General features: G+C 68.9%; 158 protein-coding genes, 5 pseudogenes and 1 riboswitch. Of the genes and pseudogenes, 86 read left to right on the forward strand and 77 right to left on the reverse strand.

Annotation, left to right across the window (positions count from 1 at the left end):
- Positions 1-388 precede the first annotated feature (388 nt).
- From WMK75_RS00930 to WMK75_RS00950, 5 genes are read right to left on the reverse strand one after another with little or no spacing between them, the layout of a single operon-like run.
- Positions 389-1,159, reverse strand: coding sequence for an enoyl-CoA hydratase-related protein (locus WMK75_RS00930; RefSeq protein WP_347265777.1), 771 nt, complete (start codon positions 1,157-1,159; stop codon positions 389-391).
- 11 nt (positions 1,160-1,170) lie between these two features.
- A complete protein-coding gene (locus WMK75_RS00935; protein WP_347265778.1) occupies positions 1,171-2,298 on the reverse strand; it encodes an acyl-CoA dehydrogenase family protein in 1,128 nt (375 codons plus the stop codon).
- Positions 2,295-3,476, reverse strand: coding sequence for an acetyl-CoA C-acyltransferase (locus WMK75_RS00940; RefSeq protein ID WP_347265779.1), 1,182 nt, complete (start codon positions 3,474-3,476; stop codon positions 2,295-2,297). The genes WMK75_RS00935 and WMK75_RS00940 overlap by 4 nt, the downstream gene beginning before the upstream one ends.
- An 11-nt stretch (positions 3,477-3,487) precedes the next feature.
- Positions 3,488-4,255, reverse strand: a complete 768-nt coding sequence (locus tag WMK75_RS00945; protein WP_347265780.1) for an SDR family NAD(P)-dependent oxidoreductase — start codon at positions 4,253-4,255, stop codon at positions 3,488-3,490.
- Positions 4,256-4,264: 9 nt separating this feature from the next.
- Positions 4,265-5,932 carry an acyl-CoA synthetase gene (locus WMK75_RS00950; RefSeq protein WP_347265781.1) on the reverse strand — a complete coding sequence of 556 codons (1,668 nt, stop codon included), beginning with the start codon at positions 5,930-5,932 and terminating at the stop codon, positions 4,265-4,267.
- Positions 5,933-6,067: 135 nt separating this feature from the next.
- Between WMK75_RS00950 and WMK75_RS00955 the strand changes: the two genes are divergently transcribed.
- Positions 6,068-7,111, forward strand: a complete 1,044-nt coding sequence (locus tag WMK75_RS00955) for an AraC family transcriptional regulator (RefSeq protein WP_347265782.1) — start codon at positions 6,068-6,070, stop codon at positions 7,109-7,111.
- On the opposite strand, the gene WMK75_RS00960 is transcribed toward WMK75_RS00955, so the two are convergent.
- The 5 genes from WMK75_RS00960 to WMK75_RS00980 all read right to left on the reverse strand — a co-directional run bounded on the left by WMK75_RS00960 (position 7,068) and on the right by WMK75_RS00980 (position 11,242).
- Complete coding sequence (locus WMK75_RS00960; protein WP_347265783.1) at positions 7,068-8,051, reverse strand: hypothetical protein; 984 nt, start codon at positions 8,049-8,051, stop codon at positions 7,068-7,070. The two genes, WMK75_RS00955 and WMK75_RS00960, sit on opposite strands and share 44 nt — an antisense overlap.
- A 32-nt stretch (positions 8,052-8,083) precedes the next feature.
- Positions 8,084-8,512 (reverse strand): PIN domain-containing protein, encoded by a 429-nt coding sequence (locus tag WMK75_RS00965; protein WP_347265784.1) that lies wholly within the window; start codon positions 8,510-8,512, stop codon positions 8,084-8,086.
- Complete coding sequence (locus tag WMK75_RS00970; RefSeq protein WP_347265785.1) at positions 8,509-8,748, reverse strand: AbrB/MazE/SpoVT family DNA-binding domain-containing protein; 240 nt, start codon at positions 8,746-8,748, stop codon at positions 8,509-8,511. The genes WMK75_RS00965 and WMK75_RS00970 overlap by 4 nt, the downstream gene beginning before the upstream one ends.
- Before the next feature lie 80 nt (positions 8,749-8,828).
- Positions 8,829-9,941 carry a ParB N-terminal domain-containing protein gene (locus WMK75_RS00975; protein ID WP_347265786.1) on the reverse strand — a complete coding sequence of 371 codons (1,113 nt, stop codon included), beginning with the start codon at positions 9,939-9,941 and terminating at the stop codon, positions 8,829-8,831.
- Positions 9,938-11,242 (reverse strand): AAA family ATPase, encoded by a 1,305-nt coding sequence (locus WMK75_RS00980; RefSeq protein WP_347265787.1) that lies wholly within the window; start codon positions 11,240-11,242, stop codon positions 9,938-9,940. The genes WMK75_RS00975 and WMK75_RS00980 overlap by 4 nt, the downstream gene beginning before the upstream one ends.
- Positions 11,243-11,734: 492 nt before the next feature.
- Between WMK75_RS00980 and WMK75_RS00985 the strand changes: the two genes are divergently transcribed.
- Both WMK75_RS00985 and WMK75_RS00990 read left to right on the forward strand, forming a co-directional pair.
- Complete coding sequence (locus tag WMK75_RS00985) at positions 11,735-12,409, forward strand: hypothetical protein (protein WP_347265788.1); 675 nt, start codon at positions 11,735-11,737, stop codon at positions 12,407-12,409.
- Between the two features lie 78 nt (positions 12,410-12,487).
- Complete coding sequence (locus WMK75_RS00990) at positions 12,488-13,513, forward strand: substrate-binding domain-containing protein (protein ID WP_347265789.1); 1,026 nt, start codon at positions 12,488-12,490, stop codon at positions 13,511-13,513.
- On the opposite strand, the gene WMK75_RS00995 is transcribed toward WMK75_RS00990, so the two are convergent.
- Genes WMK75_RS00995 through WMK75_RS01030 form a run of 8 tightly spaced genes read right to left on the reverse strand, consistent with a single transcriptional unit; the run spans position 13,500 to position 22,179 of the window.
- Positions 13,500-15,071, reverse strand: a complete 1,572-nt coding sequence (locus tag WMK75_RS00995) for a metallophosphoesterase (protein WP_347265790.1) — start codon at positions 15,069-15,071, stop codon at positions 13,500-13,502. The genes WMK75_RS00990 and WMK75_RS00995 overlap by 14 nt on opposite strands.
- The gene (locus tag WMK75_RS01000) at positions 15,068-15,676 is read right to left on the reverse strand and encodes a dual specificity protein phosphatase (RefSeq protein WP_347265791.1); all 609 of its coding nucleotides are present in this window, start codon (positions 15,674-15,676) and stop codon (positions 15,068-15,070) included. Before WMK75_RS01000 ends, WMK75_RS00995 begins: the two co-directional genes overlap by 4 nt.
- Positions 15,673-16,518 carry an inositol monophosphatase gene (locus WMK75_RS01005; protein ID WP_347265792.1) on the reverse strand — a complete coding sequence of 282 codons (846 nt, stop codon included), beginning with the start codon at positions 16,516-16,518 and terminating at the stop codon, positions 15,673-15,675. The genes WMK75_RS01000 and WMK75_RS01005 overlap by 4 nt, the downstream gene beginning before the upstream one ends.
- Before the next feature lie 53 nt (positions 16,519-16,571).
- Positions 16,572-17,465, reverse strand: a complete 894-nt coding sequence (locus WMK75_RS01010) for an inositol monophosphatase (protein WP_347265793.1) — start codon at positions 17,463-17,465, stop codon at positions 16,572-16,574.
- Positions 17,465-18,565: an ABC transporter substrate-binding protein gene (locus tag WMK75_RS01015; protein WP_347265794.1), complete on the reverse strand. Its 1,101-nt coding sequence runs from the start codon at positions 18,563-18,565 to the stop codon at positions 17,465-17,467. The genes WMK75_RS01010 and WMK75_RS01015 overlap by 1 nt, the downstream gene beginning before the upstream one ends.
- Positions 18,566-18,618: 53 nt before the next feature.
- Positions 18,619-19,809 carry an ABC transporter ATP-binding protein gene (locus WMK75_RS01020; protein WP_347265795.1) on the reverse strand — a complete coding sequence of 397 codons (1,191 nt, stop codon included), beginning with the start codon at positions 19,807-19,809 and terminating at the stop codon, positions 18,619-18,621.
- Positions 19,809-21,629: an iron ABC transporter permease gene (locus WMK75_RS01025; protein WP_347265796.1), complete on the reverse strand. Its 1,821-nt coding sequence runs from the start codon at positions 21,627-21,629 to the stop codon at positions 19,809-19,811. The genes WMK75_RS01020 and WMK75_RS01025 overlap by 1 nt, the downstream gene beginning before the upstream one ends.
- Positions 21,616-22,179 carry a substrate-binding domain-containing protein gene (locus WMK75_RS01030; RefSeq protein WP_347265797.1) on the reverse strand — a complete coding sequence of 188 codons (564 nt, stop codon included), beginning with the start codon at positions 22,177-22,179 and terminating at the stop codon, positions 21,616-21,618. Before WMK75_RS01030 ends, WMK75_RS01025 begins: the two co-directional genes overlap by 14 nt.
- Positions 22,180-22,261: 82 nt before the next feature.
- Here WMK75_RS01030 and WMK75_RS01035 point away from each other — a divergent pair.
- From WMK75_RS01035 to WMK75_RS01045, 3 pseudogenes are all read left to right on the forward strand, one after another.
- A pseudogene (locus WMK75_RS01035) lies at positions 22,262-22,711 on the forward strand (transposase); the annotation flags it as partial.
- A 64-nt stretch (positions 22,712-22,775) separates the two neighbouring features.
- Positions 22,776-23,771, forward strand: a pseudogene (locus tag WMK75_RS01040) (IS5 family transposase).
- A gap of 127 nt (positions 23,772-23,898) precedes the next feature.
- Positions 23,899-24,705 (forward strand): annotated as a pseudogene (locus WMK75_RS01045) (transposase); the annotation flags it as partial.
- 113 nt (positions 24,706-24,818) lie between these two features.
- Here the strand turns inward: WMK75_RS01045 and WMK75_RS01050 are convergent.
- From WMK75_RS01050 to WMK75_RS01060, 3 genes are all read right to left on the reverse strand, one after another.
- Positions 24,819-25,985, reverse strand: a complete 1,167-nt coding sequence (locus WMK75_RS01050) for a 2Fe-2S iron-sulfur cluster-binding protein (protein ID WP_347265798.1) — start codon at positions 25,983-25,985, stop codon at positions 24,819-24,821.
- A gap of 3 nt (positions 25,986-25,988) precedes the next feature.
- Complete coding sequence (locus tag WMK75_RS01055) at positions 25,989-27,029, reverse strand: aromatic ring-hydroxylating dioxygenase subunit alpha (RefSeq protein WP_347265799.1); 1,041 nt, start codon at positions 27,027-27,029, stop codon at positions 25,989-25,991.
- Between the two features lie 81 nt (positions 27,030-27,110).
- Entirely contained in the window at positions 27,111-28,043 is a 933-nt protein-coding gene (locus WMK75_RS01060) for a LysR substrate-binding domain-containing protein (protein ID WP_347265800.1), read from the reverse strand.
- Positions 28,044-28,209: 166 nt separating this feature from the next.
- Here WMK75_RS01060 and WMK75_RS01065 point away from each other — a divergent pair, with 166 nt between their 5' ends.
- The 3 genes from WMK75_RS01065 to WMK75_RS01075 are packed head-to-tail and all read left to right on the forward strand — an operon-like array spanning position 28,210 to position 32,278.
- Positions 28,210-29,769 carry an ABC transporter substrate-binding protein gene (locus WMK75_RS01065; RefSeq protein ID WP_347265801.1) on the forward strand — a complete coding sequence of 520 codons (1,560 nt, stop codon included), beginning with the start codon at positions 28,210-28,212 and terminating at the stop codon, positions 29,767-29,769.
- The gene (locus WMK75_RS01070) at positions 29,766-31,148 is read left to right on the forward strand and encodes an FAD-linked oxidase C-terminal domain-containing protein (protein ID WP_347265802.1); all 1,383 of its coding nucleotides are present in this window, start codon (positions 29,766-29,768) and stop codon (positions 31,146-31,148) included. The genes WMK75_RS01065 and WMK75_RS01070 overlap by 4 nt, the downstream gene beginning before the upstream one ends.
- A gap of 11 nt (positions 31,149-31,159) precedes the next feature.
- Positions 31,160-32,278: an aminotransferase class I/II-fold pyridoxal phosphate-dependent enzyme gene (locus WMK75_RS01075; RefSeq protein ID WP_347265803.1), complete on the forward strand. Its 1,119-nt coding sequence runs from the start codon at positions 31,160-31,162 to the stop codon at positions 32,276-32,278.
- Here the strand turns inward: WMK75_RS01075 and WMK75_RS01080 are convergent.
- On the reverse strand, positions 32,268-33,563 hold the full coding sequence (locus tag WMK75_RS01080) for an FAD-dependent oxidoreductase (protein WP_347265804.1): 1,296 nt from the start codon (positions 33,561-33,563) through the stop codon (positions 32,268-32,270). The genes WMK75_RS01075 and WMK75_RS01080 overlap by 11 nt on opposite strands.
- 301 nt (positions 33,564-33,864) lie before the next feature.
- On the opposite strand from WMK75_RS01080, the pseudogene WMK75_RS01085 reads away from it, so the two are divergent.
- A pseudogene (locus WMK75_RS01085) lies at positions 33,865-34,780 on the forward strand (acyl-CoA dehydrogenase family protein); the annotation flags it as partial.
- Between the two features lie 24 nt (positions 34,781-34,804).
- Here the strand turns inward: WMK75_RS01085 and ilvD are convergent.
- The 8 genes from ilvD to WMK75_RS01125 all read right to left on the reverse strand — a co-directional run bounded on the left by ilvD (position 34,805) and on the right by WMK75_RS01125 (position 43,874).
- On the reverse strand, positions 34,805-36,643 hold the full coding sequence (ilvD, locus tag WMK75_RS01090; protein ID WP_347265805.1) for a dihydroxy-acid dehydratase: 1,839 nt from the start codon (positions 36,641-36,643) through the stop codon (positions 34,805-34,807).
- Positions 36,644-36,820: 177 nt separating this feature from the next.
- The gene (locus tag WMK75_RS01095) at positions 36,821-36,997 is read right to left on the reverse strand and encodes a hypothetical protein (RefSeq protein WP_347265806.1); all 177 of its coding nucleotides are present in this window, start codon (positions 36,995-36,997) and stop codon (positions 36,821-36,823) included.
- 121 nt (positions 36,998-37,118) lie between these two features.
- On the reverse strand, positions 37,119-37,823 hold the full coding sequence (locus tag WMK75_RS01100) for an ABC transporter ATP-binding protein (RefSeq protein ID WP_347265933.1): 705 nt from the start codon (positions 37,821-37,823) through the stop codon (positions 37,119-37,121).
- A 47-nt stretch (positions 37,824-37,870) separates the two neighbouring features.
- Entirely contained in the window at positions 37,871-38,866 is a 996-nt protein-coding gene (locus WMK75_RS01105; RefSeq protein WP_347265807.1) for an iron ABC transporter permease, read from the reverse strand.
- A complete protein-coding gene (locus tag WMK75_RS01110) occupies positions 38,863-39,699 on the reverse strand; it encodes an ABC transporter substrate-binding protein (RefSeq protein ID WP_347265808.1) in 837 nt (278 codons plus the stop codon). The genes WMK75_RS01105 and WMK75_RS01110 overlap by 4 nt, the downstream gene beginning before the upstream one ends.
- The gene (locus WMK75_RS01115; protein WP_347265809.1) at positions 39,693-41,612 is read right to left on the reverse strand and encodes a TonB-dependent receptor; all 1,920 of its coding nucleotides are present in this window, start codon (positions 41,610-41,612) and stop codon (positions 39,693-39,695) included. Before WMK75_RS01115 ends, WMK75_RS01110 begins: the two co-directional genes overlap by 7 nt.
- Before the next feature lie 128 nt (positions 41,613-41,740).
- Positions 41,741-41,936, reverse strand: a riboswitch (cobalamin riboswitch).
- A gap of 43 nt (positions 41,937-41,979) precedes the next feature.
- Positions 41,980-42,633, reverse strand: a complete 654-nt coding sequence (locus WMK75_RS01120) for an RraA family protein (RefSeq protein ID WP_347265810.1) — start codon at positions 42,631-42,633, stop codon at positions 41,980-41,982.
- Positions 42,630-43,874 (reverse strand): PLP-dependent aminotransferase family protein, encoded by a 1,245-nt coding sequence (locus WMK75_RS01125; protein WP_347265811.1) that lies wholly within the window; start codon positions 43,872-43,874, stop codon positions 42,630-42,632. Before WMK75_RS01125 ends, WMK75_RS01120 begins: the two co-directional genes overlap by 4 nt.
- A 192-nt stretch (positions 43,875-44,066) precedes the next feature.
- Here WMK75_RS01125 and WMK75_RS01130 point away from each other — a divergent pair, with 192 nt between their 5' ends.
- The gene (locus tag WMK75_RS01130; RefSeq protein ID WP_347265812.1) at positions 44,067-45,032 is read left to right on the forward strand and encodes a bile acid:sodium symporter family protein; all 966 of its coding nucleotides are present in this window, start codon (positions 44,067-44,069) and stop codon (positions 45,030-45,032) included.
- Positions 45,033-45,045: 13 nt separating this feature from the next.
- On the opposite strand, the gene WMK75_RS01135 is transcribed toward WMK75_RS01130, so the two are convergent.
- Positions 45,046-46,353 (reverse strand): C4-dicarboxylate transporter DctA, encoded by a 1,308-nt coding sequence (locus tag WMK75_RS01135; protein ID WP_347265813.1) that lies wholly within the window; start codon positions 46,351-46,353, stop codon positions 45,046-45,048.
- Between the two features lie 154 nt (positions 46,354-46,507).
- Here WMK75_RS01135 and WMK75_RS01140 point away from each other — a divergent pair, with 154 nt between their 5' ends.
- Positions 46,508-47,401 (forward strand): LysR family transcriptional regulator, encoded by an 894-nt coding sequence (locus tag WMK75_RS01140; protein WP_347265814.1) that lies wholly within the window; start codon positions 46,508-46,510, stop codon positions 47,399-47,401.
- 146 nt (positions 47,402-47,547) lie between these two features.
- On the forward strand, positions 47,548-49,626 hold the full coding sequence (locus WMK75_RS01145) for a DEAD/DEAH box helicase (protein ID WP_347265815.1): 2,079 nt from the start codon (positions 47,548-47,550) through the stop codon (positions 49,624-49,626).
- 16 nt (positions 49,627-49,642) lie between these two features.
- Here WMK75_RS01145 and WMK75_RS01150 read toward each other — a convergent pair whose 3' ends face one another.
- From WMK75_RS01150 to ada, 7 genes are all read right to left on the reverse strand, one after another.
- Complete coding sequence (locus tag WMK75_RS01150; RefSeq protein WP_347265816.1) at positions 49,643-50,068, reverse strand: heme-binding protein; 426 nt, start codon at positions 50,066-50,068, stop codon at positions 49,643-49,645.
- Between the two features lie 19 nt (positions 50,069-50,087).
- Complete coding sequence (locus WMK75_RS01155) at positions 50,088-50,561, reverse strand: nucleoside deaminase (RefSeq protein ID WP_347265817.1); 474 nt, start codon at positions 50,559-50,561, stop codon at positions 50,088-50,090.
- Positions 50,562-50,707: 146 nt separating this feature from the next.
- Complete coding sequence (locus WMK75_RS01160) at positions 50,708-51,652, reverse strand: asparaginase domain-containing protein (RefSeq protein WP_347265818.1); 945 nt, start codon at positions 51,650-51,652, stop codon at positions 50,708-50,710.
- Positions 51,653-51,810: 158 nt separating this feature from the next.
- Positions 51,811-52,560 (reverse strand): anti-sigma factor, encoded by a 750-nt coding sequence (locus WMK75_RS01165; protein ID WP_347265819.1) that lies wholly within the window; start codon positions 52,558-52,560, stop codon positions 51,811-51,813.
- The gene (locus WMK75_RS01170) at positions 52,557-53,081 is read right to left on the reverse strand and encodes an RNA polymerase sigma factor (protein WP_347265820.1); all 525 of its coding nucleotides are present in this window, start codon (positions 53,079-53,081) and stop codon (positions 52,557-52,559) included. Before WMK75_RS01170 ends, WMK75_RS01165 begins: the two co-directional genes overlap by 4 nt.
- A gap of 10 nt (positions 53,082-53,091) precedes the next feature.
- On the reverse strand, positions 53,092-53,478 hold the full coding sequence (locus tag WMK75_RS01175; RefSeq protein WP_347265821.1) for a hypothetical protein: 387 nt from the start codon (positions 53,476-53,478) through the stop codon (positions 53,092-53,094).
- A gap of 82 nt (positions 53,479-53,560) precedes the next feature.
- Positions 53,561-54,637: a bifunctional DNA-binding transcriptional regulator/O6-methylguanine-DNA methyltransferase Ada gene (gene ada / locus WMK75_RS01180; RefSeq protein ID WP_347265822.1), complete on the reverse strand. Its 1,077-nt coding sequence runs from the start codon at positions 54,635-54,637 to the stop codon at positions 53,561-53,563.
- Positions 54,638-55,019: 382 nt separating this feature from the next.
- Here ada and ugpB point away from each other — a divergent pair, with 382 nt between their 5' ends.
- The 6 genes from ugpB to WMK75_RS01210 are packed head-to-tail and all read left to right on the forward strand — an operon-like array spanning position 55,020 to position 61,260.
- A complete protein-coding gene (gene ugpB, locus WMK75_RS01185; protein ID WP_347265823.1) occupies positions 55,020-56,315 on the forward strand; it encodes a sn-glycerol-3-phosphate ABC transporter substrate-binding protein UgpB in 1,296 nt (431 codons plus the stop codon).
- Positions 56,316-56,370: 55 nt separating this feature from the next.
- Positions 56,371-57,252, forward strand: a complete 882-nt coding sequence (gene ugpA / locus WMK75_RS01190) for a sn-glycerol-3-phosphate ABC transporter permease UgpA (RefSeq protein WP_347265824.1) — start codon at positions 56,371-56,373, stop codon at positions 57,250-57,252.
- Positions 57,245-58,114: a sn-glycerol-3-phosphate ABC transporter permease UgpE gene (ugpE, locus tag WMK75_RS01195; protein WP_347265825.1), complete on the forward strand. Its 870-nt coding sequence runs from the start codon at positions 57,245-57,247 to the stop codon at positions 58,112-58,114. Before ugpA ends, ugpE begins: the two co-directional genes overlap by 8 nt.
- Positions 58,115-59,179 carry a sn-glycerol-3-phosphate import ATP-binding protein UgpC gene (locus WMK75_RS01200; RefSeq protein ID WP_347265826.1) on the forward strand — a complete coding sequence of 355 codons (1,065 nt, stop codon included), beginning with the start codon at positions 58,115-58,117 and terminating at the stop codon, positions 59,177-59,179. It abuts the gene before it with no gap.
- Between the two features lie 46 nt (positions 59,180-59,225).
- Complete coding sequence (locus WMK75_RS01205; protein ID WP_347265827.1) at positions 59,226-59,966, forward strand: hypothetical protein; 741 nt, start codon at positions 59,226-59,228, stop codon at positions 59,964-59,966.
- A gap of 1 nt (position 59,967) precedes the next feature.
- Positions 59,968-61,260 carry a glycoside hydrolase family 15 protein gene (locus WMK75_RS01210; protein ID WP_347265828.1) on the forward strand — a complete coding sequence of 431 codons (1,293 nt, stop codon included), beginning with the start codon at positions 59,968-59,970 and terminating at the stop codon, positions 61,258-61,260.
- On the opposite strand, the gene WMK75_RS01215 is transcribed toward WMK75_RS01210, so the two are convergent.
- The 4 genes from WMK75_RS01215 to WMK75_RS01230 all read right to left on the reverse strand — a co-directional run bounded on the left by WMK75_RS01215 (position 61,236) and on the right by WMK75_RS01230 (position 68,223).
- Positions 61,236-62,492, reverse strand: a complete 1,257-nt coding sequence (locus WMK75_RS01215; protein WP_347265829.1) for a glucoamylase family protein — start codon at positions 62,490-62,492, stop codon at positions 61,236-61,238. The genes WMK75_RS01210 and WMK75_RS01215 overlap by 25 nt on opposite strands.
- The gene (locus tag WMK75_RS01220) at positions 62,480-64,717 is read right to left on the reverse strand and encodes a glycoside hydrolase family 3 N-terminal domain-containing protein (RefSeq protein WP_347265830.1); all 2,238 of its coding nucleotides are present in this window, start codon (positions 64,715-64,717) and stop codon (positions 62,480-62,482) included. Before WMK75_RS01220 ends, WMK75_RS01215 begins: the two co-directional genes overlap by 13 nt.
- 23 nt (positions 64,718-64,740) lie before the next feature.
- Positions 64,741-66,663 carry an ATP-binding cassette domain-containing protein gene (locus WMK75_RS01225; RefSeq protein WP_347265831.1) on the reverse strand — a complete coding sequence of 641 codons (1,923 nt, stop codon included), beginning with the start codon at positions 66,661-66,663 and terminating at the stop codon, positions 64,741-64,743.
- A 528-nt stretch (positions 66,664-67,191) separates the two neighbouring features.
- A complete protein-coding gene (locus WMK75_RS01230; RefSeq protein ID WP_347265832.1) occupies positions 67,192-68,223 on the reverse strand; it encodes an Ldh family oxidoreductase in 1,032 nt (343 codons plus the stop codon).
- 132 nt (positions 68,224-68,355) lie between these two features.
- Between WMK75_RS01230 and WMK75_RS01235 the strand changes: the two genes are divergently transcribed.
- The 9 genes from WMK75_RS01235 to WMK75_RS01275 all read left to right on the forward strand — a co-directional run bounded on the left by WMK75_RS01235 (position 68,356) and on the right by WMK75_RS01275 (position 77,925).
- Positions 68,356-69,870: an aldehyde dehydrogenase (NADP(+)) gene (locus tag WMK75_RS01235; protein WP_347265833.1), complete on the forward strand. Its 1,515-nt coding sequence runs from the start codon at positions 68,356-68,358 to the stop codon at positions 69,868-69,870.
- A 161-nt stretch (positions 69,871-70,031) separates the two neighbouring features.
- On the forward strand, positions 70,032-70,841 hold the full coding sequence (locus tag WMK75_RS01240) for a transporter substrate-binding domain-containing protein (protein WP_347265834.1): 810 nt from the start codon (positions 70,032-70,034) through the stop codon (positions 70,839-70,841).
- 66 nt (positions 70,842-70,907) lie between these two features.
- On the forward strand, positions 70,908-71,573 hold the full coding sequence (locus WMK75_RS01245) for an amino acid ABC transporter permease (RefSeq protein ID WP_347265835.1): 666 nt from the start codon (positions 70,908-70,910) through the stop codon (positions 71,571-71,573).
- 9 nt (positions 71,574-71,582) lie between these two features.
- On the forward strand, positions 71,583-72,236 hold the full coding sequence (locus WMK75_RS01250) for an amino acid ABC transporter permease (protein WP_347265836.1): 654 nt from the start codon (positions 71,583-71,585) through the stop codon (positions 72,234-72,236).
- Entirely contained in the window at positions 72,229-72,951 is a 723-nt protein-coding gene (locus tag WMK75_RS01255; RefSeq protein ID WP_347265837.1) for an amino acid ABC transporter ATP-binding protein, read from the forward strand. Before WMK75_RS01250 ends, WMK75_RS01255 begins: the two co-directional genes overlap by 8 nt.
- Before the next feature lie 7 nt (positions 72,952-72,958).
- A complete protein-coding gene (locus tag WMK75_RS01260; RefSeq protein WP_347265838.1) occupies positions 72,959-74,191 on the forward strand; it encodes an FAD-dependent oxidoreductase in 1,233 nt (410 codons plus the stop codon).
- Between the two features lie 29 nt (positions 74,192-74,220).
- Positions 74,221-75,222, forward strand: coding sequence for a 4-hydroxyproline epimerase (locus tag WMK75_RS01265; RefSeq protein WP_347265839.1), 1,002 nt, complete (start codon positions 74,221-74,223; stop codon positions 75,220-75,222).
- Positions 75,219-76,895: an aconitase X gene (locus tag WMK75_RS01270; protein WP_347265840.1), complete on the forward strand. Its 1,677-nt coding sequence runs from the start codon at positions 75,219-75,221 to the stop codon at positions 76,893-76,895. The genes WMK75_RS01265 and WMK75_RS01270 overlap by 4 nt, the downstream gene beginning before the upstream one ends.
- 1 nt (position 76,896) lies before the next feature.
- Positions 76,897-77,925: a proline racemase family protein gene (locus WMK75_RS01275; RefSeq protein WP_347265841.1), complete on the forward strand. Its 1,029-nt coding sequence runs from the start codon at positions 76,897-76,899 to the stop codon at positions 77,923-77,925.
- A gap of 13 nt (positions 77,926-77,938) precedes the next feature.
- On the opposite strand, the gene WMK75_RS01280 is transcribed toward WMK75_RS01275, so the two are convergent.
- Positions 77,939-78,889 carry a LysR family transcriptional regulator gene (locus WMK75_RS01280; protein ID WP_347265842.1) on the reverse strand — a complete coding sequence of 317 codons (951 nt, stop codon included), beginning with the start codon at positions 78,887-78,889 and terminating at the stop codon, positions 77,939-77,941.
- A 180-nt stretch (positions 78,890-79,069) separates the two neighbouring features.
- Here WMK75_RS01280 and WMK75_RS01285 point away from each other — a divergent pair, with 180 nt between their 5' ends.
- Together WMK75_RS01285 and WMK75_RS01290 are read left to right on the forward strand one after the other, a co-directional pair.
- Complete coding sequence (locus tag WMK75_RS01285) at positions 79,070-79,927, forward strand: D-amino-acid transaminase (RefSeq protein WP_347265843.1); 858 nt, start codon at positions 79,070-79,072, stop codon at positions 79,925-79,927.
- A 24-nt stretch (positions 79,928-79,951) separates the two neighbouring features.
- Positions 79,952-80,977 (forward strand): P1 family peptidase, encoded by a 1,026-nt coding sequence (locus WMK75_RS01290; protein ID WP_347265844.1) that lies wholly within the window; start codon positions 79,952-79,954, stop codon positions 80,975-80,977.
- A 23-nt stretch (positions 80,978-81,000) separates the two neighbouring features.
- Here WMK75_RS01290 and WMK75_RS01295 read toward each other — a convergent pair whose 3' ends face one another.
- Complete coding sequence (locus tag WMK75_RS01295; protein WP_347265845.1) at positions 81,001-82,038, reverse strand: dipeptidase; 1,038 nt, start codon at positions 82,036-82,038, stop codon at positions 81,001-81,003.
- A 274-nt stretch (positions 82,039-82,312) separates the two neighbouring features.
- Between WMK75_RS01295 and WMK75_RS01300 the strand changes: the two genes are divergently transcribed.
- The 9 genes from WMK75_RS01300 to WMK75_RS01340 all read left to right on the forward strand — a co-directional run bounded on the left by WMK75_RS01300 (position 82,313) and on the right by WMK75_RS01340 (position 93,089).
- Entirely contained in the window at positions 82,313-83,911 is a 1,599-nt protein-coding gene (locus WMK75_RS01300) for an ABC transporter substrate-binding protein (protein ID WP_347265846.1), read from the forward strand.
- Positions 83,908-84,921, forward strand: coding sequence for an ABC transporter permease (locus WMK75_RS01305; RefSeq protein WP_347265847.1), 1,014 nt, complete (start codon positions 83,908-83,910; stop codon positions 84,919-84,921). The genes WMK75_RS01300 and WMK75_RS01305 overlap by 4 nt, the downstream gene beginning before the upstream one ends.
- Before the next feature lie 12 nt (positions 84,922-84,933).
- Entirely contained in the window at positions 84,934-85,833 is a 900-nt protein-coding gene (gene nikC, locus WMK75_RS01310) for a nickel transporter permease (protein ID WP_347265848.1), read from the forward strand.
- 9 nt (positions 85,834-85,842) lie between these two features.
- Entirely contained in the window at positions 85,843-86,682 is an 840-nt protein-coding gene (locus WMK75_RS01315) for an ABC transporter ATP-binding protein (protein WP_347265849.1), read from the forward strand.
- Positions 86,683-86,690: 8 nt separating this feature from the next.
- A complete protein-coding gene (locus tag WMK75_RS01320) occupies positions 86,691-87,428 on the forward strand; it encodes an ABC transporter ATP-binding protein (RefSeq protein WP_347265934.1) in 738 nt (245 codons plus the stop codon).
- Positions 87,429-87,437: 9 nt separating this feature from the next.
- Entirely contained in the window at positions 87,438-88,937 is a 1,500-nt protein-coding gene (locus WMK75_RS01325; RefSeq protein WP_347265850.1) for a serine hydrolase domain-containing protein, read from the forward strand.
- A gap of 94 nt (positions 88,938-89,031) precedes the next feature.
- The gene (locus WMK75_RS01330; protein WP_347265851.1) at positions 89,032-90,027 is read left to right on the forward strand and encodes a type I glyceraldehyde-3-phosphate dehydrogenase; all 996 of its coding nucleotides are present in this window, start codon (positions 89,032-89,034) and stop codon (positions 90,025-90,027) included.
- Between the two features lie 248 nt (positions 90,028-90,275).
- Entirely contained in the window at positions 90,276-91,262 is a 987-nt protein-coding gene (gene speB, locus WMK75_RS01335; protein ID WP_347265852.1) for an agmatinase, read from the forward strand.
- A gap of 111 nt (positions 91,263-91,373) precedes the next feature.
- Positions 91,374-93,089: a peptidoglycan-binding domain-containing protein gene (locus WMK75_RS01340; RefSeq protein WP_347265853.1), complete on the forward strand. Its 1,716-nt coding sequence runs from the start codon at positions 91,374-91,376 to the stop codon at positions 93,087-93,089.
- A 54-nt stretch (positions 93,090-93,143) separates the two neighbouring features.
- Here WMK75_RS01340 and cysN read toward each other — a convergent pair whose 3' ends face one another.
- Together cysN and cysD are read right to left on the reverse strand one after the other, a co-directional pair.
- Positions 93,144-95,066, reverse strand: a complete 1,923-nt coding sequence (gene cysN, locus WMK75_RS01345; RefSeq protein WP_347265854.1) for a sulfate adenylyltransferase subunit CysN — start codon at positions 95,064-95,066, stop codon at positions 93,144-93,146.
- 1 nt (position 95,067) lies between these two features.
- Positions 95,068-96,003, reverse strand: a complete 936-nt coding sequence (gene cysD / locus WMK75_RS01350; protein WP_347265855.1) for a sulfate adenylyltransferase subunit CysD — start codon at positions 96,001-96,003, stop codon at positions 95,068-95,070.
- Positions 96,004-96,275: 272 nt separating this feature from the next.
- Between cysD and glpD the strand changes: the two genes are divergently transcribed.
- The 8 genes from glpD (at position 96,276) to glpK (ending at position 105,490) form a co-directional block, all read left to right on the forward strand.
- A complete protein-coding gene (glpD, locus tag WMK75_RS01355) occupies positions 96,276-97,835 on the forward strand; it encodes a glycerol-3-phosphate dehydrogenase (protein ID WP_347265856.1) in 1,560 nt (519 codons plus the stop codon).
- Positions 97,836-97,871: 36 nt separating this feature from the next.
- Positions 97,872-98,954 (forward strand): ABC transporter ATP-binding protein, encoded by a 1,083-nt coding sequence (locus tag WMK75_RS01360; RefSeq protein ID WP_347265857.1) that lies wholly within the window; start codon positions 97,872-97,874, stop codon positions 98,952-98,954.
- 1 nt (position 98,955) lies between these two features.
- Complete coding sequence (locus WMK75_RS01365) at positions 98,956-100,041, forward strand: ABC transporter ATP-binding protein (protein ID WP_347265858.1); 1,086 nt, start codon at positions 98,956-98,958, stop codon at positions 100,039-100,041.
- The gene (locus tag WMK75_RS01370) at positions 100,041-100,928 is read left to right on the forward strand and encodes a sugar ABC transporter permease (protein WP_347265859.1); all 888 of its coding nucleotides are present in this window, start codon (positions 100,041-100,043) and stop codon (positions 100,926-100,928) included. The genes WMK75_RS01365 and WMK75_RS01370 overlap by 1 nt, the downstream gene beginning before the upstream one ends.
- Entirely contained in the window at positions 100,928-101,731 is an 804-nt protein-coding gene (locus WMK75_RS01375) for a carbohydrate ABC transporter permease (RefSeq protein WP_347265860.1), read from the forward strand. The genes WMK75_RS01370 and WMK75_RS01375 overlap by 1 nt, the downstream gene beginning before the upstream one ends.
- Positions 101,731-102,144 carry a DUF2160 domain-containing protein gene (locus WMK75_RS01380; RefSeq protein ID WP_347265861.1) on the forward strand — a complete coding sequence of 138 codons (414 nt, stop codon included), beginning with the start codon at positions 101,731-101,733 and terminating at the stop codon, positions 102,142-102,144. Before WMK75_RS01375 ends, WMK75_RS01380 begins: the two co-directional genes overlap by 1 nt.
- 60 nt (positions 102,145-102,204) lie before the next feature.
- Entirely contained in the window at positions 102,205-103,932 is a 1,728-nt protein-coding gene (locus tag WMK75_RS01385; protein ID WP_347265862.1) for an ABC transporter substrate-binding protein, read from the forward strand.
- Between the two features lie 70 nt (positions 103,933-104,002).
- On the forward strand, positions 104,003-105,490 hold the full coding sequence (gene glpK, locus WMK75_RS01390; protein ID WP_347265863.1) for a glycerol kinase GlpK: 1,488 nt from the start codon (positions 104,003-104,005) through the stop codon (positions 105,488-105,490).
- 65 nt (positions 105,491-105,555) lie between these two features.
- Here glpK and WMK75_RS01395 read toward each other — a convergent pair whose 3' ends face one another.
- Positions 105,556-106,923 carry a dicarboxylate/amino acid:cation symporter gene (locus WMK75_RS01395; protein WP_347265864.1) on the reverse strand — a complete coding sequence of 456 codons (1,368 nt, stop codon included), beginning with the start codon at positions 106,921-106,923 and terminating at the stop codon, positions 105,556-105,558.
- Positions 106,924-107,138: 215 nt separating this feature from the next.
- Here WMK75_RS01395 and WMK75_RS01400 point away from each other — a divergent pair, with 215 nt between their 5' ends.
- From WMK75_RS01400 to WMK75_RS01410, 3 genes are read left to right on the forward strand one after another with little or no spacing between them, the layout of a single operon-like run.
- Positions 107,139-108,827, forward strand: a complete 1,689-nt coding sequence (locus WMK75_RS01400; protein ID WP_347265865.1) for an ATP-binding protein — start codon at positions 107,139-107,141, stop codon at positions 108,825-108,827.
- Positions 108,824-110,194: a sigma-54 dependent transcriptional regulator gene (locus WMK75_RS01405; protein WP_347265866.1), complete on the forward strand. Its 1,371-nt coding sequence runs from the start codon at positions 108,824-108,826 to the stop codon at positions 110,192-110,194. Before WMK75_RS01400 ends, WMK75_RS01405 begins: the two co-directional genes overlap by 4 nt.
- A 9-nt stretch (positions 110,195-110,203) precedes the next feature.
- A complete protein-coding gene (locus tag WMK75_RS01410) occupies positions 110,204-110,389 on the forward strand; it encodes a hypothetical protein (RefSeq protein WP_347265867.1) in 186 nt (61 codons plus the stop codon).
- A gap of 433 nt (positions 110,390-110,822) precedes the next feature.
- On the opposite strand, the gene WMK75_RS01415 is transcribed toward WMK75_RS01410, so the two are convergent.
- The 9 genes and pseudogenes from WMK75_RS01415 to WMK75_RS01455 all read right to left on the reverse strand — a co-directional run bounded on the left by WMK75_RS01415 (position 110,823) and on the right by WMK75_RS01455 (position 119,077).
- The gene (locus tag WMK75_RS01415) at positions 110,823-111,164 is read right to left on the reverse strand and encodes a zinc ribbon domain-containing protein YjdM (RefSeq protein ID WP_347265868.1); all 342 of its coding nucleotides are present in this window, start codon (positions 111,162-111,164) and stop codon (positions 110,823-110,825) included.
- A gap of 71 nt (positions 111,165-111,235) precedes the next feature.
- A pseudogene (locus tag WMK75_RS01420) lies at positions 111,236-111,328 on the reverse strand (aldehyde dehydrogenase family protein); the annotation flags it as partial.
- Positions 111,329-111,505: 177 nt separating this feature from the next.
- Positions 111,506-112,111, reverse strand: a complete 606-nt coding sequence (locus WMK75_RS01425) for a hypothetical protein (RefSeq protein WP_347265869.1) — start codon at positions 112,109-112,111, stop codon at positions 111,506-111,508.
- Positions 112,112-112,179: 68 nt separating this feature from the next.
- Positions 112,180-112,359, reverse strand: coding sequence for a hypothetical protein (locus WMK75_RS01430; RefSeq protein ID WP_347265870.1), 180 nt, complete (start codon positions 112,357-112,359; stop codon positions 112,180-112,182).
- 251 nt (positions 112,360-112,610) lie between these two features.
- Positions 112,611-112,946 carry a hypothetical protein gene (locus WMK75_RS01435; RefSeq protein WP_347265871.1) on the reverse strand — a complete coding sequence of 112 codons (336 nt, stop codon included), beginning with the start codon at positions 112,944-112,946 and terminating at the stop codon, positions 112,611-112,613.
- Positions 112,947-112,987: 41 nt separating this feature from the next.
- Entirely contained in the window at positions 112,988-114,214 is a 1,227-nt protein-coding gene (locus WMK75_RS01440) for a hypothetical protein (RefSeq protein WP_347265872.1), read from the reverse strand.
- Positions 114,214-115,638, reverse strand: coding sequence for a hypothetical protein (locus tag WMK75_RS01445; RefSeq protein ID WP_347265873.1), 1,425 nt, complete (start codon positions 115,636-115,638; stop codon positions 114,214-114,216). Before WMK75_RS01445 ends, WMK75_RS01440 begins: the two co-directional genes overlap by 1 nt.
- 178 nt (positions 115,639-115,816) lie before the next feature.
- Positions 115,817-118,189, reverse strand: a complete 2,373-nt coding sequence (locus tag WMK75_RS01450) for a 1-deoxy-D-xylulose-5-phosphate synthase N-terminal domain-containing protein (protein WP_347265874.1) — start codon at positions 118,187-118,189, stop codon at positions 115,817-115,819.
- Between the two features lie 75 nt (positions 118,190-118,264).
- Positions 118,265-119,077: a class II glutamine amidotransferase gene (locus WMK75_RS01455; protein ID WP_347265875.1), complete on the reverse strand. Its 813-nt coding sequence runs from the start codon at positions 119,075-119,077 to the stop codon at positions 118,265-118,267.
- A 247-nt stretch (positions 119,078-119,324) separates the two neighbouring features.
- On the opposite strand from WMK75_RS01455, the gene WMK75_RS01460 reads away from it, so the two are divergent.
- Genes WMK75_RS01460 through WMK75_RS01475 form a run of 4 tightly spaced genes read left to right on the forward strand, consistent with a single transcriptional unit; the run spans position 119,325 to position 122,492 of the window.
- Entirely contained in the window at positions 119,325-119,840 is a 516-nt protein-coding gene (locus tag WMK75_RS01460) for a cytochrome C oxidase subunit I (protein ID WP_347265876.1), read from the forward strand.
- A 16-nt stretch (positions 119,841-119,856) separates the two neighbouring features.
- Positions 119,857-121,314, forward strand: coding sequence for a cbb3-type cytochrome c oxidase subunit I (locus WMK75_RS01465; RefSeq protein ID WP_347265877.1), 1,458 nt, complete (start codon positions 119,857-119,859; stop codon positions 121,312-121,314).
- Positions 121,311-121,922 carry an SCO family protein gene (locus tag WMK75_RS01470; RefSeq protein ID WP_347265878.1) on the forward strand — a complete coding sequence of 204 codons (612 nt, stop codon included), beginning with the start codon at positions 121,311-121,313 and terminating at the stop codon, positions 121,920-121,922. The genes WMK75_RS01465 and WMK75_RS01470 overlap by 4 nt, the downstream gene beginning before the upstream one ends.
- Positions 121,923-121,925: 3 nt before the next feature.
- A complete protein-coding gene (locus WMK75_RS01475; RefSeq protein ID WP_347265879.1) occupies positions 121,926-122,492 on the forward strand; it encodes a hypothetical protein in 567 nt (188 codons plus the stop codon).
- Between the two features lie 12 nt (positions 122,493-122,504).
- Here the strand turns inward: WMK75_RS01475 and WMK75_RS01480 are convergent, their stop codons facing one another.
- Positions 122,505-123,068 carry an NTP transferase domain-containing protein gene (locus tag WMK75_RS01480; RefSeq protein WP_347265880.1) on the reverse strand — a complete coding sequence of 188 codons (564 nt, stop codon included), beginning with the start codon at positions 123,066-123,068 and terminating at the stop codon, positions 122,505-122,507.
- A complete protein-coding gene (locus tag WMK75_RS01485) occupies positions 123,065-124,018 on the reverse strand; it encodes an XdhC family protein (protein ID WP_347265881.1) in 954 nt (317 codons plus the stop codon). The genes WMK75_RS01480 and WMK75_RS01485 overlap by 4 nt, the downstream gene beginning before the upstream one ends.
- 130 nt (positions 124,019-124,148) lie before the next feature.
- Between WMK75_RS01485 and WMK75_RS01490 the strand changes: the two genes are divergently transcribed.
- The 4 genes from WMK75_RS01490 to WMK75_RS01505 all read left to right on the forward strand — a co-directional run bounded on the left by WMK75_RS01490 (position 124,149) and on the right by WMK75_RS01505 (position 128,647).
- Positions 124,149-124,853, forward strand: coding sequence for a GntR family transcriptional regulator (locus WMK75_RS01490; protein ID WP_347265882.1), 705 nt, complete (start codon positions 124,149-124,151; stop codon positions 124,851-124,853).
- Positions 124,854-124,924: 71 nt separating this feature from the next.
- Complete coding sequence (locus WMK75_RS01495; RefSeq protein ID WP_347265883.1) at positions 124,925-125,788, forward strand: xanthine dehydrogenase family protein subunit M; 864 nt, start codon at positions 124,925-124,927, stop codon at positions 125,786-125,788.
- Positions 125,785-126,348 (forward strand): (2Fe-2S)-binding protein, encoded by a 564-nt coding sequence (locus WMK75_RS01500; RefSeq protein ID WP_347265884.1) that lies wholly within the window; start codon positions 125,785-125,787, stop codon positions 126,346-126,348. The genes WMK75_RS01495 and WMK75_RS01500 overlap by 4 nt, the downstream gene beginning before the upstream one ends.
- Positions 126,349-126,352: 4 nt before the next feature.
- Positions 126,353-128,647 carry a molybdopterin cofactor-binding domain-containing protein gene (locus WMK75_RS01505; RefSeq protein ID WP_347265885.1) on the forward strand — a complete coding sequence of 765 codons (2,295 nt, stop codon included), beginning with the start codon at positions 126,353-126,355 and terminating at the stop codon, positions 128,645-128,647.
- A gap of 32 nt (positions 128,648-128,679) precedes the next feature.
- On the opposite strand, the gene WMK75_RS01510 is transcribed toward WMK75_RS01505, so the two are convergent.
- Positions 128,680-129,603 (reverse strand): LysR family transcriptional regulator, encoded by a 924-nt coding sequence (locus WMK75_RS01510; RefSeq protein ID WP_347265886.1) that lies wholly within the window; start codon positions 129,601-129,603, stop codon positions 128,680-128,682.
- A 146-nt stretch (positions 129,604-129,749) separates the two neighbouring features.
- On the opposite strand from WMK75_RS01510, the gene WMK75_RS01515 reads away from it, so the two are divergent.
- Complete coding sequence (locus WMK75_RS01515) at positions 129,750-131,192, forward strand: nucleobase:cation symporter-2 family protein (RefSeq protein ID WP_347265887.1); 1,443 nt, start codon at positions 129,750-129,752, stop codon at positions 131,190-131,192.
- Between the two features lie 58 nt (positions 131,193-131,250).
- Here the strand turns inward: WMK75_RS01515 and WMK75_RS01520 are convergent, their stop codons facing one another.
- From WMK75_RS01520 to WMK75_RS01550, 7 genes are read right to left on the reverse strand one after another with little or no spacing between them, the layout of a single operon-like run.
- The gene (locus tag WMK75_RS01520; protein WP_347265888.1) at positions 131,251-132,015 is read right to left on the reverse strand and encodes an SDR family oxidoreductase; all 765 of its coding nucleotides are present in this window, start codon (positions 132,013-132,015) and stop codon (positions 131,251-131,253) included.
- Positions 132,012-132,839, reverse strand: coding sequence for a DUF296 domain-containing protein (locus tag WMK75_RS01525; protein WP_347265889.1), 828 nt, complete (start codon positions 132,837-132,839; stop codon positions 132,012-132,014). The genes WMK75_RS01520 and WMK75_RS01525 overlap by 4 nt, the downstream gene beginning before the upstream one ends.
- Positions 132,830-134,428: an acyl-CoA synthetase gene (locus tag WMK75_RS01530; RefSeq protein ID WP_347265890.1), complete on the reverse strand. Its 1,599-nt coding sequence runs from the start codon at positions 134,426-134,428 to the stop codon at positions 132,830-132,832. The genes WMK75_RS01525 and WMK75_RS01530 overlap by 10 nt, the downstream gene beginning before the upstream one ends.
- Entirely contained in the window at positions 134,425-135,594 is a 1,170-nt protein-coding gene (locus WMK75_RS01535; RefSeq protein WP_347265891.1) for an acetyl-CoA acetyltransferase, read from the reverse strand. The genes WMK75_RS01530 and WMK75_RS01535 overlap by 4 nt, the downstream gene beginning before the upstream one ends.
- Positions 135,591-136,427, reverse strand: coding sequence for a helix-turn-helix domain-containing protein (locus WMK75_RS01540; protein ID WP_347265892.1), 837 nt, complete (start codon positions 136,425-136,427; stop codon positions 135,591-135,593). The genes WMK75_RS01535 and WMK75_RS01540 overlap by 4 nt, the downstream gene beginning before the upstream one ends.
- Before the next feature lie 2 nt (positions 136,428-136,429).
- On the reverse strand, positions 136,430-137,446 hold the full coding sequence (locus WMK75_RS01545; protein WP_347265893.1) for a TRAP transporter substrate-binding protein: 1,017 nt from the start codon (positions 137,444-137,446) through the stop codon (positions 136,430-136,432).
- Between the two features lie 27 nt (positions 137,447-137,473).
- Positions 137,474-139,351 (reverse strand): TRAP transporter large permease subunit, encoded by a 1,878-nt coding sequence (locus tag WMK75_RS01550; protein ID WP_347265894.1) that lies wholly within the window; start codon positions 139,349-139,351, stop codon positions 137,474-137,476.
- Positions 139,352-139,617: 266 nt separating this feature from the next.
- On the opposite strand from WMK75_RS01550, the gene WMK75_RS01555 reads away from it, so the two are divergent.
- Positions 139,618-140,094 (forward strand): YbaK/EbsC family protein, encoded by a 477-nt coding sequence (locus WMK75_RS01555; RefSeq protein ID WP_347265895.1) that lies wholly within the window; start codon positions 139,618-139,620, stop codon positions 140,092-140,094.
- Here WMK75_RS01555 and WMK75_RS01560 read toward each other — a convergent pair.
- The 5 genes from WMK75_RS01560 to WMK75_RS01580 form a co-directional block, all read right to left on the reverse strand.
- Positions 140,091-140,717, reverse strand: coding sequence for an adenosylcobinamide amidohydrolase (locus WMK75_RS01560; protein ID WP_347265896.1), 627 nt, complete (start codon positions 140,715-140,717; stop codon positions 140,091-140,093). The two genes, WMK75_RS01555 and WMK75_RS01560, sit on opposite strands and share 4 nt — an antisense overlap.
- A gap of 112 nt (positions 140,718-140,829) precedes the next feature.
- Positions 140,830-143,085 carry a FepA family TonB-dependent siderophore receptor gene (locus WMK75_RS01565; RefSeq protein ID WP_347265897.1) on the reverse strand — a complete coding sequence of 752 codons (2,256 nt, stop codon included), beginning with the start codon at positions 143,083-143,085 and terminating at the stop codon, positions 140,830-140,832.
- A gap of 145 nt (positions 143,086-143,230) precedes the next feature.
- On the reverse strand, positions 143,231-144,283 hold the full coding sequence (locus tag WMK75_RS01570) for an ABC transporter ATP-binding protein (RefSeq protein WP_347265898.1): 1,053 nt from the start codon (positions 144,281-144,283) through the stop codon (positions 143,231-143,233).
- Positions 144,280-146,463 (reverse strand): iron ABC transporter permease, encoded by a 2,184-nt coding sequence (locus WMK75_RS01575; RefSeq protein ID WP_347265899.1) that lies wholly within the window; start codon positions 146,461-146,463, stop codon positions 144,280-144,282. The genes WMK75_RS01570 and WMK75_RS01575 overlap by 4 nt, the downstream gene beginning before the upstream one ends.
- A 47-nt stretch (positions 146,464-146,510) precedes the next feature.
- Positions 146,511-147,536, reverse strand: a complete 1,026-nt coding sequence (locus WMK75_RS01580) for an ABC transporter substrate-binding protein (protein ID WP_347265900.1) — start codon at positions 147,534-147,536, stop codon at positions 146,511-146,513.
- 161 nt (positions 147,537-147,697) lie between these two features.
- Here WMK75_RS01580 and WMK75_RS01585 point away from each other — a divergent pair, with 161 nt between their 5' ends.
- The 5 genes from WMK75_RS01585 (at position 147,698) to ald (ending at position 151,986) form a co-directional block, all read left to right on the forward strand.
- Positions 147,698-148,714 carry a LacI family DNA-binding transcriptional regulator gene (locus tag WMK75_RS01585; RefSeq protein WP_347265901.1) on the forward strand — a complete coding sequence of 339 codons (1,017 nt, stop codon included), beginning with the start codon at positions 147,698-147,700 and terminating at the stop codon, positions 148,712-148,714.
- 146 nt (positions 148,715-148,860) lie between these two features.
- Complete coding sequence (minC, locus tag WMK75_RS01590) at positions 148,861-149,628, forward strand: septum site-determining protein MinC (RefSeq protein ID WP_347265902.1); 768 nt, start codon at positions 148,861-148,863, stop codon at positions 149,626-149,628.
- Positions 149,629-149,652: 24 nt separating this feature from the next.
- Positions 149,653-150,474, forward strand: a complete 822-nt coding sequence (gene minD / locus WMK75_RS01595; RefSeq protein ID WP_347265903.1) for a septum site-determining protein MinD — start codon at positions 149,653-149,655, stop codon at positions 150,472-150,474.
- A 2-nt stretch (positions 150,475-150,476) separates the two neighbouring features.
- Positions 150,477-150,755, forward strand: a complete 279-nt coding sequence (gene minE, locus WMK75_RS01600; protein WP_347265904.1) for a cell division topological specificity factor MinE — start codon at positions 150,477-150,479, stop codon at positions 150,753-150,755.
- Between the two features lie 103 nt (positions 150,756-150,858).
- On the forward strand, positions 150,859-151,986 hold the full coding sequence (gene ald, locus WMK75_RS01605; protein ID WP_347265905.1) for an alanine dehydrogenase: 1,128 nt from the start codon (positions 150,859-150,861) through the stop codon (positions 151,984-151,986).
- Here the strand turns inward: ald and WMK75_RS01610 are convergent.
- Positions 151,949-152,425, reverse strand: a complete 477-nt coding sequence (locus WMK75_RS01610; RefSeq protein ID WP_347265906.1) for a helix-turn-helix domain-containing protein — start codon at positions 152,423-152,425, stop codon at positions 151,949-151,951. The two genes, ald and WMK75_RS01610, sit on opposite strands and share 38 nt — an antisense overlap.
- A gap of 86 nt (positions 152,426-152,511) precedes the next feature.
- Between WMK75_RS01610 and WMK75_RS01615 the strand changes: the two genes are divergently transcribed.
- Positions 152,512-154,713, forward strand: a complete 2,202-nt coding sequence (locus WMK75_RS01615; RefSeq protein ID WP_347265907.1) for a heavy metal translocating P-type ATPase — start codon at positions 152,512-152,514, stop codon at positions 154,711-154,713.
- A 25-nt stretch (positions 154,714-154,738) separates the two neighbouring features.
- Here WMK75_RS01615 and WMK75_RS01620 read toward each other — a convergent pair whose 3' ends face one another.
- Positions 154,739-155,353 (reverse strand): TetR/AcrR family transcriptional regulator, encoded by a 615-nt coding sequence (locus WMK75_RS01620; RefSeq protein WP_347265908.1) that lies wholly within the window; start codon positions 155,351-155,353, stop codon positions 154,739-154,741.
- A 150-nt stretch (positions 155,354-155,503) separates the two neighbouring features.
- On the opposite strand from WMK75_RS01620, the gene WMK75_RS01625 reads away from it, so the two are divergent.
- Both WMK75_RS01625 and WMK75_RS01630 read left to right on the forward strand, forming a co-directional pair.
- Entirely contained in the window at positions 155,504-156,736 is a 1,233-nt protein-coding gene (locus WMK75_RS01625) for an HlyD family secretion protein (protein ID WP_347265909.1), read from the forward strand.
- A gap of 3 nt (positions 156,737-156,739) precedes the next feature.
- On the forward strand, positions 156,740-158,332 hold the full coding sequence (locus WMK75_RS01630) for a DHA2 family efflux MFS transporter permease subunit (RefSeq protein WP_347265910.1): 1,593 nt from the start codon (positions 156,740-156,742) through the stop codon (positions 158,330-158,332).
- A gap of 61 nt (positions 158,333-158,393) precedes the next feature.
- On the opposite strand, the gene WMK75_RS01635 is transcribed toward WMK75_RS01630, so the two are convergent.
- Entirely contained in the window at positions 158,394-159,647 is a 1,254-nt protein-coding gene (locus WMK75_RS01635; RefSeq protein ID WP_347265911.1) for a glycerate kinase, read from the reverse strand.
- Positions 159,648-160,041: 394 nt separating this feature from the next.
- On the opposite strand from WMK75_RS01635, the gene WMK75_RS01640 reads away from it, so the two are divergent.
- The 10 genes from WMK75_RS01640 (at position 160,042) to WMK75_RS01685 (ending at position 172,030) form a co-directional block, all read left to right on the forward strand.
- Positions 160,042-161,223: a hypothetical protein gene (locus WMK75_RS01640; protein WP_347265912.1), complete on the forward strand. Its 1,182-nt coding sequence runs from the start codon at positions 160,042-160,044 to the stop codon at positions 161,221-161,223.
- Positions 161,224-161,340: 117 nt separating this feature from the next.
- A complete protein-coding gene (locus tag WMK75_RS01645; protein ID WP_347265913.1) occupies positions 161,341-161,910 on the forward strand; it encodes a hypothetical protein in 570 nt (189 codons plus the stop codon).
- A gap of 148 nt (positions 161,911-162,058) precedes the next feature.
- Complete coding sequence (locus WMK75_RS01650; protein ID WP_347265914.1) at positions 162,059-163,786, forward strand: adenine deaminase C-terminal domain-containing protein; 1,728 nt, start codon at positions 162,059-162,061, stop codon at positions 163,784-163,786.
- A gap of 359 nt (positions 163,787-164,145) precedes the next feature.
- Complete coding sequence (locus tag WMK75_RS01655; RefSeq protein WP_347265915.1) at positions 164,146-164,712, forward strand: cytochrome c oxidase subunit 3; 567 nt, start codon at positions 164,146-164,148, stop codon at positions 164,710-164,712.
- 8 nt (positions 164,713-164,720) lie between these two features.
- The gene (locus WMK75_RS01660) at positions 164,721-164,981 is read left to right on the forward strand and encodes a nitric oxide reductase F protein (RefSeq protein ID WP_347265916.1); all 261 of its coding nucleotides are present in this window, start codon (positions 164,721-164,723) and stop codon (positions 164,979-164,981) included.
- A gap of 156 nt (positions 164,982-165,137) precedes the next feature.
- Complete coding sequence (locus WMK75_RS01665) at positions 165,138-166,589, forward strand: putative nucleotidyltransferase substrate binding domain-containing protein (RefSeq protein WP_347265917.1); 1,452 nt, start codon at positions 165,138-165,140, stop codon at positions 166,587-166,589.
- The gene (locus WMK75_RS01670) at positions 166,586-166,831 is read left to right on the forward strand and encodes a hypothetical protein (RefSeq protein WP_347265918.1); all 246 of its coding nucleotides are present in this window, start codon (positions 166,586-166,588) and stop codon (positions 166,829-166,831) included. Before WMK75_RS01665 ends, WMK75_RS01670 begins: the two co-directional genes overlap by 4 nt.
- Positions 166,828-169,515, forward strand: a complete 2,688-nt coding sequence (locus WMK75_RS01675) for a sensor histidine kinase (RefSeq protein WP_347265919.1) — start codon at positions 166,828-166,830, stop codon at positions 169,513-169,515. Before WMK75_RS01670 ends, WMK75_RS01675 begins: the two co-directional genes overlap by 4 nt.
- Complete coding sequence (locus tag WMK75_RS01680; protein ID WP_347265920.1) at positions 169,515-169,877, forward strand: response regulator; 363 nt, start codon at positions 169,515-169,517, stop codon at positions 169,875-169,877. Before WMK75_RS01675 ends, WMK75_RS01680 begins: the two co-directional genes overlap by 1 nt.
- A complete protein-coding gene (locus tag WMK75_RS01685; RefSeq protein WP_347265921.1) occupies positions 169,874-172,030 on the forward strand; it encodes an exonuclease domain-containing protein in 2,157 nt (718 codons plus the stop codon). Before WMK75_RS01680 ends, WMK75_RS01685 begins: the two co-directional genes overlap by 4 nt.
- Here WMK75_RS01685 and WMK75_RS01690 read toward each other — a convergent pair.
- Positions 172,024-172,707, reverse strand: coding sequence for a 5-formyltetrahydrofolate cyclo-ligase (locus tag WMK75_RS01690; protein WP_347265922.1), 684 nt, complete (start codon positions 172,705-172,707; stop codon positions 172,024-172,026). The genes WMK75_RS01685 and WMK75_RS01690 overlap by 7 nt on opposite strands.
- Positions 172,704-173,039: a carboxymuconolactone decarboxylase family protein gene (locus WMK75_RS01695; protein WP_347265923.1), complete on the reverse strand. Its 336-nt coding sequence runs from the start codon at positions 173,037-173,039 to the stop codon at positions 172,704-172,706. The genes WMK75_RS01690 and WMK75_RS01695 overlap by 4 nt, the downstream gene beginning before the upstream one ends.
- 234 nt (positions 173,040-173,273) lie before the next feature.
- Between WMK75_RS01695 and WMK75_RS01700 the strand changes: the two genes are divergently transcribed.
- The 8 genes from WMK75_RS01700 to WMK75_RS01735 all read left to right on the forward strand — a co-directional run bounded on the left by WMK75_RS01700 (position 173,274) and on the right by WMK75_RS01735 (position 178,626).
- Positions 173,274-173,696 (forward strand): Rrf2 family transcriptional regulator, encoded by a 423-nt coding sequence (locus WMK75_RS01700; RefSeq protein ID WP_347265924.1) that lies wholly within the window; start codon positions 173,274-173,276, stop codon positions 173,694-173,696.
- 19 nt (positions 173,697-173,715) lie between these two features.
- On the forward strand, positions 173,716-175,359 hold the full coding sequence (gene ccoN, locus WMK75_RS01705) for a cytochrome-c oxidase, cbb3-type subunit I (RefSeq protein ID WP_347265925.1): 1,644 nt from the start codon (positions 173,716-173,718) through the stop codon (positions 175,357-175,359).
- A 4-nt stretch (positions 175,360-175,363) separates the two neighbouring features.
- A complete protein-coding gene (ccoO, locus tag WMK75_RS01710) occupies positions 175,364-176,098 on the forward strand; it encodes a cytochrome-c oxidase, cbb3-type subunit II (RefSeq protein ID WP_347265926.1) in 735 nt (244 codons plus the stop codon).
- Positions 176,098-176,271, forward strand: coding sequence for a cbb3-type cytochrome c oxidase subunit 3 (locus tag WMK75_RS01715; protein ID WP_347265927.1), 174 nt, complete (start codon positions 176,098-176,100; stop codon positions 176,269-176,271). The genes ccoO and WMK75_RS01715 overlap by 1 nt, the downstream gene beginning before the upstream one ends.
- Entirely contained in the window at positions 176,268-177,161 is an 894-nt protein-coding gene (gene ccoP, locus WMK75_RS01720; RefSeq protein ID WP_347265928.1) for a cytochrome-c oxidase, cbb3-type subunit III, read from the forward strand. The genes WMK75_RS01715 and ccoP overlap by 4 nt, the downstream gene beginning before the upstream one ends.
- Positions 177,158-177,319: a hypothetical protein gene (locus tag WMK75_RS01725; protein WP_347265929.1), complete on the forward strand. Its 162-nt coding sequence runs from the start codon at positions 177,158-177,160 to the stop codon at positions 177,317-177,319. The genes ccoP and WMK75_RS01725 overlap by 4 nt, the downstream gene beginning before the upstream one ends.
- Positions 177,320-177,328: 9 nt before the next feature.
- Complete coding sequence (locus WMK75_RS01730; RefSeq protein ID WP_347265930.1) at positions 177,329-178,129, forward strand: DUF2189 domain-containing protein; 801 nt, start codon at positions 177,329-177,331, stop codon at positions 178,127-178,129.
- A gap of 62 nt (positions 178,130-178,191) precedes the next feature.
- On the forward strand, positions 178,192-178,626 hold the full coding sequence (locus tag WMK75_RS01735; RefSeq protein WP_347265931.1) for an RbsD/FucU domain-containing protein: 435 nt from the start codon (positions 178,192-178,194) through the stop codon (positions 178,624-178,626).
- Between the two features lie 10 nt (positions 178,627-178,636).
- Here WMK75_RS01735 and WMK75_RS01740 read toward each other — a convergent pair.
- Positions 178,637-179,279 (reverse strand): hypothetical protein (locus tag WMK75_RS01740; protein WP_347265932.1); only part of this gene is annotated, 643 nt, incomplete at its 5' end.

A 179,279-nucleotide genomic window follows, 5' to 3' on the forward strand; every position in this document is an offset into this window, starting at 1 on the left:
CAACACAAAACACCGCAACCCATAAAAAACAATAAAAAACCAAAATCACACAACATCCTGATAAAACACAAAATAATTGGCGGGGCCCGTGCGCTTTTTCACAAGATGAGAGGTCGGCTGCCTCGCACACGCATCTCACCAAAGAGAATCGCGACTCGATCAGGCGGGTTTCGACCACACCGCGTCAGAATCGCACTCGGCAAAAGGGGAATCGCGACCTGGAACCGGTCCCGCAGGCGCAGCCGTCGCGTATGCCCGGGCGTCGGCGGGGATCCGGAATGAAACGAGGGGCGCCGGCAACCGGGGGCTCTGCCCCCCGCCGCTGCGGCCCCTCGATGGGGCCGCAGCGGCGTCCCCCGGGATATGTCGACAAGAAAGAAGCGCCGGCTCAGCCCTTGTGGAACTCGGGCTTGCGCTTTTCGAGGAAGGCGCGCATGCCCTCGCGCTGACCCTCGGTGCCGAACAGGCGATGAAACAGCCGCCGCTCCCAGGCGACGCCCTCGGCGAGCGAAAGTTCCTCTGCCCGCATCACCGCCTCGCGCGCCAGCCGCACCGCCGGGCGCGAATAGCCGGCGATGGTCCGGGCCGCCGCCATCGCCGTCTCGACCACCTGCGCATCGGGCACCACCCGCGCGATCAGGCCGGCGCGCAGCGCCTCGGCGGCGTCCATCATGCGCCCGGTCAGATGCAGGTCCATCGACAGCGCGCGCCCGATCAGCTTCGTCATGCGCTGCGTGCCGCCCATGCCGGCGATGACGCCCAGCTTCACCTCGGGCTGGCCGAACTTCGCGCCTTCGCCTGCGATGGCGAAATCGCACATCATCACCAGTTCGCAGCCGCCGCCCAGGGCATAGCCGTTCACCGCCGCGATCTTGGGCGTGCGCGTGGCCGCAAAGCGGTCCCAGATGGCAAAGAAATCCGCCTCGACCATCTCCTCGGCACTCTTGTCCACCATTTCCGAGATGTCGGCTCCGGCGGCAAAGGCCCGATCCGAGCCGGTGATGACGATGGCGCCCACGCCCGGGTCGGCGTCCAGTGCCAGCGCCGCCGCGGTCAGCTCCTCGGCCAGGGCCGAGTTCAGCGCATTCAGCGCCTCGGGCCGGTTCAGGCGGATCAGCGCCACCCGGCCCTCGCGGGAAATCTCGATCAGTTTCGGCATGTCTCTCTCCCTTACAGCCCGCGGGCGATGACAAGGCGCTGCACCTCGCTCGTGCCCTCATAGATCTGGCAGACGCGCACATCGCGATAGATGCGCTCGACCGGGTAATCGGCCAGATAGCCATAGCCGCCATGGATCTGGATGGCGGCCGAGCAGACCCTCTCGGCCATCTCGGATGCGAACAGCTTGGCCATCGAGGCCTCGGACAGGCAGGGCTTGCCCGCCTCGCGCAGCATGGCGGCGCGCCAGACCATCAGCCGCGCCGCGTCGATCTGCGTCGCCATGTCGGCCAGTTTGAACGCCACCGCCTGATGCTCGATGATCGGGCGGCCAAAGGTGATGCGCTCCTTCGCATAGGCCAGCGCCGCCTGATAGGCGCCGCGCGCCATGCCCACGGCCTGCGCGGCGATGCCGATGCGCCCGCCCTCCAGGTTCGACAGCGCGATGCGGTAGCCCTCGCCCTCTGCGCCCAGCCGGTTCTCGACCGGCACGCGCATGGCTGAAAACGCCAGCGCGCAGGTGTCGGAGGCATGCTGCCCCAGCTTGTGTTCGACCGAGACCACCTCATAGCCGGGCGTATCCGTGGGCACGATGAAGGCCGAGATGCCCTTCTTGCCCGCCGCCGGATCGGTGACGGCGAATACGATCACCACATTGCCGTTCTTGCCCGAGGTGATGAACTGCTTGGCGCCGTCGATAATGTAATGGTCGCCCTCGCGCCGGGCGCGGGTCTTCAGCGCCGAGGCGTCCGAGCCGGCCTGCGGCTCGGTCAGGGCAAAGCCGCCGATCCATTCGCCCGCCGCCATCTTCGGCAGAAAGCGCGCCTTCTGCGCATCGCTGCCGAATTTCAGGATCGGCACGCAGCCCACGGAACTGTGCACCGACATGATGGTGGAACACGCCCCGTCGGCGGCGGCGATCTCCTCCAGCGCCAAGGCATAGGCCAGCATGCCGGTTTCCGATCCGCCATGCGCCTCGGGGACCAGCATGCCCAGAAAGCCCAGCTCGCCCATCTCGGCCAGTTCGGCGCGCGGGAATGCATGGTCGCGGTCGCGCACCGCTGCGCCGGGGGCGAGGCGCCCTTGCGCGAAATCGCGCGCCGCCTCGCGGATCTGCTCCTGCTCCTCGTTCAGCATCAATCCATCCTCTCGATGGCAACCGCGGTCGCCTCGCCGCCGCCGATGCACAGCGACGCGATACCGCGCCGGCCCCCATGCGTCTCCAGCGCCGCCAGCAGCGTCACCAGCACCCGTGCACCGGATGCCCCGATCGGATGGCCAAGCGCACAGGCGCCGCCGTGGATGTTCACCGCCGCATGCGGCAGGCCAAGGTCGCGCATCGCCGCCATGGCGACGACAGCGAAGGCCTCGTTCACCTCGAACAGATCATAATCGCCAAGCGCCGTGCCCGTGCGCTCCAGCAGTCGGCGGATCGAGCCGATGGGCGCGGTCGGAAACGCCGCCGGCTTGTCGGCGAATGTCGCATGCCCGATGATGCGCGCCCGCGCCACCAACCCGCGCCGCTCGGCCTCCGAGGCGCGCATCAAGACCAGCGCCGCCGCCCCGTCCGAGATCGAGGACGAGTTCGCTGCTGTCACCGTGCCGTCCTTGCGAAACGCCGGCTTCAGGGTCGGGATCTTGTCCAGCCGCGCCTTGCCCGGCTGCTCGTCGATGCTGACGACCGTCTCGCCGCCCCGGGTCCTGACGGTCACCGGCGCGATCTCGCCCGCGAACCAGCCCTCTGCGATGGCCTTCTGCGCCCGCGTCAACGAGGCAATGGCGAATGCGTCCTGCTCCTCGCGCGTGAACTGATAGCTTTGCGCACATTCTTCGGCGAATGTGCCCATCAGCCGGCCCTTGTCATAGGCGTCCTCCAGCCCGTCCAGGAACATGTGGTCCATGACCTGCCCGTGCCCCATGCGATAGCCGGAGCGGGCTTTCGGCAAAAGATAGGGCGCATTCGACATGCTCTCCATGCCGCCGGCGACCACGACATCGGCCGAGCCGGCCAGGATCAGGTCATGGCCCAGCATCGCGGCCTTCATCCCCGAGCCGCACATCTTGTTCACCGTCGTGGCCCCCGCGCCCAGCGGCAGGCCGGCGGCAAGCGCCGCCTGACGCGCCGGCGCCTGCCCCTGCCCCGCCGGCAGCACGCAGCCCATGATGACTTCCTGCACCGCCTCGGGGTCAAGCCCGGCCAGCGCGACGCGAATGGCGGTGGCGCCCAGCACAGCCGCCTCGACACCCGCGAAATCGCCCTGAAAGCCGCCCATGGGGGTGCGGGCGCTTCCGGTGATGACGATCGGATCCTTGTCCATGCTCAACTCCCTCACTTCGGTGCCATGCGCAGCGCGCCGTCAAGGCGGATGGTCTCGCCATTCAGATAGTGGTTCTCGGCGATATGGCGCACCAGCGCGGCGAATTCCGCCGGATCCCCCAGGCGCGGGGGAAAGGGCACGGTGCCGCCCAGGCTGTCCTGCACCTCTTGCGGCAGGCCGGCCATCATCGGCGTGCCAAAGATGCCCGGCGCGATGCAGAGGACGCGGATGCCGTGCCGCGCCAGTTCCCGCGCCGCCGGCAGGGTCAGCGCCGCAACGCCGCCCTTGGAGGCCGCATAGGCCGCCTGCCCGATCTGGCCGTCAAAAGCCGCGATGGACGCGGTATTGACGATCACGCCCCGCTCGCCGCCCGGGCCGGGCGCGTTCTTTGCCATGGCGTCCGCCGCCAGCCGCAGCATGTTGAAGGTGCCGATCAGGTTGATCTGCACGGCGCGGGCGAAACTCTCCAGCCGGTGCGGGCCCTCGCGGCCGACGATCTTCTCGCCCGGGGCGATGCCGGCGCAGTTCACCGCCACATCGACGCGGCCAAAGGCCGCCAGCGCCGCGGCAACCGCCGCCGCACCCTCCTCGGCGCTGGTCACGTCGGTCCGGACAAAGCGCGCCGCCGCGCCCAGTTCCGCCGCCATGGCCTCACCGGCCTCGGTGTTCACATCCAGCAGCACGGCGCGCGCGCCCGCAGCCACCGCCATGCGCGCCACCGCCGCCCCCAGGCCCGAGCCGGCGCCGGTGATCAGAAAGGTGCAGTTCTCGATTCGCATGATCTTTCCTTACTTCTGGGCCAGTCTGGCGATTTCGGCCTTGCGCAGCATGAAACGCTGGATCTTGCCGCTTGGGGTCTTGGGCAGGTCCGCGGCGAATTCGATGGCGCGCGGATAGGCATGGGCTGACAGGCGCTTCCTGACATGCTGCTGCAATTCATCCGCCAGCGCATCGCTGCCGTCAAAGCCTTTTGCCAGCACGACGAAAGCCTTGACGATCTCGGTGCGCTCCGGGTCGGGCACGCCCACCACGGCAGCCTCGATCACCGAGGGATGCTCCAGCAGCGCGCTTTCCACATCGAACGGCCCGATGCGATAGCCTGACGAGGTGATGACATCATCCGCCCGCCCGACAAAGCTGATCGAGCCGTCGGGCTCGAACTCGACGCTGTCGCCGGTGCGATAGTAACCGCCCGCGATCGCCGGCGTGTCCTGGTTCAGATAGCCGGTAAACCACAAGAGCGGCGATTTCGTGATGTCGATGGCCAGCACGCCGGGCTGGTTCGGCCCCAGCTCGCGCCCCGCGTCGTCCAGCACCGCCACCCGGTAGCCCGGCATCGCCAGCCCCGCCGAGCCCGGGCGCACCGGATGCTCCAGCCCGTGGTGGTTGTTCACGCACATGCCCAGCTCGGTCTGGCCGTAATGGTCGTGGATCGGCGCCGCCAGATGTTCGGCGAACCAGCGGATCACCTCGGGGTTCAGCGGCTCGCCGGCCGAGCTGACAACGCGCAGCCGGCCCTTGACCGCCGCCGCCGCCTCGGGCCCGGCGGCGATCAGCAGCCGGAAGGCGGTGGGAGAGCCGGCAAGGCTGGTCACCCCCAGCCGCGCAACGGTGTCATAGGTCGCCTCGGCGGAAAAGCCGCCCTCGGCAAGGATCGTCGCCTGCCCCAGCAGCAGGGGCCCGCAGACCGCATAGTAAAGCCCGTAGGCCCAGCCCGGATCGGCGATGTTCCAGAACACGTCGCCGTCCCGCAGATCCACTGCATCGCGCATATAGGCGCCAAAGGACAAAAGCGCGCGCAGGGGCACCGGCACGCCCTTGGGCAGGCCGGTGGTGCCCGAGGTGGACATCATCATGAACAGATCCCCGCCCCCCCGCATGACCGGCGCGAACTCGGCGGGCGCGGCGGCCATGCCGGCGGCAAGATCGATGTCACCCGCCGCCGGCTGCGCCCCTTCGGCACAGACCACCGCGACCTGCGGGCAATCCGCCACCTCGTCCAGCTTGCCGCGATTGGCGCTGTTCGTCACCACCAGCCGCGCCTGACTGGTCGCCAGCCGGTGCTCGATCGACTTCGGCCCGAAGGCGGTGAACAGCGGCTGATAGACCGCCCCCAGGCGCCAGGCGCCCAGGATCACCGCGACCAGTTCCACCCGGCGCGGCAAGAGCCCGGCCACCACGTCGCCGGGCCGCACACCCAGCCCCTGAAACAGATTGGCGGCGCGGGCGGACAGATCGCGCAGCTCCTCGAACGTGTATTCGCGCAGATCGCCCTCCGCCGACAGGCAGCGCAGCGCCACGCGGCCCGCGCCGCAATGGCGGTCGCAGCATTCGACGCAGGCGTTCAGCCCGCCGTCCAGATCGCCCTGCAACCTGGCGAGCGCCTCCTCGATACTGAATTGCGCGACGGCCGCGGCATGGCTGGGCCGCGCCCGGGTGACGGACTTCTCTGACATGTGTTCCCCTCCCACGAAGGATCGGCGCCCGGCGCCCCCTCGGATGCGGCCCAAGGATAGTGCCGCCCACATTGCAAACAATGCCATTCGCGAGCAGAATGACTGATCGGAAATGCCATGTCATGGCGGGGGCGGATGGAACGGCGCATGATCTCGCCCGGCTTTGTCGAGGACGCGCTCGACTGCCTGCACCGGCGCGGCATCGACCCGCGCCCGCTGCTCGTCGCCGCCGGCATCGACCCGGCGCTGACGGGGCCGGTCTCGAACCTGCAATACGGCCGGCTCTGGCTGTCGATCAGCGCCGCGATCCAGGACGAATTCTTCGACGAGGCGGCGCGCCCGATGCGTCCGGGCAGCTTCCAGCTGATGTGCCAGGCGGTGCTCAACGCCGGCACGCTGGAACGCGCCCTGCGCCGGGCGCTGCGCTTTCTGGCGGTGGTGCTCGACGATCCGCGCGGCGAATTGCACCTTCAGGACGGCCGGGCCGAGATCGTGCTCATCGACCGCGACCGGCCGCGCCGCGCCTTCGCGCATCGCACCTACTGGCTGGTGCTGCTCGGGGTGCTGTGCTGGCTCGTGGGCCGTCGCATCCCGCTGACCGGCGTCGATTTCGCCGGTCCGGCGCCGCAGGACCGCCGCGACTATCTGCAGTTCTTCGGCGCGCCGGTGCATTTCGACCAGCCGGCCAGCCGGCTCGGCTTTGCCGCCAGCCACCTGCGCCTGCCCACCATCCGCAGCGAAGGCGCGCTGCAGGCCTTCCTGCGCGCGGCGCCGGCCAATATCTTGCTGGGCTATCGCCACGACCAGGGCATCTCGGCACGCATCCGCAGGCGCCTGCGCGCGCTGCCGTCCGAGGACTGGCCCGATTTCGACGCCCTCGCCGCCGAGCTGCGCCTGTCGCCCGCCACGCTGCGCCGCCGCCTGCGCGCCGAGGGCCAGGGCTACGCCGCCCTGCGCGCCGAGATCCGGCTGATGCGCGCCCGCGATCTGCTGCGCGACAGCCGCCTCAGCGTGGCCGAGATCGCCGCCCGCCTCGGCTATGCCGAACCCAGCGCCTTCCACCGCGCCTTCCGCAAGCTGACCGGCCTCTCGCCCGCCGCCTGGCGGCACCAGACCGCCGCCGCCCCGACCCGGGCTAAAGCGCCGCCACCCACAGGCGAAAGCGCCGGCCGCCGGTGATCTCGCGCACCAGGCCAAGCGCGCGCAGCCGCGCCAGCATCCGCTCGGCGGTGTCGCGGCTGATGCCGGTCTCGGCCTGCAGCATCGCGGCGCTCAGCAGCGGCTGCGCCGCCAGGGCCGCGATCGCCCGCGCGGCATTGTCACCCTTGATGCGCGCCGCCGCCGCCATCGCCCGCACCCGCCAGGCATCCAGCCGCGCCAGTTCCTGCCGCGCCTCGACCAGCCCCGCCCGCGCCGCCGCCAGATGCCGGCGCAGCCGCTCGCCGGGCGGGCCGCCATCGACCCAGACCGCGCGCCCGTGCCGGCCCATGGGCACAAAACACAGCGCGTCGCAGCCCAGGGCCATGTCGCGCGCCGTCCAGACCGCCGACTCGGTCAGCCGCTCGGGCGGCGAAAGCCCGGCCCTGCGCCACAGGCTGCGCGCCGCCGGGGCGCGGGCCAGCGGCGCCAGACCCGCCAGCAGCGCATGACCCGCGGCAAATTCCGCCGCCGCCGCGTCGAAGTCGGCCCCGGTCGGGCGCGGCGACAGGCTCTCGTCCAGACCCGGCAGTTCCGTGTGATGCAGGCCCAGAAAGCCGCGCAGCCGGCCCGGGTCGCCCTGCCCCTCCAGCCTCCGGATGCCCCAGCGCGCCAGCCGCATCGCCTCCAGATCGGCGCCGGCCCGCGCCTCCATCAGGTCGCGCCCGACCTCCTCGCGCCGCAGGGGGACACCCTGGGCCCAAAGCATGGCCTCGATTTCGGACAAGGCCAGGCGGCGGAGGGCGCCGGCGCGGGCCGCGGGCTCCAGCGCGGCAATGGCCTCGTCAAGCCGCCCCAGCGCCTGCGCCGCCTGCGCGAGTTCCAGCGCCAGCCCCGATTGCGCCGCAAGCCAGGCCGCGGCATCCGGATGTGCCCGGTCCGCGCCGTCGCGATACTCTGCCGCCACCCTGTTCCCACCCACGGTCTGACACCTCTTGTCCGCAGCATATCACCTTAATGCGGATCACCAAGACCCTGGTCCGGCGCGATGATCTCCAGCCGCGGAAACCAGTCGGCATAGCGCCCGCGCTCGCGCGTCAGCAGCCGATAGCCGCGCAGGGCGGCATGGGCGCCGATGTGGAGATCCGGCCAGGACGGGCGCCTGTCACCGGCGCGCCGGCAATGGTTCAGAAAGGCCTTGCCGGCCAGAAATCCCGCAGCCCAGGGCAGCGGCTCGCGGTGAAACACCCCCTCGGGCAGCGCCGCCTGCAGCGCCTCGATGCGCCGATAGGCCAGCGAAACCTCGGCATGGATCAGCGGGTTGATGACCAGCCGCGCCCCCTGCCCCGCCCGGCGCAGCGCCGCCAGCGACCAGTCGCACCAGCGCGGATCGCGGGTGGCAATGTCGATCAGCACATCGGCATCGACCAGCATCGGCCTCATGCGCGGGTCAGCGCCATGATCTCGTCGGTGCTCAGCCCGGCATCGGCGCTGCCCGACAGTCCGGCCAGCGCCCGGTCCAGCCGCTGCGCCCGCGCGGCGCGCGCCGCCGCGGCGGCGATGACGCGCACATGGCCATCCTCGCCGAGGACAAACTCGACCTCGGTCCCCGGCTGAAAGCCCGCATGGTCGCGGATATCCTGCGGTATGGTGACCTGCCCCTTGCTGGTGATGCGCATCCCGACCCTCCCTGCGGTAATACCGTCAGTATTACCAGCGGCCCCTGCCGTCAAGCCATGCGCCCTTCCCCGCGGGGAAGCTAGTCGAGGCTCTCCAGCATGGCGCGCACCGCCGCTTCCAGCTTGCGCCGGTCCACGGCCGAAAAGTCGCGCGGCAGCCGGATCTCCAACCGGCCATTGGCGGCGGTGCACTTGGCGCTGCCCTGCGGGCGCTGGATCTGGAAACTGATCCGCGCCTTCCCCGCGGGGACGGTCGGCGCGCGCGGTTTCGCCGCCGGTTCAGTCGCCTCGCCGTCGCCGCCCTGCCCGGCATAACGGCGCAGGATCTCCAGCTCGTCCCTGACGGACCGCGTGTCCCAGTCCTTCAGCTCGGCCCGGATCGCCGCCGCCGTGCCCGGCACCTCGTCCAGCCGCTGCGCCAGCGCCAGACCCAGGGCGCGCGGAATCTCCGAGGCATAGAGCAGCGTCTCTCCCAGGGCCTCAACCAGGCGGATGAAGTTGCGGATATAGCTGCGCTTCTGATAGCCCGCCGACTTGAACAGGATCGCCACCGCCTTCTCGGGATCATGCTCTTCGGTCAGCGGGTCCATGGCGTAATGCAGCGCCAGCTGCGCCATCTCGGCGAACGAAATGTCCTTGCGCACCAGATTCTCGTCGACCATGCGCCGGTAAAGCTGCTGCAACTCGTCGCCGCGCGCCGCGATGCCGGCGGGAATGCGGCCCCAGGCGTCAGTGTCGCCGGTCTCCGCCAGCAGCTGGCGATAGGCGGTCAACCGGCGCCAGCCCTGGATCAGCTCATAGCGGCCCTCGCCCGCCGGCTCGACCCGGATCGGGTTCGAGAGCCCGATCTCGCGGATCGACTCGACCAGTTCCGCCAGCTCGTAATCCGGTCCCGGCGCGCGGTCGCGGATCAGCTTGCGGGTGTCGATCGCGTCCAGCGCGATCAGGTCGGTGATCAGCCCGGCGCGCTTCAGCCGCACATGCTCTCGGGCCAGCGCATCGTTCTCGGCGCGGATCTCGGCCTCCAGCCGGGCGCGGTCGCGGCTCGATTCCGCGGTCTCGGCGATGGCGGTGGCCATCGGCCCGCGACGCGGCTCAGGATCAGGCCCGGGCTCCGGCTTCCCCACGGGGAAGCTTTCGACAGCCGGCTCGTCCGGCATCTCTATCTCGAACATGCGGCGCTTGCGGCTCATGCCACGTCCTCCAGTTTGCCCCAGGCGTTGACGACATGGGACCTGAACTCCTCATAGGCCTGATCGAAGGTCGCGCGTGCCCGCCGCCAGGTGCCGCGGGTCATCTCGCGATAATCGATCTCGTAGATCGAGCTCAGAAAACGCCCCGACTGCTCGACGGCGCGGGTCAGCTCGATCGGATGCTCGGCCATGTTCTCGCCAAAGACCTGGCGGAAGGCGCCGAACATCGCCTGGTGCAATTCGTTCGAGGGCTCATAGCGCGTCATCAGGAAGCGGATGTCGGCAAAGGCCTTGGGCAGGCGGATCTTCCCCGTGGGGAAGTTCTCGAAGCCATGCGACAGATCCTCCAGCGCCTCCGAGAGCTGGCCGATGAAGCTGGTGGTCGAATCGTATTCCCAGTAGCCGGGCCCCGAGGGGATATAAAGCATGTCGGCGGCAAAGACCGCGTTCATCGACTGATAGCCGATCGCCGGCGGGCAGTCGAACAGCATCAGGTCATAGGCATCGTCGGCCAGGCTGTCGAGAAAGCGCGACACCGCGCCGAAGAAGGTCCATTCCGGGTTCAGGTGGCGGTATTGCGCACTGGCGAACTCGACGAAGGCCGCGTTGGCGCAGCTCGGGATGATGTCGATGGTCGGCCAGGCGGTCGGCTTGATGAAATCGGCCGGCCGCAGCGTGCCAAGGCCCATGTCGCGGATCGAGGCCGGCAGCTTGCGCCGGGGCAGGGTAGTGCCGCTCTCGGCGCCCGAGGTCGCGCTGTTCATCCGGTCGGTCTCGCGCTCGAGATCGCGCGCCATGATGCCCCAGACGGTGTGATCCTCGCCCACATCGGTCAGGCCCATGCTGTGCGAGAGCGTCGCCTGCGGGTCGAAGTCCACAACCAGCACCCGATAGCCGTCCAGCGCCGCCGCATGGGCGAAATGCAGCGCCACGGTGGACTTGCCGGCACCGCCCTTGAAATTCGCCACCGCGGCGCGGAAGGCGCGCTTGCCCTCGGGCCGGAAGGGCATCAGCGTCTTGCGGTTGATGCGCACCCGTCGGCGCAGCTCGTTGATCTCTTCGAGCGAGAACCAGCGCTGCCGCCCGTCCTCCTCGACTTCCCCGAGGGGAAGGTTCGGTTCGGCCGCCAGCTTGCCGCGGAAGGTCGACTGGTTGATGCGGAAGATCAGCTCTGCCACCTCCCAGCTGGAAAAGCGGCGCAGGGTCTTTTCATTGGCCGGGCTGAAGGTCTGGCGCCGGATCCAGCCCTGCATCTTCAGCGACTGCGCCTGCAGCCGCGCGAGGTCTTGATGGGTGTACATGTCTTGCCTGTATCTCTTTGGACGTTGATTTTCTGCCGTCTCGTTTTTACGCCGGATTTGCACATAAGGCAAAACCCGTTTTACATGAGAACAGCCAAGGGCGGAATCCCCGGATTTCCAAGGCGCTGCAGCCGAATCGCCCGGAGCGGGGAATCAGCGCAGGCCCCGCGCGAGCCGCACGGGCAAGCGCAGATTGTGGGACAATCATGGCGCGGATTGCCTGCAACGGGGGACATCCCCGGGCGATTGGGGGACGCGCTGCGTGACCCGCCATACCATTGATACCGTTTTTCTTTCGGCTATTCCGTTCGCTGGGGGTCGGGTGCAGCGAGGTGCTTGACAGAATCGGGCGACAGGACGCAAATGGTGCAAGGATGGCGAAAAGCGTTTGAGACGGCAGAGACCGTCGCGACCATCCGGGTCGGTCCCCCGGGACGCGGCCCGAGCAGCGAGCAGGACAGGCAGCCGGAAAGCCGGCGCGCAGGAGCGGTGATGCAGGTGATCCGTGCCGTCGGCCGAGAAGCCGCGGCGAAGAAATATGACATCCTTTCGGCGATGATGGCGCATGCCCTTGCCGGGGACAAGCATCGGCAGCGGCTGGTGCTGCGGCTGATGGCGCTGATCACCAGCCGCTACAACTGGCAGCGCGACGAGCTGACCGTGGGCCAGCGCGAGATCGCGCGGCTGTGGTGCGTCGACGAGCGCACGGTGAAGCGCGACATGGCAAGGATGCGCGCACTTGGCTGGGTCGGGGTCAAGCTGCAGGGGGCACGCGGCCGCGTTTCGGTGCTGCGGCTGGATCTTGAACGCATCATGCTGGACACCCGGCCGGAATGGGACAACATCGGCACGGATTTCGTGGCGCGCCTCGACGGGCCGGCGGCGGTGCCCGCAAGCAATGTCGTGCCCTTGCACCGGGCGGACGTGCCGGCGGGGCAGGGGCTTTGGGCCGAGACGCGGGCGCGGCTCGTGGCCGAGGACCGGGCGCTGCACGATGCATGGTTCGCGCCGCTTTCCGATGGCGGCAGCGCCGGCGGCTGCCTGACGCTGTTCGCGCCGACGCGCTTTCACGCCACCTATGTGCAGACGCATCTGCTGGAACGGCTGCGCGTCGCCGTGCGCCGTACCGATGCGAATGTGCAGCGCGTGCAGGTGCTGGCGCCATGAGGGCAGGGGGGCATTGCGCTTGTCTTTGGCGCAGGCCGGGCGAAGAATGGTCGCAAGTGATCCGGGCGTGAGGTGCGCGTGGCAAGGACGGTCCGACCCAGGAAGGCCTCGGTCAGCGCCCGCAAGGTGGCGGAACTGGCCGGCGTCTCGCGCTCGGCGGTGTCGCGCACCTTCACCCCCGGCGCCAGCGTCGCACCGGAGACCCGTGCCCGGGTGCTGGCCGCCGCCGAGACGCTGGGCTATCACGTCAACCATCTCGCGCGCGGGCTGATCCATCACCGCTCGGGCATCGTCTGCCTGATCGTGGCGGAATTGCAGGCGCCCTTCCAGGCCGGTTTCGTCGAGGCGGTGACGCGGCGGCTGCAGGAACAGGGCAAGGTGGTGATGGTGCTGAACACCGCCGGCCAGCCGGCCAATGTCGAGGCGGCGCTGCGCCAGACGCTGAACTATCGCGCCGAGGCCACGGTGGTGGTTTCGGGGGCGCCGCCGCTGTCGCTGGTCGAGACCTGCATCGAGAACGGCCAGCGGGTCATCCTGATCAACCGCGACGACCCGATCGCCGGGCCGCAGTTCATCCGCATCGACAACGAGGCCGCCGCCGCCGAGGCATGCGCGCTGTTGGCGCGGGCGGGCTGCCGGCGGCTGGCGGTGGTCAGCTCGACCGCCGGCACGCCGGCCATCGTCACCCGCGAGCGCGCCTTCGTCGCCGCGGCGCAGGCCGCCGGGCTTTCGATCGCGGTCAGCCGCGCCGGTGCCACCGGCTATGTCGCCGGCGCCGACAGCGCGCGCCAACTGCTGACGGGGCAGGGGCGGCCCGAGGGGGTGTTCTGCGTCACCGATCTGCTGGCGCTTGGCTTTCTGGATGCGGCGCGCATCGAGCTGGGCCTGCGCGTGCCCGCGGATCTGAGCGTGCTGGGTTTTGACGACATCGCCGCGGCCGGCTGGCTGGGCTATGACCTGACCACCTTTCGCCAGCCCATCGCCGAGATTGCCGATCACATCGCGGCGATGGTCGGGCGTGACGACGGCGAGCCGGTGGAGATGCGCTTTCCGGCGCAGCTGGTCTGGCGCGGCACCGTCCGCGGCGCGCTCAGTGGCCGCTGAGCGAGAGGTCGCGCAGGTCGAGGGTGAAATCGAGGTTCGGCAGCCGCGCCAGATAGGCGCCGAGGATGGCGAGCATCCCCGCCATCGGCGCGTCGCCCCGGGGTGCGGTGCCGAGCCTGCGGTAGAAATCGAGCCTTTCGGGTGCGACATGGCGCAGCGCCAGGCCGCCGCCCTTGCGCAGGCGATACCAGTCCTCGGCCAGCCGCCACAGCGCGAAATCGGGCGCCGCGGGCAGGGCGCAGCCCAGAATCGCCGGCAGGTCGCCGCTGCGCCCGTGCTGCAGCAGATCCGCCATCCCGCGCGGCCATTCGCGCGCCACATAGCGGTCGTGCACCAGCCCGACGAGATGGCGGTCGAGAAATTCCCCGTGGTCGCGGGCCCGGGCCGCCGGCGGCACGGGCTGGCCGGCGCGGGCGGCCTCGGCGCGATAGGCGGCGAAGGCGAGGTCGTGGCCGGGCACGCGCTCGAGGCGCAGGGTGCGGATGCGCAGGCGCGGGCCGTCCGGTTCGATGAGTTTCATCGCCGGGCAGAAGCCCACCGGCGAGGGCACCGAGACATTGACGAAACCCTGTCCGGCCCGGCCGTGGCGTGCCGTGTCGTTCACATGCAGATGCCCGGAGAGATGCAGCGCCACGCCGGTGGCGGCAAAAGCCTCGGCCACCTCGGGCGGGGGGGTGCGGCGCGCCAGTCCGGTGGGGCCCAGAAGGCGCAGCTCGGCGCCGCCGGTGCCGGCCAGCACGTCGAGCGCGGGGTAATGCGAAAACGCCAGGAGCCGCTTGCCGCCGGCGCGGGCGCGTGCCGCCACGTCGCGCATCCAGGGCAGCAGATGTGCGCGGTGGCCGAGCACCGCCGCCCAGCCCGCCCCGGTCGGGTCGTGGAAACTGTCGGGGTCGGCCAGGTCGCGCGCGCCGTCGCGCGGCACGCAGACATTGCTGTCGATGGCCAGCACCCAGAGCCCGGGCACCGGCTCGACCAGGTATGAGGCGTCGATCATCCGGCAATGGCTGCCCCCGTCCGGGCTGGTGACGCGGTAGTGGCGCGCCTGCCAGTCCGGGTCGCGGCCGAAGGGGGTTTCCCAGTGCAGATCGCCCGGCTCGGGCAGATAGCCCAGCATCTGCATGCGCCGCAGCGCCTCAGGGGTCCCCAGGGTCGCGGCCTCAGGGCAGGCGGCGCTGCGCAAAAGCACCGGCGTGCCGTCGGGGTGCAGGAAGGTCTTGTCCTGCGGCCGACCGGCGAGGGCGTAGAAGTCGTGGTTGCCCGGCACCGCCAGCACGCGCAGCCCGTGGCGCTGGCGGTAATGCGCGATCAGCGCCAGCGCCGCGTCGATGTTCGGCGCCTGGCCGTCGTCGGTCAGATCGCCGACCAGCAGCACGAGGCGCGCCCCCTCGGCCAGGGCGCGTTCCAGCGCGGCGCGGAATGCGGGCAGGCTTTCGTTGAACACCCGCGTCGAGGCCGCGGTGTCGCCATAGCTGCGGATCGCGCCCGCAAGCCCCGAGCCCGCCGGCTGCCAGCCGCAGTCATGCACATGCGGATCGGCGATGACGGCGATGCGCGTCACCCCGGGCGCCCGCGTTCGGCCTCGATCAGGCGCACCCAGGCGGCGCTGCGTTCGGCCGCGGCGATCAGCATGGGCTTGGGGGTCTCGTGCCATTCGTCGGGCATGAGCTGGCGGCGGATGCGCACATGGTCGATGGCGTCGCCAAGGCGCGGGAACTGCCCGGGCAGGTGCAGATGCAAGAACAGCGCCGCCAGCACCACCGAGCGCGAGCGCCCGGCGCGGCAGTTCACCAGCAGGTTGCCGCGTTCGCGCCGCGGGTAGCTGGGCTTTTCCGGCATCACCTGATCCAGCGCGCCGCGCAGCTGGTAATAGCCTGCCAGCATCATCGTGTCGGGGTTGCCCGGCCCGTCGACGATGCCCAGCTTGTAATAGCGGATCAGCCCCGGGCCGTAACCCACGCCGCTGTCATGCGAGACCTCGTCGGGGGCGGCGACATAGTTGAAGTCCAGGTTGACGGCGCAGTTCAGCACCGTGGTGATGCCGTGCCGGCGCAGCAGCGCCACGTCCGAGGCGCCCTGGCGACCGCCGACGTAAAGATCGACGCCATAGCCTGGCAGGTCTTCATAGATCGGGCTGATCGCGGGGCGGTCGTGGCGCGGGGTCATGCCGTCCTCAGCATGCGGCCATCGCCATGCGGCAGAAGGTCGGGCCCCTCGAGCAGCGCGATGCCGGTGGCGCGCGACAGGAGCCCCGCGACATGGGGATTGGCCGCCAGCACCGGCGCCCCGTGCAAGAGCCCGCCCAGCGACAGGAACGGGCCGGTGACGCCGCCGGCCTCTCGCACCAGCAAGAGCCCGGCGAGGCAGTCCCAGGCGTTCATGTGCAGCTCGGCATAGCCCTCGCTGCGGCCGTCGGCGACATAGGCGAGGCCGAGCGCGCCGCAGGCGCCGCGCCGCACATTGCTGCCGGCCTCGATCAGCGCCTTGACCGCGGCCAGATAGTCCGGGGTCGGGCGGCGGTTGGACCAGCCCATCTCGAAGGAGGTGGCGGCGATCTCGGCGGTCTGCGAGACGCGGATCGGCTGGCCGTTGCGCCATGCGCCGCGCCCGAGCCGGGCGGAATGCAGTTCGGACAGCACCGGATTGGCGATGGCGCCCAGTTGCACCCGGTCATTGGCGAGAAAGGCGATCGAGATGCAGAAATGCGGGATCGAGCGGGCGAAATTCGCCGTGCCGTCGATCGGATCGACCACCCAGGCGGTGGCGCCGGGCTGGCAGCCGGTCTCTTCGCCCAGAAAGCCGTCTTCGGGGAAGGTCTCATTGATGCGGGCGCGGATATGGGCCTCGACCAGGCCGTCGGTCTCGGTCAGGTAGTCCTGCGGGCCCTTCATGCCGATGGGCTGGCCGGCCTGGCGCGCGAAACCCTGCCGGGCCAGCGCGCCGGCGCTGTGCAGCAACTCGTGCAGGAACGCCTCGCGGCGGTCGATCGCTTGCGTGTCGAGTGTCATGCCTGCATCCTTCACTGACATCCTCATGGTCAATTCTGCACAGCCTTGCAACGTCATTCGCCGCAGGGGTGGGTGCCGGGGCGGGGGTTGGGGTCCGCCCGCCCGGCCGAGATTTCCGCCGCGATGGCCGCGAGCGTCGGATAGTCGGCGCCGCCGCGCAGCCCGAGATAGCCGGGCTGTTCGTGGTCCGGGGCAGCACCCGCGCCCGCCATGGCCTGGGGCAGGTAGCGCCCGCCCGCCCGGCGCAGGATCAGCATCCCCGCCGCCACGTCCCAGGGCCGGATGCCGAAACCCGCCGCCGCATCCGCCCAGCCTGCCGCGACATGGGCCAGGGACAGCGCGGCGCTGCCCTTGCGCCGCAGCGAGGCCACGGCATCGAGCATCCGCCCGAAACGGCCGAGCGCCGCCTCGCGCCCGTCCAGCCGCAGGTCGCGCGCCACCGGATAGCTGCAGATCAGCGTGGCATGCGCCTCGGGCGGGGCGCCGGTCGAGGACAGCGGCAGACCGTTCAGCCAGGCGCCGCCCGCGCCGGCGGTGAACAGATGCCCCGCCACCGGATCGCAGATCGCCCCGGCGATCACCCGGCCCTCGCGCACCGCCGCCACCGAGACGCACCAGAAGGCGATGCCGCAGGCGAAATTCGCCGTGCCGTCGATCGGGTCCACGAACCATTGCAGCGCGCCGCTGCCGGTCCGGCCGGATTCCTCGCCGATGACCGCGGAGCCGGGCATTTCCTGCAAGATCAGCTTGCGGATCGTGGCCTCGGCGCGGCGGTCGTGCCGGGTGACCGGATCGTGGCGGTCGCGCTTGAAATCGACCTGCATGCGGCTGCGAAAGGCGGCAAGCAGGTCGGGCGCCGCCACGGTTGCGGCGCGCGCCGCGGTGGCGAGGATGCGTGCATCCGGCCCGGGGTCCGCGCCCGGGCCGGCGGGAACCGGCGCCGACATCAGCGCTTGTAATGCAGGCGCCAGAAATCCTGCCAGTCCTGGCGGCTGTCCCAGTCCTCGAGCCCGGTCGCGGGGTCGTAGGCCAGCACCTCGTCCAGATGCGCGGCGACGCCCGAGGGTTCGTCCGCGGGCAGGCCCGCGGTGCGGTTCGAGGACAGCTTGCCGTCCTGGGCCTGCGGCGCGATACCCTCGGCGGTCATGGCGTAATGGATGAACAGTTTTGCCGCATTCGGACTGTCGGTGCCCTTGACGATCAGTCCGACCGTGGCGTTGGAAAAGCCGATGATCGGATCGACGCCCGGGCAGAGGCCGAGGGTGAAGCCGGCGCCGGCATTGTCGCGGAACTTGGCCGCCGAGACGAGGCCGATGAAGGGCTGGGTCTGGCCGGGTGCGGCCACGGCCTCGGCCGCGGCGGAATCGGAATCGGTCAGCAGCGGCGCGTTCGCCGCCAGCGCCGCCACGAAGGCCTCGGTGGCGCTGGGGAATTCGCTTTCCAGCTTCTTGCCGAATTGCGCCTCATAGGCGGCGGCGATGCGGTCGTCGATATGGCTGCGCATCTGGTTGAACCAGTCCGAATAGGAGGGCTTGCCCAGCGGGTCCTGCATCGCCACCTTGCCCTTCCACTCCGGCAGGGTCAGCTGCCAGATATTGGTGATCGGGCATTTCTCGGCGATGGCGGTGTTATAGGTCAGGATGTTCGGGCTTGAGACCACCAGCAGCGGGTTCTGCGCCTTTGGGTCGATGTCGGCGGCCAGGTCCGGTGGCACCCAGCTTTGCGCGAAGCCGCCGGGCAGCAGCTGGCCGATGGCCGCCGGCACGTCCGAGATCAGCGACACGTCGGCCTGCACATTGCCTGACTGCACCTCGCGGATGATGGTTTCCAGCTGCGCCGTGGCCTTGGATTTGGTGCCGGTGGCCTGCAGCCCGTATTTGGCGGCAAAGGCCTCGGCCATGTCGGTGATCTTGCCGGTGCTGTCATAGACGGTCAGCGGCGGCTCGGTTTTGGCGGCGGCGATCAGCGCCTCGAGGTCGAATTCCTCGGCCCCGGCGCTGCCCAGCCCGGCGGCAAGGACCAGCGCGGAAATCAGGCAATGCTTCATCTTCGTTCCTCTCCCTGTTGTGGTCCGGGCCCGCCGGCGGCAGGCCGGTCGGTTCAGCCCGCCGGCGCGGCGGGCCTTGGATTCCCGGCCGACGCGGCGCCGTCGTGCAGCAGATGCAGGCCGGCCTCGGCGCGCGCCAGCGCCGCGTCGGCGCCGTCGAGGCGCTGGCCCGCCTCGTCGAAGACATGCAGCGCGCTTGGGCGAGCGTGAAGCCAGACACGCTCGCCCGCGGCCAGGGACGGGCTGGTGGTGGTGGTCAGGAAGATCACCCGCCCCTCGGCATTCAGTTCGATGATCCAGCTGCCGCCGGTGGGCAGCACGCCGCCGACCCGGGCCGGATGGGCAAAGCTGGCCCGCGGCAGGTCGGATTGTGCCCTGCCGATGGCAAGCGCCTCGGGGCGGATGCCGACGGCGCCGGGCCGGGCGCCGGGGTCCAGCCGCGGGCGCAGCCAGTCCAGCAGGGCGCGGTCCAGCGCATGGCCGGGGTCGGTGCCGATGATGTTGATCGGCGGGCTGCCGACGAATTCCGCGACAAAGCGGTTCGCCGGGCGGTCGTAGATGTCGTTGGGCGTGCCGATCTGCTGCAGCGTCCCTTCGTTCATCACCGCGATCGAGGTGGCGAGCGTCATCGCCTCCCACTGGTCATGGGTGACGAAGACGATGGTGGTGTGGAATTCGGCATGGATGCGCTTCAGCTCGGCCCGCATCTCGAGGCGCAGCCGCGCGTCGAGGTTCGACAGCGGCTCGTCGAGCAGCAGCACGCCGGGGTTCACCGCCAGCATGCGCGCCAGCGCCACCCGCTGCTGCTGGCCGCCGGACAGCTGGCTGGGATAGCGGTGGCGGTATTTCTCGATGTCGAGGGCGCGCATGACGCGCTCGGTGCGCGCCTCGCGTTCGGCGCGCGGCACCCGGCGCAGGCGCAGGCCGAAATCGGTGTTGCGCTCGATGGTCAGATGCGGCCAGAGCGCGTAGGACTGGAACACCAGCCCCATGCCGCGCTTTTCCGGGCCGAGGAAGCGGCCCTCGGCCGGGCTGTCAATGACCTGGCCGCCGACGGCGATGCTGCCCGCGGTCAGGTTCTCGAGCCCGGCGATCATGCGCAGCGTCGTGGTCTTGCCGCAGCCCGAGGGGCCGAGCAGGCACATGAAGGCGCCGTCCTCGATGCGCAGGTTCAGGTCGCTGACCGCATCCGGGCCGCTGCCGCCGTAGGATTTGCACACCTGGCTGAGGACGATCTCGGGCATCAGCTTCCTAGTCCTTCGGCAAGGTTGGTATGGGTCATGCGCTGCGCCAGCAGCGTGCCGCCATAGGCGAGGCCGGCGATGATCAGCACCACCGCATTGGCGGCCTGGGTATAGTTGTAATCCACCAGCCGCAGCGAGAAGGTGGTCAGCACATCCGTTGCCGGCACCGCCAGGATGACGAACAGCGACAGCCCCTTGATCCCCGAGATGAAGGGCAGCAGCACCCCGGTGACCAGCGAGCCCTTCTGGATGGGGATCACGATCAGGGTCATGCGCCGCAGCCAGCCCGCGCCGATGACCTGCGCCGCCTCCTCGGGGTCACGGCCAAGCTGCATCATCGCCGAGATCCCCGCGCGCGAGGCATAGGGCATCTGGTCGGCCATCAGCGCCAGGATCAGGATCAGCGTGGTGCCGTAAAGTGCCGGCACCGGGCCGCGCGCCACTGCAAACAGCGACAGATAGGCGGCGGCAAAGGCGATGCCGGGCACCAGATAGGGCATGAAGGTCACCTGGCGCAGGAACACCGCCAGCGCCCGCCAGCCGGTCCTGACCACGACATAGCCGGTCAAGAGCCCCAGAAGCCCCGAGCAGAGCGAGGCGATGCCGACGATCGAGACGGTGTTCCAGGCCGCCCGCCACAGCTCGGGGCTGAGCAGGATGCCGCTGCGCATCGCCACTGTCGGCAGGTCGCGGCCGATCCAGAAGTCCAGGGTGAAATTCGACCAGGCAAAGCTGCCGGGCTGGCGCATCACCGTCGACAGCGCCAGCGTCAGCAGCGGCAGCGCCACCGAGACCACAAACACCGCCCCCGCCAGCCCTGTGGCCCAGATCCGCCAGCGCCCCAGATGCGCGGCACGGTTCATCGAGCCCTTCGAACCCACGGTGACAAAGCGCCGCGCCTCGCGCGCCAGCCAGGCGTCGACCAGGATGGCGATGGTGCCGATCAGCATGATCGCCCCCGCCAGCACCGCCGCCACCCCGCTTTGGCGCGAGCCGATCGAGCGGTAGAGCGATGTCGCCAGCACGTCGAAATTCACCGGCAGGCCAAGGACATAGGGCACGCCAAACTCGCCCAGGCACTTGGCGAAGATCAGCACCACCGCCGACATCAGCGCCGGGCGCATCAGCGGCAGGATCACCTGGCGCATCACCTGGCCACCCGAGGCGCCGAGGATGCGGGCCGAATCCTCGAGCTGGCTGTCGAAGCGGCGCAGCGCCGAGCCGAAGAGCAGGATCACGAAGGGCGTGTAATGCAGGGCGAGGATCACGGTGATCGGGACCTGGCCATAGGCCAGCCAGTCCGGCGGCGAGAAGCCCATGCTTTCCAGCCAGCCGGGCTGGCCGCCGATGGTGCGGTTCTTGAACAGCGTCGTCCAGGCCAGGGCGAAGGTCCAGGCCGGCAGCATGTAGGGCACGATCAGCGCCGTGGCGAACCAGCGCCGGCCGAACATGTCGCTGCGCGCGATCAGCCAGGCCAAGAGCCCGCCCACCGCAACCGAGATCGCGATGGCGCCGAAGCCGACCTTCAGCGTGTTCAGCAAGGGCCGCCAGAACAGGTCCTGCGCCACCGGCGAGGTCAGCGCCCGCTGCAGGTAATAGGGCGTCAGGCTGCCGACCCCGGCCTTGAGGCGGCGCTCGTCGCCGAATTGCACCGTGGCCGCATCGGCGAGGATCGACAGGATCGGCACCACGATCAGGTAAAGAAACAGCGCCGCCATCAGCAGGCCGATCAGCGTCGTCGGTTCGCGCAGCGCCAGCCGCAGCCGATAGCGCCAGCCGCCACCGCGCCGCCCGGCCGGGCGCGCCTCAGCCGCCTGCATCGGCCTGTCCGGCCATCGCGCGCGCCATGGCCGCACGGATCGCAGTTGCGCGCAAGTCAAGCCTCCCCTTGAGGTCGCGCGCCAGGCGGCGGCGACGCGCGGGCGCCTGCGCTCTGCGTCGCATGCCGCCCCCATGGCCTTCACGATTCCTGCTGCGGGCCCGGCTGTCAACGGTTATTTGCACAGGTGTGCATCGCCGGATCGGGCGCCCGGCGGGCAGGGGCCGGTGCTGGTGGATGGTGATCAGCGCCGGCGCCAGATGCGCGGCCATTTCGATGTCGTCAAAGCCGACCACCGAGACATCGCGCGGCACGCGGACGCCCCGGCGCGCCAGTTCGCCCATCAGGCCGCGGCCGGCCGGCGCCGCCCTGGGCAGGCTGCCGTCCATGACGATCAGCCCGTCTGCGCGCGAGGGCTCGGCCTGGTCGAGCGCGGCATGCGTGCTCTCGCCCTGGGTGTTGGCGACCAGCAGGTTGAAGCCGGCCGGGCGCAGCACCGCGGCGATGCCGGCGAGGATCTGCGCAAAGAACGGATTGGCCAGATTGAGCACTAGCAGGCTGCTGAAATATTCGGCTCTCGACTTGGTTTGTGGAACGTGATTCACCTTCCGCAGGGTAGCGGCGGGGGCGATGATGCGCGGGACGGATGGGACGAGCGGGTCGCTGTTCAGCTTTGTTGACCTTGAGGCTCGCATTCCCTCGCGGCATCCGTTGCGCAAGATCCGGCAGGTGGTGAACGAGGCGCTGGCAAGCCTCGATGCCGATTTCGAAGCGCTCTACGCCGATTTCGGCCGCCCCTCGATCGCGCCGGAGCGGCTGGTCGGAGCCAGCCTGATCCAGATCCTGTTTTCGGTCCGGTCCGAGCGGCAACTGATGGAGCAGATGCATTACAACCTGCTGTTTCGCTGATTTGTCGGCCTCGGGATCGCCGACCCGGTGTGGGGTGAAGGGCGCCCGGAAATCTGTCCGGTGGACAGATTTCAGCCCTGAACGCACGAAGTGCAGGGCCGGAGGCCGACCGTTTTCACCAAGAACCGCGACCGGCTGCTGACCACCGACATGTCACGCAAGGTGGACGCCTCCAATAACCCGTGCGCTTCCGACGGGTTGATGATTCACTGAGCCGGCATAGGCGACGAGGTGGAGCATGGCGCGGCAGGCGGGATTGTTCGATGTCGAAGAGCGGTTGCGGGAGCTGTCGGCGAAGGGCGGTCGGCCGCCCTACGACCACCTGCTGATGTTCCGGATGCTGATCCTGCAGGCGAGCCACTCGCTGTCGGACGAGCGGACCGAGTATCTGGTCAAGGACCGGCTGTCGTTCATGCGCTTCCTCGGGCTCGGCCTGGCGGATCGCGTGCCGGACGCGAACTCGGTCTGGAACTTCCGCGAGGCGCTGACCCGGGCCCGGATCGACGGCGTGCCGGCGATCGAGGTGCTGTTCCGGCGCTTCGAGGCGCAGCTGCGCGTCGCGGGCTACATCGCCATGGGCGGGCAGATCGTCGACGCGACCATCGTGAGCGCCCCGAAGCAGCGCAACACCGAGGAGGAGAAGCGCGCCCTGCGCGAGGGGCGCGTCCCGGAGGACTGGGCGGCGAAGCCCGCGAAACTGCGCCAGAAGGACCGCGACGCCCGCTGGACGGTGAAATACTGCAAGGCGAAGCCGGCGGCGGACGGTGCGAAGCGCGTCGACATCGCCATCCCGATGTTCGGCTACAAGAACCATGTCGGGATCGACCGCCGGCACGGGCTGATCCGCACCTGAACCGCCACCGACGCCGCGCGCCACGACGGCGCGGAGCTGCCGGGGCTGCTCGATCGGACCAACACCGCGAGCGGGGTCTGGGCCGATACCGCCTACCGCTCGGCGAAGAACGAGGCGCATCTCGCGGCGGCGGGCTTCAAGAGCCGCATCCACCGCAAGAAGCCGAAAGGCAAGCCCATGCCCGAGCACGTCTCGCGCGCCAACGCCGCGAAGTCCGCGGTCCGCGCCCGGGTCGAGCATGTCTTCGCCCGCCAGAAAGGGCCGATGGCGCTGGTGATCCGCACCATCGGCCTCGCCCGGGCGACGGTGAAGATCGGACTCGCCAACATCGCCTACAACATGCGGCGCATGATCTGGCTCGCCGGAGCCGCCCAGGTCTGACAGGCCCCTTCGGCAGCGCCTGCAGCGCCCGGCCGCCAACTTCCCCGCCGCCCGGTTCTCCGGAACCGGCCCCGTCAGCGCGTGACACCCCATTCCTCAGCGTCAAGACCGCGTTCTTGGAGGTGTCCAGGTTATGGCGGCGATCCTGGCCCATCGCGAAGTCGCGCCGCTTCTGTCGGACGATCACCTCTCGGTCGATGGCACGCCGGTGAAGGCCTGGGCGTCGATGAAGAGTTTCCAGGCGAAGCCGGAGGACAGTCTGCACGACGACGACCCGGGCGGCCCGCCCGAACCCGACGCCGCCATCGATGAACCGATCCAACCGACCGAAGCCGAGACAAACCCGATGCCCCGCTCCAGCCGTCCGGGCCGCAACGCCGAAGTCGACTTCCGGGACGAGAAGCGATCCAACGGCACCCATGCCTCGACCACCGATCCGGATGCGCGTCTTTACAAGAAATCACCTGGCACCGGGGCGATGCTGTGTTTCATCGGCCATGCGCTGATGGAGAGCCGTTCCGGTCTGATCGTGCAGGGCGAGCTGACGCAAGCCGACGGCCATGCCGAACGGCGCGCGGCGCTGGACATGATCCACCATCATTCCCCCGGATCGACCCGGCAACTGACGCTGGGCGCCGACAAGGGCTTCGACGCGGCCGGTTTTGTCGCCGATCTTCGTCTGGCCTGTGGTCACCCCACATGTCGCGCGAGACAATCCCGATATTCAGCGATCGACGGCCGCACCACCCGGCACGAGGGTTATGCGCTGTCGATCAAGCACCGCAAACGCATCGAGGAGGCCCTCGGCTGGGCCCAGACCGTCGGCGGCCTGGCGCAAACCGTCTTTCGGGGCATCGAACGGGTGCGATCCCGCTTCATCCTCACGATGACCGCCAACAACCTTGCCAGACTGTCCCGACTGCTGGCAGCCTGAAGCGGAGGGCCGGGTCAGGCAAGCATCCCTCCGGTGTCGCAGGGCCAGGCGCCGAACACCGACAGCCATCGCGAAGGGAAATTGTCCAGGCCGCAGACTTCTTCAGCAGCCTGCTAGAGATCCAGCACCACCCGGCCCACGGGGCGCGAGCAGCAGATCAGCGCCTGCCCGGGCCCGGGCGGGTCCAGCGGCTCGGACAGGTAGTCGACCGCGCCCTCGCTGATGGCGCAGCGGCAGGTATTGCAGATGCCCTCGCGGCAGCTGAACTCGGGGGTCAGGCCGGCGGCCTCGGCCAGTTCCAGGATGGTGCGGCTGGCGCCGTTCCAGGGCACGGCGACGCCCGAGCGGGCAAAGACCACCTCGGCGCCGCCGGCGGCCAGCGGCGCGGGGGCGGCGGCCTCGACGGTGCCGGGCAGGGCGTCGGGCAGGCCGCGCGCCTCGGGGTCGGTCAGGAAAGCCAGTGCCGCCAGCGCCTTCGGCGCTCGCGAGGGCTGGCGGTTCGCGTGCACTGGCGGCGGCGGCGCCGCGGCCAGCGCCGCCAGCGAGCCGCCCTTGCCGAAGAATTCATAGGCGATGCGCTCGGGTGCGATGCCCAGTTCCGTCAAGAGCCGCCACATCGCCACCATGAAGGGGGTCGGGCCGCAGAGATAGACCTCGTAATCATCGAGCGGCAGCAGCGCCTGCAGGAAGGCGCGGTCCACCACCCCCTCGGCGTCGAAACGGGCCGCCTTGCGGTCGGCCTCCGTCGGGGCGCGATAGACGGTGCGGGCGGTGATGCGTCCGTCCGATCCGGCGGCCAGCGCCGCCACCTCATCGCGCAGCGCATGCACATCGCCGTTTTCCGTTGCCTGCACGAACCAGACCCGGCGTGTCCCGGCACGCAGCCGGTGCAGCATCGCCAGCAAGGGCGTCAGTCCGACGCCGCCGGCCAGCAGCAGCACCGGCCGGGTGCTGACCTCGTCCAGGACAAAGCCGCCGCGCGGCGCGGCGATCTCCAGCGTGTCGCCCTCGGCCAGATGGTCGTGCAGCCAGGCCGAGCCGGCGGCGCGGTCCTCGCGCTTGACGCTGATGCGGTGATGGTCGCGCCCCTCGGGCAGCGCGGACAGCGAATAGGTGCGCAAGACCGGCCCCGAGGCCAGCGGGATGCGCAGCGTCAGATATTGCCCCGGGCGCATGTCCCACAGCGGCCCGCCATCCTCGGGCGCCAGGTGAAACGAGGTGATGGCGCTGCTTTCGGGCACCTTGCGCGCCAGGCGGAAACGGCGGAACGGATCGGCCATGGCCTAGGCCCGCATCTTTTCGTCGACCATCTGCTCTTCGGCGATCATCGCCTCGAGCTGGCGGCGGAAGCGCAACTGCCCGGCGTCGATCGACAGGTCGATATGGGGCGAGCTCTTGTGGGTCATGCCGATCTGCACCTCTTCCAGCACCGCCTTGTCCTCGAGGAAGGCGCCGCGCACGTCATGGGCCATCATCTGCGACAGCTCCTCGTCCTGGGGGCGGACGTTGCGCAGCTGGAACCAGTAATAGCGGGTCTCGCTGTCGCTGACCGGGGTCATGAAATTGTAGCTGTCCATGACGAAGGTTTTCTCGTCCAGCGTGCCATCCGGACCGCCGGTGCCGGCGGGGGTAAAGACGGCGCGGATCAGGGCGTGGCTGGGGTAATGCACCTCGTAATGCTGCAGCCGGTCGCAATTGCCGTCGAATTCCACGATCTTCTTGTAGAAGGGCGCCGGTTCGACATTCATCATCCAGCGATGCACGATGACGCCGTTTTCGGTGCGGGTGACCTTCAACGGCGTGTCCTTGGTCGCGGCCTGGGCAAAGCTGCCCTCATGCACCCAGGCGACATGCGTGGGGTCCAGCAGGTTGTCGCACATCAGCAGGTAGTTGCATTTCAGCTCCATCGCATCGCCCGAATTGATGCCCCAGTCCGGGCTGCCGAAATTCGGGATGTCGATGATCTCGTCGGGGTCGGCGATGGCGGCATTGCCCATCCAGATCCAGACGAGCCCGTATCTTTCATGCACCGGATAGGGCCGCACCTTGGCGGCCGAGGGGATGCGTCCACCGCCCGGCGCCCAGACGCATTGCCCGGCGCAGTCGAAGGTCAGCCCGTGATAGCCGCATTCGACATTGTCATCCTTGATGCGGCCTTTCGACAGCGGCAGCTTGCGATGCGGGCAGGCATCCTCCAGCGCGATCACCTCGTCCTGGCTGTTGCGGAAGATGCAGATCTTCTCGTCCAGGACCACGACCTGCTGCAGGTCACCGGTGATCTCATGGCTCCAGGCCGCGACATACCAGGCGTTCTTGAGGAACATGGCGACACCTTTTGTGGCTGAGTTTCGCCAAATGTATAGGCAAATGAACGGCCGATAAGCCCAGAAGCGCAGGTGGATGGTTTAGTTGTTCTGAAGCGTTGCGTTGCGCAGCGGCTTGCAGATGCGCACAAGCCAGTTCAGGAAATCGCGCGCCGCCGGCCGGTCCAGCGTCGCCGGGCCCCAGCAGACGAAATAGGGATCGGGCATCTGCAGGCTGGCCGGCGAGAGCCGCACCAGCTGCCCCGTGCGCAGCGGGGTCTCCACGAACGACCCCTGCGCCAGTACCGCGCCCTGTCCGGCCTCGGCGGCCTCGATCGCCATGCCCGACAGCGAATGCACGGCGACCGGGCGGATGGCGGCCAGATCGCCCAGGCCCCGGGCGGCAAACCAGTCGCGCCAGTCGGGCTCGGTGGTATAGCCAGTGCCCCAGTCGATGCCGATCAGCGGCAGGCGGGCAAGGCCGGCAGGATCGCGCGCCTCGGGGTGGCGGCGCAGGAAATCGGGCGAACAGACCGGAAAGCACTGGTCGGTGAACAAGGCGCGCGCATGCAGATAGCGCCGCGCTGCCGCGCCATAGGTCAGGCGAAAAGCCTGTTCCAGCATATGCGGATCGGGTTCCTGATGCGTGGCCAGCACGCGGATTTCCAGCTCGCCGGCGGCTTGCTGGAACTCTGGCAGCAGCGGGTTCAGCCATTTCTGCAGCAGCGTCGGCAGGCCGGAAATCGTCAGCTCCTCGCTTTGGCGATGCGCGACGATGTAATCCTGCGCCAGCGCCAGCCGGCTGAATCCCTGCGACAGCAATTCGTGATAGCTGCGCGCCACCGGGGTCAGCGCGGCGCGCCGCCCGTCCTTGACCAGCAGCACCACGCCGACATGCTCTTCGAGCAGGCGCAGTTGCTGGCTGATCGCCCCCGGCGTCACCCCCAGCGCGCGCGCCGCCGCATTGACCGAGCCCAGCCGGCCGAAACATTCGAAGGCCTGCAGGGCGCGCAAGGGGGGCAGGGTCGGGTTCATGGCAAGACATCCTGGCTGGCGATCAGTTTAGCACAACTGCGATGAGCGGCATGCAAACTGATTTGTCGGCTATCGGGCTCGGGTCTAGCGTTTAGCTCAGTCATAAGCGCGCGCCCCCGTCAACGGTCACCCCGATCGCGGCGGCAGAAAACCGGGAGAGAATGACATGGCCCTGACCTGCAATCGACGTTCCTTGCTGCTGGGGGCCGGGGCCCTGTCGGCGGCGGCCGCCTTGGGGCTGCGCCCCCTGCCGCTGCTGGCGCAAGAGGCCACGCCGCGCCCGGGCGGCACCTTCCGCGTCGCGGTGGCGGATTTCGACACCGCCGACACCCTGGACCCGCAGCTGAACGAGACGCGCTTCATGATGCAGCTGCAATACCAGTTGCGCAACTGCCTGATCGAGGTCGGACCCGGCGGCAAGCTGGTGCCGGAACTGGCGACGGAATGGGCGCCGAACGCCGATCTGACCGAATGGACCTTCAAGCTGCGTCCGGGGGTCGAGTTCCACAACGCCAAGACCATGACCGCCGATGACGTGGTCTTCTCGCTCAATCTTCATCGCGGGCCCAAGACCGTGTCCGAGGCCAAGGCGCTGATGGAGCCGATCACCGACATCACGGCCAGCGCCCCCGACGAGGTGCGCGTGACCCTGAAGGCGCCGAACTCGGGCTTTCCGGCGCTGATGGCGCTGGTCAACATGCTGATCGTGCCGGCGGACGACCTGGATTTCGGCAAGGGCATCGGCACCGGCGGCTATGTGCTGGAGAATTTCGAGCCGGGGGTGCGCAGCCTGGTCAAGCGCTTTCCGAACTACTGGAAAGAGGGCCGCGCGCATTTCGACGCGGTGGAAACCCATGCCATCGCCGATGTGAATGCGCGCACCACCGCGCTGCAGACCGGGCAGATCGACGCCATGGCGGCGGTCGATACCGCCACCGCGCCGCTGCTGGGGGCGATGCCGGGGGTCAAACTGCTGCAGATCCGTGGCAAGCAGCATTACGCCTTCAGCATGAACTGCAAGGACCCGCTGTTTACCGATGTGAACGTGCGCATGGCGATGAAACTGGCCATCGACCGCGAGGAGGTGCTGGAAAAGATCCTGTCCGGCTATGGCTCGATCGCCAATGACCAGCCGATCTCGGAGGCCTATCCCGATCACAATCCCGAAATCCCGCAGCATGTCTATGACCCCGACAAGGCGAAGGCGCTGCTGGAAAAGGCCGGGGCCAGCGGGTTGAAGCTGCCGCTGCATGTGGCCGAGGCGCCCTTTACCGGCGCCACCAACATGGCGCAGCTCTATGCCGAACAGGCCGCCCGCGCCGGCATCAGCATCGAGGTCAAACGCGAGCCCGACGACGGCTATTGGTCCAACATCTGGGGCAAGCGGCCGATGTTTGCCACCAAATGGTCGGGCCGTGTCAGCGAGGACGTGATGCTGACCCTGGCCTATTCGCGCGAAAGCATCGGCAGCTGGAACGAGACCAGCTGGGACAACGACGCCTTCAACAAGGCGCTGGTGGCGGCGCGCGGCGAAAGGGACGAGGCCAGACGCAAGGCGCTTTACTGGGAATGCCAGAGCCTGATCGCCGAGGATGGCGGCATGGTGGCGCCGCTCTGGGCGGATTTCCTCGACGGCATCTCGGACCGGATCGGCCATGGTACGCTGGCCAATGACTGGGAACTGGACGGGGCGCGCGCCTCCGAGCGCTGGTGGTTCAACGCATGACAGCCTCTCCCGCGGTCACGGCGGCGCTGGCCGAGCTGGCGCCGCTGCTGGGCGCGCGGCTGCTGACGCAGGCCGCAGCGCTGGCCCATTACGGCGCGGCGGAATGCTGGCTGCCCCCGGCGCCGCCCGATGCGGTGGCGGTGCTCAACTCGACCGAGGAGGTGTCGCGGGTGCTGGCGATCTGCCACCGCCACGGCGCGCCGGTGATCCCCTTTGGCGCCGGTTCCTCGATCGAGGGGCAGGTTCTGGCGCCCATGGGCGGCATCACGCTGGACCTGTCGGGCATGGACCGCATCCTTGCCATCCATGCCGAGGACATGGATTGCGTGGTTGAATGCGGCCTGACCCGCCAGCGCCTGAACGAGGAACTGCGCGCCGCCGGGCTGTTCTTTCCCGTCGATCTGGGGGCGCAGGCGACGCTGGGGGGCATGGCCTCGACGCGCGCTTCGGGGACGACGACGGTGCGCCATGGATCGATGCGGGAACTGGTGCTTGGGCTGACGGTGGTGCTGCCGGACGGGCAGGTGATCCGCACCGGCGGCCGGGCGCGCAAATCCGCCGCCGGTTATGACCTGACGCATCTCTTCGTCGGCGCCGAGGGCACGCTCGGCATCATCACCGAACTGACCCTGCGGCTTTTCGGCATCCCCGCCGCGGCGCAATCGCTGCTGTGCAGTTTTGACGATCTGGCCGCCGCCACCGGCTGCGTGGTCGAGGCGCTGCAATTCGGGCTGGGGCTGAACCGCATCGAGCTGGCCGACGGCCTGCAGATGCGCGCGATCAACGCTTACAGCCGCACCAGCCTGCCCGAGACCCCGACGCTCTGGGTCGAGATCACCGGCTCGGAACCCGCCGTCCTGCATGACATGGCGCTGTTTCAGGACCTGGCCGGGGCGGCCGGCGCCACGCGGCTTGAACCTGCCGCCACCCCCGAGGATGCTGCGCGCCTGTGGCGCAGCCGCCATGATGCGCTTTACGCCACCCGCGCCCTGCGCCCCGGCGTGACCGGGCTTTCGACCGATGTCTGCGTGCCGGTGTCGCGCCTGCCCGATTGCATCAAGGCCATCGGCGCAGAGATCGCCGCGACCGGGCTGCTTGCGCCGCTGATCGGCCATGTCGGCGACGGCAATTTCCATCTGGTGCTGCTGTTTGACCGCGACGACCCCGAGGAGGCGGCGCTTGGCCGGCGGCTAAGTGCGCGGCTGGTCGAACTGGCGCTGCAGATGGGCGGCACCGCGACCGGCGAGCATGGCGTGGGCCTGGGCAAGAAGGACTACATGGCCGCCGAACACGGCCCGGCGCTGGATCTCATGCGGCGGCTGAAACGCGCCATCGACCCCAAGGGGATCATGAATCCCGGCAAGATTTTCGATCTGTGAAGGCAGGTGACATGGACAAGGACGACCCTCTGATCCGCCCCGAGGTGGGGGCGCTGGCCGATTACAACGCCGGCCTGGCGCTGGAGCGGTTCCGCGCCGTCTATGGCGTCGATGCCGTGGCCAAGCTTGACAGCAACGAAAGCCCGCTGGGGCCGGCGCCCGCGGCGGTGGCGGCCATGCAGGCGGTGGCGGCGGGGATCTGGCGCTATCCCGACGCGGGCGATCTGGCGCTGCGCCGCGCCATCGGCGCCGCGCAAGGCGTCGATCCGGACCGGGTGATCGCCGGCAACGGCTCCGAGGATCTGATCGGCGCGATCTATCGCTGCGTCCTGCGGTCGGGGGACCGGGTAGTGACCATCTGTCCCAGCTTCGGCTTGCATGAATTCGGCGCGCAGGCGCTTGGCGCCAGGGTTACGAAAGTCCGCTTTGGCGATGACTGGGCTTTTCCGCTGGCCGGGCTGGTGGCGGCGCTGCGGGAACCGGCGCGGGTGCTGATCTTTTCCTCGCCCTCGAACCCGGCGGGGCCGGCGGTGACGCAAGGCGATTTTGCCGCGCTGGTCGCGGCGGTGCCCAGGGGCACGCTTCTGGTCTTCGACGAGGCTTACCGCGAATATCTGGACCCGGCGCTGGCATTCGACGCCGGGCGGATCATGCAGGATGCCGGGCTGGACTGGGTGTCGCTGCACACGTTTTCCAAGGCCTACGGGCTGGCGGGGGCGCGGGTCGGTTATGGCATCTGTTCGGGCCCCGATCTGACGCGGGCGTTGCGCAAGACCAGAAACCCCTTTGCGGTCAACGCATTCGCCGGGGCGGCGGCGCTGGCGGCCCTGCAGGATGGCGCGCATCTGGCGCGGACGGTGGCGCTGACCGTGGCCGAGCGCGCCCGCGTCGCCGCGGCCCTGGCCGCGCAGGGCCACAGCGTCGCGCCCAGCCAGGGAAATTTCCTGTTCTTCCAGACCCCCGGCCCGGCCGCGGATTTCGCCGAGCGCCTGCGCCGCCGCGGCGTACTGGTCAAGGCCTGGCAGGAGCCGCCCTATCTGGACTGGGCGCGCGTCACCATCGCCACCCCGACCGAGAATGACGCCTTCATCGCGGCGCTGGCCGCGGTCCGAGCCGCGCCTAGCCCATGACCGAAAAGCTCGACTCGGCGTTGACCTGGCGCTTGCGGCTGTAGGTGGCAAGGTCGATGCTGCCGCCGGTCCGTTCCAGCGCAAAGCGCAGCGGCGCGGCGTCATGGTCGTGCCCGGCCTCGGTCTGCGCGATCAGATGCGTCATCAGCTTGCCCACCACCGGCGCCATCTTGAACTGGTTGCCCGAGGTGCCGCAGGCGACGTAGAACCCCGGCAGGCTGGTGCGGTCATAGATCGGCAGCCAGTCGTCCGAGGTGTCGTAAAGCGCCACCAGCCCGCTGGCCTGGCCCGGAATGCGCATTTCCGGCAGGCGCATGGCGCCGCGCATGACGATGGTGGTCCACTGGTCGGTAAAGCGCGTGTCCACCGCATCGGGGTCCTCGACCCATTCATGGTCGTCGCAGGCCGGATCGGTCGAGCCGAGGCAGATGCCGACCGGATCGGGACGGGCATAGAACTCGGCATCCAGATCGGCGATCACGATGCCGTCCCGGCGAAAGTCCATGTTCGCCGGGCCCGGGATATAGGCGACCTCCTGCCGGTTGGCGCGGGTGCGGATGGTCATGTCGCCGGTGACCCCGGCCATGCGGTTCAGCCCCGCCGACCAGGGCCCGCCGGCATTCACCACGATGTCGGCGGGCAGCAGGCTGCCATCGTCCAGCCTGACGCCGCAGACGCGCCCGGCCTCGGCCTCGATCGCCGCGATCTTGCTGCGAAAGCGAAAGCGCGCGCCGGCGCGTTCGGCCGCCCATTGCAGGTTCTGCGCCGCCAGTTTCGGATCGCTGACATAGCCCGCCTGGGGAAAGAACACCGCGCCGCCCACCAGTTCCTCATTCGGCTCGCCGAAATCGGGATGGTCGAGGCGCTTGGCCGGGGCATAGGAATGCAGGTCGGCCTCGGGCAGGTATTTGCGGATGCCCTCGGGCGGGACGCGTTCATAGCGGGCGCCGATGCGGTCCATGGTGTCGGTGACCTTGGCCATCGCCGCCCCTTCGCCGGAATAGATCACCAGCGAGCCGGTTTCCCGGTAGGTCGCCAGCGGCCGATCCGCCGGCAGGTCGACATAGGCCGCCCAGTCGCGCCAATAGGTCCAGCCCTCCAGCGCCATGGCGCAGGTCTCGGGCACGGAATAGTTGATGCGGATCACCGCCGAGGAATTCGAGGTCGAGCCATAGCCGGCCTCGGGGGCCTTGTCGATCACCGTGACCGGCCAGCCGGCCTTCGCCATCTCATGGGCGATGGCGCCGCCGATGATCCCTGCGCCGATGATGACGACCTGCTTCATGCCCGGTTTTCCTTTGCCAAGACTGCGGGCCGCGCCCGCGGCGGATGGTTCGCAACGATCCGGCGAGGCTATACGCACCTGTCCCGCAGGGGCAATCCAGTTTGCCTTGCCGCTGGCACAGGCCAGCTGAATTGTCGCCCTGGTGGGTTGACGGGGCTTCGTGCGGGGCCGCAGATGGCAGAGGCTGGGCCAAGGAGGCCATCCGATGACAGGGCTGCAACCGACCGCCGACCTGGGTACGCACCGGGTCGAGAACCAGCCGCCCGATCCCGGCGACCGCGACTTCTGGCGCGACGATGCCGGGCTGCGCCGCTTTCTGGTGCCGCGCTGGCTTGAGGGGGAACGCAACGGAGTGCGCATCCAGCGCCTCAAGGACAAGCTGGGCAATCGCGCCAATGCCTCGGCCAAGATCGAATACCAGCGCGCTTTCGCATGGCAGCTGGGCGAGGCGGGCCGCGGCATTGCCACCATCCTGGAGATGGTGCATCACACGCGGCTGGATACCGCCATCGCTCCGGCCGGGCTGATGCGCGCGGCGCTGGCTGGTCCATCGCCGCGCCTTCCAGCGCCGGCCGATCGACCAGCCGCTGATGCGCGCGGTTCTGGCCGATCTGGCGCTGGACTGGCTGGGCAGCCTGGTGCTTGGGCTGGGCGCGGCCCAGGCCTTCGACGGCACTCGCCCCGAGGATCGCGCCTTTGCCCGCATCGGCGTGGCGCTGGTCAAACACATGGCCAACAAGCTGTGCCCGCTGGTCGTCTGCGAGGCGATGGAGATGCTGGGCGGCATGGGCTATGTCGAGGACACGCCGCTGCCCATGCTCTATCGCGAGGCGCCGCTGAACGGCATCTGGGAGGGGTCGGGCAATGTCATCTGTCTGGACGCGCTGAGCACCCTCGTGCGCGAGCTGCTGGCGGCCGAGGCGCTGGCGGCGCGCCTTGCCACGGCGCGGGGCATGGATGCGGCCTATGACGCGGCCCTGACCGCCTGGCAGGCACGCTGGCAGGCCGGCGCCACCGAGCCCGAGGCACGCGGCTTCGTCGAGGACAGCGCGCTCTCGCTGAGCGCGGCGCTGCTGCTGGACCGCGGCGACGCCGCTACGGCCGAGGCTTTCATCGTCACGCGGCTCTGCCGGGATCGTGGCCGCATGGCCGGCACGATCCCGGCCAGGTTGGCCGATCCGGTGCTGCAAGCGCTGCTGCCCGAGCCCGGCGCCTGACCGGGCCGAGCAGGGCGCCGGCCCCTATTGCGGCAGCACCCGCACCGCGCCCTTGTCGGCCGAGGCGGCGAATTGCGCATAGACCTTCAGCGCCGGCGAGACCTGGCGCTGGCGCGGTGCTGCCGGCGTCCAGCCCGTGGAATCCTGTTCGGTGCGGCGCTGCGCCAGGTCCGCCTCGCTGACCGCCAGATGGATCGAGCGGTTCGGGATGTCGATCTCGATGCGGTCGCCGTCGCGCACCAGGCCGATGGCGCCGCCCGCCGCCGCCTCGGGGCTGACATGGCCGATGGACAGCCCCGAGGTGCCGCCGGAAAAGCGCCCGTCGGTGATCAGCGCGCAGGCCTTGCCCAGGCCCTTGGATTTCAGATAGCTGGTCGGATAGAGCATTTCCTGCATGCCCGGCCCGCCCCTGGGTCCTTCATAGCGGATGACGACGACATCGCCCGCCTTGACCTTGCCGGTCAGGATGCCCGACACCGCCGCATCCTGGCTTTCATAGACCTTGGCCGTGCCGGCAAAGACCAGGATCGAGGCATCGACGCCGGCCGTCTTCACGATGCAGCCATCGCGCGCGATATTGCCTTTCAGCACCGCCAGCCCGCCATCTTGCGAGAACGGCGCCGCGGCCGAGCGGATGATGCCGCCCCTGCGGTCCGTGTCCAGCGCCGGCCAGGTCGAGGACTGGCTGAACGCCACCTGCGTCGGCACCCCGCCCGGTGCGGCCAGAAACAGCGCCTGCGCCGCCGGGTTGTTGGTCCGGGCCACGTCCCATTGGTCGATGGCCTCGCCCAGCGTCGGCGCATGCACGGTCGGGCAGTCGCGGTGGATCAGCCCGGCGCGGTCCAGCTCTCCCAGGATGCCCATGATGCCGCCGGCACGGTGCACGTCCTCGATATGCACATCGGCGATGTTCGGCGCGACCTTGCACAGGCAGGGCACACGCCGCGACAGCGCGTCGATGTCGTCCATGGTGAAATCGACGCCACCTTCCTGCGCCGCCGCCAGGATGTGCAGCACGGTGTTGGTCGAGCCGCCCATGGCGATGTCCAGCGCCATGGCGTTCTCGAATGCCGGTTTCGTGGCGATGGAACGCGGCAGCACCGAGGCGTCGTCCTGTTCGTAATGGCGCCGGCACAGATCGACCACGCGCCGCCCGGCCTCGAGGAACAGCTCCTTGCGCAGGGCGTGGGTGGCCAGGGTGGTGCCGTTGCCGGGCAGCGACAGCCCCAGCGCCTCGGTCAGGCAGTTCATCGAATTGGCAGTGAACATGCCCGAGCAGGAGCCGCAGGTCGGGCAGGCGTTCTGCTCGATCGCGGCCAGATCCTCGTCCGAGACGGCATCGTCGGCCGCCGCCACCATGGCATCGACCAGATCCAGCGTCACCTTGCGGCCGTCGCCCAGCGTGACCTTGCCGGCCTCCATCGGCCCGCCCGAGACAAAGACCGAGGGGATGTTCAGCCGCATTGCCGCCATCAGCATGCCGGGGGTGATCTTGTCGCAGTTCGAGATGCAGACCATGGCATCGGCGCAATGCGCATTCACCATGTATTCGACCGAATCGGCGATCAGCTCGCGCGAGGGCAGGGAATACAGCATTCCGTCATGGCCCATGGCGATGCCGTCATCGACGGCGATGGTGTTGAATTCCTTGGCGATGCCGCCCGCAGCCTCGACCTCGCGCGCGACCAGCTGGCCCAGGTCCTTCAGATGCACATGCCCGGGCACGAACTGGGTGAAGCTGTTCACGATGGCGATGATCGGCTTGCCGAAATCGCTGTTCTTGACCCCGGTGGCGCGCCAGAGGCCACGGGCCCCGGCCATGTTGCGGCCATGGGTGGAGGTGCGGGAACGGTATGCGGGCATGGCGGGACTCTTTGTCGGCTGCTCTCGGTGCTGCCGGATGACTAGCACGGCCGCGCGGGCAAGTTTACCCCCGGCGCGGATTTTTTCCTGCCCGGCCATGGGGCCGCGGCATCGGCAGGGACCCGCATCCCAACCGCGATGGCAAAGCGGTGCCGGACCCCGCCCGGCGCCGCGGCGCTATTCCAGCCAGAGGTCGCGCAGCAGTGCCTGCGCCAGATGCGCCACCGGCGCACCGTCGATGCGCACGACGCGTTCATGTCCGGCGTAGGAGACGCGGATGATGTCGCCGACGACCTCGTATTCGCCGGTGGCGAGGGTTCCCTTTCGGCTGTCCAGGGTGACGATGTCCTTCATCGCGACTGTCCCTTCGTGATCGTTCATGGGAACAGAATGTGACCATTGCCGAGTCCCGGCAAGTTCGCCTTACAGACAAGTCTAGCGACTGTGGGCGTGATGCCACAGGACCGTGGCGCCGTTACGCCTGATCCAGCCGGTCCAGCGGCTGAAAGATCAGCCCCTGCGGCCCGCGCGCCAGATGCGCGGTGATGCCAAAGACCTGCGCCAGATTCTCGGCGGTCAGCACCGCCTCGGGCGGGCCGTCGGCGGCGATGCGGCCTCGGTGCAGCAGCAAGAGCCGTGTGCAATGGCGCGCTGCCAGCCCGAGATTGTGCAGCGACGCCAGCACCGCGCCGCCCTGATCCGCCAGCTGCCGGAACATCCGCATGGTGGCGATCTGCGCCGCCGGATCGAGGCCCGAGATCGGCTCGTCCGCGATCAGCAGCGGCGCCTCTTGTGCCAGCGCGCGTGCCAGCAGCACCCGCGCCTGCTCGCCCCCGGAAAGCGAGGTGGCGCTGCGGTGGCGCAGGTCCTGCAGCCCCAGCGCGGCGATGGCGCGGTCGATGGCGGCGCGGTCGCCGGGGCGGGCGGCGGCGGGATGGCTGACGCGGCCAAGCGCCACCACCGCCTCGACCGGCATCGGCCAGGCGATCTCGCGCCCCTGCGGCATGAAGGCGGCGGCCCGCGCCCGCGCGGCCACCGGCAGCATGGCCAGCGATGAATGGCCCCGCGCCTGCAAAAGCCCCAGCGCCGCGCGCAGAAGCGTGGTCTTGCCGGCGCCGTTCGGCCCCAGCAGGCCCACGCATTCGCCGGCACGGATGCTGAGGTCGATGCCCGACAGCACCTCGCGGCCATCGCGTGAAAGGCTGAGGGCAGAAAGTTCCAGCCGGATCACAGCCCCTCCCTTCTGGTTCGCAGCACCAGATGCAGAAAGAAGGGCGCGCCGACCAGTGCCGTCAGTACCCCCAGTTTCAGGTCGCGTTCGGGCATCAAGAGGCGCACGGCGATGTCGGCGGCCAGTACCACCGCCGCCCCCCCCAGCGCCGAGGCCGGCAGCAGCCGCGCCGGGCTCGCGCCCACGGCGCGGCGCAGCACATGCGGCACCACCAGCCCGACAAAGCCGATGGCGCCGGCGACCGCGGTGGCGCCGCCGATCATCGCCGCGATGCCCAGCACCAGCAGCAGCCGCAGCCGGCCCAGATGGATGCCGCTGGTGGCGGCCGCATCCTCGCCGAGCGTCAGCACCTCAAGCGCGCGGCGCGTCGGCCACAGCATGAGCGCCCCAAGCGCGATGCAGGGCGCGGCGATCCAGACATGCAGCATCGAGCGGTCCGCCAGCGAGCCCATCATCCAGAACATGATCTCGCTGGCGGCAAAAGGATTGGGCGACAGGTTCAGCACCAGCGAGGTCGCCGCCCCGGCCAGGGCGCCGATCGCGATGCCGGCGAGGATCAGCGCCAGCGCGCCGCCGCGCGGCCCGGCCAGCGCCGCGACCAGCGCCACCGAGACCAGCGCCCCGGCCAGCGCCGCCAGCGGCAGGCCCGGCGCCCAGACCGCCGCCAGCCCGCCATGGATCGCCAGCACCGCCCCCAGCGCGGCCGAGGCGCTGGTGCCGATCAGCCCCGGCTCGGCCAGCGGGTTGCGCAAGAACCCCTGCAGCGCCGCCCCCGACATGCCAAGCGCCGCCCCGACCAGCAGGCCGAGGATGGCGCGCGGCAGGCGGATTTCGCGCATGACCAGCGCCAGCATGTCCTGCCCGCCGGAAAACAGCGCGGCCAGGCTTTCGCCGGCGCCGATGCGCGCCGGCCCGGTCAGCAGCGAGCCCAGAAACAGCGCCGCGACCAAGAGTGCCAGGGCCGGAAACAGCCAGGGCCGGCCGCGGTTCATGGTTCGGGCTCCTGGCGCAGCCGGGCGGCGCGCAATTCCGCCACGGCGTGCAGAACATGCGGCGTGCCGCAGACCCATTCCGGGCCGGCGCTCAGCATCTGCGTCCCCGATTGCGCCAGGGCCTGCAAGCCGGGGTGGTCCAGCAGGTCCTCGGCCCGGGAATGGCCGCGGGCGGGGCGGTCGCGGATGACCAGATCCGGCCGCGCCAGCAGCAACTGCTCCAGCGCGATATTGCCGGTGCCGCGGATGCCCATCTCGTCGGCCAGATTGTCGAATCCGGCCAGCGCGATGATCTGCCCGCCCAGACTGTCGCTGCCGGAACTGTAGCCGTTGGCGGCGTAAAGTGCCGCTCGCGGGCGTGGCCCCGGCGCCGCGTCATGCAGCGCCGCCAGATCGGCGTCGAATTCCGCCAGCAGCGCGCTTGCCTGCGCCTCGCGGCCCAGCACATCGCCCATGCGGGTGATATTGGCGCGGATGCCGGCGATGTCGCTTTCGATCGGGAACACCGCCACCGGCACGCCCAGATGCCGCAGCAGGCGCAGCGTCTCGGGCGCCGTCCAGGCGCCGGCCAGCACCAGGTCCGGGCGGGTCAGGAACACCTCCTCGGCGCTGGCGTGATTGGCGGGCAGGCGGCGGGCCTGCGCGACCATGGAGGAGGAGAGCGGGTCCTGCGCCAGCCACGAGACCGAGACCAGCTGCCCCGGCGCCGCCAGCAGCATCGCCAGCTGGTCGGTGCACAGGTTCATCGACAGCACCCGGCGCGGCGGCGCGGCCGTGCCGGCATGGGCCAGCCCCGCCACCAGCGCAAGGGCAAGGGCAAGCGCCCTTACCATTTCGCCGAAAGCCCGGCATAGATGGTGCGGCCCTGGCCGTAATAGCCCCAAGCCTCATAGTAATCCTTGTCGAACAGGTTCACTACCCGTCCGGTCAGCGCCACGCTGTCGGTCAGATCGTATTGCGCCGCCAGGTTCACCGAGGTGAAATCGGGCAGTTCCGTGGTGGCGGGCTGGTCGGGCCAGGCGGTGTTGAACCATTCCTGGTCATGGCTGCCGGCGACATGGCGCAGGTCGGCGCTGACCAGGCCGCGGCCCTCGGCAAAGCTGGCGCGGGCGCGCAGGCCCAGCTGGTGACGGGGCTGGCGGACGACCGGCGCGCCCCCGGCCTCGCGGGCGCTGACGTAGGTATAGACCGCGCCAAGGCGCAGCCAGTCGCTGGCCTCATAGTCAAGGCTGAGCTCGACGCCCTTGCGGGTGCTGGTGCCGTCGATATTGACCGAGGTCGGGCCATAGCCCGAGATCATGTCCTCGACCCGGCTGGTGAACAGCGTGGCGCCCAGCAGGCCGCGGCCCTGGGCAAAGCCCCAGTCGGCGCCGATCTCATAGCCGAGGCTGGTTTCCGGACCCAGGTCCGGGTTGCCGCGATAGCTGCCGGGGATGAAGCCGAACTGCTGGAACATGTCGGGGTTGACCACGGCGCGGCCGACGGCGGCGCGCAGGGTCAGGTCGCGGTCGGGCAGCTGCCAGGCGCCGGCGACGCTCCATGAGGTCGCGTCGCGGAACACCTCGTTCAGGTCGCGGCGGATGCCAAGCTGCAGGCCAAGGCCATTATCGAAGCGGCCCTGATATTCCAGCGCCACGGAATCGGTGTCGCGGGCATAGTCCCCGCCCGGGGCAAAGCTCGAGCGGTAGCTCTCGCGCTTGCGGCCGAAGGCCAGGTTCAGCTTTTGCGCGGCATCGCGGGCCTTGCCGCCATCCAGTGCCCAGCTGGCGACAAATCTGGCGTCGCGCAGCCGCGCGCCGTCATCGGCGGTGGGACGGCCGGCGTCGGCGTGCCGCGTGTCCTGGTTCATGCCGCTCAGCACCAGGCGGTTCAGCAGCCGGCCGTCCAGCGCCTCGGCCTCGAGCCAGAGCGAGCCATAGGTCTCGTCGCGCCTGGCGGTCAGCGGCGCGTCCACCACGTAATCGTCCGGGCTGGCCACCGGCACCCAGGAATTGGTGTCATAGCCGTAGTCCTGCCAGCTGCGCCGCAGGGTGAAACCCGCGCGGGCAACATCGCTCAACTCATACGAGCCGGACAGCGTCAGCACATCGCGGTCGTTGAACTCTGTATCGCCGCCGGGCGTGCGCGAGGCATCCTCGCCGTCGCTGCGCCGGGTGGCGGCCGAGAGGCTGATCGCGCCGCGGCTGCCCCGGGCGGTGACGAAGGCGCTGGCGGCGCGGGTGCCAAGCCCGCCCAGTTCCAGCGCGCCGCCGTAATGCAGCCCCTGTTCGGCCGCGCGGCGGGTGGTGATCGCCACCACGCCGGCGGCGGCATTGGCGCCGTGGATGGCCGATTGCGGACCGCGCAGCACCTCGATGCGCGCGATGTCCTCGGTCAGCATGCCGGCGAATGTGTAATCGCCGCCATTGGGGCTGTTGGCCTCGACGCCGTCGATCAGCACCAGCACATGGCTGGATTCGCTGCCGCGCATGCGCAGCTTGGTCATCGTCTCGCCGGTCGAGGTCATGGACAGGCCGGGCACGTCGCGCAGCGCCTGCTCGACGGTGACATGGCCGCGTTCGCGCATCTCGTCGGCACTCAGCACGGTGACGGCGCGGCCATAGGCGCTTTCGGCCATCGGCGAGAGCCCGGCCGAGATCACGATCTCGTCGAGGCGGAGAGTTTCCTGCGCGGTGGCGAGGACGGGCAGCGTGGCGGGCAGCATGGCGGCGGATGCGGCCAGCAGGGCAAGGCGGGTGCGGGACATTCCAGGGCCTTTCCAGCGCGGGCGGCGCCCGCAGTTCGCGGATGCCCGCGACGCAGGGCGGGGCCCGGCCGCAAGGCGGTGACGCTCACCTCTGCGGGATGGCCGCTTTCCGGACGCCCCCCGCGCCGGAAATGGGTGATCGCTGCGGCAGGTCTCCTGGCTCTGCGGGTCAGCGCTCGGGCAGCCTTCCCGGGCCGGGGCCCAGTGGCGGTCTCTGCCGTCGCTCGCCGCATACAGTTGCGGGGGCAGCCCCGGCCTGCCGCAAGCGGCGCCGGCGTTCCCTTTTCATCCGGACAGGCCGGAACCGTAGCTTGCCCGCCTTGCCGCAGGGCACGGCCGGCTGTCAAGGACCAACAGGGCGCGCGGCTCAGACCGGGCCGAAGATGTCCTCGATGCGGTCGCCGCGGATCAGGCGCTGCGTCCAGACGGCCTCAAGCGCAAGCTTGGCCTCGGCGGCCTCGATCAGCCCGGCCAGCATGGCCACCGGCAGCACCGCCAGGCCGTCGGCATCGCCCAGCACCAGATCGCCCGGCGCGATCGTGCAGCCGCCCAGCGTGACGGGGGCGTTCACCTCGCCCTGGCGGATGCCGGTCGGGCCGCGCGGATTGGTGCCGCGGGCATAGACCGAAAGCCCGGGCATGGCGGCCAGCCCGGTCACGTCGCGCACCATGCCGTCGCAGACCACGCCCGCCGCGCCCTGCCGGTGCAGATGCCCGCCCAGCACGTCGCCGATCATCGCATGCCCGGCATGGCCGCCGGCGGCGATGACCAGCACCTCGCCCGGGCGGACGTTGCCCACGGCCTGCAGCACGGCGCCGAAATCGGGCGGCGCGCAGCGCACGGTCAGCGCGCGGCCGAACAGCGCCGGCTGCCGGTCGGGCGGCAGCAGCGGCCGGATCGCCGGATCGATCTGCTGCGCCGGCGCAAGATCGGCGACCACGGCGACCGGGATGCGCCGCCAGCGCGCCAGCAGCGGGCCGGGAATCTCATCGCCCGGGCGCGGATGCAGCCGCGGGCTCATGGCGCGTCCATTTCGGCCAGCATGGCGCGGATCGCCGCCGACAGCCGGCGCACGCCCTCCTCCAGCCGCCCGGGCGGGTTCAGGGTAAAGTTCAGCCGGATCGAGCGGCGGTCCTTGCGTTCGGGGTCGAAGACGCTCGAGGGCGAGATGCAGACGCCATGCGCCAGCCCGCGGTGCAGCAGCAGGTCGGTATCCAGCCGCGCCTCGCGCGCCGTCGCCCAGACGAACATGCCGCCCGAGGGCACCTGCCAGTCCAGCACATCGGCCAGATGCTGTTCCATCGCCCGGCACAGCGCGTCGCGGCGCGCGCGATAGGTGTCAAGCACCAGCGGGCGGATGCGTTCGGTCAGCTGCTGGCGAAAGGCGCCAAGCGCCAGCATCTGCGTCAGCCCGCTGGTGCACATGTCCGAGCCCTGCTTGGCGGTGGCCAGCGCCCGGATCATCGCCGGCGCCGCGATGATCCAGCCGATGCGCAGCCCCGGGGTCAGTTCCTTGGACAGCGAGCCCATGTAGATCACCGGCCCGTCATAGGGGCCCGGACGCGCGGCGGCCGAGATCTCGAGCATGCGCGGCAGCGGCGCGTCGTCGTAATAAAGCACGCCGTAAGGGTCGTCCTCGATCATCCAGGTGCCGGTGGCATGCGCGGCCTCGACCAGTTCGTGACGTTCTGCCAGGGTCACCAGCCGCCCGCTGGGGTTCGAGAAATTCGGCACCATATAGGCGAATTGCGCGCCCTCCAGCGCCCGGCGCGGGTCATAATCGTTGGCGCCGGGCCGCATCGGGCGATAGACCGGGCCATGCGGCAGCCAGGCGTCCAGCGCCCCCAGATAGGCCGGGCTTTGCGTGGCGATGATCCCGCCCGGCTCGAGCAGCACCTTGCCAACCAGTTCCAGCGCCTGCATGCCGCCGGTGGTGATCAGCACGTTGTCGCGCGTCAGCTGCAGCGCCCCGGTCGAATAGCGCGCCGCGATCAGGTCGCGCAGCGCCGGCAGGCCGGGGATCGGGCCATAGCCCAGGGTTTCCTCGGGATGTTCGCGGATCGCCGCGGCGGCCAGCTCGGCCAGGTCGGCGACCGGCCAGGTCCCGGGCTCGGGCAGGCCGCCGGCCAGGTTGATCAGGTCGGGGTTCTGCCGCGCTGCCAGAAAGAACGAGGTGACATCGTTGGTACGAGACAGCCAGTCGGCAAAGGCCGGGCGCGGCGCCTGGGTGTCCTGCGGGGTATCGGGGGTGTTGCGGGGCATCGGTCTGTTCCTGATCGACATGCGCAAGGGGCGTCTGCGCCATGTCATGTTCTGGCAAATCTGCCGTCAATCCTTGCTGCTGCGGGTGTCCGGCGGGCAGGCGGGCTGCCGATTTCGCGCGGCCACGGGCTGAGGCGCTTGTGCCCGATCGGGATGTGTATGACAAGGCCATGGTGGCAAAGGGGGACGGGCATGAAGGCATTGCGGCGTATCGGCATCGACACCTACATGCTGCTGCTGCTGGCCATGGTGGGGCTGGGGCTGGTGCTGCCCATGCGCGGCGCCGCCGCCGGGGTGCTGTCCGGGCTGACCTTCTGGGGCGTGACGCTGCTGTTCTTTCTCTATGGCGCCAAGCTGGATGCGGCCTCGGTGCGGGCGGGGCTGCTGAACTGGCGCCTGCAGGGCCTGACCTTCGGCGCCACCTATCTGCTGTTTCCGCTGCTTGGCATGGCGCTGGCCGCGGCCCTGGGCGGGTTGCTGGGCCCCGAGCTGACGCTGGGGTTGCTGTTTCTGGCGGTGCTGCCCTCGACGGTGCAAAGCTCGATCGCCTTCACCTCGATGGCCGGGGGCAATGTGCCGGCGGCGATCTGCGCCGCCTCGCTGTCCAATATCGTCGGCGTCGGGCTGACGCCGCTGCTGGTGGCGCGCATCCTGAACCAGGAGGGCGGCAGCGTCAGCCTGGACGCGGTGCAGCGGGTGGCGTTGCAGATCCTGCTGCCCTTCGTGCTGGGCCAGCTGCTGCGGCCCTGGATCGGCGGCTTCGTGCAGCGCCACAGGGTCCTGACCATGCTGGTCGATCGCGGCGCCATCCTGCTGATCGTCTATTCCGCCTTCGGCGCCGGCACCGTGGCCGGCATCTGGTCGGCGATCCCGACCCCCAGCCTGGTGCTGTGCCTGTTGTCGGTGCTGCTGTTTCTGGCGCTGGCCATGGGCATGATCAGCGCGGCCGGGCGGCTGCTGCGCCTGCCGGCGCCGGACCGGGCAGTGCTGTTCTTCTGCGGCTCGACGAAAAGCCTGGCCAGCGGCCTGCCCATCGCCGCGGCGATCTTTCCGGCAGCGACGGTCGGGGTGACCGTGCTGCCGGTGATGGTCTTTCACATGAGCCAGCTTCTGGTCTGCTCGGCGGTGGCGCAGGCCCAGGCGCGCCGCTTGGCCTGACGCCGGCGGGGTCTCAGCCCGGCTGGGTCGCAACCTCGGTCAGCGTGTCGGGCACCGCCATTTCCTCTCCGTCCAGGATGCGGCGGGCGCGGTCGCGGTCGATGTCGCCCACCCAGGTCGCGATGACCACGGTGGCCACGCAATTGCCCAGATAGTTGCCAAGCGCCCGGGCAATGCCCATGAACCAGTCCACCGAAAGCACCAGCACCAGACCGATGGCCGGAATCGCCGGGATCGCCGACAGCGTCGCCGCCAGGATGACGATGGCCGAGCCGGGCACGCCATGCGCCCCTTTCGAGGTGATCAGCGCCACGCCCAGGATCGCCAGCAGATCCATGGTCGCCAGCGGCGTGTTGGTCGCCTGGGCAATGAACACCGCCGCCAGCGTCAGATAGATCGAGAAGGCGTCGAGGTTGAAGGAATAGCCCGTCGGGATCACCAGGCCCACGGTCGAATCCTTGATACCCAGATGTTCCAGCTTGCGCATGGTCTGGGGCAGCACCGCGTCGCTGCTGGCCGTGCCGGCGACGATGCCGACCTCGGTGCGCAGATAGCGCAGCAGCTTCAGGATACTGAACCCCGCCAGCCGCAGGATCGTGCCCAGCACCACGAAGACGAAGACGACAATGGTGGCATAGAACAGCACCACCAGATAGCCCAGCTGCGCCAGCGAACCGACGCCGTATTTGCCGGTAGTGAAGGCGATCGCCCCGAACACGCCCAGCGGCGCCAGGCGCACGATGAAACCCATGATCCGGAAGGTGACATCGCCGGTCAGCTCGATCATGTGCAACAGCGGCTTGCCGCGTTCCCCGACCAGCGACAGCGCGCAGCCGAACAGGACCGAGACCAGCAGCACCTGCAGGATGTCGCCGGTGGCAAAGCCGCTGATCATGGTGGCCGGGATCAGCTTCATCAGGAATTCGACGGTGCCGCCGCTGCTGACCTCATGCGCGCGCTCGACATAGGCCGACAGCGCCGAGGCATCCAGCGTCGATGGGTCGATGTTCATCCCATGGCCGGGGCCGAACAGATAGGCCACGGCGATGCCGAGGATCAGCGCGATGGTGGTGACGATCTCGAAATAGATGATGGCGCGCATGCCGACGCGGCCGACCTTCTTCAGGTCGCCCGCACCGGCGATGCCATGCACGACGACGCAAAAGACGATGACCGGGATCAGCATCTTGATCAGCTTGATGAAGCCGTCGCCCAGAGGTTTCATCTTTGCGGCGAACTCCGGCATCAGGAAACCGGCGGCAATTCCCAGCACCAGCGCCACGCAAACCTGCCCGAACAGGGACCTTGACCATTTCGGCATATCTTCCGTTCCTCCCCTTGACGGAAACCGGGTGCCTCTCGCCGGTCGGGTGCGTTGCAACCGCGGCGAGCGGACTTCCCGCTCTGGCAAAAGTCTTGGGCAAATTTCTGCGCGTGTCTAATATGAATTCAACGGTGATCAATAGGCTAGAGCTATGAGAATACGTCAGCTGCGCTGCTTTCTGGCCCTGGCCGAGGAGCTGAACTTTACCCGCGCCGCCCGGCGGCTGCACATGTCGCAGCCCCCGCTCAGCACGCAGATACAGACGCTTGAACGGGAACTGGGCGCCGAGCTGATCAGCCGCACCAGCCGCAAGGTGGCGCTGACCGCGGCGGGCGAGCTGTTTCGCCGCCGCGCCCGCAACATGCTGGACCAGTATGAACGCAGCCTGCAGGATCTGCGCGAGCTGCAGCAGGGGCAGGACGGGGTGCTTGAGATCGGCGCCACCGGATCCATCCTGCGCGGCGGCCTGTCGGAACTGCTGGCCGCCTTTTCCCGGGCGCATCCGCGCATCACCCTGCGCCTGCACGAACAGTCCCCGACCAACCAGCTGAACGAGGTGCTGAGCCGGCGCACCGATGTCAGCTTCAACCGCTCGGTGCCCCGCGACCCGGACCTGGCGCATGAATACGGCTGGCGCGAGGAAATGGTGGCGCTCTTGCGCGACGATCACCGGCTGGCGGGACGCAGCTGCGTCTCGCTGGGCGATCTGCGCGACGACCGGCATGTGGTGCTGCGCCCCGACAGCTCGGATTTTGCCGCCTATGTCATGGCCTGCATCGTCGCCTCGGGCTATCAGCCGCGCCTGTCGCAGCAGGTGGTGGATGCGCAGTCCATCCCCAGCCTGATCGTGGCGGGTTTCGGCGTCAGCATCGTGCCGGCGGGCATTGCCCGGCTGACCTCGGGGCCGCTGAGCTTTGTGCCGCTGCGCCCCGATCCGCCGGTCTCGGAGGTGCATATTGTCTATCATCGGCACGACCCGGTGCCGGCGCTGCAGCTGTTTCTGGCCGAGATCCGCCGCCAACTTGGTCATGGGGAGCAGGCATGATTCGGCTTTGACTTGCGCGCCAGGCTGCGATAAAGCGCGGCCTTTGGCTCCGAATTCCGGGCCGGCGGACCATGGGAGGGTCCGGCCGCAAAGGGGAATGGTGCCATTCACCGGATGCCGCGCATCCCCCTTTTCTGGCGAAGATGATGACTGAACACGAGATTTCCGCGCCGCTCGGCGCGGCGCTGGCGGCCCGGGGCTATGCCAGCCTCACCACCGTGCAGCAGGCGGTGCTGGCCCCCGAGGCGCGGGGCCGCGACCTGCTGGTGTCGGCGCAGACCGGCTCGGGCAAGACGGTGGCCTTTGGCCTTGCCATGGGCTTTGACATCCTGGCGGATGACGCGCTGGCGCCGGCCGGTCAGCCGCTGGCGCTGGCCATCGCGCCCACGCGCGAACTGGCGCTGCAGGTGGCGCGCGAACTGGCCTGGCTTTACGGCAATGCCGGGGCGCAGATCGCCACCTGCGTCGGCGGCATGGACTATCGCAACGAACGCCGGGCGCTGGAGCGCGGCGCCCATATCGTCGTCGGCACCCCCGGCCGGCTGCGCGACCATATCGAGCGCGGCTCGCTGGATCTGAGCGGGTTGCGCGCCGCGGTGCTGGACGAGGCCGACGAGATGCTGGATCTGGGCTTTCGCGAGGATCTGGAATTCATCCTTGGCGCCGCGCCCGCGGATCGGCGCACGCTGATGTTTTCCGCCACCGTGCCGCCGGCGATCGAGGCCCTGGCCAAGGATTTCCAGCAGGACGCGCTGCGCATCTCGGCCATGGGCGAGGCGCGCCAGCACGGCGACATCGAATATCGCGCCCTGTCGGTCAGCACCCGCGACCGCGAACATGCGATCTTCAACACCCTGCGCTTTTACGAGGCCGAGCGCGCGATCATCTTCTGCAAGACGCGCGCCAATGTGAACCACCTGCTGGCGCGCATGGGCAACCGCGGCTTCAAGGTGGTGGCGCTTTCGGGTGAGCTCAGCCAGCAGGAACGCAGCCATGCGCTGCAGGCGCTGCGCGACGGGCGGGCGCGGGTCTGCATCGCCACCGACGTGGCGGCGCGCGGCATCGACCTGCCGGGGCTGGAACTGGTGATCCATGCCGATCTGCCCACCAACCCCGAGACACTGCTGCACCGCTCGGGGCGGACCGGCCGGGCGGGGGCCAAGGGCACCTCGGTGCTGATCGTGCCGGGCGCGGAATTCAAGCGCGCGCAGCGGCTGCTGCAGCGCGCGAAGCTGGTGGCGGAATGGGGCAAGGCGCCCTCGGCCGACGAGGTGCAGGCCCGCGACGACCAGCGCCTGTTCGACCATCCGCTGCTGACCGAGGCAGCGGGCGAAGAGGCCGCGCTGGCCGGCGAGCTGCTGGACCGCTTCGGGCCGGCGCATCTGGCCGCGGCCTTCGTGCGGTTGTGGCGCGAGGGGCGCCCGGCGCCCGAGGAACTGTCGGAAAATACCGCACCCACCGCCCCCACCGCCCCGCGCGAACGTGGGGAATTCGGGCCCGCCACCTGGTTCGTCCTGTCGGTCGGCCATGCCGGCCGGGCCGAGGCGCGCTGGCTTTTGCCCAAGATCTGCGAGGCGGGCGGCATCACCCGCGATGCCATCGGCGCCATCCGCGTCAAGACCGAACACAGTTTCGTGCAGATCGCCACCGCCGCCGCGCCGAATTTCGGCGAGAGCATCGAGCTGGAACCCGGCCTGACCATGCGCCGGCTGGAGGGCGAGCCGGTCTTCGACGCCGCGCCCGCGCGCGAACGCAAGCCGCATCGCGGCCAGGCGCCGCGCGCTGCCAGCCCGCAAGCCGAGGCCCCGGACCAGCACATGGCGCCGAAACCCCGCGCCGTTGCCCCCGTCAGGACAGCAGAGTGGGCGCCCGAGCCCGAGGGTCCGGCCGCCGAACCCGCGGCCCCGGCGCGCAAGGCGCGCTGGAGTGCCGAGAAGAAGCTGGCGCACAAGCCGGCGGCCAAGCCCGCGCCGCGGGCGGCGGGGTTCAAGTCGCATGGCGCGCCGCAGCGCGACAAGCCATATGGCGCGACAGCGCGCGACGAACGCCCGGCGCGCGACGGCGCCGAAGCCCGGCCGCGCCGCGCCGCCGGCTTCAAGTCGCACAAGCCCGACGGCAAGCCCGGGGCCAAGTCCTGGGCCAAGTCCTGGACCGGACCCGGCGACAAGCCCTTCCGCCCCGGCGCGCCCAAGGGCGGCAAGCGCGGACCGGCGCCCAAGCGCTGATCCGGCGCCGCTCGGTTCAGGTCCGGTTCGCCAGCCAGTGGTCGATGCCGGCCTGCGCCACCGCCTGGTCCTGCGCCGGGCTGCCCGATGATACGCCGATGCCGCCGACCACCTCGCCGTCGAACAGCACCGGCAGGCCGCCGCCGACCACCACCAGCCGCCCGCCGATGGTCGAGGCGATGCCATAGGCCGGCGCGCCCGGCTGGCTGGAGATGCCGTATTCATGCGTCGCCTTGCGCGCCGCCGCGGCGGTGAAGGCCTTGTCCTGGGCAATGATGGCCGAGGTCACCTTGCCGCCGTCCATGCGCGAAAACGCCATGAGGTTGCCGCTTTCATCGGCGATGGCGATGCACATCGGCACGCCGATCTCGCGGGAATGGGCCTCGGCGCCGATGATCAGCAGGCGCGCGTCATGCTGGTCCAGTCTGGGGATGGTGATCATGGGTTTCTCCTGTGAAGGTTCAGCGCCCGGGCTGCCGGGCCAGCCAGTCGCCGTAAAGATCGTCGACGCCGGCCAGCCGGACCGGCAGATGGCCGATGCGCATGGTTTGCTGCGCGAAGGGCCGCGCAAGGTCTTCGTAGATGGCGGCGGTGGACAGGCCGTGCGCCGCGCTATCTGCATCCGAATAGGCGTAAAGCACCGCATCCACCCCCGAGATCCGCATCGCCGCAAGGCACATCGGGCAGGGGTGGCCGCTGGCATAGACCGTGCAGCCCGACAGATCGGGCGAACCCAGCCGGCGTGCCGCGCTGCGCAGCGCCACCATCTCGGCATGGGCGGTGGGGTCATGCGTGGCGGCGGTCTCGTTGACGCCGGTGGCGATCACCTCGCCGCCCCGCACCAGCACCGCGCCGAAAGGCTCGCCGCCGGCCGCCACATTCGCCTGCGCCAGGGCGATCGACTGTTCCAGATACCGCCTTGCCTCGTCCTGCATTGCGCCGCTTCCTTTCTGTTCCGGCGCGGCCATGGCTGCGCGTCCCGCAGCCTGCATGCCGGGGAAAGCGCAGATTAGCCGGGAACCGCGCCGGGATTAATGGCGCAGTTTCGCATGCAGTCGAAAGGAATCGTTGAAAGCCGGGCTCAGCCGGGTTCGGCCTCGAAGGCGCGGGCGATCTCGGGTTCGGGGCAGGCATTCGCCAGCATCACCGCCAGCAGGATGCGCGCCTGGCCCGGGCGCAGCAGGCGCGAATGGATGGCGCCGGCGCGCCGCATGTCATGGCCGCCGCCGCCGCCGCCATAGATCGGCTCCAGCTGACCCTGGGGCACACGGCTGGAGACCACCACCGGCACGCCCCGCGCCCGCGCCCGGCCGATCGCCGCCACCAGTTCCGGCGAACCATTGCCCGACCCCAGCGCCGCGATGACGATGCCGGCGGCGCCGGCGGCAAGGCTCGCGTCCAGATGCAGCCCGTCGCCACCCGGATGCACCGCCACGATGTCGACGCGCAGCCCCGCGACCGAAGCGGGCAGCGCCTGCGCCAGCGGCGAGGTGGCGCCGGCATGGCGAAAGGCATCCGTCGCGTCCGAGGAGAACTTGTAAACTCCCCAGGCGGGCAGTTCCCTGCCGCCGAAGGCCAGCACCACCCCCGGCCCTTCCCCGGGCCGGGCCGCGGCGCTCAGCGCGGCGACAAGGTTCGCCGGCCCGTCAGGCTGCGGATGATCGGCGGCAAATTGCGCGCCGGTAAAGACCACCGGCCGGGCGGGGGCGTGCTGCAGTTGCACCAGCAGCGCCGTCTCCTCCATGGCGTCGGTGCCGTGCAGCACCACCACGCCCGCCACCGCGGGATCGGCCAGTTCCGCGCCCACGGCATCGCTGATCGCCTGCATGTCGGCCAGCGTCAGGCTGGAGGAATCCTTGGCCATCAATTCCCGCACGCGCAGGCGCAGCGGCATGGGGTCAAGCCCCGCCAGCAGATCCTCGCCCGAGTGGCTGGGGCTGTCGGCGCCATCCGCGTCGCGGCTGCTGGCAATGGTGCCGCCGGTGGCCAGGACGGCGATCAGCGGCAGGTCTGCGGTTGCGTCCATGGCCCGTCCATCCGTCAGATGACATCATTTGCCGCAAGCGTATTGCGGTTGCAGGGGCGAGGCAAGGGAGATGTCGACGGGCCTCTGATCGGGCATCTGTGAAACCAATGAAATTACAGCGCGTTAATCGGCGAACCGCATGAACGGCTGCAATGCCGTCATGCCGCCTCCAGCGCGTGATAGGCGGCAATCGACATCGCGCGCAGCTTGTCGCGCGGCAGATCGCCGACCAGGGCGCAGCCCAGATCGCCCTCGACCCACCAGAAGGCGCGTGCGCCGGCCGCTTCGGCAAAGACCATCTCCTCGCCGCCGCGGGCCCGGGTGATGTAAAGCGACAGGCGCCGGCCCAGGTCGTCCTCATAGATCAGCAGCGCCGCCGGTCCCTGCAGCCCGGGCAGCAGCCGGCCGCCGATCAGGCGAAAGCCCTGGGCGGCGAAATCCGGCGGGTGCAGTGGCCGGCCAAGGCGCCTGGACAGCCAGCGCAGCAGATGCGCCTCGTCGGCGGCGCCGACCTCGACCGCATGCAGCACTTCCGGGGCATAGGTCTCATGGCTGCGCAGCGCCGCCTCCAGTTGCGGGCCGGCGGGGTCCCCGCCCGGGCGCGCGGCAAGCCAGCCGCCGCCAAAGCCAAGCGCCAGCAGCAGTGCCGCCGCCAGCCGCAGCCAGCCGGGCCGCGGCGGCCTGGCCTGCGCCGGCCCGGGTCGCAGCAGCCGCAAGTGCCGCTCGGGCAGCGGTTCGGCGGCCAGGGGCGCATAGAGCGCCCGCAGTGCCGCGTCCTGGCGGTCCCAATCCGCAAGCCGCGCCGCCACCTGCGGATCCTCGGCCAGCCGGGCAAGGGCTTCGTGGTCGCGCGCATCGCCGTGGCGCAGGCGGATCAGGGTCTCGATGTCAGGGGCGGATCCGGTCACGGCGGGTTGTCCTTTCCATGCGTTCTGGCGCGAAGGGCGCCGTCGCGGCCGGTCATCTCGCGCAGGCTGGCGCGGGCGCGGGCAAGGCGCGAGGCCAGGGTGCCCTCGGGCAGGCCGAGGCTGCGGGCGGCTTCGGCAAGGCTCATGCCCTCGAGCGCCACCAGCAGCAGCGCGGCGCGCTGTTCTTCGGGCAGGCGGCCCATGGCGGCATGCACCTCGTGCAGCGCCAGCCGGTCGCCGGCTGCGTCGGCGGCGCCGCCGGTGTCGGGCAGCAGGTCGGGCACCAGCGTCAGCACCGGCGCATGGCGGGCGCGGCGGTGGCTGTCGCGCAGCCGGTTCAGCAGGATGCGAAACAGCCAGCCCCGGACCGAGCCCTCGCCGCGCCATTGCCTTTGCTGCGCCAGCGCGCGTTCCAGCGTGTCCTGGACCAGATCGTCGGCGCCCTCGCGCTGGCGCAGCAGCGCATGGGCATAGGCGCGCAGCGCGGGGATGGCGGCCTCGATCTCGTCCAGAAGCGCCATGTGCGGGGCCTCAGTCCCTGACCACCGCAGTATGCCAGACGCCCTTCATGCCGTCGCCGGTCATGTCGCCGGGCTGCATGTCCTGGATCCAGCTGTAAAGCGGCATGCCGTAATAGGTCCACTGCATCTGGCCGTCCTTGCGTTCGGTCAGGCCGAAGTCGTCGTCGGCCTTGGCATTCGCCGGCGCGATGGCCGGTGGCCAGTTCGTGGCGCAGCCGTCATAGCAGCTGGACGTGCCGTCCTTGTCGTTGTCGAAGGTGTAAAGCGTCATGCCCTTGGCGTCGGTCAGGATCTTGCCCGCCGGGGTGTCGGCGGTCATCAGCGCGGTTTCGGCCAGGGCGGGGCCGGCAAGCGCCAGGCCAAGCGCCAGCGCCAGCAGGGGGTGGGGGGAAAACATGGTGCTGCTCCTGTGGTCCGATGCCGGACCGGGCAGGCGTCCCTGCGGAACGTCCACTGATATGACGCGCGGCGGGGCGGGCTTATCCCGGCATCACGGGCTTGTGATCCGCACCCTCGTGCGCCAGAAGCGCCCGCTTGCGCACCAGACCCCAGCGATAGCCGGCCAGCCCGCCGTCGCTGCGGATGACACGATGGCAGGGGATGGCGACGGCCAGTTCGTTGGCGGCGCAGGCCGCGGCCACCGCGCGCGCGCCGCGTGGCAGGCCCAGGCTGGCGGCGATCTCGGCGTAGCTGGCGGTGCTGCCGGCCGGGATCTGGCGCAGCGCCTGCCAGACCCGGCCCTGAAAGGCGGTGCCGCGAATGTCCAGTGGCAGGTCATGCGCCTGGCCGGGGGATTCGACCAGGGCGACGGTGCGGGCGACCAGCGCCTCGAATGCCGCGTCCGCGCCGATCAGCGTGGCGCGGGGAAAGCGGTCCTGAAACTCGCGCAGCAGGGCCTCGGGGTCGTCGCCAAGCGCAATGGCGCAGATGCCGCGCCGGCTTTGCGCCACCAGGATCGCCCCCAGCGCGCATTGTCCCAGCGCAAAGCGGATCTCGGCCCCGGTCCCGCCCTTGCGATAGGCCGCGGGCGCCATGCCCAGCACCGCCTCGGCCCCGGCATAGAAGCGGCTGCCCGAGCCGTAGCCGGCGTCATAGATGGCCTCGGTGACGCTTGCGGCACCAGGCAGGGCGGCGCGCAGCCGCGCCTCGCGGCAGGCGCGGGCATAGGCGCGCGGGGTCAGCCCGGTCACCGCCTTGAAGCGGCGGTGGAAATGATGCGGGCCAAGGCCGGCGGCCTGCGCCAGTTCCGCAAGCCCGGGCGCGGTCTCTGCAGTCTCGATCAACCGGCAGGCGGCGGCGATGCGGGCGGCCTCGATCGCGGCGGGGGTGGCCTCGCGCGGGTGGCAGCGCCGGCAGGGACGAAAGCCCGCCGCCTCGGCCGCCGCGGGCGTGGCGTGAAAGCTGACGTTCTCCGGCCTGGCATGGCGGGCCGGGCAGGAGGGGCGGCAATAGATGCCGGTGCTGCGCACGGCAAAGACGAATCGCCTGTCGGCGCCGCGGTCGCGCCGCAGCACCATCTGCCAGCGCGGGTCGTCCCGGGTGGTGGCGCATTCCATGGCGAGGATCCTTCCTCTGGCGGTTGTCCGGTGCAAATCTAGGCGTTTTGCCACGCTGGAACACCCCGCCGCTTGCGGTCAAATCGCCAGCTTTGCGGGCAGAGCGATGGTCCTGCCCGGGGCGGGATCTGGAAACAACATCAGATGACGCGCATTACAGCTTGTTGTCATGGAATTTTTACAGATACGGGCCAGAATGCCTGCGTGACCGGGGCAGATGTGGCGGGCGGGGGCGGCAAAGGCGCGGGCAGATGCGAATTGACATCGCGGCCTGTCGCGGGCGACAGTCCCCCTCAGGGAGGCGAACGGCAGGCAAAGGGCTGTTTTCCCAGCCATGTCGCTCGGAAACGATGAAGCCGAAAGGCAACACTCGGAGGAAGACATGCACAATACGGTATTCTGGCTGGCCGGGCTGATGGCCCTGCCCATCGCGGCCGAAGCCAAGACCGAAATCCAGTGGTGGCACGCCATGACCGGCGCCAATGCCGAGGTGGTGACCAAGATCGCCGGCGATTTCAACGCCAGCCAGTCCGATTACGAGTTGAAACCCGTGTTCAAGGGCACCTATCCCGAGACGCTGAACGCCGGCATCGCTGCCTTTCGCGCCGGCCAGGCACCCGACATCATCCAGGTCTTCGATGTCGGCACCGGCGTGATGATGGGGGCGCAGGGCGCGATCAAGCCGGTGGCCAAGGTGCTGGACGAGGGCGGCTTCAAGTTCGACAAAAGCCAGTATCTGCCCGGCATCGTCGCCTATTACTCCAGCCCGGAAGGCGAGATGCTGTCCTTCCCCTACAACTCGTCCTCGCCGATCCTGTATTACAACAAGGACATCTTCACCAAGGCCGGCCTCGACCCCGAGAGCCCGCCGAAGACCTGGGCCGAGGTCTGGGCGGCGGCGCGCAAGATCAAGGAATCGGGGGCGGCGAAATGCGGCTTCACCTCGACCTGGCTGACCTGGATCCATACCGAGAACTTCGCCGCCTGGAACGACGTGGCCTGGGGCACGAATGAGAACGGCCTGGCCGGCACGCCCGAACTGACCATCGACACCCCGCTTTTCGTCAAGCATTTCCAGGAGATCGCCGATCTGGCGAAAGAGGGGGTCTTTGTCTATGGCGGCCGCACCAGCGAGGCCAAGCAGAACTTCACCTCGGGCGAATGCGGCATCCTGACCGAAAGCTCGGGCGGGCTTGGCGACATCGTCAAGTCGGGGATGAACTACGGCATCGGCCAGCTGCCCTATGACGATACCGCCCCGGGCGCACCGCAGAATACCGTGCCGGGCGGTGCCTCGCTCTGGGTGATGGGCGGCAAGTCCGACGAGACCTACAAGGGGGTCGCGGCTTTCTTCAACTACCTGTCGCAGACCGAGGTGCAGCAATACCTGCACGAGCAGTCGGGCTATCTGCCGGTGACGCTGGCCGCCTATGAGGCGACCAAGGCTTCGGGGTTCTATGACAAGAACCCGGCGCGCGAGGTGCCGATCCTGCAGATGATGGGCAAGCCGCCGACGGCGAATTCCAAGGGGATCCGCGCGCCGAACCTGCCGCAGCTGCGCGACATCCAGAACGAGGAATACGAGAAGATGCTCTCGGGCCAGCAGGATGCGGCCACGGCGCTGAAAAACGCGGTCACCCGCGGCAATGCCGCGATCAAGGAGGTGACCGGCGGCTGAGGCGGCGGGCGGGCGCCCCTCGGGGACGCCTGCCCTTAACATGCGGGAGGGACGCATGAGACGCACGGTATTTCCCAATCGGCTTCTGCCCTGGCTGCTGGTCGCGCCGCAGCTGGCGATCACGCTGATCTTCTTTTACTGGCCGGCGGGGCAGGCGTTTCGCCAGTCCATGCTGAAGGAGGACCCTTTCGGCCTGAACTCGACCTTTGTCGGGTTGACGAATTTCCGCAACGTGCTGAGCGATCCCAGCTATCTGAACTCGGTGCGGGTGACGGTGGTGTTCTCGCTGGCGGTGGCCTTCCTGGCGCTGGCGATCGCGCTGTTCCTTGCGGTGCAGGCCGAAAAGCTGGTGCGCGGCAAGGGGTTTTACCGCACGCTGATGATCTGGCCCTATGCGGTTGCCGCCGCCATCGCCGGCATGTTGTGGCTGTTCATGTTCAACCCCAGCTTCGGCACGCTTTCGGTGCCGCTGCGCTGGCTGGGGATCGACTGGAACCCGCTGCTCAATGGCACCCATGCGATGATCCTGGTGATCGCCGCCGCGACCTGGAAGCAGATCAGCTATAATTTCCTGTTCTTTGTTGCCGGTTTGCAGGCGATCCCTCGACCGCTTCTCGAGGCGGCGGCCATCGACGGCGCCTCGCCGCGGCGTGCGTTCTGGACCATCACCTTCCCGCTCTTGGCGCCGACGACCTTCTTTCTGCTGGTCGTGAACACCGTCTATGCGTTGTTCGACACCTTCGGCATCATCCATGCGGTGACCGGCGGCGGCCCCGGCAAGGCGACCGAGACTCTGGTGTTCAAGGTCTACAACGACGGCTTCGTGAACCTGCGCATGGGCGACAGCGCCGCACAGTCGGTGATCCTGATGGTTCTGGTGATCGGCCTGACGGCGGTGCAGTTCCGCTTTATCGAGCGGAGGGTGCATTATGGCTGATCCATCCGACAGCCCGCTGGCCGCCAGGGGCAGCGCCCGGCTGATGGCGCATTTCTGGATGATCCTCGGGGTGATCGTGGTGGCCTTCCCGATCTATTTCGTGGTCATCGCCTCGACGCATTCGGTGGCGACCATCCTGCGCCCGCCGCTGCCACTGCTGCCCGGCGCAGAGGCGTCGGCGAATTACAGCGAGGCGTTCGCCGGCGGCGTCTCGCGCATCGGCGGCGTCAGCCTGTGGCGGCTTCTGGGCAATACCACGATCATGGCGCTGGGGATCGCCATCGGCAAGATCGCCATCTCGATGGCCTCGGCCTATGCCATCGTGTTCTTCCGCTTTCCGCTGCGCATGACCTGCTTCTGGCTGATCTTCATCACCCTGATGCTGCCGGTCGAGGTGCGCATCCAGCCGACCTACAAGGTGATGGTGGACCTGGGACTGATCGATACCTTCCCCGGGCTGATCTTGCCGCTGATTGCCTCGGCCACGGCGACGCTGCTGTTTCGCCAGTTCTTCATGACCATCCCCGACGAGTTGCTCGAGGCGGCGCGGGTCGATGGCGCCGGGCCCTGGCGGTTCTTTCGCGACATCCTGTGGCCCTTGTCGCTGACCAATGTGGCGGCGATCTTCGTCATCCAGTTCATCTATGGCTGGACGCAATACCTGTGGCCGCTGCTGGTCACCAATTCCAACGAAATGAACACCATCGTCATCGCGCTGAAGAAGATGATCTCTTTTGCCGATGCGGATACGCCCTGGAACCTCGTGATGGTCACATCGGTGCTGGCCATCCTGCCGCCGATCCTGGTGGTGGTGCTGATGCAGCGCTGGTTCGTCAAGGGCCTGGTCGAGACGGAGAAGTGAATGGCGCAGATCCTGCTCAATGATGTCCGCAAGAGCTATGGCGGCAACCAGGTGATTCACGGCATCGACATGGACATCGCGGATGGCGAATTCGTGGTGATCGTCGGCCCCTCGGGCTGCGGCAAGTCCACGCTCTTGCGCATGGTTGCCGGGCTCGAGGCGATCTCGGGCGGCACGATCGAGATCGGCGGCAAGGTGGTGAACGACCTCGAGCCGCGCCAGCGCGACATCGCCATGGTGTTCCAGAACTATGCGCTTTATCCGCATATGTCCGTGCGCGAGAACATGGCCTACGGGCTGAAGATCGCCAAGATGCCCGCGGCCGAGATCGAGGCGCGGGTGGCCAAGGCGGCGCAGATGCTGGAACTGGCGCCCTATCTGGATCGCCGGCCGCGGGCGCTGTCGGGCGGGCAGCGCCAGCGCGTCGCCATGGGCCGCGCCCTGGTGCGCGAGCCCTCGGCCTTTCTGCTCGATGAACCGCTGTCGAATCTCGACGCCAAGCTGCGCGTGCAGATGCGGCTGCAGATCAAGGACATGCATCTGCGCACCGGCCAGACCACGCTTTACGTCACCCATGACCAGGTCGAGGCAATGACCCTGGCCGACCGGCTGATCGTGATGAACCGCGGCGTGGCCGAACAGATCGCGACGCCGCTCGAGGTCTATGAGCGCCCGGCCAGCGAATTTGTCGCCGGCTTCATCGGCTCGCCGGCGATGAACCTCATGACCATCGCGGCGCAGGGGCAGGGGGTGATCCTGCCGGGCGGGCACCGGCTGACCCTGACCGGCCTGCCCCGCACGGGCGAACTGCGCCTTGGCGTCCGGCCCGAGCATCTGCGCCTGGCCGAGGCCGGGGAAAGCGGCATTCCGGTCGAGCTGCATTCGGTCGAGCATCTGGGCGCGGATGCCTTTGGCTATGGGGTGATCGCGGGCTCGGACACGGCGATGACCCTGCGCCTTGCCGGCACCAGCCCGATCCAGCGTGGCGACCGCGTCGAGGTCGTCCCCGACCCGGCGCATCTGCATTTCTTCGACCCCGAAAGCCAGCGCCGCATCGCAGGCTAGCGCCGCGCCCGCCGGCCGGGCTTGCGACAGCAAAGGACAGGTCCGCATGACACAGGCGCGCGAAAGCTGGACCGACAGCGCCCGGCGGCTGCTGGTGTCGCCCGCGATCCCCGTGGTCGTGGCCGAGCCCGAGACCCGGTCGCGCGGCACGGTGCTGCTGGTGCATGGCCGCAACGGCGCGCCGGGGCAGGCGCAGATCGCCGAGATCGCCCTGGCCTGTCTGCGTCGCGGCTGGCGCGTCGCGGCGCCCGAACTGCCGCATTCCGCGGCCCTGCCCGCCTCGGGGCCGCCGGGGCAGGTCAGCTTCGCCGGCCATACCGCCGCCGCGGCCGAGGCCTGGGCCTGGGTGGCACGGCAATGGCCCGAAGGGGCGCGGGCGTTGGCCGGGCACAGCATCGGCGCCTTTGCCGTGGCGCATCTGGCCGCCGATGCGCCCGACACCCATCATCTGTTGGCCGTGTCGCCGCCGATGTCCGGCCAGGTGCTGATGCGCGCCCGTGTGGCCATGGGCCCCGCCGCGATTGCCGAGGTGCGCGCCGAGGCGCCGGGTTATTTCGCGGAAATGGCCACGGCCGATGCCGAGCCGGCGTTGCGGCGGGTGCGGGCGCCGCTGGCGGTGGTCACCGGCGCCGCGGACGGGCTGGTGCCGCTGGCCGATGCCCGGGCCTATTTCGCCGCCGCGCCGAACGCGCGTTTCTTTGCCGCGCTGCCGGATGAACACCACTGCCCCGCCGGGCCGGCCTGTGCGCGCATGCTGGCCGCAGCCCTGGCCGCGCTTGGCGCCTGACATGGAGGGGCCAGATGCGGGTTGGATCGCGGCGCAGCGGCTGGGTTCGGCCCGCGCCATGCGCAACGCCTGCTCGGCCCGGCATCTGACCTGCCGGCGCCCGGGCTTTGGCTGGGACCTGCGGCCCGCTGCCGGTTCGGTCCTGGCCTCGCCGCGCATGGCGGCCTGGGACCCCGAACCGGACTATTTCCACCACTGGATCCGCGACAGCGCCATCGTGCTGCGCGCCGTGCCGCTGGCGATCGCCGCCGAGCCGCAGGCGCGGGATTTCTGGCTGGGCTTCTGCGCCGATCACATCGGGTTCTCGCTGCGCATCTCGGACCCGTCGCGCCGCGGCCCGGCGCTGAACCCGCTGCGCGCCAGCGCCTTGCCGGGACATGCGCAGTTCCTGCGCCCGGATGCGGAACTGGCGGCGCTGACCGGCACCGCCTGGCTGGAAGAGCCGCGCGTCGCCGCCGACGGCGGCCCCGATCTCGAACAATGGAGCCGGCCGCAGGACGACGGTCCGGCGCTGCGCGCCTCGGCGCTGATGGCGCTGCTGCAGGATCTGCCCGCCATCGCCGGCCCCGAGGCCGAGCGGCTGATCGCCCGCGACCTTGCGCATGTGCTGGCCGTCGCCGGCCGGCCCTGCATCGGCCCCTGGGAGGAAGCGCCGGTGCGGCGCACCACCTTCACGCTGCTGGCCGAATGGGACGCGCTCGATCGTGGCGGCCGGCGTCAGGGCGACGCGGCGATGCAGGATGCGGTCCTTCGCCTGGCGGCGCTGATCGCCGAGGCCGCCGACCCCGGCACCGGCGGCTGGCGCGAAAGCCTCGAAGCGCCGGCGGGTGCGCCCGACAGCGCCACCTGCCTCGCCATCCTGCAGGCGCGCCGGTCCGAGGGACCCTTTGCCCTGGGCGCGCCCCGCACCCTGGCGACGCTGGCCGCGCTTGAGCGGGTCTTTGCCGGGCTTTACCCGATCAACGCCGGCCGGCCGGTGCCCGCCGTCGGACGCTGGGCCGAGGACGGTTACTTCGGCGGCAATCCCTGGTATCCGGTGACGCTGGGCTTTGCCGAGCTGCATTACCGCATCGCGGCGGCAACCGGCGACGCCGCGACCTTCGCCCGCGCCGAGGCCCGCATGCGGCTGATCCAGGGTGTCGCGCCCCGTCCCCCCGGGCCGCTGCCCGAGCAGTTCGACCGCGTCAGCGGCGCGCCGGCCTCGTGCCTTGACCTGACCTGGTCGGCGGCAGCATTCCTTGAGGCCGTGGCGGCGCGCGATCTGGCGCTTCAGGCGCTGTCGGGGGTCAGGTAGGGGGCGGTGAACCCCAGCGCGCGCAACCCGCGCCGCACCTCGGGCCGACCCGAGACCAGCCGCCAGATCAACCCCGAGCGGTGGTTCTCAAGTCCGATGGTGATCGGGGCCTGGTCGATGGCCAGCCGGCTTTCGGCCACCCAGTCCTGCGCCGGGCAAAAGGCATCGACAAATCCCGCCTCGCCCCAGACGCGTTCCCCCAGATCGTCGTGCAGATGCCGCAGCACAGGCATGGCCTCGGCCGGGGCGAAGGGAAACGAGGCCAGCGCTGCGCTGGGGGTGATGGTGCCGGTATCCTCGGTCGGGGAATGCGCGACATAGCCCGCGGGATCGTCGCTGGCGGTCAGGCCCCACAGGTCGGGGCCGTAACCCGGCCAGCCCTGTGGATTCAGCAGGCAGTGCCGGCGGTTGACCAGCGCATGCGCGCGCGCCTGCAGCCCGTAATCGGCATAGGCGTCGCGCAGGCCCCGCGGATCGATGCCGAGGAAAGGGTATTGCGACAGAAACAGCGGCCCCCCCCAGTCCGGACCCAGCGGCAGGCGGATGCCGCCATAGGCGCGGCCATTGCGAAAGGCCGGCGCCTGCGCCCAGCTCTGGTGATAGGAACTCGCCGGGATCGGGTGGCTGCGCGACCCGGCGCCCAGGACAAAGACCGCCAGCGCCTCGTTCCAGCCGCGGATCGGCAGCGCGTCGGGGGCCCAGGGCCGGGCGGGGTGGCGATGCCACATCACGGCGCCGTCCGCGCGCAGATGCGCGGCCCAGTTCACCGCGTCAAACAGCGCCTCGATCCGGGCGACCAGGGCATGCTCGTTCCGGAAATAGGCCGCGACGCCCAAAAGCCCCTGCATCAGAAAGGCGGTCTCGACCAGATCGCCACCATCGTCGCCGCGCATGAAGGGCAGGACGCGCCCGCTGGTGCCATGCAGGAAATGCGGGAACACCCCGTCAAAGCGGTCGGCGCTTTCCAGAAACCCCAGCAGCCTTTCGCAGCGCCCGAGGATCTCGTGGCGGGGCCGCCAGCCGCGTTCGGCCGCGACCAGCTGGGCCAGCAGGCCAAAGCCGGTGCCGCCGGTGCAGACGGTTTGCTGGACATCATAGCCAAAGGCGCCGGCGCTGCGTTCGCGCGCCATGCCGCTGACCGGATGGCTCCAGTCCAGGAAATACAGCGCCGTCGCCTGCGCCACCCGGTCGCGCAGGGCGGCGTCGTCAAGGCCGCGGCTCAGTCCAGCCATGTCAGATCCACCGTCCGGGTGTCGCGGCTGTTCGGGCCGACATGCAGCCGGATCAGCCCCGGATCGCGCAGCCATTCCGCCCCGGCCAGCGAGGGCGCCATCGGATAGCGGAACTGATCGGCGCTGATGCGGAACACCGCCTCGCGGCTTTCGCCGGGGGCCAGCGCCAGCTGGGTGAATTCGACCAGCTTGCGGGCCGGGCGGGTCAGCCGAGCCACCGGGTCGCTGGCGTAAAGCTGTACCGTCTCAAGCGCCGGGCGGGCCGAGAGATTGGCCAGCGTGACGCGCAGCTCCACCTGCTCTGCGGCATGGGCCGCAGGTTGCGACAGGGTGGGCTCGCCGTATTCGACCCGCGCATAGCCGAGGCCAAAGCCGAAGGGAAAGCGCGGCGCATCGTCGGGCAGGTCCAGCCAGCCGGTCAGGAACTTGGTGAAATGCCCGGGGTCGGGCCGCCCGGTCGGGTCGCAGGCATGGCTCAGCGGCACCTCGCCGGGATGGGCGGGCAGGGTGACCGCCAGCCGCCCCGAGGGCTCGACGGCGCCAAAGACCAGATCGGCAACGCCCTCGGGCCCGGCCACGCCGCCGTGCCAGGCGTAAAGCAGCGCATCCGCCTGCGCGGCGACGGCGCCGAGGGCCAGCGGGCGCCCGGCAAAGACCACCACCAGCAGCGGCTTGCCGGTGGCGGCCAGCGCCGCCAGCAGCCGGCACTGTGCCGCCGGCAGTTCCGGCGCCAGGCGCGAGGCGGATTCGCCGGCATGTTCCTTGGCCTCGCCGAGGGCGGCGATGACCACATCCGCATCTCGGGCCAGCGCCGCTGCCTCGGCCAGCAATTCGGACTCGGGCCGCGGGTCGCGGGTGACGGTCACGCCATGCACGTTCAGCCGCTGCTCAAGCCAGGGCTCATCGACGATATTCGCGCCCCAGGCCAGCGCCGGTGCGCGGCCGGTCAGCGCCGCGATGGCCTGATCCAGCGGCACGACATCCTCGGCCCGGCCCGAGACCGCCCAGGTGCCCAGCATATTGGCGCGATCAGCGGCGAAGGGGCCGACCAACGCCACCCTGGCCCCCGACGACAGCGGCAGCAGCCCGTCGTTTTTCAGCAGCACCGCGGCGCGTGCCGCCGCCCGGCGTGCCAGCTTGCGGCCCGTGGCGCGTGCCGGCGCGTGCCGGCCATGCATGCCGCGGAAAGGGTCGTCCAGCAGCCCCAGCCGCGCCTTGAAGGCCAGCACGCGGCGGCAGGCGCGGTCCACAAGCGCCTCGATCTGCGGTGCAGCCAGCGAAAACCCGGCCTCGGGCGCGCGCAAGCCGTCGCGGACCAGCGCCGGCAGTTCGCGCAGGTAATCCTCGCCCACCATGTCCATGTCCACGCCGGCATGAAGCGCCCGCGCCACGGCGGTGGCGGGCGGGCCCAGCCCATGCGCGACCAGTTCCCGCACCCCGGTATAATCCGAGACCACCAGCCCGTCGAAGCCCTGGCCGCCGCGCAGCCAGCCCTCGATCAGCGGGGCATGGGCATGCATCGGCAGCTTGTTCACCGCGTTGAACGCCACCATCAGGCTGGCGGCACCGGCGCCAAGCCCGGCGGCAAATGGCGGCAGGTAGGTCTCGAGCAGGTCCTCCCAGGACAGGCTGGCGCTGTCATAGTCGCGGCCGCTTTGCGGCGCGCCGTAAGCGACGAAATGCTTGAGACAGGCGGCGACCCGGCCGGCGCCAGCCGGGTCGTCGCCCTGAAAGCCGCGCACCGCCGCCCGCGCGATGCGCGAGGCCAGCAGCGCATCCTCGCCCGGGCCCTCGGCCACCCGGCCCCAGCGTGGGTCGCGGGCAATGTCCAGCATCGGCGCATAGACCTGGTGCAGCCCCTCTGCGGCGGCCTCGGCGGCGGCATGGGCCGCGGTCGCCTCGATCAGCGCCATGTCCCAGCTGCAGGCCAGCGCGATATTCAGCGGAAACACCGTGCGGTGGCCGTGGATGACATCCTCGGCAAAGAACAGCGGAATGGCCAGCCGCGATCCGGCCAGGGCGCGTTCCTGCATGGCGCGCGCCGTCAGCAGCGACTTGGTGCCAAAGACGGCGCCGACCTGGCCGGCATCCAGCCTCTGCGCCAGCGGGCTGGCTTGGTGGGCGCCGGTGACGAGGCCCTCGCCCGCCGGCAGCAGGTTCAGCTGGCCGATCTTTTCCCCGGGCGTCATCTGCGCCAGCAGGCGTTCGACGGCGGGATCCGGCATGGGGCGCTCCTTCGGGGCTGGGTCTATTCGGCGGCGTGGCGGATGGCGGCCAGGCCGGCACGCTGGGCGGGCCGCAGCAGGGCCACGCCGTCGCGGATGTCGAGGACGGCGGCATAGAAGGGCTCGCCCTCGGGCGTATAGGGCGCGGTTTCGCCGTGCAGCACCGACAGGATCGCGGCCCTGGGCAGGCATTCGTGCAGCGTCAGGTGGAACTCGGCCACCGCGTCGGCATCCAGGGCCGAGGTCGCCTCGTCCAGCAGCAGCAGGTCCGGCCGGGCCAGCAGGATGCGCGCCAGCACCAGGCGCTGCTTCTGCCCGCCCGAAAGCACGTTGCGCCAGTTCCGGCCCTGGCAAAGCTCATCCCCGAGCTGCTGGATGAATTCGCCAAGCCCGGCCCGTGACAGCGCGGCGGCTGCGGCCAGGTCGGAATGCTGCTCGGCATGGTCGGGATAGGTCACCAGCGCCTTCAGCGTCATGCGGTCCGGCAGGTCCGGCTCTTGCCCGGCCATGAACAGGCGCGAGCCGCGCCGCAGGGCGACATGGCCTTCGCCATAGGGCCAGATGCCGGCCACCGCCTTCAGCAGGCTGCTTTTGCCGCAGCCGTTCTCACCGTTCAGGCAGATGCGGTCGCCGGGATAAAGCCGCAGCCGTGCCAGTTCCAGAAAGACCGGGGCATCGTGGCCGCGGTGGCGCAGGCGCAGGTTCTGCAGGTCAAGCACCGGCCCCGACAGCGGGCGGGAGCGCTGAAAGCGGCTGATGCCGGTCTCGGCGTAGAATTCCTGGCGCCGGCGCACGCGCTCGATGGCGGCGGCCAGTTCGTTCAGCCGCGCGGCATTGGCGCGCAGGGTGGCGATCTCGGGCATGACATTGATGAACCAGGACATGTCGCCGATCAGCTCGGCCGTCAGTTCGCTGCTGGCGACGAAGTTGCGAAAGCTGAGGTTGCCCGCCAGATAGGCCGGCAGCGCCGGCAGATAGGCCAGCAGGCGCGAGGACAGGAAATTATACATGCCGGTGAACAGCATCATGCCGGCCGAAAGCCAGTTCTGCTGGCCCCAGACCCGGTCCAGCCCGGCATAGAGCTGGCCGTTGATGCGGCTTTGCGCGCGCTCGCCGCGGGCGGCGGCCATCTGGCCCACCCGGTTCAGCATCGTGGCCCATTCGCCCCGCCAGGCGCCGTCGCGGCGCTGGCGCCGGATGCTCAGCCGCTCGAGGATGCGGCCCAGACGCCAGGCGATGAGGCTGATCGCCGGCACATAGACCAGCACCAGCGCCAGGCTGAGCAGCGCCGTGCCATGGTTGCCGGGCACGAGATCGACCTGCGCCGCAATCGCCGGGGCCCAATGTGTCAGGGCCGCGTTGGCCTGCGCCCCCCAGAGGTCGAGGAAGGGCACCGGCTGGCTGCGTTCGAGCAGCGCCACGGTCACGAACCAGATCGAGGCCACCGCCCCCCAGAGCCCCATGGCCAGGCCGATGACGCCGCCGTAAAGACTGGCCGAGCAGACATCGACGCGCTGGTCGATGGCGTCGGGCATGCGCGAGCCGTCGCCCGTGGCGGAACGGTCGCTCATCAGGTCAAGGGCGATGCGCTCATCCGCGAGGATGGCGTCGTTGAACTGGCCGACCAGCCAGCCGCGCGCCCGCCGGTGCAGCGTGGTCGAGACGAAATGGCGCAGCGCCACACCGCTTGCGCGGGCGAGGAACAGACCCAGATAGGTCGCGCCCGCCAGCAGCACGGCCTGGCCGGCCGCGTCCGCGCCGTCGCGGGACTGGACATTGGCCAGCGCCGCCAGGAAATCCGCGCTGGCGATCGCGACCCAGACGCCGGCCTTGCTGATCAGCGTGGTCATCGCCAGGACGATCACGGTCAGCAGCCACGCCTCGCGCCAGCGTTCGGATGTCCAGAACGCGAACAGAAGACCCCAGAACCCGCTCAGACGTTTCACCTGCGCTGCCTCCCCCGGCGCCAAGGCACAAGCCCGCACTCCCCCGGCGACACGCATTCGCCAGCGGGCCGAATTTCGGCACTTTGTCGTGTGGTCCCGCCGCTCTACCAGAAAACCGGCTTTGCGACCTGTCATGGGGCCAGAATACCAAACCCATATATAGGCGGTAAATCGCCGAGATGAACTTGGCAGTTGTATTATTGGTTAGCTGTTTATGCTTTGCCTGATTCGATTTGCCGGAACCGCGACGCAATGTCGCCTTGACCAGCATCTTGGGGTCGGGCCGCGGGCATCACCCGGCTTGGGCGCCGCGATCGGATTGCGCCGCCCAAGCCGCTGAGCTTGCCCTGAAAATTCCCGGCATGACCGAAAGCGTGCCCCGCGCCAGCGCCGCTGCCGCGTCCAGCCACCGGTGCCCCGAGGCCGCGGCGCCCGGAGGCGGCGCGGGGGTCGAAGGCGGCGCCGGCCGGGCCCCGGCTGTTGCGCCTCTGCCCCAGAGCCAGGGGAAAGCGCGGCCCCCCCCCGGCCTCAGGCGATCGCGTCAAGGCCCAGTTCCGCCAGACGCGCAAGCTGCGCCTCCTCGGCGTCGTTCAGGGTGATGCCCTCGGCCGCGGATCTGGCGCGAGCGGCAAAGCGGCGGCCCGAGGGCAGGCGCGCGCCCTGGCCCTCGATGGCGGCGAACAGCGCCTCGGCGCGGGCAAAGGGGTCGCCCGTGCGGCCGGCGGCGAATTTCTGCGGCGAAAGCGCGATGACCAGCTCGCCATGCATGGGCGCCAGCGCGGTGCTGCCCAGAAGGCCCAGCACCTCGGGGCTGGTCAGGTCGCCGATCATCACCCCGGCCAGCAGTTCGATCATCGTGCCGATGGCCGAGCCCTTGTGACCGCCAAAGGGCAGCATGGCGCCGGCCAGCGCCGCATCCGGGTCGGTGGTCGGCTGGCCGGCGGCGTCGATGGCCCAGCCCGGCGGCAGTTCCGTGCCGGCGCGGCGATGCAGCTCGATCTCGCCGCGGGCGGCGACCGAGGTGGCAAAGTCGAAGACATAGGGCGCGCGCCCCGGACGCGGCCAGCCAAACGCCAGCGGGTTGGTGCCCAGCAGCGGCCGGTTGCCGCCGGTCGGGGCCACGGTGGCATAGCTCGGGCACATGACCAACGCCGCCAGCCCATGCGCGGTCACCGCCTCGACCTCGGGCCAGAGCGCGGCGAAATGCGTGCAATCGTTCACGACCAGCGCGGCCAGGCCCAGAGCCTGCGCCCGCCGGGCCAGATGCGGCAGGCCCAGTTCGAAGGCCGGGTTGGAAAACCCGTCACGCGCATTCACCCGCAGGATGGCGCCGCCGTCGTCGGGCAGCAGCTCGGGGATGGCGTCGCCCCTGACCTTGCCGGCCTTCAGCGTCCGCAGCGCGCCCTCGATGCGGTAGACGCCATGCGACTTGCAGGCGTCGCGCTCGCCCGCGGTGATGACGCGCGCCAGCGCCTCGGCCTGCACGGCATTCATGCCGCCGCGGCGCAGGATCGCGTCGATGCGGGACTGCAGTTCCGCGATGGTATAGGTCCGGCTCATCTGGTCCTCCTGGGATGTCCGCAGCGCGGCGGTTGACTGCCTGCATACATCAAGTATACACAAACGGAAAGCGTAACCCTTGCCCGTTCCGCGCCCCGCCGTGCCGGAATGGCTGACAGAAAGGACCAGAATATGGGCTTTCCCCCCTCCGGCAAGCATCTGATCGCGGGCGAATGGGTCGCGGGGCCGGCCACATTCGCCTCGAACCCGGCGCATGGGCCGGCGCATGACTATGCCATCGGCACGCCGGAACTGGTGGCGCGCGCCGCCGAGGCGGCCGAGGCGGCCTTTGGCAGCTATGGCCAGTCGAGCGGCGCCAGCCGCGCCGCCTTCCTGCGCGCCATCGCCGAGGAGATCGAATCGCGCGCCGAGGCGATCACCGAGATCGGCACCCAGGAGACCGGCCTGCCCGCCGCCCGCCTGCAGGGTGAGCGCGGCCGCACCGTGGGTCAGCTGCGGCTGTTTGCCGATCACGTCGAATCCGGCGCGCATCTGGACCGCCGCCACGACGCGGCACTGCCCGATCGCCAGCCGGCGCCGCGCCCCGACATCCGCATGATCCAGCGCCCGATCGGGCCGGTGGCGGTGTTCGGCGCCTCGAACTTTCCGCTGGCCTTCTCGACCGCCGGCGGCGACACCGCGGCGGCGCTGGCCGCCGGCTGCCCGGTGGTGGTCAAGGGCCATTCCGCCCATCCCGGCACCGGCGAGATCGTGGCTCAGGCCATCGCCGCCGCGATCGTCCGCACGGGCGTGCATCCGGGTGTGTTCAGCCTGATCCAGGGCGGCGACCGCAGGGTGGGCGAGGCGCTGGTCACGCATCCGCTGATCAAGGCCGTGGGTTTTACCGGCAGCCTGGCGGGCGGGCGGGCGCTGTTCGACCTTTGCGCCGCGCGTCCCGAGCCGATCCCCTTTTTTGGCGAGCTGGGTTCGGTCAACCCGATGTTCATGCTGCCCGCCGCCATGGCCGCCCGCGCCGAGGCGCTGGGGCAGGGCTGGGCCGGCTCGCTCTCCATGGGCGCGGGGCAGTTCTGCACCAATCCCGGCATCGCCGTGGTGCTGGAGGGCGCCGATGCCGATACCTTTGTGGCCAGCACCCGCGCGGCGCTGGCGGCGGTGGCGCCGCAGGTGATGCTGACCGACGGCATCGCGAAAGCCTATCGCGACGGCCAGACCCGCATGGAGGCCAGCAATGCCGTCATCCCGGTGCTGCAAAGCGCATCCGCCGGGCGCAGCGCCCTGCCGAACCTCTACCAGACCACGGGTGAGCGCTTCTTGAACGATCACGCGCTTGGCGAGGAGGTCTTCGGCCCGCTGGGCCTGGTGGTGCGCGTGGGCAGCCTTGACGAGATGGAGCGCCTGGCGCGCGGCTTTGCCGGGCAGCTGACCGCCACCCTCCACATGGAGCCGGCGGATATGGACGCCGCGCGCCGCCTGCGGCCGGTGCTGGAGCGCATGGCAGGGCGGGTGCTGGTCAACGGCTTTCCGACCGGGGTCGAGGTCTGCGACGCCATGGTGCATGGCGGACCCTATCCGGCCTCGACCAATTTCGGCGCCACTTCGGTCGGCACGCTGTCGATCCGCCGCTTTCTGCGCCCGGTCTGCTATCAGAATTTTCCCGAGGCGCTGCTGCCCGGGGATTTCGACTGAGCCCGCCGGGGCCGGCCCGCGGAGGAGGCGGGCCGGTCCGGGCGGCGGCAACCGGTGCGCGCTTTGTATACTGGTTGTATTTTTGATTTGATTTGCTTCCGGCGAGCCGGGATATTCAAATCGGAACAGAATCAGAAACTGTCACCACAGGGAGAGAAAAAATGAAAACCACGTTCCTTGCTACCGGGCTGATGGCGGCCTCGCTGGTCGCCGCACCGGCCATGGCCGACAAGCTTGACGACATCATCGCAGCCGGCACGCTGCGCTGCGCCGTGGTGCTGGACTTTCCGCCCATGGGCTCGCGCGATGGCAGCAACAACCCGGTCGGCTTTGATGTCGATTACTGCAACGACCTCGCTAAGGCGCTGGGGGTGAAGGCCGAGGTGGTCGAGACCACCTTCCCCGAGCGCATCCCGGCGCTGATGTCGGGCAATGTCGATGTCGCCGTGGCCTCGACCTCGGACACGCTCGAGCGCGCCAAGACCGTGGGTTTCACCATCCCCTATTACGCCTTTGAAAACGCGGTGGTGGTCGGTGAAAAGGCCGCGATCACCGATTGGGAAGGCATGAAGGGCAAGGTCGTGGGCGCCACCGCCGGCACCTATGAGGCGATCTGGCTTGAGGGCAAGGTCAAGGAATGGGGCGCGGGCGAGTTCCGTCCCTATCAGAACCAGGCCGACGTGTTCCTCGCGCTCAGCCAGGGTCAGCTCGATGCCACCGTCTCGACCGTGGAAGTGGCCGAGGCCAACGTGAAATCGGGCAATTTCCCCGGTATCAAGATCGTCGACAAGGCGCCGATGGTGCCCGATTATGTCGCGCTGATCACCCTGCGCGAGGAATACGGCCTGCTGAACTACATGAACCTGTTCATCAACCAGCAGGTGCGCACCGGCCGCTATGCCGAGCTTTACAAGAAATGGGTCGGCGAGGGCGAGCCGGCCGATCTGACCGTGAAGGGCGTCTATCGCTGAGCCAGGCCAAAGGACGGCGCGGGGCAGATCCCGCGCCGTTCCCGTGCCCCCAGACCCGAGGCGGTCATGTTCAACTATAGTTTCCGCTGGAAGCAGGCCTTCGCATCATTGCCCGACATGCTGGCCGGGGCGCTGGTCACCATGGAGATCGCGATCCTGTCCATGGGCATCGGCATCGTCATCGCCATCGTGCTGACGGTGTGCCGCATGTCCGGCAACCGCATCCTGTCGTCCGTCGCCACCACCTGGGTCGAGATCGCCCGCAACACGCCGGCGCTGTTCCAGATCTACATGGCGCATTTCGGCCTGGGCAATTTCGGCATCCACCTGTCGCCCTTCATGTCGCTGCTTCTGGGCATCACCTTCAACAATGCGGGCTATCTGGCGGAAAACTTCCGCGGCGCGCTGAAGGCGATCCCCGAGACCCAGACCCGCGCCGCGCGATCGCTGGGGATGAGCGCGGGCCAGGCATTCCGCAATGTGGTGATGCCGCAGATGCTGCGCATTTCCTTCCTGCCGATGACGAACCAGATGGTCTGGGCGATCCTGATGACCTCGCTCGGGGCGGTGGTGGCGCTGCAGAGCGACCTTTACGGCGTGACCAGCGCGCTGAATGCCCGCACCTTCCGCACGTTCGAGCTGTTCGCCATCGCGGCGGTGATCTTCTACCTGATCACCAAGGCGATCACCCTTGGCGCGCGCCTGCTGGCCGCGCGGCTGTTCCGGTACTGAGGGCGCGCGATGTTTGAAACCGCACTGACCCTGAACGACATGCTGTTTCTGGCCAAGGGCGCGGGGATGACGCTGTTCGTCACCGCCGTCTCGGTGGTTCTCGGCACCCTTCTGGGCATCGTCTTTGGCGTCTTCCGCTTTCAGGTCGGGCCGTGGTGGGCGGCGCCGCTGACCTTCTTTCTGGACATCTTCCGCTCGATCCCGCTGCTCATCCAGCTGGTGCTGGCCAATGCCTTCATCACCACGGTGCTGGGCATCCGGGTATCCGGCCTGACCGTGGCGCTGGTGGTGCTGTCGCTTTACACCTCGGCCTATTGTTCCGAGATTGTGCGCGGCGGCATCGAATCGGTGCCGCTGACGCTGCGCCGCGCCTCGCGCTCATTGGGGATGAGCTGGGGGCAGGACATGGTCTCGATCGTGCTGCCGCTGGCCACGCGCGTCGCGCTGCCCTCCTGGATCGGGCTGGCGCTGGGGGTGATGAAGGATTCGGCGCTGGTCTTCATCGTGCAGGTGGTCGAACTGCTGAAGTCCACGCAGATCCTGATCACCCGCCTGCAGGAACCGCTGTTCCTGCTGCTGATCTGCGGGCTGTTCTATTTTGTCATCAGCTTCCCCGTCGCGCGCTTTGGCGGCTATCTGGAAAAACGGTGGTCCAATGATTGAGATCGAGAATGTCCGCAAATCCTTCGGCGATCTGGAGGTGCTCAAGGGGATCGACCTGACCGTGCAGAGGGGCGAGGTGTTGACGATCATCGGCGGCTCGGGCTCGGGCAAGTCGACGCTGCTGACCTGCATCAACGGGCTCGAGCCGATCGATTCCGGCCGCATCCTGGTCGACGGCACCGAGGTCCACGCCAGATCGACCGACCTCAACAAGCTGCGCCAGAAGATCGGCATCGTCTTTCAGCAATGGAACGCCTTCCCGCATCTGACCGTGCTGGAAAACGTCATGCTGGCGCAGCGCAAGGTGCTGAAGCGCCCGAAGGCCGAGGCCGAGGCCGAGGCCGTCAAGCAGCTGACCCATGTGGGCCTGGGCGAAAAGCTGCAGGTCTATCCCTCGCGGCTGTCGGGCGGGCAGCAGCAGCGCATGGCGATCGCCCGCGCGCTTGCCATGTCGCCCCATTACATGCTGTTCGACGAGGTGACCTCGGCGCTTGACCCGCAGCTGGTGGGCGAGGTGCTGGACACTTTGCGCATGCTTGCGCGCGAGGGGATGACGATGATCTGCGTCACGCATGAGATGAAGTTTGCGCGTGAAGTATCTGACCGTGTGGCATTTTTCCACAAGGGCGTCATGGCCGAGATTGCCCCGCCCGAGGAACTGTTCGGCGCCCCCAGGGATCCCGAGCTGCAGAAGTTCCTGGCCGCCACGCATTGAGGCCGTGATGCAAAGCGATGTGATCGTCATTGGCGCGGGTGTCGTCGGCCTGTCGGCGGCGCTGGCGCTGCAGGCGCGCGGGCTTGCCGTCACCGTGCTGGACCGCGAGGGGCCGGCGTCCGGCGCATCCGCCGGCAATGCCGGGGCCTTTGCCTTTACCGACATCCTGCCGCTGGCCTCGCCCGGCATCCTGAAGAAGGCGCCGAAATGGCTGCTCGATCCGCTGGGGCCGCTGTCGGTACCGCCGGGCTATGCGCTGCAGATCGCGCCCTGGATGCTGCGCTTCTGGCGCGCCTGCCAGCCCGACCGCGTGGCGCATTCGACCGCAGCGCAGACGGCGCTGATGGACCTGTCCCGAGCCGAGCTCGAGCCCTTTCTGAACGCCTCGGGCACCATCTCGATGCTGCGCAACGAGGGCAACCTGCAGGTCTATGAATCCGAGGCCGAATTTCAGGCCAGCCTGCCCGGCTGGCAGGCGCGGGCCGAACACGGCATCTCGTTTTTGCATGTCGATGCCGGCGAGATGGCGGGCATCCAGCCCGGGCTGGCACCGCGTTTCCTGCGCGGCACCTTCACCCCGGGCTGGTTTTCGATCAGCGACCCGAGGCTTTATACCCTGGCCCTGGCCGAGCGGCTGCGTGCCGGCGGCGGCCGCATCGAGCAGGCCGAGGCGACGGCGCTGCGCCCGCTGGATGATGGCGTCGAGGTGACCGCTGGAACCGTCCGGCGCGCGGGCCATGTCGTGGTCGCGGCCGGCGCCTTCTCGCATCGCCTGGCGCGCAGCCTGGGCGAACGCATTCCGCTGGAGACCGAGCGCGGCTACAACACCACTCTGCCCGGCGATGCCTTCGACCTGAGAACCCAGGTGACATTCGGCGGCCATGGCTTTGTCGTCACACGGCTGTCCGCCGGCATCCGCGTCGGCGGCGCGGTCGAGCTGGGCGGGCTCAGCCGGCCGCCGAATTTCCGCCGCGCGGAGGCGATGCTGCAAAAGGCCATGGCTTTCCTGCCGGGGCTGAAGCCCGCGGGCGGCGTGCAATGGATGGGCTTTCGCCCCTCGCTGCCCGACAGCCTGCCGGCCATCGGTCCGGCGCGGGCCACGCGCCGCGTCACCTATGCCTTCGGTCACGGCCACCTTGGCCTGACGCAATCGCCGGGCACGGCGCGGCTGGTCGCCGATCTGGTGACCGGGGCGCGCCCGGCCATCGACCTTGCCCCCTTTTCCGCGCAACGCTTCTGAACGGGCACCGGCCCGAAAGGTTCTGACCCATGACCACCTACACGTTTTCCTGTCTCGACGGCCATACCTGCGGCAACCCCGTGCGGCTGGTCTCGGGCGGCGGGCCGCGGCTTGACGGCGCCACCATGCTGGAGCGGCGGGCGCATTTCCTGCGCGACTTCGACTGGGTGCGCACCGGGCTGATGTATGAGCCGCGCGGCCATGACATGATGTCGGGCAGCATCCTTTATCCGCCGACGCGGCCCGATTGCGACGTGGCGGTGCTGTTCATCGAGACTTCCGGCTGCCTGCCGATGTGCGGCCATGGCACCATCGGCACCATCACCATGGGCATCGAGAACGGGCTGATCACCCCGCGCGCGCCGGGGCGCCTGTCGATCGAGACCCCGGCCGGCAAGGTGGACATCACCTATCGCCAGGAGGGCCGCTTTGTCGAAGAGGTGCGCCTGACCAATGTGCCGGGTTTCCTTTACGCCGAGGGGCTGACGGCGCAGGTCGAGGGTCTGGGCGAGATCGTGGTCGACGTGGCTTACGGCGGCAATTTCTATGCCATCGTCGAGCCGCAGAAGAATTTTCGCGACATGGCCGATCATACGGCGGGCGAACTGGTCGGCTGGTCGCCACGCTTGCGCGCGGCGCTGAACGCGAAATACCAGTTCGTCCACCCCGAACACCCCGAGATCAACGGACTCAGCCATATCCTGTGGACCGGGCAACCGACCCAGCCCGGCGCCCATGCGCGCAATGCCGTCTTCTATGGCGAGAAGGCCATCGACCGCAGCCCCTGCGGCACCGGCACCTCGGCGCGCATGGCGCAACTGGCCGCCAGGGGCAAGCTGGGTGTCGGCGACGAGTTCTGGCACGAATCGATCATCGGCTCGATCTTCAAGGGACGGGTCGAGGCCGCGGCGGTGGTCGCCGGGCGGCCCGCCATCATCCCCTCGATCGGCGGCTGGGCGCGCCAGACCGGCATCAACACCATCTTCATCGACGAGCGCGACCCCTATGCGCATGGCTTTGTGGTGAAATGATCGCCGAGGCGGTTCTTGCGGGCTCGGCCGCGGGCCCGGTGCTGGCCAGCCCCGAGCCGCTGAGCTTCTGGGGCGGGGTCGATCCCGCCACCGGGCGGGTGATCGACGTGCACCATCCGCTGCACGGGCAATGCCTCGCCGGCACGGTGCTGGCGATGCCGGGCACGCGCGGGTCCTGCACCGGCTCGGGGGTGCTGCTGGACATGGCGCTGAACGGCCACGCCCCGGCGGCGCTGCTGTTTTCCGAACCCGAGGACGTGGCGACGCTGGGGGCGCTGATCGCGGCCGGCATGTTCGGCCATGCCCTGCCGGTGCTGCGCCTGTCGCCGGACGCCTTCGCGACGGTGGCGCGGGCGGCGACCGTGCGCATCGGTGCCGAGGAGATCCTTGCCGACGGGGTCTCGATCCCGGTTGCCCCGCCCGCCGGCGCGGCGCTGGAACTGAGCGAGGGCGACCGCGCCATGCTGGCGGGCGAGGCGGGCGAGGCGCCGCGCCAGGCGATGCGGATCATCTGCGCCATGGCGGCGAACCAGGGCGCGGCGCGGCTGATCGACGTGACCCGCGGCCATATCGACGGCTGCATCTATGCCAGCCCCGCCAACCTGACCTTTGCCGAGCGGATGGCCGACATGGGCGCGCGGGTGCGCATTCCGACGACGATGAACGCCATTTCCGTCGATCACGCGAACTGGCGGGCGCAGGGCGTGCCGCCCGGTTTCGGCCTGCCGGCGCAGCGCCTGGCCGATGCCTATGTGCGCATGGGCTGCCAGCCCAGCTTCACCTGCTCGCCCTATCTGCTGCCCGACGCCCCGCTGCAGGGCGAGCCGGTGGCCTGGGCGGAATCGAATGCGGTGGTCTATGCCAATTCCGTGCTGGGCGCGCGCACCGCCAAGCACCCGGATTTCCTGGACCTGTGCATCGCGCTGACCGGGCGGGCGCCGCTTGCGGGGGTCTATCTGGACACGATGCGCGTCGCGCGCCGGGTGATCGAGGTCGAACTGCCGGCGGGGATCGACGATGCCTTCTGGCCGCTGATCGGCTGGCTGGCCGGGCGGGTGGCGCCCGACCGCATCCCGCTGTTGCGCGGGCTGGCGGCGGCAGGGCCCGGGCCTGACGATCTCAAGGCGATGTGCGCGGCCTTCGGCACCACCTCGGCCGCGCCCATGCTGCATGTCGAGGGCGTGACCCCCGAGGCGCATCTGCGCTCGAGCAGCCTTGACGCGGCCCGCATCACCCGCGCCGAAATGGTGGCGGGCTGGCGCATCCTGAACGACGGGCCCGAGGCCGTGGATCTGGTGGCCATCGGCAGCCCGCATGCCTCGCTGGCCGAATGCCGGGCGCTGGCCGCGGCGCTGGCCGGGCGGCGCGTCGGCGTCGCCACCATCCTGACCGCCGGGCGGCAGGTGATCGCCGAGGCGCGCGCCGAGGGCACGCTGGCGCGGCTGGAGGGCGCGGGTGTGCAGGTGCTGCCCGACCTGTGCTGGTGCTCGATCAGCGAGCCGGTGTTTCCCCCGGCCACCCGCGCGCTGATGACCAATTCCGGCAAATACGCGCATTACGGGCCGGGGCTGTCGGGTCGCGCGGTGCGTTTCGGCAGCCTTGCCGATTGCGCCGCGGCGGCGATCGGCGGCCGCGCGCCCCTGACGCTTCCCGACTGGCTGCAGGAGGAATGACATGCGCAGCACCCGGACCATCCATGTGATCTCGGCCCATGCCGAGGGCGAGGTCGGCGATGTCATCGTCGGCGGTGTGCGCCCGCCCCCCGGCGACACGATCTGGGAGCAGTCGCGCTGGATCGCCCGCGACAACCGCTTGCGCAACTTCGTGCTGAACGAGCCGCGCGGCGGCGTCTTTCGCCATGTGAACCTGCTGGTGCCGCCCAGGCACCCCGAGGCCGATGCCGCCTTCATCATCATGGAGCCCGAGGACACGCCGCCGATGTCGGGCTCGAATTCGATCTGCGTCGCCACGGTGCTGCTGGACAGCGGGCTGGTCCCCATGCACGAGCCCGAGACCCGCATGCTGCTCGAGGCGCCGGGCGGGCTGGTGCGGGTGCGCGCCGAATGCCGGGATGGCAAGGCCGAGCGCATCTTCGTCGAGAACCTGCCCAGCTTTGCCGAGCGGCTGGATGCGCGGATCGAGGTCGAGGGCCTGGGCACGCTGGCGGTGGACACGGCCTTTGGCGGCGACAGTTTCGTCATCGTCGATGCCGCGGCGCTGGGATTTTCCCTGACCCCGGACGAGGCGCATGACATCGCAAGGCTGGGGGTTCGCATCTCGGAGGCGGGCACCGAGCAGCTGGGCTTTCGCCATCCGACCAACCCGGACTGGCGGCATTATTCCTTCTGCCTGTTCGCCGGTCCGGTGACGCGCCAGAGCCATGAGCTGCGCGCCGGCGCGGCGGTGGCGATCCGGCCGGGCAAGGTCGACCGCTCGCCCACCGGCACGGCCTTGTCGGCGCGCATGGCGGTGCTCAATGCGCGCGGCCAGATGGACACGGCGGACCGGCTGACCGCGATCTCGCTGATCGGCTCGGAGTTCAGCGGCCGCATCCTGGGCAGCTGCGATCTGGCGGGCGTGGCAGCAATCCGGCCCGAGATCTCGGGGCGCGGCTGGATCACCGGCATGCATCAGCACATGCTGGACCCGGCCGACCCCTGGCCCGAGGGCTATCGCCTGTCCGACACCTGGGGCGCGCGCTGAGCGCGGATCCCTTTCAGCCCTTGCCGCCGCCCTGGAAAGCTGCGGCGATGGCCTGCCAGCGCTCGGTGGACAGCGACCTTCCCTCGCCCTTGTAGCGATAGAGCCGGATCTCGGTATCAAGCCGCCAGCCGGCATCGCCCGAGGCCGGCACCAGCCGCCCCGCGGCCAGATCGCCCTGCACCAGCCGCTCGGGCAGCCAGCACAGGCCCCAGCCGCGCAGCGCCATGGCGCGCAACCCGACCGAGATCGCGTGTTCATGCACCACATGCCGATTCAGCGGCCGCCCCGCCAGCAGCCGCGCCAGCGCCGTGCCGATGAAGGACGAGGGGCCATGGTCCAGATAGGGCACCGGCCGGCCAAGCCGCGCCATCTCGGCCAGGAAATCCGCGCAGGTCGCCGGCGCCGGCAGCGCAGGCGTGCGCAGCGCCGGCGCGATCACCGGCAGGATCGCCTCATGGCCGAGGGTGATCCAGTCGAACTGCCCCGGATCCAGCAGCACCGGCACGAAAGGATGGGCATAGCTCGAGAACAGGTCCGCCTCGCCGCTGACCAGCGCCTCGAGATTGTCCTCGATGCCGCCGCGGTCGGGGATCATGCGGGTGCGCAACCCGGGCAGCACCGTCGCGATGCGCTCGATCCATTCCGGCATCACGGTGACGCTCAGCGTGTGCAGCGAGGCGAGCGTCAGCCTTTCGCCAGGTCCGGCATCGCGCGCGCCCAGCGATTCGCGCGCGGTCTGGAAGCTGCGCAGCGTCTCTTGCGCGAAGGGCAGGAAGGCGCGGCCCTCGGCGGTCAGTTCCGCCGGGATGGTGGCGCGGCTGATCAGCGGCGCGCCGGCCCAGGATTCAAGCTGCTTGATGCGGCGGCTGAAGGCCGATTGCGTGACGTTCCTCGCCTGCGCCGCGCGCGAGAAGCTGGCGGTATTGGCCAGCATGATGAAATCCTCAAGCCATTTCAGTTCCATTGCCGGCCTCCGTTTGCGGCATTTCTAGCGGCGCGCGCCGCTGCCGGCCAGAGCGGTGCCGGCCAGAGTGGTGCGGGCCAGGGTCATGCAAAAACGGTCTGACCTGAACCGAAACCGGCATTGGCCATTTTCGCGCCGTGCGACTAGCCTGCAGGGCAGTTTCAACCCGGGCGGCAAGCGATGCGACAGATCTATTTGAACGGAGAGTTTCTGGCCGAGGCCGATGCACGGATCCCGGTCATGGACCGCGGCTTCCTGTTCGGCGACGGGATCTATGAGGTGACGGCGCTGGTCGATGGCCACATGATCGACAACGACCTGCATCTGGCCCGGTTCCAGCGTTCTCTGGGCGAGTTGGGCATCGCGCTGCCCCTGCCGCTGCCCGAGGTGGCGGCGATGCAGCGCGAACTGGTCCGGCGCAACGCCATGACCGACGGCACCATCTACATGCAGGTCACCCGCGGCGTGGCCGAGCGCAATTTCCTGCCCGAGCGTGACATGGCGCCGACCTTCGTGGCCTTCACCCAGCCAAAAAAGCTGTATGACACCGCCGCGCAGCGCGACGGCATCTCGGTCGCGCTGATCGAGGACTGCCGCTGGGCGCGGCGCGACATCAAGACGGTGATGCTCCTGGGGCAGGTGCTGGCCAAGCAGGCGGCGGCCGCGGCGGGTTTTGGCGATGTCTGGCTGTTCGAGGACGGCCATATCACCGAAGGCGCTTCGTCCACGGCCTTCATCGTCACCCGTGACGGCGCCATCGTGACGCGGCCGAATTCGCATGCGATCCTGCCCGGCTGCACCCGGCGCGCGGTGATGGCGCTGGTCGCGGCGCGCGGCATGGCACTTGAAGAGCGCGCCTTCACCCCGGCCGAGGCCGAGGCGGCGGCCGAAGCCTTCCTGACCAGCGCCTCGAGCCTGGTGATGCCGGTGGTGCGCATCGGCGCGGTGCAGATCGGCGACGGCAAGCCCGGCCCGGTGACGCGGGCCTTGCAGGAGATCTATCTTGCCACCGCCCGCACCTGCGAGAAGATCATCTGACCCGCCCCGCGAAAGGATGCCGCCATGCCTCGCGCCCGTGATTTCGGCCTGATCCCCGGCATCCTGCCGACAGGGGCGCAGAACGCCATCACCGATGTGCCGGGCGTGCGCGTCGGGCATCGCACCCGGCGCGAGGGGGCGGTGAACACCGGCGTCACCGCCATCATCCCCGCGCCCGGCAACCTGTTCGCGCAAAAGCTGACCGCAGCGGTCGAGGTGGTGAACGGCTTTGGCAAAAGCGCCGGGCTGGTGCAGGTGGCGGAACTGGGCACGCTGGAGACCCCGATCCTGCTGACCAACACTTTCGGCGTCGGCACCTGCGTCAATGCGCTGGTCCGCGCCGCGATCGCGGAGAGCCCGCAGATCGGCCGCGCGACCTCGACCGTGAATGCGCTGGTCTGCGAATGCAATGACGGCATGCTGTCCGACATCCAGGCCATGGCGGTGACCGAGGCCGATGCGGCAGCGGCGCTGGCCCGCGCGGGGGCCGATGTGGCCGAGGGCTCGGTGGGTGCGGGGACCGGCATGGTCTGCTTCGGCTTCAAGGGCGGCATCGGCACCGCCTCGCGCCAGGTGACGGTGGCGGGGCGGGCGCATCACCTCGGCGCGCTGGTGCTGGCAAATTTCGGCCGTGCCGGCGATCTGGTCCTGCCCGACGGGCGCCGCCCCGACCCGCGCCAGCCCGCTGCGCCCGAGAAGGGCTCGATCATCGTGATCCTGGCGACTGACGTGCCGCTGGATCAGCGCCAACTGCAGCGCATCTGCCGGCGCGGCGGGGCAGGAATCGCGCGCACGGGCGCCTTCTGGGGCCATGGCAGCGGCGACATCGTGCTGGGCTTTACCACGGCAAACCGCATCGACCACGCGCCCCAGGGCGATCTGGCACCGATGCAGCGCCTGTCGGACAGCCGCATCGACGACATGTTCCGCGCCGTCGCCGAGGCGACCCAGGAGGCGATCCTGAACGCGCTTTGCGCCGCCACCGCGGTCTCCGGACCGGGTGGCGCCACCCGGCCGCTGCTGTCGGACTGGCTGCACGCCCGGGACTGAAAAGGGGCCGGCCTCTTGTCGGGTCAGCCGCCCCAGGTGCGCTCCAGCAGCCGCAGCCAGTTGCCATGGGTGATGCGGGCGAGGTCGTCGCCGTCATAGCCGGCCGCGCGGATCGCCTGCACCAGCAAGGGCAGATCGTCCGCGCCGCGGATCGCCGCCGGAATGGTAGTGCCGTCGAAATCCGATCCCAGCGCCACATGTTCGATGCCGATGCGGTCGGCAATATAGTCGATGTGGCGCACCAGTCCCGAGAGCGGCATGCCGGTGTCGCGCCTGCCCTCGGGGTCGAGGAAGGCGACGCCGAAATTGATCCCGACCAGCCCGCCCGTGTCGCGGATCGCGTCCAGCTGGCGGTCGGTCAGGTTGCGGCTGTGCGGGCAGATGGCATGGGCGTTCGAATGGCTGGCGACCAGCGGCGCATGGCTGAGCCTGGCGATGTCCCAGAACCCGGCCTCGTTCATGTGCGACAGGTCCACCATCACCCGCAGCTCGTTGCAGGCGCGGATCAGGTCGCGCCCGGTGTCCGACAGGCCGGGGCCGATGTCGGGCGAATGCGGGATGCGGAACGGCACGCCGAAGGCGAAGATGTTCGGCCGGCTCCACACCGGGCCGAGGCTGCGCAGCCCGGCCTCGTGCATGAGATACAGCAGGTCCAGATCGGCGCCGATCGCCTCGACCCCCTCGACATGCATGACCGCGGCGAAGGCGCGGGCGGCCATGGCGGCGCGGATATCGGCCGCCGAGCGGCAGATCCGCAGCCCGCCGCGCGAGGCGCGTTCGATGCGGCCCAGAAGCCCGGCCATGGCCATGGTGACCGAAAGCGCCTCGGGCTGTGCCGGCGTCGGCCAGTTGCCCTCGGCGTCGGGCACGCGCTCGCTGGGGACGTAGATTGCGCAAAGCCCGCCGGCAAGGCCGCCGCGCGTCGCGCGCGGCAGGTCGATATGACCGACCTCCTCGCCGGTGACGAAGCGCTGCGCGGCGTCCGCGCCCCCGGTCTTCCACAGGCGCAAAAGCGCGTCATTGTGACCGTCGAACACCGGAAGCGGATTGTCTTGTGCCATGGTCTCCTCCCTGCGGCTGTCGGTGGTCTGGACCCTGTGCCTTTGCGGCGCAATGGCGATCTGCGGCATGCCCCGAGGCGGCATGCCATGCAACATGCTGAGACAACGTCATTATGCGAAAATTCGCTGGCATCTGTCCGAAACGGCATTGGCTGTCGGCATCGGCGGCGTGGTAATTGGTCGCAGTTGGTTGCGGCGCCGTTCGCAGCCTGCGGACCGATGCCGCGGCGAAGGAGGATTCGCCGCCGCAGGCCATGAACCAGGGGGATCATCCATGCTTTCCAGACGCCATTTCCTTGCCATCTCGGCGGCTTTCCCGACGCTGTCCTATCTGTCGCTTGGCCCGGTGCTGGCGGCGACGCCGGCGGACATCCTTGTGGTGGCGCAGCAGCTGGACAACATGACCAGCCTCGATCCGCATGAAAGCTTCGAGGCCGTCGGCTCGGAAATCTGCGGCAACATGTATCAGCAGCTGGTGACGCCCAGCTTCGAGGACCCCGAGAAGGTCGAGCCGCAGGTGGCGGACAGCTGGAGCGCCAGCGAAGATGGCAAGACATTCACCTTCAAGATCAAGCCGGGGCTGAAATTCGCCTCGGGCGGCGATCTGACCGCCGAGGACTGCGCCTGGTCGCTGCAGCGCTGCATCGCGATGAACAAGTCGCCGGCCTTCATCATCAGCCAGTTCGGCTGGACCGCCGAGAACGTCGCCGGTCTGATCCGCGCCACCGATGCGACCACGCTGGTTCTGGAGACCACAGCGCCGACCTCGGTCAGCTTCCTGCTTTACTGCCTGTCGGCCAACGTCGGCGCGGTGGTCGAGAAGGCGGTGGTCGAAGCGAATGCCGTCGAGGGCGACTGGGGAAATGCCTGGCTGCAGAAGAACTCGGCCGGCTCCGGCGCCTTCGTGCTGCAGGTCTGGCGCCCGAGCGATTCGGTCTCGATGCAGGTCAACCCGAACAGCGACTATGAGGGCAACCTCAAGCGGGTGATCCTGCGTCATATCGCCGATCCGTCGGCGCAGCTGCTGATGCTGCAAAACGGCGATGTCGATGTGGCGCGCAACCTGACTTCGGAACAGCTGCGTACCCTGCAGGGCAATGCCGACATTGTGCTGAACCGCAAGGACACCGCATCCCTGATGTTGATGTCGCTGAACCAGTCGCAGGAAAAGCTGCAGAACCCCAAGGTCTGGGAAGCCTTCAAATGGGCCATCGACTATGAGGGCATCCAGAAGAACATCCTGCCGATGACCCATGTCGTGCATCAGGCGATCATCCCCAACGGCCTGCCGAGCGCCGTGACCGACACCCCGTTCAGGAAGGACAGCGCCAAGGCCAAGGCGCTTCTGGCCGAGGCGGGCCTGGCCGACGGGTTCGAGATCAACATGGATCATTACTCGGCCCAGCCCTATCCCGACATCGCCCAGACCATCCAGGCCAACCTGGCCGAGATCGGCGTGAAGGTGAACCTGATCTCGGCCGAGAACCGCCAGGTGCTGACCAAGATGCGCGCGCGCGAACATGAAATCGCGCTCTCGGCCTGGGGCACGGATTATTTCGACCCCAATTCCAACGCCGAGGTGTTCTGCATCAACAAGGACAACTCGGACAACGCCACCACCAAGCCCTTCGCCTGGCGCTCGCATTTCCAGGACGAGGAGCTGATGGCCATGGCCATCGCCGCGCGCGACGAAAAGGACCCGGCCACGCGCATCCGCATGTATGTCGAGTTGCAGGAAAAGTTCATGCACAACAGCCCCTTCGTCATCATGATGCAGGGCTCGACCACCGCCGCCGCGCGGCCCAACGTGAACGGTATCCGTCTGGGCGTGCTGCCCTCGAGCCACAGCTACGCCTGGACCTCGAAATCGTGAGCAAGCGCCTCGCAAGTCTTCTCACCCTGCTCGGCAGCGTCCTTGCGACGCTGTTCGGGCTGGCGGTGATCACCTTCATGATCGGCCGGGTCATGCCGGTCGATCCGGTGATCGCGGCGGTGGGCGACAACGCCCCCGAGGCGGTGGTGCAGCAGATGCGCGAGCAGATGCGGCTCGACCAGCCGCTGGTGGTGCAGTTCGGCCATTACCTGTCGCAGCTGCTGCAGGGCGATCTGGGCAAGTCGGTGCTGACCAGGAACCCGGTCACCACCGACATCGCGCATTACTTTCCCGCCACGGCCGAACTGGCGACATTCGCGCTGCTGATCGCGGTGCTGCTTGGCGTGCCCATGGGCATCTGGTCGGCGGTGCGGCAGGGCACGCTGACCGACCAGATCATCCGCGTCATCTGCCTGGCTGGGCATTCCGTGCCGGTCTTCGTTCTGGCGCTGCTGGGGCTGATCATCTTCTATGCCGGGCTGGGAATCGCGCCGGGGCCGGGGCGGCAGGACATCATCTATCAGGACATGTTCCCGGTGGTCACGGGGTTCCTGACCGTGGACAGCCTGCTGGCCGGGGACACGGGCGCCTTCCGCGACGCGCTGGCGCATCTGGTCCTGCCGGTGCTGACTCTGAGCTATTTTTCCATGGCCTATATCACCCGCATGACGCGCGCCTTCATGCTGGACGCGCTGAAGGGTGAATTCATCGTCGCCGCCCGCGCCAAGGGGCTTTCGGCCTGGCGAGTGGTCATGGGCCATGCCTTTCCGACGGTGGCGGTGCAGTTGGTGACGGTGATCGCGCTGACCTATGCGGGCCTGCTGGAGGGCGCCGTGGTCACCGAGACCGTCTTTGCCTGGCCGGGGCTGGGGCAATACCTGACCGTCTCGCTGATGAATGCCGACATGAACCCGGTGGTGGGGGCGACACTGTTGATCGGGGTGATCTATGTCGGGCTGAACCTGCTGGCGGATGTGCTTTACCGCGTCTTCGATCCGCGTGTCAGATAAGGACCGTTGCAAGTGCTGAGCAATTTCAGAACCTGGGCGCTGGACGACAGCCCCCATTCGCGCGGGCAGGCGGCCTGGGGCCGGCGCTATCGCATCTGGCTGGCCCTGCGCGGCAATCCGCTGGCGATGTTCGGACTGGCGATCATCCTGTTTTTCGTGATCATGGCGCTGGTCGCGCCCATGGTCGCGCCCTATGACCCGGCGCTGCAGAATCTCGAGAACCGGCTTGGCCGCCCCTCGGGTGCGCATTGGTTCGGCACGGATGAGCTGGGCCGGGACATCCTGTCGCGAGTGCTTTACGGCGGGCGGGTGACGCTGGGGATGGTCATCGCCGTCGTGGTGCTGGTGGCGCCGATCGGCCTGGCGGTGGGCACCGTCGCGGGCTATTTCGGCGGCTGGGTGGACCGGCTCCTGATGCGCATCACCGACGTGTTCCTGGCCTTTCCGCGGCTGATCCTGGCGCTGGCCTTCGTGGCCGCCATCGGTCCCGGCGTGCAGGGCGCGATCATCGCCATCGCGCTGACCGCCTGGCCCAGCTATGCCCGCATCGCCCGGGCCGAGACCCTGACGGTCCGGAACTCCGACTTCATCGCCGCCTGCCGGTTGACCGGGGCCTCGAAGATGCGCATCGTCGCGCGCCACATCTCGCCGATGTGCGTGCCCTCGCTGATCGTGCGGGTGACGCTCGACATGTCCTCGATCATCATCACCGCCGCAAGCCTTGGCTTTCTGGGCATGGGCGCGCAACCGCCCAGCCCCGAATGGGGGGCGATGATTGCCACCGCCAAGCAATACATGCTGCAGCAGTGGTGGGTGGCGGTGGCCCCGGCCATGGCGATTCTGCTGGTGTCGCTGGCGTTCAACTTTCTCGGGGACGGTCTGCGCGACGTTCTCGACCCCAAGCAGAGCTGAGGTGGCGCCATGCAGGTCGAAATCAGGAACCTCCGCATCGCCTTCGACAACCACGGCCGGCGCTTCGAGGCGGTGCGCGGCATCTCGCTCTCCATGGGTCGCGAAAAGCTGGGCATCGTCGGCGAATCCGGTTCGGGCAAGTCGCTGACCGCGCGGGCGCTGATGAAGCTGTTGCCCAGGCAGGCGCAGATCAGCGCCGACCGGATGACGCTCGACGGCATCGACATCCTGAAAGCCAGCGAAAGGGACATGCGCGGCATTCGCGGCAAGCGCGTGGGTTTTATCCTGCAGGACCCGAAATATTCGCTGAACCCGGTGAAAACGATCGGCAAGCAGATCGGCGAGGCCTGGTCGCAGCATAAAAAGGGCTCTCGCGCCGAGGCGCGCGCGGCCACGCTGGACCTGCTGGAACAGGTGAAAATCCGCGACCCGGAAAAGGTCTTTGACAGCTACCCGCATGAGATCTCGGGCGGCATGGGCCAGCGCGCGATGATCGCGATGATGCTGGCGCCTGACCCCGAGCTCTTGATCGCGGATGAGCCGACCTCGGCCTTGGATGCCTCGGTTCAGGCCGAGATCCTGCGCCTGATCGACGATCTGGTGGAAAGCCGCGGCATGGGCCTGATCCTGATCAGCCATGACCTGCCGCTGGTGTCGCATTTCTGCGACCGGGTTTCGGTCATGTATATGGGGCAGGTGATGGAGGAGATGGCGGCGTCCGAGCTGCGCCGCGCCCGTCACCCCTATACGCAGGGGCTTTTGAACTGCATGCCCTCGCTGATCCATCCGCGCGGGCGTCTGCCGGTGCTGGTGCGCGACGAGGCATGGATGCAGGAGGCCACAAGGTGAGCGCCAAGATGATCGAATTGCGTGATCTCCGCATCGCGTTTTCTGGCAATGAGGTGGTCAAGGGCGTCAGCTTTGATGTCCGCCCCGGCGAAAGCTATGGCATGGTGGGCGAATCCGGTTCCGGCAAGTCCACGGTGCTGCGTGCGCTGGCGGGCTTGAACGAACACTGGTCGGGCACGATGCGCTTTGACGGCGCGGACGCTGCGCACCGCCGGCCGAAGGAATTCTTCCGCCAGGTGCAGATGGTGTTTCAGGACCCTTTCGGTTCGCTGCACCCGCGCCAGACCATCGACCGCATCCTGTCCGAGATCCTGCTGGTGCATGGCATCGGAGACATCGACGGGCGCATCAACAGGGTGCTGGCGGATGTGGCGCTGCCGCGCGCCGCGCGTTTCCGCTTTCCGCATCAGCTTTCGGGCGGACAGCGCCAGCGCGTCGCAATTGCGCGGGCGCTGATCGCGGAACCGAAAGTGCTGCTGCTGGACGAGCCCACCTCGGCGCTGGATGTCTCGGTTCAGGCCGAGGTGCTGAACCTGCTGGCCGATCTGCGCGACAGCCGCGGCCTGACCTATGTGATGGTCAGCCACAACCTGGCGGTGATCGCGCATCTCTGCGACCGGCTGGCGGTGATGCAGAACGGCCAGGTGGTCGAGGAGCTTTCCGTGCCCGACCTGCGCGAGGGCCGCGTGAAGCACCCGCATACGAAAGACCTGCGCGATCTGATGCTGGCGCTGGAAGAGGTCTGAGGGATGGACATGCTGGACTGGGCGGAGGCCGGCAAGGTGCTGGCGGAAATGGTGGATTGGGCCGCGGACGGGCCGGGTGGCTCGGTCATCCTGTTCGACGAGCAGGGGTTCCGCGCCCATGCCTCCGGCGGGGTTGAGAGCCTCGCCACCGGCACGCCCATCGACATCGACAGCATCATGCGCTGCGCCTCGGTCACGAAGCATGTCTTTGCCAGTTTCGTGCTGGCCCATCCGCAGGTCATCGGCCTTGACGACCCGCTGGGCCGGCACCTGCCGCAGCTGGCGCCCAGGACGGCCGCGGTGACGGTGGGCCGGGCGCTGGACATGAGTGGCGGTGTGCCCGACACCCGCGAATGCCTGACCCTGATCGGGCATTCGATCTTTACCCAGACCACTGCCCCTGACCTTCTGGCCTTCCATGCCGGCATGGAGCGGCTGAACTACGCCCCCGGCACCGAGGTGCATTATTCGAACGGCGGCTACCGTCTGGTCGAGGAAGCGATGCGCGCCCACGGGCTGCTGTTCGACGACTTCCTGCGCCGCGAGCTGCGCGAGGCCCGCGGCCTGCCCATGGCCGCCGCCGAGATGTGGACCGATCCCGTCCCCGGTCTTTGCGACGGCTATTGGCATGACGGCAATGGCTGGAAGCTGGGCCTGCAGGGGATGCACCTGTCCGCAGCGGGCAGCCTGACCGCCAGCGCGCGGGCCCTGGCGGAATGGGGCCGGGCGCTTTTGCGGGGCGAGGGCAGCTTTGCCGGGCGGCTGGCGGCGCTCAGTGCGACGCGGCATCTGGCCGACGGCCGGGCCACCGGCTACGGGCTGGGGATGCGCCGGCACTGGATCGGGGGTCGCGAACTGGTCGGGCACGGCGGCTCGCAACCCGGCTTCAAGGCCTATCTGCTGCTGGACCCCGCGACGCGCACCGGCTGCGCGGTGCTGGCCAACCGCGATGACGTGAACAGCGCCGAGATCGCTTCACGGGTGATGGCGGCGCTTCTGGGCGAGACGCTGCCCGAGGCCGGATCGGACCTTGTCCCCGGGCTTTACGTCGCGCCGCAGGGCGCGGACTGGATCGAGGTGCTGCCGGCCTCGGTCTCGCGTCTGGATGATGAGGTCGCGGTCTATCCCCTGGCCGAAGGCGGGGTGGACAGCAGCTCGCCTACCTCGTCGCTGCGGCTTGCCATGCAGGGCGCCGATGTCGTGGGCGAGGTCGGGCATGTGCCGATGCGCTATGTTCCCGCCCGCCCCGAACCGCTGCCGGCGGCACTGGAAGGGCGCTGGCTGTGCGAGGAGTTCGGCGCGCTGCTGGAAATCCGGAACGGGGCGGTGGTGCTGGGCGCAGGCCCGACGCGCCGCGCCATGCCGCTGCGCCCGCTGGGGGCGGGCCGCTTTCTGTTCACGCTGAGCGACGGGCCCTGGCTGCGGCGCATCTGCCTGCACATGCTGGGCGAGGGTCGGCTGGAACTGGCGCTGTCGCGGGCGCGCATGATCGAATATCGCGCGCTGTGACGGCGCGAATCGGACTTGCCTCGGATGGCGCGCTGACCGACAACAGGGCGGTTTGCGGGCGCACCTCTGCCCGGACCCCGAAGGAGCGGCGCAGATGACGGAACGAAGGATCAGGCTGGCCATCAACGGCTTCGGACGCATCGGCCGCACCATCCTGCGCATTCTTGCGCAAGGCGGGCATGACGACCTGGAGCTGGTGCTGATCAACGACATCGAGCCGCTGGAAAGCTGCGCCTATCTCTTTGAATATGACAGCGTCTTCGGCCGCTGGCCCGGAAATGTCGAGAGCCGCGCGGGCGCGCTGGTCGTCGATGGTCGCGCCATCCCCTTTCACTCCGCCCCCGACATGCGGGCGCTGGACCTGTCGGGCGTCGACATCGTGCTGGAATGCACCGGCATGACCGGACCGCGCGCCATGGTCGAGCGCGGCCTGCAGGCCGGGGCGGGGTCGGTGCTGGTCTCGGGTCCCTCGGACGAGGCCGACGTGACCGTGGTCATCGGCGCGAACGAGGGCGATCTGGCCGGCCAGCGCATCGTCTCGAACGCCTCCTGCACCACCAACGCCCTGGCGCCGCTGCTGCGCGTGCTGGATGAGGGGTTCGGCGTGGTCTCGGGGCAGATGACCACGGTGCATTGCTATACCGGCAGCCAGCCGACGGTGGACAAGCCGCGCGGCGATCCGGCGCGTTCGCGCGCGGCGGCGCTTTCCATGGTGCCGACCTCGACCAGCGCCGGGCGGCTGATCGGCACGGTGCTGCCGCATCTGGCGGGCCGGGTCGCGGCGCGCGCCATCCGCGTGCCCACGGCCAGCGTGTCCTGCATCGACCTGACCATCGCCACCGCGCGGCCGGCGGATGCCTTGCAGGCGAATGCGGTGCTGCGGGCCGCCGCGGATGCCTCGCCGATCATCGGCTGGACCGACAAGCCGCTGGTGTCCTGCGACCTGCGCGCGCGGCCCGAATCCATCGTGATCTCGGGGCGCGAGACCTCGGTCGCGGGCGGGCTGCTGCGGGTCTTTGGCTGGTATGACAACGAATGGGGCTTTTCCTGCCGCATGCTGGACATGGCGCGGCGGATGGGGCGGCGCTAGGGCTGCGCCGTTTGCATGCTGCAGACAGGGTCGCAGGATGATCGCATGCGCGGCAATGTCGGCCAGCGTCAGGCGCACCCCGGGCGGGGGCAGGCAAAAGTGGCGGATGGCGCAATGCACCGGCAGGCTGTGGTCGCTGACGCGCATGGACAGTTTCCCGATCCGCAAGGCAAGGCTCGATGATCGGCTGTTTGCCACGGCCGAGGCACCTGCATAATGTCGGCGAACGCCATTGCAAGGGACGCACCATGCCAGACGCCGCCAGACCCCGCCTGAACCTGCCCTTCGTGGGCATCGCCACTTTCGGCAAGCGCCCCTATGTCGAGGACTGGTCGCGGCTGGATGCCGATGTCGCCATCCTGGGCGCGCCCTTCGATTTCGGCACGCAGTTCCGCGCCGGGGCGCGGTTCGGGCCGCGGGCGGTGCGCGAGGCCTCGACGCTGTTCAGCTTCGGTCATGCCGGCGCCTATGACCATGAGGACGATTGCACCTATCTGCCGCCCGAGGTGCGCATCGTCGATCTCGGCGATGCCGACATCATCCATACCGACACCCAGGCCAGCCATGCCAATATCCGCGCGGGCGTGGCGGCGATCCTGGACGCCGGCGCGCTGCCGGTGGTGATCGGCGGCGATCACTCGGTCAATATCCCCTGCATCGAGGCCTATGCGGGCCGCGGCCCGATCCACATCCTGCAGATCGACGCGCATCTGGATTTCGTCGACGAACGCCACGGCGTGCGCCACGGCCATGGCAGCCCGATGCGGCGCGCGGCGGAAAAGCCCTTTGTCACCGGGCTAACGCAGGTCGGCATCCGCAATGTCAGCTCGACCACGCGCGACGGCTATGAGGCGGCGCGCGCCATGGGTGCGGACATCCTGTCGGTGCGGCAGGCGCGGGCGCTGGGGCCGCATGGCGTGATCGCGCGCATCCCGGCGGGGGCGCGGGTCTATGTGACGCTGGACATCGACGGTTTCTGCCCCTCGATCGCGCCGGGCACCGGCACGCCCAGCCACGGCGGCTTTCTGTATTACGAGGTGCTGGAAATGCTGCAGGCCCTGGCAGAGCGCCATCAGGTCGTGGGCATGGACCTGGTCGAGGTGGCGCCGGACTATGACCATTCCGGCAGCACCGCCATCCTCGCCGCGCAGGTGCTGCTGAACTTTCTGGGCTTTGTCTTTCATGCGCGCGCACAGGGGCGGATCGGCGGGGATGCGCCGATGCCGAAAGCTTGAGCCCGCCCGCCCGGGTCCGCCGCTTGTGGGCCTGCCGCCCCGGGGCTAGTTACGGCTGGTTCATTTTTCGCGCGGGGCCAAGCCGCCCGCGCGCCCGCAAGAGGTCCAGCCATGCGTCACCTGTCCCTGATCCTTGCCGCCCTGCTTGCCGCCGGCCCGGCCGCGGCCGAGAACCGCGGCGTGGTGGTGTCGAACCAGAACTACCGCAATGCCCCGGCGCTGGAGGGCGCCGATGCCGCCCCGGCCTCGGAGGCGATGAAGGCCGCCGGATTCCGCACCGTCGCCGGCGCGGACCTGGCCAGCGGCGATCTGCGCACGGCGCTGGCCGACCTGCTGCGCCCGGACCCGTCGCCGGGGGCGCGCGTCGTGCTGCTGAACGGCCGCTTCCTGCATGGCGGCAGCGACAGCTGGTTCATGGGCACCGATGCGGCAAAGCCGGACCTGGTCGGCGCTGGATCGCAGGGCGTGGCGCTGTCGACGCTGATGGATCTGCTCAGGGGGGCAAGCCCGGGCGCGGTGCTGCTGCTGGGTTCGGACGGCAAGGGCATGGAGCATGCCGGCGGGCTTGAGGACGGGCTGGGCCAGCTGGCGCCGCCGGCGGGCGTCACGGTGATCTCGGGCCCGGCGCAGGCGACCACGGCCGCGGCCTCGGCGCTGCTGCGCCCCGGCACCGCGGTCGGCGACGTGCTGGCGGCGGACCGGGCGCTGGTCATGGCGGCAGGGGGCGACGCGGGGCTTGTGGTCATGCCCGGGCCCGGGACGGTGACCGTCACCGGGCAGGGGGCTGCGCCGGATGCGACGCCCGACGCCGACCGCGATCTCTGGGCCGATGCGGCCGCCAGGGACAGCGCCGAGGCCTACAGCGCCTATCTGCAGCGCTTTCCGGCCGGGGCCTATGCCGCGGCCGCGACCACGCGGCTTGAGGCACTGGGGGGCAGCGCCAAAAGCGACCGCGACCTCTGGGCCGATGCCGCGGCCGCGGATTCGATTGCCGCCTATACCGATTACCTGCGCCGCCATCCGGCCGGAGAATTCGCCGATGCAGCGCAGAAGCGGCTGACAGACCTGCGCCTGGCCGAGACGACCACGATCCCCGCCCCTGCGCCCGCCCCCGAGATCCAGCAGCCGCGGCCGCTGCCCCAGGTGGCGGCGCCGCGCCAGCAGGCCTCGCCGGCGCAGATCGCGGAAAGCCGCATGAACCTGTCGCGCAATACCCGCATCGTCATCCAGCGCCGCCTGCAGGCGCTTGGCTATGCCACCGGCGGCGCGGATGGCGCCTTCGGCCCGCGCACGCGCTCGGCCATCCGCGGCTGGCAGCAAAGCAACGGCTATGCGGTGACCGGCTATCTGACCTCGTCGCAGCTGAATGTCCTGCGCGACCAGGCCAATGCCGCCGCCCCCTCGCGCGAGGCGCAGGACCGCGCCTATTGGCAGCGCACCGGCGCCCATGGCGGCGAGCGTAACCTGCGCGCTTATCTGAACGCCTATCCGAACGGCATCTATGCCCGCGCCGCCCGCAACCGCCTGGCCGAGCTTGGCGGCTATCGCGACGACAGCGCCGACGCGCGTGAGGATCGCGCCTGGGCCCGCGCGCGCGAGATCGACAGCTATCAGTCCTATACCACCTATCTGCAGAACTGGCCGCGCGGCGAACACGCGGCCCAGGCGCGCGAGCGCCGGGCGCGGCTGGCCAATTCCGGCTTTGGCGCGGGCAATTACGGCTATGGCACGGGCGGTTACGGCACGCAGCCGGGGCTTGGCTATGGCAGCGGCCAGACCGGCACCGGCATCATCCTCGACACGATCATCCGCGAACTGGCGAAGTGAGCCCCGCCCGCGGCAAGGGCGGCCATCCCCGCGATCGCGGGGATGGCCCTTGCCTCAGCCCAGCTGCGTCAGCAGGTGGTGCACGATGCGCTCGGCCGCGTCCTCGGGCGTCTGCGCCACGGTATTGACCACCAGCTCGGCCTTCTCGGGCTGTTCATAGGGGCTGTCGATTCCGGTGAAATTCTTCAGCTGGCCGGCGCGCGCCTTTCGGTAGAGGCCCTTCACGTCGCGGGCCTCGGCCACCTCGAGCGGGGTGTCGACAAAGACCTCGACGAATTCGCCCGGCGCCATCAGTTCGCGCACCATCTGCCGCTCGGCGCGGAAGGGCGAGATGAAGGCGGTCAGCACGATCAGCCCGGCATCGGTCATCAGCCGCGCCACCTCGCCGACGCGGCGGATGTTTTCCACCCGGTCGGCATCGGTAAAGCCCAGGTCGCGGTTCAGCCCGTGGCGGATGTTGTCGCCGTCCAGCAGGAAGGTGTGCTTGCCAAGCGCGTGCAGCTTTTTCTCGACGATATTGGCGATGGTCGACTTGCCCGAGCCGGACAGCCCGGTGAACCAGACCACGCAGGGCTTCTGGTTCTTCTGCGCCGCATGCGCCTCGCGGTTGATGTCCAGCGCCTGCCAGTGGATGTTCTGGCTGCGGCGCAGGGCGAAATGGATCATGCCGGCGGCCACGGTAGCATTGCTCATGCGGTCGATCAGGATGAAGCCGCCCAGATCGGGGTTCTGCGCATAGGCCTCGAAGGGAATCGCCCGGTCGGTCGAGATATTGACCACGCCGATGGCGTTCAGCCCCAGGGTCTTGCTGGCCAGATGTTCCAGGGTGTTGACGTTCACCTCGTATTTCGGCTCGGTCACGGTCGCGGTCACGGTCTGGGTGCCGATCTTCAGCAGATAGGGGCGGCCGGGCAGCATCTCGGCGTCAGTCATCCAGACCAGCGTGGCCTCGAACTGGTCGGCGACCTCGCAGGGCGCATCGGCCTGCACGATCACATCCCCGCGCGAGCAGTCGATCTCGTCGGCAAAGGTCAGCGTCACCGACTGGCCGGCGACGGCGCGCGCAAGATTGCCGTCGAAGGTGGGGATGGATTTCACCGTCGTGGTCTTGCCCGAGGGCAGCACCCGGATCGCGTCGCCCGGCGCCACCTGCCCGGCGCCGATGCGGCCGGTGAAGCCGCGGAAATCCAGGTTCGGCCGGTTCACCCATTGCACCGCCATGCGCAGCGGCTGGTCCTGCAGCCGGGCCTCGGCCAGCGGCGCCTCCTCAAGATGGTGCAGCAGCGTCGGGCCCTGATACCAGGGCATGGCGGCGCTTTTCGTCACGATATTGTCGCCCCTGAGCCCCGAGATCGGGATCGGCAGGAAGCTTTCCATGCCGATCTGGCGGGCGAAATGCGAATAGTCGCTGACAATCTCGTAGAAGCGCTCGGCCGAGTAATCGACCAGGTCCATCTTGTTCACCGCCAGCACCACGTTGCGGATGCCCAGCAGCTGCACCAGATAGCTGTGGCGGCGCGTCTGCGTCAGCACGCCCTGGCGCGCGTCGATCAGGATCACTGCCAGATCGGCGGTCGAGGCGCCAGTGACCATGTTGCGGGTATATTGTTCGTGCCCAGGGGTGTCGGCGACGATGAACTTGCGCTTGTCGGTGGCGAAAAAGCGGTAGGCCACGTCGATGGTGATGCCCTGTTCGCGCTCGGCCGCCAGCCCATCGACCAGCAGGGCAAAGTCGATCTCGCCCGCCTGGGTGCCCACCACCTTGGAATCGCTTTCCAGGCTGGCCATCTGATCCTCGAAGATCATCTTGCTGTCGTAAAGCAGCCGGCCGATCAGCGTGGACTTGCCGTCATCGACCGAGCCGCAGGTGATGAAGCGCAGCATGGTCTTGTGCTGGTGTTTCAGCAGATAGGCGTCGATGTCCTCGGCGATCAGCGCGTCGGCGACATAGGCGGGGTCTTGCATCTCGGCGGTCATCTCAGAAATACCCCTCTTGCTTCTTCTTTTCCATCGAGGCGGACTGGTCGTGGTCGATGGCGCGGCCCTGGCGTTCGGATGTGGTGGTCAGCAGCATCTCCTGGATGACCTCGGGCAGGGTGCGGGCCTCGGATTCGACGGCGCCGGTCAGCGGATAGCAGCCCAGGGTGCGGAAGCGCACCGAGCGTATCACCGGCACCTCGCCCTCGCGCAGGCGGAACCGCGCGTCATCGACCATGATCAGCAGCCCGTCGCGTTCCACCACCGGGCGCGGGGCGCTGAAATACAGCGGCACGATGTCGATGTTTTCCAGATGGATGTATTGCCAGATGTCCAGTTCCGTCCAGTTCGACAGCGGAAACACCCGGATCGATTCCCCTCGGGCCTTGCGGGTATTGTAGAGGTTCCACAGTTCCGGGCGCTGGTTCTTGGGATCCCAGCGATGGTTGGCCGAGCGGAAGGAGAAGATGCGCTCCTTGGCGCGGGATTTCTCCTCGTCGCGCCGCGCGCCGCCAAAGGCCACATCAAAGCCGAATTCCGTCAGCGCCTGCTTGAGCCCGTCGGTCTTCCACATGTCGGTATGCAGGCTGCCGTGGTCGAAGGGGTTGATGCCCTGGGCGACGGCCTCGGGATTGTGATGCACGATCAGTTCCATGCCGGCGGCGCTGGCGGCGCGGTCGCGCAGCTCGTACATGGCGCGGAACTTCCAGGTGGTGTCGACATGCAGCAGCGGAAACGGCGGCGGCGCCGGGAAGAAGGCCTTTTTCGCCAGATGCAGCATGCAGGCCGAATCCTTGCCCACCGAATACAGCATCACCGGGTTGTCGGCCGAGGCCACCACCTCGCGCATGATCTGGATGCTTTCCGCCTCGAGCCGCTGAAGATGGGTCAGCGTCGCCGCCGGTTCCCGGGTCGTGGTGTCGGTCTGGCTGCTCATCGGCTTGGCCCTCTTTGCTGCGCTGCGGCCCCTTTGCCAGATTTTCGCGGCAAGACCAAGACCGGCAAGTGCAATTCCCCGGCATCTTGCGCGCCGGGGTTGTCACGCCATGCTGCAGCCGCGGCACCAACCCGGCGGCGGCGCTGCACTGCCGCGCATCTGCATTCGTTTTGGGCAAAAACGATCATAAACGAAAATTCATCTTGACCGGATGAAGCAAGCCGTTGCACGTTTGACCCGGCAAACCGGCGCGGGCGAAGGGGGACGGCAAGGTGGCGTCACAGGCACAGCCAGCAGTTGACCTGTTCATCATCGGCGGCGGCATCAACGGCTGCGGCATCGCGCGCGACGCCGCGGGGCGCGGGCTGACGGTGACCCTGGCCGAGATGGGCGATCTGGCGCAGGCCACCTCCTCGGCCTCGACCAAGCTGTTTCACGGCGGGTTGCGCTATCTGGAATTCTTCGAGTTCCGCCTGGTGCGCGAGGCGCTCGAGGAACGCGAGACGCTCTTGACCGCCATGCCCCACATCAGCTGGCCCATGCGCTTCGTGCTGCCCTATTCGCCCGACATGCGCTTTGAGTCCGACACGCCGACCTCGCGGCTGCTGGGCATGGCCATGCCCTGGATGCGCGGCCGCCGCCCGGCCTGGCTGATCCGGCTGGGGCTGTTTCTTTACGACAACCTGGGCGGGCGCAAGATCCTGCCGGGCACGCGGCGGCTGAACCTGGCCAGCGACCCGCTGGCGGCGCCGCTGAAGCCGGGCTTTCGCCTTGGCTGGGAATATTCCGACTGCTGGGTGCAGGATTCGCGGCTGGTGGTGTTGAACGCGCGCGACGCGGCGGCGCGCGGCGCCTCGATCCTGACCCGCACCCGCGCCACCCATGCCGAACGCGTGGGCGATCTGTGGCAGATCACCACCGAGGGGCCCGAGGGCGCCCGCATCCACCAGGCGCGGGCGCTGGTCAATGCCGGCGGCCCCTGGGTCGAGGACGTGATCCGCAACATCGCCCATATCCCCTCGACCGAGGGGGTGCGGCTGGTGCGCGGCAGCCATATCGTGGTGCCGCAGCTTTACGATCACGACCGCTGCTATTTCTTCCAGGGCACGGACGGGCGCATCATCTTCGCCATCCCCTATGAACAGGATTTCACCCTGATCGGTACCACCGACATGGACCATCAGGGCGCCCCGGGCGAGGCGCGCTGCACCGATCAGGAACGCGATTATCTCTGCGCCTTCGCCAGCCAGTATTTCGCCCGGGCCGTGACGCCCGAGCAGGTGGTCTGGACCTATTCCGGGGTGCGACCGCTTTACAATGACGGCGCGAAATCGGCGACCGCGGCGACGCGCGACTATGTGCTCAGCCTGCATGACGATGGGGCGCCGCTGCTGAATGTCTTTGGCGGCAAGATCACCACCTATCGCCGTCTGGCCGAGGCGGCGCTGGCCAAGCTTGCGCCGACATTCCCGCTGGCGGGCGGACCCTGGACCGCGCGCGTGGCGCTGCCCGGCGGCGATTTCCCGGTGGACGGGGTCGAGGATCTGGTGGCGCGGCTGGCGGCGGCATTCCCGTTCCTGCCGACGCGGCTGACGCGGCGGCTGGTGCGCACCTATGGCACCGAGGCCTTCCTGCTGCTGGACGGCGCCGCAAGCCTGGCCGACCTTGGCCGCGACTTTGGCGGCGGGCTTCACGAGGCCGAGGTGAACTGGCTGATCCGCAACGAATATGCCCGCAACGCCGAGGACATCCTGTGGCGGCGCACGCGGCTGGGGCTGCATCTGGACCGCGCGCAGGCCGAGGCGCTGGAGGTTTTCGTCGGCAAGATCTAGGCCGCCGCAGACGCGGCCCGAGGGGGGGGAAGGGCAATGGCGCTGGAATTGCGGGACGTGTCGCGTCTGGTCGGCCGGCAGGTGCATGTCCATGCTACCAGCCTTGTCCTGCAGAAGGGCACGATGAACGTGCTGCTGGGTCCGACGCTGGCGGGCAAGACCAGCCTGATGCGGTTGATGGCCGGGCTTGACCGGCCAAGCAGCGGGCGCATCCTGTGGGACGGGCGGGACGTGACCGGCCAGCGCGTACAGGACCGCGGCATTGCCATGGTCTATCAGCAGTTCATCAACTATCCCGGCCTGACGGTCTATGAAAACATCGCCTCGCCGCTGCGCATCCTGGGCCGCCCCTCCGAGGAGATCCGGCGCCGCGTGCACGAGACCGCCGAGATGCTGCGCCTGACGCCGATGCTGACGCGCCGGCCGCTGGAACTGTCGGGCGGCCAGCAGCAGCGCTGCGCCCTGGCGCGGGCGCTGGTCAAGGGTGCCGGTCTGGTGCTGCTCGACGAGCCGCTGGCCAATCTCGACTACAAACTGCGCGAGGAGCTGCGGCTGGAAATCCCCCGCATCTTCGAGGCTTCCGGGGCGATCTTCGTCTATGCCACCACCGAGCCCGAGGAGGCGCTGCTGCTGGGCGGCCAGACCGCGACCCTGTGGCAGGGGCGGGTGACGCAATTCGGCCCGACGCCGCAGGTCTATCGCGCGCCGCAGGACGCGACCACGGCGCGGGTGTTCTCCGACCCGCCGATGAACTTCATCCCGGCGCGCCGGCGGGGCGCAGAATTGTGGCTGGGCGGCACGCGGATGCCGGGTGCGGGTTTTGCCGCGCTGCCCGAGGGCGAGTATCTGGCCGGGTTCCGCCCCAACCACCTGGCGCTGGCCCGCCCGGGGCCGGATGCGGCGGAATTCCCCTGCCGGCTGGTCGAGACCGAGATCACCGGCGCCGAGACCTTCATCCATGCCGACCACGCCGGCCAGCGCTGGGTCGGGCTGGTGGCGGGCGTGCATGCGCTTGAGCCGGGGCAGGAGCTGGGCCTGTGGCTGGATCCCGCGCATGTCTATCTGTTCGACGGCGCCGGGCGGCTGGCGGCGCCCGCCGCCTATGCAAGGGCGGCCTGAGATGGCGCAGATCACGCTCAGGAACCTCGCCCACAGCTATCTGGCGCAGCCGCAGGCCGAGGCCGATTACGCGCTGAAGGAAATGGATCACGTCTGGCAGGACGGTGGCGCCTATGCGCTGCTCGGCGCCTCGGGCTGCGGCAAGACCACGCTGCTGAACATCATCTCGGGGCTTTTGCGTCCCAGCCACGGCCGGGTGCTGTTCGGGGACCGCGACGTGACCGACCAGCCGACCACGGCGCGCAACATCGCGCAGGTGTTCCAGTTCCCGGTGGTCTATGACACCATGACCGTGCGCGACAATCTGGCATTTCCGCTGCGCAACCGCGGCAAGGACGCGGCCCATGTCAGGGCCAGGGTCGACCGGATCGCCCGCATGATCGGCATGGAGGCGATGCTCGACCGCAAGGCGCAGGGGCTGACCGCCGACGCCAAGCAGAAGATCAGCCTCGGCCGCGGCATGGTGCGCGAGGACGTGAACGCCATCCTTTTCGACGAGCCGCTGACCGTCATCGACCCGCAGATGAAATGGGAATTGCGCACCCAGCTCAGGCGGCTGCACCGCGAGTTCGGCCATACGATGATCTATGTCACCCATGACCAGACCGAGGCGCTGACATTCGCCGAAAGGGTGGTGGTCATGCATGAGGGCCGCGTGGTGCAGATGGGCACGCCCGAGGAACTGTTCGCGCGGCCGGCGCACAGCTTTGTCGGCTATTTCATCGGCTCGCCGGGGATGAACTTTCTTGAGGCCGAGCTGCGCGAGGGCCACGCCTTCCTGCCCGGCGGCGGCGTGGTCGAGCTTGCCGGGCGCTATGGCCCCGCCACGGGACGGGTGCAGATCGGCATCCGCCCCGAACATGCGCATCTTTCCGCCACCGGCGACCTGCCCTTTGCCGTCAGCCGCGTAGAGGACCTGGGCCGCCACCGCCTGGTGCGCGGCACGACGCTGGGGCAGGCGGTGAATGTGGTGATCCCCGAGGGCATGCCGGTCGCCCCCGGGACCCGCCTTGGCTTCGCGCCGGAACGGGTCAATGTCTATGTCGACGACTGGCGCGTGGCGCCGCTGGCCGCCGGAGGGGCGTGATGGACAAGACCCCGAACAACCGCGCCTGGTTTCTGGTGCTGCCGATGCTGGCGGTGGTGGCCTTCTCGGCGGTGATCCCGCTGATGACGGTGGTGAACTATGCCTTCAACGACACATTCGGCAAGAACGAGTTCTTCTGGGCAGGTCTCGAATGGTTCGACGAGATGGTGCATTCCGACCGGCTGCATGCGGCACTGGGTCGGCAGGTGCTGTTTTCCGCCATCGTGCTGGCGATCGAGGTGCCGCTGGGCATCTTCGTGGCGCTGAACATGCCCAAGAAGGGTTTCTGGTCCAGCCTGGTGCTGGTGCTGATGGCGCTGCCGCTGCTGATCCCCTTCAACGTCGTGGGCACGATCTGGCAGATCTTCGGCCGGGTGGACATCGGGCTTCTGGGGCATGCGCTGACCCGGCTGGGGATCGATTTCAACTATACCAACGACCCCGTTGACGCCTGGATCATCGTCATCGTCATGGATGTCTGGCACTGGACCAGCCTTGTGGCGCTCTTGTGCTATGCCGGGCTGCAATCCATCCCGCAGGCCTATTACCAGGCGGCGCGCATCGACCAGGCCAGCCGCTGGGCGGTGTTTCGCTTCATTGAACTGCCCAAGATGCGCGGCGTGCTGCTGATCGCGGTGCTCCTGCGCTTCATGGACAGTTTCATGATCTATACCGAGCCCTTCGTCGTCACCGGCGGCGGCCCGGGCAATGCCACCACCTTCCTGTCCATCGACCTCGTCAAGATGGCGGTGGGGCAGTTCGACCTTGGCCCGGCGGCGGCCTTCAGCCTGATGTATTTCCTGGTCATCCTGCTGGTCAGCTGGGTCTTCTATACGGTGATGACCAATTTCGACCGCTCGGGCCACGATCAGTCGGAGGGCATGTGATGCGCCTGCGCGCCGCCGCCGTGGTGATGATTCTCTATCTGGTGTTCCTGACGGTGCCGATCTACTGGCTGGCGAACATGAGCCTGAAGACCAATGCCGAGATCACCGGCAGCTTCGGCCTTTATCCCGCACAGCCGACGCTGCAGAACTATCGCGTCATCCTGACCGATCCCAGCTGGTATATGGGTTACGTGAACTCCATCATCTATGTGGTCATGAACACGGTGCTTTCCGTCTCGGTGGCGCTGCCTGCGGCCTATGCCTTCTCGCGCTACAGCTTCATGGGCGACAAGCACCTGTTCTTCTGGCTGCTCACCAACCGCATGGCGCCGCCGGCGGTCTTTGCGCTGCCCTTCTTCCAGCTCTATTCCTCGATCGGGCTGTTTGACACCCATATCGCGGTGGCGCTGGCGCATTGCCTCTTCAACGTGCCGCTGGCGGTCTGGATCCTCGAGGGCTTCATGCGCGGCGTGCCGCGCGAGATCGACGAGACCGCCTATATCGACGGCTATTCCTTTCCGCGGTTCTTTGTCCGCATCTTCATGCCGCTGATCGCCAGCGGAATCGGGGTCGCGGCCTTCTTCTGCTTCATGTTCTCATGGGTGGAGCTGCTCTTGTCGCGCACCTTGACGGCGGTGAACGCCAAGCCGATCGCGGCGACGATGACGCGCACGGTCTCGGCCTCGGGGATGGATTGGGGGGTGCTGGCCGCGGCGGGGGTGCTGACCATCGTGCCCGGCGCCCTGGTCATCTGGTTCGTGCGCAACTACATCGCCAAGGGCTTTGCCCTGGGGAGGGTGTGATGGCCGACACGCCCCGCCGCGCGAACTGGTTCGCGATCTGGACCGCCGCGCTGGTGGTCATGGGTGCGGCGCTGGCCTTTCTGGTCTGGGCCACGCCGGTCAGGGACGGGGTCCGCGACTGGACCGCGCCGATGATCGAGCGCGGCTGGATGGCCTGGACCTTTCCGGTGGCGCTGTTTTTCTGGGCGATCGCCGGCCTGCTGGTGCTGTTCACCCTGCTGGCCATCCGCTTCCCCGAAACCCCGCGCCCGGGCGTCCTGCGCATCGAGACCACGCGCGGCGACCGGCTGTTCATCTCGCTGCTCGGCTCGGCCTTCATCTGTCTGGGCTGGCTGTTCTTCGCCGGGCCGCCCCTGTGGTGGGCCCTGGCGCTGTGTCTGGTCTATGCCGCGGCGGTGTTTCGCTGGGTATGAACGGCCGCGCGCCGCGAATGGCGTGCGTGAAGAAACGAACGTCTCATCAGGGAGGAAAACATGAGACTGACACGGACGACCACCGCGCTCGCTCTGGCGCTGATGGCGATGGGAACAGCCCCGGCCTGGGCCGACATGGAGGCGGCGAAGAAATTCCTCGATGCCGAGATCGGCGATCTGTCGACGCTGTCGCGCGCGGATCAGGAAAAGGAGATGCAGTGGTTCATCGACGCCGCCAAGCCGCTTGCGGGCATGGAGATCAAGGTGGTCTCGGAAACCATCACCACGCATGAATATGAATCCAAGGTGCTGGCCCCGGCCTTTACCGCCATCACCGGCATCAAGGTGACCCATGACCTGATCGGCGAGGGCGATGTCGTCGAAAAGCTGCAGACCCAGATGCAGACCGGTGAGAACATCTATGACGGCTATGTGAACGATTCCGACCTGATCGGCACGCATTGGCGCTATCAGCAGGCGCGCGACCTGACCAAATGGATGGCCGAGGAGGGCAAGGATTTCACCAGCCCGACGCTGGACCTGCCCGATTTCATCGGGCTGAAGTTCACCACCGCGCCCGACGGCGAGCTGTATCAGCTGCCCGACCAGCAGTTCGCCAACCTCTACTGGTTCCGCTACGACTGGTTCAACGACCCCAGGACCAAAGAGGATTTCAAGGCCAAATACGGCTATGACCTGGGCGTGCCGGTGAACTGGTCCGCCTATGAGGACATCGCCGAATTCTTTACCGGCCGCGACATGTCCTATATCGAGGGCGGCCCGGCGAAGGCCTGGGGCAACATGGACTATGGCAAGAAGGACCCGAGCCTCGGCTGGCGCTATACCGATGCCTGGATGTCCATGGCCGGCATGGGCGACAAGGGCGAGCCGAACGGCCTGCCGGTCGACGAATGGGGCGTGCGCGTCGACGAAAACAGCCGCCCCGTCGGCTCTTGCGTGGCGCGCGGCGGTGCGACCAATGACGCGGCGGCGGTCTATGCGGTGACCAAGGCCATAGAATGGCTGCAGAAATACGCCCCGCCCGAGGCCCAGGGCATGACCTTCAGCGAGGCGGGCCCGGTTCCGGCGCGCGGCGACATCGCCCAGCAGATGTTCTGGTATACCGCCTTCACCGCCGATATGGTCAAGCCCGGCACGGCGGTGACGAACGCCGACGGCACGCCGAAATGGCGCATGGCCCCCAGCCCGCATGGTGCCTATTGGAGCGAGGGCACCAAGATCGGCTATCAGGACGTGGGTTCCTGGACGCTGATGAAGTCGACCCCCATCGACCGCGCGCAGGCGGCCTGGCTTTACGCGCAATTCGTCACCTCGAAGACAGTGGATGTGAAGAAATCCCATGTCGGGCTGACCTTCATCCGCGAGTCCACCATCCAGGACAAGTCCTTCACCGAACGCGCGCCGCAACTGGGCGGGCTGATCGAGTTCTATCGCTCGCCCGCGCGGGTGCGCTGGTCGCCCACCGGCACCAATATCCCCGACTATCCCAAGCTGGCGCAGCTCTGGTGGCAGAACATCGGCGACGCGCTGTCGGGCGCCAAGACCCCGCAGGAGGCGCTGGACGCGCTTTGCGCCGAACAGGAAAAGGTGCTGGCGCGGCTCGAGCGTTCGGGTGTGCAGGGCGATCTCGGTCCGAAGCTGAACGAGGAAAAGGACGCGCAGGAATGGCTGGACGCCGAAGGCTCGCCGGTGGGCAAGCTGGAAAACGAAAAGCCGCAGGGCGAGACCGTCTCTTATGACGACCTGATCAAGTCCTGGCAGAAATGACCGGCCGGGGGCGGGCGACCGCCCCCCGCGCAAGCTGCAGGAAGGCAGACCACAGGAAGGCAGAGACCGCATGACCCATATCCTTGCCATCGACCAGGGCACCACCTCGTCGCGCGCCATCATCTTTGACGCCGGGCTGGTGCCCGTCGCCGCGGCGCAGACCGAGTTTCCGCAGCATTTTCCCGCCTCGGGCTGGGTCGAACATGACGCGGGCGACATCTGGGCCTCGGTCGCGGCGACGGCGCGGGCGGCGATCGAAAAGGCCGGCATGGGCGCCGAGGACATCGCCGCCATCGGCATCACCAACCAGCGCGAGACGACGATCCTGTGGGACCGCGCCAGTGGTCAGCCGCTTCATCGCGCCATCGTCTGGCAGGACCGGCGCACCGCCCCGCTGTGCGAGCGGCTGAAATCCGCGGGCCATGAGCCGATGATCGCGGCGCGCACCGGCCTGCTGCTGGACCCCTATTTCTCGGGAACCAAGCTGAAATGGCTGCTCGACCATATCCCCGATGCCCGCGAACGCGCCGGGCGGGGCGAGCTTGCCTTTGGCACCGTGGACAGCTGGCTGATCTGGAACCTGACCGGCGGGCGCGTGCATGCGACCGACGCCACCAATGCCGCGCGCACCCTGCTTTTCAACATCGCCGAGAACCGCTGGGACTCCGAGATCTGCGCGCTTCTGGACATCCCCATGGCGCTGCTGCCCGATGTGCGCGACTGTGCCGGCGATTTCGGCCATACCCGCGCCGATCTCTTTGGCCGCGAGATCCCGATCACCGGCGTCGCGGGCGACCAGCAGGCGGCGACCGTGGGCCAGGCCTGTTTCCAGCCCGGGATGATGAAATCGACCTATGGCACCGGTTGTTTTGCGCTGCTCAACACCGGGCCGCAGATGGTGCCGTCGAAAAACCGCCTGCTGACCACCATCGCCTATCGCCTGGACGGGCAGACCACCTATGCGCTCGAGGGCTCGATCTTCATCGCCGGCGCGGTGGTGCAATGGCTGCGTGACGGGCTGAAGATCATCCGCGAGGCCGCCGAGACCCAGCCCCTGGCCGAGGCCGCCGATCCAGGCCAGGACCTGGTGCTGGTGCCGGCCTTCACCGGGCTTGGCGCACCCTATTGGCGGCCCGATTGCCGCGGCGCGATCTTTGGCCTGACGCGCGGCTCGGGTCCGGCGGAATTTGCCCGCGCCGCGCTGGAAAGCGTTGGCTTCCAGACCCGCGACCTGCTCGAGGCCATGCGCGCCGACTGGGGCGCGGCGGCGGATGGCGTGCTGCGCGTCGATGGCGGCATGGTGGCCAGCGACTGGACCATGCAGTTCCTCTCGGACATCCTGGGCGCGCCGGTGGACCGGCCGGTGGTGACCGAGACCACGGCGCTGGGGGCGGCCTATCTGGCGGGGCTGCACACCGGCCTCTGCCCGTCGCCCGGGGATTTCGCCCGCAACTGGGCGCTTGAGCGCCGCTTTGAACCGGGCATGGCGCCCGGGATGCGCGAGGCGCGCTATGGCCGTTGGCGGCGGGCGGTGGCGGCGACCATCGCCGCAGTCTGAACCCGAAATGCAGAAGGGGCGCCACGGCAGTCGTGACGCCCCTTGCGGTTTCGTGGCCGACCGGCTCAGTCGGCGCTGGCCTCGTTCAGCTGCAGCCCGGCGGGGGCGCCGCGCAGGCCGCGGATCGGGCGCGGCTGGCCCGTGGCCTCGCCGGCCAGTGCCAGGTCGAACTGCTCGCGGTCGAAGGCGCCATGCCAGCGGCTGACCACCACGGTGGCGACCGCATTGCCGATGAAATTGGTGATCGAGCGGCATTCCGACATGAAGCGGTCGACGCCCAGGATCAGCGCCATGCCGGCGACCGGCACCGTCGGCACCACCGAAAGCGTCGCGGCCAGGGTGATGAAGCCCGCGCCGGTCACGCCCGCCGCACCTTTCGAGGACAGCATGGCGACCAGCAGCAGCAGCACCTGTTCCTGCAGCGACAGGTCGATGTTCGTCGCCTGGGCGATGAACAGCGCCGCCAGCGTCATGTAGATATTGGTGCCGTCCAGGTTGAAGCTGTAGCCGGTCGGCACGACCAGGCCGACGACGGGGCGGGCGCAGCCGGCCTTCTCCATCTTCTCCATCAGCGAGGGCAGGGCCGATTCCGACGAGGAGGTGCCCAGCACCAGCAGCAGTTCCGCCTTGAGATAGGAGATCAGGCGGAAGATCGAAAAGCCGTTCAGCATGCAGACCGTGCCGAGGATCACCACCACGAACAGCGCCGCCGTCAGGTAGAAGGTGCCGACCAGCGCCGCCAGGTTCACCACCGATGCGATGCCGTATTTGCCGATGGTGAAGGCGAAGGCGCCGAAGGCACCGACGGGCGCGGCCTTCATCAGGATGTCCACCATGCGGAAGACGGCATGGCTCATGGCCTCGAACAGCGTCAGGACCGGCTTGGCCTTGTCGCCGATCAGGATCAGGCTGATGCCGAACATGATGGCGACGAACAGCACCTGCAGGATATTGCCTTCGACGAAGGCGCCGGTGATCGTCGAGGGGATGATGTCCATGACAAAGCCGGTCAGCGAGGTCTCATGCGCCTTTGCGGCGAAGGTCTCGACCTTGCTGGCGTCCAGCGTCGCCGGGTCGATGTTCATGCCGGCGCCGGGCTGGATGACATTGGCGATGATCAGGCCGACGATCAGCGCCAGCGTCGAGAAGGTGAAGAAATAGGCGAATGCCTTGCCCACCACCGAGCCCACGCCCCTGAGCGTGCCCATGCCGGCCAGGCCGGTGACGATGGTCAGGAAGATCACCGGCGCGATGATCATCTTGACCAGCTTGATGAAGCCGTCGCCGAGCGGCTTCAGCGCCTCGCCGGTCTCGGGGAAGAAATGCCCGATCAGCGCGCCGGCGATGATGGCGCAAAGCACCTGGAAATAGAGATGACGGTAAATGGGGCGCGGCGTGTGGACGGGGCGCGCGGCGGTGGTGTCGATGTGCATTCAGGTCTCCTCAACCTTGCAGATGACGGATTTGTGACGCCATGATAGGGTGAGGGCGCCTGGCACCAAAAATCTGCGCGCATGGCGGCAATGCGTTGTAATCATGGCGCTTTGTCCGGGGGTGGGGCGCAAAACCGTGTGGTTTCCCGCACAGGCGCGATGTGTTAGTGTGGAAACCCACACAGATCCCCAAGGCCGCCCGGCAAGGAGGTGCGATGACCCTGACGGCCGATTCGCCCGAAGACGTGGCCGCGCCGGCGCGGCTGCGCCGGGCGCTGCTGCTGGCGGCGCTGGCGCTGGCGGTCGCGGGGCTGCTGCTGCTGACCTTCCTGCAGGCGCGCGGCGCCGCCCTGCGCGCCCTGACCGACCAGCTTGAGATCACCGCCGGCATCCGCGCCCAGGCGCTGGAAAGCGTGCTGGCCAAGCAGCGCGCAGTGGCGGCGGTGCTGTCGGACGACGGCGCCGTGCGCCAGGGCCTCGCGCTGCCCGAACCGGCCAGCCTCGCGCCGATCTCGCGCAAGTTCGAGCGTATCGGCCGCGAGACCGACAGTTCGGTGATCTATCTGCTGAATACCGAGGGTGTGGCGCTGGCCGCCTCGAACTGGAACCAGTCCGACAGTTTCGTCGGGCTGAACTATGGGTTCCGCGACTATTTCACCCGCGCCCTGCATCAGGGCCAGGCGACGCAATTCGCGCTTGGCTCGGTCAGCAAGCGGCCGGGCCTGTATCTGTCCCATGATGTGCGGCTGGAGGGCGCGCCGCGTGGCGTGGTGGTGGTCAAGGTCGAATTCGACCGCATGGAGGCGAACTGGGCGCGCTCGGGCGAGGCGACCCATGTCATCGACGCCACGGGGCAGGTGATCCTGGGCAGCGATCCGGCGCGGCGCTTTCAACCGCTGCCGCCGCTGCAGGCGCATCAGGCCGAGGCGGTGACGCCGGTGCCGGGCACCGACTGGCAGCTGGTGGTGCGCAGCTCCAGCGGGGCGGCGCTGCGCGCGGCGCTGCTGTGGACCGGCACGGCGGGTTTCGTGCTGACGCTGGCGCTGGGGGCGGGGCTGGTCGCGCAGCGCGCGCGCAGCCGCGCCGCGCGCCGCGCCGAGGCCGAGCGACGCTATCGCACCGATCTGGAACGCGCCGTGGCTGCGCGCACCCGCGACCTCTCGGATGAAATGCGCGAGCGCCGCGCCGCCGAGCAGCGGCTGGTGCAGCTGCAGGGCGACATGGTGCAGGCCAACAAGCTGGCGACGCTGGGCCAGATCACCGCCGGCGTCGCGCATGAGGTGAACACGCCCCTGGCCACCATCCGCCTGCTGGCCGAGAATGGCCGGCAGATGCTGCCCGCCGAGGCCGCGCCGGAGATCGACGCCAATCTGGGCCAGATCCTGCGCATGTCTGACCGCATCGCCCAGATCACCACCGAATTGCGCGGCTTTGCCCGCAAGGCCACCGGCGAGCTTGGCCCGGTGTCGCTGAAAGAGGCGCTGGACGCGGCGCTGCTGCTGGTCGCCAGCCGGCGCCGCGCCGAGGGCATCCGCCTGATCCTGCCCGAGATCCCGCCCGATCTGCGGGTGCAGGCCGAGACCGTGCGGCTTGAGCAAATCCTGGTGAACCTGATCCAGAACGCGCAAGAGGCGCTGGCCGGCCGCCCCGACCCCGAGCTGCGCATCGCGCTGACACCCGGGCCGATGCTGCGGCTGACCATCTCGGACAACGGCCCCGGGCTGGCGCCGCAGATCTGGGCCAGCCTGTTCACGCCCTTTGCCTCGAGCAAGCCCGACGGCCTCGGCCTCGGTCTGGTGATCGCCCAGAACATCGCCCGCGACTTTGGCGGCCGGCTCTGGGCCGAGCCGCCGCAGCCCGGCCGGGGCGCCACCTTTCACCTTAAACTGCCGGAGGCGGCATGAGCGGCGGGCCCTCGCTGGTGCGGCTGGTCGATGACGACCCGGACCTGCTGGCAGCGCAGGCGCAGGCGCTGCGTCTGGCCGGGTTCGACCCTGAAACCTTCGACGACCCGCTGGCCGCGCTCGAAGGGCTTGGCCCGGACTGGCCCGGCGTGGTGCTGAGCGATGTGCGCATGCCGGGGCTGGACGGGTTCCAGCTGTTCGAGCGCATCCATGCGCTGGACCCGGACCTGCCGGTGATCCTGCTGACCGGCCATGGCGACGTGCCGATGGCGGTCGCGGCGCTGCGCCAGGGGGTCTATGATTTTCTGACCAAGCCCGTCGGCGCCGGGCCGCTGGCGGCGGCGCTTGCCCGGGCGGCCAGTGCGCGCGCGCTGGTGCTGGAAAACCGCGCCCTGCGCCGGCAGCAACAGGACGCGGCGGCGCGCGAGACGCGGCTGATCGGCAGCGGCCCCTTCATGGCGCATCTGCGCGACAGCGTGGCACGGCTGGCCGAAACCGGGGGCGATCTGCTGCTGACCGGGCCCGGCGGCTCGGGCAAGGAGGCGGTGGCGCGCGCCATCCACGCCCAGGGCCCGCGCCGCGCCCGCACCTTTGTCCATGTGGCCTGCGCCGCGCTGGACGAGGCGCGTTTCGACGCCGAGATGCTGGGCAGCGAGCCGCAGGGCAGGGCACCGCGCCAGCCCGGCCGGCTGGAGGCGGCGCATCGCGGCACGCTGTTTCTCGACGAGATCGAGGCGCTGTCCCTGCCGCTGCAGGCGCGCATCATGGCCCTGATCGAGACCCGCGCCATCCAGCCCCCCGGCAGCGCCGCGCCGCGGGCGCTGGACCTGCGGGTGATCGCCGCCAGCCGCGCCGATCTCGCGCAACGCATGAGCGAGGGCAGGTTCCGCGGCGATCTGTTCTACCGGCTCTCGGCGGTGACCCTGCGCCTGCCGCCGCTGTGCGAGCGGCGCGAGGACATTCCCGAACTGTTCCGGCATTTCCTGCTCGAGGCGGCGGAACGGCTGCGTCTGCCGGTGGCGCCGGTCACGGGGGCGGTCAAGGCGCGGCTGGCGGCGCATGGCTGGCCCGGCAACCTGCGCGAATTGCGCCAGTTCGCCGAAGGCCACGCGCTTGGCCTGTCGCCCTTCGATGCGCCCGGACCCGAGGCCGAGCCGCCGGGTCTGGCCGATCTGGTCGCCGTTTACGAGGCCGAACTGATCCGCGAGGCGCTGCGGCTGGCTCAGGGCAATGCCACCCAAGCGATGTCGCGCCTGCGCCTGCCGCGCAAGACCTTTTACGACAAGCTGACGCGCCACGGCATCAGGCCGGCGGATTTTCGCACCCCCGAGCCCGGGGTCGTGGCGCCCGCCGCGCCGCTGCGCTAGGCTGGACCCATGCTGATCGACCCGCAAAGCCCGTTCTTCCGTCCGCTCTGGGTGCGCCTGGCCTGCACGCTGCTGCCGCTGGCCTGGGCCGGGGTCGAGGCGGCGCAGGGGGCGCTGTTCTGGGCGATCCTGTTCGCGGCGGCGGGGATCTATCTGGGCGTCGCGCTGTTTTTCCTGCGCAAGGACCAACCTTAGGGCGCGGGTTCATGACCTTCGGAGCCATGGTCTTGCGCATGCGATGAGAACGGCCGCGAGATGGTTCCGGGCGGATCTCTCGTGGCGGGTGGCGATCTTGCGAAAATGCCCGGGCTTGCCAAAGCGCCGTGCGACGAGGTCGGCAGAGCGCCGCATCGACCGGACGCCTGGCCGGGGATGGGCGCGATCGCCAGCCGCAAGCCCCGGCGATCGACCATCGCGCTGATCCCGGTGTGACCTGCCACGGGAAAGGCCAAGGCAGTGATCCCCTCCTTGAGCCGCCGCCTGCTGATGCGCGCGGCCAAGTTCGACAGCAGGGGCCGGGTCGGGTCTCATTTTGCATCTGCCAGAGCAAGGCGCGCCATCCATGCCGGCATCGCCGCAGGGAATCGGCAATCAAGCCGCCGAAGCATTCCCTTGACGGGCAAGCACCCTAGGGCGTCACCTTCTTCACGAATTCGGACTTGAGCCCCATCTGGCCGATTCCCGGCAGCTTGCAGTCGATGTCGTGATCGCCCGGCACCAGGCGAATGCCGCGCACCTTGGTGCCGACCTTGACCACCTGCGACGAGCCCTTGACTTTCAGATCCTTGATCACCGTCACCGTGTCGCCGTCCTGCAGCAGGTTGCCGACGCTGTCGCGCACCTCGAGGATCTCCTCGGCGGCGGCGCCGGGCTGCCATTCATGGCCGCATTCGGGGCAGACGAGCAACGCGTCCAGCTGATAGGTGAAGCCGGACGAACATTCGGGGCAGGGGGGCAGGGACTGGGTCATGTGCGCCTCATAGCCCTTTCACGGGGCAAAGGCCAGCGCCGCGGCGGGGCGTTCCCGCCGCGGCGGTCCCGTCAGATCGACAGGCACAGATATTTGGTCTCGAGATAGTCCTCGATGCCATAGCGGCTGCCCTCGCGGCCGAGGCCGGACTGCTTGACGCCGCCAACTCGATGTGTCGCTCCGCGAGGACGCGGCGTGCAACCGCAAGGACAACGGCCCGGCCAGCATCACCATCCTCCGCTGTCGCGCGCTGGACGTCGTCCGGCGGGACACCTCGAAGGGCTCGCTCTCCACGAAGCTCCAGCGCGCAGGCTGGGACGACGCTTTCCTGCGCAGCATTCTCACGGGGTTGACAGCCGTTTGACCCAAACGCGATTGCCCTGGGGGGGCACAGCGATGCCGTCGGTCCAGGGCTGGCGGATGATCGCGGGGCCGATGTGGTGCCAGTGCTCCATGGCGGCGACCGTGTCGCGGCGCGGGATGCCGATGTCGATGAGCTCGGCCTTGCAGGCGGCGGAATACGCCGGAAGGATCAGGCCGGCGGCCTCGTCCCCGTCCCGATCCTCGTCGTCGTCGGGAAGGGCGGGCAGGAGATGCTCGAAACCACTGGCCTCATGGTCATAGAGATCCTCGTCCGAGGCTTCCTCGGCATTGGATCCGGCAGCGGGCTCGCGGTCGCGCAGCGCCGCCGTCTCGGCCGCGCGCCGGTGCGCCAGGACAAAAAATGCGCGCTTGGCGCGCAGCAGCAGCGGCACCAGCGCGTTATGGACCGCGGTGAAGCGCGCATGCCAGGCGTCGGGCGGCAGGTCGGGGTCGATCAGCACGGACGTGTCCCAGTCGTTGCGCCCCTCGGCCGCGTGGCCGCGCACATATTCCAGCGCCCGCCCGGCCTTGAGGTGAAAATGCAGATGGCCCAGGCGCTGTGTCTCGGCGTCGATGCGGCGCATCCAGAACTTGAGCCAGTCCAGCAGCCAGGCGCGATCGTCATCGGGTTGCGGATTGTTCAGAAGGTCGGTCAGGCCGCTGCTGGCGTCCCGGCGCTGGCTGTCGTCGATCGGATCGCGGCCCGCAGCTGATAGCGCACCAGCAGGCGGTAAAGATAGAACCCGTCGATGACATGGAGCATCTGCACCGAGGCCGCGCCGCGCATCAGCTCGGCCAGCAGCCCCGAGAGCGGGCGCAGCCGGTCTGTCATCACCGTGCGCATGGCGCGGGCATCGGCGACGGCATCGAGTTCCGGCCCGGCCTCGGCCAGCAGCTGCTCGATCGCGGCGATCAGCGGAATGCTGGCGGTGTCATGTCCCAGATCGGCGCCGGCGGCATGATATTCGCCCAGAATGTCGCGATAGCCGTCCAGCGTGGCGCGGCGCGGCAGGCGGACTTCGCCGGTTCAAGCCAGCCTGCGGGCGGCGTGCCCACACCAGGTCGCGCACGGATTTCAGCCCGCTACGCACCGCCTCGAAGGCGGCATCGGTGGCGCAGGGCTCGGAGCCCTCGGGGCCGATCAGGAACAGCGGCCCGGCGGTGAAGGGAAAATAGCCCGACAGCGCGGCGCTCGGCCTCCTGCCGGCGCTCGGGGTCGGGTTCGCGCCGGCCGGCCTCGCGTACGGCGCGCTGATAGCTGTTCTCGAGCGCCTGCAGCGGATGCGCCAGCGCCGCCGAGAGGGTGAAGCTCACGTCCGGCTGCGGCGCCAGCACCACGTCCAGCCCCTTGCTGCGCGCGACGGCACCGGCGATGGCGGCAAGCGATTCCCTTGCCGGATTTCTTGGGATGATGGCCATGGCTCACGCTCCTTGGCTATGGGTTGCCCGGGGCGGCGCGCTCAGACCGGCGCGCGGTCGCCCGGGATTTCGCGGAACTTCGGGCTGCCGGTGGTGCCCGAAAGCAGATAGGCCTTGCGCCGCGGGCCGCCGAGGCGCAGCTCGGCCACGGTCCGCCAGGTCTCGAAGGGCGGCGGAAAGGTCATCACCTCGACGTGCAGCGCGACCTCCTGCGCCTCGGCGGGGATGGGCAGGGATTTCGCCGCCAGCACCGGAAAGCTGCCGCTGCGCGCCCGGTGCTCCTTGCCGTCCTGCTGCCAACTGAGCGCAAAGCGCGCGACAAAGCCGCCCTCGTTGCGCACCAGCACCACGCCCGCCGGGCGGCCCGAGACCTGCGGCGCCAGCGGCACCAGCCGTGTCACATAGCCGATGACATGGCTGCCGGCCCCCGCCGCCGCAGCCGGAAAGGGCCCCAGTGCCGCCGGGCCCTGCATCAGCCCGCGGTCCCGGTCCGAGAACTCGCCCTCGAAGCGGATGTCGCGACCGACGATCATCGCCACCGGCAAAAGCGGGAACAATCCGTCGTTGCGGGCAAATTCGCCGCTGGAATAAAAGCCGGCGGGATGGCCCTCGACCGACCATTGCCCCAGCGCCAGCAGCTGGAAATCCAGCCAGGGCCGGCTGAGATCGACCTTGATCGCCCGCAGCCTGATGCGGCGCACCCGGCCCTGCACCGGCAGCCGCTGCCCGCTGGCGGTGGTCCATTCCAGCCCGCCGCCGCTGCCGATCAGGCGGTAACCGCCGGCGCTGTCGCCGTCCTCGTCCAGTTCCAGCGTCACTTCCTCGGCCTGGTCCAGCAGATCGGCCCAGCCCGGGGGGCTGGCGCCCACCGGCAGCCAGGCGTCGGCGGTGCCGCCCATGTCGGCAAGCTCATATTCGCCGATCAGCTTTTGCGCCTCGGCCAGCAGGCGGCGGGTCAGCGGGCTGCCGCCCGAGGCGCCGAACACCAGATTGCGCCAGACCTCCTCGACCTGCAACCCGCTCGGCTCGAAGCTGCGCTGAAAGGCGGGGATGGCGTTGCACAGGTCGCGAAAGCGCCGGGTGGCCAGATGGCTGCCGGTCGGATTGTCCGGCGCGAAGGCGTCGCGCAGTGCCGCCAGGTCCAGCGGCAGGGGAAAGGCGTTCAGCTGCAGCACCGGCGCCGCCGCGCCTGCCTCGGCGGCACGCAACCCGGGCTGCGCCCCGCCCGGCCCCAGCGCACGCGCCAGGGCCGACGCAAGGTCGCCCATCAGCCGCCAAGATCCGCGCGCGACTGCCGCGGACAGGCCGGCATCACCCGGCTGACCCAGCCGATCACCTGCATGCCCGGGATGCGCAGCTTGCCGCTTTCAAGGCTGGTCTCCAGATGCTCCTTGTCGCTGCCGTATTTATAGCCGCCCCCGACCGAGAACGGTCCCCAGCTGACCGAGGCCTCGGCGCTGACCGCCTGGCTGATGATCGACTTGTCCTCTTCGCTGAAATCGGCCTCGATGGTGATGTCGCGGGCGACGATGAAGGCCACCGGATACATCGGTATCAGCTTGTCGGCGTTCGAGCTGTCCAGCGTCCCGTTCGAGACATATTCCTTTTCGTCCGCCCGCCCGAGGTTGGTATACCAGTTGTCGGAACGAAACAGCAGCTCGCTGAACCATGGCCGCACGATCGAGACCTTGGCCACCTTGCACGAGATCGCGACCTTCTCGCCCTTCATGTGATGGCGCTTGTCCTCGAACTTGCCCTCGGACTTGGCCTTCACCCCCCAAAGCCCGGCATTGTAGGAGGCGCTGAAGTTGTAGGCGTGGCTGGTGGCGGAATTGTCCTCGACCTTGTGATCGCTGGTGATGGTGAACTCGCTGAAATTGCTGGCGCCGGCGTCCTCATGCCAGTCCACCGGCGAGCCGTAGGTCAAAAGCCAGGGCGTGCCGCCCGGCGCGCCGCTGGCGTTGAACTGGCCGTCCGCCACGCGCTCGCGCGCCTGTTCCAGCGCCCGCGCCAGCGCGTCGTTGATCGTGGTGTTCATCGTGTCCAGCGCCATCTGCACCCATTTGCCATTGCCCTGGGTGATCGCGTCCTGCGCGCGCTTGATGTCGCGGCGCAGGCTTTTCTCGCTGGCGTTCCAGTCGCGCTGCGCCTTGCGCTTGGCATCCTCGTCGCCCTTCTTCTCGGCGGCAGCCACATCGTCGACAAAGCCGTTGTAGGCGGTCTGATAATCCTCGTAGGCGCCGGTCAGCTCGTCGAGATTCTTCTGATAGGCGGCATAGTCGGGGCTGGGCGTCGTCGCGCCATCGGGCTTGCCGGTGAAGGGGTTGGTGGCGGTGACATTCAGATAGGCGCTGGCCTTGTTGTAGGCTTCGACCGCCTCTTTCGAGGGCCGCGCCGAGGCGGCCTCGTTCATGCCGTCGACGAGGGATTTGTAAGTTGCCGACAGCGGCTGGTCCTTGGGCAGCCATTCCAGCGACAGTGTCGAAACCTTGTCCACCATATTGGCGAAAAGCTCGGAGGCGCCAAGATCGGCATTCACGTTCGTCGGCGTCCACATGCCCTTGAATGCCTTGGGCTGCATGGCCTCGTTCTTGGCAAAGTGGATGAAGGTCTCTTTCTTGCCGAACGGGTTGATGTGACTTCCCTCGGGCTCATAGGTGATCAGCTGGAACAGCCGGTCATAGATGGCCATGAGAAGTTCTTTTTCCTTTTCCGGAGTCATGGAACAAGCTCCTGTTCATAAACAATATATTTATCAGGTCATGTCGAACTTTCGTGGGAAATGGCCGAGTCGGCGGGTCAACCGCCGCGCGAAAAGCATCCGCCTGCCAAGAAAAATAGTCAACCACGCCCCGCCAGCGGGGGTGTATTCAGTTCTGCGGCAGGGGCCGGCCCCTGGTAAGCCCGGCGATGCGCTGGACGATGGTTTCGGCGTCGATGCCGAAATGGCGGTAGAGATCGGCGATGCTGCCGGTCTGGCCGAAATGCTCGACCCCGAGCGAGATCGTGCGGTGTCCGGCCACCCCGCCCAGCCAGGCCAGCGTCGCCGGGTGGCCGTCGATCACCGTGACCAGGCTGCAATGCGCCGGCAGGCTGGCGAGCAGCCGTTCGACATGGCTTTCGGCATGGGCCACCCCGCGCGAGCGCGCGCGCTGCGCCGCGGTCCAGCCGGCGTTCAGCCGGTCGGCCGAGGTCACCGCCAGCACGCCGATGTCGCGGCGCGCCCCGGCGAGGCGACCGGCGGCGCGGATCGCCTCGGGGGCGACGACGCCCTGATAGGCGATCACCACCTCGCAATTCGGCCCCGGCTGGCGCAGCCAGTAGCCGCCGTCGATGGCGCCCTGGCGAAAGGCGTCGTCGGCACGCCGGCCGGGCTGTTCCAGCGGTTTCGTCGACAGGCGCAGATAGACGGCGCCGCCGGTCTCGTCGCGCAGCCAGGTGCGCTCGTCCGGGTCGCCCTCGCCGTCGCGCTGCATGTAGTCGAAGGCCCATTGCATGATCACCGCCAGCTCGTCGGCGAAGGCCGGCTCGAAGGCGGCGAGCCCGTCCTGGCTCAAGCCGATCAGCGGCGAGCCGATGGACTGGTGCGCGCCGCCCTCGGGTGCCAGCGTGACGCCCGAGGGCGTGCCCACCACCATGAAGCGCGCATCCTGGTAGCAGGCATAGTTCAGCGCGTCCAAACCCCGCGCCACGAAGGGATCGTAAAGCGTGCCGATGGGCAAAAGCCGCTTGCCGAACAGCGAATACGACAGGCCCGCCGCGCCCAGCAGCAGGAACAGGTTCATCTCGGCGATGCCCAGTTCGATGTGCTGGCCCTCGGGGGCGAAATCCCATTTCGCCATCGAGGGGATGTTCTCGGCGCGGAACAGATCGGGTTGCGGCTGGCGCGCGAACAGCTTGCGCCGGTTCACCCAGGGGCCAAGGCTGGTGGTGCCGGTCACGTCGGGCGAGGTGGTGACGATGCGCGAGGCCAGATCGCTTTGCCCGCGCGCCAGATCGTCGAGGATCTTGCCAAAGGCGTTCTGGGTGGAAATCTCGCGCTCGGTATCGATCCGGATCGTGGGCACGGCCAGCGCGTCATCGTGCCGGCGCCGGCGCCCGCCGGCAAAGAAGGGCACGCGGGCCAGGAAATCCTTCAAGGCGGCCACGTCGGCGACGGTGGCGAAGGGCTCCCACTCCTGGCCTTCGGGCACACCCATGTGGCGCTGCCAGCCGGCCATCTGCGCCTTGGTCATCAGCCCGCCGTGATTGTCCTTGTGCCCGGCGATCGGCGTGCCCCAGCCCTTGATCGTATAGGCCAGGAAACAGACCGGGCGGTCATGGTCGATGCCGTCAAAGACCTCGGCCATGCTCTGCACGCAATTGCCGCCCAGGTTTTCCATCAGCGCCGCCAGCTCCTCGTCGCTGCGCCGCGCGATCAGCGCCGAGACCTCGCCCTGGTCGCCCAGATCGTCCATCAGCCGCTGGCGCCAGACCTTGCCGCCCATGAAGGTCAGCGCGGAATAAAGCTGGTTCGGGCAGGCGTCGATCCATTCGCGCAGCCGCTCGCCGCCCGGCTCGGCAAAGGCGGCACGTTGCAGCGCGCCGTATTTCACCCGGATCACCTGCCAACCGAAGGCCTCGAAGATGCGCTCGACGCGCTGGAACAGCCCCTCGCGCACGATGCCGTCCAGCGACTGGCGGTTGTAGTCGATGATCCACCAGCAGTTGCGCAGGTCGTGCTTCCAGCCCTCGTGCAGGCATTCATAGACATTGCCCTCATCGAGTTCCGCATCGCCCACCAGCGCGATCATGCGGCCCATGGGCAGGTCCCGCCCCCAGGATTTCGCCGCGACATAGTCCTGCACCAGCGAGGCAAACGCGGTGATCCCCACCCCCAGCCCCACCGAGCCGGTCGAGAAATCCACGTCGTCGCTGTCCTTGGTGCGCGAGGGATAGCTTTGCACACCGCCATAGCCGCGAAAATTCTGCATCTTCTCGCGCGAAAGGTTGCCCATCAGGTAATGCATGGCGTGAAAGACCGGGCTGGCATGGGGCTTGACCGCCACCCGGTCCTCGGGGCGCAGGGCATGAAAATACAGCGCCGTCATGATCGAGACCATCGAGGCCGACGAGGCCTGGTGCCCGCCGATCTTGATGCCCTCGTCATGCGCCCGCAGGTGGTTGGCATTGTGCACCATCCAGTGCGACAGCCACAGCAGACGCCGCTCGACCGTCTTCAGATGATCAGCAAACCCGGACATCAAAAGCCTCCTTTGCCTGCCATGCCCCGCAAACCGCGCGACGCGCGGGGCGATTCCGAAATTCGCGCCACCCGCTCAGGTCGTGGCGCGGCACAGCAGCCTGCCGTGGCGCACCGCCAGCGCCGTGCGGCGCGCCAGCGGTTCCCAGTCGGCCGCGCTCAGCGGCACGCTGGCAAACAGCAGCACATGGTCGGGCAGGGCGCGCAGATGCGTGCCGGCGATCACATGGTGGCGGCCGGTGCGCGGCGCCGCCGGCTCCAGCATGAAGAGCCCCGGCTCGCGCAATTCGCTGCGCCCGGGGGCGATATCGGTCAGGCGGCGGTCGGCGTGGACAAACAGCGTCACCTCGTCCAGCCACAGGAAATTCGCCGGCCCCAAGGCCGCCATCCCGGCGCAGAAACCGGCAAAGACGCGAAAGCGCCCGGCGATGTCTTCGGGGTCGGGGGCCGCGGCCGCGATGCGCGCCAGCAGGTGCAGGAAGGCCAGTTCGCTGTCGGTCTGGCCGATCCTGGCCGCCAGGCAAGGCGCGATGCGCGGCAGGTCCTCGATGCCCTCCAGCGTGCCGTTATGGGCGAAATGCTGCACGCGCCCGGCCAGGACGCGACGAAAGGGATGGGTATTTTCCAGCGCCGCCCCGCCGCGTGAGGCATTGCGCACATGTGCGATGACCGTGGCGTGGTCGCGCTCATGCTCGCGCAGGAAGCGGTCGAGCGGGCTGTTGGCGGCCGCCGTCGCCTCGCGGAACCAATGCGCGTCGCGGCCCTCGCCAAAGACGATGCCCCAGCCGTCGCGGTTGGGCTGGGTCTCGCCGCCCTCGGCCGCGAAACGGTCGAGATCGTAGCGGATCGACACCGGCGCCGAAGCCGATAGCGCAAAGAGTTCACACATGGCCCTGTCCCCGCCGTGCCGGCCGAAGAAAGCTGTTGGCTCATTCATAGGGCAGGGATGGCGCCGCCGGCAAGCCGGGTGCGGGATCGGGGTCGGGGTCGGGGTCGGGGTCGGGGTCGGGGTCGGGGCGGCTGCCACAGGCCGGCACGCCTGTCGTTGACTTTGGTCAATTGCGACAAACGCGGCAGGTATATGCTGAAATCATGGGCTTGCCGGAAATCGCGGCATTGCACGAAAGGGACGGCGCATGCAGGAACTGGCCTGGTATGTCACCCTTGCCGTGGTCGCGGCCATCGCGGCCGTGTTCATCCGCGTGGCGATGCATTCGCGCGAGGGCGCCCCCTATGAGGGCGTGCAGCATCGCGCCTATCGCATCCGCGCCCTGTTGTTCTGGGGGCTGCTGGTTGCCGGCGCGGGCGTGGCCTGGCTGACGCTGCGCGAACTGCCCTATGCCGCCGCCGGCAATGGCGCGCCGCAGACGGTGAACGCCACCGGCTATCAGTGGTATTGGGAACTGGACCGCGACAGCCTGGCTGCCGGACAGCCGGTCGAGTTCCGCGTCACCAGCGCCGACGTGAACCACGGTTTCGGCATCTATGACGAGAACACCCGCCTTGTCGCCCAGACCCAGGCCATGCCCGGCTATGTGAACCGGCTGCATCATACCTTCGCGCGGCCGGGCACCTACCGCGTCATGTGCCTCGAATATTGCGGCCTGGCCCATCACGAGATGCTGGCCGAGATCACCGTCACCGCGCCCTGACAGGGAAGGATGCAGCATGCTGGACATGGCAGGCCAGGAAGTCGTCCCCGATGTCGCCACAAGGCGCATCATCGCCGCCAACATGGCGGTGACCGGGCTCGTGCTGGTGCTGATGATGCTTTACGGTGTGCTGATGCGCATGGCGCAGGGCGGCTGGATCGCGCTCGAGCCAGACCGCTTCTATCAGATCATGACCGTGCATGGCACCGGCATGGTCGGCATCGCCGCCCTCGGCGGGCTGTCGGTCATGTGGTATTTCGTCGGCCGCCACGTGCGGCTGCATGCCGGCGTGCTGCTGGTCAATCTGCTGCTGTTCCTGATCGGGGTGGTGATGATCCTTGGCGCGGCATTCCGCGGCTCCTATGCCGGGGCCTGGACCTTTCTCTATCCGCTGCCGGCCACATCGGGCGGCGCCTGGGGCACGGGGGCCGCCTTCTGGTTCCTGCTGGGCCTGCTGCTGGTGGGCGTGGGCCTGCTGCTGGCCTGTCTTGAGGTCGGGCGGGCGCTGATCGCGCAATATGGCGGGCTGGCGCGGGCGCTTGGCTGGCCCTATCTGTTCGGCCGTCCGGGTGCGATGGCGCCGCCGCCGGTGGTGGTCGCCTCGGCCATGTCGGTGGTGGTGATGACCGCGGCGCTGCTGGGGGGCGCCACGATCATCGTGCTGAGCATCGTGAACCTGCTGGTGCCGGGTTTCGCGCTGGACGCGCTGTTTGCCAAGAACATGATCTATTTCTTTGGCCATGCGATCATCAATGCCACCATCTACATGGCGGTGACGGCGGTCTATGCCCTGCTGCCGGTGCATACGCGCCGGCCCTGGAAGACGACGCGGCCGTTCCTGGCCGGCTGGATGGCCTCGACCATCCTGGTGCTGGTGATCTTTCCCCATCACCTGCTGATGGATTTCGCCATGCCGCAATGGGCGGCGGTGCTGGCGCAGGTCCTGTCATTCGCCAACAGCTTTCCGGTGCTGGTGGTGACCGGGCTGGGTGCGCTGGCCATCGTCAACCGTTCGGGCATTGCCTGGGACATGACCAGCGGGCTGCTGTTTCTGTCGATGTTCGGCTGGATGGCGGGGGTGGTGCCGGCGGTGATCGACGCCACCATCGTGGTCAACGCGGTCATGCACAACACGCTGTGGGTGCCGGGGCATTTCCACTTCTATCTGCTGCTGGGCGTGATCCCGATGATCCTCGGCTTCATGTATCACCTGACCCGCGACCGTGCCGCCAGCGCGCCCGAGCGCGGCGACCGCTGGATCGGGGCGCTTTACGCGCTGGCCAGCCTCGGTTTCGTGCTGATGTTCCTGTACGGCGGGCGCCACAGCGTACCGCGCCGCTGGGCGGTGCATCTGGCGGAATGGATGGCCTATGACCGCGTGGCGGCGGTGTTCGCGCTGCTGGTGCTGGTGGCGGCGGGCTGGTTCGTGCTGCGCTTCCTGCTGCGCCTGCCGCGTTTTCTGGCCGCGGGATGAGCGGCGCCGCCGGCATCGCCGCCATCGTCGCAGCGTTGGCGCTTGGCGCATCGGCGATATGGGCGGGGACGGACGGGCTGCGGGCCTTCACCGCCGAGACCGCGCGCCGCCTTGCCATCGAGCGCGCCCCCCGACCCCTGCCCGAGGTGGCGCTGCTGGACCAGGACGGGCAGCGCGGCGCGCTGGACGCCTACCGCGGCAGGGTGGTGCTGGTCGAATTCATCTATGCCTCGTGCCCGACCGTCTGCAGCCTGCAGGGCGCCGCCTTCGAGCGGCTGCGCGAACGCATTGCCGCCGAGGGCCTGGACCGGCGCATCGCCCTGCTGACCCTGAGCTTCGACATCGAGCGCGACGGCCCGGCCGAGCTTGCCGCCTATGCCGAGCGTTTCGGCGGGCCCGACCGCATCTGGCATTTCGCCCGCCCCGACAGCCACGCGCAGCTGCAGGCGCTGCTGCAGCGGGCCGGGGTGATCGTGCTGCCTGACGGCTATGGCGGTTTCGTGCACAATGCCGCGATCCATGTCGTGGACGCGCGCGGCCGCCTGGTGCGCATCCTCGACAGCGATGCCACCGAGGCGGCGCTGGCCCTGGCCCGACGGCTGAGGTAGGCCATGCCCGCCCGCCTGCCGATCGCGCTTTTGCTGGTCCTGATCGCCACAATGCCGGGGCTGGCGCCCTGGTGGAAGGCGACGCTCTTGCGTCACATGCTGGGGCAGATCCCGCTGCTGATCCTGGCCGGGGTGCTGCTGGCGCCGCGGGTCGCGCGCCCGTTGCCGGGGCAGGGAACAGGGCAGGAAACATGGGCCGCGGCGGCGCTGATCGTCGCGGCATTCTGCACCGGATTCTGGATGCTGCCGCGCTGGCTGGATGCGGCGGTGACCGACCTGCGCGCCGACGCGGCCAAGGTCGCGACGCTGATCCTGCTGGGTGGGCTGCCGCTGGGCTGGGGCTGGCGCCGGCTGGGCGCGCTGGCCCGGGCCTTCGTGCTGAACCAGGCCATCGGCATGCTGCTGATCCTGGGCATCGTCTATCTGATCATCCCCGACCGGCTGTGCAATTCCTATCTGCTGGACGAACAGGGGGTGCTGGGCCGGGCGCTGCTGGCGCTGGCCGGGCTGGCCGGGCTGGGGGCGGCGGGTGCCGCGCTGTTCGCGCCTGCACCCGCGGCGCGGGGCTGAGCGGCAGGGCCATCATCCGGGCAGGGCCTGCGCCTGCAGATCCTGCGGCCGGTCCACGTCATGGGCCTGATGCGGCGCGATGCGCAGCAATTGCGTCTCGGGCAGGCCGGCGATATAGGCGCGGGCGCCGAAATCCCCCTCGCTCGTGGCCAGCGCGGCGTCGAAGCCGGCAGCCGGGATGAAGGCCGGCGGCAGGCGGCGCTGCCCGTCGCTGCAGGCCGCGCCCGCCGGGTGCCGCAGCAGTCGCGCAAGCAGGGCCGCGTCGATGTTCGGCATGTCGGCCAGCGCCAGCAGCAGGCCGTCGGCGCCGCGCTGCCGCGCGTGCTGCAGCGCCAGGCGGAAGGATTGCGACATCGGCAGGCCGGGGGCGATCCACAACCGGTTGAAACTGGCGGGCAGGGCAACGGCGACCTGCGGCGATGAAATCACCGCCACCAGTTCCGTGCAGCCGGCACCCGCCAGCGCCTCGGCCGCCCAGGCGAGCAGCGGCCGGCCGCGCCAGGGCGCCAACAGCTTGTCCTCGGCGCCAAAGCGCGTCGAGCGTCCTGCCGCCAGCAGAGCGCCAAGGCATCTCATGGCGTGCGCCGCACGCTGACCGGCTCGCCCGCCGCCGCCATGACCTCGGCCAGGACCGAGATCGCCAGTTGCCGCGGGTCGCGCGCCGAGGGGATCAGCCCGATCGGCCCGCGCAGCCGCGCGCAATCGGCGGCGGGCACGCGCATGGAGGCCAGCCGCGCCAGCCGCGCCGCCTGGGTGCTGCGGCTGCCCTGGGCGCCGATATAGAAGGCCGGGCGGGTCAGCAGCTGGCGCAGGATCGCCGGCTCATAGTCGTGGTCGTGATAGAACAAAAGCGCCGCGCAGCGCTCGTCCGGGACCAGCTCCGCCATGTCGGGCAGCGGCCCGAGGCGGCGGACGCGGCAGCCCATGCGCTCGGCCAGCGTCAGGCTTTGATCCTCATGCGAGAGCAGCACATGGTCATGGTCCAGCGAATGCACGAGATCGGCAAAGACCGCCGCCTCGGGGCCGGCGCCGAAGATCACGAAGCGCAGGCCCGGGCGGAAGGTCAGGCGCAGCCCCGCGCCCTCGCCCAGGCTCAGCCGGCCGGCGTCCGAAAGCGTCAGCACCGCCTGGTGGCGCGCGGCGCGGGCGCGCGCCAGCGCCGCCAGCACCCCACGGTCCCTGAGCAGGAACAGCGTCACCGCGATGGCGCCGCCGCAAGGCAGGCGCAGGTCGATGAAGGGCGACCCCTGACCATAGCGCAGCTGCATCGGCTGGCCGCTGTCGCGCACGCGCTGCGCGTTCAGCATCAGATCGGCCTCGACGCAGCCCGAGCTCAGCGCCCCGGCAAAGCGTCCGTCGGCCGCCAGCGCCATGGCGGCGCCGCGGCTGCGATAGGCGGGGCCATGGGTCTCGGTCAGCACCGCCATCACCGTGCCGGGGCCGAAGTCCAGCGCCGCCTGCCAGGGGTCAAGCAGGGCCGGATGGCGGCTGCGGGCGGGCATGAAAGCGTCCAGTTCCTGTATCACGAAGCCTCCCTGGGCAGGATGCGCCAAGCTTTGCTCGTCTGCCGGGGCCATGATGAGCGTGGGTCTGGATGGATTGTTGACAATATTTGCGACTCGATGCAAGCTCAAATTGTTGACAATCCGGTGGCCCATGTTCGAGACCCTGCCCGAAACCCCGATCCCTGACGCCTGCGTCGGGTCCGATACCCCGGCGAAAAGCGGCACCGAGGCCGAGGAACGCGTGGTGCGCCTGGTGATGGGGGGCATCCACCGCCACCAGACCCCGCCCGGCCATCGCCTGGTCGAGCGCGAGCTGGCCGCGGGTGCGCAGGCGAATCGCCAGGCGGTGCGCAATGCGCTGCTGCGGCTGGCGCAGGCCGGGCTGGTCGAGTTGACGCCCAATCGCGGCGCCACCGTCACGCAATGTTCACCGGAAAAGACCCGCGAGATCATGCAGGCGCGCATCATCAACGAGGGCGCGGCGCTGCGGCTGCTGGCCGAGCGGCTGACGCCCGCCGGCTCGGACCGGTTGATGGCGATCCTGCGCCAGGAGGCGGCGGCCTATGACGAGGGGCTGGTCGCCGAGGCGCGGCATTTCTCGCGCGAGTTCCACATCGCCTGCACCGAACTGGCCGGCAACGCCACCATCGCGCGGTTCATGCGCGAGTTGATCGACTGCCAGCCGCTGCTGGGCGCGGCCTCCGGGCCGCGGCCCTCGTTCTTTTCCGGGGTGATTGCCCATACCAAGACGCTGGCGGCACTGCAGCAGGGCGACGGCCCGGCTGCCGAGGCCGCCAATACCGAGCTTTTGCGCCAGCTCGAGCGGGAATTCCTGCGCGAGGCCAGCGGCGCCTAGACGACCAGAACCCCGGCGTAGCCTCCGAAAGGTCAAGCGGCCAACCCACCAATGAGCCAGAGGAGGGCGAATTGCGCAGATTCGAGTACCACGAGCCGGAAACCCTGGAGGAGGCATCCCTGCTTCTGACCAGCCTGGGCGAGGGGGCGTATTTCCTTGCCGGCGGCACCGATCTTTTCGTCGAGATCCGCGAGCGCCTGCGCGAGGTCCGTCACCTGGTGAACATCAAGCGCGTGCCGGGGCTGGACCAGATCAGCTATGACGGCGCGGCGGGGCTGCGTTTCGGCGCCATGGTCAGCGCAGGCCAGCTTGAGGCCGCAGCGCCGGTCGTGGCGCATTATCCGAACCTGCGCGCGGCGCTGCGCGCGCTGGCCTCGATCCAGGTCAGGAACCGCGCCACGGTGGTCGGCAATATCTGCCGCGCCTCGCCCTCGGCCGACACCATCCCGCCGCTGGTCGCCGATGGCGCCAGCATCGAGACCTTCCGCGTCAGCGGTGGGCGCTCGATCCCCCTGGCCGAGTTCTTTGCCGGCCCGGGCCGCACGGTGCTGGAGCCGGGCGAGATCGCGGTGGCGATCAGCGTGCCGGCGCCGAACCCCGGCAGTGTGCGCGCCTATATCAAGCATGGCCGCAGGAAGGCGATGGAGCTTGCCACCGTCGGCGTTGCCGTCAGCCTGGAGACCGGGGGCGGCATCTGCACCGGCGCGCGCATCGCCCTGGGCGCGGTCGGCCCGGTGGTGCTGCGCGCGCCCCTGGCCGAAGCGCTGCTGGTGGGCTCGAAACTGGATGCGGCCAGCATTGCCGCCGCCGCCGAAAGCGCGATGCAGGAATGCACGCCCATCAGCAATGTCCGCAGTTCCGCCGAATACCGGCGCGAGATGGTCGGGGTCCTGACCCGGCGCGCGGTCGCCCAGGCCCTGGAGGAAGCGGCATGAAGAAGTTCCACCTTGAATTCACCGTCAACGGTGAGCCGAAAAGCGTCAGCGTCGAGGGCCACCGCTCGCTTCTGGACACGCTGCGCGAAGAGGTCGGGCTGACCGGCACCAAGAAGGGCTGCGACGTGGGTGACTGCGGCGCCTGCACGGTAATGGTGAACGGCCAGCCGGTGAACGCCTGCCTGATGCTGGCCGCCGAGGCGCAGGGCGCCGAGATCCTGACCGTCGAGGGGCTGCAGCCCGAACCCGACACGCTGCACCCGCTGCAGCAGGCCTTCATGGAGTTCGGCGCGGCGCAATGCGGCTTCTGCACGCCGGGCATCCTGGTCATGGCCAAGAACCTGCTGGACCAGAACCCGCTGCCCACGGATGAGGAAATCCGCTTCGGCCTCTCGGGCAATATCTGCCGCTGCACCGGCTATACCAAGATCTTCGACGCGGTGCGCGTGGCCGGCCAGCGCATGGCAGCGGCCAAGGGCGCGCATGTGCATGGCTGCGGTTGCGGCTGCGGCACGGAAAGCAGGACCACGATCCGCAGGATCGAGCGGGCGGAGGCGTGATCAGATGACCAAGCAGGAATTGAAGATTGTCGGCACCAGCGTCAAGCGCGCCGATGTGTTCAAGAAGATCACCGGCGACGCCAAATATACCGGCGATTACGTCTGGCCAGGGCTGTTGCACGGCAAGACCAAGCGCGCCGAGATCGCCCATGCCCGCATCAAGAACATCGACGTGTCCAAGGCGCTGGCGTTGCCCGGGGTCAAGGCGGTGCTGACGCACAAGGACGTGCCGCGGGTGCTGCATTACGGCTCGCCGCATCCGCGCTCGGTGGCCTGCACCAAGGACCAGTATATCCTTGACGACACCGTGCGCTTCTGGGGCGAGGGCATCGCCGCCGTCGCCGCGATCAGCGAGGAAATCGCCGATGAGGCGCTGGACCTGATCGAGGTTGAATACGAACCGCTGCCCGGCGTCTATGACGTGGAAAGCGCGCAAAAACCCGGCGCGCCGCAGATCCACGACCTGGGTCCCGGCGGCAATCTGGTGTTCACGCCGATCCAGGCGCTGCGCGGCGATGTCGAGGCGGGCTTTGCCGAGGCCGACCTGATCCTTGAGGGCGAATTCGAGGGCGGCCGCCCGGTGCCCACCTATATGGAGCCCAACATCTGCGTCGCCGACTGGGACAGCGCCGGCAAGCTGACCTTCTGGACCTCGACCCAGACCAGCTTCATGGTGCGCGGCGCCCTGGCCGAGGTGCTGGGCCTGCCCCTGAACAAGGTCCGCGTGCTGGTCGAGAACATGGGCGGCGGCTTTGGCGCCAAGCAGGACTTGTTCCAGCATGAATTCCTGTGTGCGCTGCTGGCGCAGAAGTGCCGCCGGCCGGTGAAGATGGAGTTCACCCGGCGCGAGACCTTCCTGGCCGGGCGCACCCGCCATCCGATCAAGGTCTGGCTGAAACAGGGATTCCGCAAGGACGGCACGCTGGTCGCGCGCGACATGCGGCTGGTTTACGAATCCGGCGCCTATGGCTCGCACAGCCCCGGGGTGACGACGGTGGGGACCTTCTCGGCCACCTCGCTGTATCGCGTCGAGAACGTGCGCGTCGACGGGCGCGCGGTCTATACCAATACCCCGATCTCGGGCGCGTTTCGCGGCTATGGCGTGGTGCAGACCTATTTCCCCATCGACATCCAGATCGACGAGGCGGCGGAAAAGCTGGGCATCGACCCGGTCGAGATGCGGCTGAAGAATGCCGTTCGCACCGGCGACATCGCGCCCTCGGGCCATCCGATCATCGGCCATGGCCTGGAGGCCTGTCTGGAACATGGCCGCAAGGCCTTTGACTGGGAGGCCAGGCGCGACAACCCCGACCGCAGCGATCCCGCCAATCCGGCGATCCGCAAGGGCTGGGGCGTGGGCTGCGAGATGCACGGATCGTCCGCCTATCCGGGGCTGAAGGAACAGGGTAACGCCACCGTCAAGATGCAAGAGGATGGCAGCGTCACCCTGGTCACCGGCGCCGCCGATCTGGGCACCGGCGCCCATACCGTGCTGGCGCAGATCGTGGCCGAGGAGCTGGGCGTGCCCTATGACTGGGTGACGGTGGTGCATGGCGACACCGATGTGGTGCCCTGGGACATCGGTGCCTTCGCCAGCCATACCACCTATCTGGTGGGGTCCGCGACCAAGATCGCGGCCGGCAAGGTGCGCGCGCGGGTGCTGGCGCGGGCGGCGGAAAAGCTGCAGGAAAAGCCCGAGCATCTGCAGATCGCGGACGGGATCATCACCGTCGAGGGCAAGCCCGGCGTCAGCCTGACCGTCTTCGACGCCGTCTGCCCCTCGAAAGGGTTGCCGGCCGAGCATCTGATCGACAACGGCACCTACAACCCGACGAAATCCTATTCCTTCGCGGCGCATTTCGTCGAGGTGGCGGTGGATACCGAAACCGGCATCATCGAATGCCGCAAGGTGATGCCGGTGCATGAGATCGGCCGGGTGATCCACCCGATCGCCGCCGAGGGCCAGATCGAGGGCGGCGTGTTGCAGGGTGTCGGCCATACCCTGACCGAGGATTTCCGCATCGATCCGGGCAACGGCCGGCCGCTGAACGCGGGGCTGGTGGATTACAAGCTGCCCCTGTCCATGGACGCGCCCGAGATCGAGACGGTGATCCTGGAAACCGCCCCCGATCCGGGCGGGCCCTGGGGTGCCAAGGGCGTGGCCGAGGACCCGATCATCGCCATCGGCCCGGCGATCGCCAATGCCGTCCATGACGCCATCGGCGTGCGCTTTCACCACTATCCGATCACCCCCGAGGACGTGCTGAACGGGTTGCAGCGCAAGGCTGCCGGGGCGTGACGCCAGCGCCGGGGCCGGTCGCCGGCCCCGGTTCAACCCGCCGGGCGCGTCCCGCGCCCCTGCACTCCCCGCCCCTGCACTGCGCGCTGCGCGAAATCGCGAAACAGCCGGCTGGCGGGCGACAGCGAATGGTCGGCGCGCTGGATCAGGGCGATCTTGCGCGTCACCACCGGCTCGCAGGGGGTCACTGTCACCAGCCCCATGGCGCGGGCCAGCGGCTTGACCGAGGAGGTCATGATCGCCATGCCCAGCCCGGCATGGACCATGCCGATGATGGTCAAGGGCAGCGACACGTCCTGAAACGCGCGGTGCAGCGTCAGCTCCAGCCCGACCCGCGCCAGTTCCGCCTGCAGCCTTTCGCGGATCGGGTTGCCGCGCTGCGGGCCGATCAGCACCTGATCCTGCAGGTCCTGCCAGCGCAGCGGCCCGCGCTGCGCCATCGGATGTTCGGGGCGCATCACCACCAGAAAGGCATCGGTGGCCAGTTCCAGCCCGGTCACCTCGCTGTCGCGGTCGGGCACGGTGCCAAGGCCCAGATCGACGCTGCCGGCCTTGACCATGTCCAGCATCACCCGTTCGGACACGTCATGCATCGAGACCTCGATATTGCCATATCGCTCGCCAAAGCCGCGGATCAGCTGCGGCAGCATCAGCGCCGCCTGCAGCGTGCCGGCGGCGATGCCGACGCGGCCGCGGCTGAAGCTGTTCAGATCGCGCGCATTCTCGACCAGCCGGTCGAGATCGCCCACCGCCTGGCGCGCCACCGCCAGCGCCTCGGAGCCGGCGGCGGTCAGGCGCAACAACCTGGTGTGGCGGTCGAACAGCCGCAGGCCAAGGTTTTCCTCAAGCTGGCCGATCAGCGTACTGACCGCCGATTGCGACAGGCCCAGCCGTTCGGCGGCACGGGTGAACTGCCCGCATTCGGCAACGGCCACGAAGGCCCTGAACTGTTTCAATGTCGGTTCCATGCCAGCCAATTCATAATGAAACTAGATAGACAAAGTCAATTATGCCGATTGATACATGAATGACGCCACGTTCATCATCAGTCCATCGGCCGGACTCGCCTCCGGCCCTCAAACCATCAGGGAGCGGGAAACACATGAGCGGAACCCTCGAAGCGAAGGCGGCCGGTTGGCAGGAGGGGGCTGATTCCCTGGCCAGTCCCGGCCTCGCGGCGGAAGTCGCCGCATTCGACCCTATTGAGGAGCGCATGCCGCTGCCCAAGCTGTTCGCCCTGGGGCTGCAGCATGTGCTGGTGATGTATGCCGGCGCCGTCGCCGTGCCGTTGCTGATCGGGCATTCGCTGAACCTGGGCAAGGACCAGATCTCGCTTCTGGTCAGCGCCGACCTGTTCTGCTGCGGGGTGGTGACGCTGATCCAGTGCCTGGGGCTGTGGAAATTTGGCGCGCGCCTGCCGATCATGATGGGGATCAGCTTTACCGCCGTGCCGATCATCATCGGCATCGGCTCGAACCCGGAACTGGGGATTCGCGGCGTGTTCGGCGCCGGCATCGCCTCGGGGGTGTTCACGGTGATCGCCGCCTGGTTCTTTGGCAAATGGGCGCGGTTCTTTCCCTCGATCGTCACCGGCACGGTGATGCTGATCATCGGCGTGTCCCTGATGCGGGTGGGCATCAACTGGGCCGCTGGCGGCCAGCCGATGATCCGCACCGCCGAGGGCATGGTGCCGAACCCGGCTTACGGCGATCCCTTTGCGCTGTCGGTGGCGGGCATCGTTCTGATGACCATCCTGCTGGTCACGCGGTTTTTCCGCGGCTTTTACGCCAATCTTGCGGTGCTCTTCGGCATCGCCCTGGGCTTTGGCATCGCCATCGCCGCCGGGCGGGTGAATTTCGACGGTCTGGGCGAGGCGCATTGGGTCAATGTCGTGACCCCCTTCGCCTTTGGCACGCCGATCTTCAACCTGTCGGGCACCATCGCGCTGAGCCTGGTGATGATCGTGATGATGATCGAGGCCACCGGCCAGTTCCTCGCCGTGGGCGACATGGCCGGGCAGAAGATCTCCGAGGAGCGGCTGGCGCGCGGGCTGCGCACCGATGGCATCGGCAATATCATCGGCGGCATCTTCAACACCTTCACCTACACCACCTATGCCCAGAACGTCGGGCTGCTGCAGATCACCGGCGTGCTCAGCCGCTTTGTCGTCGCGGCAGGGGCGGTGATCCTGATCGGCCTGGGCTGCCTGCCCAAGGTGGCCTATGTCAGCGCCTCGATCCCCAGCTATGTCATCGGAGGCGCGGCGCTGGTGATGTTCGGCATGGTCTCGGCAACCGGGGTCAAGATCCTGGCCCGCGTCGATTTCGTCAGGAACCGCCGCAATGTCTATATCGTCGCGGTCAGCCTCGGCCTCGCGATGATCCCGGTGGTGGCGCCCAACATGTTCGACAAGACGCCCGAGTTCATCCAGCAGATCTTTCACAGCGGCATCCTGGTCGGCACCTTCTCGGCCCTGCTGCTGAACCTGCTGTTCAACGGCATCCCCCCGCGCGAGGCGAGCATCGCCGATCACGCGCGCCACTGAGGGCTTCGGCCAGACAGCGGCGGCCGGGCATCGCGCCCGGCCGTTGCCATGTCGCCGCCTAGGCCAGATCGTCGCCCCGGCGCAGCGCCGGCAGACCGACGCCGCTGGCATCGAACCCCCCGTCCACCGCCAGCGTCTGGCCGGTGACGAAGCTGGCCTTTTCCGAACACAGGAACACGATGGCCTCGGCAATCTCGCGCGTCTCGCCATAGCGGTTCAGCGGGATGGCGTCGTAATAGGCGGCGATGATTTCCGGCGCATGCACCGCCATCGCCAGCTTGGTCCTGACCGGGCCGGGGGCCACGCAATTGACCCGGATGCCCTGATCGCCCAGTTCCGCGGCGAATTGCCGGGTCAGGTGGATGACCGCCGCCTTCGAGGTGCCATAGGCCACCCGCAGCGTCGAGGCCCGAAGCCCCGAGATCGAGGCGATATTGACGATGGCGCCGCGGGTTTTCGCCAGTTCCGGCACCGCCGCCTGCGTGCACAGGAACACGCCGTCAAGGTTCGTGGCCATGACCTCGCGCCACTGCTCGAAACTGGTCCTGGCGGCACGGGAAAACAGCGCCACGCCGGCATTGTTGACCAGCGCATCGACGCGGCCAAAGCGCGCCGTGACCTCGGCCATCATCCGCTTCACCTGTGCGGGGTCGGAAATATCGGCCTCGACCGGCAGCACGTTTTCCAGATGGTCGCAGGCGGCATGCAGTTCCGCGGTGTCGCGGTCGACGACGGCGACCTGCCAGCCCTGTTCCAGAAAGAGTTCGGTGGTGGCAAGGCCGATGCCGCGGCAGCCGCCGGTGACGATGGCAGTTCTGGTCATGGTTGGTCCCCAATAGGTTCGATGATCAGTTCCAGCGTCACGCCGACCGGGTTCGCGCCCCGCTCCAGCGTGCCGTGCGCGATGGTGCCCTGAATGTCCACGACCTCGATCGGGACCAGGGCGCGGCCCCGGGTCAGGCGCGCGCCTGCCAGCCGCAATTCGGTGGCGAGGCAATCCATGCGATGCCCTTCGGCAAAGCGGATGTGGTCGATGCTGCCGACGCCGTGCAGGCGGGCGCTGCCGATGCCGTGGCGGGCGGCAAGCGCCTCGATCGCCGTCACCACGTCCTCGCCGGGCAGGATGCGGGCGAAAAGGCCGGGGCCTTCCTCGCCGCCCGCGGGGGTGAACAGGGTGAAGGCGGTTTCCACATCCGGCAGGGCCTCGAACCAGGTGCCCGCCGCGCCCAGCCCGCTGACCGGGTAATCGTGGGCGATGATGCTGTCATGGGCCAGCAGATGCCCCATCGCGGTCACCCGCCCGTCGGTCCAGATGCCGTGGCAATGCAGAAACGGCGCGCCCTCGCGCCATCCGACCGAGGCGGTGGCGCTGGTGATTCGCCACTCGCCCCCGGGCGCATGGGTCGCGGAATACCAGGCCGCGTGGATGCCGTCCGAGGACAGCGCCGGCAGCACATAGCGCATGGGTGCGCAGGTGACGCCGCCAAGCAACAGCACGCCGCCCCTGCAGCCGTGGCTTGCGAACAGATCGCCCACCGCCTGCATGACGCTGGCGCCCTTGGGCAGAAGGCCCGCGACAGGGCGCAGCCGGGCCGCGCGGGCCTGCATGCGGCCCTCGGCGCGCGGGCCGGGATGGATCATCCGCATGGCGGGGATTGCTCCAGCAGGCCGCGGGCCTCGATTTCGGCGCGGATCATCTGCTTGGTGATCTTGCCATAGGCGGATTTCGGCAGGCCGTCCCAGAAAAGGACACGTCGGGGCAGCTTGTAGCGCGCCAGTTTGCCGGCAAGGAAGGCCATCAGTTCCGCCTCATCGATGGGGGCCGAGGCCACGCAGACCGCCCAGCCGACCTCGCCCCACAGGGGGTCGGGCATGCCCAGCACCGCCACCTCGCGGATGGCGGGATGGGTCAGGATCCTTTCCTCGATCTCGCGCGGGTAGACGTTCGAGCCGCCCGAGATATACATGTCGCTTTCGCGCCCGGTGATATAGAGGAAACCCTGCGCGTCCATGTGGCCCAGATCGCCGGTGCGGAACCAGCCGTTGCGAAAGGCTTTGGCGTTGGCCTCGGGGTTCTGGTAATAGCCGGCAAAGACCGCGGGGCCGATTACGCAGATCTCGCCGGTCTGGCCGGGGGGCAGCTCATGGCCCTGATCGTCCTGGATCTGGATTTCAATGCCGGTGCGGGCATGGCCGCAGGTGCCGATGCGGGCGGCGGGGCCGTCCTCGGCCTCGTGCAGATGCGCGGGCAAGACGGTGATATTGCCGGTGCATTCGCCAAGGCCAAAGTATTGCACCAGGACCTTGCCCAAGACCCGCAGCGCCTTTTGCTGGTCCACCCGATACATCGGCGCGCCGGCATAGATCACATAGCGCAGGGACGAATGATCCGCCGTCGCGGTCGTGGGGTGTTCGACCAGCAGCTTCAGGATCGTCGGCACGGTGAACATGGTGGAAATCCGCCATTCGCGCACCAGATCCCAGACCTGCGCCACTTCCAGCTTTTCGCTTGGCAGCAGCACGGTTTTCACCCCCCGCGCCACCTGCACCAGCTGATGCACCCCCGCCCCGTGCGACAGCGGCGCCACCACCAGCGAGGCATCCGCCCCGGTCAGCCCCGGCATCAGATCGGCCAGATGGTTGGTGACCACGAAGGCCATCTGCCCATGCGTCAGCACCGATGCCTTGGGCCGCCCGGTCGTCCCCGAGGTGAAGAAGAACCAGCAGGGATCGTCGCGATCGACCGCCGCCACCTGCGGGCGTTGGCCCAGATGTTCCTCGGTGATCGCCTCGACCGAGGGGCCGAAATCCGCGGCGCCAAAACTGATCTGCGAGACGGTTGCGCAGGCGCGGGCGTGGTCGGGGAAGGCGGCGTTGCACAGCATCAGCCTTGCCCCGGAGGCCTGGATTGCCCAGGCGACCTCCTCGGGGGTCTGGCGGAAATTCGCCGGCACCCAGATGCCACCGGCGCGCCAGACGGCAAACATCGCCTGCATCATCTCGAGGCAGTTCTGCGACTGGCACATCACCCGGTCGCCCTTGGCCAGACCAAAGCGGGTCTGCAGCGCATGGGCCAGCGCGTCCGTGCGGGCCTCGAACTGCGCCCAGGTCCAGCGCTGATCGCCCATGACCAGCGCGATGCCGTCCGGGTCGCGGCGCGCGGATTGCGTCAGCAGGGTCGCAAGGTTCATCACCCTGGTCGAGACCGGGCAAAGGCCGCCGATCGGCGCGCTCATCGCACCCGCTCCAGGATCGAGCAATAGCTGGCCACCGCCGCGCCGCCCATGTTGAAGACCCCGCCAAGGCCTGGCCGCGGCACCTGCATGGCGCCTGCCTCGCCCATCAGCTGCATGGCGACCATGACATGTTGGGAAACGCCAGTCGCGCCAATGGGATGGCCACGGGATTTAAGGCCGCCCGAAGGGTTCACCGGCAAGGCCCCGTCAAATCTGGTGATTCCGTCGCGGATGGCGCGCCAGCCCTGACCGCGCGGGGCAAGGCCCATGGCCTCGTATTCGATCATCTCGGCGGTGGTGAAACAGTCATGTGTCTCGACCAGCGACAGGTCCATGATGCCCAGGCCCGCCTGTTCCAGCGCCGATGCCCAGACCCGGTGCGCCCCGTCAAAGGCGATGGGATCGCGGCGCGACAGCGCCAGCAGGTCGCCCGCCTGCGCCCGGGCGCGAAAGCCGATGGCGCGGGCAAGGCCCCCGGCCACCTCGGGCGCGGCCAGCACCAAAGCCGCCGCCCCGTCCGAAACCAGCGAGCAATCGGTGCGGCGCAGCGGCCCGGCCATGCGCGGGTTCTTGTCAGAAACGGTATTGCAAAAGGCCAGATCGAAGGGTTTTCGCAGATGCGCCCATGGGTTGCGCATGCCGTTTTCGTGGTTCTTGGCGGCGATCATCGCCAGTTCCTCGGAACGGTCGCCGTGGCGCTGGAAATAGCTCTCGGTGATGCGGCCAAAGACCCCGGCGAAGCCGCCGGGGGTGTCGCCTTCCTGCGCGTAGTAGCTTGCCGACAGCAGGATGTCGCCGATCTGATCGCCGGGGGTCGCGCTCATCTTTTCCGCGCCGATCACCAGCGCCACCTTGCCCCGGCCTGCGGCGATGAAATCCGCCGCCGCATAGATCGCGGCCGAGCCGGTGGCGCAGGCGTTCTCGCAGCGCAGGAACGGCACGCCCGCCAGCTCCGGCGTGCCCATGGCGACCAGCGCGCCCTGAAAATCCTGCCGCGAGAAACCGTTGTTATAGACGCCGGTGAAGATGCCGTCGACGGCATCCGCCGGCAGGCCGGCATGGTCCAGCGCCGGACGCGCCACCTCGGCCATCAGGGCCATGGTGTCGGGGGCGTCCGATTTGCCGAATTTCGTATGCGCCCAACCAACGATCAGCGGATCGGTCATGGCTTGGTCCTTTGCGGCTCGGGTTGCGGGTGGGGGTCCAGCGCGGCCATGCGGGCCTCGATCAGGCGGGCCTCGCGGTGCAGGCGCAGGACCAGATCGGCACGGCGGTCCGCGCCCATGCGGTTTTCGATGGCGGCAAGCGACAGCGCCCCGGCGGGTCGGCCGTCGGGCCACAGGATCGCCACCCCCAACCCCCAGGACCCCGCGACGACACGGCCGGGATTGAGCGCGTGGCCGAGGGCGCGGGCGCGGGCCAGATCGCCGGGCAGATCCTGCATCAGGCCGGGGGCCATCGCCCTGATCAGCGGCGCGGCGCGGGACAAAAGCGCCTCGGCCTCGGGGGCGGGCAGGGCGGCGAGGATCGCCAAGGCCCCCGCACCCACCCCCGCGGGCTTCCTGTCACCGCGCATCAGCGCGTGCGTCCGGACCTGAAAGGCGCCCTCGATGCGTTCCAGACACAGGGTATGGTCGTCTTGCGGCACGGTCAGCAGCACGGTGTCGCCCGTGTCCTGCGCCAGCCGCAGCATCGATTCGCGCGCATGGGTCAGCAGACCGTGGCGCTCGGTGGCAAAGCGCGCCAGCAGATAGGCCTCGGGGCCAAGGTGATAGCGCCGGCTCTGGCGGTCCTGCTCGACCATGCGCGCCGCGGCCAGCGCCAGCAGCAGCCGGCGCGCGGTCGGGCGCGCCAGCCCCGAGGCGGCGGCAAGATCCGCCAGCCCCAGACCCGCGCCGCCGCCCCTGCCGACCAGGGACAGCAGCGACAGCGCCCGCGCCACCGCCTGCGCGCCATGGGCGGCGGGTTCCGGCGCGGCAGGGTCGGAGCGCGCCGCCATGCCTAGCCCAGCGTGCGGCCGACGGCGGATTCGAGGATCGACCAGGCCTCGTCGCCATAGGTCTTTTTCCACTCGGCGTAGAATCCCGCCTCGCGCAGCTTGTCCTCGAAGGGCTTGGGGTCCACCTCGTTGAAGACGAAGCCGTGACCCTCCAATTCGCCGCGCAGGGTGGCGTTCAACGCCATCACATCGGCGCGCTGCCGCATGGCGCCCTCGTTGAAATGCCTCGCCACGATCTGCTGCTTGTCCTCGGGCAGGGCGGCCCAGGCGCGGCGGTTGCCCAAAAGCCAGAAGCCGTCCCACATGTGATTGGTCAGCGACAGGTATTTCTGCACCTCCCACAGTTTCGCCACCTTCATGATCGCCAGCGGGTTTTCCTGCCCGTCGACGATGCCGGTCTGCAGCGCGGTATAGACCTCGGCGAAGTTGATCGAGGTCGGCGCCGCGCCGAAGGCCGTGAACAGCGAGGTCCAGAGTGGGCTGACCGGCACGCGGATCTTGAAACCTTCCAGATCCTTGGGCGTGACGATCGGCTTGGTCGAGGTGGTGGTCTGCCGGAATCCGTTGTCCCAGATCTTCTCCATCACCACGAGGCCGGCGCCCTCGATCTGGCCGCGGGCATAGGCGCCCAACTCGCCGTCCATCGCCTTCCAGACGGTGTCGTAATCCGGGAAGGCAAAGCCCACGCCGTTGATCGAGGCATTCGGCACCAGCGTCGACAGGATCACCGGCGACAGCTGGAAAAACTCGACCCCGCCCGCGCGCAACTGGCCCAGCACGTCGGTATCGGCGCCCAGCTGGTTCGAGGGGAAGATCTGGATGTCGACCGCGCCCGAGGTTTCCTCGAGGATGGCCTTCACCGCCTCGGCCAGCCGGACGTTGCTGGGATGTTCCAGTGGCTGGTTGTTGGCGATCTTGTAGTTGAATTCGGCGGCGCGGGCAGCGCCCGGCCGGATGAAGGGCGCGGCCAGCGCGCCCGCGGCAGCGCCCAGCAGCATGTTGCGGCGGTTGACGATCATGTTTCCTCCTCCCCGAGGTTATGGCGATCAAAGCAAGGCGGTCGAGAACCAGGGCACGGCGGCGATGGCGAAAAGCCCGACCAGCAGCGCGGCAAGATAGACCCAGATGCGGCGCATGACCTGATCGGCCGGCACATCGGCGATCTTGCAGGCGATGTAGAATCCGATGCCGATGGGCGGGGCCATCAGCCCGATGTTCATGGCGGTGACGATGACCATGGCGTAATGGATGTCATGGATGCCAAGGCCGCGCGCGATCGGGAACATGATCGGCGCCAGCAGCACGATGGCCGGCAGCCCCTCGAGCACGCAGCCAAGGACCAGAAAGATCAGGATCGAGGCCAGCATGAACACCATCCAGCCGCCGGGCAGGCCGGTCACGATGGCCATCAGGTCGCGGGCAAAGCCCGATTGCGTCAAGGCCCAGGCCATGGCGCTGGCCGCGCCCAGGATCAGCAGGATCGCGCCCGACATGGCGGCGGTATCGACCAGCATGGTGCCGAAGCGGCGCAGCGGAATGCCGCCGTAAAGCACGGCGCCGATGACAAAGGCATAGACGACGGCGATGGCCGAAACCTCGGTCGCGGTGGCGACGCCGCCGCCCACAAGGCTGCGGATCATGAAGGGCAGGACCAGTGCCGGGGTCGCCACCACCGCCATTTTCGCGATCATCGGCAGGGTGGCGCGCTGCACGCCCGACATGTCCTCGTCCCGGGCCTTCCAGCGCGCGAGCAGCGCCAGCACCACCAAGAGCACCATGGCGATGGCGAAGCCGCTGGTGAAGAGCCCGGCAATGGAAATCCCCGCGACCGAGCCCAGCACGATCAGCACGATCGAGGGCGGCACGGTATCGGCCATGGCAGCCCCCGTCGCCAGCAGCGCCGTCATCTCGGGGGCGGAATGGCCGCGGCGGCGCATTTCGGGAAACAGCGCCGGGGCGACTGTCGCCATGTCCGAGACCTTCGACCCGGAGATCCCCGAGACGAGGAACATCGAGCCGAGGAGCACATAGCTCATCCCCGCCTTCACATGGCCCAGTAGCGAGGCAAGGCAGTTCACGATCGCCTTTCCCATGCCGGTCGCATCCAGGATGCAGCCCAGCAGCACGAAGACCGGCACCGACAAGAGGATCAGCGAGGACATGCCCTCGTCGATGCGGCCCATCATCACGAAGACCGGCGAATGGCTGGCGAAGGTCAGATAGGCAAGCGTCCCCAGCGCAAAGCAGAAGGCGATGGGCACGCCGATGCACAAAAGCACCGCGACCAGCAGCCCCAGCCAGATCGGCAGGTTCCAGTTGCCGATGCCCAGCAGCGCCGGTTTCGCCCACCAGAGCAGCGCCACGGCAGTCGCAATCAGGACCGCGCTGGCTGCGATGATCCGCCATTCGCGGGTCCGCGCGACGGAAAGCAGCATCAAGACCGTCATCAGCCCGACCCCCGCCGGCAGCGCCGAGGCCCGCCAGGACATCGGCAGCCCCAGCGCCGGTGAGGTCACATAGCTTTCCTCATAGGCATACTCCACCGCCACCGGCAGCAGGCGCAACAGCAGGACGCAGACCAGCACCTGGCCGGAGATTTCCGCCGCGCGGGCGATGCGCGGGGGCAGCAAGGGCAGGAACACGGTCAGGCGCATGTGTTCATGGCGGTCGACGGCCAGCGCCGCGCCCAGCATCGCCATCCAGATGAAGCTGATCGAGGCGACCTCATCGCCCCAGATCAGCGGCCTGGTCAGCACATAGCGGAAGAAGACATTGGCCAGCACGGTCAGCATCATCACCAGCAGCAGGGCGGCGGCGGTGATCTCGACCGGGCGCATCCAGCGCTCGGCGCGTCTGGGTTCGGTCATCGCCTCGATGCCGCCAAGCGCCACCTCGGCCACGGGATGCGACTCGCTCAGTTGCATGCTCTTTCCTCCTGCGCGGCGGGGCCGTGCCCTGGCCCGTCATGGGTGGTCCATGATATGGACGCAACTGCCATCGCAACCTGCGCAGGATCAGGGTATCGGCCGGTGAAAAGCAAGAGGAAACTGCCGGCGGGCGGCGCGGGCGCCAGGTTTTGCCGCCCGGGGAGGTAAAAGCAGTTTCACCATGTGGAATGCATGTCAGCCGGGGTTTCGGCGCCGGAGAAAGGGCGCTATGGCTGGGCGCAGCAGCCGCAAGGAACCCCGGGATGAGCACCGCCACACCCGCCACGCAATTCCTGCGCCGCGCCGGTGTGGCGTTCCGGCCGGTCGAATATGCCTATCACCCGGGGCAGGAGACGGTGGCGCAGCAGGCGGCAGCGGCCATCGGCATCGCGCCCGGGCGGCTGCTGAAGACGCTGATGGTCGAGGTGGACGGCCGCCCGGCCTGCGCCGTGCTGCCCGGCGACCGCAGCCTGTCGATGAAGCGGCTGGCCGCGGGGTTTGGCGGCAAATCGGCGGCGATGATGCCCGCGGCCATGGCCGAGCGCCTGACCGGCTATCACACCGGCGGCATCAGCCCATTCGGCCAGCGCCGTGCCGTGCCGGTGCTGTTCGAGGTCGCCGCCATGGATCTGGACGAGGTGGCGATCAACGGCGGCAAGCGCGGGTTGTTGCTGCTGCTGGCGCCGCGCGCGGCATTGGCGGCACTGGGCGCCAGCGCCGTGCCGCTTTGCGCCGATTAGCGCCGGCCGGCCAGCCAGTCCCGCGCCCCCGCCAGCACCGCCCGATGCACGGCGGCGCCGATCGCCTCGCCCAAGGGGGTGTGCAGCCCGGCAAAGGCCAGCAGGCCGGGGTCGCAGGCCAGGGCGATGCAATCCGTGCCGGTGCCGGTCGCCGGGCCCGAGGGCAGCAGCAGCCCGCAGTCGAGCACCGCCAGCGTACGCGCCTCGGCGGCAATGGTCAGGGCCTCGATCATCGCGGCTGGAGTCAGCCCCTCATCGATCGCCAGCAGGATATTGATGGTGCCATGGCCCGGGGTGCTGCAGCCGCGCCGCTGCCCGACGCGTTCGGCATTGCCCAGACCCACCGTGGCCAGGCAGGTGACGGGGCCGTGCGCGGTCAAAAGGTGATGGGCCAGGGCGCGCGAGGTCATCATGCCGACCGCGCCACCCTGGCCGATGCGCGCCATCTCGGCGGCGAACCAGGCGGCGGCATCGACCTCGGGCCCCAGATCGGCATCGCGCACCTGGCGGATCAGCACATGCCGCGCCCAGCGAAAGCCCGGCCGGTGCGGGGCAAAGGACAGCACCCGCCGCCTGCGCCCCAGATCCGCCGTCAGCCAGTCCTGGCCAAGGGTGATGTGCATGCCGCCCGCCCGTTCCTGCCTGTGGCCGGTGTGCGGCAAGCCGCGCGGCCATGCAATGGCGAACCGGCCGGGCTGCGCCTGCAGACCGGCCGGAAGGCCTGGTGTCGCCGCTTCAGAGGGTCGCCTGCAGCGACATGTAGAAGGCGCGGCCCGGCTCGTTGAAGGTATTGGCGCCGGCGCTGGTGCCGCTGCCCTCGCGCAGCACGGTCTCGTCAAAGACATTGGTCACACCGGCGCCCAGACGGGCGTTTTCGCCCAGGCGATAGTTCAGGCCGAGGTTCACGATCGTATAGGGATCGCGGGCCCTGGGATTTTCCACCGGCGCCTGCGTCGTCGGGCTGCGCTCGGGCGAATCGATGCGGCCGTAATGCGTCAGCGAGGGGGTGACGGTCAGGCGGTCGTTCACCTGCCAGTCCAGCGCCGCGTTGATGGTGTATTCGGGCACCAGGCTCAGCGGATCGCCGGTCTCCTTGTTCTCGGATTTCGCCATATAGGTGAAGTTGGTGGTCAGGTTCAGCACCGGCGACAGTTCCGCCGACAGGCTGCCCTCGACGCCGGCGACGACGGCCTTGGGGATGTTGATCCACTGGAAATACTGCGCGCGCCCGTCCGGGGTCGGGAAGGTGCCCACCGGCTCGAGCCCGGCCTGGATCTTGTCGCGGTAATCGTTGTGGAAGGCGGTCAGCGTGGCCTGCAACCCCTGTCCGGCGTCAAAGGCGAGGCCGATCTCGGCGTTGATGCTGGTCTCGGGTTCCAGATCGGCATTGCCCACGACATAGCAGCCGCTGCCGAGGCTGGGGAAATTCACCGGACAGCCGCGGCCGCGGGTGTAATAGACATAGTTCGGGTTCAGCTGATACAGGTTAGGCGCCTTGAAGGCGCGGGCGACGCCGACCTTCATCGTCCATGCGTCGTCGATCTTGAAGCTGGCGTTCAGGCTGGGGCTGGCGTTGAAGCCGAAGGTGTCGCCATGATCCAGCCGCAGCCCCGGCGTCAGGGTCAGCCGGTCCGAGACATAGATATTGGCCTCGGCGTAAAGCCCGGCGGTCAGCTGGGTCATTTCCGGATCGCGCAGCGCCGGGTCCGATTCCGTGCCGGGGATCGAGCCGCCATTCACACCCATCTGGTTCGAGATCGCGTCGTTCAGCCGCTCGTGGCGCAGCTCGCCCCCAAGCGTCAGGCTGGCATCGCGCCCGGCCAGCGTCAGCGGCAGCACCCATTCCGATTTGGCGGTGATGTTTTCCAGCTTGATCGTGCCCATGGTGGTGTCGGTGATCGAGCCTTCTGGCCCGCCCGCCAGACCCTCGACCATGCGGCGATTGTCGGTGCGCTCGTATTGCAGATAGCTTTGCGAGGTGCCGAAATCGTAATTGCCGCGATGCGTGACGGCAAAGGTCTTGCGCAGCATCACGTTGGTTTCCTCGCCAAAAAGCGAGGTCAACACGTCGTTCACGCTGGTATTCTGCCTGTCGCCGGCAAAGATATTGCCCTGGCGGCTGATGCCGGCCTCGAAATCAAGGCTGTTCTCTGCGTCGATCTGCCAGCTGAGCAGCGCGGTCGCATCCTTGTTCACCACGCCCTCGACGCCGGCGGCGGGGCAGGCGACGGTCGAGGTGGAGCCGTCCTCGCCCTCGATCTCGCACATGGTGGTGTCGGCACCGGCGTTGATCATCGGATCATCGCCATCGGATTTGCTGTAATTCCCGGTCAGGCGGAAAGTCAGATCCGCGCCCAAGGGGCGCGCGAACAGGAAATTGGCGCGATAGTCGCCGCCCTCCATGCTGTTTTCAGGGGCGTTGACATAGGCGCCGAAGCTCAGCGTCGGCTCAGTCGGGCGCCGGGTGACGATATTGACCACGCCGCCCGCCGCACCCGAGCCATAGCGCGCCGCAGCCGGGCCGCGGATGACCTCGATGCGTTCGATCAGTTCGGCCGGCACCCAGTTGGAATCGCCGCGCGCATCACGCTCGCCCGAGCGGCCCATGCGCACCGAGTTGCGCGACATCACCGGGCGGCCGTCGATCAGGATCAGGGTGTTTTCCGGCCCCATGCCGCGCAGGTCGATCTGGCGCTGGTTGCCGCGCTGGCCGGTCGCGGTCGAGCCGGTCAGATTCACCCCCGGCATGCGGCGCACGATCTGGGAAATGTCATTGGCCACCGGCGCAATTTCCAGATCCTCGGCGGTGATGTTCGAGACCCCCAGCGACTGCTTGATCTGGTCCTCGGCCGAAAGCACGATGGTATCAAGCACCACGGTCTGGTCTCCGGCAGCGGTCTCCTGCGCGGACGCGGCGCCGACAAGGCCGGGAATGGACATCAAAAGACAGATTGCGCTGCCCATGGCCGGGCGCGGGAAAAGCGTCGCCATCGCGTGCTCCTGGTTGCTGAAATGAATGTTCTGGCTGGCGCGGACGCGGGCTGGCGCGCTTCAAGCAAATGTGAGCGCGCTGTTCAAGGGTGAATCACGATTATTTTTGTCGGGATCAATCCGGGCGCTTGCGCCGCATCCCCCGCTAGCGCAGCAGCGCGACACCGCGCCCCGAAAGCCTGAGGCCGGTGGCGCTGCCCGCCGCCAGCGGCGCCCGGCCCGAGCCATCGACCAGGAACAGCCGGCCCAGCGGTGTCTCGATCTCGTATTCGGCGTGATCGCCCAGATAGGCCGAACTCAGCACATGGCCGGCCATGCCGCCCTCGGTGGCCAGTTCCAGCGCGTTCGGGCGCAGCGCCAGCTTGGCCGGGCCCTCGATGGCGCCGCGGGCCGGCAGTTCGATCCGCTCGCCGGCCAGATCGACCAGCGCCCGGCCCAGGGACACGCGCAGCACGCGGCCCTCGACCACATTCGCCTCGCCGATGAAATCGGCGATGAAGGCCGAGGCGGGCTGTTCATACAGTTCCTCGGGGGTGCCGTCCTGGGCGATGCGGCCGTCCTTCATCACGATGATGCGGTCCGAGACCGCCAGCGCCTCGTCCTGGTCATGGGTGACATAGACGGCGGTAAAGCCCAGACGCTGCTGCAATTCGCGGATCTCGGTGCGCACGCGGCGGCGCAGACGCGCGTCGAGGTTCGACAGCGGCTCGTCCAGAAGCAGCACCTGCGGCTCCAGCACCAGGGCGCGGGCGACGGCGACGCGCTGCTGCTGGCCGCCTGACAGTTCGGATGGCAGCCGCGATTCCAGCCCCGACAGACCGACCAGATCCAGCCCGCGGCGCGCGGCCTCCAGCGCCTCGCGCCGGGCCATGCCGCCGGATTCAAGGCCGTAGGCCACGTTCTGCGCCACGCTCATGTGCGGAAACAGCGCATAGCTTTGAAAGACCATGGTCACGTCGCGCTGGTTGGGCGGCAGGCGCGTCACGTCCTGGCCGCCGATCACAATGGCGCCGGCGCTGGGGGTTTCCAGCCCGGCCAACATGCGCAGCGTCGTGGTCTTGCCGCAGCCGGAAGGCCCCAGCAGCGTCACCAGTTCCCCCGGCGCGATGGCGAGGTCCAGCTGCGGGATGGCGGTGAAGCTGCCATAGTTCTTGCGGACGGCGCGAAACTCGACGGCGCCGCGCTGGGGCTGGGTCATGGCGATGTCTCCGGCTTGGGTGCGGGGCGGCGCAGGCGGCGTTCGCCCACCAGCAGCTGAAAGGTGCCGATCACGGCCAGCATGACCACGATCAGTACCGAGGAATAGGCGATGGCGACGCCGTATTGCCCGTTCTCGACCAGGCCGACGATATAGGCGGTCGCCATGTTGTATTTGGCCGAGACGAGGAAGATCACCGCCGAGATCGAGGTGATGGCACGCACGAAGCTGTAGACCAGCGCCGCCATGATTGCCGGGCGCAGCAGGGGCAGGATCACCCGCCCGAGCGTGCGCCCCGAGGCCGCGCCCAGCGTCAGCGAGGCCTCGTCAAGGCTGGGGTCGATCTGCGCCATGGCGGCGACGCCGCCGCGCACCCCAACCGGCATGTTGCGAAACACGAAGCAGGCGATCAGGATCAGCGCCGTGCCGGTCATCTGGACCGGCGGCAGGTTGAAGGCCATGATATAGCTGATGCCGATGACCGTGCCGGGGATGGCAAAGCTCATCATCAGCATGAATTCAAAGACGCCCTTGCCCGGAAAGCGCTGGCGCGCGATCAGCCAGCCGGTCAGCAGCCCGACGGCGGCGGTGATCGGCGCCGCGATCAGCGAAATGGTCATCGTGGTCCAGAAGCTGTTCCAGGCCACCCCCGTCCAGCGGATGCCGCCCTGCCACGAGACCGAGAAGGCGCGGGCGAAATGCTCCAGCGTCAGGCTGTGGTCCAGCCCCCAGGTCCTGACAAAGCCGCCGAACAGGATCATGGCATAGACGATGACGGTGAACACGCTCCAGACCGAGACCACGGCGATCACCGGCCCGCCGATGCGCGCGGGCAGGCGGGCATGGCTGCCGCCGTCGCCCTTGCCGCCCAGCGTGGCGAAGTTGCGCCCCGACAGCCACAGCCTTTGCGCCAGAAAGGCCGAAAGCGTGAAGGCAAGCAGCACCGAGGCCAGCACCGCCGCCCGCGCCGGATCGTTCTGCGCGCCCACCACGGAAAAGAAGATCTCGGTCGACAGCACCCCGCCCGAGCCACCGAGCACCAGCGGATTGCCGAAATCGGCCATGCTTTCGATGAAGCCGATCAGGAAGGCATTGGCCAGCCCCGGCGCCATCAAGGGCAGCGACACGCGGCGGAAGGTCTGCCAGCGGCCGGCGCGCAGCGTCTGGCTGGCTTCCTCCATCGCCGGGCTGACGCCCTCGACCACGCCGATCAGCACGAGGAATGCCACCGGGGTAAAGCTCAGCACCTGTGCCAGCCAGATGCCGGAGAGCCCGTAAAGCCAGCGCCCGAGCTGCCAGCCGGTCGCGGCCTCGATCAGCTGCGTCAGCGTACCCGAGCGCCCGAGCAGCATGGTCAGCGCCAGGCCCACGACAAAGGGCGGGGTGATGATCGGCAGGATGGTCAGCAGCCGCAGCCCGCGCTTGAACGGAAACGCGGTGCGCGTCGCTGCCAGCGCAAAGGCAAGGCCAAGAGCCGTGCTGCCGGCGGCGGTGCAGATGGCCAGAAACAGCGTGCGCCAGGCCACGCCGCAAAAGCCGCCGGTGAGGCAGGACAGGCTCCAGATCTTGGGGTCGGAGATGTTGCGCACCACGCCTTCGGCGGTGAAGGAGCCGTCGAAATCCTGAAACGCGCCGATGAAGATCGACAGGATCGGATAGAGGACAAAGACCGAGACCAGCAGGATCAGCAGCGCGATCGCGCTCAGCACGAAGGCATCGCCCTTGAGCGCGCCGCGCTCTGCCTGGCCGCAGGAGATCAGGCAGGTGAAGGCGATGGCCAGTACCACCGCCCCGGCGCCGAAGGCCGGCTGACCCGCCACCGCGCCCAGAAGCTGTTCCTGCAGGCTCCAGTTCCAGCCGCGCGTGCCGATGGACAGCCCCTCGAGCGCCAGCCACGCCAGACCGGCCGCGCCGATCCAGATCATGCGCCGGCCGCGCGCGGCGCCGGGTGGCTGGCGGCGCAGCAGGGCCGCCGCCAGCACCAGCGCCACCGCCGGCCACAACTGCCAGCGCCCGGATGCCGCCTGCAAAAGGCCCGGCATCAGCTTTGGATCGGAAAACAGCCCCGCAAGCCAGCCGAAGTGATAGAACCCGCCCTGCACCCGATACCAGGGCAGCATGAGCAGCGCCAGCGCGGCGCCGATGAGGATGCGGTCAAGCCGCCTGTTTGCCGCCAGCATCGCCGGATCCGCCTGTCAGCGCGGGGGCAGGGCGCCCCCGCGGACCGTCATTCGCCGGCCCGGCCGCCGATTTCGGCGTCCCAGCGCGCCAGCAGAGCCTTGCGCACCTCGGACGAGCCGTATTTGGCGAAATCATAGTCGATGAGCTTGACCTGCGACAGGTCCGGCACCTCTTTCGAGGGGGTGGCGCCCTTGTTCGAGGGGATCTGGTAGGATCCGGCCTCGGGCATCAGGTCCTGCGCCGCCGGCGTCAGCACCCATTCGTAAAACACCTTGGCATCGTCGGGATGCTGCGCGTTCTCGATCAGCGACATCGAGCCGACCTCATAGCCGGTGCCCTCGCAGGGCGTCATCGGCTGGATCGGGAAACCCTCGACCTTCTGGGTCACGGCGTCATGCAGGAAGACGATGCCAAGGCCGGTCTCGCCGCGTGCGGCCGCCTTGACCGGGGCCGAGCCGGACTTGGTGTATTGCGCGATATTGGCGTTCAGCTTTTTCAGATAGTCGAAGGCCGCATCCTCGCCCATCAATTGCACGAGCGTCGCCAGCGCCGTATAGGCGGTGCCCGAGGAATTCGGATCGGCGATCTGGATCTCGCCCTTCAGCGCCGGGTCCAGCAGGTCGGCCCAGCAGGCCGGGCCCTTCAGCCCCTTCTTGGCAAAAATGTCGGTATTATAGCCCCAGCCAAGCGCGCCGGTATAGACGCCCACGGTGCGCCAGCCCGAGACCTCGGCCTGTTTTGCCGCCCAGTCGCGCAATTCGGGCAGGGTGGGGGACTTGTATTCGGCGGTCAGCCCGTCGGCGGCGGCCTGCAGATGCGGGTCGCCCGTGCCGCCCCACCACAGGTCGGTCTGCGGGTTGCGCCCCTCGGCGCGGACCTTGGCATAGGCCTCGCCCGAGGACAGGCGCACCATGTTCACCGTGATGTCGGGATGGCCCTTCTCGAATTCGCTGACCAGCTTTTCGCAGATCACCACATCGGCCGAGCAGATCAGGTTCATCTCGCCGCCCGATGCCGCGGCAGGCAGGATCAAAGCCGCGCCAGCCAGCGCGGCAGCATGTTTGGCCTTCATCTTTTTCCTCCCCTTCCCCTTTGCGGGGTGCTTTCTTGCAAAGCTGTCCACAAGCGTTCGTCATGCCAACCCCGCCTGTCAACAGGGAAATCGGCAAAACGATGAATCTTGGCCGCAATGGCGGGCCCATGCTATGAAAGGCTGTGCAGGAGGTTGGGCGCATGGGGCGCAGGTCGGTCAGCGCAAGGGATGTGGCCAGCCTGGCCGGGGTGTCGCGCGCCTCGGTGTCGCGCTGCTTCACCCCCGGCGCCAGCATCTCGGCGGCGACGCGGGCGCGGGTGCTGGCCGCGGCCGAGACACTGGGCTATCAGGTGAACCGCCTGGCCAGCGGCCTGATCCGCAACGAAACCGGGCTGGTGGCGCTGATCGCCGCCGAGATCGCCACCCCCTATCGCGCCGCGATGATCGCCGCGCTGACCCGGCAGCTGCAGGCGGCGGGCAAGCTGGGGGTGCTGATCGATTCCGAACGCGCCGAGGACAGCGTGTCGCGGGCGCTGCGACAGGCCATCGCCTATCGCGCCGATGCGGCGATCATCCTCTCGGGCATGCCGGCGGCGGCGCTGGCCGAGACCTGCGCCCGCAATGGCATGCGCCTGGTGCTGATCAACCGCGACGAGGACCGCCCCGGCTCGCTGCGCATCCGGCTGGACGATGCGCTGGCCGGGCGGCAGGCCTGCGCGCAGCTGCTGGCGGCGGGTTGCCGGCGGCTGGCGCTGGCCAGTTCCGCCGCCGCGACCGCCAGCCTCGTGGCACGCGAGGACGGCTTTTGCGCCGCCGCCCGGGCCGCGGGGATCGACCTGCTCGAGGTGCGGCGCGGCGCCACCGGCTATGAGACCGGGCTGGATCTGGGCATGTTGCTGCTGGCGCGGCCCGACCGCCCGGACGGCATCTTCTGCACCACCGACCTGCTGGCCTGCGGCGTGCTGGATGTGGCGCGCTGGCGGCTGGGCATCCCGGTGCCCGAGGCGCTGTCGGTGATCGGCCATGACGACATCGCCCAGGCGGGATGGGAGGGCTATGCGCTGGCCACATTCGCCCAGCCGGTCGAGGAAATGGCGCGCGCCGCCGTGGACTGGCTTTGTGCCCCCGCCGGCCCGGCCGCCGAGCGCCGGCTGGCGGCGCGGCTGGTGCCGCGCGCCTCGCTGCGCCGCCCGGTCGCGCCCGCGCCGCGCGGCTGATCCGCACCCGGGCCGGCGGCGCCTTGCCGAATCCGGCCGGGGGCCGCATTGCGCATGGACGCGGGGGCGCGGGCATATTACCAAGGGCAAAACACGCGCATGCGGGAACGCCACCCGCAGCCCCCGGAGAAGAAGCAGAGCAGAACGTGCAAGCAACAGGAACGGAACGCGCCGCGCCGGCACAGGTCGCGAGTGCAAGAGCATTGCAGATCAGGGGCCGGTTCCTGACCGCCATCGCCCTGCATCTGGACGGCCGGCCGGATGCCGGGTTCTTTGCGGCGCTGGACGAGAAGCTGGCCCAGACCCCGCAATTCTTTGAAAACGCACCGCTGGTCGTCGATCTGGCCCAGGCGCGGCTCGAGGGTGGCGAGGACATGGCGCTGCTGGCGCGCGAGCTGCGCGCGCGCCGCCTGTCGGTCTTTGGCGTGCAGAACGGCAGTGCCGAGCAGCAGGCGGCGGCCCGCTCGGCCGGGCTGATCCTGCTGCCCGCCGCCGGCCGCGACCTGCCGCTGGAACGCGTGCAGCGCGCCGAATCGCGCCCGCGCGACGCCGCGGCGCCGGCCCAGCCCGAAGCGGCCCCCGCCAGCGGCACGCGGCTGGTGACGCAGCCGGTGCGCTCGGGGCAGACGATCTTTGCCGACCGCGGCGATCTGGTGATTCTCGGCCCGGTCGGCTCGGGGGCCGAGGTGATCGCTACCGGCAATATCCACATCTATGGCCGGCTGCGCGGCCGGGCGCTGGCGGGGGTGAACGGCGACGAATCGGCGCGCATCTTCTGCCAGGCGCTGGACGCCGAACTGGTCGCCATCGCCGGGCTCTACCGCACCAGCGAGAACCTGGGGGCCGAGGTGCCGCGCCAGGACGTGCAGATCTTTCTGCAGGGCGACAAGCTGAATTTTGAACCCCTCAAATAACATCGGATCGAAAGGACAGGTTTCGTGAGCAAGGTAATCGTAGTCACCTCTGGCAAGGGCGGCGTCGGCAAGACGACCTCGGCCGCTGCCGTCAGCGCTGGCCTCGCCATGCGTGGACACAAGACCGTGGTCATCGACTTTGACGTGGGTCTGCGCAACCTCGACATGATCATGGGATGTGAGCGGCGCGTGGTATTCGACTTCATCAACGTCATCCAGGGCGACGCCAAGCTGAAGCAGGCGCTGATCAAGGACCGGCGGCTGGAGAACCTGTTCGTGCTGCCGACCTCGCAGACGCGCGACAAGGACGCGCTGACGAAAGAGGGCGTCAAGGCGGTGCTGGACGAGCTGCGCCAGGAGTTCGACTATATCGTCTGCGACAGCCCGGCCGGCATCGAGCGCGGCGCGCATATGGCGATGTATTTCGCCGATGAGGCCATCGTGGTCACCAACCCCGAGGTGTCCTCGGTGCGCGACAGCGACCGGGTGCTGGGCTTGCTGAACTCCAAGACCTTCCTGGCCGAAAAGGGCGACGGCAGCGCGGTCAAGGCGCAGTTGCTGCTGACGCGCTATGACGCGCAGCGTTCCGCCAATGGCGAGATGATGAGCGTCGAGGACGTGCTGGAAATCCTCGCCATCCCGCTTTTGGGCATCATTCCGGAAAGCACCTCGGTGCTGAAGGCCTCGAACGTCGGCATGCCGGTGGTGATGGACGACGCCTCGGGCGCGGGCAAGGCCTATGCCGAGGCCGTGGGCCGCCTGGTCGGCGAGCAGATCGAGATGCGCATGAACCCCGGCGAGCAGCGCCGCGGCTTTTTCCAGCGCCTGCTGGGGCGGACGGCCTGACCATGTTCGGTTTCAATCTTCGCCCGAAAAAATCCAGCACCGCCCAGACCGCCAAGGAGCGTCTGCAGATCCTTCTGGCGCATGAGCGCGCCGGCGGCGGCGCCAGCCCGGATTTCCTGCCGCTGCTGCAGCGCGACATCCTCGAGGTGGTGCGCCGGCACATGGAGATCGACGGCAATGCCGTCGAGATCAAGCTCGAGCGCGGCAACGACCTGTCGAGCCTCGAGATCAACATCGAACTGCCGGGCGTCGAAAAGCTGCGCCCGCGCGCCATCGCCTGAGCCACCGGCCGGGGCGGGCGGCCTTGCCCGCCCGTCCCGCGCCATGTTGCCTCCTGCGCCGCTGTCGTGAAATAACCTTGCGAGGTTGCAACGGGAGGCAGGGATGAAGATTGGCTGTCCGCGAGAAATCAAGCCGCAGGAATTCCGCGTCGGCATGACCCCCGCCGCCGTGGCCGAGGCCGTGGCCCATGGCCATGCCGTGCTGGTCGAGGCCGGCGCCGGGCTTGGTTCGGGCTTTGTCGACCGGGACTATCAGGCGGCGGGCGCGGTGATCGCCCCGGATGCGGCCACGGTTTACGGCCACGCCGATCTGCTGGTGAAGGTCAAGGAGCCGCAAGCGCATGAGCGCGCCCTGCTGCGCCGCGGGCAGGTGCTGTTCGCCTATCTGCATCTGGCGCCAGATCCGGCGCAGACCCGCGACCTGCTGGCCTCGGGGGTGACGGCCATCGCCTATGAGACGGTGACGGATGCGCGCGGCGGCCTGCCGCTGCTGGCGCCGATGTCCGAGGTCGCGGGGCGGCTGGCGCCGCAGGTCGGCGCCTGGGCGCTGCAAAAGGCCAATGGCGGTCGCGGCGTGCTGCTGGGCGGGGTGCCGGGGGTGCGGCCGGCGCAGGTGCTGATCATCGGCGGCGGCGTGGTGGGCGCGGCCGCGGCGCGCGTCGCGGTCGGCATGGGGGCGCAGGTCACGGTGATGGACCGTTCGCTGCCGCGGCTGTCATGGCTGGATGATCTGTTCATGGGCCAGTTGACCACCCAGCACGCCGGCGCCGCGGCGACGGCGGAACTGCTGCGCCATGCCGACATCGTGGTGGGCGCGGTGCTGGTGCCGGGGGCGGCGACGCCGAAGCTGGTCAGCCGCGCGCAGCTTGCCCATATGCAGCCCGGGTCGGTGCTGGTCGATGTCGCCATCGACCAGGGCGGCTGTTTCGAGACCTCGCGCCCGACCACGCATCACGACCCGATCTTCGAGGTGGACGGCATCATCCATTACTGCGTCGCCAACATGCCCGGAGCGGTGGCGCGGACCTCGACCCAGGCGCTGGGGAATGCCACGCTGCCCTTCGTCATGGCGCTGGCCGACAAGGGCTGGCGCCGCGCCGTGACCGAGGATGCGCATCTGCGCGCCGGGCTTGCGGTGCATGACGGGCGGCTGACCTCGCCGCCGGTCGGGACGGCGCTGGGTCTGGTGGCGATCACGCCCGAACAGCTTCTGGCGGATGGTCCGGCGTGACCGCGCCCGGCCCGGCCTCGGCCGCCTCGTGTTCATGCGCGCAAAGCGCGTGATTGCCCAGCACCTCGATCACCCGGCATTCGGCGATGGTGCCGCAGGCGCATTGCGCCAGCATGCGCTGCAATTCTCCGCGCAGCGAGGTCAGGCGCGCGATCCGCGCCTCGACCGCGGCCAGCTGCCGGCGGGCGATCTCGTCCGCGGCGGCGCATGAATCCGCGGGCTGATCCGCGAGCCCCAGCAATTCCCGGATCGATTCCAGCGGGAACCCCAGGTCGCGGGCATGGCGGATAAAGCTGAGCCGCAATTGCGCGGCCGCCGGATACAGCCGCTGGTTGCCGGTGCTGCGCTCGGGCGGTGGCAGCAGGCCGATCTGTTCGTAATAGCGGATGGTCGGCACCTTGACCCCGGTGCTGCGCCCGAGTTTTCCGATGGTCAGCATGAGAAACCTCTTGAACCTATAGTCGCTAGAGCACCTAGTGTCCCGAATCGGGGCCCACAAGACCCGGCCCGGACTGGAGAGAAAAGATGACTGACACAGCGACCGCCAGGCAGGAATGGCGCGTCACCGGCATGGATTGCGCCTCCTGCGCCGCCAGACTGACCCAGGCCGTCGAGCGCCTGCCCGGCGTCAGCGGGGTGCAGGTGGCGCTGATGGCCGAGCGGCTGTCCCTGCAGCTTGACCCGCAGCGCACCGGCCCGGCCGAGGTCGAGGCGGTGGTGCGCCGGCTGGGCTATGGCATCGCGCCGGATCTGGCCGGCCGCGCCGATGCCCATGCGGGCTGCGGTCACGACCACGCCCTTGACCACCCCCATGATCACGGCCATGACCACGGCCACAGCCATGGGCCTGCGCCGGCGGGCGGCTGGCATCGCTCGGCGCGCGGGCGGCTGCTGATCCTGACCGGGGGGGTGCTGGTGCTGGCCTGGCTCGCCCGGCTCTGGCTGCCGGGCGTTGCGCCCTGGGCCTTTCTGGCCGCCTGCCTGATCGGGCTGGCGCCGGTGGCGCGGCGCGCCTTCGCGGCGCTGCGTCTGGGCCAGCCCTTTACCATCGAGGGGCTGATGACCGTGGCAGCGATCGGCGCGCTGATCATCGGCGCCACCGAGGAGGCGGCGCTGGTCGTGGTCCTGTTTGCACTTGGCGAATTGCTTGAGGGCGCCGCCGCCGGCAAGGCCCGCGACGGCATCCGCGCGCTGGCCGGGCTGGTGCCGCAGACCGCGCTGCTGCTGGATGCCGGGGGCCCGCGCGAGGTTGCGGCCTCGGCCCTTGTCCCGGGGCATATCGTGCTGGTGCGCCCGGGCGAACGCGTCCCCGCCGATGGCGAGATCGCCGAAGGCGCCGGTGGCATCGACGAAAGCCCGGTGACCGGCGAAAGCGTGCCGCGCGCCAAGGCGCCGGGCGATACGGTCTTTGCCGGCGCGATCAGCACCGATGCGGCGCTGAAGATCCGCGTCACCCGCACGGGCGCCGACAATACCATCGCCCGCATCATCCGCCTGGTCGAGGATGCCGAGGCCGCCCGCGCGCCCACCGAACGCTTCATCGACCGCTTCAGCCGCTGGTACATGCCGGCGGTGGTGGCGGTGGCGGCACTGGTCGCGGTGCTGCCGCCGCTGGCCATGGGCGCCGATTGGCAGGTCTGGATCTATCGCGGGCTGGCGCTGCTGCTGATCGGCTGTCCCTGCGCGCTGGTGATCTCGGTCCCGGCCTCGATCGCCTCGGCGCTGGCCACCGGCGCCCGGCACGGGCTGCTGATGAAGGGCGGCGCGGTGATCGAGACCGCGGCCAATGTGCGCCGCGTGGCCTTCGACAAGACCGGCACCCTGACGCAGGGCCGGCCGCAGGTACTGCGCCTGGTGCCGGCGCCGGGGGTCGAGAGCCATGAGCTGCTGGCCACCGCCGCCGGGGTCGAGGCTGGATCGACCCATCCCCTGGCCGAGGCGATCCTGCGCCATGCCGGCGAGACGGGCGTGGCGCCCTTGCCCGCGCGCCATGCCCGCGCCTTGCCGGGGCGCGGCGCCACGGCCGAGGTGGCGGGGGTGCCGGCCTGGGTCACCTCGCCCGCCCATGCCGCCGAGATGCTGGGCCCGGTCGCAGCCTTTGCCGCGGCGGAAACGCTGGAGGCTGAGGGCATGACCGTGGTCGCGGTGTTTCGCGCCGCAAGGCCGCTGGGGCTGATCGCGCTGGCCGACCAGCCGCGCCCGGATGCCGCGGCGGCGATCGCGGACCTGACCGCGATGGGCATCGAGGCGGTGATGCTGACCGGCGACAACCCGCGCACCGCCGCCGCCATCGCAGCACCCCTGGGCATCGGCTTTCAGGCCGGAATGCTGCCCGAGGACAAGCTGGCGGCGATCCGCGGCTGGTCGGGGCAGGGCAGCACGATGATGATCGGCGACGGCATCAACGACGCGCCGGCGCTGAAACAGGCGCAGGTGGGGGTGGCGATGGGCTCGGGGACCGATGTGGCACTGGAGACCGCCGATGCCGCGATCCTGCGCGACCGGGTGGCGGATGTGCCGGCGCTGATCCGGCTGGCGCGGGCGACGATGGCCAATATCCGCCAGAACCTGGCCATCGCGCTGGGGCTGAAGGCAGTGTTCCTGGTCACCTCGGTGCTGGGCATCACCGGGCTGTGGATCGCGGTCATGGCCGACACCGGCGCCACGGTGCTGGTGACGGCGAACGCGCTGCGCCTGCTGGCCCATGACCCCGGCCGCGCGGCATGACCCGCGGCCCCTGGCCGGGCCGGATTCAGTGCCCGGCCAGAAAGCGCGCGACGCGGGCGGTGATATGGGCGTCGATCTGTGCCGGCAGCAGCGGCGGCATCATCAGCAGCGCCCGCCGCTGCAGGCCCGACAGCACCAGATCGACGAATTCGGCGCTGGCGGCCTCGCAATCGGCGATGGCAAGGTCGCCCTGCGCCACGCGCTGGCGCAGATAGTCGGCCAGCGCCTGCATCGAGCGCGAGGGCCCGGCCTCATGCAGCTGGCGGGCCAGGTCGGGGAATTTCTCACCCGCGCCGATCATCATGCGGATCGCGGCCAGGGTCTCGGGCTGCATCAGCGTGTCGATCATCTGTCGGGCGATGCCGTGCAGTTCCTCGGCCAGCGCGCCCGTGCCCAGGCCGGGGCGGTGCAGGACCTGCTGCATGCGGCGGCATTCCTTCAGCACCAGCGCCTCGAACATCGCCTCCTTGCCGTCGAAATAGACATAGAGCGTGCCCTTCGAGACCCCGGCGGCGCGGGCCACGTCCTGCATCGAGGTGGCCTCGAAGCCCCGCGACAGGAACATCCGCCGGGCGCCGTCCAGGATCTGGCGACGCTTGGGCGGGTCCTCGGTGGCTTCGGGGGGGGGCAGTTCGTTCATGGGACCTGCGAGGGGACTTGTGACCGGCGCCGGGTCGGCGGCATGGCCGAAAGCTATATTGACCGAACCGTTCGGTCAATATTATTCTGGCGCATGGCGCGAATCGCCGCGGCACCGCCGCTGCGCGCGCCGCAGCAGAAAGGCGCATCCATGACATCGACAGGGGAGCCGGCCGCAGCGACACCCGCGAACGGCAGGGGCGGCAGGGCCGGGCGGGTGCTGGGCGGGCTTGCGCTGCTCATCGCCCTGGGCGCGGGCTATGCCGGCTGGGACTGGTTCAGTCATGGCCGATTTCACGAAAGCACCGACGACGCCTATCTGCAGGCCGACCTGATCACCCTGCAGGCCCGCGACAGCGGTTATGTCGCCGAGGTGCTGGTGGCGCCGAACGCGCCGGTCCGCCGCGGCCAGGTCATCGCCCTGATCGACCCCGCCGATTATCGCCTGGCGCTTGATGCGGCCGCAAACAGCCTGGCGCTGGCCGAAAGCGCCGAGACCCAGCTGGCGGCGCAGATCACCGCCGGCGCGGCGGCGATCAAGCAGGCGCAGGCGCAGCTGATGGCGGCGCGCGCCACCAGTGACGGCGCGCAAAAAAGCTTTCGGCGCGCGCAGGACCTGCGCAGCAGTTCGGCCGGGACGCAGGCGGCGCTGGATGCGGCCGAGGCCACGGCGAAATCCGCCGCCGCCCAGGTGGCAAGCGCCGAGGCCGGGCTGATGCAGGCCGAGGCGGCACTGGCGGTGCTGAAGGCGCGCCGGGACAGCGCCCGCCTTGACGTGCGCCAGGCGCGCACCCGCGAGGCGCAGGCGCGGCGCGATCTGGACTTTACCCGCATCCGGGCGCCTTTCGACGGCATCCTGACCGAACGCCAGATCGAGGTCGGATCCTTTGTCACCACCGGCTCGCGCATCGGTACGCTGGTGCCGGTCGCCGACATCCATGTGGGGGCGAATTTCAAGGAGACCCAGATCGCCGGCATCCGGCCCGGGGCCAGCGCGGTGATCCGCGTCGATGCCTGGCCCGATGAGGAATTGCGCGGCACCGTGGACAGCCTGACCGCCGGCACCGGGCAGGTGTTCAGCCTGCTGCCCTCGTCCAATGCCACGGGCAATTTCACCAAGGTGGTGCAGCGCGTGCCGGTGCGCATCAGCATCGACGCCGCCGATCGCGCCCGCCTGCCGCTGCGCCCGGGCATGTCGGTCGTGGTCGAGATCGACACCCGCACCGGCGAGGACCGGCCGCTGATGCCCGCTGCCGATTCCGGCGCCGCGCCCGCCGAAGTGCCCGCCGAAGTGCCCGCCGAAGTGCCCGGCGCGCAGGGTGCGGTGACCAGCGGCCTGCCGGCGGCCGGCGCCGCCGCGCGGCTGGCGCGGGGCCGGGGCTGAGCCATGGCCGCCAGCGCCACGGCGACGCCTGCGCCCGGCGGTGCCCTGGCGGGCGCCGATGACCGCCTGGACCCGCGCCGCCTGATCACCTTCCTGCTGATGGTGCTGGGCATGTTCATGGCGATCCTGGACATCCAGATCGTCTCGGCCTCGCTCTCCGAGATCCAGTCGGGGCTGGCCGCCTCGAAGGACGAGATCCCCTGGATCCAGACCTCCTATCTGATCGCCGAGGTGATCATGATCCCGCTGTCGGGCTATCTGTCGCGGATGCTGTCGACGCGCTGGCTGTTCAGTATCTCCTCGGGCGGCTTCACGCTGATGAGCGTGATGTGCGCGCTGTCGAATTCCATGCCCGAGATGATCCTGTGGCGGACGCTGCAGGGCTTTGTCGGCGGCGCGATGATTCCCACGGTCTTTGCCTGCGCCTACACGATCTTTCCGCGCTCGAAGATGCATGTCGTCTCGCCGATGATCGGGCTGGTGGCGACGATGGCGCCGACCATCGGCCCGACGCTGGGCGGCTATCTGACCGAGTATCTCAGCTGGCACTGGCTGTTTCTGGTCAATGTGATCCCCGGCATCATCGTCACCACCGCGGCGGTGACGCTGATCGATTTCGACAGGCCGGACCTGAGCCTCTTGCAGCATTTCGACTGGTGGGGGTTTCTGGGGCTGGCGCTGTTTCTGGGTTCGATGCAATTCGTGCTTGAAGAAGGTTCCGGCAAGGACTGGTTCGCCGACCATCTGATCGTGGCGATGAGCGCGGTCATGGTGCTGGGCGGGTTCCTGTTCTTCTGGCGGGCCTTTGCCGCGCATGAGCCGATCGTGCGGCTGGATGCCTTCGCCGACCGCAACTTTGCCATGGGCTCGCTGTTTTCCTTCGGGCTGGGCATCGGGCTTTACGGGCTGATCTACATCTTTCCGGTGATGCTGGCGGGGGTGCGCGACTATAATGCGCTGCAGATCGGCGAGACGATGATGGTCTCAGGGGTGGCGATGTTCCTGACCGCACCGATCGCCGGGCGGTTTTCGCGCCTCTATGATCCGCGGCTGATGATGGGGCTGGGATTCGCGCTGTTCTCGCTCTCGTGCTGGATGATGACGCGCATCACCTCGGACTGGGACTATTGGGAGATCTTCCTGCCGCAGATCCTGCGTGGCGTGTCGCTGATGTTCTGCATGGTGCCGGTGTCGAACATCGCGCTGGGGATGCTGCCGCCCGTGCAGGTCAAGAACGCCTCGGGCCTGTTCAACCTGACACGCAACCTGGGCGGCGCGGTGGGGCTTGCGGTGATCAACACCGTGCTGATCAGCCGCGAGCATTTCCACTTTGCCCGTCTTGCCGAAAGCATCACCGCCGGCAATCCCGCCGCGACGCAGACCGTCAGCACGCTGGAACACGCCTATGCCGGGCTGGGCGAGGGCGCGAGCCAGGCTGCGCTGGCGACGCTGACCGATCTGGTACGCCGGCAGGCCATGGTCATGGCGCTGGCCGACATCTTTCTGCTGCTGGCGCTGCTGTTCGCGGCGCTTGGAATGCTCTTGTTGCTGGTGGACAAGCCCAGCCCCGGTGCCGGTGGCGGCGAGGCGCATTGACACAAGGCACATTGACATGGGGCGGCAGCAAGGGCGCCGCGCGCTCCCCCCCCCCGGGGGGTCAGGAAATCAGGATCGCCCGGAAGTCGTTGACGTTGGTCAGGGTCGGGCCGGTCATCACCAGATCGTCCAGCCGCCGGAACAGGCTGTAGCTGTCATGGCCGGCCAGCATCGCCGCCGGGTCCAGCCCGGCGGCGCGGGCGCGCGCCAGCGTGTCGGGGGCGATGAGGGCGCCGGCGGCGTCCTCGGATCCGTCGATGCCGTCGGTGTCGCAGGCCAGCGCATGCACGCCCGCCAGCCCGTCCAGCGCCAGCGCCAGCGCCAGCAGGAATTCCGAGTTGCGGCCGCCGCGGCCGGGCGGGGCGGCGCCAATGGTCACCGTGGTCTCGCCCCCTGACAGCAGCACCGCCGGAGCGGGCAGCGGCAGGCCGTGCCTGGCGGCGCTGCGCGCCACGCCGGCCATGACCTGGCCGCAGGCGCTGGCCTCGCCCTCGATCGCGTCGCCCAGGATCAGCGGCGTGATGCCCAGGGCCCGCGCCGCCCCGGCCGCGGCCTGCAGCGCCATGAGCGGCGTCGCGATCAGCCGGTAATCGGCGGCAAAGGCCGGCAAGGGCTGCGGCCGGGCCAGCAGCAGGCGCCGCGCCGCCTCGGGCAGGTCGGGACCCAGCATGGCGGCGATCTCGGCCAGATCGGCCCCGGCATCGGGGTCATGCACCGTCGGCCCCGAGGCGATGGCGCGCGGATCGTCCCCCGGCACATCCGAGATGGCCAGCGTCACCAGCCGCGCCGGTTGCGCCGCCAGCGCCAGCCGCCCGCCCTTGATGCGCGACAGCCGGCGCCGCACCCGGTTCATCACCGAGATCGGCGCCCCCGAGGCCAGCAGCAGCCGGTTCACCTGCATCTTCTCGGCCAGCGTCAGGCCCTCGGCCGGCGCGGTCATCAGCGCCGAACCCCCGCCCGAGATCAGCGCCAGCACCAGATCCTCGGGGCCAAGGCCGCGGACCGCGGTCAGGATCGCCTCGGCGGCGCGGGCGCCATTGTCGTCGGGAACCGGATGCGCGGCCTCGAGCACGCGGATGCGCCGCGTGGGCAGGCTGTGGCCGTAGCGGGTGACGACCACGCCCGAAAGATCGGCCTCGGGCCAGGCAGCCTCGACCGCGCGGGCCATGGCGGCGGCGGATTTGCCGGCCCCGACCACGACCACACGGCCGCGCGGCAATTCGGGCAGGTGGCGCGCCAGGACATGCGCCGGATCGGCGCTGTCCACGGCGGCGCGGAACAGTTGCGCAAGCAGCTTCCTGGGGTCCTGGGTCATGTTCCCTTCCTGTCCCGGCGCCCGCCCGAGCGGTCCTTTCCGCGCGGCGCGGCCTGATTCCCGCGACCTTCGCACCATGCATGCGCGCCCGGGCAGGCGCGGGCAAGGGTGATTCCCGCCCCTGATCCGCGCCGCGGCGGCGATTTCCGATCGGGCGAACTACCTTGTTAGAAGAAAATTAACGAATGAAGAATACCTGAAGTGGTGCAAGCCGTCCCGTGTCAGCGACAACCCGCCACCGCTGGAACGCAACCTGGGCCGAGCTTCGCCGAAAACCAGAGCAACACCGCCCTGAGGCAATCACAGGGTTTTCATACAGGCCCGGACGGACAATGACTGCGCGGAACTCCGGCGTCAGGCCGCACCCGGGAAATCCCTCCATCAAGGACACAGCATGCCCACGAACAGCAACGACATCATCAACAGCACCGACCGCAGCGAGCAGATCCTGGGGCTGAACGGCGCGGACGAATTCCACTGGACCCCCGGTGGCCACGACACCTTCATCGGTGGCGACCTCGGCGAGGCCTATGATGTCAACATCTATCTGGACAAGACCGGTGGCGACCGCCTGTTCGTCGGCGGCAACCGCGGCGTCAAGCTGAACTTCGAGAACACCGAGGACGGGCTGGTGACCTCGGGCGAACATTCGCTGAAATTCTCGGGTATGGAGCGCATCCACCTGACCGATGGCAATGACACTGTGCGCGCCGGTGCGGCCACGTTGCGCGGCGCGCATGGCGACACGCCCGAGCACGGGCTGACCATCTATACCGGCGCCGGCAATGACGACGTGGTGGGCACGCGCTACGACGACTACATCGACGGCGGCATCGGCAATGACACCATCCGCGCCGGCTCGGGCAACGACCACATCCAGTCCAGCACCGGCAATGACCTGGTCTATGGCGGCGCCGGCATCGACAACATCCGCTGGGGTCTGGGTGATTCGACCTGGCATGATCCCGGCAATGACACCATCTATGGCGGCGGCGGCCAGGACGTGATCAACGCCTGGGGCTGGACCGGCGGCAATGGCGACGGCGCGCGCGGCGTCACCACCAATATCACCGCCGTGGGCACGGACGGCTCGTTCTCGGGGGTTTCGCGGGTCGACACCGGGGCGCGCATCGCCGAGCTGAAGTTCTTCGGCTTCGAACTGGGCTGGAACCACCTTGCCAATGACACTGTGGACGGCTCGGGCGCCCAGGTCTCGGGCAGCAATGGCATCAGCTGGAACACCCGCTGGGGCGACGACGTGCTGATCGGCACCGCCGGCAATGACACGCTGGAAGGCGGCGAGGGCAGAGACACCATCACCGGCGGCGCCGGCAACGACCTGATCTCGGCCAATGGCGACTTCTGGAACCCGAACGGCGCCCAGGCCGATGCCGAGGTCGACACCATCGTGCTGCGCGCCGGCTTTGGCCATGACACCGTGCTGGCCTTTGGCGACAACGACATCCTCGACACCGGCGGCATGCGCTATACCGCCACCGAGAATGCCCGCGGCACGCTGCTGACCTTCTCGACCGGCGATACGCTGCTGCTCAACAACGTCTTCGACTTCATGTAAGCCGGGACGGGTGGTCCGGCGCCATGCCGGGCCACCGCCCTTGCGCGGGGGCGCGATCCGGGCCATTGACGCGGTTCCGCCGGCCGGGCGGTTCGGCACGTAATGGATGGTCCCCGCATGTCTCTGACCGCCTTTGTCCTTGCGGCGCTTGCGCTGCTGCTGGCCCCGGGCCCGACGAACACGCTGATGGGCGTCGTCGGCGCGCAGCGGGGCCTTGGCCATGTGCTGCGGCTGCTGCCGGCGGAACTGGCCGGCTATCTGGGCGCGGTGCTGCCGCTGCTGTTGCTGGGCCTGCAACTGCCCGATCGCTGGCCGCTTGTCGCCGCGGCGCTGAAACTGGCGGCGGCGCTCTGGGTCATGGCACTGGCCGTCCGTCTGTGGCGGCTTGACGCCGGGCATGGGGCGACGGCGGCGATCGGGCCGCGCCGCGTCTTCGTCACCACGCTGCTCAATCCCAAGGCGCTGGTCTTCGGGCTGGTGCTGCTGCCCGCGGGCGGATCACCTGCGCTGCGCCTGATGCTGCTGTGCCTGATGATCGCGGCGGCGGCGCTGGCCTGGGGCGGCGCCGGGACCCTGGTGCGGGCCGGGTCGGGCGGCAGCCGGCGGCTGCTGTGGGTGCAGCGCATCGCCTCGGCCTGGCTGGCCTGCATCGCCCTTACGCTGCTGGCGGGCGCCATCGCCGCCTGACAGCGGGGACCGCTCTCGAAAAGCGGCCGCGATGCGCGGAATTTACTGCTTTCCGGAGGCGCAGCACAGGCTACTTATCGGGATCACGACAGGGCAGAGCGGGCGGCAGGCGCTCCGCAGCCGCCGGAATATCCCGAAGGAGGGCACCATGAACGAGATGGTCAATTTCCATTACGACAAGGTCAGGACGATCTTCGACATCCTGCATGGCAAGGCCGAGGCCGACCTGCTGCTGACGAATCTCAACATCCTCGATGTGCATGGCGAAAGTGTCTATCACGGTTCGATCCTGGTCCATGACAAGCGCATCGTGGCGCTGAACCCGGACGCCGCGGCGATCAGGGTGCGCGAGGTCTTCGACGGCCGGGGGCTTTATGCCATCCCCGGGCTGATCGACGCGCATCTGCATTTCGAATCGCAGCTCGCGCATCCGACCGCGCTGGCCGAGGCCATGGTCCCCTGCGGCACGACCACGATCTATGCCGAATGCCTGGACCTGCTCAGCGCCGCCGGCGAGGAGGGCGTAGAGGCGGCCGAAAACCTGTTTCGCGACTACGAGAAACTGCCCTACCGGCTGTTCGCTTTTGCCCCGGGGAAAAAGACCGCCGCGCGCGTGACCGAGGCGGTCCTCGACATGAAGCCGGTGATCGGCCTCGGCGAGTTCGAGCATTTCACCTACAGTTCCGGCAATGACGACGATTTCCGCAAGGCCGCCTGGGTGCGCGCCCGCGGCGGCTTCATGAACGGGCACTGGGGCGTCACGGCGCTGTCGGACATGGTGCTGAACTATCTGCCGGCCATCGGCGTGTCGAACAACCACGATGTCTGGACCGCCGACGACATCGAGAAAAGCATCCGTTACGGTTTTCCGACCCATATCAAGTTCGGCGTCGGCAGTGCCGAGGTGATCAAGGTCCTGCTGCGCGCCATCGTCGCGCGCAAATGGCCCACCGACAATTTCATGCTTTGCACCGACAATATCTCGGTCGAGCGGCTGCAGACCCAGGGCCACATGGACTGGATCATCTCGCTTTGCGCCGATATGGGCATCAGCCCGATCAAGGCGATCAAGATGGCGACGCTGAACACCGCGCGCTCCTTCCACATGGAGGACATGCTGGGCTCGCTGACGCCGGGGCGCTTCGCCGACATCGTGCTGACCGACAGCCTGTCGCGCATCAAGCCGCTTTACGTCTTCAAGGACGGGGCGCTGGTGGCCGAGGGCGGCAAGCTCTTGCAGAATGCCGAGATCGACTATTCCGCCATGTGCAAGCAGGGCGTGCCCGGGCTTGGCAATCTGGTGCCGGAACAACTGGACATCGTGCCGCTGGAGATCTCGGCCGATGGCAGAAGCGCCAGGGTGATCCTGTTCGATGTCTATGGCCGCGGTCACGCCAAGTTCCACCAGGAGGTCTGGGTACCATATCGCGACGGGCGCGTGGTGCCGGAACTGGACGGCGAGAAGCTGAGCCGCCTGTCGGTGGTGCAGCGCTATGCCTCGGGTGAACGCCATGTGGTGAACGGGCTGTTCAAGGGCGTGCATCTCGACCGCGGCGCGGTCGCCACCTACTGGCCGGCGCCCAAGCCCTATTTCGTCGTCGTCGGCCAGGACAGCGCCGAGATGTGCCATTGCCTGCGGCAGGTGGACCGCCATGCCGGCGCCTGCATCGTCACCGAGGATGGCGCGGAAAAGGCCGTGCTGCGGCTGGAGATCTATGGCGTCATGGCCAACATGACCGCGTCCGAACTGACCGCCGGCGCCAAGGCCATCGACGCCGCCCTCGAGGCCCTGGGCAACCGCAACGAGGGCGAGCCGGTGGTGAACAAGCTGCTCAGCCTGTTCATCTCGCTGCACCGCTTCCGCTTCATGGCCTGAGGCGGGATCTGCCGCCGGCCGCCATGCGCGGCCGGGGCGGGGCATTTCGTCGCAGCAAGGGTTCTTGTCAGGAAATGGCGGTGCCGCGGCGCCGCAGCGCGGGTGGCACTGCGCCCCGCCCCGTGCTAAGGTCGCGCCGTCCGGGCCGGGACAGCGCGTCCCTTGCCGCGGCCGGCGTCCCCATCCTCTCGGGGCACAGGCCGCTGCGGCCCGCAGCAGTTGCAACCCCTTGAAAGGACCCGCGTCATGAGCGATTTCATGACCATGCGCATCCATCCGGCCACCGCCCGCCCCCGTTGCGCAGGCCGGACCCGGCCCGCAGATGCCACGCCCCGCCCGCAACCCGCGGGGGTTCCGGCATGAGCGACGGACAGCTTCCCGCCCAGCAGTCCGTTCTGCGCGATCTGCCGGGCGATCTGATGATCTGGGTGCTGATCGTCAGCGAACTGGCGGTGTTCGGCGCCGGCCTGCTGGCCTTTCTCGCCGTGCGCCTGGGCGATCCGACCGGGTTTGCCGAGGCCCAGGACCAGCTGCACCGCGTCTCGGCGGCGATCAATACCGCGGTGCTGGTCACCTCGGGCTGGTTCGCCGCGCGTGCGGCGCGCGACGCACATCACGACCGGCCGGGGCCGACACGGCTGAACCTGGCGCTGGCGGGGCTGCTGGGCATCGTGTTTCTGGTGCTCAAGGGCATCGAATATGCCGATGCCGCCGCCAAGGGGCTGAGCACCGAGACCCATCCGCTGTTCACCTTCTATTGGCTGCTGACCGGCTTTCACGCCGCCCATGTCGCGGCGGGCGTGGTGATCCTTGCCCTGGTCGCCATCCGCACCCGCGCCGAGCTGGTCGAGGCGGGGGCGCAGTTCTGGCACATGGTGGATCTGGTGTGGGTGATCCTGTTCCCGATAATCTATCTGCTGCGGTGATGGACAAGATGGACATTCTGACAAGGGCATGGCTGGCGCTGATCGGGCTGAGCGCGGTCTCGACGGTGATCGCGCTGGTGTTGCCGCGACTGGACGCGAACGGGCTGAAGGCGGCCTCGGCGGTGATCCTGGTCATCGCCTGGCTGAAGGCGCGGGTCATCCTGTCGCGCTATCTGGGCCTGGCGGCGGTGCCTGCCATCGGGCGCGGTTTTGGCCTGGTGCTGGCGCTGTTCATGCTGGCCGCGATCGGGCTTTATCTGGCCGCCTGATCGCGGGCGCGCGCGGCCCGGGCCGTTCAAGCCTGTTGTGCTCGCCGCACCCTTCGGCTTATCAATCCTTTGCGGGCAGGAGGGCATCGGTTCGGCAGGGGGTGGGCACATGCGTGCTTTCGCGGGGATGACGGCTGCGGCGCCGGAGGGCGAGGGATGACGCTGGCCGCGCCCCCGGTTTTGCGCCACGGCCAGCGCGAGATGGTGACGCTGATGGCCGCGCATGTGGGCGACGCCATCCTGCGCCAGCCGCATTTCGTTACTGGCGACACCGATCTGGTGACGGTCTGCAGCCAGCTGGCCGCGCTTGGCATCACCGATGCGCTGGTGCGCGACGGCGCGGCCCTGGGGATCTTCACCACCACCAACCTGTTGCAGGCGGTGCTGCGCGGCCAGCCGCCGGCGGCGCTGCAGGTGCGCGATTTCACCACTTTCGCGCCGCGCGCCGTGGACATCGGCGACGGGCTTTATGATGCGATGATCCTGATGCTGCGCCACCGCATCCACCGCGTGCTGGTGCGCGACGGGGAAAACGTGGTCGGTATCCTCAGTCAGCTTGATCTGATGGGGTTTCTGGCCAATCACTCGCATCTGGTCTCGGCCGAAATCGCCGGGGCCGGGGATGTCGCGGCCTTGGCCCAGCCGGCCGGGCAGGTGCGCGACCTGATCCGGGCGCTGCATGGCGACGGCGTGCGCGTCGAGTTCATCGCCGAGATCGTCGGCGGTCTGAACCGGCAGATCTTCCAGCGCCTGTGGCAGATGCTGGCCCCGCAGGACTTGCGCGAGAACAGCTGCCTGATCGTCATGGGCAGCGAAGGCCGCAGCGAGCAGATCATCCGCACCGATCAGGACAATGCCCTGATCCTGCGCGACGGCTTTCGCCCCGAGGGGCTGGAGCGGATCACCCGGGCCTTTACCGAGGCGCTGATCTCGTTCGGCTATCCCCCATGCCCGGGCGGCATCATGCTGAGCCGGCCGCTCTGGTGTCAGAGCCTGACGGATTTCGGCGACAGCCTGCGCGACTGGATCCATGGCGCCGAGGCCGAGGGGCCGATGAACCTCGCGATCTTTCTGGACGCGGTCGCGGTGGCCGGGGACGGGGAACTGCTGGCCGCGCTGCAGGCGCGGCTGCGGCGCATGCTGAGCGGCAGCGACAGTTTCCATGCGCGTTTCGCCGCCGCCATCCGGCAGTTCGACAGCACCGGCGAGGGCGGCTGGTGGCGCCGCCTGCCCGGGATGCGCGGCCCCGAGGCGGCCGAGATCGACCTGAAGAAGCTGGGGATATTTCCGCTGGTGCATGGCGCGCGGGCGCTGGCGCTGGAATATGGCATCCCGGCCACCGGAACCGCAGCGCGGCTTTCCGCGCTGGCCGCGGCAGGTCGCATCAGCGAGGCGCTGGCCCGCGATCTGACCGACGCGCTGCACTGCATGATGGGGCTGAAGCTGGACGCGAACCTTGCCCAGATCGACCGGGCCGAGGAGCCGGGCAATACCATCCGGCCCGCCGAACTGGGCCGGCTGGACCGCCAGGTGCTGCGCGATTCCCTCAATATCGTGCGCGATTTCAAGGAATGGCTCACGCAGCATTATCGGCTGGGTGCGTTGTGAGGCGGCGCGACGGACCTCCGGCCCCGGTGCTGCTGGCGCTTTGCGGTCTGGGTTTCGTGCTGTTCAACTTTCCGCTGCTGCTGATCTGGGACCGCTCCGTGACGCTGTTCGGCCTGCCGTTGCTGCCTTTGGCGCTGTTCCTGATCTGGGGTGGGCTGATCCTGGTGCTGGCGCTGATCGCGCGCGCGCATCCCGCGCCGCCGCAGGACGACCCGCCCGACCTGCGCGAGGCCGGGGAATGATGTCCCCCGCGCAGGTGCTGGCGGCCTCGTTCGGCTATCTGCTGCTCTTGGTGGCGGTGGCGGCTTACGGCGACCGCCGCGCCGGGCAGGGGCGCTCGCTGATCGACAGCAGCCTGGTCTTTGCCCTGTCCTGGGGGGTCTATTGCTCGGCCTGGACCTATTTCGGCAGCGTGGGGCGCGCCGCCTCGGGCGGGGTCTGGTTCCTGCCGATCTATCTGGGGCCGATGCTGGCCATGCTGCTGGCCTGGGTCCTGCTGCGCAAGATGGTGCGCATCGCGCGCAGCTACCGCGTGACCTCGATCGCCGATTTCATCGCCAGCCGCTATGGCAAAAGCCCGCTTTTGGCGGCGCTGGTGACACTGATCACCGTCATCGGCATTCTGCCCTATATCGCGCTGCAGCTGAAGGCGGTCTCGGCCGGCTATGACGTGCTGACCGGCGCCTCGGGCCCCGAGGACGCGGCATGGTGGCAGGACGGCACGCTTTACATGGCGCTGTCGCTGGCCGGTTTCGCCGTGGTCTTTGGCACCCGCCATCTGGACCTGTCGGAACGCCACGAGGGCATGGTTGCCGCCATCGCCTTTGAATCGGCGGTCAAGCTGCTGGCCTTTCTCGCCGTCGGCATCTTCGTGACCTATGGGCTGTTCGACGGCATGGGCGACATCTGGGCGCGCGCACAGGCCCGACCCGAGATGGCGGGGCTCTTGCAGCTGGACGGCGCGGGCTTTGCAGGGTTCCAGGGCGCGCAATGGTTCGCGCTGACGCTGCTTTCGATGCTGTCGGTGCTGCTTTTGCCGCGCCAGTTCCAGATGATGGTGGTCGAATGCACGGATGAGCGCCACATCCTGCGCGCCTCGTGGATGTTTCCGGCCTATCTGCTGGCGATCAACGTCTTTGTCCTGCCCATCGCCATCGGCGGCATGCTGGTCATGGGGGACGGGGGCGCCGGCGCGGAAAGCTATGTGCTGTCGCTGCCCCTGTCGCAGGGCGCGCAGGGGCTGGCGCTTCTGGCCTATGTCGGCGGGCTCTCGGCGGCGACCGGAATGATCATCGTGGAAACCGTCGCCGTCTCGACCATGGTCTGCAACGATCTGGTGATGCCGGCACTGTTGCGCTCGGGGCGGCTGGCGGCGGGGGGCGACCTGACCCGGCTGCTGCTGAACATCCGGCGCGGCGCCATCCTGATCGTGCTGCTGCTGGGCTATCTGTATTTCCGCATCGCCGGCGAGGCTTACGCGCTGGTCTCGATCGGGTTGATCAGCTTTGCTGCGGTGGCGCAATTCGCCCCGGCGCTGCTGGGCGGCATGTACTGGCAGGGCGCCACGCATCGCGGCGCGCTCTGGGGGCTGATCGGCGGGGCGCTGGTCTGGGCCTATACGCTGATGCTGCCCTCGGTGGCGAAATCGGGCTGGATCGGGGCCGAGTTCCTGGAAGGCCCCTTTGGCCTGACGGTGCTGTCGCCGCAGGCGCTGTTCGGCCTGACCGGCTTTGACGAGCTGACGCATTCGCTGTTCTGGAGCCTTCTGGTCAATATCGGCCTGTTCACCAGCCTGTCGCTGATGAGCCGCGCCAGCGCGCGCGAGGCCAGCCAGGCGTTGCTGTTCGTCAACGTCTTCCAGCGTGGCGCGTCGGCGCCGGTGTTCTGGCGCGGGCGGGCGCGGCTCGACGACCTGCGGGCGCTGGCGGCGCGGTTCCTGGGGCCGGCGCGGGCGGCCGCGATGTTTGACGAGCACGCGCATGAGGGCGAGGGCGCGCGCGCCGATGCCCGCCTGGTCGATCGGGTCGAGCGCCAGATCGCCGGCGCCATCGGCACTGCCTCGGCCAGGGTCATGGTCGAATCCGTGGCCCAGGAAGAGCCGCTGAGCATGGGCGACGTGCTGGAGATCATCGACGAGGCCTCGCAGGTGCGCACCTATGCGCGCGAGCTTGAGGCCGCGACGGTCGAGTTGCGCGCCGCGAATGAAAAGCTGAAAAGCCTCGATTCGCTCAAGGACGATTTCATGTCCTCGGTCACGCATGAATTGCGCACACCGCTGACCTCGATCCGGGCGCTGACCGAACTGATGCTGGACACGCCCGACATCTCGGATGCCGAGCGCGAGGAGTTCCTGCAGATCATCCTGTCGGAAAGCGAAAGGTTGAGCCGGCTGGTCAATCAGGTGCTGGATCTGGCCAAGATCGAATCCGGCATGGCGGACTGGCATTACGCGCCGGTGGACCTGAAGGCGCTGGTCCAGCAGGCCACCCGCGCCACCGCCGAGCTGCTGCGCGAAAGCGGCGCCGAGCTGCGGCTGGATCTGCCGGAGCAGGTGCCGGTGATCTCGGCCGATCCCGACCGGCTGGTGCAGGTGATGGTGAACCTGCTGTCCAATGCGGCGAAATTCGTGCCGCGCGCGGGCGGCGTGATCGCGGTCACGCTGGCGCGGCAGGGTGATGATCTGGTGGTGACAGTCCAGGACAACGGACCCGGCGTGCCGCAGGCCGAGCGCGACTGGGTCTTCGAGAAGTTCCGCCAGGGTGGCGATCTGCTGACCCGGCCGGGCGGAACCGGGCTCGGGCTTCCGATCAGCCGGCAGATCGTGGTTAATCTGGGCGGGCGGATGTGGCTCGAGGACGGGCCGGGGCCGGGGGCCTGTTTCGGCTTCAGCCTGCCGGTGACGGGCAGCGAAAGGGGGGAGGGGTGATGGCAAAGGTATTGATCGCGGATGATGAGCCCAACATCGTCGTCTCGCTGTCCTTCATGCTGAAACGCGAGGGTTATGAGGTGCTGGTGGCGCCCGACGGCACCCAGGCCCTGGCGATGATCCGCAGCGAGATGCCGGCGCTGGTGCTGCTGGACGCCTCGATGCCCGGGATGACCGGGTTCGAGGTCTGCGAGGCGGTGCGCGCCGACCCTTCCATCGCCGGAACGCGGATCATGATGCTGACCGCCAAGGGCCGCGACACCGACATCGCCCGCGGCATGGGGGCGGGGGCGGATGCCTATGTGACCAAGCCCTTCTCGACCCGCGAACTGGCGCTGCGCATCCGCGAGCTGCTGGCATGAGGCCGGGCCTGCGCCAGATATTGCCGCCGCTGCTGCCGGGCCTTGCGCTGGTGCTTTGGGCGCTTGGCGGGGCGGCATTGTTTCTGGCCGCGCTGCCCGCCGATCAGCAGGCCGGGCTGCGTGCGGCGCTGGCCCCGGCGCTGGATCAAGCGGGGGCGATCCTCATCGGCTGGTGGCTTGCGGGCGCGGCGCTGGCCGGCTGGCTGGCGGCGCGGTTTCATGCGCGCCTTGTCCGGGGGCCGGCGCGGCTCGCCGATGCGGCGCGGCTCTTGGCCGACGACCCCGGCGCTCCGCGGCTGGAGACCGGGGGCGGCGGCGCGACCGCCGCACTGGCACAGGCGCTGAACGATCTGGCGGCGCAGCGCGAAAGCCTGCAGGGAGACATGGCGCGGCTGGTAGCCGAGGCGCAGGCCAAGGTGGCGCAGGAACGCGACCAGCTGGGCGCGCTGATGGCGGAACTGCAACAAAGCGTGGTGGTCTGCAACCTTGACGGGCGCATCCTGCTTTACAACGAACATGCGCGGGCGCTGTTTCACCGCGTCGCGGGCGGGGCGCAGATCGCCGGCGGCGCCGAGCTGATCGGGCTTGGCCGCTCGATCCATGCCGTGGTGGATCGCGCGCTGATCGTCCATGCGCGCGAGACGGTGGACCGCCATATCGCCCGCGCCGAGGCGGCGGTCTCGGCGCGGTTCGTGACGCGCATGGGCTCGGGCAGCCTGGTGCATGTGGTGCTGGCGCCGGTGCGGCCGCAGTCCGGGGGCGGCGCGATCAGCGGCTATGTGCTGCTGTTTGACGACATCACCCAGGATTATGCCCAGCAGTCGCGCCGCGACCGCAGGATGGCGGAGCTGACGGAATCCAGCCGCGCCTCGCTGGCCAATATGCAGGCGGCGCTGGACATGCTGGAATATCCCGATCTGGAACCGGCCGAACGCGCCGGATTCGATGCCATCGTGCGCGACGAGGTCACGGGCATGGGCCGCAAGCTGGCGGCGCTGACGGCCGACGCCTCGCAGGAAATTCTCACCCGCTGGCCCTTGCAGGAAATGCCCGGGCCGGACCTGCTGGCCGCCGCGGCCGAGCGCATCAGCGCCGAGACCGCGCAGCTGCCGGTGCTGCAGGGCGGCGAGGGCATGTGGCTGCGGGTGGACAGCTTTTCGCTGATCCAGGCGCTGGCGGCGCTGGCCGGGCGGCTGTTCGGGGCGCGCGGCGTGCCGCCGCTGATCCTGCGCCTTGGCGCCGCGCCGCGCCGGGGCTGGGCGCATCTGGATCTGGTCTGGCCGCTGGAGGACGTGCTGCCCGAGGCGGTGGCGAATGCGCCCCTGCAGAACGTGACTCTGGGCCAGGGCGGTCCCGACATCGCGGTGCGCGACATCGCCGAGCGCCATGGGGGCGAGCTGTGGCTGGAACAGGACCGCAGTCATGGCCAGTCCTTTTTCCGTTTCCTGCTGCCGACCGCCGAGGGGGGGCGCGAGACCGCCGCCCCCGGCCCGCGCCCGGAATTCTATGATTTCGACCTGTTCGCCGCCAGCCTGTCCAGCCGGGCGCTGGACGAGCAGCCGCTGGAGGGCCTGACCTATACCGTCTTCGACACCGAGACCACCGGCCTCGATCCGGCCGGCGGCGACGAGATCATCCAGATCGGCGCCGTGCGCATCCTGAACGGCAAGATCCTGCGCGGCGAAAGCTTTGACCAGCTGGTGGATCCCGGCCGGCCGATCCCCGAAGCCTCGATCCCCTATCACGGCATCCGCCCCGAGATGGTGCGCGGCCAGCCCCGCATCGGCGAGGTTCTGGCGGCCTTTCATGGCTATGCGACCGATACCGTGCTGGTCGGCCACAATGTCGCCTTCGACATGCGTTTCCTGCAGTTGAAAGAGGCCGCGACCGGGCTGCGTTTCGATCAGCCGGTGCTGGACACGCTGCTGCTGGCCAGCATCGCGCAGCCGCATGAGACCTCGCAATCGCTCGAGGCGATCGCCGGGCGGCTGGGCGTCACCATCACCAACCGCCACAATGCCGCGGGCGATGCGCTGGTCACGGCGCAGGTGCTGCTGCGCCTGCTGCCGATCCTGCGCGGGCGCGGCATCACCACGCTCGGCGAGGCGCGGGCGGCGGCGCAAAGCTCGTATTATGCGCGGTTGCGCTACTGAGCGCAGAACTCGATGCCGGCCTCGGTGACGATCGCGGCCAGGCCGATGTCATGGGGCTGGGGATAGATGGTCGGCAGCCGTGCGGCGTGCAGGCCGACGCCGATGGTCAGCGGGCTGATACGCGCCAGCGTGCGGTCGTAATAGCCGCCGCCATAACCCAGCCGATAGCCCGCGCCGTCCCAGCCCACCAGCGGCACCAGGGCGATGTCGGGGATCACGGTGGCCTCGGTGGCGGGTTCGAGGATGTTCCAGAAACCGCGCAGCATGGTGGCACCCGGTTGCCAGGGCCGGAACAGCAGGGGCTGGCCCCGCTCGGCCACCGCAGGCAGCGCCAGATGCACCCCGGCCGCGTGCATGGCGCCCAGCCAGGGCCGCAGGTCGGGCTCGGACTTGATCGGCCAATAGGCGGCCAGCGTCTTGCCGGCGGGATCGACATGCAGATGCGCCAGCACGGCGTCCAGCGCCGTGCCGATGCCCTGGGCGATGTGGTGCAGCGCCTCGACGCCCAGGCTGGCGCGGCTGGCCAGCAGATCTGCCCGCCGCGCCTTGCGCCAGCGCGCCACGTCATGCACCTGCTGCGGCTCGACCCCCAACGGGTCGAAATAGTCGGGCGCTACCTGCGCGGCCGCGCAGGCGGGCGAGCCCGCCCCGTCGCCGCCCTGCGCGGCGCCGGTCATTTCCCGGCCTTTGCCAGCACGTCGAGGCTTTTCAGCGAATGGGCATAGGCGGCGCCGGCGCGCATCTCGGCCGCGACCCAGATCGCCTCCATGATCTGCTCGGGGCTGGCGCCCTCGCGCGTGGCGCCCTTGACATGGCCCTCGATACACCAGGGGCATTGGGTGACATGCGCCACCGCCACGGCGATCAGCTGCTTGGTGCGCGCGTCCAGCGCGCCGGGGGCAAAGACCGCCTTCGAGAAGTCGCGAAAGGCGGCCTCGGCATCAGGCGCCAGCTCGCGGCGCCGCTCGACCAGTTCCGGCGTTGCCCTGGGCATCTGCATCTCGCTCATCCTTGCGACCTTTCCCGGCGCCCTGCGAAAACATGCCGCAGCCCCCGGCGGCGCGGACCGGGCGGCGCATGATCCTGATGCACCACGATGTTTTCATCCGGCGACGGCCCGACAAGGGGCGCGGCCAGGGGTGCGACGATCTGGCGCACCCGATAACGCGGCGTGCTTACATGGTTGCATCATGCTAGCATCTCGGCAATAGGCATTGGAAATACCAATTCGAGGCGTGACTCGATGCGACTGACCTCATTCACCGAATACGGCCTGCGGGCACTGATGCGGATGGCCGGCGCACCCGAACGCGGCTATTCAAGCGCGGAGCTCGCCGGGGATCTGCAGCTGTCGCGCCACCACCTGGCCAAGATCGTGCAGGCGCTGGTCAAGGGCGGCTATGTCGTTACCCGGCGCGGCGGCGGCGGCGGCGCCATGCTGGCCCGCCCGCCCGATCAGATCCGTCTGGGCGAGGTGGTGCGCCTGCTGGAACGCGACCAGGCGCTGGTGGAATGCTTTGGCCCCGACGGTGGCGACTGCACGCTGGACGGGCACTGCCTGCTGCGGCACCGGCTGCGCGCCGCCGAGGAGGCATTCCTGCACGCCCTGAACCAATCGACCCTGGCGCAGGTGGCCCTGCCTGCGCCGAACTGCAATTTCGCCTGATCAAGCCGGAGACCAAGCCATGATCCAGTCGCTGACCCTAACCGAGCGCCGGAGCGCCGCCCTCCTGGCGTTGCTCCTGGCCATCATCGGCCTTGCCATGGCCGCAGCGGCGCGACACGGGCCGATGGCGGTGCATGGCGGCATGGCGCTGGCCCTGGGCATCCTGCTGGTCGCGCTGTTTTCGGGCGGGCTGCTGCATCCCGACGCCCCCGCCGACCGGCTGGAACGCTATTACGACGAGCCGTCGAAATTCGGCATCGCCATGACCATGGTCTGGGCGGTGGTCGGCATGGTGGCCGGGGTCTGGGTGGCGGCACTGCTTTACTGGCCCGAGGCGACGCCGCTGTGGCCCGCGACCAGCTTTGGCCGGCTGCGCCCGGTGCATACCTCGGGGATCATCTTCGGCTTTGGCGGCAATGCGCTGATCGCCACCTCGTTCTTTGTCGTGCAGCGCACCTCGCGCGCGCGGCTGGCGGGCAGCCTCAGCCCCTGGGTGGTGCTGATCGGCTTCAACCTGTTCTGCGCCTGGGCGGTCAGCGGCTACATGATGGGCGCCACCCAGTCCAAGGAATATGCCGAGGCGGAATGGTATGCCGACCTGTTCCTGGTGGTGATCTGGGTCACCTATTTCCTGCTTTACCTGCGCACCATCGCGCGCCGCAAGGAACCGCATATCTATGTGGCGAACTGGTATTTCCTCGCCTTCATCCTGGTGGTGGCGATGCTGCACATCATCAACAACCTCGCGCTGCCCATCAGCCTTTCCTCGACGAAAAGCTATACCATCTGGTCGGGGGTGCAGGATGCCATGGTGCAGTGGTGGTATGGCCACAACGCCGTCGCATTCTTTCTGACCGCGGGCTTTCTGGGCATGCTCTATTATTTCCTGCCGGTGCGCGCGGGGCGGCCGATCTGGTCCTATCGCCTGTCTATCCTGTCCTTCTGGGGCATCGTGTTCTTTTACATCTGGGTGGGCTCGCACCACCTGCATTACACGGCGCTGCCGCATTGGGCACAGACGCTGGGCATGACCTTCTCGATCATGCTCTTGGTGCCCAGCTGGGCCTCGGCCGGCAATGCGATCGCGACGCTGAACGGCGCCTGGCACAAGGTGCGCGACGACGCCACGCTGCGCTTCATGTTCGTGGCGGCGGTGTTTTACGGGCTGTCGACCTTCGAGGGCTCGTTCCTGGCCATCCGGCCGGTGAACTCGCTGAGCCATTACACCGACTGGACCGTGGGCCATGTGCATTCGGGCACGCTGGGCTGGGTGGCGATGATCATCTTCGGCTCGCTTTATACCATGGTGCCGCATCTGGCCGGCCGGCGCGAGATGCGCTGGCCCAAGGCGGTCGAATGGCACTTCTGGCTCGCGGTGATGGGAACGCTGTTCTATGTCGTGGCCATGTGGAACGCCGGCATCACCCAGGGGCTGATGTGGCGCACCTATGCCGAGGACGGCTCGCTGCTTTACAGCTTTCTGCAATCGGTCGAGGCGATGGCGCCCTATTACCTGATGCGCACCATCGGCGGCGCCATGGTCCTGGCGGGGGCGCTGATCTGCTGCGTCAACACCTTTGCCACCTTCCGCCGCGCGCCCGGCACGCTGCCGGCGCATGACCGCCCCATCCTCAACGCATCCGCACAAGTGGCGGCGGAGTGAAGCCATGCCCATCCTGAAACTGCACTACAACCTTGAAAAGCTGTCGCTGGGGCTGGTGGTCGGCATCATCGTCGCCGCATCCGTCGGCGGCATCGTCGAGATCGCGCCCTTGTTCACCATCGAGAACACCGTCGATGTCCCCGAGGACATGCGCCCCTACACGCCACTCGAACTGGCCGGGCGCGAGATCTACATGCGCGAGGGCTGCTATGCCTGCCACAGCCAGATGATCCGCACCCTGACCGACGACATCGACCGCTTCGGCCCCTATTCGGTGACCGGCGAAAGCGTCTGGGATTTTCCCATGCTCTGGGGGTCCAAGCGTACAGGACCCGACATCGCGCGGCTGGGCGGCAAGTATTCCGACGCCTGGCACGTCCTGCACATGCTGAACCCGCGCGACGTGGTGCCGACCTCGATCATGCCCGCCTATCCCTGGCTCACGCGGGCGCTGGACACGGACGATCTGTCGGCGCAGCTGGCGACGCTGGCGCGACTCGGGGTGCCCTACAGCCCCGAGATGATCCGGAATGCCGGCCGTGACGCGCTGGCGCAGACCCGGCCGGACGGCGACGCGGCCTCGGATTTCGCCGAACGCTATGGCGAACGCCCGGCGGTGCGCAGTTTCGACGGCGATCCGGGGCGGCTGACGGAAATGGACGCGCTGGTGGCCTATCTGCAATCGCTGGGGCAGCTGACCGATGTCGCCCACAAGACCGCGGACGAGGAGGAGTCGTGATGGAAACGCATGAGACGCTGGTTCATCTGGCCAAGACCTTCGGCCTGCTGTGGATGATGGGGTTCTTTCTGCTGGTGGTCTGGTATGCCTTCTGGCCGGGTTTCCGCGCCCGGCATGAGCGCGCCGGGAAGTCGGTGCTGAGCGACGATCTGATGGCGGAGGACCGGGCATGAGCGAGCATCAGCAGGAAATCGATCCCGTCACCGGCTATGAGACGACCGGCCATGAATGGAACGGCATCAAGGAACTGAACACGCCCTTTCCGCGCATCGCGATCTGGGCGCTGGCGATCACGGTGGTCTATGCGGTGGTGTCCTGGGTGTTGCTGCCGACCTGGCCCATGGGCCGCGACTATACCCGCGGGCTGCTGGGCATCGACCAGAAGACCGATGCCCAGGCGGCGCATGCCCGCATGGAGGCGCTGCGCGACAGCTGGAAATCGCGCTTTGCCGAGGGCGATTTCGCGGCGCTGGCCGCCGATACGCAGCTGATGGATTTTGCCCGCCCGGCCGCGGCGCGGCTGTTTGCCGACAATTGCGCCGCCTGCCATGGCGCGCAGGGCCAGGGCAAGGACGGCGACGGCGGCACCGGCTTTCCGGCGCTGGACGACGGCGACTGGCTCTGGTCCTCGGATCCGGCCGATATTGCCGAGCTGATCCGCGTCGGCATCAACAGCAGCCATGACGAGACCAATGTCTCGCAGATGGCGGCCTTCGGCAAGGACGGGGTGCTGGAGCGCGACCAGATCGACCAGCTGGCGCAATATGTCGCGGCGCTTCACACCGGCAAGGCCGATCAGAACGGCCCGGCCGCGGCGTTGTTCGAGGAAAACTGCGCCTCCTGCCACGGCGAGAGGGGCGAGGGCGAGATGGGCGTCGGCGCGCCGCGGCTTTCGGACAACGACTGGATCTATGGCGGCAGCCTGCAGGACATCCGCACCACGCTGATGAACGGCCGCCAGGGCGTGATGCCCGCCTGGGAAGGGCGGCTGTCGCAGGCCGACCGCAACCTGCTGGCGCTTTACGTCTCCGGCCTCGCGGCGCAGAAGGAGGCGGCGAAATGACGGCGCGCAACCAGAAACGCCTGGCGATCCTGGGCGCCTGCACGGTGGCTGCCGTGTTTCTTGGGGCGAATGCGCATCTGATCGCCGTCGCCTTCAACTCGCAGCCCGATTGCGGCGCGATCTCATCCGAACGGGCTCCGGCCCGGCATTCCTGCTGAGGAGGTCACATGCTGGAACCCCTTCCGACGCTGCGCGCGCCGCAGCCGCCCGAGGACAGGCTGGCGCGCAACCTGCCGGCCAATGTCGCGCTGGACTGCCTGCGCGCCGGCTGGCGCGACCTGTGGCACAACCCGCTGTCAAGCCTGGCCTACGGCCTGCTGCTGTTCCTGATCTCGGTCGCGGTGATCTGGGCGCTTGATCATTACGGCCTGCTTTACCTGCTGCTGCCGGCCACGGCGGGCTTCATGATCGTCGGCCCCTTCCTGGCCATCGGGCTTTACCAGAAAAGCCGCGAGCTCGAGCACGGCCGCAACCCGCATCTGGCCGAGATGCGCCACAGTCACGCCGCCTCGGGCGGGCAACTGGCCTATGCCGGCCTGCTGTTGTGCCTGCTGCTGCTGTTCTGGCTCAGGGCGGCGGACCTGCTTTATGCGCTGTTTTTCGGGCTGCAGCCCTTTCCGGGCGCGGATGAGGCGATGGCCAATACCTTCACCACGCTGCGCGGCTGGATGCTCTTGATCAGCGGTGGGCTGGTGGGGGCGCTGTTTGCGGGCTTTGCCTTTGCCATCAGCGTCTTTGCCCTGCCGATGTTGGCCTCCGAGCGGCGCGACGCGCTGACCGCCTTCGGCACCAGCTTTGCCATGGTGACGCGCAACCTCGGCCCGTCGCTGGCCTGGGGCGCGATCGTCACCGGCGGCATCGTGATCAGTGCGCTGACCGGGTTGCTGGCGCTGATCGTGGTGTTTCCGGTGCTGGGTCATGGCACCTGGCATCTCTACAACCGCCTGCGCCCCGAATCCGGGGCTTGATCCGGCGGCAGCCCTGCCGTCAAGGTGGGGCTGCGCAACTGTGCCGGCTCTGGGAGGCAGACGTGCTCAAGGGAATCGACCCGCTGATCGCACCCGACCTGCTGCGGGTGCTGGCCGCCATGGGCCATGGCGACGAGATCGTGATTGCCGACGCGAATTTTCCCGCGGCCTCGGTGGCGCGGCACACGGTGACGGGGACGCCGCTGCGCATCGACTGCGACGCCATCCGTGCCCTGCGCGCGGTGCTGTCGCTCTTGCCGGTGGACACGTTCCTGCCCGATCCGGTGCTGACCATGCAGGTGGTGGACGAGCCCGATGCCGTGCCCGAGGTGGTGGCGCAATCGCTGCCGATCCTTGCGGCCGAGGGCGTCAGGCCGGCCTCGCTTGAGCGGTTCGCTTTCTACGAGCGGGCGCGGCAGGCCTTTGCGGTGCTGCATTGCGCCGAAACCCGCATCTATGCCAATTTCATCATCCGCAAGGGCGTGATCGCCGGCTGAGGCGGCGCCGTCACACCTGCGCGGCCAGCGCCTTCAGCGCCGCCAGCGCGCGGCTGCGGTCCTCTGTGCCGGCGGCGTCGGGCTGTTCGATATAGGCGCAGGTCAGCGCCGTGATCGCCTCGCCGCCGGGGCCGGGGATCGGCACGCTGAGGTCGGTGACCCCGACCAGCTGCCCCGAAGGCTCGATCCGCGCGCCCTGTTCGCGCACCGCCTGCAATTTCCCGGCGACCGCCGCCAGCCGCGATGCCGCATCGGCGACGCCCCATTGCCCCAGGGTCTCCAGCACCCGCTCGGGTTTCTGGAAGGCCAGCAGCGTCAGGCCCGAGCCGGTGGTGAACAGATCAAGAATGCCGCCCGGCCGGGCGCGGAATTCCCAATGCCCGGCCGGGCTGGCCTGCGCCACGACGATGCCATTGCCGGCCTCGGGCACGACCAGATGGCAGGACTGGCGGAACTCGCGGGCGAATTCGTCCATCAAAGGCTGCACCTGCGCCACCAGCCGGCGCAGCGGCGGGTGCCGCGTCGCCAGTTGGAACAGCTTCATGGTCAGGGCATAGCGGTCGCCGCCCTCGCCGCGTGCGCATTTCGCGGAATTGGGGCAGCGATTTCGCGTGATCGCGGGCACGCGTTTCACGCGATCGCGGGCAGCCGTT

It is taken from the genome of Paracoccus sp. (in: a-proteobacteria) (assembly GCF_039808215.1).
Taxonomy (GTDB): Bacteria; Pseudomonadota; Alphaproteobacteria; order Rhodobacterales; family Rhodobacteraceae; genus Paracoccus.

Bases quoted from the DNA above. Each gene is read 5' to 3' on its own strand.
- WMK75_RS00930 (WP_347265777.1), bottom strand. From the start codon at position 1,159: ATGCCGAAACTGATCGAGATTTCCCGCGAGGGCCGGGTGGCGCTGATC.
- WMK75_RS00940 (WP_347265779.1), bottom strand. From the start codon at position 3,476: ATGGACAAGGATCCGATCGTCATCACCGGAAGCGCCCGCACCCCCATG.
- WMK75_RS00945 (WP_347265780.1), bottom strand. From the start codon at position 4,255: ATGCGAATCGAGAACTGCACCTTTCTGATCACCGGCGCCGGCTCGGGC.
- WMK75_RS00950 (WP_347265781.1), bottom strand. From the start codon at position 5,932: ATGTCAGAGAAGTCCGTCACCCGGGCGCGGCCCAGCCATGCCGCGGCC.
- WMK75_RS00955 (WP_347265782.1), top strand. From the start codon at position 6,068: ATGGAACGGCGCATGATCTCGCCCGGCTTTGTCGAGGACGCGCTCGAC.
- WMK75_RS00965 (WP_347265784.1), bottom strand. From the start codon at position 8,512: ATGAGGCCGATGCTGGTCGATGCCGATGTGCTGATCGACATTGCCACC.
- WMK75_RS00970 (WP_347265785.1), bottom strand. From the start codon at position 8,748: ATGCGCATCACCAGCAAGGGGCAGGTCACCATACCGCAGGATATCCGC.
- WMK75_RS00975 (WP_347265786.1), bottom strand. From the start codon at position 9,941: ATGAGCCGCAAGCGCCGCATGTTCGAGATAGAGATGCCGGACGAGCCG.
- WMK75_RS00980 (WP_347265787.1), bottom strand. From the start codon at position 11,242: ATGTACACCCATCAAGACCTCGCGCGGCTGCAGGCGCAGTCGCTGAAG.
- WMK75_RS00985 (WP_347265788.1), top strand. From the start codon at position 11,735: ATGCAGGTGATCCGTGCCGTCGGCCGAGAAGCCGCGGCGAAGAAATAT.
- WMK75_RS01000 (WP_347265791.1), bottom strand. From the start codon at position 15,676: ATGACCCCGCGCCACGACCGCCCCGCGATCAGCCCGATCTATGAAGAC.
- WMK75_RS01005 (WP_347265792.1), bottom strand. From the start codon at position 16,518: ATGACACTCGACACGCAAGCGATCGACCGCCGCGAGGCGTTCCTGCAC.
- WMK75_RS01010 (WP_347265793.1), bottom strand. From the start codon at position 17,465: ATGTCGGCGCCGGTTCCCGCCGGCCCGGGCGCGGACCCCGGGCCGGAT.
- WMK75_RS01015 (WP_347265794.1), bottom strand. From the start codon at position 18,565: ATGAAGCATTGCCTGATTTCCGCGCTGGTCCTTGCCGCCGGGCTGGGC.
- WMK75_RS01020 (WP_347265795.1), bottom strand. From the start codon at position 19,809: ATGCCCGAGATCGTCCTCAGCCAGGTGTGCAAATCCTACGGCGGCAGC.
- WMK75_RS01025 (WP_347265796.1), bottom strand. From the start codon at position 21,629: ATGCAGGCGGCTGAGGCGCGCCCGGCCGGGCGGCGCGGTGGCGGCTGG.
- WMK75_RS01050 (WP_347265798.1), bottom strand. From the start codon at position 25,985: ATGGCCGATCCGTTCCGCCGTTTCCGCCTGGCGCGCAAGGTGCCCGAA.
- WMK75_RS01055 (WP_347265799.1), bottom strand. From the start codon at position 27,029: ATGTTCCTCAAGAACGCCTGGTATGTCGCGGCCTGGAGCCATGAGATC.
- WMK75_RS01060 (WP_347265800.1), bottom strand. From the start codon at position 28,043: ATGAACCCGACCCTGCCCCCCTTGCGCGCCCTGCAGGCCTTCGAATGT.
- WMK75_RS01065 (WP_347265801.1), top strand. From the start codon at position 28,210: ATGGCCCTGACCTGCAATCGACGTTCCTTGCTGCTGGGGGCCGGGGCC.
- WMK75_RS01070 (WP_347265802.1), top strand. From the start codon at position 29,766: ATGACAGCCTCTCCCGCGGTCACGGCGGCGCTGGCCGAGCTGGCGCCG.
- WMK75_RS01075 (WP_347265803.1), top strand. From the start codon at position 31,160: ATGGACAAGGACGACCCTCTGATCCGCCCCGAGGTGGGGGCGCTGGCC.
- WMK75_RS01080 (WP_347265804.1), bottom strand. From the start codon at position 33,563: ATGAAGCAGGTCGTCATCATCGGCGCAGGGATCATCGGCGGCGCCATC.
- ilvD (WP_347265805.1), bottom strand. From the start codon at position 36,643: ATGCCCGCATACCGTTCCCGCACCTCCACCCATGGCCGCAACATGGCC.
- WMK75_RS01095 (WP_347265806.1), bottom strand. From the start codon at position 36,997: ATGAAGGACATCGTCACCCTGGACAGCCGAAAGGGAACCCTCGCCACC.
- WMK75_RS01105 (WP_347265807.1), bottom strand. From the start codon at position 38,866: ATGAACCGCGGCCGGCCCTGGCTGTTTCCGGCCCTGGCACTCTTGGTC.
- WMK75_RS01110 (WP_347265808.1), bottom strand. From the start codon at position 39,699: ATGGTAAGGGCGCTTGCCCTTGCCCTTGCGCTGGTGGCGGGGCTGGCC.
- WMK75_RS01115 (WP_347265809.1), bottom strand. From the start codon at position 41,612: ATGTCCCGCACCCGCCTTGCCCTGCTGGCCGCATCCGCCGCCATGCTG.
- WMK75_RS01120 (WP_347265810.1), bottom strand. From the start codon at position 42,633: ATGAGCCCGCGGCTGCATCCGCGCCCGGGCGATGAGATTCCCGGCCCG.
- WMK75_RS01125 (WP_347265811.1), bottom strand. From the start codon at position 43,874: ATGCCCCGCAACACCCCCGATACCCCGCAGGACACCCAGGCGCCGCGC.
- WMK75_RS01130 (WP_347265812.1), top strand. From the start codon at position 44,067: ATGAAGGCATTGCGGCGTATCGGCATCGACACCTACATGCTGCTGCTG.
- WMK75_RS01135 (WP_347265813.1), bottom strand. From the start codon at position 46,353: ATGCCGAAATGGTCAAGGTCCCTGTTCGGGCAGGTTTGCGTGGCGCTG.
- WMK75_RS01140 (WP_347265814.1), top strand. From the start codon at position 46,508: ATGAGAATACGTCAGCTGCGCTGCTTTCTGGCCCTGGCCGAGGAGCTG.
- WMK75_RS01145 (WP_347265815.1), top strand. From the start codon at position 47,548: ATGACTGAACACGAGATTTCCGCGCCGCTCGGCGCGGCGCTGGCGGCC.
- WMK75_RS01150 (WP_347265816.1), bottom strand. From the start codon at position 50,068: ATGATCACCATCCCCAGACTGGACCAGCATGACGCGCGCCTGCTGATC.
- WMK75_RS01155 (WP_347265817.1), bottom strand. From the start codon at position 50,561: ATGCAGGACGAGGCAAGGCGGTATCTGGAACAGTCGATCGCCCTGGCG.
- WMK75_RS01160 (WP_347265818.1), bottom strand. From the start codon at position 51,652: ATGGACGCAACCGCAGACCTGCCGCTGATCGCCGTCCTGGCCACCGGC.
- WMK75_RS01170 (WP_347265820.1), bottom strand. From the start codon at position 53,081: ATGGCGCTTCTGGACGAGATCGAGGCCGCCATCCCCGCGCTGCGCGCC.
- WMK75_RS01175 (WP_347265821.1), bottom strand. From the start codon at position 53,478: ATGTTTTCCCCCCACCCCCTGCTGGCGCTGGCGCTTGGCCTGGCGCTT.
- ada (WP_347265822.1), bottom strand. From the start codon at position 54,637: ATGGAATGCGCCACCACCCGGGACGACCCGCGCTGGCAGATGGTGCTG.
- ugpB (WP_347265823.1), top strand. From the start codon at position 55,020: ATGCACAATACGGTATTCTGGCTGGCCGGGCTGATGGCCCTGCCCATC.
- ugpA (WP_347265824.1), top strand. From the start codon at position 56,371: ATGAGACGCACGGTATTTCCCAATCGGCTTCTGCCCTGGCTGCTGGTC.
- ugpE (WP_347265825.1), top strand. From the start codon at position 57,245: ATGGCTGATCCATCCGACAGCCCGCTGGCCGCCAGGGGCAGCGCCCGG.
- WMK75_RS01200 (WP_347265826.1), top strand. From the start codon at position 58,115: ATGGCGCAGATCCTGCTCAATGATGTCCGCAAGAGCTATGGCGGCAAC.
- WMK75_RS01205 (WP_347265827.1), top strand. From the start codon at position 59,226: ATGACACAGGCGCGCGAAAGCTGGACCGACAGCGCCCGGCGGCTGCTG.
- WMK75_RS01210 (WP_347265828.1), top strand. From the start codon at position 59,968: ATGGAGGGGCCAGATGCGGGTTGGATCGCGGCGCAGCGGCTGGGTTCG.
- WMK75_RS01215 (WP_347265829.1), bottom strand. From the start codon at position 62,492: ATGGCTGGACTGAGCCGCGGCCTTGACGACGCCGCCCTGCGCGACCGG.
- WMK75_RS01220 (WP_347265830.1), bottom strand. From the start codon at position 64,717: ATGCCGGATCCCGCCGTCGAACGCCTGCTGGCGCAGATGACGCCCGGG.
- WMK75_RS01230 (WP_347265832.1), bottom strand. From the start codon at position 68,223: ATGAGCCGGACCTATACCATCGCGGAACTGCAGTCCCGCATCGACGCG.
- WMK75_RS01235 (WP_347265833.1), top strand. From the start codon at position 68,356: ATGGGCTTTCCCCCCTCCGGCAAGCATCTGATCGCGGGCGAATGGGTC.
- WMK75_RS01240 (WP_347265834.1), top strand. From the start codon at position 70,032: ATGAAAACCACGTTCCTTGCTACCGGGCTGATGGCGGCCTCGCTGGTC.
- WMK75_RS01245 (WP_347265835.1), top strand. From the start codon at position 70,908: ATGTTCAACTATAGTTTCCGCTGGAAGCAGGCCTTCGCATCATTGCCC.
- WMK75_RS01250 (WP_347265836.1), top strand. From the start codon at position 71,583: ATGTTTGAAACCGCACTGACCCTGAACGACATGCTGTTTCTGGCCAAG.
- WMK75_RS01255 (WP_347265837.1), top strand. From the start codon at position 72,229: ATGATTGAGATCGAGAATGTCCGCAAATCCTTCGGCGATCTGGAGGTG.
- WMK75_RS01260 (WP_347265838.1), top strand. From the start codon at position 72,959: ATGCAAAGCGATGTGATCGTCATTGGCGCGGGTGTCGTCGGCCTGTCG.
- WMK75_RS01265 (WP_347265839.1), top strand. From the start codon at position 74,221: ATGACCACCTACACGTTTTCCTGTCTCGACGGCCATACCTGCGGCAAC.
- WMK75_RS01270 (WP_347265840.1), top strand. From the start codon at position 75,219: ATGATCGCCGAGGCGGTTCTTGCGGGCTCGGCCGCGGGCCCGGTGCTG.
- WMK75_RS01275 (WP_347265841.1), top strand. From the start codon at position 76,897: ATGCGCAGCACCCGGACCATCCATGTGATCTCGGCCCATGCCGAGGGC.
- WMK75_RS01280 (WP_347265842.1), bottom strand. From the start codon at position 78,889: ATGGAACTGAAATGGCTTGAGGATTTCATCATGCTGGCCAATACCGCC.
- WMK75_RS01285 (WP_347265843.1), top strand. From the start codon at position 79,070: ATGCGACAGATCTATTTGAACGGAGAGTTTCTGGCCGAGGCCGATGCA.
- WMK75_RS01290 (WP_347265844.1), top strand. From the start codon at position 79,952: ATGCCTCGCGCCCGTGATTTCGGCCTGATCCCCGGCATCCTGCCGACA.
- WMK75_RS01295 (WP_347265845.1), bottom strand. From the start codon at position 82,038: ATGGCACAAGACAATCCGCTTCCGGTGTTCGACGGTCACAATGACGCG.
- WMK75_RS01300 (WP_347265846.1), top strand. From the start codon at position 82,313: ATGCTTTCCAGACGCCATTTCCTTGCCATCTCGGCGGCTTTCCCGACG.
- WMK75_RS01315 (WP_347265849.1), top strand. From the start codon at position 85,843: ATGCAGGTCGAAATCAGGAACCTCCGCATCGCCTTCGACAACCACGGC.
- WMK75_RS01320 (WP_347265934.1), top strand. From the start codon at position 86,691: ATGATCGAATTGCGTGATCTCCGCATCGCGTTTTCTGGCAATGAGGTG.
- WMK75_RS01325 (WP_347265850.1), top strand. From the start codon at position 87,438: ATGCTGGACTGGGCGGAGGCCGGCAAGGTGCTGGCGGAAATGGTGGAT.
- WMK75_RS01330 (WP_347265851.1), top strand. From the start codon at position 89,032: ATGACGGAACGAAGGATCAGGCTGGCCATCAACGGCTTCGGACGCATC.
- speB (WP_347265852.1), top strand. From the start codon at position 90,276: ATGCCAGACGCCGCCAGACCCCGCCTGAACCTGCCCTTCGTGGGCATC.
- WMK75_RS01340 (WP_347265853.1), top strand. From the start codon at position 91,374: ATGCGTCACCTGTCCCTGATCCTTGCCGCCCTGCTTGCCGCCGGCCCG.
- cysN (WP_347265854.1), bottom strand. From the start codon at position 95,066: ATGACCGCCGAGATGCAAGACCCCGCCTATGTCGCCGACGCGCTGATC.
- cysD (WP_347265855.1), bottom strand. From the start codon at position 96,003: ATGAGCAGCCAGACCGACACCACGACCCGGGAACCGGCGGCGACGCTG.
- WMK75_RS01360 (WP_347265857.1), top strand. From the start codon at position 97,872: ATGGCGCTGGAATTGCGGGACGTGTCGCGTCTGGTCGGCCGGCAGGTG.
- WMK75_RS01365 (WP_347265858.1), top strand. From the start codon at position 98,956: ATGGCGCAGATCACGCTCAGGAACCTCGCCCACAGCTATCTGGCGCAG.
- WMK75_RS01370 (WP_347265859.1), top strand. From the start codon at position 100,041: ATGGACAAGACCCCGAACAACCGCGCCTGGTTTCTGGTGCTGCCGATG.
- WMK75_RS01375 (WP_347265860.1), top strand. From the start codon at position 100,928: ATGCGCCTGCGCGCCGCCGCCGTGGTGATGATTCTCTATCTGGTGTTC.
- WMK75_RS01380 (WP_347265861.1), top strand. From the start codon at position 101,731: ATGGCCGACACGCCCCGCCGCGCGAACTGGTTCGCGATCTGGACCGCC.
- WMK75_RS01385 (WP_347265862.1), top strand. From the start codon at position 102,205: ATGAGACTGACACGGACGACCACCGCGCTCGCTCTGGCGCTGATGGCG.
- glpK (WP_347265863.1), top strand. From the start codon at position 104,003: ATGACCCATATCCTTGCCATCGACCAGGGCACCACCTCGTCGCGCGCC.
- WMK75_RS01395 (WP_347265864.1), bottom strand. From the start codon at position 106,923: ATGCACATCGACACCACCGCCGCGCGCCCCGTCCACACGCCGCGCCCC.
- WMK75_RS01400 (WP_347265865.1), top strand. From the start codon at position 107,139: ATGACCCTGACGGCCGATTCGCCCGAAGACGTGGCCGCGCCGGCGCGG.
- WMK75_RS01405 (WP_347265866.1), top strand. From the start codon at position 108,824: ATGAGCGGCGGGCCCTCGCTGGTGCGGCTGGTCGATGACGACCCGGAC.
- WMK75_RS01410 (WP_347265867.1), top strand. From the start codon at position 110,204: ATGCTGATCGACCCGCAAAGCCCGTTCTTCCGTCCGCTCTGGGTGCGC.
- WMK75_RS01415 (WP_347265868.1), bottom strand. From the start codon at position 111,164: ATGACCCAGTCCCTGCCCCCCTGCCCCGAATGTTCGTCCGGCTTCACC.
- WMK75_RS01425 (WP_347265869.1), bottom strand. From the start codon at position 112,111: ATGCGCCGCATCGACGCCGAGACACAGCGCCTGGGCCATCTGCATTTT.
- WMK75_RS01430 (WP_347265870.1), bottom strand. From the start codon at position 112,359: ATGACAGACCGGCTGCGCCCGCTCTCGGGGCTGCTGGCCGAGCTGATG.
- WMK75_RS01435 (WP_347265871.1), bottom strand. From the start codon at position 112,946: ATGGCCATCATCCCAAGAAATCCGGCAAGGGAATCGCTTGCCGCCATC.
- WMK75_RS01440 (WP_347265872.1), bottom strand. From the start codon at position 114,214: ATGGGCGACCTTGCGTCGGCCCTGGCGCGTGCGCTGGGGCCGGGCGGG.
- WMK75_RS01445 (WP_347265873.1), bottom strand. From the start codon at position 115,638: ATGGCCATCTATGACCGGCTGTTCCAGCTGATCACCTATGAGCCCGAG.
- WMK75_RS01450 (WP_347265874.1), bottom strand. From the start codon at position 118,189: ATGTCCGGGTTTGCTGATCATCTGAAGACGGTCGAGCGGCGTCTGCTG.
- WMK75_RS01455 (WP_347265875.1), bottom strand. From the start codon at position 119,077: ATGTGTGAACTCTTTGCGCTATCGGCTTCGGCGCCGGTGTCGATCCGC.
- WMK75_RS01460 (WP_347265876.1), top strand. From the start codon at position 119,325: ATGCAGGAACTGGCCTGGTATGTCACCCTTGCCGTGGTCGCGGCCATC.
- WMK75_RS01465 (WP_347265877.1), top strand. From the start codon at position 119,857: ATGCTGGACATGGCAGGCCAGGAAGTCGTCCCCGATGTCGCCACAAGG.
- WMK75_RS01470 (WP_347265878.1), top strand. From the start codon at position 121,311: ATGAGCGGCGCCGCCGGCATCGCCGCCATCGTCGCAGCGTTGGCGCTT.
- WMK75_RS01475 (WP_347265879.1), top strand. From the start codon at position 121,926: ATGCCCGCCCGCCTGCCGATCGCGCTTTTGCTGGTCCTGATCGCCACA.
- WMK75_RS01480 (WP_347265880.1), bottom strand. From the start codon at position 123,068: ATGAGATGCCTTGGCGCTCTGCTGGCGGCAGGACGCTCGACGCGCTTT.
- WMK75_RS01490 (WP_347265882.1), top strand. From the start codon at position 124,149: ATGTTCGAGACCCTGCCCGAAACCCCGATCCCTGACGCCTGCGTCGGG.
- WMK75_RS01500 (WP_347265884.1), top strand. From the start codon at position 125,785: ATGAAGAAGTTCCACCTTGAATTCACCGTCAACGGTGAGCCGAAAAGC.
- WMK75_RS01505 (WP_347265885.1), top strand. From the start codon at position 126,353: ATGACCAAGCAGGAATTGAAGATTGTCGGCACCAGCGTCAAGCGCGCC.
- WMK75_RS01515 (WP_347265887.1), top strand. From the start codon at position 129,750: ATGAGCGGAACCCTCGAAGCGAAGGCGGCCGGTTGGCAGGAGGGGGCT.
- WMK75_RS01520 (WP_347265888.1), bottom strand. From the start codon at position 132,015: ATGACCAGAACTGCCATCGTCACCGGCGGCTGCCGCGGCATCGGCCTT.
- WMK75_RS01525 (WP_347265889.1), bottom strand. From the start codon at position 132,839: ATGCGGATGATCCATCCCGGCCCGCGCGCCGAGGGCCGCATGCAGGCC.
- WMK75_RS01530 (WP_347265890.1), bottom strand. From the start codon at position 134,428: ATGAGCGCGCCGATCGGCGGCCTTTGCCCGGTCTCGACCAGGGTGATG.
- WMK75_RS01535 (WP_347265891.1), bottom strand. From the start codon at position 135,594: ATGACCGATCCGCTGATCGTTGGTTGGGCGCATACGAAATTCGGCAAA.
- WMK75_RS01540 (WP_347265892.1), bottom strand. From the start codon at position 136,427: ATGGCGGCGCGCTCCGACCCTGCCGCGCCGGAACCCGCCGCCCATGGC.
- WMK75_RS01545 (WP_347265893.1), bottom strand. From the start codon at position 137,446: ATGATCGTCAACCGCCGCAACATGCTGCTGGGCGCTGCCGCGGGCGCG.
- WMK75_RS01550 (WP_347265894.1), bottom strand. From the start codon at position 139,351: ATGCAACTGAGCGAGTCGCATCCCGTGGCCGAGGTGGCGCTTGGCGGC.
- WMK75_RS01555 (WP_347265895.1), top strand. From the start codon at position 139,618: ATGAGCACCGCCACACCCGCCACGCAATTCCTGCGCCGCGCCGGTGTG.
- WMK75_RS01560 (WP_347265896.1), bottom strand. From the start codon at position 140,717: ATGCACATCACCCTTGGCCAGGACTGGCTGACGGCGGATCTGGGGCGC.
- WMK75_RS01565 (WP_347265897.1), bottom strand. From the start codon at position 143,085: ATGGCGACGCTTTTCCCGCGCCCGGCCATGGGCAGCGCAATCTGTCTT.
- WMK75_RS01570 (WP_347265898.1), bottom strand. From the start codon at position 144,283: ATGACCCAGCCCCAGCGCGGCGCCGTCGAGTTTCGCGCCGTCCGCAAG.
- WMK75_RS01575 (WP_347265899.1), bottom strand. From the start codon at position 146,463: ATGCTGGCGGCAAACAGGCGGCTTGACCGCATCCTCATCGGCGCCGCG.
- WMK75_RS01580 (WP_347265900.1), bottom strand. From the start codon at position 147,536: ATGAAGGCCAAACATGCTGCCGCGCTGGCTGGCGCGGCTTTGATCCTG.
- WMK75_RS01585 (WP_347265901.1), top strand. From the start codon at position 147,698: ATGGGGCGCAGGTCGGTCAGCGCAAGGGATGTGGCCAGCCTGGCCGGG.
- minE (WP_347265904.1), top strand. From the start codon at position 150,477: ATGTTCGGTTTCAATCTTCGCCCGAAAAAATCCAGCACCGCCCAGACC.
- ald (WP_347265905.1), top strand. From the start codon at position 150,859: ATGAAGATTGGCTGTCCGCGAGAAATCAAGCCGCAGGAATTCCGCGTC.
- WMK75_RS01610 (WP_347265906.1), bottom strand. From the start codon at position 152,425: ATGCTGACCATCGGAAAACTCGGGCGCAGCACCGGGGTCAAGGTGCCG.
- WMK75_RS01615 (WP_347265907.1), top strand. From the start codon at position 152,512: ATGACTGACACAGCGACCGCCAGGCAGGAATGGCGCGTCACCGGCATG.
- WMK75_RS01620 (WP_347265908.1), bottom strand. From the start codon at position 155,353: ATGAACGAACTGCCCCCCCCCGAAGCCACCGAGGACCCGCCCAAGCGT.
- WMK75_RS01625 (WP_347265909.1), top strand. From the start codon at position 155,504: ATGACATCGACAGGGGAGCCGGCCGCAGCGACACCCGCGAACGGCAGG.
- WMK75_RS01630 (WP_347265910.1), top strand. From the start codon at position 156,740: ATGGCCGCCAGCGCCACGGCGACGCCTGCGCCCGGCGGTGCCCTGGCG.
- WMK75_RS01635 (WP_347265911.1), bottom strand. From the start codon at position 159,647: ATGACCCAGGACCCCAGGAAGCTGCTTGCGCAACTGTTCCGCGCCGCC.
- WMK75_RS01640 (WP_347265912.1), top strand. From the start codon at position 160,042: ATGCCCACGAACAGCAACGACATCATCAACAGCACCGACCGCAGCGAG.
- WMK75_RS01645 (WP_347265913.1), top strand. From the start codon at position 161,341: ATGTCTCTGACCGCCTTTGTCCTTGCGGCGCTTGCGCTGCTGCTGGCC.
- WMK75_RS01650 (WP_347265914.1), top strand. From the start codon at position 162,059: ATGAACGAGATGGTCAATTTCCATTACGACAAGGTCAGGACGATCTTC.
- WMK75_RS01655 (WP_347265915.1), top strand. From the start codon at position 164,146: ATGAGCGACGGACAGCTTCCCGCCCAGCAGTCCGTTCTGCGCGATCTG.
- WMK75_RS01660 (WP_347265916.1), top strand. From the start codon at position 164,721: ATGGACATTCTGACAAGGGCATGGCTGGCGCTGATCGGGCTGAGCGCG.
- WMK75_RS01665 (WP_347265917.1), top strand. From the start codon at position 165,138: ATGACGCTGGCCGCGCCCCCGGTTTTGCGCCACGGCCAGCGCGAGATG.
- WMK75_RS01675 (WP_347265919.1), top strand. From the start codon at position 166,828: ATGATGTCCCCCGCGCAGGTGCTGGCGGCCTCGTTCGGCTATCTGCTG.
- WMK75_RS01680 (WP_347265920.1), top strand. From the start codon at position 169,515: ATGGCAAAGGTATTGATCGCGGATGATGAGCCCAACATCGTCGTCTCG.
- WMK75_RS01685 (WP_347265921.1), top strand. From the start codon at position 169,874: ATGAGGCCGGGCCTGCGCCAGATATTGCCGCCGCTGCTGCCGGGCCTT.
- WMK75_RS01690 (WP_347265922.1), bottom strand. From the start codon at position 172,707: ATGACCGGCGCCGCGCAGGGCGGCGACGGGGCGGGCTCGCCCGCCTGC.
- WMK75_RS01695 (WP_347265923.1), bottom strand. From the start codon at position 173,039: ATGAGCGAGATGCAGATGCCCAGGGCAACGCCGGAACTGGTCGAGCGG.
- WMK75_RS01700 (WP_347265924.1), top strand. From the start codon at position 173,274: ATGCGACTGACCTCATTCACCGAATACGGCCTGCGGGCACTGATGCGG.
- ccoN (WP_347265925.1), top strand. From the start codon at position 173,716: ATGATCCAGTCGCTGACCCTAACCGAGCGCCGGAGCGCCGCCCTCCTG.
- ccoO (WP_347265926.1), top strand. From the start codon at position 175,364: ATGCCCATCCTGAAACTGCACTACAACCTTGAAAAGCTGTCGCTGGGG.
- WMK75_RS01715 (WP_347265927.1), top strand. From the start codon at position 176,098: ATGGAAACGCATGAGACGCTGGTTCATCTGGCCAAGACCTTCGGCCTG.
- ccoP (WP_347265928.1), top strand. From the start codon at position 176,268: ATGAGCGAGCATCAGCAGGAAATCGATCCCGTCACCGGCTATGAGACG.
- WMK75_RS01725 (WP_347265929.1), top strand. From the start codon at position 177,158: ATGACGGCGCGCAACCAGAAACGCCTGGCGATCCTGGGCGCCTGCACG.
- WMK75_RS01730 (WP_347265930.1), top strand. From the start codon at position 177,329: ATGCTGGAACCCCTTCCGACGCTGCGCGCGCCGCAGCCGCCCGAGGAC.